Genomic DNA, 230,686 nt, shown 5'->3' with positions numbered 1-230,686 from the left:
CATCCATGGTTTCAATGACCCATTTCATTCCAATTCGGTCATTTTGATCTCGATCCGCAACGACAAACTGGGTGCTCACAATTATCAATTCCTTTTCTACCATGTGTGTTTACTTATACTTTTATTGCTACTAATTTACCATTATTATCTAACTAGTTCAATAGATTTGATGCAGGTCATAGCTCTATATTATAGATTTTATCATTAAAACATCCTGAAAAATGACCGTTAATCAAATAAATAGAGTTCATAACTAGATTAAAGACCTATTTCCAGAAATTCAAAATTATCTTTCACTACGTATGAATATTCCTTACACTATGTATAGACATCTAATCCATCAATTTCGACCACTTATGTCCTCTAGATGATCTTTCAGTCATGTACATAACGTTCGACATAAGATAGATGCGAAAATACTAAGAGGTGATCGACCATATGCGCATCGAGCTAGACTTAGATTCAAAGCACAATGAAACGAGTGTGACGATTCATGCGAAAGAATGGTCCAATCAAGTCGAATCATTTATAAAGCATGTGCATGCCTATCAAGAACCGACGACACAACGAAGAATTATTGCTGAGACCGATGATTCCTCAATTGTTCTTGAACCAAAAACAATTGACTATATTGTTGCAGAAGAACGGAAAGTGTTTGCAGTATTTGCAGGGGAACGTGCGGAAATTAAACAGAAACTTTATGAACTTGAAGAGCAGCTCGCTTCGCACCAGTTCATACGGTTTTCAAAGTCCGTTCTTGGAAACTTAAATCAAATTGAACGCTTCGAAGTTTCTTTTAACGGAAATCTCTGTGTTTTTTTTAAGTCCGGGGAAAAAGAATATGTATCACGCAAATATGTAAAGCCACTACGTCAGAAATTGTTGGAAGGATGACGCTATGATTCGTGAATTATTCTTTCGTATACTAGCTGGAATCGCAGCTGGTGGATTTATTATGTTTATTGCCTTAACGATTCTCATGATAAATGATATTAATCCAAGTTCTCATTACCTTTGGACACAAATGCTTGGCAGCATATTAATGGGCATTTACTTCGCAATCTCAGCACTTATTTTTGAAAATGACTCGATGAGCTTACTATCTGCTACGGCAATTCACTACGCTCTGTCCATCGTCGTTTGGTTTACGATTGCTTATGCTGTAGGTTGGTTTCCATTTAGCATGACAGCCGTCGCGATTGCAATTAGTACATTTACGATCCTCTATTGTATTCATTGGTTTTGTTTCTACCTATACTACAAACGAATGGAAAACAAACTCAATCAATCATTAAAGAAGCAAGGGTAAGTTGATCACGCTTACCCTTGCTCTTTTACTTTCCTGCTTTCACTTCATTAAAACGGGCTTGCAGCGCCCGTCCTGCTTCTGTTAATGCCTCTGCACCTTGTGGGACAAGATTTGCCATGCTGATAAATCCATGGACCATCCCTTTATAATCAATGTACGTAACCTCATTGCCAGCTTCTTTCAATCGCGTAGCATACGCCTCACCTTGATCTCGAAGCGGGTCATACTCTGCTGTGATAATATGCGCTGGCGGTAATCCCGTCACGTCTTCACGTACCATTGGAGAAGCAAGTGGATTAAACTTATCCTCTTTCTGACTCAAATAATGCTTACGGAAATAACTCATTGCCTCTCCCGTTAAGAACAAGCCTTCCTTGTTCTTCTCATCAGATGGATACTTTTTTTTGTAAAATCAACCGATGGATAGATTAGCAATTGATACACCGGTAACGGCTCGCTTCTTTCTTTTAACAAATGTGTGACCACTGCTGCTAGATTGCCACCAGCACTGTCTCCACCAACGGCAACTCTCTCTTTGTCGATACCAAGGACCTCTGCTTGCTCTCTGACCCAATGAACGGCATTGTAACAATCATAAACTGCAGCAGGAAACGGATATTCTGGAGCAAGCCGGTACTCCACTGAAATAACGGTCGACTGACTTGCATTTGCAATCCGACGACATACTGGGTCGTGGGAATCTAAATCACCAAGCACCCAGCCCCCACCATGAAAGTAAAGGAGTACAGGTTGAGGGGTTGTACCTTCTGGTTGATAAACTCGCACTGGAATCGTGTAACCTTCACTTTCGAAAGACAAGTTCTCTACCCGATTCACTTCTTCAACGACTTGACCGTCATCAGTACCAATTCTACGGTTCACTCTAGCCTCTTCAGGACTTAACGTTTCTAGTCCTGGTAAACCTTGTTTCTCCATCTCCTCCAAAATCGCTTTTACCGTAGGATCTAATGCCATCACAATCACTCCTCACTTATTTTATACTTAATATTCTAAATTTTCTTAGCTAAAAAAATCTATCATTATTTGTAGCACAATCAAAAAAAGGAATGCTGTGACTAAGACCACAGCATTCCTTTTACCCTACTCTATTGAAAAGACTTGTTTTAACGTGGTAGCAATAAACGTTACATCTTCATCTGTAATGGAGAGTGGTGGTGAAAGTGCAATAACATTTTGATAGCCACTCACTGTGTCAGAGTTCTTCCCGACAATTAATCCTTTTTGTTTGCAACGCTTCATCAAATCAGCGATTACTTCAGGGGCCGCTGGCACTTTCGTTTTCTTATCTTCGACAAGCTCAATACCGAGCAACAAGCCTTTTTGTCGAATGTCACCAACGAGTGGGTGACGCAAAAGGGGCTCTAATTGAGTTCTCAACTTCGTTCCTTGTACGTTTGATTGTTCAACGAGTGACTCTTTTTCCATTATTTCAAGGTTCTTAATCGCAACCTCACAAGCAGCTGGATGTCCACCAAACGTATTCACATGTCTAAAATGATCATTTTCTCCAGTTTCTTTAAATACTTCAAATAAATAAGGTTTCATTGCGGTTGCTGATAACGGTAAATACGCACTCGTAATTCCTTTAGCCATCGTCACGATATCTGGAGAAATGTCGTAATGTTGAAAAGTGAATGGCTTACCCGTACGTCCAAAGCCACAAATCACTTCATCAATAATGAGCAGTACGCCATACTTCTTACAAATGACTTCAACTTCCTTTAAATAAGACGGATGTGGCATAAGTACGCCACCACCTGTAATAATCGGTTCCATAATAACTGCTGCAACCGTTTCTGGTCTTTCCCAACGAATGGTTTGTTCAATTTCATTGGCGCAATGTTTGCTCCAACTTTCTTCAGTATGCTCCTCAGGCACACGGTATGAATCAGGTGCTGTTACATGAGTAAACCCCGGAACGAGGGGCTCATAACGATACTTGCGTTGCGGTTGGCCCGTAGCTGACAATGCCCCAAGCGTTGTTCCGTGATAAGCACGGTATCTTGAGATGACTTTATAACGTCCTTGATCACCATTTTGGTAATGATATTGACGAGCGATCTTAAACGCGGTTTCATTTGCTTCTGATCCACTGTTCGAAAACGAAAAGCGGTACTCTTCTCCAAGCCATTTATTTAATTGATCTGCAAGACGAATTGCCGGCAGATGACTTTGTGTCAGTGGATAAAAAGGCATTTTCTTTAATTGCTCATAGGCAGCCTCAGCGAGTTCCGTTCTTCCATAGCCCGCATTTACACACCACAATCCAGCCATCGCATCTAAAAAGCGGTTGCCATCAAGGTCTTCAATCCAGGCTCCTTTTGCTTTATCAACAATCATGCTCCGCTATTCTCTTGATAAGGAGTCATATGATGCCAAAGCAAACGACGATCTTTCTCAACCATTTCCTCATTTAACACGATTGTTTTGTCACTCATGCTCAAGCCTCCATCCGTTATTTTACACAAACTATACCAAATATTCTGATTGATTTCCTTTTACATGTTGTCTAATCTTATAGTTAAAGACTTGACACTTTAGGAGGCTACTTATGATCTCTGTGCAAGAGATTCTAACTCGACCCCTTTTCAAAACAGCACGAGTCGTTAGTGGTGAAGAAGGTCTTAACCGCTCGATTCGTTGGGTTCATATTCTTGATGTACCAAACTTCGAATCACTAATTCACGGTAACGAATTAATTTTAAGTACGGGTGCGGGTATTCAAAATGATAATGCTCTCCATTATGTCAAAGGGCTCATTGATCAAGGCGCAACCGCGCTTTGTTTTGAATTAGGTACACATATTCACGTTGTACCGACATCTGTTGTTCGTTATGCAGATGAACATCAATTTCCAATTATCGTCTTCGATAAGGTCGTTCGATTTGTTGATCTTACACAAGATATTCATGCGTTTCTTATCGATCGCCATCACCACCAATTGCTCGAACTCGATGAGCTGTCAAAATCATTCCAAAAGCTTACATTGCACAAACAAGGAACACTCAAGCTTATAAAGAAAATTAAAGAAGCCATACCGTATCCACTCGTCTATCTACCCTTGCAAAGCGAAATGCCTTATTGTATACCTGTAAAACCTAAAGAAGACATTCAATTTCTCCAACAACATGTAGAACGGCACCGTGATGAAGAATTCGAATCAACGTATTGGACATTTAATCATGAGACGTATTATGTACAAAAAATTGAAGCGATGGGTCAAACTTGGGGGTATTTGCTAATTGAGCACTCCGATGTAACGTCTTTTGAGAAACTCGTACTCGACCGTGCCTCGATTGCTCTTGCACAAATGATTTTGCGTCGTACGTACAATGAAGAGAAATCCCTTCTCCAAAGCAATCGGTGGATTCTGGATTTAATGAACGATCGATCGTGTAATGAACGAGAAATACTCACGACAATTGAACGTCGTTTCCCGACTGTTCAAACACCTTTTTATTACCGGATCTGTAAAGTACAACACCGTCATTCAGTTGTTGAAAACAGTGATCAGTATTACATGATCCAACGCATCCGTGCTCTGTTTGAACAAAAGGCAATACCAGTCTTTATTACAATCCATCATGATTCCATCATTCTTTTTATCATTGAATCAAAGGCATGCAACAGAGACTTTTATGATTTTTTTCTGAGCAAAATGTCTTCTACGGAAGCGCTAGACACGTTACATTTTTCATTTAGTAGCCGAAAGACGAAATTACATCACGTCAAAGAAGCATCTAGCGAATCGGAACTTGTAATTCAACTTCATCATACGTCGTTTCATACGCCTTGCTTTTATGATGAGCTCGGAATTTATCAACTCTTACTAACGATTAGCAACGACGAATTGGATCGCTTCATCCAGCAACAACTTAAGGGCCTTTATGTTGATCACGTACGAAACCGCGAAGAACTGTTGGCTACATTAAATGTATATTTGCAAAACAATTGCTCAAAACAAAAGACTGCTGAACGATTAAACATTGCACGCCAGACGCTTTACCATAGGCTATCCAAAATTGAGCACCTACTCGGATGTAAGCTGAACGAAGACTGCTTTCAACGATTATCCATTGAAGTAGCACTATGTGCTTATGAATTGAAGTCTTAAAGAACACAAATGGTTAACCGATGAATAGAGTAGGGAGGCTTGGCTTACTATGACTAATCTTGTGAAAGAAGCGCCACAATTAAAAGAAGAATTCGAAGATCTTATACAAAGTGACCACCGAGACATGATTGTTTTTACAGGGCTTACATGGGAAGACATCGAACACTTAACTCATGTTCGTTTAATCATTGAACCTCACATCACTTCTCTCGTTGACACATTTTACGAACCTATTTTGGCACAAGAACAATTGCGCGACATTATAGATCAATATTCATCTACAGAACGGTTAAAGCAAACGTTCTCGGAATACATTCTCGATATGTTTCAAGGTAAAGTTGGACAAGACTATGTAAACCGACGTATTCGAATCGGTCAAATTCACCATCAGATTGGTCTGAACGAACGGTGGTATTTAGCCGCCTACAACCACTTACAAACTGAAATGTTAACGATTCTTTTACGTGAGATGGAAACAGCGGAAGCCGTTAAAACGTATCACGCATTTAAACGTCTCTGTTCGATTGACATGCAGCTAGCCATTACAACATATATCGAATCGTATTCAACATCTTTACTACACTTCAATGAAGCACGAAAAGCTCAAAATCTAAAGCTTTCTGATACCGCTGAAAGTTTAAAAACTCAATCTGACTTGATGAAAGAAAAAGTATCAACACAAAAGCAAGAAACGGAGCGCATGACAACCTCTCTTCAACAGCTACTTAAAGATTCTCTGGCGATGAGTTCAGAAATGAAGCTCACTCAAGATGAAACAACGATGTCTATAAAGCGGTTGAATGAAATGGTTGCTGAAGTAGAGGAATCGAAAAATCAGTTAGGACACCTTCAAGAAAGCTCAATCAACATCGGTAAAATCACACAAACAATCTGGGAAATCTCGAAAAAAACCAAAGTTTTATCGCTAAATGCATCCATTGAATCATCAAGAGCTGGGGAATATGGAAGAGGATTTGCAGTAGTCGCTAGAGAAGTTGGGAATCTAGCAGCTGATACGCAATCAGCACTAGAGAGCATTCGTGCTCAAATTGCAGATACACAGACGCACGTGTCAAATGTAAATGAAGATATTACAGCATTAAGTGAGCGAGCCCTTGCGATGAACACGTTAACCGCTGCAATGAATGAACGACTAAATGAAACATCGAAACGTGTAGCATTAAACTATGAAGCCATTGAGCAATTCTCTATGTTCGTTTCAGATTATCAACACCACTTTGAAGAGTTGTTGCAAGAATTTAATTCCTTAACAACATTATCGAATGAATTAACAGACTTACAACTCACCGAACAACTTTAACAAAAAAGAACAGAGCAATCGATTGCTAGATCGATTGCTCTGTTAATTAGATTAAAAACCCGAGGAACGCGACACCAAAAATGATGAGTAAGATATTTAAGAACACAGAAAGTCCACTAATTATAATTCCTGTAATCGCTAATCCACCACCGTTTGGTTCCCGCACGGCCATAATTCCTAATACGAGTCCAACAACACCGGTTAAAAATCCAATCCATGAAACAAAAAAACGAAACGAGACCTAAGATCACTGAAGCAATTGCTTTCCCGTTCATGGTATTCCTCCTATCGAATGTACGTACTTCTGAATAGTAAAGCCTTCAAAGAGTGATTCCACATCCGTACTCCATTCAATAGACGTGCTCATTTACGTTCATCTAGACCGTGCTCTACGTGAAACATGGAATGACGTTTCTTTAGATCATCAATTTGAAGGTTCTTCGACTGGCTTTAGTCCTTCTTTTCCCTCTAAGCTCAAAATGAAACGTACGAGAAGCTCAATTTCTAGTTCAATATCCTCAAGAGAAACGACCTCTCTAGGTGCATGCATATATCGCAACGGTAGCGATACGACCGCTACAGGCACCCCGCGACCCGTAACACGTAGGCGATCGGCATCAGTACCTGTCGTTCGTGGTGTTAATTCATACTGTAAATCAATGCCATGTTCACTTGCTACACGTTCAAATAAGCCGTTAATCTTACGATTAATGGGTGCACCTATCGCAAGGACTGGTCCCTTGCCTAGTTGTACATCACCGTTTTTCTTAGGATCTGAACTCGGGTAATCGGTCGCAAATGTTACGTCAAGAGCAATCGCCATCGTCGGCTCACTTGTGCACCTGCAAAATAAGCGCCACCCATATTCGTCTCTTCATTGACGGTACTCACGCCATATACACCAACTTGAACTTTCTCACCTTGCAAGCGACGAATGACTTCCGCTACGATGTAAGCACCACTACGATTATCAAGGCCACGCGCACTAATCCTTTGGTTAAGTAACGTTTTAGGTGTTACATTGTATGTCGCCGGGTCTCCTACACGAATATATTGCATCACCTCGTCTTTTGACGTAGCCCCAATATCAATGTAAAGATCATCAACTGTAATCTTATCTTTTGCACCTCCATGGTGCTCTGCATTCGTCCCAAACGTTCCAGTAACTTCTCCACGCTCACCATGAATAGTCACTTCCATCCCTAAGGCATTCGCAGGAGAGATTCCTCCAAGTTTCTCGACATAAATAAACCCTCGTTCATCAATTGATTTCACTAAAAATCCGATTTCATCTGCGTGTCCGGCAATCAGTACTTTAAACGGCGCATTCGGATTTAAGATCGCATAAGCATTTCCAGCATGATCCGTTCTTAATTCATCCGCAAACGGCTGAACATAGTTTAACCATTTTGATTGCACTAGCTCTTCATAACCCGATGGTGACGGTGTATTGACTAATTCATATAAAAACTGATGACTCTTACTCATAGTAAACATCCTTTCTAACCTCAACAATTGTCTTTATTGTAACCGAATTCATTTATTTTTCCTAAACGATGCACAACTAAACAACGCCAATCACATGATTGACGTTGAAACGAACATTTTTATCAAGTTAGGTTACAACTTTCTTGCTCGAATTAATACAGACTCCCCTGAGAAAGACTTCACAGCTCCGCTTTCATCAATATCAATGTTGAATTTCTTCTTCTGTTCAACAGGTGTATCTTTTAATCGTTCAGTAAGTTCTTGACGGAGTTCCTTAGAAAGGTTCAAACGCTCACACCAATCGTCAAATTGAAAAACTTTCGGGAATCGTTCCAAATGCTCAACGACAAGTCCAGACTGCTCAATCATAGCGATCCATTCACTTTTCTTCCAAGCTCGATAATGACTCGGATCACGCATTTTTTTCTATTTCGTTGTAAAAGTGGTCATACTCATCAATCTCTGGTGCCGTATTGTCTAATAAATAAAAACTGCCACCAGACTTCGTCACTCGATGTACGCTTTCCAAAAACTGAATTGGAAGTTCAAAGTGATGCGCAGCAATTCTACATACCGACACATCAAACCAATCGCTTTCATAGGACAACGACTCCGCATCCCCTCGCTCAAACTGAACATTTTGATGCCCGTTCCCTGTAATAAAAGCTTCTGCAGTCGTAAGCATTTCATCGGTTAAATCCATTGCAGTCACTTCTTCTACGTAAGGCGCAACCGCATTGCTAACATGACCAGCACCTACTGCAATGTCTAGTAATGACTTCGGTTTAAGCGTTGAAATTTCTGTAACGAGTGCTGCCAAATCTTTTCCTTTCGCGTGTAGCTCACTTTTCACATAGTTCTGAGAAGAGGATGAGAACGTTTGTTGCACCGCATTTTTCTGGTTGTTCAAGATAACCACCTCTTTACCTTTATACTCATAGTTTATGGTACTAGAACGAGAAGGAATACTACGAATACTGAATGGCTACCTATAAGAAAAATGAATCATCATTAGAAAACAGACTTAAGACTTATGTCATTCTTCTTTTAACTGAATGATTATCGTTCAAATTATGAAAAACTATGATAAAAGTATTGCAATTTATCTGAATAGTGTTAGCATTGAGTGAAAGAAGGGTGCCTTCTACTTCCCCCGTAACGAGTTCACCGTATGTAAACACTTCGCAAAGAACGCTTCTAGAACATATAAGTAGCCATCCATCAGTATGACATCCATGCTAACTAACGAAACCAATGCTTACAAATATTCTACTTTTTTTGATGAATGGCCAAGAGAACAGTGCACGACTCTATTCTTTGCGCACCCTTCTTTTTTTAACCACAAAAAAAACAGTTGCCTTAAGATTAGCACCTTAGACAACCGTTCCCATTTACTTAATGATCTGAATCCCACCGATGACTGGAAGAGGCTTTCTTTTCTTCTGCACTGCGTTCACGACACCTAGAATGAACAATGCGAGGACAAATAGTGAACCGATTGGACCGATAATAAATGTCCCTATAATCGGAATCGATCCGAGAATCGCCACAATAATTCCTAAGATTAACAGCAACAATCCTTGATTCGCATGATACCTCGCAAATGGAGAATCTTTACCAGCAAGTAACGGAATAAAGAACAAAATGTATGCAACAATTCCTAAACCCATATTTTCTTCCGCATCTCGGTCCGGCGTTCGTTGTATTTCTGACATACCAACATCTCCTTTCCCTTATTAATCTTAAATACGTTTGATAATGAATCATGGTTTCATTTTTTTATGTTTTAAACATACAACATTGCTGATGGAAAGGAAAGAAGATGCTCTCGTACGTTAATTAAACGTTTGATTAACAACAAGTATGCGCAATTACACCTTCTCAGAACTACATTTGTACGCCGTTATCATGAATTGATGTTTTTGTATGAATATGCTTTTTGTAATCCTCGGATACTGGCATCATCAGTGAACCACTAACACAGACGACAAAGTTGGCAATCAAGCCAATGATCCCGCCGTGAATTCCGTAGAGTGTATTGTTTCCTGTAAGTGTCATGATCCCTGCAATTGTGGCTCCAATGACCATACCCCAGAACACTGGCGTTGCACGTAAACGCTTCCAATATAAGCCTAACAAAAAGCAGGGTGCAACTTGAATTAACAATTCAAATTTCAAAACAAAGATTTGATAAAGTGTTCCTGGTGGGTTCCATGCAATCCACAACAACAAGAAGACGACGACAATACCGACGAACTTTCCTACCTTTACTTTACGCTCATCTGTTGCGTTAGGATTGATGTACTTCCCATAAATATCATGGGACACCATAGATGAGAAACTCAGTAATACTGAATCCGCAGTAGAAACAATCGCACCAACGATTCCACCGAAGAAGATAATCATCATCCAATAGTAGAACGAATTCATAGCAGCAATATCATTCGCAAGTATACCAATCACTTGCTCAGATTGTCCGGTATCCATTCCAGGATATAAAACGATACAAATAATCCCAACAACAAAGACTAGACCAGTCGTAATTGGAGGCATCCAAGCCATGCGCGCAAATGATCGTTTCAATGTACGCTCACTCTTTGCTGAGTAAATTCGTTGCACAGCATGTGGATATACGGCAGCACCAATACCTGCTAGAAGAATCATACTAATCCAGTTTATGTTCGTCTGTAAATCAGGTACTCCAATCTTCTGCGGTTCTGTCGCTGCAATCGATTCTGAAATTCCGCTAAGACTGCCCCCCGCTAACGCTAAAGCACCGATTAGTACAACAAAAATACCTACAAGCAAGATAATTCCTTGAAGTACATCAGTGACTGCAACCGCTCTCATTCCACCGAGCCACTCATAGATAAGCATAACGACGATAAATCCTATAACTGCATACCCATATGGGATTGCTCCAGCCGTTAAACCAGAAACAGCATGACCAATGGCTACAAGTTGTTCTAATAAGTAATTCCCTAATCCCCAAAGCATGAGCAAGATTGCAACGATCGTTACGCGCTTCGACTCAAAACGGTAACTAATCCAATCCGTTGGTGTTACGAACTTCGCTCGCTTCGCAATGACGTACAACCTCGGTGCAAAGATGAGGTATACACCAATAATCGCTGTCATAAACGGTATTGATTGTAACCACGAGAAGCCTTCCCTGTAGGCTGTTGGGGCGTAACCGACAATCGTATTTCCGCTATATTGTGTCGCATAAAGTGTGAAAAACAACGTAATAAACCCTAAGTTTCGTCCCGCAAGATAATACTCTCCAACGCTTTTCCCTAACTTCTTTCCTCTTCCCGCGATCCAGCCGATGACAATCATGAGTACGGCATATGCACCTAGTATGATCAGGCATCAGTACCGCCAAATTGCAACTCCATTATGATTGTCTCCTCTCTTTTTCAAACTCTTCTTCCTCTTCATCTTCTATTAAGTTCCACTGCGTCATACAGAGCCAACTCAAATACGCACAAAGAATTAGTGACAATCCAACACTAATGAGCGCCCAAAACGGAATACCTAGAATATACGGTTCGATCATCCCTTCAGGTAAATACCACGGAGCATTAAACAGAATCAATAACACAAAACCTACCCAAATCCACTTCTTCTGAATGGGTTCTTTCATCCAAATCCCTCCTTTTCGACTGATTTGTTTAAATGACACCACGCGCTTGCAGTTGCTCTATTTTCTCACTCGTCATCCCTAGCATCGACTGATAGATCGCTTCATTTGCTTCGCCTGGCTTTACACTACCCGCATGATCGATTTGCCCTGGTGTACGACTTAACTTCGGTACAACTCCAGGCATCGGAAACTCTCCAAGCTGTGGATGTTCTGTTTTCACGATCATGTCTCGAGCTGCATAATGCGGGTCTTTAACAATATCTGCTGCACTATAGATTAGCCCCGAAGGAACGCCTTGCTCCTCTAACGCTTCAAGCACATCCTTTGCAACGAGAGTTTTTGTCCAGCGCTCAATAAGAGCATCTAACTCTTTTTGATTCTTTCCACGAGCAAGATGTGTTTTATAATCATCATGCTCAGCAAGTTCTGGTTGTCCCATCGCTCTCGTAAGCCTTGAAAACACTGCATCTGCATTTGCGCCAATTACCACATACGTATCGTCTTTTGTACGATAAATGCTTGAAGGTGCGACACCCGGAAGAATATTGCCCGTTCGCTCTCGTACATAATCGGCTAGTAAGTAATCTGGAATCATACTTTCCATGACGGAGAACACCGACTCATAAATGGCCGTATCAATCATCTGCCTTCCCCTGACTTGTGTCGTTCTTCAATCGCTGTTAAACAACCAATTGTCGAGTACAATGCCGCTAATGTGTCTCCGATTGATATACCTACTCGAGCTGGCGGACGATCTTGGAATCCAGTTACGTAACGAAGACCACCCATCGCCTCACCAATACTTCCAAACCCTGCACGATCTTTGTAAGGACCTGTCTGACCGTAACCCGTTGTTCTCATCATAATGAGACGAGGATTAATTTTCCTAAGATCTTCGTAACTGAGCCCCCATTTTTCCATCGTGCCTGTTCTGAAATTTTCAATGACAACATCTGAATTCTCTGCCAATTCTTTGAACACAGTTTGACCTTCTTCTGTCCGTAAGTTCAACGTAATCGATTTCTTATTGCGTGATTGCACCGGCCACCACAATCCAACTCCATCTCTTTCTTTTCCCCACTGTCTCATCGGATCAGGCTTATCTGGTGGTTCAATCTTAATTACTTCTGCACCAAAATCCGCAAGCAAACGTCCAGCAAATGGGCCGGCTAACAACGTCCCAAGCTCTAGTACACGAATGCCTTTAAGGGGCATAGACGTCTCATTCATTCCCATCACTCCTGATTGAATATTAAGAAAACAATAGCACCATTGTATACAAAAGGTCAATAATAATTTAAAATAACATCGTGTAAACGCTTTATTGTATACAGAAGAAGATTTACATTTTGTTGTTTTCTCAACATTCAGCTACAATAAACGAAGAGGTGTTGGCTTTGAATGTTTATGAACGTATGAAACAAGCGTTAATTACGGGAAAGTACAAACCAGGAGATCGCTTAACCGAAGAAGCGTTAACCGAAGAATGGAAGGTGAGTCGTACACCGATTCGTAGCGCATTGAAGCAATTAGAGTTTGACGGGCTCATCACCCCGCTAAAGCGAGGGTACATCGTGCGTTCCTTTTCACAAAATGATATCCGTCAAATCTATGATGTGCGGTCTTTACTCGAAGGCTACGCTGCTAGTTTGAGTGCCATTCATCGAACAGAGCAAGACCTGTCCGACATGCACAAGGCAAACGAAGATTTTAAAACGATTATCATGAGTCGAGGGACAAATAAAACAGAACATATTCAAGATGTATTAAAGAAAAACCACAAGTTCCACGACACTGTGATTCGAGCTAGCAAAGACCCACATACTGAAGATCTCATCCGTAAGGTCGTTGTTTTACCTCTAGTGTTCCATTCATTTTATTGGTTTGAACAACGGGGACTAGAACAGTCGTTTGAACTACATGAAGTCATTATACGTGCGATTGAAGACCAAGATAGCGCTCGCGCAAGGAGTGCAATGCATGAACATATTTATCAAGGAAGAGATCGTGTCCTTGAACAACTAAAAAGGAGTGATTTGTGATGATTACACTTTGTGAGGTTGGACCAAGAGACGGATTACAGAATGAACCGAAGCATGTGCCTACAGAGGACAAGGTTCAATTTATTGAGCAAGTCGTAGATGCTGGCGTAAAAAAAAGTTGAAGCTGTATCGTTTGTGAACCCTAAAGTCGTTCCACAAATGGCTGATGCGGAAGATGTAATGAAAGCGATCAACAAGCGTAACGGTGTCACGTATGCCGGACTCGTGTTGAGCCGTTCAGGGCTTGAGCGTGCGATTGAGACAGATGTCGATTTACTACACGTCGTCGTCGCAACGAGTGACACGTTTAATCAGAAAAATGCGAGGAGAACCGTTGAAAAAGGCGTTGAGGAGAACAGTGCCGTCATCCGGGATGCGAAAAATGCCGGACGACCGTCTGCAGCTGTGTTAGCTACAAGCTTTGGATGCCCTTATGAAGGTCATGTTGATGAAACAAAAGTGTTACACGTCGTAGAGCGTTTCTTAAACGCTGGCGCGACTGAAATTGTTCTTGCCGATACGACCGGAATGGCGAACCCAACTAAAGTAAAGCAGATGGTGCGATTATTTAAAGAAAACTTTGGCGCTGATACACCCCTTGGATTGCATTTTCATAATACACGTGGACTTGGATTAGCCAATGTCGTTGCTGGTTACGAAGAAGGCGTTACGACATTCGATGCTGCTTTAGGGGGGCTCGGTGGCTGTCCATTTGCACCAAATGCCGTTGGCAATGTCGCTAGTGAAGATCTCATCCATATGTTGCATGAAATGGGCATTGCAACAGACGTTGATTTAGAAAAACTACTCAAAACCGCGAACTGGCTAGAACGCGTGATGGGCAAAACACTTCCTGGCATGGTCATGAAAGCAGGCCCTGCATATGAAACGACAAAAAGCTAATGTTATGAAGAATGAGAGGTCCAGTTTTCTTCGTTCATGAAGATGAGTGCTTGACAAACAAGAAAATTCCGATAGAATAAATCTCACTATACAATCGACGATGAAGAGAGTAGCGATGATGTTCACTCACAGCGAGCCGGGTTTGGTGCAAGCCGGCAGGAACAGAATCGTGAAGCGGACTTCTAAGATGCTGTTCTGAACATTTGAGTACGAACAGCCGGCAATCACACCGTTATGTGAAAGTGAACGTTTCATACGTTAACGAGAGTGGTACCGCGGGACCCCCGCCTCTTTTTTTGAGGTGGGGGTCTTTTCGTCGTAAAAAGGAGCGTTTTATGAATTTGCTAAAAGAAGAACTAGCAAACGTCTTATCGTTAGGACTGTCCGTTCCCATCTCATCACAACTGTTTGAATACCCAAAACAACCGATCCATGGTGATCTCTCTATTCCTTGCTTCACACTCGCACAAGAACTAAAAATGTCGCCACATACTATTGCATTACGTATTCAAACGATACTTTCTGCCGTTACGAGTATCGACAAAGTCGACGTCATCGGAGGTTATGCTAACGTGCATTTCAACCGTACAACATTTGCTGATTTGTTATTTTCTAAGAAAAAAAGAGAAGATCACACATCAAGGAACCGTTACGATTGATATGTCGTCACCAAACATTGCCAACCATTCTCGATGGGACACCTACGATCGACCGTCATCGGTGAATCCATCGCTCGTTTGTACGAAAACCAAGGGTACACGGTCGTTCGCATTAATCATATCGGTGACTGGGGTACTCAATTTGGAAAGTTAATCGCCGCGTACAAAGAATGGGGCGTACAAGAAGAGGTCGAAAAAGCTCCAATTCAAGAATTGTTAAAACTGTATGTACGTTTCCACAAAGAAGGTGACGAAGCTGATGGCAGACGATGGTTCTACGAACTTGAACGAGGAAACGAAGAAGCGCTTAGCCTTTGGAAATGGTTTAAAACTGTGTCTCTATCGTCTTTTCAAGGCATCTATACAAAACTCGGTGTAGCCTTTGATTCCTACAACGGTGAATCGTTTTATAATGATAAAATGCAAGATGTCATTGAACAGCTTGAAAGTCACCACTTACTCGAACAATCCGAAGGCGCTCAAGTCGTCTCACTTAATCAAGAGCATTTGCCCCCATGTCTTATCAAGAAATCAGACGGAGCAACGCTTTATGCTACACGTGATCTTGCAGCAGCGATCTATCGTAAACAAACGTATCAGTTACACGTTCACTCTATGTCGTCGGTAATGAACAAACTCTTCATTTTAAACAGCTAAAAGCTGTCTTACGTAAGCTCGGTTATGAATGGTCTGAGCAAATGGAGCATATCAACTTTGGGATGATGCGTCTTGAAGGGAAAAAGATGAGCACTCGAAAAGGCAGTGTTGTCTATCTTGAGGACGTCTTATCCGAAGCGACTACTCTCGCTGAGCAGTACATGCAAGAAAAGAATCCTATCTCCCAAACCGCCAAGAAGTCGCCCGTCAAGTCGGTGTAGGCGCGATTATTTTTAACGACTTGAAAAATGACCGTAAAAACGATATTGATTTTTCGTTAGAAGACACACTTCGTTTTGAAGGTGAAACAGGTCCTTACGTACAATACACTCACGTTCGTACGTATTCATTACTACGTGAAAAGTCCTATACGTGGCAAGACGGTCAAACTGTTGAAGATGAAGCTTGGGAATGCCTAATTGTCCTCTCTAAACTAGAGGAAACAATCGCACGAGCGCTTGATACCCACGACCCTTCGCTTGTCGCTAGATACGTTTTGTCACTTTCACAAGCCTTTAACCGTTACTACAGTCAAACGCACATTCTAAAAGACGATGACCATTTACAAAACCGCTTAAGCCTTGTCGACGCAATTAACGTAGCGATCAAAGAATGCTTACACTTTCTCGTCATTGAAGCACCCAAAAAGATGTAGTCTCTAACATTAAAAGCAAACGGCCATTCTACTAACGAATGGCCGTTTCACATGATTACTTGAACGCTTGTACTGTAATTCCCGCTGCTTCAACTTGCTCACGCACTTGCTTTGCAAAGGCTAAGGCATGTGCACCATCTCCATGAATACAAACGGTGTCAGCTTGAATGGCAATGTCTTTTGATTGTACCGTTTTTACTGTATGCTCAGTAACCATACGAATGACTTGTTCACTCGCGACATTCACATCTTCAATTAAAGCATTCGTTTCGCGACGTGACGTCAGCATACCGTTGTTCTGATACGTCCGGTCGGCAAATACTTCACTTGCCGTTTGAAGTCCTACAGCTTCTCCTGCTTCGATCAGCTTACTTCCAGCAAGTCCGAACAAGATGAGCTGGTCATCGATGTCATACACTGCTTTGGCAATGCCGTTTGCAATTTCTTCGTTTCCTGCTGCCATATTGTAAAGTGCACCATGAGCTTTTACGTGTTGAAGGTGACCACCTTCAGCTTTGGCAATGCCCATTAATGCACCGACTTGATATTGTACCAAGTCATACGCTTCATCAAACGAAAGATCCATTGAGCGACGCCCAAAGCCAATCAAGTCTTGCAAGCCAGGATGTGCGCCTAAACGAACGTTGTGCTCTAAAGCGAGCTTTACCGTTTTTCGCATCGTACTTGCATCTCCTGCATGAAAACCACAAGCAATGTTTGCAGAGGTAACGTAAGGCAAGATTTCCTCATCAGTTCCTTTGACATACGTCCCAAAGCTTTCTCCCATATCACAGTTCAAATCAACGTTAACCATTGTTTCTCCTCCTGTTCAAATTAGAATAAGTCCAATATTCCTCTAAATGCAATGATACTTGCACCTACAGTTACAACCGCCGTAATCGCCCCAAAAATAATAAGCCACGTCGGATGTTTGTAATCTCCAACAATTTTCTTTTTACGTGAGGCAACGAGGATTGTCACTAAGATAATTGGCAAGATCATACCGTTTAAAGCCCCTGCAATAATGAGTAGCTGGACTGGTTGACCAATGAGTATGAAGATTGTAGCTGAAATCGTTATAAAACCCGCAATAAACCAGCTGTTATACTTTTCGAAAACAGGATGGAACGAACGCAAGAAGGACATGCTCGTATACCCTACACCGATTACTGAACTAATGGCTGCAACGAACAATACAACACCAAACATGTAATAGCCAATATCACCAAGGCCTACAAGAAAAGCAGTAGACGCCGGGTTGTTCTCATCTAACGTGAAACCTGCACTAACGACGCCAAGGAAAGCGAGGAATAAAAAGATTCGCATAACCCCTGTCGTTAAGATTCCATATGACGCTGCACGGCTTACAAAACCAACATTCTCTTTCCCCGTTACACCCGCATCGACAAGTCGATGACCACCCGCAAATGAGATGTATCCACCTACGGTTCCCCCAACGATGGTAACAATAGGTAAAAGCAGAATCATCCAGTCTTCAGGAACAAACGTACGAATTAATGCCTCTTGATATGGGGGATCTGTTGAAAACATTACATACCCTGTCATGACAATCATGATAAGACCAAAGATCTGCATCAGCTTGTCCATGACTTTACCGTAATTCTTTATTGAGAAAATAATAATAGTAATGACTGCTGTAATCCCTGCACCTAATGCAGGCGGAAAATCAAAAAGCACGTTGAGTGCAAGGCCTGCACCACCAAGGTTTGCGATATTAAAAGCAAAGCCTCCAAAAATAATCAATCCGGCAATGACAAATCCTAAACCAGGTAACACGTTGTTCGCAATTTCTTGCCCCCGCATCCCCGAAACCGAAATGACACGCCAGATGTTTAGCTGCACACCGATATCAATAATTAATGAAACGACAATCGCAAATGCAAAGCTCGCCATAAACTGCTCTGTAAATGTCGCCGTTTGCGTAAGAAATGCTGGACCAATTGCAGAAGTAGCCATTAAAAAGATGGCACCTCGCAAAAAGCGATTTCGTTCCTTATCTGTCAATTGTCGTTGTAAATTTGCCCCCATGAGCTTGTTTCCTCCTAGCGCTACAGCACACCTAGCGTTTCATTTTTTACATTCGTAATATACATATGCCCTGGAGCATGAGTGATCATACTTAAACCATTTGCCTTTGCTGCAGCCTGAGGAGTAACGCCACAAGCCCAAAACACCGGAACTTCGCCTTCTTTAATCGTTACAGCGTCCCCATAATCAGGCGTTTGGATGTCATCAATACCAATAGCTTTAGGATCGCCAATATGAATCGGCGCACCGTGAACATCTGGAAAACGTGAAGTCACTTGGACAGCACGTACCGCGTCTTGCTGTGACATCGGACGCATACTAACGACCATTGGACCACTGAAAGGCCCTGCAGGAATGGTGTCAATATTCGTTTCAAACATCGGAACATTGCACTTCTCTTCATTGTGGCGAATTGGAATGCCATTTTGTCTTAGCGCTTCTTCAAACGTAAAACTACACCCGAGCAAGAAAGCGACCGAATCTTCGGTCCAATACTCCGTCACGTCGTTGACAGACTTCACGAGTTTCCCCGCTTCATACACTTGATACTTCGGAAGATCCGTACGTAGATCGTTTTGATGCCCGGTCAATACTGGTTTCGGTGAGCCGACATCCGTAACGTCAAGAATTGGACATGCTTTTTTGTTACGTTCACAATAGACGAGAAAATCAAACGCATACGCTTTATCGAGAACGACAAGGTTTGCTTGTGCGTAACCGTCAGCAATGCCCGATGTTGGTGTTGTGAATGAAGCACTTCTGATCTCTTCCATAACAGCTTCTCGCTTTTTCATTACACACCCGCTCCTTTTAAACATTCGTTCCAACGCAAACGAATTCCGGCTTTTCGCTCAGTCATTGATCGTTCTTGTTGTACATACAAATCTTCTGCTTCTTTAAATGAGACAAGTTCAAAACGCATCGTTTCTGTTGGCCTCAATTGTGCCAAACGCGAAAGGTCCGCAGCAATTACTTGTGCCATGCGTGGGTAACCGCCGGTCGTTTGACGATCCGCCATTAAAATCATCGGCTTCCCTTCACTTGGAACTTGCACAGTACCGAAATCAACCGCTTCTGAAAGTACGTTAAAGGCATCCTTTAATTCGAGCGTTTCCTCCGCTTCAAAACGATAGCCCATTCGATCTGATTGTGTCGTTAAGAAATACTCTGTATGAATGAGCTTCTTCTGACTATCTTCTGTAAAACGGTCCCAGTGAGTTCCTTTAAATATACGAATGCTTTGGTTCGATTCTTCATCCAATCGTAATGAATTGGCTCCCCATTTAAGTGCCTTCACGAACCCACCAGCTTGTTCTTTCATCCAATTAAAGTACTTATGATTTGTTTCTTGAATTGCCAATACGTCGCCCTTTTGCAACGCTCGTCCTTCAAAGCCACCAAAGCCTGCGCGCAAATATGTACTATGACTATCCATTACTTGAGGAACATTAAAGCCACCAGCTACAGCAACGTACGCACGAATTCCGTGTTTAATGGGCTTAAATGAAAGCATTTGACCTTTAGGAATGAAAAGAGGGACACCTAAGCTGTATTCTTTTCCATCAATGACTGGTTGCATGCCCGCACCTGTAACTGCAAGTAGAGCATCGGTTTCAAACTTTAACGAGGGACCCGCAATCGTTAGTTCAAGAGCAGCGGCAAATTCATCGTTCCCGACGAGTTGATTGGCAGTGCGCAACGAAATCGTGTCCATCGCACCACTTTGCAACACACCTTGACGCAAATAACCAAATCGACCGATGTCTTGTACTGTCGTCTGCACCCCAGGCTTTACGACTTCAACTGTCATGGCTCTTTTCACTCCTTTCCTTAAGTTCGACAAACGCGTCTTTAGAAATAGGTTTAAACGTAACTTGATCACCCGATTGCAATAAGCTTGGCACATCCCTATTTACATCAAACAACTTCAACGGTGTTTGACCTATCAATTGCCATCCCCCAGGTGTTGCCATGGGATACACACCCGTCTGGTGCCCTGCAATTCCAACGGATCCAGCAGGAACCTTTTCTCGAGGCTTCGATTTTCTCGGTGTGGCAATGCGTTCATTCATCCCACCGATAAAGGGGAATCCAGGCGCAAAACCAATCATATAGACGAGATACGTGCGCTCTGAGTGAAGTTGAATCACTTCATCTGTTAATAAACCGTTGGCGTGTGCAACTTCTTGCAAGTCAGGGCCATATTCTCCACCGTATAAAACAGGAATTTCGATTTTATTTGCTTCTAAGCTATTTTTCTTTGCGTACTCTAGCTGATCAATTCGCTCCTTTAACTCTACAATGACCTGTTGTTGAATTGTAGTTTCATTATTCGTTTTTATAACTTTCAAAGGATTATAGAAAAACGTAATGCCAGTATAACTTGGTACCGCTTCAACATACCCCTGAAACGGTTGCTCATCGATTACTTGCATAAACTGACTAACACGTGCATGCAGTTTTGGATCAATACCATCACCAAATTTAACCGTTACTGCTCGTTCACTTAATTCGTAAAACTCAGCCTCTTTATATACTGCCATCAAGGACCTCCTTCACGTCTCCAGAAAGAAATTATCACTATATTAGCATAATAAACGGACGTCTCCAACGTAGTACCTTCTAATACCAGGTCATAAAAAACAGGCTAGACCAAACGGTCTAACCTGTCACATTTACATTTGGCCCTCTTTTGTAGGGCCCATAACGCCTGGCACTTGTAAGCCAGCTTGACGTAGCAATACAGTCATTTGGCCACGGTGGTGCGTCTGATGATTTACGAGCGTACGTAACAATGCTCCACGTGGAACATCTTGTCCCATCGCTTCAACCGTTTCCAACATCAAATCATCAGTAAGCTCACGCTTCACTGCCTCAACCGTATTGTCGACAGTCTGTTGGTAGCCGTCACGAATAGACGCAACTTGTGAAGGCACGTCATTGCCATCTCCAACAGAATTCACCTTCACACCAAAGAGACTTAAAAAGAACGCCGGTGATGTTGCCAAATGCCAAGCTAACCAACCTAGTGAACTATGCCCTTCAACGATTGACACGTCAAGCTTCTCATCCGTAATCGCTGCAATGACTGCTGCTGTCCCACGAGATTCTTGTGTCCAATCTTGGATAAAATCTTCTACAGTTCGGTACATGAATGTATCACTCCTTGTACAGAATCATAGCGTACTGACTCTCTCCAATCAAATCCTTAGTCTTCAATCATTGACTGGTGAACAGCTGTGCCATCGACAATTACAATTAAATCAATTGGACGCTCGTCGATTGCTTCTGTTACATCTGACTCAAGTCGTTCGAATAGATCATCGTTCGCCTCATCTTCTGATACAGATAATGTAAGGTCAACATTTACAAACTCTTCGCCTTCATATACGACTAATGCTTCTTCAACTTCATCTAATTGTTCTAGCGTTTCGGCTGTATCAGCATCCGTTTCGTTGCCACCTACGCTAACGTCATCCGATTCTTCTGTCGTACTGTCATCAGCGTCTGTTTCTTCGGTCTCTTCCGTTTCAGTGTCCACATCTTCTGTCTCATCCACTTCGTCATTTCCACAAGCAACGAGTGCGATAGATAACAACCCTACGGTCATTGTCCATTTTAACGGTTTTAACATGTTGTCCACTCTCCTTATCAAACTATCCAAATTATATCGGACAAAAGTAGTGAAAACAAAGTAGGAGAACTAGATTTTCACAATCTTACAAAGAAGCTGTGTTTAGATGCGTACAAACGGGTAGAAAAGAGAAGAGGAGGCGTTCCGCATGCGCTTATACACATTGCACAAAAAAACAAGTGTTACCACTATCTAAGCAAGAGGCTTGGGAATTTTTCTCTGATCCTAGCAAACTATCATCCATAACACCTGGTGATATGAAGTTTGATATGAGATCTCCCATGTCACGAGCAATGCACCCAGGAATGATTATTCACTATGACCTTAAACCGCTCCCTGCATTTCCTGTTCAATGGGTAACCGAAATTACTCACGTCATAGAGGAGCAGTTATTTGTTGATGAACAACGATTCGGTCCCTTTCGTTTTTGGCATCACCAACACCACTTTAATGATCACCCCTTAGGTGTTGAAATTGAAGACATCATTCACTACGTACTCCCCTTCGGACCCCTCGGCACACTTGCTCACCGTATGTTAGTTGAGAAACGACTCGAAGAAATATTTGAATTTCGAAAGCAACAATTATCGCAAGCATTCAGGTCATAAACCTATGAATTCAAAAAAAGAAGCAGTTTGGTTAACATATCATTTTCGTTAACCAAGCTGCTTCTTTTCAATTTCGGACTGCTAACTTCCACGTAATAAATTGTCTACGATACTGTTCATAAGCCCGTTGATCGAACTCTACCCCGCATTTATGATAAACCAAGGTGAATCTTGATGAGGCACAATCACGTCTAATCCAGCTTTTTGAAACAAAGAAGATTGACTAACATCATAAAAATGCCAACCATCAAATTGCTCATCCCACGGTAAATCATACTGTGTTGCCATCACGAGACCGTCGATTGCTTCTACTCGTTCATAACGTTGACGGGGATTTTGGAATGAAAGAACACCAATCGTATTCCTTTCTTCAATGACAACACCATATAAATCTCTCTGATTTGCATCCCACCAGACGCCATGAGGAGGGAGATTATTCGTTCCGCATACACCAATCATCCCTACCTCAGATGCTTCAAAGAGCGATTTCATATGATAGAGGAGCTGCTTTTCAATCATCCATGCATCTTGGTGATGATAGATTTTGTACTTTCCCTTGGCCTTACGCATCGCCTCGTTATATCCCGACACCATACTCTTCGCTTCTTTCATCACGATCTTTTCAACTGTAAATCCTTCAGGAACATAAAGTGCATCAATGTGCTTTTCACACACATGATACATGTCTTCATCATTCACGCAACAAATAAAAGAAAATACCGATGCATCGTTGCTCATACGACTCACCTCAATGATACTGTATGAATCATTGCCGTTGTCCTATCACAATACATTCGTCACGACATACAAAATCGGGAGAGTGAACGCTAATGAACACATGCTTACTACCCATGCAGCATTCGCAAGATCAACATCCAATTTGAACAATTGAGGCGGAACGAGAGACGAAACCGCTGGTGGCATGGATGAAAGAATGAGCACGACGTAGAGAATGATTCCATTTCCATAGTTTCCAAGACCAATGAAGTAAGCAATGCTCGTCACCGTAATTGGAACGATGATGTGCTTAATAAGCGCAATCGATCCACTCGGTTTCATATACGTTCGAACGGCACCGAGCTTCATTGAAAATCCAACAGGCACTAATAAAAGAATTGCTGAAAGCGGGACGAGAATGCTGTTAATCGTATCGTAAAATGTTCCATACTCAAGCGGCGAAAAGTTAAGTAGCGCCCCAATACAAAGCGCAGAAAAGGTCACCATAATGAAGGGGTCCTTTATAATTTTCTTAATACCTGAAGAGGATGAAACGTGTCGCAATGGACCAAATGATTTCGCAATCGGATAACAAATGGCATAATATACAATTTCTTCGAACAAACGAAACAAAATCACAAACGGCAATGCTTCAATCCCGATAAAAAAATACGGAAAACAACGCACCAAAGCTCCCAAGATTAATAAAGGCGCCGGCAAGAAACATGGACCCTGTTTGCTCCCTCGTAAGACCGTGAATCTTCGAAGCGACCAGTGCCAAACCGCCACCTAGAAAAATCGTAAAGACACCGATCACAGGAAGTATTAAAAATTCTGTTTGACTAAAGTCAACGTTCCAAAATGCACCGATTAACACAATAGGCATAAGACCAAGTAGAACGGTGAAAGTTAACACACGTAACACTTTCGCAACTGGAACCCACGCTGGCATATACCCTTTTATCGTGTAAATGCGTATGCCTCTGCCAATTCCAAGCCCAAATAGGATGAGCGCAAACACAGACAACAGTGACCCCATCGTTATCCTTCTTTCTGTAAGATCTCTCGTGAAGTTTAGTATAAATACAGAGCCATCATATGATAAATCGAAAAGACTCAGCGCTTATTCTCGCACTGAGTCCCCCAAAATCATCAATCAAATTCAATTGGTCTAGCGATTTTGTTTATTGCACCGCCATCGACCATAATCGTTTGTCCACTTACGTAAGTGGCTTCGTCTGACGCGAGGAAAAGACATGTATTCGCAATGTCTTCAACCGTTCCAATTCTCCCCATTGGTTGGAACTTTAACGTATCTTTGAATGCTTGTTCTGGATCATCTAAAGACTCAAATGTTTTTTTTGTAATAATGGCGTGTCTACCGTACTTGGACCTACCGCATTAACACGAATTTGGTCTTTACCATAGTCGAGCGCCATTTGTCGCGTTAGCGCTGTCATTGCGCCTTTCGCCGATGCATAAGCCGCTAGACGTGTAATGGTTTTTTTCAGCGTGCCAAGAAGCGATGTTAATAATTGAACCTCCGCCTACCTTTTGCATTTCTGGAATGCTGTACTTCGAACATAGGAATGGACCGTTTAGATTAATGCCTAATAACGTTTGCCACTCTTCAAAGCTCGTATCTGTCACGCTTTTGCGAAAGTTAATTGCAGCGTTATTGACGAGAATATCGACTTTACCAAATGCTGAAGTCGCTTCCTTCACGAGGTTCTGTACACTTTCTTCGTTACTGACGTCCGTGTGTACAAAAATCGCTTCTACTTCTTGTTGTTTCAATTCAGCAATTACATTCTCTCCAGCTTCTTCATTCACATCTGCAACAACGACCTTGGCTCCTTCTTGGCCAAAACGCTTTGCAATGCCAGCGCCAATCCCTTGGCTACCACCTGTAACAATCGCTACTTTGTTTTCTAACCTCATTATGATCTCTCCCATCTGTCTCCATCTATGATCGTATCACATAACCGTTTTCTACATCGCTCGCTCTTGCCTCTGCATTTCGCTTCGCAGGATCTCCGAAACCTCCACCACCTGGCAATTGAAGGGTTACGGTATCATCCGGATTAAGCGTATACAATTTTTTCGTTTCTTCAACTTCTTGATCATTTATAAATACCTAGCCTTTTCACCTTCTAAACCACCTTCATAACCAAGGGGCGCATAGCGAGTTCGTTCAAACATTAATGGCACATGGAACGGTTGATCTGTCCGCACGCCAAATGTGATCGTTTGACCTAATCCTCCACGGAACTCACCATCTCCTCCAGAGTTTTCTCGAAGTTCTTTCTCATAGACGAGAATTGGTGATGTGTTTTCGATAATCTCAATTGGTGTTCCTTTAACTCCTGACGGGAACGTTGTCGCATTTAGACCATCTTTCCCTGGGCGAGCACCGGCACCTCCGGCATTAAATACGACGTTCGAGAAAGACTCCCCAGCCCGATCAACACCGTGAACTTGCATTGCGAAAATCGCGGCAGCACCTTCAGCAGGGATTTTGTTTGGTAATACGGGTTGGAGCGCTCCTAATACACATACAGGTGCTAAATGACCGATAATATGTCTTGAGGCCGTTGGCATTGGGTGAACAGCGTTCAATACGCTTCCTTCTGGAGCCGATACACTCACTGGACGAAAGCTACCTTCATTACTTGGAACGTCCGGTGCAATGGTCGCTTTTAACACGTAGTTCACATAAGCAAGTGTGTAGTTAAGACAAACATTGATTGCTTTTTTTACTTCCTTCAGAAGTTCCGTCGAAATCTACGTGAACCGTATCTCCTTTAACGATGAGTTTGCACTTCAAAAGAATTGGCTTTTCAGCCCCATCGCTATATAACTCATTTTCATATATTCCGTCTGGAAGTTCCTCAATCGCTTTACGCATCGCTTTTTCAGAAATTGCAATAATCTCTTCTCCAATTGCCTCTACATCACGTAAGCCAAACTCTTCTAACGTTTCCCGCAAACGACTAATTGCCACTTCTTGAGCAACTACTTGGGCACGCAAATCACCGATCACTTGATAAGGGGCACGGACATTGGCACGAATCAGCGTAAGTAACGTTTCATTTACGACACCCCGCTCGTACATTTTCATGTACGGCAAATGTAAGCCCTCTTCGTAAATGCTCTCGCCCTCTGGGCTGAATCCACGTCCACCTACATCAGAAACATGACACGTTGATGCGAAATATCCAATCAGTGATTCCTTGTAAAACACCGGTGTAACGATCGTTACATCGAGCAAATGACCGGATATTTCATACGGATTGTTACCGATTAATACGTCGCCGTCTTTAAGCTTTGTTGTATCAACATTCTTCAAGAAATGACGGACACCTGTTGCCATTGAGTTAATATGACCCGGTGTTCCAGTATTCGCTTGTGCGATCATATCACCTGCTTGATTAAACAACCCTGCAGACAAGTCATTTGCATCTGATAGAATGCTTGTAAAAGACGTCCGAATGAGCGTTTTTGCTTGTTCTTCTAACAAAGTGACAAGCCGATTCCAAATCACTTCCAATTGAATCGGATCAAACACTTCTTGCTTTTTCGTGTTCGCCAACAAAAACGCCTCCTTTGGCAGTTTTTCGATGTAGCTTCACATTGTAGAATTGATCAACCGATACTCGGAAACTCGGCGGAACGACGAGCGTCGATTCACGTTCCTCAATGATGGCCGGTCCATCAATATCCACGCCTGGATTTAAATCATTACGTTCGTACACATTCGTTTCAAACCAACCATCAAAATAAACATGTCTTGTGGACTTCGGTTCAACGAAAACGTCGCCTCCTGCGGCTTGTTCGAGTGTGAGTTCAGGATCTGGCCCTTCCACAACTACACGCCAATTCAACGTCTCAATGACCATATCTTCATTTGCTTCAGCGTAAAGCTCGCGATAAGCTTGCTTAAAATTGTTTACAATGTCTTCTTTGGAAGCTTCAGTTAACGTACCGTTCGGAATGGATACAGTAATTTCATGGGTTTGTCCTTTGTATTTCATTTCCGCTTTTCGGACAATGGAGATCTGCTCTGTCACGCCTGCACGCTTAAGAAGCTCGTACCCCTCTGCTTCCATTTCATTTAAAAGACGCATTACATGTGTCCAATCCAAATCATCTAAACGACTGTAAAAACTTCGCACAAAGTCAAACGCAAGTGGGGACGTCAAAAAGCCAAATGCAGAGTTAACGCCTGCACCAACAGGATGAACGATCGTATCGACACCGAGAATTTCAGCGACATTACCGACATGAACAGGACCTGCTCCTCCTGAAGCAAACAACCCGTACTTACGAACGTCTTTGCCTTTCTCTACTGCATGGATTCGAGCCGCACTTGCCATATTCTCATTGACGAGTTGATGAATTCCCCAAGCAGCTTCAATCGTGGACATTCCGAGTGGCTCTGCGACTTTTTTTCCGGATCGCTTCCTTTGCTTTGTCCACGCTAAGATTCATTTCTCCACCAAGAAAATAATCGGGGTTCAAATAACCAAGAACGAGATCCGCATCAGTAACTGTAGGTTCTAAGCCACCAAGATTGTAACTAGCTGGACCTGGCTTACTGCTAGCACTTTCTGGGCCTACCTTTAGTAATCCGAGTCGGTTCACGTGGGCAATGCTTCCGCCACCCGCACCAATTTCAATCATTTCAACAACAGGTACTTTTACAGGCATACCACTGCCTTTCATAAAGCGATCGGCTCGTCCTACTTCAAATTCAGTCGTCGTAAGCGGTACCCCTTCATCAACGAGACTTGCTTTCGCAGTCGTACCCCCCATATCAAACACAATGAGAGAGTTCTCTTTTGCCTGCTTACTATAATGCGCACCTGAAATGGTTCCACCTACTGGGCCTGATTCCAAAATGCGAATAGGAAACTTCGCTGCTGTTTCAAGCGTACACGTGCCTCCACCGGAGAGCATCATGAGGAATGTACCTTTAAAACCTTTCTCCACTAAAGCACGCTCTAAGCTCCCTAAGTAACGCTCAACTAGTGGTTTCACAAATACGTTGGCAACGGTCGTCGAAGACGTTGGTACTCACGAATTTCTGGGGACACTTCTGACGAAATGGAAACGTGTAGTTGTGGCGCAATTCGTTCTGCGATTTCTTTCACTTTCTTTTCGTGAAGATCGTTGCGATAACTATGTAAGAAACAGACAGCAACCGCTTCAACACCTTCGTTAACGAACTGTTGCAACATCTCTTCTACTTCTTGCTCATCCAGCTTCGTCAAGACGCTCCCATCACTCGTTAACCGCTCAGTAACCGTCTTCCTTAACGCACGTGGTACGAGTGGTTTCGGGTTATCGACCATTAAATCATACAAATCATAGCGACTCTCAGTTGCAATTTCCAATTGATCTCGAAACCCTTTCGTCGTAATTAACCCTGTTTTTGCACCTTTACGTTCAATCAGTGCATTGACGACGAGCGTTGTTCCATGAATAATACTTTCAAGTTGGTCGTAACGCCAACCGTGCTTTTCCATATTCTCTTGTAACCCGTTAATAAATCCTTCGGAAGGGTCAGGGTAGGTGGTTAGCGTCTTCCCAAAGAACCTCTTCCCATCGCTCGTTAAGAACACAAAGTCTGTAAACGTTCCACCAATGTCAACACCAGCTCGAATTGTAACCATTAGACACATCCTTTGTTAAATAACCGTGATTACCTACTATTTCGCTAAAGTTGTCGAATATCCTTTTAAACTTTGTTTCTCGTGAAACATTTATTGACTTTTCCATAACCGTCCATTACGATTACAGTATCAAAGGGGAGTAGCTCCTCACTAAAGTCGTCATGACGGGTACATAATCGCCCCGGCTTTAGTGCAGTCATTATTTGACTGTCGCAAGACCTTTGCCACTATGGGCGAGGTCTATGAAATGACCAATTACTGACCTTCGCCGATTACGGCGAAGGTCTTTTTTCATGGACTCATAGACTTCGTATACAAAAAAAGGAGCAAAACTCACATGGACGTAGCATTACTAGTTGAATACGGTTGGGTATTAATCGTCTTAATTGCGCTAGAAGGCATCTTGGCGGCAGATAACGCAGTTGTTCTTGCAATGATGGTCAAACACTTACCAGAAAAACAACGAAAAAGAGCACTGTTCTATGGACTTGCAGGCGCTTTTGTCTTCCGACTTGCAGCCCTTGCCTTCGTGGCCGTGTTAATTAATGTGTGGCAAGTTCAAGCAATCGGGGCACTATATCTCATTTTCTTAACAGTGAACCACTTCTTCAAACGATTTGTACGTAAGAAAACGTCAGAAGAAAAACCGAAAAAAAGAACCGAAAAAGTCAGGCTTTTGGATGACTGTTCTCAAAGTAGAACTCGCAGATATTGCTTTTGCGGTTGATAGCATCCTCGCAGCAGTTGCCCTTGCTATGACATTAACACCGACAGGTTGGTTCTCTGTTGGACCATTAGACGGTGCACAATTTATCGTCGTCTTTATTGGTGGATTAACCGGTGTCATTATTATGCGTTTTGCTGCTGGATTCTTTATCAAAGTCCTCCATTCAAGACCAGGACTTGAAAACGGCGCATATTTAATCGTTGGATGGGTCGGTGTAAAGCTCGCTGTGTTTACGTTAGCGCACCCAAGTCTCGCCGTTTTGCCTGAACATTTCCCTGAAAGCACCGTTTGGAAGCTGATCTTCTGGGGAGTGATGGGACTAATCATCGTCTTAAGTTGGATTCTTTCAGGTCCACGTTTTCAAAAGACTCATCACCTAGAACAATAATGTACAAATCAACAAATAGAGCTCAGGCAACCTTATGCCTGAGCTCTTTCTATTGAATGCCAACCATCAAATGAGGGAAGATTCCGATTAACAGAACAACTTCCTAATGTTTGACAGTTCTTGCGAATATACTTAAGATTAATAATTAATTATAGATTTTTTCATTTTATTTCATAATGTATGAGGGGGTCTCCATGAATACGACTTTCAATCACGTTAAACCTTTATATGAACAAGCTTATGATCTCGTGAAAAGACTGATCCTCTACGGAAAAATCGCCCCGGGCGAAAAGGTCATCGTTGCCAAATTAGCAGACGACTTAAACATAAGTCGAACACCACTTCGAGAAGCGTTTCGGCAACTACTAAAGGAACAGCTCGTTACCGTAGACCGCAATGGTGTGTTGCGCGTCATTGATCTTGAGTTTGACGACTTAGACGCTTTATATGATTGTCGGAAAATTACTGAAAAAGAGTTCATCGCAAATATTACGACCTCAATTAGCGACGCGAATCTTTTACGCATTGAGCAGCAAATTGATTACGCAAAACGGTTATCCAATGAGCAACCGGATGAATGCATCGAGTTTTTTTTGTGAACGTTTACTCGATCCTCATCGACGCCTGTACGAACAGACGCCTTGCTCAGCTCGTACAATCGGTTCACTCGTTACTACTTATTTATGTTGCGCCTACAATCAGAGAATCATTTACTGAGCGTATCGCTGAGCAAGAACAGCTTCTTTTTGCGATGCAATCACGCGATGAGTCTAAGGCAATTCAAGCGATTACTTCGATCATTGAATCCGAACGAAATCGAGGAATTGTTTACTTGAATGAGCGCTCACTAGAAACATAACTCGACTGTAGAAACTCCTTGTCCAGGTGGCGAACGTTCGTGCCACCTGCAAGTGCTAACGTTAAATCAACATCCGCAACTAATTGTTTGAACAACGTTTCAACACCCTCTTCCCCTCCTACAGCCAATGCATACATAGACGGCCTCCCGACAAGGACGGCAGTGGCTCCAAGAGCAAGAGCTTTCAATACGTCTGAACCTCTTCGAATTCCACTGTCCATCAAAATCGGAACTCTCCCTCGGACAACGTCTGCAATTTCTGGCAATGCATCGATTGCCGTAATTGAACCATCAACTTGTCTACCACCATGGTTTGAGACGATGATTCCGTCGACATTTGCCTCAACTGCAAGCTTCGCATCTTCAGGATGTACAATTCCTTTTAGAATGATCGGAAGTGTTGTATGTCGCCTTATAAACGACAAGTCTTCCCACGTAAGCGTTGCATTCCCAAACACTTTAGCCATTGTTCAATGGCAGCTTGAGGGTCCTCTTCAGGTGGCTTTTCTAATTTTGCACGAAAAGCAGGATCAGACAGGTAATTCGCAACACCTTCACCTTTTAGAAACGGCAAATAGGCATTCGTCAAGTCTTTCTCACGCCAAGCCATCATTGGAGTGTCTAACGTAATCACAATTGCCGAGTAACCAGCACGCTCAGCACGTTGCAAAAAGCTTGCTGCAATCTCTGCATCGCGGCTCCAATAAAGTTGAAACCAGCGCGGCTGATCCCCCATTGCTTCAGCAATGTCCTCTAACGTAGTCGAAGCTGCTGAACTCGCAATGTAAGGGACACCAAGCTTAGCACAAGCTCGGGCAGAACCAAGCTCTTTGTCTTCATGGATAATAGATTGGACACCAATCGGTGCATGCAAAACTGGAAACGGGTACGTATGTCCAAATAATTCTACTGAAAGATTACGCTCTTCAACGTTACGAAACATTCTTGGAACGATGTTGTACGCTTTAAAGCGATCAACGTTTGCTTGAACAGTGTAGTCACTACCTGCCCCGCCTGCAATATAATCAAATGCTTCACTCGTTAGCTTGTCACTAGCGCCTTTTACCCAATCCTCAAATTGAATTGGAAAGGGATCGGTTTGTTGTGATTGATAGATTGCAAACTGAACTTCGTTTCCAACATTCCTCACGAAAATGTGCCTCCAATAACCAACTTTCCATAAGTCGTACGATTCCCTAATGCCGTTAATGCGCTAGGAACTTCATCAAAAGGGAACACGTTGTAAAGGAGTGGCTTAATGTCACCCTTTTCATAAAGCCTGCACAATTCTTCATGAATATCATGAACACCCTCTGGATACAGTCGTGCATAATAACCCCAATGTACGCCTACGAGGGAATAATTTTTGACGAGAGCATGATTCATCGGTGCTTCTGGAATCGTCCCACCCGCAAACCCAACGATAAGAATTCGACCATCAAAGGCAATGCATTTCCTTGAACGATCAAACACATGACCACCGACAGGGTCATAAATGACGTCTGCACCTTTTCCATTCGTTAAATCTTTCACTCGTTGAACGAAGTCTTCATCTTTGTAATCGATGGCGTAATCAGCGCCTTGCTCTAAACATTGGTTTACTTTCTCTTCACCACCTGCGGTTGCAATTACAGTGGCGCCTTGGCTTTTACCTAGTTGAATCGCTGCTGAACCTACGCCACCAGCTCCCGCATGGACAAGAAGCACTTCTCCTGGTTGTAGCTTCGCACGGTGGTGTAGTGCATAATACGACGTTTGATACGTAATAAACAATGCCGATGCTTCTTCAAAGGACATCGATTCCGGGACTGCAAATACTTCATCTTCCCCGACTACGACAAACTCTGCTAAACCACCGTTAGGCAATTTCGGGCGCGCCAACACCTTTTGCCCTACGTTCACTTACTGCCTTCGTCTGCTTCGACAATTGTTCCTGAGATCTCTGCCCCTGGTGTAAAAGGAAGGGGCGGCTTTTCCTGATATTTCCCTTGGCAGAGTAGAATATCAAAAAAAGTTCAAAGCGGCTGCCTTCGTATCAATAAGAAGCTGTCCTTTTGCGCGAAGCGGTTTCTCATCTTCTTTTAAGACGAGCGCTTCAATAGGGTCTGCTAACGTTTCTACGATCCATTTTTTTCATTTTAAAAATCCTCCCTTATCGTTTAAATGCGGCTGCGCCGTCATCTACGTAGTGAACATGTGCATTTAGGAACGATGCGTCATCACTCGCTAAAAAAGTAACAAGTTTGGCAACATCATCAGGTTGACCGGCTTTTCGACGCATTTGCGCCCTTTCAATTTGCTCCCAGACCTCTGGTTGATTTCTCCAATCCGTAACGATCCCTGTTTCAATCAACCCAGGAGCAATTGCGCTCACTCGAATGTTGTATTTCGCCAAGTCAAACGCTGCTGACTTTGTCATTGAAACAACCGCTCCTTTACTCGCATGATACGAGATGCGATTGCGATCAGCGATAAATGCATAGATTGAAGCCGTATTAATAATGACTCCTCCATCTTCTTTCATTGCATTTCCAGCTGCCTTAATTCCGAAGAAAACACCGTATTGATTAACTGCAATCGTTTTATCATAGTCTTCAATGGACATATCCAACACACTCGTTGGTTTTGTCCCAGTGCCAGCGTTGTTGAACATAATGTCCAATTTCCCATACTGCTCTACTGCAACATCAACCGCATTTTGAACGGCATCATAACTCGTGACATCTGTTTGAACGAACGTTGCCTTTCCACCTGATTCAGTAATTAATTCTTCCGTCTCTTTACCGCTACGTTCATTAAGCTCTGCAACAATGACAGATGCCCCTTCTGCTGCAAAACGAATCGCCGTTGCACGTCCAATGCCTGATCCTGCACCCGTAACGACGGCAACCTTATGCTCTAATTTCATATCGTAACCTCCATCCCATTTATGAATGCGCTTTCTATTTTAATAATTCGATCAATTTAGACGGGATTCCTTCTACTTTTCAAACTCTGTCCGATCGTTTTAACAAAATAAAAAAACGCAATTCGCCTCGATCCCGAATTACGCTTTCTTTCTTACAGTTGATGAATCTTCTGAGGTTTATACGCCATTAGAAGCGATTGCAATTGTTCAATTGTTTTTGTGTAGTGATCAATATACACGACTTCATTTGGTTGATGAGCCGTAACTCCTTCAATTCCACTCCACACGATAATCGGGAAATCACTCGTTCCCATTTGATACCTTGAACCGTCCGTATAGCCTGACATCCCGAACGTTCGACTATTAAGATGTTCACAAGCGAATTCTACGAACTGGTGATGATCGTCTGTTTCTAATGGGGGCAGGTCATTAATGACTTCTACACTCGCTTGCAATTCAGGGTGCTGGGCTCTTACATGTTGAATATGATCCTTAATGTCTTGAACGATTGATGCGTGACTTTGACCTGGCAATGTACGAATGTCGATCTCGACGCTACTTTGGTCAGGAACCATGTTCGTAGTCTTACCACCGTTCATCACATTAAAGCTAAATGATGGTTGCCCTAACTTTTCATCATTCTCATCAAAACGAAGGGCACGTTGTAGCTCATTCACAATGGAAATTAAATGCATCAACGCATTGACTCCACGCTCAGGCTTTGATCCGTGTGCAGTCTTTCCATGTGTCGTAATTCTTAGCCATAATGCACCTTTGTGAGACGTAATGACCCTGCCGTTTGTAGGTTCTGTAATTATCATTGCACTCAAGCAATCCGTGTAACCTTCTTCGGTTAATTGCTTAGCACCTACCGCACCCCGTTCTTCACCAATTGAAGCAAAGAGCTTAAGATCAAATGGAAGCTTTAGTCCTTCATGCTTAATTCGACAAAGAACGGCTACAGCTGCCATTAAGCCACTTTTCATATCACATGCACCTCGAGCATAAATCCTCCCATCAACTTCTACTGGGTCAAAAGGAAGAGAATCCCACGGTACATCTCCAGGTGGTACCACATCCATATGTCCTGATAATCCAATCACTTCATCGGTTGATCCATCTCCAGGCAGCGTTGCAATGAGGTTCGTACGCCCTGCACTATGAGCAATTGCTGTCGTTTCAATGCCATACTCTGTAAAAATGAACTGAAGCTTGTTTGCTACAAGTTCTTCATTACCAGGTGGATTTGAAGTATCCATTTCTAAAACTTCTTTCAATGCTTGTATGGCAATCGAGTCATTGATCACGCTTCCAGCTCCTTTATAAATTGCTCTTTGAAATGTTCTTTCTGTTCATTTGTAAATGGCTTAGGTCCACGAACTCTTTGCTTGCTCCTTCTTCGTTTCGCTGATTGATGGCGTTCAAATAACATCGCATCAATTCGATCTTTAGAATATAAAAACCCGTATGGTGTAACACTTTACAATTCTTCTCAAGCGCTAAAGCTGCAAGACCATAATCTTGCGTAATAATAATGTCACCAGGCACTGCTAACTGTACAATCTTATAATCAGCCGAATCATTACCTGGATCAACATAAATGACTTCTGCCTCTTGCTCAACATTTGAGTAGTGGGCGTAGCTTTTCACGAGGATTACGTCTTTCCCTCGCTTCGCTGATTCTTCAATAACCACATCTTGCACGGGACAAGCATCAGCATCAATGATGATCTTCATTGCTCTTTTCCTTTCTCTTTCGTTAACGTCTTCTTTATCCATCTACCCTCTGTACAATTCATTGATTATCTTTTTATTTATTCCCGATTCTATAAAAAGAGAAACAAACCGCCTCCAATTAAATTGGCAAGACGGTTTGCTCCGATTGTTATGTGCTCGCAATAAACGCTTCATATAGACGGTTGGCATACTCATCGTCAACTAAATTCTCCGGATGCCACTGCACTCCAATAACAAAAGAGTGGCGTTCACTTTCAAAAGCTTCAATGATGTTATCAGATGAAACTGCCGATCGCCGAAATCCTGAAGCGAGTCGGCGTACCGCTTGATGATGAAAACTATTTACTTTATAGCGACTAGACTTAGAGATTCGCTGTAGCAACGTACCTTCATCAACGTCAATAAAATGGGACACATGTTGCCTTGATGCTCGTTGTTGATGTTGTAACAAGTCTACATCGTATTGACTGTAAATGTCTTGATACATATCCCCGCCGGCAGCAATATTTAAGATTTGACACCCTCGACAAATCGCAAGAATTGGAAGATTAGCTTCTAAAGCGGCTTGAATGAGCATCATTTCAAAAGCATCACGATCAGGGTGAATGCTTCCTAATTTAAGATGAGGTTCTTCCCCAAACAAAGTTGGGTCGATGTCTCCCCCGCCTGTAACAACAAGGCCATCAATCGATGAAATAATCCGTGGGATCGACGCTTCATCAGGAACATTCGGAAGAATGATTGGAATTCCATTTTCATTTGCAATTCTTCGTAAATTATCCTGACTCATATGATGCGTTCCGTTTTCATCCATATGTGAAGTGATGCCTATTATCGGTTTCCTCGTCATAATGATCCCTTCTATCCGATTGTTTGTTGAGCGTAACGCGCACTCGTACCATCTTCAGTTGTTAACATTTCCATACGCTTCAAGACGTCGGTAGGTTTACGGTATGCGTACATTTTTCCATAATCGATATACCGGTTTGGCCATTGTAACTTGCGATCATCTAATGCCACTTGGGGTAACAATAGTGGGCGTCTATATTTACAAGCATAATCTGCTTGCTCAAGCACTTCACTCTTATCGGTCGACTCAATCATAACCGTTGCTTCAGAAATTCCACTCATCAGTGCATAGCGCATTGGAAAATGCCAACGCTGTACCTTTACAGAAGGTGGAAACTGAGAAATGACAAGGCCATGATCTTCCAATTGCCCTTGGAGCACTTGATGCTCACGAGGGTGGAAATGAGTGATCGGTGTTCCTAAAACAGCAACCGTTGGCAATTGATGATTAACGGTCGCTTGCTGAACGACTGAGTCAATGCCTTTCGATAATCCAGAAACGATCACATAGCCTTCTTGTCCGAGCTCTTTCGACAATTCGTAAGCCATAGCTTCCCCGTTTTCTGTCGTTTTTCTTCCTCCTACAACCGTTACCAGTCGTTTCGTTAACAATTCAGGGTTGCCACGCATAAATAGGAATAAAGGAGCATCGGAAATTTCAGATAGTTTGTTCGGATAATGATTCTGACCTTTTTTTACGATGTAATCATCTGCTCCGAGTTGTTGGAATCCACCAACGACTGCAGTGTACGCTTTCTCCATCACTTCCAGCTCGACACCTAAATCATCAGCGATTAAGCGTAAGTTATTTGTCAATTCTTCAGTTAACTGAAACTTCTCAGCTAATCGTTCAAACTCAGCCGTTGCCTTCTTATCTGAACCATTAAAAATCGATTGAATTGTAAAGTAATTCATCGCCTCATAGACTGTTGTTGCTTCATTCTTTTCGAAAAGTGCTGATATATAAGCAATTTGGTTTCCGTGCATACGTTTTCTACGTTCTTCCATATCACTTCTCAAATATAAATTTCCACTTGGGCTTGTCCGAACTGGCTTCACCTTGCCAGTATGTACAAGCTGATTTAAGCGTTGCGGTGTAATCCCTAAATAAGCGGCCGCTTCACTTGCAAACAAGATCTCCTGCTCAATGATCGGTCGTAAAAACCTAGAATCCATCTCCTTCATTTGCACTGTATTCACCCTTCTTTTTACATGTTATTTTTCTCTTTATATAGGTCGATGCTCTAGTTAAGATGAGTCATAAGGTTGTTTTTTTGTATATACCTCTACTTCTTAACTATTGCCTTCATCATAGCATTCAACGCTACTTATTTTCAAACTTTTTTTTGTTAAATACAAAAAAAATAACATCTAAGGAAAGGGATTTTGATTCGACAATTGGCAAGGATTTTGAACGTTTTTGTCGAATTTGTGACAAACAAAACGCGTGCAATTTTCGCACGCGTTTACGCTCACCATTAATAATAAGGCGGGTACGGGTAAGGAGGTGGGGGTGGTGGAGGCGGTGGATATGGATAATATCCTGGACCAAATCCGCCACCTGCTAAGCCTCCAATTACTAAACCTGGAATAAAGCCTCCACCAAATCCAGGCCACGGCGGCTTGGTGGTCCATGTCCGTGTCCATGTCCATGCCCGTGTCCATGTCCATGTCCATGCCCGTGTCCATGCCCGTGTCCGTGTCCATGCCCGTGTCCGTGTCCATGCCCGTGTCCGTGTCCCCCGTGATTACGTAATTGCTGGTTAGGATCAACGGTTACGTCCGCATAAGGATATAACGTTTCGTGTTGCACGGATCTCTCACTCCCTTTCTTTAAATCCGTACTACAGCCTATGCGCACGTCACAGAGATGTGAGTGATCTCCATACAATCAATTAACTTTCTTTAAAGTGATATGGAAGAAACGAATTTGGCTTTTTCGCCGTACTCAATTGCTCTTCTTTCGTGTCACGAGAACGATTGGTCGCTACAAATGTTGATTCTTCACTCCAAATTCCATCAACGTTTACACGATAAGCATAGGTCGTCCCAGGCTCAAGTTCTGTTGCCAAAGACGTGTACAACCGCTTCTCACCATGTTCATCATAGACTAATTTTGTTGACGCATCGTAGCGCTTCGTCGCAGCGCTATAGAATTTCTCTGGATCACGCTTTTCAACAACTTCTATAAAGCCTGTCTCTGTTCTAGGGTGCGCTTCAAAATGAATCGTCTGACTGTTTGGGTGTTCATTGTACCAATCAAATGTTATATTTTCAGGTTGATCATCACCTATTGCTTTGACAATCTCACCCTCCCACATCTCGCTTTTACGCCCATCAGGGGCAACAGCATGGATTCTCACGTCACCTTCAAGTGCTGTTAACATGCTAGTAACTAGATACCCTTCATCATCTGTGACTGGAATCTCACTCCAATCAACAGGTTCTGCATCAGATTTTTTAAGATAGGTCTTCGCTTGTTCGTTCCCTGATATCTCAATAAATTCATCATCACCCGTCACCGTTTCTTCATAGGCATAATACTGTGTGTTTGGTCCAACAGGGAACCAATGGCTCTCTTGTTGTTCATGAAGGTCATGGTAAAGCGACGTTGCTCCTTCGTCTGTACGCGTGGGATTTCAGTCTCTACGTGTAACGAAGCACCTTTTACGCCTTTCCCGTTCTCATCTGTAACAATAATCTCCGTTTCATGCCCTACAGAACGTCCTTCAACCTCAAGATGTAATCCTGGAACGACGTTTACTTCGAGCACGTCACTTTCATGGGCCTTGTGATCAATCACAAGTTCTTCCATCGAAATGTCCATCGTACCAATCACATCTTCTTTTACATGAAAAGTAGCAACCCCGCTATGAATTCCTTCATCCGATACCTCTATAGAAACCAATCCTTTTTTTTGCTCAACATCTCCATGACGACTTAAATCCACATCTTGCAATTCCAATTGATCAGCGTTATACGTTAATGTACCACTTGCTTGATCATTTGACTCAAAAACAAAATGGACGGTTAACAATTGTCCAGCAATGACTTCGTGATCTGTACGCCAATCAAACGACTGATCGGCTTCAAGATTCTTCTCTAATTCCAGCTGTCCCGGGTGCTGAATTGTTCGAGTAGAATGCTGTTGATGTTCAATCTGCTTCACGTCCAAAGTTGATACTTCATCATCGGATCTTATAAATGTATCTGTTGCAAACAAGGAAGAATAATGAACACCAAATAATAAAACACTTACCATGCTAATACCGATCAGTCTCTTCAAAATTCTGCACTCCCCTACATTTTGAATAAACTGATTTGCGCAAAACAGTCTCGACGTATACGAGAAATTCGCCCACAAAAAAAATAACCCTTTTCATAAATTGAAAAAGGGTCTTTAGTCACGACTTCGTGTTCGCATAAAAGCGATGATATCGTCGCTTTGTGCTGTATTCTCGGCAATTTTGTTGTATTGTTCATGACCACATGCAAGACATCGATGTAGCAATTGAAAGCCTTTTTTTTGAATGAGATTTTAGGTCTATAGGCTCCATTAGACTGTGACAGGTTGATGCGCGATCCCCCGGAATGACGTCCACATGCTTGGAGTATAAACAACTCGGACAATGATTACGGTAACTTCCGTTTTCCAAAGGTTCGACTACCATTCCACAATGCTCACATGTGAATTGTGTATTCTCTGTTGCTCGACTCACTTTTCTCTTCCTCCATCATTCATTGTTCTGCATGCTAGTTTAGCACAAAACGTCCACTCTCGCTCATCTTCCATAAAATAGACAATTGCCCCAGCAAGTTCGGCTCTTGTCACTTGGTTAGAAGGAATCGAAATTTCAAATGAACGCTCGCTCAACGTTCTTATATTATCAAGGTGGGTTGCATTTCGGACATTTTCTAATGCATTCTCTTCCTCGTCTAAACGAAAAGAGCGAACGAGCACTGAAGCGAGCTGAGCACTTGTCAACTGATCTTGAGGTCGAAATGTTGTTCGAGAATGATGACCAACCATAATTCCGTTCGTGTATAACGCTGTTGCATGAGGCGCAAATGGATGATCATCAGGGAGGTCTACAAAAGGGTTAATCTCTGAATGATAAAGATTAAGCTCTAAAGCGTTAGCAAGAAACGCAGCCGCTTGTCCACGAGTGACAGATTCATCTGGACGAAACGTTCCATCATGATAGCCACCTACTACACCGCGTTCGGATAAAAGATTGATCGCCTCCGCATAATCGTGTTCTAGAGGAACGTCAGGATAGTAAGAAGCCTTTGCCTCAATGTGTATACTTATACAAAGCGTAACAGCAAGTGCAAATCCAAGTAACTTCTTCATCAAAAGACCTCCCTAGTTAAAAATAGCGAAAGAGACCATTGCCTCTTCCGCTAAACTCCTAGTAAATCCTTACGACTGTTGGGCTTCAATTGCGTCATTAAATGCTTCAACAATATCGTTTACTGTTTCATAACCATCGATTGGACGTTCCCAAATCACTTGTTCAAATACATCTTGTCGTTGTTCATCACTGAGTGTATCATAGCCCTCGGCGTCAACCCCGAGTTCCTCTGCATCTTGAATGAGCCAATTGAAATGTTCAATCGCTGCATCTTCACTATTTTCTAGTTCATTAATCGCTCGAGGTTCAACGTAGAATTGGAATGGGATCGTAAGAAATTCTTCTTCATACCATAAGTCACTAAATTCAATGTAATAGTCTCCAGACTCTTCAACATCTGACATATCAATTGTGCTTACAAATGAACCATCATCTGAGTAATCACTACCAATTGCAACGCCGCCAGGTACAGGGTCGCCATCTTCATCGACAACATTTGGTGTCACTGACATCTCCCATTCGATTTCATACGGTGAAATCATGCCAGATAATGTTAACTCTTCCTCAACATAATTGTAGTTCCCAATGTCATCAATCGTAACTTCAATCTCTGGGAACGTTTCACCATCATTTACATCGATTAACATCTCAACAATCTCATCCACTGTGTCTGTAGGATAATTTTCATCCCGAAGAGCCGCCGCGTACTCATCACCTTTGTAAGGAAGAATAATTTCAGCATCAAAGGCTTCTGTCGTTGTGCGTAACTGATGCAATTGACTAATAACCAAGCTTCCAACCACTTGGTCCTCATCTTCTTCAGCAGCTTCATGCAAGTCATTAATCAACTCATCGACCGATGCGAGTCACGACCTCCTCAATTTGGCCGAGAATATCCTCACTTTCAAAGTCTAATTCAGATATTGCCTCGTAAATACGCTCAGTAGACGTTGAGACGACGATTAAACGATATTCTTCAGGTGTAACAAGATCAAGCGTCGAGAGAGCGCCAATAATCGTCTCTTCCGTTGCAGCTTCAACTGCAATCAATGCCGTTTCTACGTTTACTTGGTAGACAAATGCTGCAAGATCCTCGACAGTCTCTTGCCCATCATAAGCATCGAGATAGGAAGTAATATAATCAGGGAACACTTGAGAATCCTCGAAGGCATCCTCATCGTATTCATTGATCTTTGTTAACGCTTCAAGAAATGCCACTTCATCCTCTTGTTCGTATGCTTCTTGGAGAGCATACACGACTTCTTCAATTGTGCCTGGTTCTGGTTCAGGCGTAGGAGCAGCTTCATCGTGACCCGTAATCACTTGGTTTGTGCGAGCTTCACTGACAAGCAATGTGTAGGTTTGGTCTAGCACTTGCTCAGAAGTCGTTAATACTACGGTGTAACCATCATCTTCAATCGCTGTATCTAGAACTTCTAATTCATTGTCAAAAGCAAACATTGCCGTTGGCGCTTCATCAATTGGCTCTTCAAAATAAACATGAACTGTCGTATTATTGATGGCCTCTATTCCTTCGATGCCCTGTAATTCTGTCCACGTATAGGCTAAGACTCGATCTAGAAAGACGGCAAACTGCGCGCGTGTCACATCTTCTCTAGGTCGAAACGCATTGTCTGAAGTTACGCTAATTCCTTGGCTGACAAGTGCTTCAACATTCTCAAGATGTGAGTTGTGGACAAGATCTGCATCCACCACGTCGACATCTTCTCCAGAAGATTCAATATCAAATGCTCGGACTAACACTGACGCCATTTGTTCACGAGAAATGGGCTCAGTTGGGCGGAACATCGTTCCCTCACTACTTCCAACCATGATGCCTTCAGCACTTAGTAATGTTGCCGCCTCCGCAAAAGAACTGTCTGGATCAACATCTGAAAAACCTGTTTCTGTTAATTCTCCATCATACGAAAGTCCAAGAGCACGAACGATTAAATTCGCCACTTGTCCACGACTAATTGATTGATGAGGGCGATAAGTATGATCCGGATACCCATTAATAATCCCACGCTCAAGCCCACGATAAATTTCTGCATATGCAAAATCACCTGGTTCCACATCCGTTAATGCTGGCTCCTCTGCATTTACAACTTGCTGAGGAGTCGTGACCGCAAAGGCTGTCGTCGCCATTACTGCTGTTAGTGTACCTGCTAGAAACTTCCGATAAGACTTTGGTTGGTATGCCATAGAACCTCTCCCTTTAAAATGTATATATCCCTAAAAAAAGGACTATAGTTGCAATACCCTAGCACGAATTAATTTACACTTATTATTTAAAATTTTTTTTAAATTTAGTTTTCAAATAGATTTTCTAGTAAGCAAAAAAAGCCGAGATCTACTCGGCTTTTTTTGAAGAGAAATTATTGGCCATTCTCAGCGTTAGCTCTTACAGCCTCTACTGTAAATACGCCACCGCCATAGATCTCTGACACATAAATAATTGCTACATCTTGTGAAGATACAAATACAACATCTTCAATCATCTCATCAGTAATTACTTCTACATCAGGGGATGTAAGAGGGCTGAATGTTTCTACATGTCCTTCAGCATTAATTCGTAACGGGCTCTCTTCATCTTCCAATGTAATCTCAGTAATTTGAGGAGTGCTGTTTTCAACCGTGATGTCCGTTGCAGCAATGGTTGTAACAAAGTCACCTTCTACTTGTACGAGACTTACTATTGCAGTACCTTCAGCTTCACCAGTGACAGTGAAATCAGAAGTTGTGTTTGAGATATCTGCAGATTCTTCACCTTCAAAAGATACGATATCTGCATTGCTTGTTGTCAACTTAAGAGAACCCTCAAGATCTCCTAAAGCAGATGCTAATTCTGTAGCGTCTAATTCAATACCTTCAAACTCTGCTCCAATTGTAACTGTCTGATGAACTTCCGTAGCCAATTTATTCTCTTCTGTATCATAGAGGTCCATTGTTTCCTCTTCATCAACAGTTAAGAAGAATTGGTCAACAGAATCAAGATCAAGTTCAATAACTTCTACCGTTACTTCACCAAGTACTAGGTCATCAATTGCATAAGAAACTGTGTAGGTACCAGCTTCAATTTCTTCTTCAATATATTCATTCAGATCTACAGATATTTCTCCATCCTTAGTTTCTTCTGTACGTTCAACTTTAAGATCTTCATCACCTGTAACCGTCACTGTAACAGTTTGATCTTTCGCCCAAACATTTCCATACTGATCAAGAATAGAGTTTGTTAGATTAGTAGCGACTTTGCCATCGTTTGTAATCATTCGAACTGTACTACCAGCATTGCTAATTTCCGTAATCTCTTCATCAGCAACAACAGTTACGACAACTTCTACTGCTTCTTCGATTCCTTCAAAGTGTACTTCAAATTCGACTTCACCTTCACCTTGAACGATAATACCTTCTTCAGTGTTATAGTGAGCAATTGTAACATCACTAGAAACTGCTTTTTCAACTACTGGCTTTTCTACGTCATCTTCTTCAAAATCGATCTCTTCGCCATATCCATTTACAGCTGAAATTACTTCGAACTTCGCATCCGTATTACTCGTGATGACATTACCTTCAATAACATCTTCACCTGAGACTAATGCTGCTTCAGTGATTTCTGCAATAACTGTTGCACTAACTACTTCTACTTCTTGACGGTTAGAAGTAACCGTACGCTCTTCATCTTCTGCATCTGTGATACGCACTGCATAAGAGAATTCCTCAACGTCTTCAGAAACTTTGATTGTTCCCTCTTCAGACATTTCGAGCCCTTCTTTATTGAAAAAGTATTCGATTTCATATCCTGCTTCTACTAAATCAGCAAGATCGTAAGAAATACCATCAACAGTAAATGCTAGCTCTTGATCTTCAGCTGGACGCACCTGAGTAGTTGTTGCCTCAGCAACCTCTAAAGGAAGAACTAAGTTAGAAATGTCGAAATCAGCTTCAGCAACAACATCTTCTTCCTCATTATCAATTGTTACAACTGCCTTATATTCACCCGCTAATAATCCAGCGAAATCAGCCTCAATTGCACCCTCTTCAACACTCACAACTTCTTCAGTAACAACTTCCCCATCAGCATCTACAATAGCAACGTGTGCTTCAGTCTCATCATCACTACCAAGAACCTCTGCTGAAACAGATGTTGTAAATCCATCATTGTCGACAACAAGACTTTCAATGGCAAGTTCTACTTCCTCAACCACTTCGTCACTACCAGCAAATGAAAGCGTCGTACGCTCACCATCGAATGAGAGTGTGTACGTTGTTTCTGAATCTTGTTCCGTTGTTGTAAGTGTTACAGCATTTTCATCTGTTACTTCAACATCAAGTACTTCAAGGTCGTTGTTGAAAGAGAATTGTTCAGCTGTAAGCTCTTCTACATTTACGTCATCTGCAAATGTCACTTCAACTGAGTTGTTGTTGATAGCTTGAATGTCTTCAAGGCCAGCTTCTTCTGTATGGATATGATCAAAAGTACGCTCTAAGAACGTTGCCATTTGGTCACGTCTTACCGGCTCTTTAGGACGGAAGTTGTTATCGGTAGTAGATGTAATTCCATATTGAGATAGAATTTCAATGTTTGCACTGTGAGAAGAAGAAGCTAGAGCAAGGTCATTCACGACAACGTCAATAGACTCGTCACGCTCTAAGTCAAACGCACGAACGATAATTGTTGCCATTTGCTCTCTTGAAAGATCTCTAGTTGGTGCAAACTGATCCGAGTTGATCCCGTTCATGATTCCCGCTTCAGATACCGCTTTAACGACTGGAGCGAAGTTATTATCTGCTTGAACATCATTGAACACAGCTTCTTCAATGTCTTCATCTACTTCAAGGTTAAGTGCGCGAACGAGCATTGTTGCGATTTGACCTCTACTAATATCTACACCCGGGCGGTACGTGTTGTCAGGGTGTCCTTGAACGTATCCACGTTCTACTGCGCGTTCGATGTTTTCTAAGTGAACGTTTGAAGCGTCTACGTCTGTAAATGTAAATTCTTGTGCATCAGCAACCTGCTGAGGTGTCGTTGCTGCGAACGCTGTTGCAGCCATTGCTGCTGTCATCGTTCCTGCAATAAATTTTCTGTAAGTTTTGGGTTGGTAAGCCATTTTGTTGCTCCTCCTTGTAATGAGCCCAGGGCTCTATGCATTAGTTATTAAGTAATAGCATATTGGTATGTGTTAAACACACGCAAAGCTATTGCTTATACGTAAATTTTTTTGAACAGAACGTAAAAATAAGTACTGTTTTCATAGATTCAAGGAATCTATCTCCACTTCATAAACCAAAAATACTATTTCAGGAAATTTTTAGAAGCGCTTTCCTGACATTACCTTACCACCCATATAACTAAAGTCGTAACCTACTTTGGTCTTTATTTTTTTTATCACAAAAAAACTCTAATTAGTAACTCTAATAAGGTACTTAGTCATTAATAAAAGTACTATACAACTATAATATTAAGTATGTATTACACTAACTGGGTTTATATTACATTTAAAACGTTAAATGTAGTAAATAAAGCACAAATACTAAATCTTAGTCTTTTAGACACATAGAAAAAGATCCGAGAATATTTTCCCGGATCTTTTATCATGTTCCTGTATTCGTTTTTTCCAATTGCTCTAACGCCTTGTTTACTTCACGTACATCGCCTGCAAGTGAAGATTCAAGCTCTTTAAGACGCTTTGATAGCGTACTTGGCGATACACCAAAGTGTATTGCAATGGCTTTCTTTGTTACAGTCGCTTTCGCGATCTTCGTTTCAATTAGGTAACTTAATGTAGCTGAGAACACTTCTGCCTTGCGAATGTTCGGCTCTTCACGTTCGCAATAACGACGCCACAACAGCTCTCCTACTTGGCGGTACTCTTCCTTATCTTGACCTGCCATGTACGCTGCGTACTGTTCAACAACTTCTTGTTGCTCATTCGTCTCAAGTGCAGCTGGTTCTACATCGTTGTCTTCTGATGAGCTTTTTTTCACCATATAAACAAATGAGTAGTACATTTAAGAACTCTTCATTCATGTATGCTCGTGAATCTTGATAGTCACTATCGTTATATTGAGCTAGGATCGTCTCTTTTCGATCTTGCGCGTGATCTTTTAACAATTGCAATGGCGCTGCAAAGACTTGCTTCATTTCACCTGCTGGCAATAGAACGGTTAATAACAACTCGCCCTTTTCAGGTTCGCGACCTTGCTCATAGTTTTCTTGATTAAGTAGAACGTGAGTGCGTTCATGTGTAAAAATATCATCAACAACAATCACATTGTCCCCTTTGATCTCTTGAACTTCATAGACCGATGGCGCAACGGATGGCCACTGCTTAAAGCTCTCAATGACTGAAGGGCGATGCAATTTCGGCAGACGTCCTTCTACAAAGCGCTCCATCATCGTCTTACCTTCAAAAGAGTGACAGACCATTACCCAAATGGCTCCGAAGAACTGCACAAAGTTCTTTCCTTCTGTGTGCAATCCAGAACTGTCTACCTTTGCATGAACGAGGTTGTTTACTTTTTTTCATTTCTTTGTTCATGACGTGTTTGAATAATTGATCTTGTAGATCACGTAAGTTTTGGTTTACAGTTTCAGAGATTTGTACTGTTTCGTTTTTCCCACAACATTTTTTATATTTTTTTCCCGCTACCGCATGGGCACGGTTCATTTCGTCCTATACGTTTAATTTCCAATCGCCCCTTGTTACAATTTCAACCCAACCCTATAGTACTAAGATAGCTGATTCTGGCGGAAAACTCAATCTCCCAACATAGGGAGCGACTGGAAATCTTTCTTAAAGTCTTCTTTTCGTATAGGAAAAAAAGGGATGCAAGCCTATGAATCCAGCCTGCATCCCTTTCTATTATTAACGCATGAGCCCAAACCCTGGTCTTGGTACTGGTAGAATAACAGATGCTTCTCCTGTTGCATGAATTCGTTTCGTCACGACATCAGTCTGACCGTGCTCATCTGTAATTCCTAGTGTTACGGTGTACGTACCTTCACGCAAATACGTATGATTCACTTGTTCACCTGAAGCACGTTCTCCATCTCCAAATGCCCATGAGTAATTTACAATCTCCCCATCAGCAATGGAATTCGAAGCGTCTAAGAAGAAGTTCTTGCCTGATTCAATCGAATTTGGCAAAGTAAACTCAGCTCTTGGCGCATCTGGCGCTGGGGCTGGCTCTTCTTCCGTCGGTACGTTAATGAATAATTTTCCGTCTGCTGTTTCACGAACTTCATTGCCGAATTGATCTGTCGCACGGAGTTCAATGACAGCACCGTTCGCTACAGCATTTGAGATTGCTGTCCAATACCCCACGTAATGTCCTTCTGACGTTTCACGCATCGGCAATTCAACGACATGGTCAGGCAAGTTCACGAGTGGCATTTGAATGACAAACGAAGCATCCAAACCACTTACACTATCAAACGATATTTGAACCGTTTCCCCTGCGCTTAAGTGAACATCTTCTGCTGGTTGAACATTTTCAATCGTTGGTGCTTCAAACCCAGCATATACCGTAACTTGTTCAGTAGAAACATTACCCGCGAGATCCGTTGCTTCTACAACAATTTCGTTCTCGCCAAGGTCTAGAAGAAGGCGTTGACTAAATGCACCGTCCTCAGAAACCTCTACTTCTCGTTCATTAATTGTAAGAGAATCAAGGTTATCTTCTTCAACAGTTCCAGTAACAGTAATGGCTTCACGGTTCGTGACTTCACCATCTTCTGGTGATTCAATCGTGATGACCGGGTCTACTGTGTCTTTAATAACGGTTACTGGAGCTGAAGGATCAGATAGACCGTCTTCAACTTCTGCACGAGCGACAAGTACGTTCTCGCCTTCAGTTAAATCAACTTCCGCACTCCAAGAACCTGCTTCCGCCTCTGTTCTCGTTACTTCTTCATCATTGTTGTAAATGACCATCTCTGCTTCTGCTTGTTCATGCAACGATCCTTCTACAACAATGCTCTCTTCATTCGTATACGTCATATCTTCTGGCGTCTCAATTACCGGTGCCTCTAACTCATAAGAGACGTCGGCACGGATCATAAAGTTACCATAGCTTAATTCTTGTTCAAAGCTTCCGCTCACATACAGGTAAGAGCGTTCAGCGTTGTTGGAAGACATATCTGTACCGACCGCAGGAGATAGTCCCCAATTTGCGTTTGAATGGTCGTTACGAAGAAATCACGATCTGTTACAACACCATATTCAGATAAGTCAACATAGTTCCAAGCTCCACGTTCAACTTCGATCTCAAAAGGCTCAACGAGCTGAGTCGTTGGGTTCCCTTCACCGTCTGTATCATAGACAGCGATTTGAGTTTCTGTACCTCCTGGTACAGGGAAATCGTCACCCCAAACGTAAAGATTCACGCCATTAACACTCGCAGCTTCACTCGGTGTAAATTGTACAGCCATCCCGTTGTTTGCTGCGTTTAAGACGACGGCATTTTCAGCATTGCCGTTGTCATATGCAATCTCATCATCAAAGCCGATAAATGGGCGCATTTCAACCGTTACTTCGGTTTCTTCACCGCCGACAACTTCAATTCCACTCATTTGTGTACTGTGGAAGCTCGGTGCTGAGACAGCGATCGTGTACTCGCCTTCAAGCACATCTTCCAATGTGAAGTTCCCATCTTCATCGGTGATTGCATCTGTAATTGCCGGGTCTTCAACGACGCGAACGGTCGCATCTTCTACCGGCTCATCATTTCTTTCATTTACAACAGTTCCCGTAATTTCACCTGTAGGAATCTCTGTAAGCATGAAATTGGCCGTTGAACTTTCTCCCTCTTGAACCGTCACTTCTTGTTGTTCAGGGTAGAAACCATATGCATCTGCTTCGACCGTATACGTACCTTCACTATGGTTAATGCGATACGTTCCAGTCGCTGGATTCGTTGTCGCTGAGCGATTCGTCTCAAGCACAGTGACTGCTGCAGATACTGGTAATCCACTTACGGAAGGAGCAATTGTTGATGTTTCTTCGCGTACATCAGACTCTTCATAAGGCGTTGAGCCATCCGGAGCAGGGATATTTGTCACCTGTTCAAGTTCACGCTCAATGCGCTCATCAGATGGACGTTCTGCTTTTACGTCATCATTTTCAGCAACATGTTCAACATCTTCACTCGTTCCAACAACCGTCACTTCATCAATGTACCAACCTGGGTAAGCGATGATGCTGTCAGAATCAAAAGCAAAGCGGATTTGAATGCTTTCGCCTAAATAATCATTAAGAGAGATCTCTGCTTGAGCCCAAGCTTGATCACGACCGGTGAATTCTGCAAGTTCATCCCACGTTTCACCGTCATCACTTGATACTTGCACAAATCCATAGTCCCAGTTGTTCTCAATGTCTTGCCAATGAGTTACATGAAGTTCAGCAAGATCTACGTCTTCAAGCTCAATGATTGGGCTACCGATATAACTATCTTCGGCATTGTTATAGTTGCCAGATAAGTTCGTCGCCCACAGACGCTCACCTGTTAGTGCTTCATTTGGTCCTGAGGTCGGCTCTCCCCATTCCCAAGAACTATTCGTTCCACCGCTTTCAAAACCTCCATCATCCTCTTGGAATGTATTGTGATAGAAAACGGTGATGTTCGGAGCAACAGCTGAAACTTCGTTTGAAGGATCGCTTTCGTTGCCATCATAATCACTCGCTGTTACGACGTACGTATACTCTGTACCACCTTCAACGTTTAAATCTTGGAACGTTGTAGAAGATGTCGTCGCAATGGAGTCAAATTCGTCATCTGTAGCACGGTAAACCGTGTACTCGTGTAAATCAAGCTCTTCATCGACTGGTGCATCCCAATCTAATTGAAGTCCTGCCGTACTTGACGTAACGTCCAAGTTCTCCGGTACTGAAGGCGCGGTCACGTCTTCACCGATGAGATGGACATTGTCAAGATACCAACCTGTAGCAGTCGTTGCACTGTTCGATTCTAGAACAAAAGCAACAAGAACAGGCGCTTCACTACCAACATAATCATCAAGGTCTACATAAAGGGACTGCCACCCGTCGCTGTTACCCGTAAATTCTGAGGCTTGCTCCCAATTGTCTCCGTAGTCATCCGAGACAAGAACATTTGCATAATCAACACCTGAAATGACCTCTCGCCATTCATTTAAGCGAAGTGATGCCGTTTCAGAGTCACGCAAATCAATGGGAACACTATAAAGTACATGTTCATCATCACTGTAGTTGCCACTCAAGTTTGTGCCAACGAGGTTTTCCCCGTTTACAGGTTCGGGTCCAACTTCAGGACTTCCCCACTCCCAGTCACCTTCAAGCACCCAACCGACTGGCTCAGATTCAAAATCTTCACTGTAGTTGTCAGGTGTAACACCAAAGTCAACTTCTACAGAATAACGTTCTGTTTGTGCAACGTTATTACCGTAGTCACTAGCTTGAATGAAATACTCAAATGATTCGTCGCCAAGAAGGTTAGCAGGAAGAACAGCACGGTACGTACCTTCTTCGTGGTCACCCGATACTTGTTCCATCGTGAACACGTAATGGTGATTAATCTCATCATTTGTCATCCAAACTTCAGCATCTGTGACAGATACATCATCTGTAATCGTTGCTGTGATCGGCACATCGTACCCTGCAAACACACTCTCTACAGGAGAATGTTCGATTTCAGGAGGCAAATCATCGCTTCCTTCTTGCAATACAGAACCTTCAATACTTCCTAAGTTACCAGCAATCGAAGCAACCGCTTCGTATGCGTTCACCATTCCCACGCCATATGCATCGTTAGGAACCGTCGTGTATTGACTGTCCGTTAACGGATCTGCAGTCTCATCGATGATGGCTTCAATTTCATTTGGTGTCAGTCCACTGTCTGTGGATAACAACAATGCCGCTGTTCCTGCAATGTGAGGAGCAGCCATTGAAGTTCCGTTCCACCCGGCTTCATATCCACCTGGTACTGATGAACGGATGTTCACTCCTGGAGCGGAGACATTCGGCTTTTGGTCACCTTCATATTGACTAGGTCCACGACTTGAAAAGCTTGCAATCGCATCATTGATATCCGTTGCTGCTACTGCATAGCTTTCAGGATAGTTTGCAGGAGGCGTAACTGTTTCATCTCCTGGACCGGAGTTTCCTGCAGAGAATGTCGCATAATGCCTGAGTCTTTCCACGCTTGAACCATTGGTCGGTACCAATCATTCACCCCAGGTTGACCACCCCAAGAGTTGTTTACAATGTCTGGTGCTAAAGAGGGGTCATCTTCTGGTGCAAGCATATATTGACCCGATGCAAGGAGATCTGACTGTGTACCTCCAAGAGCCGAGAATGCCCTTGCAGAGATCCAATTGGCATCAGGAGCTACACCGATTTTGTTCTCATCATCAGGACCTTGACCGAGAATGGTCCCCATCACGTGTGAACCATGCGGTTGAGAAACCAAATCATATGGCATATCCTGACCTTCAACAGCATCGAACCAGTTTCCATATGGATCGGAGTTTTCTGGGTCATCCGGATTATATCCACGCCAGTTTTCTTGAAGCGCTTCATGCGTCCAGTCCGTACCACTGTCAATAATTCCGACCGTAATGCCTTCACCGGTAACGCCTATGTCATCCCACACATCCGGTGCACCAATGCGGTCAATGTTCCATTCCACATTGTCGTCAGTCGCTTCGATTTCTTCACTCGAGACTTCTGGTAAATCCAACTCAATAAATTCATCGAGTTTAATGCGGCTAATTTCTGGGCGATAAGACAGAGTACGAAGGGTGTCTCGATCAAGTGTTGCTGCGACAACGTTCATAATGTAGTACCCTTCGTATTCGATAACGTTTCCTTCTTCTTCAGCGGCTTCAAGTAAGCTGACAGTAGCTGCTTGCGTATCCGTTGCTGTGCTTCTTAGTGCATTGTAGACACTGTTACTGATTGCACGCTGTTGTTGATGTGGCGTTGCATTAGACCCAACCGATTGCAACCCTTGCTGTGCTGCAACAGCGGTGTCGACTTGCTCTTCCATTTCAATAAGTACAGACACATGCTGGTCTTGTCGAAATGCTCGCACTACCTCTTCATCAATTTTTTTCACTTGCTCGATCTGCAAGCTCTCGTTGTACATCGTTCACATCTGATTGATTTGCGCTTGCAATGGAGGGAGTTGCGAGGACACTAGCATAAGGAGATAAAATAAGTGCACCAATCATCATGACAGACAGACTACGCCTTTCGAGTTTACCTTTTTTCATTCGTTTCCTCCTTTTTTTCTTATACTCCGGTGAACGCTCTACATGAAACAGAGAATGTCGAACCGAAAGTCACCTCCTTATGAGTATGAAGATTTATGTCGGAAGTCTTTGTTGTCACTCTAATACTACTAGATTAAATATTTAAAAAAATGAGAATAAACCACTTTTGTTTTTACCATTTTTTTAGTACAAATGGTTGATGAGGAACATCTAATCTTCAAGTGAACAACCCTTCAATAAGAGACCAATGAACCAACACCCTTACTTCGATTGTCATGATGAAACCTGTGAGAATTTGTATGGTTCTGTCGAGACGATGACAACCGGTAGGGATTGCTGTCGAGCATTGTGTACGTTCAGCAATGAAACAAAAAAAATGATTACAAAACGGCGTCGAACGAGTCCTACTTTTTCTAGAAAAATTCAGTTTAGACACGAAAAAAACCACTCTAAGCAACGTACATTACTTAGAGTGGTCGTTTCTTACTGCTGAAACCATGCCTTCACTTCTTGCATGACGTCTTCTACAACCCCGTCTTCAAACGGACTGTTAAGACCTGCCGACTCAACGAGGTTCACAAATGATTGAGAACCGCCTAATTTACAGAGAGCAAGGTAATCATTCCAGGCAGCTTCACGATCTTCATTTGCCTTCTTCCAAAACTGCAAAGCACAAATTTGAGCTAAACCGTAATCAATATAATAAAAAGGAATCACAAAAATGTGTAACTGTCGTTGCCAGAGACTACCGCCTTCTAAGTAGTCGTTATCTCCATAATTAATGTGCGGCATATAGGTACGCTCTAAATCACGCCAAATGGCTTTTCGTTCCGCTGGTGTTAATTCAGGTTGTTCATACACTCGATGTTGAAACTCATCTACAGCCACCATGTACGGAAGGGCAAAAACCTTGCTTGCAAGGTGGTCGTAGAAGTACTTGTCTACGTCTTCCTTGAAGAAGTTTTCCATCCAAGGATATGCAAAGAATTCCATGCTAAAGGAGTGAATCTCTGCAGCTTCCATCGTTGGGAATTGATATTCCTCTACACCTAATTCTCGGCTTTCATACGTTTGGAACGCATGACCAATTTCGTGAGTCAACACGTCAATGTCCCCACTCGTTCCATTGAAATTCGCAAACACGAAAGGAACCTTTTCATTTGCGATGAACGTACAGTACCCTCCGCTCTGTTTACCTTTTCGAGAGAGCACATCCATTAAGTCACGATCCAGCAACTGTCGATAAAAGAACTTCGTCTCTTCAGAAAGCTCATCATACATCGTTTTTCCTTGTTCCAGAATAAACTGCGCGTCACCTTTTGGCTTCGCGTTGCCATCAGGATGCTTAAATTGATCATCATAATACATGAGCGTGTCTACACCGATGCGTTGACGTTGCTTTTCTTTCAATTCTGATGCAAATGGAACGATATGCTCTTTCACTTGTGCTCGGAACTTCTCCACGTCTTTTGGATCAAAATCTGTACGCGACATCCGTGCATACGCCAATTCAATGAAATTCTCAAAGCCAAGTTTCTTAGCTGCGGCTGTTCGTACTTGAATAAGTTCATCGTAAATGCGGTCAAGTTCAGCTTCGTTATCTGCCATAAACGTCGTACGAGCAACTGCTGCAGCTTCTCGTACCGAGCGATCTGTATCTTGTTCAAATGGTGCCAGTTGGGCAAGCGTATATTCTTCCCCTTGGAATTCAATCTTAGCAGAAGCGATCAGCTGGGAATACTCGGATGATAACTTATTTTCTTTTTGAAGGTCTGGTACGATCTCTGGAGCGAATGTTTTTAACTGAAGATCTTTTAATGCAAACAATTGGGAACCCCATCGCTCCTCTAATTGCTCCCGGTACGTTGCCGAAACGAGTGCCTTTGAAAACGACTGAAATGCTTCTTGTAGTTCCGGTAAAACTTGATCCATCTTTTCTTGTTCTTGCTTATAAAATTCGTCCGTTGTATCGACTGAATGACGGATCGACACGAGTGTTTCTTGGGTCGTGACCTCTTTTTTTTATTTCGTTCATGTCGTGCAATAGACGGTTTTGCTCGTCAAAAGAGTCCGCTTTTTGGAACTGGTCCGTAATTGCATAGGTTTTATTCTGAATTTCTTCAACATTAATTCCATCGTATTCCATTTCATGGAATTTCTTCATTTTAAATCACCTCTAAACGATCATTCTACAGAAATCGAGGAATTCCTGCTTGAAGACGACGCTGAACTCTCCCGCACATTCATTCGATCATAGACTGAAAGCATTTTGTGATTTGGCTTTGTAAGACGACTAACAATCAATATGATGAGGAACGCGGTGATTACAGTTGGGATCATCGGATCAATGCTCGCAGGCCATATGCCAATGTTTTGTAGGATTGAGGCACCAATCGCTATAAAAGCTCCCGAAATGATGCCTGCCCATGCCGCTTCTTTTGTCATATTACGATAAAACATGCTAAGTAAAATAACGAGTCCACCCGCACTTCCTGCAATCAAATACGCAAGGTTCATCATTTCCATAATGTACGCCGGTCTTGCAATCCCAATTGGTACCGAGAGTGCTGCTAATACTAAGACGAGTAGCTTCGTAACGATGAGCATTCGCTCTTCGGAAACGTTGCGGTGGATGATCTTTTGGTAAATATCTCGTCCAAGACTTGATGCACCTGCGAGTAACCACGATGTCGCAGATGTCATGACTGCCATAAACATCCCCGACATCGCCATCCCAATGACAATTGGAGGTGCATATTCCATCGTATAAGCAATCCAGAGCAACTCTGGATCTTCAATACTTGGAAACAAAGAACGAGCATAAATTGCCGAAATAAAGAATAGCGTTAACGCCGGTAAGTAGATGACAGCAATTGCAATTCCAGCTTTAATAATTTCACGCTCGTTTACTGCTGAATAGAAACGAGTTAAGTATCCAGGATTTCCAAGATAACCGAACAACCAAATAAAAAACCAAGAAAACGCCATTAGTGCTGTCAATTCGCCTGTAGACGTAAAATAATTCGGAGATTCCAATTGAATGGACGTCGTAACAGCTTCCCAACCATCAGAAGCTTGAATTAAGTACGGCATCGTGATGATGAGAGAGCCGATAATAATAAACGTACCGATAAAATCCGTTTTCAAAATAATGACCATACCACCAAACACTGTAAAGATGACGACAAACGCTGCGGTAATAAACGTACTCTGGGCGTAACTCATTCCGAACATTTGCGAAAACAACAACCCACCTTGCACATATAGTGAGCCGAGTAAGATTACCATCCATACACTGACGATTATGGAGAATACCGGTCGTAGAAGCGGACTGTCAAAGCGCTCAGCAAGGTAATCTGAAATCGTCAATTGACCGAAACGCCTCAACTTAGGACCGATTAAGAAGCAAAGTACAAAATAACTCCAAGCAATACCAGCCGGAATCCACATCGTTCCTGCACCTAACTCATAAAACCAAGCCATTACCCCAAGAAAAGTTGCACCACTTACACCCGAGGCGAACAATGATCCGGCAATTAAATACCAGCGACCACTTCTTGCGGCCACATAGAACGATGCGAGTCCCTTGGATTGCATATAGGACAATACGCCCGTCACAATCATAATTAGAAATACAATCGCCATCCCAACGTACATCATCTTTGAAAATCAACCTCCTCTCTATTTCTCCCACGGAAACCGTTCATGCTTTAACCAATATCCACCAAGTACGAACGATGCAACGATTGGCAGTAAACAGACGACCATTAATAACGTTAAATCACCCAACAAGGAACACCCCCCTTTTGTACTATAATCCTTCTCTTACAAAGCCTTTTCAGCACTTTCGACAGCTTATCTAACGAAAAAAACCTGCCCTACTCATGACTCGCAACGGATCATTTTGATCACGAATGTTCATCACGTTTGGACAGGTTGTGAATTATTCTTTTTAAGCGCCGTGTAGTTCGTAGACGCTTCGCCTTTTAATGCTGTATCTCCGTTTTGTTTACTTGCTCCAATTTCAAAGGTAATCGTTTTCTCATCACGATCTTTCACCGTCGCATGAAGCGTCACGACATCATCAAGGAATACCATCCCTCGGAAACGAATTTGGTAATCTGTAACGAGACCGTCTTCAAGATATGGTGTGAATAGTTTCGTTAAGTTGCCCATCGTCCACATGCCATGCGCGATAATGCCTGGAAGGCCAGCAGCTGTCGCTTCTTCATCAATCGTATGAATCGGGTTGAAGTCACCAGAAGCACCGGCATACTTGATTAAATCAATACGAGAGACTGGAGGTAATGTGATTGCTTCCAACGATTCGCCTGCTTTGATTGTCTTTACATCCGTCATACGCTTAACTTCCTCCTTACCGTCTCGGAAATAATGACCGTCGATGTGGATTCAAAAACGATTTCACCGTTTTCATCAACACCATTGTTTGCTAGTGTTAAAAAGCCCATGCTACCGCTTTTTCCGTCTTTTTCAGCGTAACTCTTTACTTCTGCATAGCAATAGACGTCTTCCCCGACGAGCAATGGACGTTTGTAATGATACCGCTGCTCCCCGTGAATGAGTCCTACATTTGGCAAATGTAAATCCTTAATTGTCCCGTAATCAAACGTTCTTGGGAACGTTGGTGGCGCAATATTCTTCCCGAACCGGGACTCTTTACCGTATGATTCGTCTACGTAAAGTGGATGTACGTCACCAATTGATTCTGCAAATTTCTTTACAGCACCGCGCTCAACCGTATTCTTTATTTTCTCTGATTTTAAACCTACTGCATCTTGGAACATTACGATTCCTCCTTTTGTTAGGCTTTCGGACCACCTGCGACGTAAATGACTTGACCATTTACAAAACCAGAACGTTCGTCTGCGAAGAACGCCGCGGTGTTAGCAATGTCTTCTGGCTTCCCACTACGAGCAACCGGAATGTTAGAAACGCTCGCATGAATTAAGTCATCGAATGAAATACCAATGCGTTCAGCCGTTGCTCTTGTCATATTTGTCTCAATAAATCCTGGTGCAATTGCATTTGTTGTAATGTTGAACTTCCCGAGTTCAATAGCCAGTGTTTTCGTAAACCCTTGTAAGCCCGCTTTTGCTGTTGCGTAGTTTGCCTGTCCACGGTTACCAAGTGCTGAAGTGGATGAGATGTTAATGATTCGACCGTACTTTTGATTCACCATGTACTGCTGTACAGCACGGGCAGCATTAAATGAACCCTTTAGGTGGACATTCATAACGGTATCCCAGTCATCATCGGTCATTTTAAACAACATGTTGTCACGAATGACGCCAGCGTTGTTCACGAGAATATCTAGAGAACCGAAGTCATCCTGCACTTCTTGTGCCGCCGCTTGCATCGACTCGTAATTACTTACGTCCGCTTGAATTGTCTTGGCTTCTTGTCCTTGTTCTTCGAAATACGCTTTGGCTGACTGTAAGTTCTCTTCATTAATATCAACGATTGCCACTTTCGCTCCATCGTCTGCAAAGCGCTTAGCAATCCCTAAGCCAATCCCGTGACTACCACCCGTCACGATGGCTGATCTACCTGTGAAATTTCCCATTCTTATTCGCTCCTTTAGAAAGATGAGTGAGCGCTCGGTAAGGAAATACCTGCACTCACCCACGTTACATTTAGATAAATTGACCGAGTTTCACGTGACCTTTAATTAAGTTACGGCTAATGATTAGGCGTTGGATCTCATCTGTTCCATCATAAATTCTCCAAAGACGTGCTTCACGGTACCAACGTTCAATCGGTAATTCTTTCGTATACCCCATTCCACCATGGATTTGGAGAACGCGGTCGATAATGTCGTTTCCTTTCGTTGCACCGTATAATTTTGCCATTGATGCGAGGTGGCGGTTGTCTTCACCATTATCAAGGCTAAACGCTGCATTTAAGACGAGCCAACGAGCAGCTTCTAGCTCTACGGCAGAATCTGCAATTTGCCACTGAATCGCTTGACGATCTGCAATCGGGCGTCCGAATGTTTCACGCTCTTTCGAATAGTCAATCGCCATATTGAGCAAGCGCTCAGCAGAACCAACGGCGCGAGCACCAACGATCCAACGTGCAAATCCAATCCACTCAAGTCCTAGATCATATCCTTTGTTAATTTCACCAAGAATGTTCTCTTCAGGTACACGAACGTCTTCAAAGAACAATGACGCTGGTCCCCACTCACCCATCGTATGGATGTACTCTGACGTCCAGCCCATGCTGCGGTCAGCAATAAAGCACGTCACGCCTTCACGACCTGTTTTCTCGTGCAATTCTTTGTCGGTAATTGCAATAACCATAACAAAGTCTGCTTCGTTTCCACCGGTAATGAATGTCTTCTCACCGTTTAGTACCCAATCATTGCCGTCTTTGTAGGCGGTCATCTTAATGTTACGCGTATCTGACCCTGCGCCAGGTTCAGTAATGGCGAAACAAGATTTCTTGTCTCCCGCAATTGTTGGAAGTAAGTATTTCTCTTTTTGCTCTTCATTTGCCCGGTAAAGAATAATGTCTGCTGAACCACCGAAACTAAATGGAACAAAGGTCTTAGAAACTTCCATCAGAACGAGCGCAAGCATCATCTGACCGAGGTCTGCTCCACCGTATTCTTCTGGTGTGTTAATCCCCCAGAATCCCGCTGCTTTTGCTTTTTGTTGCAGCTCCTTTACCTTTTCGGCAGGAAGACTCGGTTTTCCTTCTAATTCGTTACGTAAAACGTCATTTTCCAACGGCATAAGTTCTTTTTCTACAAACTTTCTAATTGTAGACTGTACCATTCTTTGTTCTTCTGTTAGTCGTAAATGCATCGTAAAAACTCCTTTTGTCTTTTTTTATGGTCTTTCAACGATTAGTGCAATTCCTTGGCCGCCACCGATACAAGCAGTCACAAGGCCTTTTTTTCAACTCACGACGTTGCAATTCGTACACAAGCTTAGTTATGAGCATACCTCCCGTTGCAGCGATAGGGTGACCGTGGGAGATCGCTCCGCCATTTACATTTAATTTGCCGTGGTTAAATCCGAGCTCTCGGTCAACTGCTAACGTTTGTGCTGCAAACGCCTCGTTGCATTCAATAAGGTCCATGTTATCGAGTGTTTCACCGGAGCGCTTCATTACCTTTTGAACTGCAGGAACTGGGCCAATCCCCATAATGTTCGGGTCCACTCCTGCCACCGACCAGTCCTTTACGACTGCAAGTGGCGTTAACCCGCGACGCTTCGCCTCTTTTGCGCTCATGACGACAAGTGCCGAAGCCCCATCGTTTACGCCTGAACTGTTCCCTGCTGTAACGGTTCCAACTTCTTTAAAGACCGGACGTAAGCTCGAGAGCTTTTCGACCGTCGTTCCTGCTCTTGGGTGTTCATCGGTATCGAACTCACCGATCGGTACGATTTGCTCTTTGAAGTAACCTTGTTCAATCGCATTGACCATACGCTCTTGACTACGTGCTGAAAACTCATCTTGCTCACTACGGCTAATCTCATATTTCTCAGCTAAGTTTTCAGCAGTAATTCCCATCGGTGGATCACCAATTTCTTTTGGTGCAAGACTCGGTGAAACGAATTGTGGTGGGAACGTATCGTATGCTCTCGTTGCTGGTCGCAATAAGTGTGGTCTTCGAGACATGCTCTCCGTCCCGCCAGCAACGACAATGTCCGCTTGACCACTCAAGATCTTCTCTGCAGCAAGTGCGACCGCATTAATGCCCGATCCACACTGACGATCAATCGTCAGACCAGGCACTTCAATCGGTAACCCTGCTTCAAGGCAGATTTACGAGCAGCATTTCCACCACCACTAAGGCAGTTGCCGAGGATTACATCTTCAACTGACTCTCCTTCAACTTCTGCACGTCTTAATGCTTCTTTAATTACCTGACCGCCAAAGACGGTATGATCAACCTTTGCAAGGGCTCCCCCTTTCTTTGCAATGGCAGTACGAACTGCTGATACGATAACAACTTCAGTCATGATTTCGCCTCCCTAAGTAATTTGAACGTTCCGCTTCCCTTCGCGATTAATTGGTCATCTTCATCATAGATATAACCATCGAGTTGCGCGGATTTGTATCCTAATTGCATGAATGAACCCTTTGCCGTTAGTACACCTTCACGCGCTGGAGCTAAGTAATGAACATGAAGGGAAATCGTTAAGTTTCTGCATCCGGTTTTGTAATAAATCATTGCTCCGAATACGTTATCAAGCATCGTTGCATGGACACCGCCATGCAACGAGCCGTTGTTATTTAAATGATCTTCGCGTATTTCAAGCTGCAAGTAGACATTTTCATCTCCATCCAACCCGTCCTGAAACCCTAATAGCTGGTAAAAAGGACTCTGTTTCGCAACACCCATCCATAATCTCTCCTTTACTCTCTATGGCTCTACGAGAATGATCTCTCCATCTTCAACGACTGCCATACGGAACTCTGTATTCATACCGCCCTCAGCCGTCACTTCTGTAATTGGGTAGATTTCTTTATCAGCTGGTACGGTATTTACACCTTCGCCTAAGTTCGCTTGAATCGCTGCTGCATCATCGACAGAGCCGGCAGCTTTCATCGCTTCAGCAAGAATGTAGACGACGTAATAGTGATAACCCGCCTCGGATCCAGGAATTGAGTCATAGTGCTCGATATAATCTTCAATAAACTGCTGATTCCCTTCTGTTTGGTCCACAACGAGAGGTGGAACCCCAACTGACCCTTCAATAACATCTGCGGCGTTATCACCAAGTACTCGTTCGATTTCATCGAGCTTTGCTTGGTCCATAATGAAGAATCCACCTTCAAACCCTAATTCTCGTGCCTGCTGCATAACTTGAGCCGTCGGTTCGGACGATCCTCCAACAAAGAGAACGTCTGGGTCATCACTTAACGCATTGGTGATCGTTGTGAAGAAATCCGTTTCCTTTGCGAAATCAATTGAACCATCGTAAACGACTTCACCACCAAGTTCCTCCCATGCAGGAGCTAACTCATCTGCCCAGTCGTACCCGTACTGTGTACTAGGTGGGAGCATCGCAAGCTTCGGACCGAAGCGCTCCATTTGGTATTCGGAATACGGCTCAACATAAATGTCATACGTATTCGGAATTCGCCAAGTGAGGGCATTGTCTTGTGCCGTAATGTCAGGCTCACTTGAATACGCCCCTACGATGAAATCATCTTGCTCATTAAACACTTGTGTCGCAAAAATCCCTCCACTATGTGGGATAAACACAATTGGTACGTCATGTTCTTGAATCAATCGCCTCGCATTTGCTCCTGTTTCGTTCGGTAAATATTTATCGTCGAGTGCAACAAGGTTAAACGAATACTGTTGACCGTCTACTTCAAATCCACCTGCTTCGTTGATCTCGTTTACGGCCATCGTTAAACCACTAACCGTGTTATTCCCATAAAAAGCAGCTGCACCTGAGAGTGGACCGCTATAGCCAATTGTGACAACTTCCGTTCCTTCCGCTGTGACAACTTCTTCTGGTTCAACTTCATCATCACCTGCTTCAGCGTCCGCCTCAGTACCAGGTTCACTTTCTGGTGCCCCTTCTTCCGAAACAATTGTTTCTTCTGCATCACACGCACTAAGAGCAACGATTGCCGACAACCCAACGATTAACGAGAACTTTTTCAAAACAGAAACCCCCCTTTAGAAAATTTACGCACCAATGTAAGCTTTACGAACTTCATCATTTTGCATTAATTCATCTTGGGTGCCTGAGACGACGATTCTTCCGTTTTCAATAACGTAACCACGATCAGCAATACGAAGTGCTGCATTTGCATTTTGCTCAGCCAAAAGCACCGTCGTACCTTCTTTATTAATTTCTTGAATAACATCAAACACTTGCTCTGTAATGAGTGGCGCTAGGCCTATGGACGGTTCATCGAACAAGACCACTTTCGGTCTCGACATGAGCGCGCGCCCAATTGCAAGCATTTGCTGTTGACCCCCACTTAATGATCCTGCGTTTTCCTTTGCTTTTTCGCGTAAGATTGGAAACAAATCATACACATGCTCAAGCATTCGAGCGGTTTCCTTCTTATCTCCACGAACCGCATACGTTCCCATTCTTAAATTTTCATAGACACTCATTGCGGGAAACAACTTACGACCTTCTGGACAATGGCCAATTCCTTTTTTCACAAGCTTACTCGCCGAGCGTCCGCCAATCGATTCTCCATTGAACTCGACCGTACCTTTTACCGGTTTGTTAAGACCACTAATGGTACGGAAAATGGTGCTCTTTCCGGCACCATTTGCACCGAGCAGTACGACGAGCTCTCCCTTTTCAACCGTTAAAGAGATGTCTGACAGTGCTTCATACATCCCGTAGCGAACCGATACGTCACTCAGCTTCAGCATGTTTATCGCCCCCTCCCAAATAAGCTTCAATAACTTCTTCATTCGTTTGGATCTCTTCCGGTGTGCCTTCAGCAATCTTCTTGCCGTAATTAAGGACAACAATGTGATCCGCAAGCCCCATGATCATTTGCATCTTGTGTTCAATCAAGCAGACGGTTAACCCACGGTCGATCATTTTACGAATGAGGCTGCTAAGTTCTCAGTTTCATCAGGATTAATGCCCGCTGCCGGCTCATCTAAAAAGACAATTTCAGGGTCAGTAGCAAGTGCTAACGCGAAGGCCACACGTTTCTTAGCTTCTTGTGAAATGTCTTGAACGAGCCGATGCGCCTCATGCTCTAAGCCAACAAACTCTAGAACTTCCGCTGCTTTTGCTCGTGACGCTTGTTCCTCGCGGCGCAGGCGCGGTGTACGAAAAACCGCATCAAACACATTCGATTTCGTTCGTAAGCGATGCCCTACGATGACGTTGTCCATCACCGTTGCGGTTTCAAACAGGTTCGTCGTCTGAAACGTTCGCGCAATCCCTAATTTAGCGATATTAAACGAACGCTTCTTCGTAATATCTTCACCTTTGAAAGTAATCGAACCTTCACTCGATGGGTGATACCCGCTGATTAGGTTAAACAATGTTGATTTCCCGGCACCGTTAGGACCGATAATTGCAGTGATCTTACCCTTTTCGATGCCGATTTCTACATCGTTTACAGCAACTAATCCCCCGAACCGCTTCGTAAGTCCTTTCGTTTCGATGAGCATTTAATCTCCCCCCTCGTACGTTGACCCTTGATCAACCGATCGTTGCTTTTTCTTGTACGCTCGCTTCATTTTCCACATCTGATATCCACCAACAATGCCTCGTGGATAGAAAATAACGAGCAAGACGAGCAACGGTCCGAAAATGATCATCCTGAAGTCTTCCATAAATTGTAAAGATTGCGTCAATATAACGATGAGTAGTGTTCCAACTACTGGACCGAACAACGTTCCGAATCCACCAACAATGGCGTACATAAGGAAATCAAATGTCATCATCGTGTACGAAATATCAGGACCGATAAACCGAACGAACGATGCGTATAATGCACCTGCTAAACCTGCTAGAAACGTAGAAATCACAAACGAAATCAATTTCTGTTTCATCGTGTTAATCCCAATCGTTTGCGCGAGCTCCTCACTATTGCGAATTGCCACGTACGTTCTACCGACAATCGACTCCGTCAAGAACTTCATGAAGATGACGGTTAACACTAAGAACACGAGTATTAAATAATAGTTTGAGATTCCTGTATCAAACGTAATTGGACCAATCGCAGCTGGACTCTCAATACCAATCAAGCCTCGAACCCCACCGGTTAATGCGTCCCATTCATAGATAATGAGATAAATAATGTAACCGACACAGAGCGTATAAATGGCGAAGAAATGCTCCTTCGTTCGAAGCGCAATAAGCCCAACGAGTGTTCCGATTACGGTTGTAATAACAAGGGCTAAAACAAAGGCGAGCCAGTAAGGAACGTTCGCATCGACTGTGAGCAAACCGAGTGCGTACGCACCAATTGCAAAGAAACCTGCATGAGCGAGTGATAATTGCCCCGTATACCCACCAACTAAGTTCATCCCATAGACTGCAATGGCATAAATGAACGCGAGTGTGACAACGTAAATGTAATACTGGTTATCTGTGAATAGCGGAAACAAGAGTGCAACGAGTAAAAAGATGAGCGGCATTCGCATTTTCTTCAATCCTTGCATCTAATGCGCCCCCTTCTGTGCAAACAACCCTTGTGGCTTCATCGTTAAGATCACAACGAGCAGAACAAATGCAATTAAGTCGCTATATGCAGCTGAGATAAAGGTTGCTCCTAAGCTCTCTGTTAAGCCGAGAATATAGCCTCCAATGATGGCACCTGGTACACTTCCCATCCCCCCAATAATAATGATGACAAATGCTTTTAAGATGACGAGATGTCCCATACCTGGATAGACGAGGTTAATTGGTGATGCAATTGAAGCCGCAATGGCAGCTAACGCACCGGATACGAAGAACGTAAGCATCGCCACTTTGTTCGCGTTGATCCCGACAAGAAAAGCTCCTTCTCGGTTTTGCGACATCGCAACGATTGCAGCACCGACCATTGTTTTCTTTAAGAACAGTTGTAGCAAAATCATTACGACAACAGCTGCAACGATAATCATAATTCGTTGCCACGTAACCGTAATACCAAGAAATGAAACCGTGTCTGCAAATGGTGTTGGCATCGCTCGATAATCTGCACCCCAGACGAGTTGAACGAGCGTTTCAAGAAAGAGTAGAATTCCTATTGCAGCAATTTTGTCATGAATCGGCGGTGCATGACGGAGTGGATTAAATACGAGACGCTCCATCAACATCGCCAAAGATCCAACAACGACTATGGAGATCGCAATTCCGATAAAATACGGAACCCCCATAAGCGCCATTGACATAAGCGTAATGTAACCCCCAACCATATACAGGGCACCGTGAGCAAAGTTCGGAATATGAAGAATTCCATATACGAGCGTTAAACCGAGTGCCACCAAACTGTAAACGCTTCCAACCGTTAACCCATTAAACAGTTGCTGCAATAAAACATCCATTCCCCCACCCCTTTATTTAGACTCTTCGAACGTGATCAACTCACGCTTCAAAATCTTTCCTACCGCTGTTTTCGGTAGCTCGTCAATAAAAGATATGATCTTTGGTACTTTGTATGCCGCTAACTTTTCTTTACATTCACGTTCTATTTGTTCAGTCGTTAGTTCTTTTTCCTGAGATTTCACGATAAATGCCTTTACCGTTTCACCGCGATAAGGGTCGGGAACACCAACAACCGCAGCTTCTTCAACACCATCAATTCGGTATAAAACATCTTCAACTTCAATTGGATAAACGTTAAATCCACTTGCAATTATGAGTTCTTTTTTTGCGTCCGACAATATAGAAATAGCCATCTTCATCTTGTTTTGCTAAGTCTCCGGTAAATAACCATCCGTCACGAAGTGTCGCAGCTGTTTCATCTGGTAACTTGTAGTACCCTTTCATCACTTGAGGACCTTTAACAACAAGCTCGCCAACTTCGCCCGTCGGTACTTCGTTTTTACCTGTTGCAACATCGACAACTTTTGACTCCGTATTCGGGATCGGAATGCCGATACTTCCTGGCTTTTGCACACCATCGACAGGGTTGCGATGCGTAGTTGGTGAAGCTTCTGAAAGACCGTATCCTTCAAGAACCGGTACAGACGACAATCCGAGTAACTTGTTCATCATTTCAACAGGCAATGGCGCTGAACCACTCGTAAAGTTCATAACTGAAGATAAATCAAATGGACGTTTTTGATAATACTGATACAACGCCAAGTACATCGTCGGAACACCTGGGAAATACGTTGGCTTCATCGTTTCAATCACGTGAACGACCTGCTCAACATCAAAGCGTGGCAATAAAATTAAGTCTCCGCCCCGATGGAATGTAAGCACCATCGCACTCGTCATTCCATAGACGTGAAACAACGGAATGACCGTTAATACACGACTCGTTGATTCCTCTTCCTCCGTTTCCACTTGTGTTGAAGCAGCTTGGAATGTATTAGCTACGATGTTAAAGTGCGTGAGCATAACCCCTTTGGAGCGTCCCGTCGTCCCACCTGTATATTGAATAATTGCGACATCTTCTTTCGGTAAAATATACTCCGGGCCGCTTTCTATCGGATCTTGTTGTACTAGTTCATCGTAGCGACTAGGTGATGTCAAAGAGACGGGAATGATTTCTCTTAGTGACACATCGTTTTTAATGGCATCGTATACAGGCATTAAGTCTTCCAAGATGAAAAACACACTCACCTCTGCATCACGAAGAATGTGCAACAACTCTGGAGGCTTATACATCGGATTGACTTGCACGACTGTTGCTCCTAAGTATAAGACTGCGTAATAACTAATCGGGTATTGCGGACAATTCGGCAGCATGAGCGCAACATGATCTCCGCGCTTTACTCCTAAGTTTTTTAGGCTTTGAGCAAGGCTTTGAATGCGGTCAAGCATGTCACCATATGAAGTTCTCGTTTCACCGAACGTCATCGCGACCTTCTGACTATGCTTCGCTACACTTTCATGCAACAATTCAGGCAATGACATCTCAGGTATACTAATTCCTTCATAACTAGATGGTTGTTTAACCAAATCTAATCCCCCTTTAATCATTCGATTGTAAGCGCTTACGAAATACTAGTTTGATACATTATATCTGCAACTTCTATGCCAACTTTCAAGGCTGTTCTGTTAGGCTTTATTCTTTACGCTTAATTCAAAAATGAATTATACAATTCAAGATTGAACCAACAAAAAAACCCTAACGAATGGTTAGGGTTAATGCACGGTTATTCCGTAGTTCTTCACTTTTCTTGCGACCGTCGCTTGGCTAGAGTTAAGGGCCTTTGCGACGTTATATGTCGTTTTGTACTTCGCCATCGCCTTTTCTAAAAGATTGCGTTCTGCATCCTCAGCGGCTTTCTTTAGAAGGTTCTCATTCGTTAATTCCTCATCATCAAACTTATTCTGATAATCGTTAGGTAGATGCTCAACATCAATGATTGGTTCAGCGACCGTAATCACCAAACGTTGAATTAAGTTTGCTAACTCACGAATGTTCCTGGCCATTGATGCGTATGCATCCACTGTACAAATTCATCTGAGAATTTCTTTTGCACACGGTACTTTTCACCGTATTGTTTCAAATAGTGGGTTGCAATATAATCAATATCATTCGGGCGCTCACGTAGAGGTGGAATCTTAATCGGCAACACATTTAATCGGTAATAAAGGTCTTCTCGGAATTTCGCTTCGCGAACCATCTGCCGTAAGTTCTGGTTCGTTGCACTAATAATTCGCACGTCCACTTTCTTCGTAACCGTACCACCAATTCGCCTAATTTCACCGTCTTGAAGCACGCGAAGTAATTTCACTTGCAACGCACTCGGAAGTTCCCCAACTTCATCAAGAAAGATGACTCCCCGATCTGCGAGTTCGAACATTCCTGGTTTCCCGTGACGCTTCGCACCTGAAAATGCACCGTCTTCATACCCGAACAATTCAGATTCTAGCAAATCAAACGGGATTGCACCGCAGTTTACTTTAATGAATTCACCATGGTTTTTGCGATCACTCTTCTCATACAGTTGATTCGCAATGACGTCTTTTCCTACACCCGTTTCGCCCATTAACAAAACTGAAGCATCAACATTTGCAATCCGACTTACCATTGAACTAATTTGAACCATTTCAACGTCTTGATGCTCAACGTGACCCGTGCTATCATCACCGGTATCTTTCGTTCGTAGATAGCTTTGGTATTGATAGACAAGCTCTGTAATGTCACGCAAATTAATGACGACTTGTCTCACTTCATCTCCACTAAAAATAGGGGTTCCAGTCATCATAATTTGTTGGTCGTTCGTTCCACCTTGGAAGACCGTTACAGGTTTACGTGCTTTAATGACTTGAGCCGTCACAGACTCTTGCAAAAACCCTCTCGTAATGAGACGTTCGGCACTTTTCCCTAGAAAGTATTCCCTCGGTACCCCTGTGTAACGTTCAACAGCTCCGTTAATCATGACCGTCACGCCAGTCGCATCCGTGACCGATAAGCCGTCATACGAGTGCTCAATAATCTGATTGATTTGATGAAATTGTTCGTCACGAAACAAGATGAGTGCATGCATGTCCTGTTCATCCTCATAAGGTCTAGCGATCATTCGATAAGACGTACCGGGAATAACAACCGGACTATGTTCTTGTTGCTTGGAACGTAAAAACCGTCGCATGTCTCTTTGAATATATGTTTCAGCGTGATCCATGACAGAATAAAACGCTTTATTCGCCTCTACGATGTCACCTTCTTCGTTCGTAACGGCAGCCGGAAATGGAAAATGCCCTAGTGATTTCGTCAACATCACATGCACCCCCTCAAAACGTTAGAATTAATAGCAATTTTCTATCTATTATATCATTTCATAATTTGGAAAGGAAGAGAAAACGCTTTCTTTGCGCCTTTTCGTCGATTCAGTCATACGTAATTGATTCAAATGTACACTTTTCGTATATATTAACTGCACGGTTATCGGACAACATCGACTGCATACTCTAAATCAAAAAAGCTCCCTCCAAAGTTCCTACACGTAACGTGTAGACTTTGAAGGGAGCTTGTTGCATCCACTTTAGCTAGAGAGCACACCACCATCAAGGACGAGTGTTTGTCCTGTCATAAATGCCGCTGCATCCGATGCTAAGTACAACGCAGCGCCTTGCATGTCTTGCATTTCTCCTAATCGTTTGAGTGGTACTTTCGCAATCATTTGATCTTTGATTGGAGCAATCACATCTTGGGACATCTTCGTCGGGATAAACCCTGGCGCAATACCGTTTACAGTAATCCCATAACGACCCCAATTCACAGCGAAGTCTTTCGTCATTGTAATCATGCCGCCTTTAGAACTGTTGTAACCAATGGCTTGCATGACATCTGGATTTGATCCACGGAAACCAGCAATCGAAGCGATGTTAATAATTCGCCCTTTTGTTCCATCTGCGATCATCCGCTTTCCGACCGCTTGTGTCATGATAAACGTTCCGTTCAAGTTAACGTCTACAACTTTCTTAAACTTATCAATCGGCATGTCTTCTGGCGCATACCCACCCATGACGTGCCACTATTGTTAATAAGAATATCTATTGAACCGAACCGCTGGTGAACTTCTTCGACAACGCTTTCGACTTGCTCTTCATTTGTGACATCAAGAGCAAGCGCCATTGCCGTACCACCTTTCGATTCAATTTTCTCTTTAACAGCAACACAAGCCTCTACTTTACGTGAGCAGACAACTACGTTTGCACCAACTTCTGAGAGTGCTTCTGCCATTGCTTCGCCAAGGCCACGTCCGCCACCGGTTATAATTGCCGTTTTACCAGTTAGATCGAATAGTGAAAGGACACTCATGCTTTTGTCACCTCAACTTCTTTTGGACGATATGGGCGAAGTTCTTGTCTTGCGATGGCACGGCGATGAACTTCATCTGGTCCGTCAGCAAGACGAAGTGTACGAGCATTTGCCCAAGCCTTAGCTAATGGGAAGTCATCACTCACACCTGCACCACCGTACGTCTGAATCGCACGATCAATGACTTTTAGTGCCATGTTCGGCGCAACGACCTTAATCATCGCAATTTCTTTCTTCCCTTCTTTGTTACCGACTGTATCCATCATGTGAGCTGCTTTAAGCGTTAGAAGACGCGCTTGCTCAATTTCAATACGGGAGTCTGCGATCCATTCACCAACAACTCCTTGTTCTGCCAAGGTCTTCCCGAATGGGGCACGCTCATACGTACGTTCACACATGTATTCAAGCGACCGCTCTGCAAGTCCGATTAAACGCATGCAATGGTGAATCCGGCCAGGACCAAGACGACCTTGAGCAATCGCAAACCCTTTGCCTTCTTCCCATAGAACGTTGCTTACTGGTACACGAACGTTATTAAATTCAACTTCCCCATGGCCGTGTGGTGCATCGTCGTAACCAAACACCGGTAGGTGACGGTGTACAGTAATACCAGGAGTATCACGTGGAACGAGTACCATTGATTGAGAGGTATGCGTCGGTCCATTCGGGTCGGTTTTACCCATCACGATGAGAATTTCACAACGTGGATCCATCACACCAGATGTCCACCATTTGCGACCATTTATCACGTACTCATCGCCTTCACGAGCGATGTGTGTTTCAATGTTTGTCGCATCTGACGACGCAACTGCAGGTTCAGTCATCGCAAACGCAGAACGAATCTCACCATTTAACAATGGCTTAAGCCAACGCTCTTTATGTTCATCCGTTCCATACCGAACGATCGTCTCCATATTGCCTGTGTCAGGCGCTGCACAGTTAAACACTTCTGGAGCAAGTGGTGTGCGACCCATGATTTCACAAAGCGGTGCGTATTCAACGTTTGTAAGGCCCGCACCGAGTTCAGATTCAGGAAGGAATAAGTTCCACAAGCCTTCTGACTTTGCTTTCTCTTTCATTTCTTCCATAATTGGCGGCGCTGACCAACGCGTTGGAGCTGCGTTTAATTGCTCATAGAAGACTTTTTGATTCGGTACAACGTGTTGATCTATGAATGCGCTTACATCTCGTTGTAGACGTTTGACTTTATCACTGTATTCGAAGTTCATGAATAACTCCCCCTAATTGAGTTTGCATGCTTAATGAGTTCCGTTGCCATATCACCATAAACTTTGAAACGAGCATCTTGAGTCTGACCTTTTTTTCCAACGATAGTAAATTTGTTGAACAATCACGGCGAGCTTGAAATGGGCAAATACCTGGTAAAAATGAATATAATCAAGGTTACGACCTGTTTTCTTCGCGTAGCGTTCAATAAGGTCGCGCCGGTTGTAAAAACCGTCATGAGTCGTTACCGATTGGAATCCAGCTCGAATGCCAGGTGGGTCATTCGGTTCAGCCCAGTAACCGAGGGCAACACCTAAATCAAAGAGCGGGTCGCCAATGGTCGCCATCTCCCAGTCTACAACTGCATTGACTTGCTCATATCCTTGTGAGAACAGCATGTTATTCAACTTGAAATCGTTATGAATGACCGTCGCTTCACCGTCAGGCGGTATTTCACGGATCATCCACGCCCGTAACTCTTCAAAGCCTGGTACGTCTTCGGTTTTCGCTTTCTCATAACGCTCAAGCCAACCTTCGACTTGTCTTTTCGTAAATCCTTCTGGATGCCCAAACTTCTCAAGGCCACCTGTTGTAGGATCTACTTGGTGTAACTCCGCAAGCAAATCGATAAAGCGTTCTGAGACACGTTTCGCCTCTTCTCTGGAGGGAACAATCTCACTATCTTTACTGTCTAAAACGATTCCATGCTTTCTCTCCATGACATAAAAGGTTACGTCCATCACATCCGTGCCTTCGCCAAGAACGAGTGGCCTCGGTGCGTAAGGAAACTTCGGTGATAATGCTTTTAGCAAGTTGTGCTCTCGCAACATGTCATGTCCTTTTGCTGGAAGTGGACCAAACGGAGGACGCCTCAACACCGCTTCAAATGAATCACTTTCAAGCAAATACGTTAAGTTCGACGCTCCAGCCGGAAACTGGCGAATGGTTAGTGTTTCATTTTGAGGGAACTCCGGTAAAGACTTCCTCAAAAATGATACGATTGCATCTTCATTCAACTCTTCCCCAGAGCGAACGGCGATCGTTTCACGTTGTTCACTCATGAACGACCTCTCCTTTCTCCAATACCGCAAGAATTCCCTCATCCGTTGCTTCAACGAGAACATCTTGCGTTCTGAATCCGAGTACGAAATCGAGAAGATCTTGCATATTCCCATTGACCATCGATCTTCCTACACGGCTTTTCGTAACGAGCGAAACGATCTGCTCATCCGAATACTTCCCTTCACTTGCTAGAATTGCGCCGTCATCGAGCTTTACACCATCAAGGTTCAGCTCATCAAGTAAACGACTCGCACACAAGTAGTCTTCCATTGAGAAATGACTGCCTGCTCCAGAGCAAACGATGACAAGCTCTTCAGGATCACTGCGCTGAATGTAATCCGCGACGTAGTGAACATTGCGAAAGCTACATAATAAGCGCTTGGAAGCAGCAGCTGTCCATTGAATGGCCTTCGTGCCATTTGTTGACAAAAAGACGATGCGTTGATTTGAAACAACATCTTCTGTGTAATCCGTCGGCAAATGACCGAGGTCAAATTCATCGACAGGACGCCCACCTTGTTCTCCACCACGAATGACTGAGCCTTCGAGCAACAGTTCTTCACGTAAGGTAGTAGAAGCTTCAATTGAATCAACCGGATAGACATACTTTGCTCCACGTTCCATCATCGTAATGAGTGTCGTCGTTGCAAGTAATGCATCAATGATGACCGCGGTTTTCCCTTGCAATAGTTCTGGATCAATTTCTTCTTTGGATAACCATAAACGACATCGCTCCACGTTGACACCTCCGCACCCTTTATAATTGCAAAATTAATGCCAACAACAAGACTGACAAATCAGTATATTTCATCCGGCAATAGATTCATTTATGAATTCTCTAACTCAATTTCGAATTCTAGGTTTCACCAAAATCTAAAACGGGTATTACAAATTGACTAAAAGGAGGTTTTGCTATGGGAAACATCTACGATGAGGTGGATTTCGACAATACAGACTTCCGAAAGCAGCCTGACAAATACCGAGTGGGTCGTGGTGAACAAGGTGTGCTGATGGTCGAACCATACAAAAGTGAAATTCTTCCGAACTGGCGATTCAAGACCCCTGAGATCGCCCAAGCATCCGCAGATGAGATTTACAACCAATACTTATCGTATAAAGAACAAGAGGACTTCGTCGGCATGGACATGGCACGAAAATACTTACAAATGGGCTATACAAGAGCAAGGCGGTATGCTAACTATCCTGGTGGCAAGAAATACAACGCGGATGGCGAACGTAATGAACGTTCCATTGATGAACAAAAGGCAAAAGCAGCATCAATTTTCGAAGAGAAATGGAAATTGGTTCGTGAAGATGAAGACTATTTAAAGAAAAAGCACGAACACCAAACGCAATACGGATAATGACTTACCTCTAATGACCGAAAAGGAGTGTGCCGTTTATTAAAAAGGAAAACAGATCCATCCACTATCTCAACCTAACTTTACTCTTCTTCGCACTACTCGCGTTTTCCTTCTTTGCTTACACAACTCTTCCAACCGGACAGAACTGGATGGTCATCATCTTATTCGCCATGGTCGTGACGACCTTCGCAGCCTTTACCCCTTTCGGTACAAAAACGAAAAAGAGTGAGCAGTAAACACTGCTCACTCACTTACTTCCTGCCAAACAATGCACCTTTGTCAACAAACCCTGCCCAATCATCGTCTTCATCGTCCGCAAATGGAGATGGAATATGACGTTGTTCAGGTCGATTCGTTGCCTTTGGTGTTGGCGCTTCAACTTCTTCAGGTTTCGTTGCTTGCGCTTCTTGGAACAAACGCATTAACTCATTCGCATTGTCAAAACTACGGATGTCAACATTCCCTAAATGCTGTTGCATTAACTGAACCGCAAAAGACAATGAATCACGAATGTTCTTTTGGGAGTCAAGCCACTCATTAATCTTCTCGGCATTTTCTTCTTTATTTAATTTCCACGTGTAGCTGTTTCTCATCGTTCATCACCTATGCGTAAAGAACTTTTTCGTTTAAGATTCGAAGACCATCAACGTTCATATTAATTGCATACTCTTCTGGAACCCAAATCACTTCAAGCTTCGCATCTGCTGCGAATTCAATGAGATCTTCATAGAGTTCCGTCTTAAATTGAATACTTCCTCCACCGTAAACCATGATGAAGTTCACTCGACCAGCCGTTTGTACGACTTTCTCTTGTACCGCTTCTAGAAGTAAACGAGACTGTGTATACTTCGCTTCCATGAGCTTGTTCACAGCGTCTTTATGAAGTGGGTTGTTACGATCACGGTGAATGTCCATGAATTGCTGACGGTTCAGATCAAGGTAGCCGCCTACTTCAGACTTGAGCAAGTTGATCGCTTCTTGTGTCGCATGACCAACACCGAAACGTTGACCGTCACTCAAATCAAGTACCGGGTTCAGCTTCTCTGTGTAGTTAAATTCTGTCGTGCCGTCACCGATATCCACGTGAACGATATTCTTCTCAGCGATTTTCTTTGGCAACTTGTCCAATTTCTCTTCTGAAATGTTGTAATCATAAAGAGAAACATAGTCTTTTAGAATTCCATGGTTTGCAGCACGTAATGTGTAGAGTGCTGGAATACCTTCTTGTGTAACGTTCACATCATCAAATGAGACTTGAACGTTCACTTGTTGCTCGCCAACATGAAGGGTTACATGGTGTGAGTGATCGAGAATACGGCGACGTAATGCTTCTGCCTTCTCATTCGTATGCTCACTAGCTGGAATAGCAGTTGATAGTTTCGCTTTCACTTCCAAGAAGTTAGGAAGGGCGCCTTGCTCCATGTACTGGTTACGCACTTCATGGCTTGCGACCATACCGAGTAGCATAATGACAGGTAGGTCGTGCTTGTATTTGTTTCCTAGTTTAATATTCATGTTCTCAACGTCTGCTGAACGGCTCGCTCTTTCACCGATCATAAACAATCCATCGCGACGAATCGCTTGGCTTGATACGTTTACGAGGAGCTCATGATCCAAGTTCAAAATTGACTTCTCAACGTCTAGTTCTAAATTCTCAGGCTTAGAAAACAAGCGTTTAATGACCGAAGGTTGCTTAAGAAATTGATCATTAATGTACATTTTCGTTTCTGAGTTTCCAAGATCCGCTGCTATTAGCACAGTAATCGCTCCTTGTCTATTCATCTAAAAGAAACCTTATAGATTTCTTTTCCATTCTTACTAAGGTTTCCCTATACCATATCATACAGAAGTTACCAGTGAAATGCTATGAGCAATTACGAGTAGTTTCTAGTGAATGCTAATAGATTGCTAAAAGAATCCAAATAGAACTTTACACCTACGAATTGTAGCCATTTTTGTCGAACGATGTTTTTTTTACTGTAGGGCATGACGAATCCCTCCGATAGTAAAGATAACTACATGTAGACAGGGGTTGCTTACGATGCGTTGGAGGTCTAAGAGCATTACGAGTACTTATATGAAGGTATTCACAGCAATCATGCTTTTCTTTGTTATTGCCGTCACCGTCGCAACTGGCTGGCAAACCGTAAATCATTTACAATCCAGCGTACACGACAAATTGTCATCTGAACTTGAACTTGGCTTTGAAGTCATCGATTATCAATTCCGAGGACCTTGGTCACTTGATGGTGAGCAACTAGTTAAAGGAAACCGCGCTGTTGGAGACGAGTTCGTTGAACACGTAACGTCTCTTACCGAAGGTGAAGCGTTTCTATTTACGCAAGATCAAACGATTGCTTCCTCCACCCCAGCGTCTTTTACAGCTGACCATCGCGCGTTCGACACGCTTGTGCAAACAGAAGAAACTTACCTAACTGACCACGACATGAATGGTGAGGCGTACCAATTGCTCTACTCCCCTCTTTATGATGCCAATTCTGAAATGATCGGAATGTGGGCAGTTGGCCAATCCACAGAACATATTCAACTTGCCACGATCCAAAACGTATTGCTATTCGTTGTCTCGTTCGTCTTTTTCACCATAATTGTTTTCATAATATTCTTATTTATTAATCGAGTAATTCAGCGCCGATTCCTAACCGTCACATATGCATTAGAAGCTGCTGGTGAAGGGGACTTCACCAATGTTCTTGATGACTCTGCAGCAGACGAGCTTGGACAGCTTTCCAGACATTACAATACTATGAAGAAAAAGTTAGCGGAGTTATTTTCTCATATTCAAGAATCATCTGAGTCCGTGGCAGCATCCGCCGAAGAGTTGCATGCTAGTTCAGAAGAACTTAGTACAAGTGCGTCTCATACCGCCGAATCGATTTCTTCGATGGCAGAATACAGTGATGAACAGAAGCAGCACGCAAATCACACGCTCATCAACGCTTCTCAGATGAATCAAACGATTAAAGAAACGTTACGTCGCCTGCAATCGATCGAGTCACTAACACAAAACGTTCATACAGCCGCGGAAGAGGGTTCAACAACGATGATCAAAGCAACAAAACAAATGCACATCCTTCATGACCGTAACGAAACGACGGCTACGATGATCGATAATCTCAACAGTTATTCTGAAACGATCGAACAGATTGTATCGGTCATTTCAGAAATTGCCGATCAAACCCACCTTCTTGCGTTAAATGCAACGATTGAAGCAGCTCGCGCTGGCCATCAAGGAAGAAGCTTTGCCGTTGTTGCTGAAGAAGTCAACAAGTTGGCCACAAATTCTGGGAAAGCAACAACTGAGATTCGAGAGACCATCTACAAAATCCAATCGGAAATGAACTTATCAAAACAAGCAGTACAGGCCGGAACTGTTGCGATTTCAGATAGTCAACAGCAAGTCGAACTAGCAAAAGAACAATTTCATACGTTGCTCGTTCATATCCAATCTCTTGCCACTGATGTAACAAAGATCGAAAACGAACAACAAGAGAATGTCGCTCATGTGACTGCACTTGAACAAGTTGCACAGAAGTCTCTAACTGCCGCACAATCCATCGCTGACTATGCCACACAAGTTGCCGCTGTTGCAGAAGAACAACACGCAGCAACGGATGAAGTGTCATCATCAAGTGATGTATTAACACAATCGGCACAAGCAATGCAAACGAGCTTAGCTCGCTTTCAGATGTAGAGCTAACTGAAACTGCTGTTGTAGTTTTTTTAGAAGTTAGTAAGAATATTTTTGAGTACTAAATAAGAAAGGAGGTTAATATCGAAGCATTTGTTGGGCTACATTCTCGTACGAGTCATTCTAGAGTAACGACTGAAAAAAACGATACAAGATATTTCAAACGCTACGAACAGAATGGAAGGGATTGATTCACAGCCTGAAGAGATCGTGAACAGAATCGAACAACTCCAGACGATCAGCCAACAAATTGCCAAAGACGTGGAAGATGTGGAAAAGACCGCGCGTCAATCACATATTCTAGCGATTAATACGGGAATCGAGGCGGCTCACACTCGTGCAGGGAAGCATTTCGCTGTGATTGCAGAAGAAATTCGAAAGCTCGCTGTCGCATCACAACATACAGGATCTGTGATTGCTAAATCTGCTCAGTCCATTGAACATGTAGCCACTCGTACGTCGACATTGTTAAAAGAACAAGAACAAACGTTACAAGTAAAAACAAACGCTCTCGTCAACACAGAAACACACCTCGCAACCATGTTCGAAGAAACGAAACGGTTAGAAGAACGGATTACCGATGGAGAACAGTCGATGAAAGGGATGCAAGTCAAATACGTTGATGTGACGAAGATGCTTTCAAATCACGTCCATACATACGAAGAACTTCTAAAACGAATCGAAGCTATGATTACCGCTGCTACCGCTCAGCACCAACAAAACTTAGAGAGCACCCAATCGATTCAGCAACTCGTTAATACCGTAAAATCACTGAGAACGAACATTCAAACGTTGAACAATGGGATTGATTAAAGGTGGACGAGCCACCTTTAATCGTTAATTACTAATAACCTGTTGGCCAATTCGCTAGCTTTCGCTCACTGATTGAACCGTTATTAAGACAAGCATATTCAAGAGTCTGACAGAGAAACGCTCGTGTATCGCGAGGGTCGATAATATCATCAATCAAATGCTTTGATGCAGCTTTATAGGGCGAACTCTCAAATGCCCACGTATCAAGTAACTCTTGCCGTGCTACTTTTGGATCTTCGGCGTCTTCAAGCTCTCGACCATACACAACATTTATACCGACTTCTGGACCTGTAAAGTTAATATCTGCAGTTGGCCAGGCGACAACAAAGTCCCCACCCATATCCGGTCCACACATGTTGCTATATGCAGCTCCGATGCTTTTGCGGATCACAACACTCAGTTTGGTACTGTTGAATGTACGAGTGCTTGATTCCAGAGAATAATCTTTGAAGGAATTCTCGAGCGTTCTGCCCCGCTTGATACGCGAAAGCCAGGGATATCATGTAGGAAAATTAACGGAATATGAAATGAATCGCATTGCACGATAAAGTCTGTCGCTTTTTCACATTCTTGCGCTCCCGCTGCCCCCGCAAAAAACATCGGTTGGTTCGCGATTATCCCTACTGTTCGACCGTTCATTCTCGCAAAACCAGTAATAAGCGCTTTACCAAACCCTTCTTTGAGCTCAAAGAAATGATGATCATCAACAATTAATGCAATAAGTTTCTTCATATCATATGCCCGTTTCATACGCGTAGGAACAAGTTCTGTTGCTTCATGCAGCAATCGGTCTGCATCGTCATTTGATGGTACTACCGTTGATTGTTCACCTGCATGACTTGGAACGTAGGACAAATACTCCTTGATTGCTCGGATGCAGTCATCTTCGTCTTCTGCAGCATGATCAATTTGTCCTGTTTCAGTTGCATGCATCTCCCAACCACCGAGTTGTTCTGGTGTAATTTGTTCACCCGTAGCAATTTCAAGCATTCTTGGACCTGCCACAGCCATGCACGTTCCTTTTACTTGGCTCACGAAATCCGAGCTCACAGCAAACCACGTCGGACCACCGTAACTGTCACCAAAAATCCCTGTTATTAACGGTACTTTGCGGTCATGATGCAACAATTGATATGGCATCATAAAGCGACTAATGTTGTCAGAGCCATCCATCTGGCATTCGCAGTCCGCCACCTTCAGCGAGAGTAATCAAAGGAAATCCACGTTTGACGGCGTATTCATGGAGATTCTTCGACTTGCGCATAAAGACGGCTCCTTCTGTCGCCGCAAAGACCGTCTTATCAAACGCTTTAATAACGACGGGTCTCCCATCAATCTTGGCAACGCACCGATCAGTCCGTCCGTTGGGCTTTTCGTAGCTGCACCTTGTTGATCCGATGTATTAAGTAGACCAAGTTCAAGGAATGAACCCGCATCGACGAGTTTGGCAATCCGTTCTCTTGCCGTATAAAATCCCTTTTCTTTATGAGCTGAGACCTTTTTCTCTCCACCCATTCGACGTGCACGCTCTTTTCGCTCTTGCAACTCATGCAAGTAAGTTCCATGCTCGATCTCCTCTTTCAGCTCAGGTTTTTTTTACTTTGCCCGTGGCTGTCATTGGGACGCTTTTCATAATGACAATTCTCGGTCGTTTGTAAGATGCCATGTTCTCTTTGCAATATGCTTCCAGTTCTTGAACGGTCGTTTCCTTTTCTAACACCACTGCGGCTACTGGTAGCTCTCCCTTTTGCTCATCTTCAACCCCAATGACACCACAGACTGCAACGGCTGGATGATTGGTGACGATCACTTCAATTTCAGCCGGGAACACGCTCATCCCGTTTACTTTTAACATCTCTTTTTTCCGACCTAGAAAATAAAACTGACCTTTCTCATTAATTAAGCCGATGTCACCCGTCTTTAACCAGCCATCGACAAGATCTTGCTCAGTTTTCTCTTCGTTGTTCCAGTATCCTTTCATAAGCGATGGTGTTCGAATCGCGATTTCTCCTTCTGTACCAATCGGAAGCAATGCTCCAGTATCGAAGTCGAGAATTTTAATTTCAGTACCAGGCATTGGAAATCCGACGAATCCTGGGCGATCCAAATCAGCATCTTGCTCTTGTTGACCATCTGTAAACGAATCCATCGTATGTGTTTCTGTCATGCCGTACGAAGCTTCTTTTAAAATTGTACCTGTCAGTTCATACCAACGTTTGCGGTAATCAACATTGATTTTCTTTACGAAAGAAACACCAAGTGTGGTCTTGAATGAGGATAAGTCTCGACCTTTTGCTTCATTCATGACTGCAACGAGATTGTCCGTGATTGCTGATGTCGAAGTGACCTTGTATTTTTCCACAGCTTGGATAAACGTCTCCGTATCCCAGCGAGTCATCAACACCTGTGTATGACCTGTGAATATCGGATTGATCACACCCGCATCTTCCCCAGCAATCCAGAAGATTGGCAAGTAGTTCAGCGTCACTTGATCTCCTTTATGACTTAAGCCAAAGGTCGTTGACGTGGCGGCTGTATACACCATATCTCCTTGTGTATGCATGCATCCTTTCGGCAAACCTGTCGTTCCCCCTGTATAATTCAGTGCAGCGATGTCATCTAACGATCGATCCACATGTGGATAAGTGGAAGAACTTGAAGTGATGGCTTGTTCGAAATCAATTTCAGTATGTTGCAATTTTTGAGTTATTCCGTCGGGTATTGGTAACGTCGGGTTTTCAGGGAGGTAGTCGGACAACGATGTCGCAATGATGGTGTGTAAGGTCGTACGATCTTTCACTTGATTAATGAGTGGAAGGAATTGATCTAACGTCACGATGACTTGAGCGTCACAGTCGGTCAGTTCGTAGTGCAGTTCTTTTTCTTTAAACATTGGATTTACCGGAACGTGAATCGCACCGATTTTTAAAATCGCATAAAAGGCGATGATGAATTGTGGACAATTCGGCATATATACTGCAATCCGATCTCCTTTCTTCGTCCCAATTCCTGATAAATATGTGGCGAATCGACTACTCTTTTCGTTTAGCTCTGCAAATGTCAGTTCTCGACCGTAAAAAAATCGTCGATACTTTATTCGGTGTTCTGTGTGCGTGTTCTTCAAGATAGTCGGTTAAGAGTTTTTTTACCAAACGGATAGTACGCTTCCTTTGGCAAATGTTCTGGCCAATTTACTTCCCTACGTTTACGCAAATCATCTAGATAATGCTGTTCATCCATTCATACCACTCCTTTATGTCGCCAATCAGATTAAAGAGTGTTACTGCAAAATACATACCAATTGTAAGCGCTTACTTTATTAGGTGCAGTGACTTTTTAATTCATTTTTAAATTTTCGCTGTTCATTTTTGATTCAATCGATATGTAAGATGTTCAACCATACTTTTGGTAAAATATTGTCAAATTCATTCAATTTCCTTCAACAAAGATTAGCATATCTTGTCAAGATATTGCCTTTTATCTTTCTATCTTTTTTTTCGCATAGCAATAAAGAATTGCAACTGTTATGCTTGCCATAATCGGGGTGAGATCGCTAGAAGGAGGGGGCTCATGGGCAAATCATCTGCGTCTCCAGATTTACTCATCGGTGCTATTGGGAATTGGTATAATGCCATCGTTTCTTATGATGCGAAGAAAGCCCAAATGCAGAAGGCGCTAACAGAACAGCTCTTACGATCAGCTGTAACAGACAAAAAGATTCAGACGTATCATCAGCTCGTCGAATTTCGTCATAAAATTTTTACAAATGAGATTCTTAGAGATCCGCTTCCTGAGAATCAAGCACACGTTGATGAATCCATTGTGGAGACTGATCAAGTGCTTAATTACTTATATCACTTGATGGAAGGTCGAATGGCGTTTCAGCGTGAGAACTATTTACAATCATTGGGTCATTATCAAAAAGCAGAGCGATCAATTCATTCAGTGAGTGAACTAGAAAGAGCTGAATTTTTCTTTTTACTCGGTGAAGGTTTCTACAGAATTAATCAATATATGCACGCTTCACTATATCTCGACTTAGCAAAAGAGATCTTCGAGCTTAGTTCACGACATGATGAACGGGTCATTGCTTGTACGAGCTTACAAGCTTCAATCTACTCGGAGCTTCGCTTATATCATCAAGCAGAAGAGTTTTTTCTTGATTGTTTAGAACAACCGAACCTTAAGCCGTTCAATCGTTCGATACACTTACGGGCGTACGGTTTGCATAAAGAGCGAAACGGGATGCTTCAGGATGCGAGAGATTATTACGATGAGGCGCTTCATACAGGGGATCAGTACGACACACTTATTGGTTCTAAAACGAAAACAAACTTGGCGAACGTTTTATTACGCCTAGGTGATTGCTCAGGCGTTGCACTACTAGAAGAGGCCGAAGAAGATATGAAAACCTTTAACCTTGTTGAGTTTACTGCAAGAAACCGGATCACACGAGGGCTTTACGTTTCTTCGATTGATCTTTTACTCGTTGATCAGGGGCTTGACGAATTAGTGAATCAGGAATTGTATTTCGAAGCAACAGAAGCTTATGAAGAGGTTGCAGCAGTACTAGAGATGGATCAGCAATTTGAACTTGCGCTATCGTATATGCGAATGGCAAACGAACTACGACTCAAGCAGTTTTCCATCGGTATCAACAATTAAATCTACATTTCATTAACCGTCCTTTCGGTCGGTTATTTTTTTTCGCATACTTTCTTTCGGTTGTGACAGGCTATACGTATCTTAACCGAAATAGGAGGTTTATGTACTTGAAGAAATTTTTATTATCTGGTCTTATTGCTACGCTCGTACTGACAGGTTGCGGAAACGGGAATGATGAACCGAATGAGAACATGGACATGGAAGATAATCATGCTAACGACGTCGAGGAAGATGCTCATGATGACTTAGATCTTGGTGATGACATGGAGGATGATACTGACACGCCTGAAGACAGCGATGATGGCAATGCCATGGACGAGGACGGATCGGCGTATGATCGTGGGGTTGTTGACTTTGAGCTTGATATTGAGTTCATAGAAGGCGATGACTGGGAATACGATTACGAAGATGAAGACGGTGAAGTTACAGCTTCAATTGAACGTGACAACGAAACCATTCAAAATGATGAAGCGATCACAGAGATTGAACAACTGCTTCAAGACATCGAACTTCACGGTGATGCCGATGAAGAAGAGATGGTAACCGAGGTGCTACAAGCGCTTGACCTAAGTGAAGACGACGTATACAAAGTCGAACTCTCTATTGAATTCGAGAACGGCAACATGTACAACGTGGATCACACGATGTAAAAGCTTAAGGGGCCAGTCCCCCGGCGCGTTAACGCGCCGGGGGACTGCCCCTTATATTATTGCGTGATGACAAATTCATGAGTGCCATTGAGTTGCACGTCTTCAGACGTTGCGCGATTTGTATATGGATTCACATCCGTCTCCAAAACGTCCGTTTCTCCGTTAACACGCTCAGCAATTGACAATCCCCATTGGTCACCGATTGGTTCTTTGTCTTTGTACCAGTTGGTCACGTCGTTCGTATTGATATAATACAAAGTCAAATCCCCTTCAACATCAGCATCTTCGGCTTCAAAGTTGTAGGTTCGTTGAACACCGTCAATGTGATCCCCTTCTTCAAGTTCATTAATCATAAGGGTTACATCACCAGGTTGCTGCACTGAGGTTGGCTCAAAGACGGCGAATACATCCCGCGGGAGTCTGTAAAGTATACTTGTTCACCTACTTGAGTTTCATCAATTGAATGTGTAATGTGGTAACGTTCTTGTCGCTCATAATTTCCAATTCGTGTGTTAATCGTTTCGTAACGCAGAGGTACATATTCGCGCACCACATCTACTTGCTCGTCAAAATCGGCTAACTCTGAAAAGTGATTTTGTGGATGAGTTTCAAACGCACCTTCTGTGCTAGGGTCAATTGGTACAAAATCTTTAATTCGATCATAATAGGCATCAACTCGAGCGTTTACTTCCTCTTCATCAAACTTATCCATCAGCTTTACGAGGTTACGATCGATATGCTCTTTAATTTCAGGTGTTTCGATCATTTTTTCAAAAAGCAGATTGTCCCACCCTGAACCAATAGGATCATCATAGCGCATGTAATCATTCATTGTTCCATAATCCGTACGACTGTGAGAGCCGAATGTTAAGTCTTTATCCCACGGGATGAATTCCCATTTTGCTTCGGGATCTTCATGATCGAGGTACCACCAATAATCGTCACCAAATGCATCAATATCATTGACGATGAAATGCATCGCTAAGAAATTAACAACACGCTCTGCGTCCATCTCTTCATAAAATTTCTGAGCGAACTCCTCTCCAGGCGGTGTCTCGTAGACCCAAGTTACTAACTCAGCAATCGCTTCCCACTCTGGGTCGCCACGATAATCAAACACTTCTTCAAAGAACTGCTCATGATCATCAACTTCACTTAGATCGTAGGAAAAAGTAGAGTTTATATCCATCTCTTGGTTACGAATTCGGTCACGGACAAGAGTTCCATCGCCATTACGACCATTAGCTTGTAACAAATCAGAATCAATTCGCTCAACATGAGCGTATAAACCTTCATATGAATCATTCATAAAAAGATTAAAGTATTCCGTTCTAGGTGCCATTACGTCGGCATCACGAAACATCCCAAACGCTAGTTGATCTCGCATCATCGAAGAATCACTAAAGTTCGCATTCAAATTCATCCGATTGCTACCAAATGTGATAGCTTGCGGGTCTTCAAAGCGAACATTGAACGATTTTTTGTCCATCTGCCTTGTTGAATTCCCTCGAAAACGGAGACCTCCATCTAAATGTTTTATTTCAGCTTCAGGCGAATTTAAACGAATATGCAGTGAGACGATCGTCAGAATCAACATCCCGTTCATAGAGCTCCTCAAGATCCTCATCTCTCATATATAAATAGAGCGTATCTATATCAGATTCGTATGCGAGCTGCTCTATTTCAGTCCTAGGCGTAAATGATGTTTCATCTTCCTCTTCATCTACAACCTCTCTGTCCCCTTCGTTAACCTCTTCTGCTTCTAAATCCTCTCCATTACATGCCATCAAGAACAGTGGCAATGTGAGAGCTACGGAAACACCGTGAATTTTCTTCATGAGCTATTTCCCCCTTCGTTATACTCTTTTGTGGGGACAGTCCCCCAGCGCTTTAAAGCGGCGGGGGACTGTCCCCACAAATAAAGGAATTGCACGAATCGTATCGAATTATGTATTGTCTGAAACAAAATCTTAAGAAAGCAGGTGACAGTTTATTGGCAAGACAACCCCGAATATGGTTTCCTGGTGCAACATACCATATTAATGCCCGCGGCAACCAAAAAAAGGATCATTTTTCATGATGACTATGATTATCTACGCTACTACCGTTTATTACAAGCTGCGAAAGAGTCCTACCCTTTTGAACTCCATGCATATTGCTTAATGCCAAACCACATCCATCTTTTACTTGAGACGATCGACCATTCCACAACCCCCATTATGAAATCCGTCCATGCAAACTACGCCATTTACTTTAATAAGCGATACGATCTCTGTGGTCACGTATTCCAAGGTCGCTATAAAGCTCACCTCATTGGTACGCTACCCTACTTTAAATCTGCCAGTCGCTACATCCATCAGAACCCTATTGAAGCTAAGCTTGTCCAACAACCGCAAGATTACCGTTGGAGTAGCTATAAATTGTACTTTAAGCCATACAAGCAGACACTAGTATCAACAGAGAAAACACTATCTTATTTTCAGGGTATTGAGCACTATCACGACTTCGTGTGGGGACAGTCCCCCAGTGCTTTAAAGCGACGGGGGACTGTCCCCGAAAGTTAGTAGAGCTCGCCGCTATGTATTCCCTTGTATTCTTTGTTCACCTGATCGTTTGTGAAATTCGCTTCATCTATAACTTCACCTGTATCTGCATCAATGAGTTCTAGTTGTTCTCCACTCTCGATGCTATGAACCTCTATAGTCGTTGTAGTATCGATCAACTCAAAGTTGTCTTCTCTTTCGACATACTCATGAGTCATTAAGTGGATAAATACTTTACCTTCGCGCACAATATCCATTTGATAACTGTGATAGATGTGCTCGACTCCGTCTTCATCCATGACTTCGATTTGCCCTACCTCATCGGCAAGAAAACGCTCATACTCATCAAATTCAGCAAATTGTTCTAATTGATCATTTCTGAACCGCTCATGATACCCTTCCTGAGAAACGAGGTCTTCAGTCACTACATCAACCTTCTCGTCCATTTCAGAGGCGATGACAACATCATCATTAACTTCAATCACCTCTTCTTCATTTAAATCTGAATTTTTTTCTTTTTCAACGCTTGCTTCTATGTCTTCTAATGTAAGAGTCTCCTCATTTTCATCCGATGTACAGGCAGCCAAAGAAACCGCTACGGTTGATAAGACAACAAACATAAACCATTTTAGCATTCGCTCTGCTCCCTTCATGTATTACAGACGTCATGACGATGTAACATGTTACAACTTCTTTGATCCTATCATAAGTTTATATGAAAGAAAAAGTCGCTCATTGTGAGCGACTTCTTTGTGAAAATGTGAATCTTACATATCATAATATCCGGATGAGACCGCTTCGACCCTTTCTATTTCTGCTGAGTCAAAAATTACAAAATCCAAATTATATTCAAAGCTATTCGTTTGTCCAGGTTCTAAGGTATTGTCTATACCCGTCATTTCAACCCCTAGAAGCTCGTCGTCTGAATTATAAAAAGCTAAGATTAACGTAGGGTAATTTATAGAGTGCTCACTATTGTTCTCTACTTTTCCGATGGCACTTGAAGAAGTAAGTGAAACTTCTACGACCTCCAAGTCGACTTCATTGGATGTAAGAGTTCGACCAATTGATAACGTAACATCGTAGTCTGCATAGTCTTCATCAATTTCTTGAAATCCTGTAAGGTAAGCGTTCTCCCCAGGGCCAATCACTTGAGGTGTAACTTGAATGTGGCTAAAAGAACCAACCATCGACTCTGATTCATCATAAAGGGTGACGTTCGCGCCAATGGAAACCTCTTCTTCATTATCGTTACGGACTACTGCATAATATTCTGCATAGATCTCATCAAAATAATCCTCGTCTTGTACATTCACGCCTTCACCTAAGGTTACTAATTGATCCGAACTCGCTTCTGTTTCAGGTTCTTCTTCGACCTCTTCCTCCGGTGCTTCTTCCTCAGTGACTTCAACGTCTACGTCATCGTCGTCTTCTTCCGTAGCCTCTGGTTCTGTAGCATCAACCTCTTCAGTCACCTCTTCAGAATCGCATGCAGCTAACAAGACCAAAAGAGACAAGCCACTTGTTAACGCCAACTTCTTCAAAAAAAACCTCCCCTTTCATCTATGAAGTTCCTACCAATAAGCCCTCCTCTCACAAACTTAAGTAGAAAAAGCAAGACCATCATTCCATAGCCCCAAACCTCTAAGCTGTTTATTCGTATGTTCAAAAGAATTGTATCATGAATATAATCTCAAAGTAATTATTATTATTAATATTCTGTATAATTAATGTAGTGGCCTTTCCCACTTCACCGCGATGGGGGACTGTCCCCCAAGAGGGGGAGAATGATGTATACTGTTGGGAGAATATTGAAAAGGAGTACGTTACGTATACTTATGAGCTCATTTCTGCATTCCTTATCTAAAAATCGTTGGGGAATTATCCTCATGCTCTTCGCATCACTCTGTACCGCGATTGGGCAATTGCTTTGGAAGCTTTCCAACGCTGACTTAAATGGTTATTTAGTCATTGGATTTCTTTTCTATGGAGCTGGGGCGGTACTTATGATCGTGGCCTTTCGTTTCGGTTCTCTCTCTGTGTTACATCCATTGCTTAGCATTGGATACGTCATTGCAGTGTTGCTCGGGGTCTTCATCTTACAAGAAGAAATTACGTCAATAAATATTGTTGGGACACTCCTCATCATGGTCGGGGCAACGTTAATCGGGGGTGGCGATCATTAGTCAGCTTATTCTACTCATTTTGTTGTTTACATTACTTGGGTCCGTTGGTGCATACTATTTCAAACGAGCGACCAGTGAAGGCATTGGTCTTCATCGAACATTTATTCAAAACTTGATGATTGGTGGAGCCGCCTACGGTACTGGAGCACTACTAAACATTTATGTGTTGCAGTTTCTTCCTTATACCGTTGTGTTTCCACTCACCTCAATTACTTACTTATGGACCTTTGCCCTAGCTGCTATTCTCTTACGAGAATCAATTACACTACGTAAACTTATCGGTGCTACATTAATTATTATTGGTGCTGCGCTCTTAATTATGTAAATTTAAATTTACATATGTATATTAAGTCCAGATTTGATATACTATTTATGGAAATTATAGACTAGTACGTTTGGAGGAAATTTTGTGCAAATCGCATTACTAATTCCTTGTTATAATGAAGAACAAACCATTGGTGCTGTGATCGACGAGTTCAGATCCGAACTCCCGGACGCAGCTATTTATGTTTACGATAACAACTCGAGTGATAAAACATCAGAGATTGCGCGCGCTCATGGTGCGATCGTTCGTCAAGAAAACCAGCAAGGAAAAGGCAACGTCGTAAGGTCCATGTTCCGTGACATCGATGCCGATTGCTACATTATGGTTGATGGCGACTTAACCTACCCTGCGTCATTCGTCCATGAACTCATTCAACCGATTAAAGACCAGACTGCGAACATGGTCATAGGTGATCGTCTAACGAACGGTTCCTATTCTGATGAGAATAAACGAGCGTTTCATGACTTAGGTAACAATATGGTTAAAAATTTAATTAATTTTCTGTTCAAAAGTGACATTAAAGATATCTTCACAGGATACCGTGCGTTTGATCGTCTGTTCGTCAAAACAATGCCTGTCATGAGTCCAGGCTTTGAAATTGAAACAGAAATGTCGATTCACGCTTTAGACAAAAGACTTCCTATTAAAGAGGTGGCCATCGATTACAAAGATCGACCAGACGGCAGTGAATCCAAACTGAATACGTATAGCGATGGACTAAAAGTCCTCCGTAAAATCTTCGTTCTGTTTAAAGAGTACAAGCCTTTGTCCTTCTTTACTGCCTGGAGCGTGTTATTCATGTTGTTCGGTCTGATTGCGGGTATACCGGTCATTGTAGAGTACTTCCAAATGGCTTTATAACGAAGATTCCATCGGCCATTCTCGCGGTAGGACTTGTTGTATTGAGTACATTGTCTTTCGTTTGTGGTTTGATTTTAGACACAGTCGCATCATCGCAAAAGAAACAATTTGAGGTTGAGTTGAATCGACTCGCTCTAGAAAAGAGACGAGAAGAACAATGAATGTATTACGGATTATAACTGTGATTGTTAGTTCAATCATGGCGGGGCTCGTCTCAGCACGAGCCGTACTTACTCTATTTGAGCCCGTTTATGAAACATGGGAGATCGCTCCGTGGCGAGTGGTTATCTTCTCACTTGTCTTTATTGCAAGTTTCGCTTTGTTTTTTTATCAGATGGTTTATGAAAGACGGTCCTTTCTTAGCTTTTTAAAAAGGCCGATTCACCTAGTCGTTATAGCAATCCTTACTTATTTATTTTACTTTAGTACGGTTGGCGAAATGGTTCATTTAGAAGAAGAAGGTAGTATTGGTCCGGTGCCAATCATTATCATCGCCGTGCTCACATACGTGCTACTCATTTGGGCCGTCATGTATCGTATGATCGCAACGGATTGGCACTTTTATTGGAAAAAACATCAGCCTTCCCCGTGGACGATTGTTTACTTTGGCTTACCGATCGTTCTGATTGGTTTTATTTACTGGATCGGATTCTTCCCAGGGCCGATGACGCCTGATTCTTTCCATCATTGGCGACAATCACTTGATTATGATTTCAGCAACTGGCATCCGATGATTTATACAGTTTTGACGATCGTACTCACATCGATTTGGGATAATCCTGCCATCGTCACGTTGTTCCAAGTGCTGTTTATTGGAGCGGTTTGGGGTTATACGATGTTTTCATTGCGACGCATCGGACTGCCTTACATTGCCTTAATCGTTGCGACCGTTATCATCACGATCATTCCAATTACAGGCATTTATGCGGTGACGTTCTGGAAAGACGTTCTGTATAGTGTGCTCTTATTGTTATTCACTGTGTACTTTATGAACATCGTTATTTCAAAGGGAACGTGGCTCGCCATCTGGCGAAATGTGATTCTACTTACGGTAACGATGCTCGCGCTTGCTTTTTTTCCGGAATAATGGCTTGCCGATTGTGCTCGTTTCGCTCATTGCACTCGGTTTGATGCATCTGAAATACTGGCGTGCCATTGTTGCACCGATTGTGGTAACTTTAGTTACTTATATCGTCATAACCGGACCGGTTTTCTCGGCACTTGATGTAAATCCTGCGCAATCCATCGAGTCTTTAAGCATTCCGCACCAGCAAATTGGATACATCCTAAATGATGAGAACGGGACCTTAACAGATCAACAAGCTGCAGAACTTGATTACTACATGCCAGTCGACGCGTGGAAAGAAGCGTATCACCCATTTTTGTCTGACCATATTAAGTTCCATCCTGAGCTTGACCGTGATCGACTCGCCGATGATATTCCTGGATACATTGGTACATGGGCGGGTATTGTAGGCAATAACTTCGGCCTCGCTGTTGAAGGCTACTTGTACCAAACGTCAATCGTTTGGCAAATTCATGAGCCGAATCGCGCGTATACTGCCGCTTTTGCAAGTCAAGTAATGGATAACCCACACGGACTCGAGATGTCACCGCTAAGCGAACGTGTGCACCACGGGTTAATGGACTATTTAACATTTACTGATGAACAACTGCTAGAACTCATCTGGCGTCCTGCTTTATTTATCTTGTTAATTCTATTAGCAACGAGCGCTGGAGTAATTAAGAATGGCGTACGTTTCTTGCTCATCTCTACTCCTGTAATCCTAAATTGGGGAACGATGCTCGCGGCTATTCCAGCACAAGATTTCAGGTACATGCTACCGAATGTCTTTATTCTATTCGTAATTGCGCTACTCGCATTCGGGAAGTTCAAGCTAGAGAATAAGCATGAAGACCTTCATTAACAGAGGGGACAGTCCCCCAGTGCGTTAAAGCGCTGGGGGACTGTCCCCTTTTTCTTAATAAATTCTATAATTAGATTTAATCTAATTGTCATCTATTTGTGATACGCTGTTGCGTGGTAGCTTTTGCAAAAGAGGTGTAGTCATTGAATGATTTACGTGTTCCTGATAAGCGATTTAGACCCGAGCTAGAAGGTGTGCGCGCGGTTGCTGCCCTGCTCGTTGCGGTCTATCATATTTGGTTTGGCACGGTGTCTGGTGGCGTCGATGTCTTTTTTTTATCGTTTCTGGATTTCTAATTACAACGTCCCTTTTATCCCGCCTTGAGCGGACTGGAACGATTCAGTTTGGTACTTACTTACTCGGCTTAATGCGACGGTTATTTCCATTGGCCTTTTTCGTGATGTTCGTTACAATCATCTTCTCGTATTTCTATTTGCCACAATCACAATGGTCACAAACGATCTCAGAAGTGTTTGCTTCTGCGCTTTATTTTCAGAACTGGGAGCTCGCAACAAACTCTGTTGACTATCTTGCTCAGAATAACGAAGCAAGTCCACTCCAACATTTTTGGGCGTTGTCCATTCAAGGCCAATTCTACATAACGTGGCCACTGATTATTTTACTGGCTTATTTTCTAGCAAAAAAACTATTCAAACAACCGGTGCGAAAAACGCTACTATCGGTTCTTATTACGATTTTTCTTGGATCATTTGCTTATTCTGTATACATTACAACGGTCAACCAGCCGTGGGCGTACTTCGATACGTTCGCCCGAGTGTGGGAATTTAGTATTGGCGGGATTTTAGCACTTACGCTCTCTTATTTCTCGCTACATCGTATCGTTAGTTTCATTTTAGGTTGGCTAGGCCTATTGATCATTGCCTTTACCGGAATGGTACTCCCGGTCTCTGACCTATTCCCTGGTTATGCCGCACTTCTTCCGATTTCTGGGGTTATTTTTATCTTAATTGCCGCTGAAAATGGTACAACCTTCGGTGTGCAAAAGGTTCTCGGATCGAAACCCTTCGTTTACTTTGGAAGTATTTCGTATGCCTTTTATCTCTGGCATTGGCCGATTCTCATTATGTATTTCGCAATCACGAATAATGCGACCGTTTCGTTCGTAGACGGGCTGTTATTACTCGGACTATCATTTATTCTATCCGTAATCTCAGGAAAAATAATCGAATCGCCCACTCGAAGCCAAAGTGTAAAAACACGCAAGGACAAGGGAAAAGTCATTGCTATGCTTGCAGTTTTCATGATCCCGGTGTTCATCGCAAACGGAGGATGGCAGTGGCAGCATACCCAAGTCCAGCAAAGCCTTGTATCTTCAGAAGGAGCGTCTATTAACGATTTCCCTGGAGCCCAAGCCGTTTCGCACGGGGTGACACCGAACCCGGATATTGATCCGATGGACCGGATTCTACAAGCGAGTGAAGAGTTACCGTCAATGTATGACGACTCGGAATGCTACACAGGACTTGATAGTGATCGCATTCATCGCTGCTCATTTGGGGAAACAGAAGATCCTGATTATCGCGTGGCATTAGTCGGCGGTTCCCATTCTGGTCACTGGTTCCCAGCACTTGAAGAGATTGCAGGGGACTTGAATATGCAAATCGACACGTACATTAAAGACGGTTGTCGCTTTACGACAGACAATCATGGTGGAGCACTTACCGATCTTTGTGTGAACTGGAATGAGCATATTATTCAGCCACTCATTGATCACGAACCCGACTTAATCGTGACGACTGCTAATGCGAATATCGAACTAACATCAGAAGGATTCGTCGAGATGTGGGAAAACTTCGAAGGTAAGATTGATATTCTAGCGTTACGTGACAATCAACGGATGGATTTCGACGTTCCGCAATGCTTAGAGCAAGCGTCAGACCCGTCTGAGTGCGCGACGCCTCGTGATGAATTATTAACCGAGGAGCAACCGTGGGATTGGATTGGTGAAGAGAATATCCCATCGAACGTACACCTCGTAGACCTGACAGACCACTTCTGTGTAGGCGGAGAGTGCCTACCGATTATCGGTAACGTCATTACGCTAAGAGATAATAATCATATCTCCACGCTCTATGCGAGGACACTCGGACCTGCATTACGAGAAGAGCTTGAGTTCATTTTAAAAGAAGAAGATTAGAGGTTTAAATAAGGGGGACAGTCCCCCGGCGCGTTAAAGCGCTGGGGGACTGTCCCCTTAGGTTATGGCTTTTGCGATTTCTCTTGCTCCTTGGTCTTTGCTCTTTGCTAAGGCATTTTTTTTACAAGTTGGCGTCTTTCTATCGGATGATCTTGATGTAGCTTCCACTGACCTTCCATCCGTTCAATTGCAATTTCGAACCCGACGACTCCTTTAATTAATCGGTTATAGATTTCGTCTGGAACATTACCATGCCAAGGGCTCGTTTGGGTTGATTCATAGAAATGTATTGTATTGTTCATAATCCGCTTTAGATCTTCAGGCTCTGATTTATCATAATAAGTTCCATAAACATGAACAGCTTGATAGTCCCACGTTGGAACAAACCCTTCCTTTTCATAAAAAGCAGGGGACACATACGTATGAGGACCGTTGAAGATAACCAATACGTCGCCAGTTATTGACTTCCATTGTGGGTTTGCCTTTGCCATATGCCCGATAAGGTAGTCACCTTCTACCCGGCGCTCGTAAAGCAACGGCAAATGAGTACCATGCAGTTGCTCTGAGCCCCTAGAGATGATGTTCGCAAAGCTGTATTGCTCAATAAAGGCAAACATTGTTTCATGATCTTTCATTTCATAGTGTTTGGGTATAAAGATGGTACTCACCTCGCTTGATTTGCTTAATTGTTTCATCTAAGGCAATTCGTGCAGCTTCTACTTCTCCGTTCATTTGAAAAAAACTATGCACCATGCCTGAGTAGCTTTTGTAATACACCTCTACTCCAGCATCTTTTAATTGTTTTGCGTAAAGTAGACCATCATCATGAAGAGGATCATATTCCGCTGTAATGATTACTGCCGGAGGCAAACGACTATGTGATACCGCTAATAACGGGGAAGCAAACGGTTCTTTTCGCATCGTTACTTCAGGAGTATAAGAGTCAATAAACCATCTCATCTCCTCGCTCGTTAAATTATACCCTTCTCCGTGTCGTTTATATGAAGGTGTGTCCATCTGTAATGAAAGGCACGGATAAAATAATAACTGTTGAACAATCTGTATGGACTCCGACTCTCTAGCTTTTAGACATACAGCTGCAGCCAAGTTTCCACCAGCACTGTCTCCCGCTACGATAATGGGAGAGTTGTATTTCTCTTGAATCCAACTTGCTGCAAGATAAGCATCTTCAAAGGCTGCTGGATAAGGGTGTTCAGGTGCTAATCGATAATCTACGGAGACCGTCCTAAGACTGATTCATAAGCAAGGTAACGACATAGGTAATCCACGGTCTCTATGTTTCCTAGCACCCAGCCACCGCCATGATAAAAAACGAGTGTAGATGACTTTTCATTCACATTCTCAGGTATATAAGCACGCATAGGAATTTTATGCGTGTCTGTTTCTAGATGAAGTTCTTCTATGTTCGACAACGGTCGATCAATTTCCGAAAACTGCTTTCGCAAATTTTCATACTGTATTCTAGCAAGCGCAGGTTTGGAACGATCAATTACAAAATCTTTGTTCTGCTTGAGTAAACGCTCAATCGAAACATCTAGCATGTTGCTTTCTCCCGAAGATGATTAACGATTCGTAAACCACCCTCTACTTGAATCTTAACTAACTTTTGAATTGGGATGACTTTATAATTCAAAGATTCTTCAAGCTCTCCGCATAGTTCATCCAAACGTTTTAGCCCTAGTTCAATTGACTGTTTCAACTCCTCAACATCAGTTCCAGTCTCTGCTAGTAGTCGAGAGTGCTCATACTCAAATGCACGAACCGTCATTCCTAAAAACAAGCCTTGATAAAATTTTGCTGTTAACAGGTTATCAACAACCTGAGAAGTCGTTGCTTTCAGCGAAAACTCAGGGTTCTCGTTCGCCCAATTTATTTTAGCTTCAGTAGACGAATCTAGGTGGGTAATGATTTGATCGACTAACGTCAAAAACGGATTGTCACTTGATATATGGTGCCAGACAGGTTTAATAAGCTCTGAAACATAAGAATAATGAGCTCTCGTATTTTCTACATTTTCATAGATCACTTCGCGACGAGTACGACTCGTCTCTGATTCATCATCAATTCGCTCATCGTAGAAATACGGAAGTTCAGTGAGGAACGTTACGCAGTCTTCATTAAACTGTTTCGCATAATCTGCACTCGATGTTCCAGCATCCCGTTTAGGGCTTTGCCTGTATATTTTAGTGTGTGTTCATACTCATCAATGGCCGACATCATCTTAAAAACAGCAGGTGAAAACTCTTTAATAAACGGCGCCTCAGGCTCTCCAAGATTAAGTGGAACCTCTTGTTTTAATGCACTATTACGAAGGTCTTCGTAGAGTTCAGGCAAGTCGTGGGTGATATACCAATACGCCCCTCCGAAACCAGCGTTGTGTAACGAATACATAAAGTCTGGCTGAATCTCTTCAATTAAATTCATGAGTGCTTTTGTCTCTGGAATTGGTGAGTTGAAGTCCAACGTTTTGTATGAAATCGGGAATGTCCATTCAACTTGTTCATGCCCACCTGGCCGATAAAAGTTGCGACTATACGTAAAAATATCAAAAGGTCCTTTGAACCAACCTTCATTTAAACGCGTACCGTCTGGGTCTATACATTTAATAATGTGCCATGTGAAGTTCAATGAATCTCTTAGTGACTCATTTTCTGCGAGCTCCTTCGTTAAGAACTCCATTGTCATTGCACCAATAGGTTCATTAGGATGTGGAAGTGCAAAACAAAGTGCCTGCAACTCTCCAGTACCTATCGTAATGCACTCTATTGGATGCCCCTTTCTAGAATGACCCACCAATTTTACAGATACGATGTCTGGATAGTTCTCTTGAAGACTTCTTGTCGATGCATCCATTTCCTCAACAGTTAAAAACGATTCGTAGTTTGGCACTTTATTAATGATCTCTTCGATATTCACTGTTCTCACCTCTAGTCCCAATTTAGTTGAACATGATTGTATTCACTAAATCCAGTTTCTTGAATGGCTGGTTCAGAAAAAGGATCTCCAGATACATAAGAATGAATTGGATTGCTTCCCATCCACTCAGAAATAGGTAAAATTGGTACCTCGTTTAACAATTCTTCTTGAATTTCATAATAATAAGGTGCGCGATCCACTTCTTCAACAAGTTGATTTGCTATGATTAGGTTCTCGTCAACTAAGTCATTGCTATAGCCTGTATGATTATTTGATCCATCAGAGCTAATTCTTGCCCCAAGCGCTGCAACATCAGGTCCTTGATAACCACCCATCATACTAAATTGATAGTCACGATTTGTATCAATTTTTCTTGCCATGCGGCATACTCCATTGAGTTGATAGAAAGCGATACACCAATCTGTGACAATTGATCTTGGATAACCGTTGCCATGTCCAAGAATGCTCCAGAATCAAATACATCAATAGTTACCTCTAAGCTTTCACCGCTTCCGTCTGTTGAATAACCGGCTTGTTCTAGCAATTCAATTGCTCGATCTTGATCTGCTTCCGGGATCATTGCATCGTCATTTTGTGCCCATTCAAATACTGGTGATATAAAATGAGTAGCCGCTTGACCTTGACCAGCCAATGCTTTACCAACAATATCCTCATTATCGATGGCATAAGCAAAAGCTTCCCTGACGAGTGGATCGTCAAATGGCTCTACGTCCGTATTAAAAAAAGATATACTCTCTTGAGGGCCATACTCGTCGTTCTATCACGTAATCTTCATTCTCTTCAAGAGATGCAATTTCAGAACTTGGCGGAGCGGTTCCTAGAATATCAATTTCACCGTTATAAAATGCTTGCATTTTTGTATCTTGATCTGCAGTGATTGAGAACACTAGTGATGGAACTTCAGGTACGTGACCGAAATACTCTTCATTTGCGAGTAAATTAATACTCACCCCACTTGTATGTTCGTCAAATACAAATGGTCCTGTTCCAATCGGCTCAATCGTCGTACCTGAATCCCAATTACTGTCATCGTACACGTGCTCAGCAACAATAAACGTTCCATACCAAGCTAAATACCCGAGAAAGGCAGCGTTAGGATTTTCAAGTTCAATGACTACTGTCGTATCATCCTCAACTCTCACTTCCTTCATATCACTCAAGTTAAAGCCTGCTGGACCATCATGTTCTACAATCATATCAAAAGTGAATTTTACATCTTCTGCTGAAAAAGGTTCACCGTCATGCCAGGTGACATCATCATGTAGGTGAAAGGTATACAATAGTCCATCTTCAGATATTTCCCATTCCTGGCTAAGTCAGGGATAATTTCTTGATTATTGTTCAATTTCACTAGACGATTAAATACATTTTGAGCGACAGGATACATAAAATCATCAGACCTAGAATTTGGATTATACGTTTGTGGATCTCCGTCTGCTCCTACAATTACAGCCTCTACTCCCTCACTACTCGCTGGATTACACCCAGCCAGAACACCACCTGCAAGCAACATACCTAGTGCAGTACCCAACGCCACCTTTTTCAAGCTAACTCCTCCTTTTTTTTGTTCAACCGTATATGGACAATAAACCACGTGATGCTCAGACACTACTCTTTTCTCAGGGTACTCATGTTGACAAGAATCTCTTCTCATATAACAACGATTGTAAAAATAACACCCTGGTCCGGTATTAATTGGCGAGGGTGGATCTCCGCTTAGCGTAATAGCCTCATTCATATTACTAATCTCAATTGCAGGACTATTCGAGATGAGCGCTCGTGTGTATGGATGTTTGGGATTGTGTAAAATTTCATTTGCAGGGCCTTCTTCAATAAATCTCCCTAAATACATAACCGCAATACGGTCAGCGATATAATGTGTTGCTTGGATGTCATGACTAATAAAAACCATAGCTTTGTTACTTTGCTGGCAAATGTCGACAAGAATATTCATGATTTCTGCCCTGACTGACACATCCAGCATGGATACTGGCTCATCTGCTACTATGAAATCCGGATTAAGTAACATAGATCGTATAATTGACACCCGTTGCAATTGTCCACCTGATAATTCATGAGGATAACGATTAAGAAAAACTTCTGGAGGGTTTAATCCCGCTTGGTCTAATAATTGAACGCTCATTTTTCTCCGCTCGTCTTTTCCACTACCAATATTATGAATTTTCATGGCACGTTCTAACACTTTGGCAATTGTATATCTAGGATCAAAGGTATCGAATGGGTTTTGGAAAATCATTTGAGCTCGCCTACGGAATGCTTTTTGGTCTTCTTTATACAGTTGCTGGATCGGCTTGCCTTGAATTGTAATATCACCACTGGTTGGTGTTTCTAGGTTTACGAGCAACTTCGCTAATGTCGACTTACCACACCCACTTTCGCCAATGATGCCTAGAACCTCTCCTTCATTAACTGTAAAATTAACGCCATCAACTGATTTTACAAATGATTTTCTATCATACTTTTCACCTTGCTTTTTTCTTGGTTTAAAGTGCTTTTTGACGCCTTTCACTTTGATGACGTGACTCATATAGACGCTCCCCTCCTTCTACAAAGTGACAAGCAACGATGCGTTGGTCGGGCATCATTTTCTCACGAGGTTTTTCATCATGACAACGCTGACTCGCAAACTCACAACGATTTACAAATATACAACCTTGAATGGGTTCGCTCAGATCAGGGAATTTACCAGTTTGACCTTCTATTCGTGCTTCTTTGTGGTGTCCTTTTGGAATTGCTTTTGTGAGCATCAAGGTGTATGGATGTAATGGTGTTTTCAAAACATCTCGAACGAACCCTTGTTCAACAACTTCTCCTGCATACATAACCGCAACTCTGTCACAAGATTCCGACACTACTGATAAGTCATGTGTAATCATAATTCTGGATAGACCCAATTCAGCTTCAAGTTGCTTTAGTTCCTTTAAAATTTGACCTTGTGTAACCACGTCTAAAGCTGTCGTTGCTTCATCTAAAACGAGTAATTTTGGGCGATGAAGTAAAGCAAGTGCAATAGATGTCCGTTGCATCATTCCCCCTGACAACTCATGGGGGTATGAATGGTACACTGAAGATGGAAGGTTAACGAGATCTAGCCGCTTCATAACCTCCTCTTTAGCAATTTTCTTTGAACACTTCTTTTTCAAACGATAAATATCATTTAACTGGGTACCTATTTTGTGAACTGGACTAAGTGCATTCATTGATTTTTGAAAAACGACTGCAAATAACGACCAACGAAGTTTCCTTAGTTCCTTTTCTTTCAGCTGGGTTATTTCTTGATCTTGAAGTAAAACTTCCCCCCTAATTTCTGTCGTTTTAGAAGGCAACATTTGCAACATGCCCATGGCAAGTGTTGACTTCCCAGATCCAGATTCACCGACAATTCCTAGTGATTCTTGATCGTTTAATGACAGTGATACATCTCGAACGGCTTGAATTCGTTTTTGCGATGATTGATAGGTAACATTAAAATGATCTACGTGTAGCAATGACACCCCGAACCCCTCTTTTCTTTTAAGAGTTTCTAAGTTTTGGACTAAGAATCTTATTTAACCCATCACCAATCAGATAAAATGCAAGCACGGTTATGACGATCATTAGTCCTGAAAATGTTGAAATCCACCAACCAGATGTAAGATATGATCGTCCATCAAACACAATTTGGCCCCAACTTACAACATTTGGATCACCTAGCCCCAAAAAGCTTAGGCCAGACTCTGTCAGAATCGCAGCAGATATATTCATTGTTGTATTCGCGATAATTGGAAAGATCCCATTGGGAATTATGTGGCGAAACATAACAGACATCCTCGATTCTCCCATTGCAACTGCACTTCTTACAAATGTCCTCTCACGTAAGGACATGGCTTGTGCACGCATCAACCTTGCATTCCCTGCCCATGTAGTAAGTCCAATAATAATCATCACATTCGTCAAACTACTTCCAAAAAAAGCTACGATCATTAAAATCAAGAAAAACGTCGGCATCATGAGGAAGATGTTGTTAACCTCTGTTAGGGAACGGTCAACATTGCCACCATAATAACCTGCAATTCCACCGATTAGAGTACCTATAATACCTGAGATCAGCGCAGCAATGACTCCAATCATCAGCGATGTCCTAGCACCATACAAAATCATGCTATACACATCTCGACCAAGGCCGTCTGTTCCTAGAAAGTGCTCACCACTAGGTGGTGCGACTAATTGATTACTTAAAACATAAGGACTATGCGTTGCCAGTATTGGAGCAAAGACTGCGACAAAGATAAGTATAGTTAAAATGAGTATACCGACCTGCAAGGGACGATTCCCTCGTAGGGAAGCACCTAGATAACTTGGAATAAGCTTGGGTTTTGTGTGCACTGGTCGAATGGCTGGATCTGCTGTTTTCATCATGGTCCCTCCCTCATTTGTAACGAATGCGCGGATCAATAAAACCATAAATCACATCAATAACAAGCATTGTTACTGCAACAGATATCGATAATATTAAATAAATTCCCATTAATAATGGGTAATCACGTCGACTAATAGCCTCGAGCATAAAGCTTCCCATTCCTGGCCAAGAAAACACAATTTCAATAATGGCAACACCCGTAACGATGTATGCTAGTGTAATTCCAAAGACTGTAATCGTTGGTAAGATTGCATTTTTAAAGACATACTTATTAAAGATTTTTGCTTCTCCCATACCTGTTGCACGTAATGTTTGTACGAAGTCATCATTCATCACTTGAATCACGGAGGAACGTGAAATTCTAAAGAAATACGGTGCAGTGACGAGTACGATCGTCGATGCAGGCAAGATCCAATGTCGAAGCAAATCAATGTAGTAATCGATACCTGTATAATTCACCCTTAAACTCATCATTCCAGAAGTCGGAAACCACCCTAACCAAGATGAAAAGATAAGTATGAGCATCATTCCCAACCAGAAATTCGGCATGGAATCGAATACGTATGACCCTCCTGAAATAATCGTATCTACTTTGAGCCTCGCTTTCGAGCGCAGTAAATACCTAACGCAGTTCCCAAAATTAAAGCAAGTATTGAAGCAGTTAGAGCTAGAATGAGTGTAGGTCCTAACCTTTCCATAATTAGTGACAAAACAGGCTGATTACTAATAATAGAAGTTCCGATGTCACCTTGAAATAAATTAATTAAATAATTGAAAAATTGTATATGTACAGGGTCATCCAGTCCATATCGCTCAATTAACGCTCTCTCCATTTCAGGAGACGGATTGTCCTGTCCTGATAGAATGCTAATCGGATTCCCAGGTGCCAATTGAATGAGTGCAAAGTTCATCGTAATGGCTGCTAGTACGATTAGAACACCAGTAAAGGTACGTTTACCTATATATGAGAACACCGTAGACCCCTTTCTCGTTTCCACATTATGAAAGTGAATTTCATAATGGGAACAAAAAAATATTACTTACCTCCAACTCTTCTTGATACTTTACCTGCTCCCTTCATAATCGGAGAGATCAATGATTCCACATACTCATCTGATACTTGATGTTGAATTAGATTAAGACAAAGTGCTCCCTGAACGTTATCATCCATTCCGAGAATTGGTGCTGCAATGGCAATGGTACCCTCCGTAATCTCTCCGTAACTAATTGCATAACCAAGTTTCTTAATCTGTGCTAGCTCTCTAGTATAATGCTCCTCTTGATCCGTTTCTCCATAATAATTAAGTACATCTTGAACGAATTCAAACGTTGAAAAAGCTAACATCACTTTATTTGGTGCTCCAAGGTGCATTGCAAAACGGTCACCAAGGTTATCAACAACACGTACCCTTGCTGGACTATCTAACCGCTCAATGAGCGTGGAAGAGTATTTGCCTGGAATACTTAAATAGATACTCTCTTTCAATTCGAGAGACATCTCTTTCATAATTGGGTGTGCGACTGAACGTAATGAATGATTCCCTAGTTGACGCAGGCCTTCAACCATCCACTTATCACCTAAAGAATATTTCTTCGTCTCCTCGTTGAGTTTCAAGTAATCGTATTCCATAAGAATACCTACCATTCGATGTGTTGTACTCAGTGGCAATCTTCTCAATTCGGAAATTTCTGATAAATTAAGCCGAACTTGTTCTTCTTTATTCGTGAATAACTCAACTATTTCCATTACACGATACAAAGACTGCACCATATTCTCACACCCTTAGTTGATAAACAAAAACTAGCTAACCCCATCGCTCAGCTCTATAAAAAAAATAATACCTTCTATACAAAATGCATGTCAATATAAAATTCTAAATATTATGTCATATTTTATAACAAGGGGACAGTCGCCTGGCGATAGGTAGTTATAATAACCTATTTAATGATGTATTTATAATGATACATTATACAAATCTCCTATTTATTTCCATTCGATTCTTTAAATCTATGATTATGTATGATAGATTTACTAAGGAAGGTATTAGGATATTTTACTTAGATTTGTATTGCGCTATGGTTACCATAGATTATTATACTATTCGAATAATGGGTTGAGGGGGAGCGTTAATGACTAGACGTTCGTTATTACGTGTGCCTTTATTGGGGGTCTATGCTGTGCTTCTTGCAGCTTGCGGTACTCAGTCGCAAGGTGTATCGACTGCTGAAGTTGTGTTGGAAGATGGCATGAGCCAGAGGGGAAGCCGCGAAAATTCTAACGAGTCGTTATCAGATTGATACAGAGAGTCATGAAAAGCACTTCACGAACAATAAACAAGCTTCATTAGATACACTCATTGCTGAGGAGTTTCCTTTTGAGGAACAAGAGTATGCCGTTCATTTGTCATACGGGGAATTCACAGAAGTTATTGATCACTTATTTGATTTGAATGATGTTCTTACAGATGATGGTCCTATTACGACTGAATTCAGTGACGATTTCTCTACTCGGACGACTTCAATTATAAACTTGCTAGCTTCTCTTGAGATTATCGAGCCAGAAGATCACGTGATTAATTTGCACGAATCCATCGTTCATCACGAATTTTCCCTTGCTCTAGACCGACTATCTCAACATGACTTAATTGAAAAAAAATTCAATCCTTGCTCTGGAATTGCTGTATTGATGTATCACCGTTTCTATGATGAAGTAGGGAAAGAGCATCATGATATGCATAGCAATTTGGATATTGCTAATTTTACTGAGCAGTTAGAATTGTTGCATTATAATGGGTATGAAACGCTGACCTTAACAGAGCTCGCATTGTATTTGGAAGGATCGAAAGAGATCTCTGATAAGAGCGTTGTAATAACGTTTGACGATGGCTCTAAAACGATCGCGGAATATGCTTACCCTGTAATGGAAGAGTATGATGTGCAAGGGATCTCTTATATGATTTCTGGTCGCATTGAAGACGAGCGTAAACCTTACAGTGGGGATCCAATGGAAACGATGAGTTGGGACGAAATGTATGACATGGAACACCGCATTGAAATCGGTGGCCATACGCACAACCTTCATTATCGTGATGATGACCGCCAATCACACCTAGTGACAAAACCTAGAGAAGAAGTAGAGTATGACCTAAATAAGGACTTCGAACTGCTAGGTGAACCAAGATCCTTTGCGTATCCATATGGCCGATATACTGAAGAAACGATTGAAATCATTGAAGAAATCGGCTATGAGCTTGCTTTCACAACAAAAACAGGAAGAGTCCTTCCTGGCGATCCGTTATTCGAATTAACACGATACGACATCCATGACGGCATCACTGCCGAGGAGTTCTCTGAATTTATTGGGATAGTTCAGAACTACAAATAAAAAAGAGCAACTACAAGAATGAACTTTCCCCCTTGCAGTTGCTCTTTTGATCTTAGTATAGAACTTCTATGTACTTATTCGATTGGTAAAGGAAGACATCATTGTACATATCCGGACCGGTATTGTGTTATCAAGACTTAAGCGATGCTTCATCAACAATCGATTGCTTTCATGGTAATACATGAAGAAAATTTTTTTAGCCGGAAAGTGAATTACTTTATTCCCAATATCAAATTAATATTTGCTACGGTTTTTAGGTATTCACTTACTATTTTCTTTATTCTCATTCGGATATTCATTCACTTGTAATTCTATTTTATTCAATTTTTTTTGAGTATAAGTTCAATTTCATCCGTAGGCTTTTTTTTCTGTAATAATGTTAATTATTTTTTTTCTTTTCTAAGGGCTTTTGTTCATCTCCATAATAGTGAAATATTTCAATCGCAAACGCTTTTACCAGAATAACAAACAGCTCCTTTCTTTCCATCACGCTTGTTTTCAAGTATCTTATTTCTATTAAATTTACTAAAGTAATGAATGCCAAGGTGAAAATTGCAAAATCTATTATTGTTCCAATTAATGACTCACTGATAAATAGGAATAAAATACATATTAGGATTACAATAGGAGTACTACCATAACTAACTAGCAGCATTAAAGGTGCCCTAAAAAAAACTCTTTAATTAATGGCGTTTTAATTCTATTGATTTTATATAGTATAGTGACTGAAATAATTAAAAAAACTATAGACAAACTGAATTCTATTCTCCAATCGTGCACAATATAGTTAAAAATGTTTATAGAATAAAGACACATCTTTGCCATCCTTCCAATTTATAATCTTTATATTACCATCGACACTTATCTCAATATTTCAACAGTCTATTACAACACACTCACTTTCGATAAATCTTTGATGTAAAACAGGAACTTTCCAATCTGTCCTTCATTTAGAAGATCCACGACATAATCTAAGAAATATAGCAAGCGAAAAGAACAATTTCTAAATGAGGCTTCCATAAAACGCTTTCTTGTCAGTCAGTTTGAGCTTTACAATCATAATTTCTCAACCTGATGTCATCTTGGTTTTGATTCATTCATCGAGTTTGGGGTAACGAGGAGAGGGAGGTCGATTATACTTGTTGGATGATGTAATGGTAAACCTTAAGGAAATGTTAAATGAAATTGAAGAAGAAGGACATACAAAGAGAAGCCATGTTCAATCTTGTCTAGGCATCTATATTCAGATTCGAGACAAACACATAGTACATATTGACAATAAAAAGGCGGGAAAATTAAGGCCGATTTTGAATAAAATTATGCGTTTACTTTATGATCTTGATTATATGATTGTATTTAATGAAGGGACTCTGACCGCTGATTTCATAAGAGAAGTACTAATCCCTTATGTAGAGAGGCAAACTCCACAAATCAGAAGACTAATGGATAAAGAAGAGTAAGAGTCCGGAAACTGAAAAAAAAGAAACAGGAGAACCCTGTTTCTAGACTCTCTTAACCTATACCAACTATACAGATCATTCTTTATCTATATCAGCCTTGTTAGAGGAAGTATACCTGTAAGAATATATCATCAAGACCATTAACTAAAAACGAAAAACTGAAGCTTGATCTTTTAACCGCTGCGATAATTCAGCTAGGGATTCGGCAGCTGTGGCAACTTCGTCGCTTGATGCGTGTTGCTGTTGAGAAGATGCTGCGACCTGCTGTGTGATGTCTGCGATCGCTTCTGTGTCTTGTGTTACGCTCTGAATCGCATTGTCCGCAAATACCGTTTCCGTTGTTACTTTACCACCATCTTCACTCACTTGCTCGACTTTAGTAGAAAGCTTTTTCATCGATTCATCGATTCGTTGGAAAGCGTGCTCGACATTGGCAACTTCATCAAGTCCTTCTTCCACAGCATGGAGACTGTTCTTCATCTTGGATGAAGAGCCTTTAATTTGTCGTTGAATGTTTTCTACATATCGACCGATTTCTTCTGCTGCATGTGCGGAATCTTGCGCTAAACGTTTTACTTCGCTCGCTACCACCGCAAAACCTTTGCCGCTTTCTCCGGCTCTCGCTGCTTCAATGGAGGCGTTAAGTGCAAGGAGGTTGGTCTGATCTGCAAATTCTGTGATTGTTGTTACAATGTTTCCGACAGTTTCAGAGTCTTGACGTAGTTGGTCAAAACTGTTGGATGTGTCCATCGTGTGCGACTGAACAAATTCCATTTTCTTCATGGAATTCCTTACTAATTTACCGCCTTTCACGATTTCACTTGAAGTTTCTTCAGAGACTGTTCTAGCATCTGATAGATGGTAGGACATCTTTTGCATTAAGTCCATCACTTCTGAAGCACGTTTCGATGCTTCATTCGCTTTTTCTCGTTGAGCGGTTGTACTGTTCGCAACATCTTCATTAAGAGTGGTGTTATGTTCAGATACCGCACCTAATTCTTCAGCACTTGCATATAGCTCCTCTGATGATGCTGCGACCAATTCTGATGTGGTCTGGATCTCTTCTAATAAAGTTTGAAACTGGCTTCTCATTTGATTATAGCTCTTGGCCACTAAACCAAGTTCATCTTTTGTATTTACTTTTAGTACTTTAGAAAAATCTCCCTCACTCGCACTAGAAAGTACGCCTGTCGTGTGTTTAAAACGTAGGCTAATGTTTCGGTTTAACAGATAATATAATGGAGCCGCTATAACCCCTACAACAATAAAAGCGACAGCAAACCAAAAGTAATTGTTGTAGACGGTCGATATAATTCCCTCCTGAGAATGTCCGACGAACCACATGCCGACGATTTCACCGTTACTGTTTTCTATTGGTTGATAAGCCGTTTGATATTGCTCGCCCTGAATTGGAGCCGTACCGAAATAAGACTCACCGTTCCCTAGTACGGCATTAATGACCTGATCAGAAGCAGTCGTCCCTACAGCCCTAGCTCCGTCTATTTCAACAGTTGTCGCAACTCTCATGTCTCCCATAAAAAGTGTCGCGTCCCCACCGATCATATCAGCAATTGGATCGACCATACTATTGTCTACAAGATATTCCCCTTTAAGCAGTTGATCATTTTCAATCGTCCATTCTCCTGGATAATGGGCATCAATTAGTTCATACCCAAGTTGGAGATACGATTCAAGACTTTGTTCCATTGCCTCCTCCATGTTGGACGTGATCTGTGTATAGGCTGTTGAGGCTACCCCGATAATGAATAGTAGCATGGTCCCCATCGCTAAGATCGCATATTTATTGGGTATTGATAGCAGTCGTTTCATAAACATCCCCCTCTTTCTTATTCTTAATATCGATAAAAGAGGAAGTGGTGTTTATACAAACATTTCCAATCTATTATTTAGAATATTAAACTTTAATACGCTCTTTTTGAGTATTAATAGGGGGGAATTATGAGGGAGCATGGAGTGAGGACTACGGGCTAAAACTAAGAATGGTTAAAATGATTATCAACAACAACTTGTCAGCAATGAACGCACACCGCCAAATGGGTGTGAACCAAGGAAGTATGCAAAACTCAATGGAGAAACTATCTTCAGGTCCTCGCATCAACCGCGCCGGAGACGACGCAGCTGGTCTTTCAATCTCTGAGAAAATGAGAGCTCAAATCAACGGTCTTGACCAAGCAAGCCGTAACGCACAAGATGGTATTTCTTGATCCAAACGGCTGAGGGTGTGTTGGATGAGACGCATAGCATTTTGCAGAGAATGCGTGAACTTGCAGTTCAAGGTGCTAATGATACAAATGAGGATATTGATCGTGAGGCAATTCAAGAACAACTTAATGCTTTAATTGATGAAATTGATCGTATTGCAGAAACTACGAAGTTCAATAATCAGAAGTTACTTGGTGGAGCAGATGGTACCGAAGTATTCAATGGAGAGTTTCATATAGGTGCTAATGCTGGACAATCAATAGAAGTAACTATCGGAGACATGACAGCAAATGGGATTGGTCTAGAAGACTTAATTACAAACCTTAATGATTTAGAGGCTGATGAGTCACTTACTCAGACACAGTTTGATGCAGCAATAACCACAATTAATACAGCTATTAATAATGTCTCGACTCAAAGGTCAGAGCTTGGTGCAGTTCAAAACCGTCTAGAGCACACAATCTCTAACCTAGACAATGCTTCTGAAAACTTACAAGCTGCGGAATCACGTATCCGTGACGTAGACATGGCTCGTGAAATGATGGAGTTCACAAAGAACAACATTCTTTCTCAAGCGTCTCAGTCCATGCTTGCACAAGCAAACCAACAACCACAATCAGTGCTTCAATTGCTTCAATAAAACCCATTAACTAGAGTGGATACTATACTCTAGTCTTTTTTTATTCATTTGACCTATAAGGTAGCTAGTATTTAAATAAATTACACGCAATCTCTTTATATAGTTACATATCCAAAAAAAGTTATTATAATGTTCCCAATAAATGATAAAATATCATAAAATCCTCCAAGAACCTAACTTCCTATTTCAAAACAGTTAATAATCAAAGAGCGGTTTTATTACTGTTCTTTACTTCCACCAGTTCGAATCTGGTGCAAACAAGACATTGGATGTATGTGGCTTTTGGCGTTCAGGCATGCCGTCAGTTTTACCAATCAACTTCCGCATAACAGTTAGAAAGCCCCGCCTCTCGAGAGGCGGGGCTTTCTCTCTGGTTTACTCTAGTTTCAGAGCTTAGCAGAGAACGTTTCGATTATTCACCAACAGGTATAGTTATTGAAAATGAAGCTGAATTACTTTCTACTCCATCAAGACCAACAACAAATGTAAACTCTTCAGTATCTCCTGAAGCAAATTCCGCAGCAACATTATCGAGTGTTAATGTTGTAGAGAATTGATTTGTTGTATCATCAAAGCCTCTATCTTCAGCATCCTCAGTAAAATACTCTACACTATCGCCGTCGTATTCAACTTCAATAGTTACATCTGTTGCTTCTACTGAATCAAATTCTGCAAATAGAGCACTAAGATCTACATCTAAATCATCTGCACCTTCAGAAGCTGCGAGGTTAATTGTGCGATTATCTTCTGGCGGTGTAGTATCTTCAGCATCATTTACTGATGTAATGAATGCCGCAAATTCTTCTAGAGTACGCGGAACATCAGCCTCTGAGATATCTAATACACGATCTTCGTACTCTTCAAAATACGCTTCTTGATTTTCAGAAATATATTCAACTTCTGCGAAACCTGCAATAGCTCTGAGCGCTTCAGAGAAATTACTTCTGTCACGATCTTCAAATGCCACTGCTAGTGCTGCACGAGCGTCTGAGAAGTTATCGAATGGACTTCTTCGTCATCATCATCTTCAACATCAGCAGAGTCTCTGATAACTACGATATCTGCAAAGCGAGCTTCTTCATTACCTAATAGAACATCCACTACTAAGTCATTTTCAAGCTCATTCACAAGTGTGCTGAAGTTGACTACTGAAGGGCTATTATCTTCATCACGTGCATCGATAACATAACCGTTACCTTCTAATTGGAAGTCTCTAAGGTCTCCAGTGATATTAAACGTACGGTTGTTATTTGTAGCGTCTGTTACAGTGCCACTTACAACAGCTTGATCAACATCGCCAAATCCAAATTCTCCAATAACTACTCCGTTATTGTCAATTGCGAGATTAACAATTGTACCTTTATCAATCTCCGTAGAAATACGAGTCACATTATCTTCAGTAATTGCACCTGAACGTACACGATAAGTTTCAAGAGAACCATTTTCTAGTACACGAATTTGTCGTACTTCAGTTCCAGCTGCATTTAACCAGACACGATCTACAACTGCGAAGGTTCCTTCTTCTTCAGCAGTAATATTAGTTTGGTTTCTTTCAACAACAATATAATCAGCAACACCTTCTTGTTGTTGGCTATGGTAAATCGTTGCTCCTGCAGAAATTTCATCAAAGTCTTCAATCTCACCCCATGTGTAGATACCCTCTACTTTATCATTATTTGCATTGTAGAGATATACAGGTGTATTGCTATAAGTTCTTTGACCTTGAACATAATTACTTCCTACTTCAACATTGTCACCTGTAAGCGTTGTATGATCCAATGTGTCAAACCCTACAATATCGCCATCAGAGTCAACATTTAATTCTGTAATATCGTATTGATCAAGTACTTCTTTAATTGTAACAGCTTCTCCATCTTCATTAAGACCAAAAGCATTAACTGCTGGAACTGGGTTGCCGTTACTATCGTCTCTGAACTCTACTGTAATAGCACCATCGCCATCAGCGCCTACGTTATTAAATACGAAGCCATCAACTACTCTAGAGTCTTCACTGGAAACACGTTGACCAACTACAAAGTCATTAATATGTGTTAACGATTCTACACTTAAGCTCTCGATTGAAGTGTTACCTTGAAGGTTAGTAAATTCCAATTCTAAAGTGCACGAGTCCCTTGAGCAAATGCGTTAATTTCTGAATTTAAGAATACACCATTACCAGTAACAGAAATACCTTCAAAGTCTGCAATTACATAACTGATATGTCCTTCACGGTTAAGATAAAGTGTGATTGGCTCATCAGTATCGATGAATTCTTCGAGTAGAGTTGCATCTAGATTTTGGATTGTGCCATCTGCTGCTAGGTAGCGAGCACCATTGTACTCATACTCTACGCCATCTACGACAACACTTTCCTCAAACACACTTTCAACTTCACCTGATACTAAGTTGTTATAAACTTCAGCGTATTCAGCATCGACATTATAGTAAAGAATGTCGCCTCTATTTAGATCATCTACAGAAATTGTCTGTCCATCTTGTACAATTGTATAATCTGAAGCATCTTCTTCTTGTCCATAGCCGTAAACAATTCCATCTTCTACGCTTTCTACAAGAATTGAATCATCCCAGTCGTATGCGTCATAGAATACAACTTCTCCAGCGCTGTTAACCACAAATTTAGCATAATCAGCTGTTCTTTCTTCAGCAACAGTACGATCACCTTGAACTAGTGATTCACCAGTGTCACCGTTGAAGCGTGGTACATAGTTGTTATTCAGGTCATACCACTCACCATTTAATTCAATTTCCACTGGAGTACTACCATCAAATTTAACATCAGTTACAGCACCAAATACTACTTGTTCATTAGCAGTGAAGCTGTCCACGATATCATTGTTACTGTTTATAACAAATGTACCACTAGTACCTAGTAAGGCTTCGAAATCAGCACCTTCAGGAACATTGAAAGAATTAGATTGAACAACACTGTTTGTAATTGTTACTGTACCGTTACTAGAGCTGTAGTCAGTAATACGAGCGTTTTCCAAGTAAGCTGGCAATTCAAAGTTATAAGTTGCTGGAGCAAATCCTGGAATCGTTAATTGAACTTCATATTCTGTAAGAGGATCTAGGTAAGCACCTTGATTCTCGTCAGAAGAAGGAAGGAAAGTAACTTGTGCAGTTCTTCCATCGCTACCAAGAACAACACTTGCAATACCGTGACGTTGGTTTGTGCTTGCTTTGCGAACAACAATGTCACTAACTGATAGTTCTTCAACTTGAGCGTTGAATTGAATTTCAACTGTTTCATTTCCACGATCTAGTGGCTCAACACCTGAGATGTTGAAATCTACTACATAGTCAACACCGTTAACTGTCCAAGTACCAGCGTGTACGTATGGAAGTACAGTAGCGAATTCGAAAGTCGCTTCAGTTTGATCAGCATCGATGTCTTGAGCTACTACTTCGTGAGTTGTTCCATTTGGAGATGTTACAACTACAGTTGCATCGACAAGCTCTTCGCCTGGTGCGTCGAATTCTACAGCTACGCCTTCAGTTGTAAGTGCTTCTACAGAATTACTTCAACTGGAGATGTTGCGTCTGCAGCTGCGCCTGTGAATGTAACTGAAGTACGGTCACCATTGTAGTGGATACGGTATTCTTCATCTTCAGTTTGAGCTGAAGTTACTAGACGTACTACGTTGTTCTCGCCTTCTGGACCTGCAACAACGTTTGCATCAAGAACTTCAAGACCTGGGATCTCGAATTGTTCAGCGTCTGCTGCTGTTTGCTCAGAATCGAATGTTACGTCTACTGTAGTGTTGTTGATTGCAGTTGCTTCTACTAGACCTGCATCAAGTGAGTTTCTAACGTCAAGAGCACGGTCAAGGAATGCTGCAATTTGACCACGATTTACTTCTTCTTTAGGACGGAAAAGTCCATCACTTACATCAGTAATACCGTGTTGAGCTAGGATTTCGATGTTCTCTGCATGAACAGGGAACGCTTCATTGTAATCTGTGATGTTCGTGCTCTTACCTGGAATTGTCTCTAGGTCAAATGCGCGAACGAGTACTGAAGCCATCTCTTCACGAGTAAGTGAAGTGTAACCATCAAAGACTGTTCCGTTATGACGACCAGTATGATTCCTGCATTACTCACTGCAGTAGCTACATCTGCATAGAGTTCACCAGGTTGTAGGTCTAAGAAAGGCGTCTCTGTTGGTTCAGGAACCTCCAACTTCAATGCACGAGTGATCATTGTTGCGATTTGTCCACGGTTCACGTCGCGCGAAGGACGATATGTACCATCTGGGTAACCTTGGATTAGTTCACGCTCATAACCTCTTTGAACATATTCGTAGAAGAAGTTGTGTGAAGGGACATCAGAGAATCGTTGTTCTTGTGCGTCAGCCACCTGTTGAGGTGTTGTTACTGCAAAAGCAGATGCTGCCATTGCTGCAGTCATAGTGCCTGCAATAAACTTGCGATAAGACTTTGGTTGGTAAGCCATTCTTATTACTCCTCCTTTTGTATAGTACAAAGCTGCTGGAAGGATCTGATAAATGATACAGCTTTGGACTTTATAAACAAAAACATTCGGAAATCTATGAGAATTACAATAATGTTACAGCGATGACATGATCTCTGTTACACGATCTTATTCTCACCTAATTCTTTTGTCTTGCCGATTTTCAATATTTCCTAGATTGCAAGACTACCATCACTCATTATATAGAGTACTTTTTCAGCATGTCAAACAAAAACTGGTTATTTTTGCTTAATTTTTTTTGAAGAAGTTTTTCAGGAGTCCCGAACTTTTTGATATTTCGACAAGTTACCTCAATTTTACAGGATTAAGGCAAATATTGCTAGTTCTTTTCGTTTTTTTCTTAGATAAAGTGACCTTTTTCAGTTATTTAGTCTCTGTTTTTTTTGACAACTCTTTAGAATTAGATAGTTTATCATAGTTAAATATGATCATTTATAGTAATTATAATAGCAATAGTCTGTTAAATCATAGGTGGTACAGAAGTCATAAGAAACCCGTTACCTTATATATAGGAAGGTAACGGGTTTCTTTAGTCCTGAATGGACTCTTCGTCTTCATCTTCTTCATTTTCTTGTTGTTCTTCAGCAATGATCTCATGAACGAATGATTCAAGATCTTCCCCTACTTCATTCCAATGTTCAAAGACGATGCTTTGTTGGTCATCGATCTGTTGTAAATCGCCTTGCAATTCCACTGTGAAACGATAACGAGTGTCAAACTGATGCAATTCGTACGTTTCTTTATCAATAAACGCGACCATGTCAATACGTTCAATTTCAACGACATCTGAAAGATCTTCATTGATCTCTTCTTCAATCATTCCCCATTGCTCCATCTTATCAAGGACCAATGGAATATGTTGTTCTTGGTCTGTCCGAAAGGACACTTCATAGAAATCTTCAATCTCTTTCATTAACATCGACTCTTGGAACGGTTCATAGCGATTCATTTCATCAATTGGGTTGACCATATCGATAAAACTGCTTTGAATGTCATTAGCAAATTGGCGTGTGCCGTCTTCCTCTTCTACGTATGCTTCATCACCATCGATCTGAATTCTAACTCTAACGGTTCATTAAAGTCGACAAGATCCAATGTACTAATGAGATAAGCCTCGAGTGGTTGTAAGTGAAGCGCCCCTCGTGTATTCGCGTTCATGCTTTCTCCATTAATATTTAAATTCTGCCATTGTTTAAAGTGAACGTTCTCCGTCGATTCATCGAGAACCGTCTTTGAACGATTGAAAATATCTTCTGGGTTTTCTGTTGTTGTACATCCAGACACAACGACCATCATGAGCATTGTTCCGAGTGCAATCGTTCGTTTTTTCATAGGAACTCCTTTATTGAAGATTAACTAGTACGGTCTTATTTTAGCGGATGGTGGATTCTTTGTATAGGCTTGTTACAGTTCTGTTACATTCTCGTGATCTTATTCATGAATGATTGTAGCGCGTCTCCTTTCATGGAAAATCGACAACGGTCGGTCTTTTGTGACTTCGGTTCACAATTTGTGCATACGGATGCTGTTTTATTTGACGTCTTTTTACTAGAAAATGTTTCATTGTGTCTCCAACTTGTTACACAACTGTAAAGGCACACATCTAAATGCCTATGATAGACTATGAATTGTTGAAAAGTATTGTACATATCCAACGATTGACGAACTCTATTAGAACTACAACATACACGTTTTTACAACACTCGACTAAATTATGACTCGTAGCAGGGGAGCTACAGGGGAAGGGGAATTCCATTGCGTAAGTTTCTAATGACTGCGGCAAGTGCAGTTCTTGCACTGTCGGTGTTTTCTGCAGACTTCGAAACAGCAGACGCACAGAGCGCAGCCGACCAAGTAATTGAAGAGGGTAAGAAGCATTTAGGCACACCATACCGTTACGGAGGTACGAGCCCGAGCGGGTTTGATTGTTCAGGTTATCTCGTTTATATCTTTGACAGAGCGATTGACCAAAGCTTACCGAGAACCGCTGCAGCACAAGCAAGTGCTGGCGATAGCGTATCGAAGAGTAATTTACAGCCAGGGGATCTCGTATTCTTTAATACATCCGGTCGTGGCGTTTCGCACTCTGGATTGTACATCGGTGGCGGGGACATGATTCACTCCGCATCTTCAAGAGGTATATCAATTGTAAGTATTAACGATCCTCACTACTGGGGTAGCCGTTACGTTGGTGCACAGCGTGTGATCACAGAGCAAGAAGAGGTTGCTTCTGAGACATCACCTCCATCACTTGACCCAGGCTATTACCATGACGTTCGCGAAAGCCACTTCGCATTTGAAGAGATTCGCAACCTTGGACAAGCTGACATTATTAACGGCTATCCAGACGGCACGTACAAACCGACACGACACATCAATCGTGGCCAAGCGGCTGCACTTGTTGCCCGTTCGTTTGACTTAGATACGAGCGGAAATCCAGGTTACGATGACGTTGGTTCGAACCACCATCAAGCAGAAGCGGTTGCCGCTGTTGAAGCTGCTGGATTCTTCGATTCCATTGTTGATAACAATGAATTCAAGCCGAGCCAAGCGATTACTCGTGGTGAAATTGCTGCTGTTTTCTTTGATGCTTTTGAATTAGATGGGATGCAAGGCGGATCCGCCTTTGACGATATCGATGAATCACATGAATACTTTAATCAAATTATGGCCTTCGCAGGCACTGGCATCTCAACAGGTAACGATGGAAATTACCAGCCAGAGCGCGAAACAAACCGTGCACACTTTGCCGTATTCTTAGATCGTGCAATGGAAATCAATAACTAATCTTAAATTAAAACCCGCCTCCGCATTTGCGTGAGGCGGGTTTCTTCATATGTAGCCGAGGAAACGGCGACGCTACATCGGTGTAGTCATCTATGTTTCGACGGGGATCATTCGCTCAGGGGGTTGCGAACGATCATCTATTATACTAAGGGGGTATGGGGTTAGTTATTGTATTCACGTTTTGAACGGTTTCTAAACCTTTTTCTTTAATTTTTTTTGAGAAAATGTTTTTCCTCTGCTTTCTTCAACAAACCTTTCCAAATTTGTATGAAAATCGTTCTTTTCTCAGCGAAAAGTGGCGAGGAATTTCCCTTGCTTCTCCATTGCAATTCTCTTACGCTTAGATTATTCCATTTTCATAGATTTATTTTGAGAGGGGTTCGTACATGTCGAAGAAATCATTGTTGTTATCATTCGTACCATTATTCCTGTTATTTCTATTCTTCCCCGTCTCTGTACATGCCTATCAAACAGGCTATGTCGATACGAACGGCTCATTGCTCGTGCGTGATAGTGCAAACACTGAGTCACCGGTTGTCGGTTCGTTAGTCGATCGACAGTCGATTGAATACTTAGATGTAGGAAATGGTTGGGGACAAATTACGTATCATGGTCGCACGGGTTACGTAAGCCTCGACTACATTACAGAAACTGGTGTTGATGCAGCTGAGGAATCAGATGCACAGGACACTGTTGTCCATGATGAAGCAGAGATCCAGCCAATAAACGGTGCACCGCTCGGTTCAATCCAACGAATTGTCCTTGATGCTGGTCACGGTGGACAAGACCCCGGGGCGGTCGTACACAATTTCTATGAAAAAGAAATTACATTAGACATCGCCAATCGTGCAGCAGCGTACCTAGCGGACGCCGGGTACAACGTTAGCCTGACCCGTTCAAATGATTCATTTATCGCTTTAGACGAACGTGCGGAGTATGCAAATGGGACAAGCGCGGATATCTTTATTAGCATCCACGCAAATGCTTCCTTTGATTTAGACGCAAATGGCATCGAAACTTACTATGCTCCTGGTAGCGCAGCTGGTCAGACGCTCGCTCATGCTTTGCAATCAGAAGCTGTTCGCGAGATCGACATGCGTGATCGCGGTGTGTTGCCGAGCAATTACGTTGTCCTAAGGAAAACCGCGATGCCTGCAGCTCTTATTGAATTTGGCTTTATGACGAATGAATATGATCGAAGCTTGCAACAGACCGACTCATGCGAGATCAAAGCGCACGTGCAATTCTACGGGCAGTGCAATCATTATAATTGCATACACTCAAAAAAAGCTACCGAGTTCAACTCGGTAGCTTTATCCATGTGATTCACTTTCTCTCATTCGGCTCTGAATTCGTCGTTCGAACTTGCGAATAAGATGGTTGTTAATCACAAACACGACCGCGCCGATGGAGATGCTAATCATCGTGCCGACAGGTACGCCGTGTTCGTCTGGGTTCACCACTGCCAAAATACTTAATGGTATGACAATGATGGTCATGAGGACTAAAAACGCAATGAGAAAATTCCTTAACATCTGCAGTGCATCCACCAGAACCCTGCTCCCCTTTTCCCTCAATTTGTTTCCTGGTGAGTCAACGCGTTACTACGATTGTTTCTCTTCCACGTACACTTGCTTTGGCACTGGAATTTGAATGTCCGCTTCTTCTAGCGCTTCTTTACACACTTGGCGAAGCTTACGTTCAACAGCCCACTGATTCATGTTCGTTGTGTACGTTAGGATGCGAATTTTCATGTCGTATTCATCGAAGCTAGACACCCCAAGAACATAAGGTTCTTCGACGATATTCTCGTCTTGTTCATACAACTCTTTCGTTGCTTTTTGAAGCACTGTAATGGCTTCATTGATATTTTCGTTGAAAGAGATTCCGATGTCAATAAATGCTTCCATATTTCCTCTTGAGTGATTACTTACACTCGTAATGTCACGGTTCGGAATGAAATGAAGGGTACCGTCAAAGCCGCGAATTCGCGTCGTACGAAGACCAACTTCTTCCACAATCCCGTCTAGCCCTGCTACCGTTACATAATCTTCTGCATCAATTTGTTTCTCTATTAATAAGAAGAAACCCGTCACAATATCGCTCACAAGTCCTTGTGCACCGAACGCAACAGCTAGTCCGACAACACCGGCACCAGCTAAGATTGGCATAATCTCAACGCCAAAGGCACCTAAGAAGACGAGCACGAATACAAATAATAATACGTACGTAAAAATGCTATGAACCAAGTTCTTTAGCGTCTTAATTCGTCCTGGATGAATGTTACGCTTCTCTGATACCGTCTTAAAAATCCGTGTAATCACAGACGCCCCGACTGCACGAACGATCAAATACCCGACGATAATGAGTACAACTTCAATTAGCACTGGAATTGCAGCGCTCATAATCGCTTGGAAATCAAAATCAAACACATAAACACACCTTTCTGTACGAGTTCTCGACCTTCTTTTTTTCCCGTCCAAACGAGTGACTAAACGTCAAATCCATAAAGAAAAGCCCTGTTCGACGAACAGGGCTACGTTAATCTTAATGAAGACGCTTCGCTCCTAAATAGCGAGGGTTCCAATAACTGTTATTCAAATCTGCGACTGTTACGCCAGTTGAAGAGCCTGCGTGCACGAACTTATTGTTACCTATGTAAATCCCTGCGTGCGATGGTCCCCCTGTCGTATCGAAAAAGACGATGTCCCCTACACTCGGTGAACTCACATTCGTACCACTCGAATACATGTTAGCAACGGTACGTGGTGTGTTCACACCGTTTTCTTTAAATACATACTGAATGAATCCAGAGCAATCGAAACCTGAAGGAGACGTGCCTCCCCAAACGTACGGTACGCCGAGGTGGTTCGATGCGCTGTTTACAACGTTCGTCACAAAGTTCCCGCCACTTCCTCCTCCTGATGAAGGCGGTGTTGATGGCTTACTCGGAGCTGATGTGTTTCCTTGTAATGCGCCGAATGTTGCCGGTCCTGCAATACCGTCTACGGCTAAGCTATGATCTTGTTGAAACTTACGTACTGCTTGATATGTAAGATCCCCGAACACCCCTGTTGGTGCAATGTTCATATAGCCCTTATCACGAAGCAATTGCTGTAAGTTCGTTACTTGCTGACCTTGCATCCCTTGGCGAACGATCCCATTCCCACCTGATGGTGCCGACGGTGTCGTAGTCACGCTGTCACCCGCACGTTTCGGACTGCTCGCGAGTGTTCGATGCGTTTGCGGGCCAACTAAGCCATCCGCTCCGATTTGGTTCGTTCGTTGAAAGTCTCGGACTGCTCGTTCTGTAACCGGTCCAAACACGCCCGTGACAGCATGGCTATAATAGCCTAAGTCCTTTAATTGTTGTTGCAAGATTGATACTTGGTTGCCACGATCACCAGGACTAATTAAGCCGGTTGATGACGGTGCAGAGCTTCCTGAATCCCCTGAAGAAGAATTGCCTCCCCCTGAGCCGAGAACACTTTCTGAGCCTTGAACGACTTGTAATTGCCTCTGTGTCTGTGGACCAACAATGCCATCGACCCAAGACCATGTGATCGTTGGAAGTCTTGAACAGCCGCTTGTGTGACACGACCGAAATGGCCATCAACCGTTGAGTTAAAGAACCCTAGATCTCTAAGCTGACGTTGCAAATTCGAGACGCTTTCCCCTTTCATTCCTGTGCGAATGAGTGTACCAGAAGAACCGCCCGATGTGCTCTGACTGCTTCTAACTTGTTCACTCGGTCGATCCTTTAAGAGGGCACCGATCGTCTGTGGTCCGGCTATGCCATCCACACTTAGAGAATGATCACCTTGGAACTGCCTAACAGCTCGAACGGTGACGTCTCCGTAGTACCCTGTTGCGGTTTGATATGTAAAGTATCCTTTTTCCTTTAACAATGTCTGTAAGTGGCGAACGTCTTCTGATTGTTGCCCGTAGCGTAACACCTGGTTCTCAAGCGCCGCATCAGCGATCATTGGAACCGTAAGCGCTGCTCCTGTGACAGTTACCGAAGTAAGCGCAAACTTCTTCACGGTACTGATCGTCATCACAGTCCTCCTCTTCGACGTCGAATCTTGTCGAATATTATTTAATTGTTAGAACTACTCATAGTACAAGTATTTTACTACTTATTACTCAATATTACTATTTAATTCCCTCCATTTCATAAAAATAGTCTATATGTCCATATTGACACCTAAGCATTAAGCATTACTTAGGTGTCTAGACGGCAAGCGCCATTGGTAATAGACCGATAACATCCGCAACACAACAATACTCACAACGATTACTCCATACCCGATTGGATGAGTAATGAAACCTAATCCGATTGGAATTCCTGCAAGTAATGTCCAAGCGATGTAAATTTCTTTTTGTAAGAAGAGGGGACGACGTCCTGCAAGTAAGTCACGAACCATGCCTCCACCGGTTCCAGTTAGTGCCGCTGCCGCAATTGCTGCGCTCACAGGTAGACCCATATCCGCTGCAAAGATTGCACCTTGTGTAGCAAAAGCTGCAAGTCCGATCGCATCAAAAAACACGCCCCACATCGAGCCGCGCCGGTCTAAGAACTTCGGGAATACAAAAAGAATCGTAATTGCAACGAATGCAATCATAAATAACGGCCCTTGACCCCAAAGTGCGGTAACTGGAACACCGATTAATAAGTTCCGAATCGCACCTCCACCAAATGCCGTCACAAATCCGAGTATGTAAACGCCCATTAAGTCATATCGTTCTTCCATAGCAACGACCACTCCACTTAATGCAAAGGCGAGCGTACCGATAATATTCAAGAGATCCCAAGTCATTCCATTCGCACCTTTCTGTGAAACTATTATGCCACAAATCCCCAACTTCATCTATTGCTACACAGAATATCTCCATTGAAGAAAACAAAAAAACTTCTCCATTCCTTTACGGAACAAAGAAGCTTACATCGTTACTTGGCAATCATCGTACGCGCTTCAATAAAACGCTCATTCCAATAGCCTTGCTCTAAGCTTGATACGGTTACCCCTTGAGATTGACTAGCGTGCACGAACGTTTGATTCCCAACGTACATCCCAACATAGGTTGGTCCCCCTGATGTATCAAAGAAAACGAGGTCACCAACGTTCGGTCGTTCTACAGATCGACTCGCTTCATATTGGTCACGGATCGTTCTTGGAATTGAATGACCCTTCTGGCTGTACACGTAATAGATGAACCCGCTCGCATCAAACCCATCCGGAGTCGCTCCACCAAAGACGAACGGTGTGCCAACAAGTGTGGAGGCCAAGTAAATCAGCTCTTGTCGTTCCTCGACATCTGGCTGTTCTGGTGTAGGCTCTTCAACATCACCCGGCAATACGTGCACGTCTTCCAAGCGATCAATCGTTGCTTGATTTGCCACACCGGTTGCCTCAACGTTGTTCGCACGCTGAAAGGCTTGCAGTGCGTCTCGTGTGGCTTCATCAAACTCACCGGTTGCATTGTCTTCTAAATACCCTAAGTCTCGCAAATACAGTTGGATGTTCTGAACGACTGGACCTTTGTCCCCCATGCCGTACGAAAAGTCCGAATCTGGATTTGCCGTCTCGTTGTTCCCATGTAGCCAGTTCATCGTATCCGGTCCGGCAATTCCGTCGACGGTGAGCCATTCTCTGATTGCAATGCACGTACCGCACGCTCTGTCGCTTGCCCGAACACGCCTGTCATTGCACCATGATAATACCCGTGATCTTTTAACAGTTGTTGTAATTCAATCACACGGTCCCCTGTATGACCATATGAAAGGTTCTTCTCAGTTAATGTCTCTTCAGGTTCATACGGTGGTGCGACTTCTTCTGGAACTGCCTCAGTTCCAATCGCAATGGCAATTTGTTGTTTCGTCTTCGGTCCAACGATGCCATCCGCTGACAATCCGTGGCTCCGTTGAAAACGAACGACTGCATCACGTGTGATTCTGCCAAAAAATCCATCGATTCTTGAATTAAAGTAACCGAGTTGCTTTAATTGACTTGAAGCGCAATCACCTTTTCCCCTGAGCTACCGTTTTGCAATAGTTCCATCGGTTGATTGAGATTCGGAAACGACGGCTCTTCGTTCTGAGAGTCACCGTGGAGTTTGGCCAATGTCTTCGGACCTACGATTCCATCGACGGTTAACTGGTGATCGGCTTGAAACGACCGAACGGCAGCCAACGTAAGCTGACCGAAATACCCAGTGGCTCTATGGTCGTTGAAATAACCTTGTTCTTTTAATACGATTTGAAGTTCTTTTACATCGTCTGATTGTTGCCCGTAACGCATGAGTTCTGCTGCATCGATTGCACTTGGTGAAACGAATAACGCCCCTGCTGAAACTGCTGTAACCACTGCTATTTTACTCATGACTATAAGCTCCCCCTGCAAACACCTAGTACTTTCATTCTATACAGAGGGCATGACCTATTTCATGAGACAAATCACACGGTCAATACTGTCTGATTCTTGCGGGTCTCCATTTTAGAAATCGTGACTAAACACTTAACAACAAGAGAAAACACTTGATCAACCAACGGTTCTACCCCATAGGTCTTTCCTGTATCCAAAAAGCACACGATCACACACAGGTCATTCGACATATAACGACAAAAAAATAAGCTTGGGATATTTTTCAAATTTACTGTCTCCATCTACTCTTATAGTTGGCAGTGTATTCCTAACAGCGACTAATTTCACAACTTTATGCTTAGGCACTGTTTTCCTTAGACCTAGAAAAATCCGATTGGATTCACCGTTTGATTAGGTTTTTTTCCTCCCATTTAACCGATTTCTTCATTAATATAGTTCGATGTATATCAACAGCAGCTTTTTTTATATAAACATAAAAAAAGCTGCTTCAAGGATCAAGTGATCCAAGAAACAGCTTAGTTATCGATTACGAATTACTCTTCAGTGTCTTCGTCTTCGTCTTCAACGTCTAATTCAGCGTCTTCGTCTGCATCAGCGTCTACTTCTTCTTCTTCGTCAGCGTCAAGATCTGCTTCTTCGTCGTCAGCAGCTCATCGATTTCAAGCTCATCGTCGCCATCTACGTCCGCGTCAGCGTCAGTATCTACTTCTTCTTCAGTGTCGTCTACGTCTACGCCGTCTTCAGCTGGCTCTTCAGCGTCGCCACAAGCAGCTAGCATACCTACTGCGAAGATTGAAGAAAGTGCACCATATAGTAATTTCTTATTCATAGTTAATGTCCCCTTTAAGAGTTCATGATTTTGTGTTAGCTATTTGTCTTTCGGCTAACTTGTGTACATCATATCAACGATATCCGCGACCGTCTAGCGAATGCGTACATTTTTGAACGTCTTTGGACATTGTTTCATAATGTCATTGTTTTCTTACATTTCAACCTTATTGCTTACACAATTTGAACGTATTCATGGATGTTCTGTGAACCTTTTACTATATAAATATATAAAAGAGACGTTTTTACGCCTCTTTATCCGTCAGTGCAAACATAAGATCAAGCTCCGCAACGACTTTATCGTCTACTTTTGCGACAGCATGACCTTTGCCAATCGTTCCTCGCACACGTGTTAGTGTCGTTTCTAAGATGAGTTGATCGCCTGGTGTAACTTGTCCTTTGAACCGGCAATTATCAATGCCTGCAAAGACCGCTAGTTTCCCTGCGTATTTCTCGTGTTTTAAAAGGGCCACCGCACCCGTTTGTGCAAGTGCTTCTACAATTAGAACGCCTGGCATGAGTGGGTATCCTGGAAAGTGTCCATTAAAAAACTCTTCATTTGCAGTAACGTTCTTCAGAGCGACACAACGCTCGCCTTCTTCCAGTTCTAGTACACGGTCAATGAGTAAGAATGGATAGCGGTGTGCGATAATCTCTTTAATTTCTTCCGTATTTAGCATCGATTTTCCGTCCTTTAGCCGCTAATATAGTCGTAAAGATCTGTCCATGTTTCCCATTGCAGTATATCATACCCTTCGCCACCACCGATGACTCGATAGCCGAACAAAAGTCCGAGCACAATCATCGCAGCAAAAAGAACGACGATGAGGACAAGTCGTAACCAAATCGGCACTAAGCGAACTTTCCGTGATCGCTTTAAGGCACGCTTTTCTTGTCGTTTTTCTTTTCGTCGCTGCTTTCGCATCGCTTTCGTTTCGTTTTCGTTTACTTCATCCTTTGCATGTCCAGCCATGAGAGTCCCCTTCTCTTCCAAGACAATCGGTGAAATATGTACTTATCGGAGGCTATTAACAAGACCCATCATTTGATCGGTTTGACGGAGAGATCTCGCATGCATGCTATATAAACGCTGCATTTCCATCAATTTTACCATCTCTTGGGCCATGTCGACATTCGCTTGTTCTAACGCTCCTTGTACGACCGTCCCGTTGTTCGCCGCTTCATATTCTAATACATCTGCCAATGTAAGATCAAGCGCCTCAACGTCCGGTAACGCAAATAAGTTATTACCGATTGACTCGAGCATTTGAGGTTTGCTGACGTTTGCAAGATTAAGAGTACCTAGTTCCACGTCTTGACCGTCGGCCATTTGGGCAACGAGGGTACCGTCAGCTTGTAAGGTAAAGCTTTGGGCTTGTCCGGTAATTTCAAATGGCGTGCCATCCGCTTGCAATAACGCAGCACCGTCTCCTGAGACGATCCGCCACGTATTATCCCCTGATTCTGATAAGTAAAACGCACCATCTCTTGTTAGAAACGTTTCGCCTTCTCGCTCAACTGGAAAAAAATGATTCGGGCTAATCAATGCAAAATCCAGGTCCCGTTCGCTCTCTTTCACTGATCCTTGTTCAAACCTTAATGCCGATTGGACCATTGCTGCACCTGATCCAGAACGAATGCCAGGTGGTGTTAAGCGGTTGCCTTCTGGTTGCGGAACTTGCTGATTATTAATCTGTTGGAATAAAAGGTCTGAGAACATCGCTTCTCTACGTTGATATCCCGTCGTATTGACGTTCGCCAAGTTGTGCGCGGTCGTATCAATGCCTTGTTGAAGCTGTCCCATTGAAACGGCTGAAGTAAGCATCTTCTAACTCCTTCATTAGCCGAGCTTGCCGATGTCGTTGGCCGCTCGCTGCATGTTCTGATCGTACGCTTTTAAGATCGTTTGGTTTGCTTCATACAAACGATGAGCACTCATAAGTTCTGTCATCGTTTGCAGAGGATCAACATTTGATTGTTCGAGAAACCCTTGTTGCAATGCATAAGGCAACGCCTCGTTCTCTACAGCACTCGGCAATTCGCCTCCATCATACCGAAGAAGTCCATCTCCTGCTTTTACAAGGTCGTGATGATCCTCAGCAAAGGCAATGTTCATCTGACCAACTTCTTCTCCAACGTGATTAACAACCGTTCCCATGTCATTCACGCTAAACCATTCATTGGTTACGAGTAAAGGTTCTCCGTCCGTTCCAAGCACACGATTGCCGTTACTCGTCGTAAGGTAACCCGTGCTATCTACAGTGAAATTCCCATTTCTCGTATAAACCGGTCCGCCATCATTATCACTGACGACAAAGAGAAGACTGCCTTCACCGACGATTCCTTGCAATAGGGCAACATCCGTCCCAACATTCGTCTCTCGTAAATCCCCTTGACGAAAATCAGCCGTTCGCTCTTGCATGTAAACACCTGTGTTCAATTCACCAATTGGTTGCCTTGAATTCGTGTTCATCGCTTGAATGAGCATGTTCGGAAAAGCACGAACGCTTGCGTGATCTGCTTTGTATCCAGGTGTTGTGACGTTTGCTAAATTGTCGTTTAGAACGTCGGTACGACGTTGCTGGGTAATCATCTGATGCTGCATTGTAAAATCCTCGGATCATAGCTACCCTCCTCCAATCGTTAGGCTTTAAGACGCGTTGACATTTTGTCGAGATTCTCTAAGATAATCCCCGTTCCAACTGCCACACAGTGCATCGGTTCTTCAGCAATTAAGACCGGTACTTTTAACTCGTCGGTTAAGAGTGAATCCATTCCGTGAAGAAGCGCTCCTCCACCTGTTAAGATGACGCCTCGGTCAATAATGTCAGCAGACAGTTCTGGTGGCGTCTGCTCTAGCACGTACTTCGCTGCCGCCACAATGTTTGCGACCGACTCACTCAGTGCTCCTTTAATCTCATCAGAGTAAACTGTGATCGTTCTAGGCAATCCACTGACCATATCTCGTCCACGAATGTCCATTTCTTCGTTACGGTCTCCTGGCGAAACGCTTCCGACTTGCTTTTTGATTTCTTCGGATGTCCGCTCACCAATAAGGAGCTTATACTTCCGTTTAATGTAGGCTAAAATGTCGCTATCAAATTGGTCACCAGCCGTTTTAATTGACTTCGATGTAACGATCCCGCCCATAGAAAGGACAGCTACATCTGTCGTTCCACCGCCAATATCTACGACCATGTTCCCGCTCGGTTGGAAAATGTCCATACCAGCGCCAATCGCTGCGACCTTCGGCTCTTCTTCTAAGTAGACGTTCTTCCCACCGCTTTTCTCAACCGTTTCACGGATGGCTTTTTGCTCAACAGAAGTAATGTCTGTTGGACAACAAATTAAGATTCTCGGTTTAACAAAGGAAGACTTCACATTCACTTTTGCAAGGAAATGTCTAAGCATTGCTTCTGTAAGATGAAAGTCAGCAATGACTCCGTCTTTCATCGGACGTGTCGCAACGATATTACCGGGTGTTCTACCGACCATGCGAAACGCTTCTTCTCCAACCGCTAGCGCTTTGCCTGTCGTTTTATCAATTGCGACAACTGAAGCTCATTTAATACAATGCCTCGACCTTTAATGTGCATTAGCACATTTGCGGTCCCTAAATCTATTCCTATATCTCTGCCAAACATTTGGCACCTTCCTCTCAATATACATGATCAAGAACCGAACAAAATCCGTACTCACTAATGCTTTATTTTACCACAACGATGTCGAAATATGAATCTAAGGAACGAATCTTTTGTTATTTTCATTATGACCAAAGACAGAGAAAACATGCCGAATTCACTACTTTGCGGTTTGACTTGTCGAAAAAAAAGGAATTTTACTATCGATGGCGAATGTCCACCAAAAGGAGTGAACGTTGATGATTACGATCAAAGCATTAAACGAAGCACGGGTTCGTTTGCACAACACTGTACACGTTACCCCTGTACTTACATCACGCACATTAGATGAACAAACTGGTGCATCCGTATATATTAAATCCGAACATTTACAAAAAAACCGGTTCCTTTAAAATTCGCGGCGCTACAAATTGCGTTATGATCGCCAAGGACCAAGGAGCGCGCCATCTCGTTGCCGCCTCTTCAGGCAATCACGGTCAAGCGGTTGCCTTTGTCGCTCGAGAGCTTGGGATCCCAGCTACGATTGTCATTCCTGAGAACGCAAATGCAGCGAAAGAAGAAGCCATTCGTAATTACGGTGCAGAAGTCGTCCACGTCGGTACGACGTCTTCAGAGCGACTCCACTACGCAGAACAACTCGTAGAACAACTCAATGCCACTTTCATCCCTCCGTATGATGATGAAGCGGTCATGGCCGGTCAAGGAACGGTCGGTTTAGAAATTCTTTCGCAAGTCCACGATCCTGAAGTTGTCATCGTTCCGATTGGGGGCGGAGGACTCATATCTGGCATTAGCACTGCGATTAAACACATCAATCCAAAGATTAAAGTCATCGGTGTAGAACCTGAAAACGCAAGTGACACGTTAAAATCTCGCAAAGCGGGTCAACGGATCACGATTGATCGTGCAGATACAATCGCTGATGGGCTAAGGGCATCAACACCAGGCGAGATGACCTTCCCAATTATTGAGGAACATGTCGATGAGATTATTACAGTCAGCGAAGAGGAAATACGTGAGGCATTCGTATTTTACTTATCACGAATGAAACAAGTCGTTGAACCGTCTGGAAGTGTCACGCTCGCTGCTCTTCGTTCTGGAAAAGTGACGCATCACGGTGGGAACGTTGTCGTTGTTGCAAGTGGTGGGAACTTAGACTTACGTGCGATTAAACGCTTGGTTGAATAACAAAAGGAGCTACCTTGTCCAGGTAGCTCCTTTTGCTTAGATATCTAGATCATTCCATAACTCTTTTAGCAACGTGTAGCTGTAGCGTCGTTTCTCTTGGTCATGAATGTCTGTTGTGACGATTAATTCTTGGAAGCGCGTTTCGTCATGGAACGCTTTTAACTCTTCGGCAACTTTAGCTTGATCACCGACGAATGAGTATTTCAGCATGCTCATCACTTGTTCTCTTTCCATTGGCGACATGTAGTCATCAACGTTGTCAACAGGTGCTGTATCAATGGTACGGTTCCCACGGATAATGCTTAAGAACTTCAACTTACTTGTTGAAGCTAACCGCTCTGCTTCTTCAACCGTATCCGCTAATGTCACATTGACGGTTACCATAGCATAAGGTTCATCCAAGTACTCCGATGGCTGGAAACGCTCGTGATAGATCTTAAGCGCATTGTGAAGTTCCTTTGGTGCAAAGTGACTGGCAAACGCATACGGCAATCCCATCGCTGCTGCCAGTTGTGCACCGTACGTACTCGACCCTAAAAGATACACAGGGACGTTCGTATCGTGACCCGGATATGCTTTTACAGGCAGATCAGCATCACTTAAATATTGTAAAATTTCATTGACGTTTTCAGGAAATTGATTCACGGCATTTCTCGTATCACTGCGTAACGCTTGGACCGTCATCGGGTCCGTCCCTGGCGCTCTACCAATTCCAAGATCGATTCGTCCTGGATACATGCTTTCCAATGTTCCAAACTGTTCTGCGACGATCAGTGGCGCATGATTTGGGAGCATAATGCCACCAGAGCCAACACGAATGTTCTTACTATGGCCTGCCAAGTAACCAATCAAAACAGCCGTAGCTGAACTTGCAATACTTTCCATATTATGATGTTCAGCTACCCAATAGCGATAGTAGCCGAGTTCATCTGTATGTTGAATAAGTTCTTTACTATTATGAAACGCATCTGTAGCGGTTTGTTCCGGCAATACAGGCGCCAAATCCAATACCGACAAGGCGAGCTTAGTCATTCGATACATCCTTTCTTCTTGCATCTAATACCTATAAGACACCATACACAAAAGACTCACAAATGAACAGCAATCTGCTTATTACTTTTAGTATATGGTCATGTCCTTTTATTCATTCGATGCATGTTCTTAAATCGAGTGGGAAACCTGTTAGCAAGAAGGAGGTTCTAAAAATGGATAAACGTATGATGTACGGTGCTCTTTCATCCATTCTTGTCATTAGCGCCCTTGCCGCTTGCAACGATGAAGATTTAAACACCCCAAATGAACCAGAAGTTAATGCGCACATCAATGGTGACGACTTACACTTACAAGTTTCCGAAGGATCCATAGCAACACAGACGAAGCAGACTTAGATTAATGGCTATGCACTTATAGGGAGCAGGCTTTTTGCTTGCTCTTATCCATACTTAGTAAGCCCCTATATTGAACGACTCTTCAGTCACTCTGTATTGGATGGAACGAACTTTCATTCATTTGTAATGAAACTTTGAAGATTCCTTGTAGCAGACTGAAACATGACTGGTGTACAATCAATATAGAAAGAGGGGGCTTTGCATTGATGAAGGAACTCTGGTCATGGATTAAGACATTTATTATCGTTATCGTCATTTTGTTCGTCGTCCGAACATTTTTACTTGGTAATTATCTCGTAAACGGCTCATCAATGATGCCCACGGTCGAACACGGTGACCGTATGGTCATTAATAAAATGGCCTATACATTTTCAGAACCTGATCGCTTTGATGTTATCGTTTTCCATTACGATGAACATAACGACCACGTGAAACGCGTAATTGGACTCCCTGGCGATGAAGTGGAATATGCGGATGATACTCTCTATATAAACGAACAACCGATTGACGAACCGTTCACGGATGATACAACCGAAGACTTTACATTTGACATGATCGGTGAAGGACAAGTGATCCCAGAAGGCGAATACTTTGTCGTTGGTGATAATCGCAACAACAGCATCGACAGCCGAGCAAGTGGTTTCGTTTCAGAAGACGAGATCGTCGGAAAAGCAAGCCTTCGTTATTGGCCTTTGAATCGATTCGGGACACTAAATGAATAGACAGAGAAAAAAGTAGCCCTGATCCTCCTACTCGTCGAAGATCAGGCTTTTGCATGCGTATTTGTTCGTATAATTTATCGTTTGGCAGCGGTTACATCAATGGCCTGCTTGTATTCTCGCTTTAACTCATCAATCGTATCTTTCAAGCTCGAAATCTGATTGACTGATGTAACACCTTGACCCGCGCTCCAAATATCTTTCCAAGACTTTGCTTCTCGTCTTGAGCGGTTGGCATCGTATTCACCTGCAGGCTGCAAATTCGCCGGGTCAAGCCCTGCTGCTTGCATACTCGGTACGAGGAAATTCGCGTTTACACCGCTAATGGCATCTGTATAGAGAATATCATCAACTTTAGAGTTGATGAGCATTTCTTTATATCCGTCATTTGCCATCGATTCAGTCGTTGCAATCAGCCTTGTCCCCATGTACGCAAAGTCTGCGCCAAGAACCTCTGCTGCGAGCACTTCATTCCCATTTGAAATACAACCTGCAAGCACGACTGTCCCATCAAAAAAATTGCTTCACTTCCGAAATGAACGCCATCGGATTGAGCAGCCCTCCGTGTCCACCTGCTCCTGCGCAGACGAGAATGAGTCCATCAACACCGACACTTGCAGCCTTTTTCGCATGCTTCGTCGTAATGACATCGGAGTACACTTTGCCTCCGTAACTATGTACGACATCAACGACAGGCGTTGGATTTCCTAAAGACGTAATAACGAGTGGCGGCTGAAAGTGACGAATTCGCTCTAAGTCTTCTTCGTAACGCGCATTGGACTTATGAACAATTAAGTTCACACCCCACGGTGCGATGGTTTGATCTGGATTCTCTTCTTTCGCTTTCTCAAGCTCTGTCTTAATCTCCGTCATCCATTCTTCAAGCGCTTCACCAGTACGGGCATTAAGTAGCGGAAAGGTGCCGATCACTCCTTGCTTACAAGTCTCGATCACCCACTCTGTTCCGGAAACGAGAAACATTGGCGCTGCAATGACGGGTAAATCTACTGCGTCTTTTAGCATCGAACTCTCTCCCAACTCGTTAGAATATTCAATTTATAGCTTATCACACTCTGACTGAATCGTCACTCAGTTTTAACGGCAAGCTTGTCTTCACTCCGAGTTAAAAAAAGGTTGATCGCAACATGAAAAAGCGATCAAACCCTCTTGAATAATTATGTTAAAAATTCTGAAAAAAAGTTGTGTACGTAACTATCGTTGCGATACAGATTCTGTGTTCTTCTTATACTTTACTTTCGTCGCCTCTCCCCCTCGAAGGTGACGAATTGATTTGTGATATTCAAGAATCACTTTCACCTCATTCGCAAGTTCTGGGTTAATTTCGGGTAATCGCTCCGTTAAATCTTTATGAACAGTACTTTTAGAAACACCGAATTCCTTGGCGATTGTCCGGACGGTTTTACGGGTTTCCACAATGTACCTTCCAATCTTGATCGTTCGCTCTTTGATGTAGTCATGCACACCGCTCGCCTCCCAGTCTGGATGGTTTGTTACAGTTTATTAACCTAGACTGGCAGATATACCAAAAAGTCAGTAAGGACAAGGGTTTGCACAAAAAAAGCTTCCAAAAAAACACCGCTACCTGCCCGTTTTACCTAAAAAAAAGTTAAGAACCTTCCCCTTTATTACTTATGTTGCGTCGAGCATTCACTAAAACTGCGAACCAAATTCCCTTTCGTTCTCACGGAGATCCACTGTGACTTCACGCGTTTAACTAAAAGGCCTTCTACCATCACATAATCCTTTAGAAAGGATATGGAGCTTCTCGCAAGCTCATGCACCGATTGGGATGATTAGATTCTTACATTTGGAAATGACCGCTTCTAAGCTCCTAAACGCAAAAAAAGCACGGTCAACAGACCGCGCCTCAAAAATTCATTTAAACACTCGCACCTTTTTTTATCCGTTGCAATGGAATCAAGTCGGGTAATTAAATCTTCACCCACCGGCTGTGCTCTGTCTATTCCCAAGTCCTAAGGCAGTTGAGCTTGATCGTATGCATTTGAACCGTGTTCACTAAAGTCGAGACCAGCAAGTTCTTCTTCTTCACTAACACGAATACCTCCGCCTAATGCACCAATAATCTTAACAACTACGAAAGTAGAACCGAGTACCCAAGCCATGACTGCTGCAACGCCGAGTGCTTGTATGCCTAGAAGTGCAACACCACCGCCGTAGAACAGCCCACCTTCGAGGGCAAATAATCCGACAGCTACGGTTCCCCAAATCCCACAAATCCCATGAACAGCAATCGCACCAACTGGATCATCAAGCTTTAATTTGTTATCAAGGAGTGCAACGGCTTCAACAAGAATGACCCCTGCCACAAGACCCATAATGAGGGCACCGATCGGTGCAACGTCGGCAGCACCAGCAGTAATCCCAACGAGACCGGCAAGTGCACCGTTCATTGTAAGTGAGCCATCAACTCGCTTGTATTTAAGCATTGTGTAAAGGGCGGTTGCGACAACTCCACCTGAAGCACTTAGTGCTGTACAAACGACAATTGACGTTAACAACGGATCCGCCGGAGACAATGTACTTCCCCCATTAAAACCAAACCAACCGAACCAAAGAATAAATACACCGAGAGCACCGAGCGGCAAGTTGTGTCCTGGAATTGCATTCGCCGAACCGTCCTTATTGTACTTCCCGATTCGACCACCAAGGATGAACACCGCTACCGCAGCCGCTGCTGCACCGGTAAAGTGAACAACTGTCGAACCAGCAAAATCAACGAAACCGAGGTTTGCGAGCCAACCATTGTCTGACCAAATCCAGTGTCCGACCATTGGATAGATAATCACAACCATCGCTACCGCTAGCGCAATGTAGCTGCCAAGCTTCATCCGCTCAGCGACAGCCCCTGAAATGATTGTCGCACAAGTCGCTGCAAACATTGCTTGGAATGCAAAGAAGCCAATGTCTTCAACACCACTTAAAGCAAAGCCACTCATCCCTAGAATTCCACCAGCTGTATCGCCAAACATAAAGCAAAGCCAACGACGTAAAACGCAATAACAGCTACCGCCATCGTTAGTAAGTTCTTCATAAGAATGTTCACCGCGTTCTTCGATCTAGAAAACCCGGTTTCTAACATTGCGAACCCTGCATGCATAAAGAAAACTAAAAACGTTGCAATCATGACCCACATCGTATCTACTGCAACAGCATCCATATTCGTTCCTCCTTAGTCGTTTCTTTCTCGTTTTAAGAGATTGCTTCAACTCCACGTTCCTTCGTGCGAATTCGAATCGCTTCTTGAACATCAAAAACAAAAATCTTGCCATCGCCAACTTTACCGGTATAAGAACATTCAGTTATAAGTTCGATAATTTCATCCAGCTGTTCTTCGCCAATGACCATTTCGATCTTAACTTTAGGAAGCAACGTCACTTCAAACTTATTCCCTCGAAAGACCCCTTCTTGACCTTTCTGCTTCCCACAACCCGCTACTTCAGATACAGTTAAGCCTTTCACGCCAAAATCCTCTAATCGTTTGCGAAGCGTTTGGAAATGTTCAGGACGGATGATTGCTTCAACTTTCTTCATGCTCCTCCCCCTTATGTAAATATAGTTAACATCTAACGTTATGAAAATTATCATAATCCTTCAAAAAGGAAAAAGCAAGAACAATTTTTTTGAAAATTTAAATAAAGCGCTTTCATGGAAATTCCCGATGCTAATGGCATTGCGCACAAAAAAAAGCCCCCGAAATCGAGGACTTAAGCGTTTTGCCATTTATTATTCTTCTGTATCTTCGTCGTCTGAATCGTCTTCATCCGTTGACTCATCTTCTACGGGAGCGTCTTCATCTTCACGTTCATCTGCTTCATCTTCGCCTTCTTCGTCAGAGGCGTATCCGTTTCATCTGCTGGTGTTGTACCTTCTTGAATTCCTTCTGAATCATCAAATGACATGTCAGCCATACGTAGGTCTAATGCTTCCATCGGGTTGTAAGCAACACCACTTTGACGAACTTCAAAGTGTGCGTGTACGCCTGCATCTTGATTGTACTCATTTTCTCCAGCTGAACCAATGATTGTTCCTTTTGTTACGGTATCGCCTTCTTCAACTTGTAACCCTTCTAAACTATGATACGCAGTTACAAGATCTGAACCGTGAGAGATTTCAACAACATGTCCTAAAAGTGGATCTTGTTCAGCTTTAATGACTTCACCGCTAAGAGCTGCTGTTACGTCAAATGACTCTCCGTCTGGATTCGCAAGGTCAATTCCTTTATTTTGGTAATACGTCTGGTTGTAGTAAACGAGTGCAGCTTCTTGCTCTTCGGCCGTCGCATTATGATCATAGAAATGTCCAACAACTTCTACGACAGACTCATCAAAAACTGGGAGTTGCATGTGCTCTTCTTCAACACCAACTGGCATTGCTTCTTCATCATTTGCATCGTTTCCAAAGTCGAAGATGCTTTCTTCTTCTGCTGGCTCTCCCTCATCATCTGCAAGGTCAGTTCCGCCACCTTGGAAGATAAAAAATGAACTGAGTAACACGGCACAAACGCTAAGATAAACAGCTGGCCAAAACCACGGTTTTTTTGTTATTTGTTTCATTTGGCCTTGATTTTCTTGTTCCTGAGAAACTTTTTTTCTCTTGATCTTTCATTTGATCACCACCTCAGCAACCAGTCTGATCATTTTCACAGAAAGATATACACCTATTAAAAAAAATTTTTAGATAGTTCTTGAAAAACAATCAAAAAGAGTTGCCCCCAAAGGACAACTCTCCATATTACTCATCCTCTTCAACAGTGTTTAGTGCATACTGTGCAAGTTGTGAGTGATGATTTTCAATTTGGATTTCTTGGTAATAATGAGCGACGATCTCTTCATAACTGTTTCCGCTCTTCGCCATACCGTCCGCTCCGTATTGACTCATGCCTACACCGTGACCCCAGCCTTTTGTACTTACGACGAGTTCATCGGCTTCCCTATGCCACGAGAAATCACTTGAATCAAGTCCTAACGCTTCACGAATCTCTCTACCGTGAAATGTTTCCCCTGAAATCGTAACTTCTTGCACACGCCCGCCTTCTGTTCTTTCCGTAATTGGAGCGAATTCTTCCGTAGCAGGGATACTTACACCTAACTTCGCTTCTGCATCACTTACTGGAATCCTTACTGTGTTCGTAAAACGCGGGGAATTGTTTTGATCCCACGGACTTTCAACACTTTTTAAATAGGGCAGCTCATTTGCCCAGTAATCTTCGGCATTCTCCGTATAACCATTGCTTGTCGAAAAGAACGACGCAGTAATCGGCGTTCCTTCGTGGGTAATCACTTCGCCTTTGGTTGCGTAAACCGCTTTTTGAATTCGTTCCATCTTCTCGTCATAGTCGCTGCCCCATAACTCTTGAAGCTCTTCGTTACTATGATAGACTTGGTGCGACGTCGTATCGGTCACGAGTGCGCCTTCTGGTAATTGGATGTTTTCTTCATTCTCCATCTGCTTCACAACAAACGTTCTCGCAACAAGTGCTTGTGCTTTTAACGCTTCCATCTCAAATGATGCAGGCATCTCACTTGCGACGACCCCGGCAACGTATTGTTCAAGCTCCACTTCTTGAACCGTCTCACTTGCATCACGGTATACAGGGACAAACACTTCTTCAACTTCCTCTTTGCCCACTTCTTCTTCAGCTCTTTCTTCTTGGTCTTCTGTCACATGGTCTACGGCAAGGTCCGTTGCTGCCCTCGAATCAGAGAATAGCATCACGAGTACAGCGGGAAGGACGATACATACACTAGTTAGTACACTGATGACGACGAAGATTTGCTTCAAATCTGAAGTCCCTCCATTCCTACTTGTCCACTTGCATCTGTCTTGACTGAACCACTATCATCGTATGGCGTCAAAAACACAAATAGAACATCAGGAATAAATCGAATCAGGACGTTTCAATTGTATGAGACTGCTTTGAACTCGTAAGAAGACTCGCAAGCACATAACCAACAAGTGATAAGACGACCGGAAGAACGACAGAGTGCATGCCAAACGGTTCTGGTGCAAAGACAGAAATGGCAATGTAACTGCCAACCCCAAGAATAATTGATGCCAATGCTCCGTATTTGTTTCCACGAGCCCAGTAGAGCCCAAGCACTAATGGCCATACGAAAGCTGACTCTAATCCACCAAACGCAAACAAATTCAGCCATATAAGCAAGTCCGGGGGACTAAGTGCAAAGAAGACGACCGAGATCCCTAAGACACTCGTCACACCAATACTCACTTGTTTAATCTTCTTCTCCGTTGCCTTTGGATTCACATAGTTATAATACACATCTTTTACGACCGCAGAACTTACCATAAGAAGCAACGCATCAACCGTCGACATAATCGCAGCCATCGGAGCAGCAAGCACTACACCTGCGAGCCACGCCGGCAACACGGTCATCGCGAGCGTCGGCATCACCGTATCCGGTTCATCGATACCAGGTAAAATTGGACGCGCAAGCACACCTGCTAAATGCATGCCGAACATCATAAACGCCACAACAATCGTTCCGACAATCAATGCTCGGTGCATCGCGCGTGAGTCTTTGTAAGACATAGCTCGAACAGCGATTTGCGGAAGCCCAACAACCCCAACACCGACTAAGATCCAAAATGAAGACACATATAACGGGGTTAAACTTCCATCATGACCGAACGGTGTAAGTAGCATTTCATTCTCTTGAGCAAGTTCCGTCATAATGTTCTGCATGCCGCCGCCAGCAATCACGGTTGCGACTAAAAGAATTAACGTTCCCACAAACATAATTAAACCTTGAATCATATCAGTTACAGCAATAGCACGAAAACCACCGATAATCACGTAAACGAGTACCGCTGCCGCAAACACAAAAAGTGCCGTCGTATAGCTCAATCCCGTAATTGCTTCAATAAGACGCGCACCACCGACCATTGTGCAGTCATCGCTGCGAACAAGAAGATAATAATGCTAAGCGCACTTAAAATGACCACCGCTTTACTATTGTCATAGCGCACTTTCATGTAATCGACGAGCGTAACTGCGTTGTAACGCCGTGCCATAATCGCGAACTTCTTCCCGAGAATGAGCAAGACGAAATAGCCTGTTGCAACTTGAGCCATCGATAATAGCACCCAGCCAAGTCCTTCTGTATATGCAACACCTGGCCCACCTACGAAACTACTCGCACTTCCATATGTAGCAATCATCGTCATCGCAAGAATTAACCCACCAAGCTCTCGACTCCCAAGAAAGTATTCTTGCATAAAGTTCGACTTCGCATATACCGTCTTAGATGACCAAAAACCAACGACAAATACAATCGCTAAAAAAATAATAAGAGGAATCATCACACCCCAGTTCATGAGTGATCTTCCTCCTCATCTAAAGGAACTTCAGTTAGGAAAAACTTTACGACGATGATGACGAGTACAATCATAAGCAATGAGCCAACAACACAACTGTAAAAAAACCAAGCCGGCATTCCAAATATAAATTGATATTCCGAGACAGGTCCTGAACCTAGACCGTAGGCAAATCCATACCACCAGAGAAAATTGATCGCAGCAAGTGCCACACCGATCCAGGCTTCACGGTTTGCAACTTTAAATCGCCAATCCATCACTTTCCCTCCTTCATTTCAACATTCTTTAACAAAATCGTACGCAAACGCTGTGTGACAGTCAAGTTTTGACAAAAAAATAACCGCAGACACGAACGGTCTACGGCACTAATGATCATGCTATTTAGTTAATGGCTTCGTTATCGATCAAGCGCACAGAATCTTCGTCTGTTGCCTCTTCAACCGTCACACGCTCAATACGCGCGCCGATGCTCTCAAGCTTCTTGTGAATATCCACATACCCACGATCAACGTGGCGAAGCTCTGTAAGCTCTGTAACACCTTCAGCAACAAGGCCTCCAAGAATCAATGCAGCGGCCGCACGTAAGTCTGTTGCAGCAACTTCTGCACCTTGTAACTTCGTAGGTCCTGTTACAATCGCTGAACGATCTTCAATCTTAATGCTCGCATTCATACGACGGAACTCTTCAATGTGCATGAAACGGTTCTCAAATACCGTCTCTGTAACGACACTCGTTCCTTTCGCTTGCGTTAACAACGCCATGAATTGCGCTTGCATATCTGTCGGGAAGCCCGGATGTGGCATCGTCTTAATATCTACAGGACGAAGAATATCTGGACCGATAACACGCATTCCATTCTCTTCTTCCTCGATGACAACACCCATTTCACGCATCTTGGCAACGAGTGGTCGTAAGTGTTCTGTAAGTGCACCTTCTACGAACACATCTCCACCTGTAATCGCAGCTGCAACCATAAACGTTCCAGCTTCAATACGGTCTGGGATAATTGTGTGATCAGCAGCAACGAGACGATCAACACCTTCAATGCGAATTGTCGCTGTTCCTGCTCCGCGAACTTTTGCTCCCATTGCATTCAAGTAGTTTGCCAAGCAGACAATCTCAGGTTCTTCTGCAACGTTCTCCATCACAGTCGTTCCTTCAGCAAGTGCTGCTGCCATCATAATGTTCTCTGTAGCACCTACACTTGGGAAGTCCATGTAGATCTTCGCGCCTTGAAGACGACCTTCTACACGAGCTTCAATATATCCTTGACCAATCTCAACGGTTGCACCCATTGCTTCGAATCCTTTAAGGTGTTGATCAATCGGTCTAGAACCAATCGCACATCCACCAGGTAGAGCAATTTGAACGTTTCCAGTACGGGCTAAAAGTGGACCCATTACAAGAAACGATGCGCGCATCTTTCTCACGTATTCAAACGGGGCATTCGGTCGTAACGACCCTTCTGCGTTTGCATAGAATGTCCCGTCTTTATAATCAACATCCATTTGCAAATGATTCAATACACTCTTCATCGTGTATACATCTGCGAGTGCTGGTACATCATATATGGTGCTAGTTCCTTCTTCGGCTAATAATGAGGCTGCGAGCACAGGTAAAACGGCGTTCTTTGCACCTTCCGCTTTGACCGTTCCTTTGAGCCGTTTGCCTCCTCTGACTCTAATTTTTTTCCAACGTATTCCCCTCCGCGTCCATAAATAAATCATTTCACTGTAACACGCCTCCGCTGTACCGCGGATCGGCTATACTGGATCGCTTGGCAACCAGACAGGAATGCTCACTTCGTTCTCATACTATTCACTAGCGTGGATGGGCGTTCCCATCAAGACCTTGTTCGTTACGCCCAATTCATTCTTGGCTGGAACCAAATTCATGTCATGTCTTATGTCATCCGTTTACATACAAGTACATTGCATAAGTATCTTTTCAAAACGCACGTACTAAGACGACATGCATCATAAAAAGTTACAAATTAAATTTCATTTTTTTTAAAAGGCTACAAGTGCCTATTCCCAACGTGTACCATTGTAAAACGTGCTTTTTGTACTACTTTGTGTCGTTTTATTTCTTGTTACGTTGTAGTGTTTACGAATTTGTTGACCCCATACATAAAAAGTGATCAAAACAAATAACGCAAGTTTAACGCTTGATTTAGGTACTCAAGGAAGAAGCTTGTCACAAGGTGAGTAATCGCAACAGCAATCAAAATAAATAGCATCATTCCTCTGCCACTTTTTGGATGCCGAATTAACTTTTCAAGTTTTAGCGATTGTAAACTCCACCATACGATCACAAGTATGAACAAACTAAACGTTATGTGTAACAGAGCATGTTGTCCAATATGATCAAACATTAACAAGCGAAAAATTCCTTTCTGTTCGATCGACTACTATGTAATCTTTCGACTAATCAAACGGACCTCACTAAAAATCCACAACGGGTTAATTATATCAAATGCTTTTGAACATGTCGACAGAGCGAATAGACTCAGTTTAAAAGGGTTTTGACAGCTTTATGACGATCCCTCCTAATCGCCCTTTTAGTTAAGTAAAACCTAGCATTTTTATGGTAAAAATCCACAGATAATCCAAGATTATTACTATGCAAAGAACCCAAGAAATCACATTCGTAATTGTGACAGTTGTATGAATAATCAATTCGTGCGGGGTCAGTCCCCCATCGCTTTAAAGCAGCGGGGGACTGACCCCGCAAAAAAGCTGCCTGACCTAATGGTCAAGACAGCTTTTTATTATTTACCTGCTACTTGTAAACGAGTTTCAGCTCTTTTTAGAGATGCTTTTGCCCGTTTTTGATCGACATCATTGTCGTTACGTAGACGTTCTTCGGCACGAGATTTTGACTCGTTTGCGCGATCAACATCTATATCTTCTGGGCGCTCGGCTGATTGTGCGAGAATCGTTACTTTGTCAGGGCGAACTTCCATGAAGCCACCGCTCACAGAGATTTGATCTTCACCGCCATCTCGTTTCAACCGGACTGTTCCGATGATTAGTGGAGTGACGAGCGGAATGTGTCCAGGTAGGACACCGATTTCTCCGACTTCGGTTCTCGCAGAAATCATTTGCACATCATTTTCGTAAACGCTCCCGTCAGGGGTAACGACGCTAACATTGATGGTTTTCAAAGTAATCGTCCTCCTTTTCCAACGGGTTTACTATTTCTGTGCTTTTTCGAGAACTTTATCGATTCCACCTACAAGACGGAATGCGTCCTCTGGAACGTCGTCGTGTTTACCTTCAAGGATTTCTTTGAAGCCACGAACAGTCTCAGCAACTGGAACGTAAGAACCTTCCATGCCTGTGAACTGCTCAGCAACGTGGAAGTTCTGAGAAAGGAAGAACTGGATACGACGCGCACGAGCTACGACAAGCTTATCGTCTTCAGATAACTCGTCCATACCGAGGATGGCGATAATATCTTGAAGTTCACGATACTTTTGAAGTGTTTGCTGTACGTTCATCGCAACGTTGTAGTGCTCTTCACCGACGATTTCAGAAGAAAGTGCACGTGATGTTGATGCAAGTGGATCCACGGCAGGGTAGATACCCATATCAGAAAGACGACGCTCAAGGTTTGTTGTTGCATCCAAGTGAGCAAATGTCGTTGCTGGAGCCGGTCCGTATAGTCATCGGCAGGTACGTAAATCGCTTGGATCGACGTAACTGAACCTTTTTTCGTAGACGTGATACGCTCTTGAAGTTGACCCATCTCTGTTGCAAGCGTTGGCTGGTAACCTACCGCTGAAGGCATACGGCCGAGTAGGCAGATACCTCTTGACCTGCTTGCGTAAAACGGAAGATGTTATCAACGAAAAGAAGTACGTCCGCGCCTTCGCGGTCACGGAAGTGCTCCGCCATCGTAAGACCAGTAAGTGCTACACGCATACGGGCACCAGGCGGCTCGTTCATCTGACCGAAAACCATGGCAGTTTTACGAATAACGCCAGAGTCCGTCATCTCGTGGAAAAGGTCGTTTCCTTCACGAGTACGCTCACCTACACCTGCGAATACTGAAATCCCGCCGTGCTCTTGAGCGATGTTGTTGATTAACTCTTGAATGAGTACAGTTTTACCTACACCTGCACCACCGAATAGACCGATCTTACCACCCTTAACGTAAGGAGCGAGTAAGTCAACGACTTTAATTCCTGTTTCAAGAATCTCTGTTTTCGTTGTCATGTCATCAAATTCTGGTGGTTGACGGTGAATTGGGTCTCTTGGTACGTCAGCCGGGATTGGCTCGTCCAAGTCAATTGCATCACCGGTTACGTTAAATACACGACCAAGTGTTGCTTCACCTACTGGTACAGAAATCGGCGCTCCAGTGTCAACAGCTGCAGTTCCACGTTGCAAACCGTCTGTTGAACCCATGGCTACGGTACGGACTGTATCATCACCAAGGTGGAGAGCGACTTCAAGTGTAACGTTAATATCAGCATCATTTTCAGATGTTGCTTTTTGTTCAACAAGTAAGGCGTTGTTGAGTTCTGGAAGTTCGCCACTATTAAAGCGAACGTCAACAACTGGACCCATCACTTGAGTGATGCTTCCTTTGCTCATCCTTTTGACCTCCTTTGTAATCCTGCTGTCGTTCTATAATCGATTAGTTGGCAGCATTCGCACCGCTAACAATCTCGTTAATTTCTTGGGTAATCGCAGCTTGACGAGCACGGTTATACACGAGCGTTAACTCACCAACGAGGCTATCTGCGTTATCGGACGCAGCGCTCATCGCAGTCATTCTCGCACCAAACTCAGCAGCCTTTGCATCAAGCAAAGCTCCATAGATTAAGCTCTCACCGTATTGTGGGAGAAGACCTTCTAGGATTACAGCTTCATTTGGTTCGTACTCGTAACTTGGCGTAGCACTTGCATTTTCGCCAAGTTCCTCAGCCAAATCAGTAAGCGGTAATAACTTGTTCTCTGTCACATCTTGACGGATCGCGCTGACAAAGTGGTTGTACCACATGTACAGCTCATCAATTTCCTCGTTCTCAAACATACCGATCGCTTTACGAGTAATCGTTTTGATCTCATCAAATGATGGTGAATCAGAGAGTTCAGTTACGACCTCACTCACTGGGAGACCGAGTCGTCTTGCATTATCACGGCCGATTTTACCGACCATGATGATTGTATATTCATCCGTTGACTTGTGTCGTTCTTTGAGTTTCTTCGTCAAATCACGAATGAGACTTGCGTTATAACCACCAGCTAGACCTTGGTCAGATGTAATAACTACATAACCGGTCTTTTTCACCTCACGGCTCTCCATCATCGGATGGCTGATGTCGGTGTCGCCAGTTGCGATACTTCCTACAACCTCTTGGATCTTCTCCATATATGGTTGATAAGCTTGCGCTTTTGCTAGGGCACGGCGCTGCTTAGATGCAGCAACCATTTGCATCGCTTTGGTCGTTTGCTTCGTCTTTTTCGTAGAATTAATTCTTGACTTTATCTCACGTAAAGAAGCCACTGTCGTCTCACCACCTTTTCACTGAACTCAAAACGTTACTCTTCGTCAGAAGTACTAAATGTCTTCTTGAACTCAGAGATGACACCGTTGAATTCTTCTTTATCAGGAAGGTTACCTGTTTGGCGGATGCTTTAAGCAATTCTGCAGCGTTGTTATCCATGTACGTAAACAATTCTTTCTCGAAGCGAAGAACGTCTGCTACTGGGATATCATCGAGGAATCCGTTAACAAGAGAATAGATAATCGCAACTTGCTTCTCAACCGGAATCGGAGAGTTCAAGTCTTGTTTCAACATTTCTACGGTACGTTGTCCACGAGCAAGCTTTGCTTTCGTTGACTCATCTAGGTCAGAACCGAACTGTGAGAATGACTCAAGCTCACGGAATGATGCGAGGTCTAGACGTAGCGTACCTGCTACTTTCTTCATTGCTTTAATCTGTGCTGAACCACCTACACGAGATACTGAGCTACCTGCGTTAACGGCAGGACGCACACCTGAGTAGAAGAGGTCAGACTGCAAGAAGATTTGTCCGTCTGTAATTGAAATTACGTTTGTCGGAATGTATGCAGAGATGTCACCAGCTTGTGTTTCGATGAATGGAAGTGCCGTAATCGAACCGCCACCTTTTGCATCGCTCAACTTAGCCGCACGCTCGAGTAAACGAGAGTGTAGGTAGAATACATCCCCTGGATATGCTTCACGACCTGGAGGACGACGAAGAAGTAATGAAAGCTCACGATAAGCAGCTGCTTGTTTCGTAAGATCATCATAAATAATCAATACGTGCTTGCCGTTGTACATGAACTCTTCACCCATTGATACCCCTGCATAAGGTGCGAGGTAAAGAAGTGGTGCTGGGTCCGATGCGTTTGCGGCAACAACGATTGTATAGTCAAGAGCACCTTTTTGACGAAGTGTCTCAGTAAGACCTACAACTGTTGATTGCTTTTGACCGATTGCTACGTAAATACAAATAACGTCTTCTTCTTTTTGGTTAAGAATTGTATCGATCGCTACTTGCGTTTTACCTGTTTGACGGTCTCCGATAATTAACTCACGCTGTCCGCGACCGATTGGAACCATCGAGTCGATTGACTTAATTCCAGTTTGAAGTGGCTCGTCTACCGACTTACGATCATAACTCCTGGTGCGATCGCTTCAATTGGGCGAGTCTTCGTTGTACCAATTGGTCCTTGTCCATCAATTGGTTGACCAAGTGGGTTTACAACGCGGCCAAGAAGTTCTTCACCAACAGGTACTTCCATGATACGACCTGTACGTTTCACTTGGTCGCCTTCACGAATTTGATCATATGGTCCTAAAATAACAACACCGACGTTGTTTTCTTCTAGGTTCTGAGCAAGACCCATAACACCGTTTGAAAACTCAAGGAGTTCTCCGGCTTTTGCGTTTTCTAAGCCATGTACACGTGCCGTACCGTCACCAATTTGGGTGATTGTACCGACTTCGCTGGCTTCAACTGTCGATTGAAAGTTCTCAATCTGTTCTTTGATCAGCGCACTGATCTCATCAGGTTTGATGCTCATACTATTCACCCCTCACAATTAACAATTTACACTGACATAATTTGTCGTTCGAGCTTCTTAAGTTGGTTACGAACACTACCATCGTATACAGTGTCACCGATACGAACGATAAGTCCACCCAACATATCTTTATCCGTTTCGTTCTTCACACGAAGTTCACGATCGCCGATCTTCGCTTGGAATTTCGCACTAATCGCTTGAAGTTCTTCGTCTGTTAGCGCTCTTACGGAATACACGGTCGCTTCTTCAATGCCAAGAGCTTCGTTAGCAAGTGCTACAAACTCATCGATGACGTATGGCAACGCAGCCATGCGATCACGATCATTAAGAACGTACAACGTGTTTTTTACGTAATCATGCATTGCAGAAAACCCGTCTTGAAGCAAAGCACGTTTTTCAGACTTGGATAAACGCGGATGAGCAAGAATGGCTTGTAGTTCCGGAAGTGATTCGAAGACGCTTTTGACTGTCGTCAACTCCTCGCTTACGCGAGATAGGACTTCCTTTTCTTTCGCCAGTTGGAATAATGCACTTCCGTAACGTCCAGCTACTTGGAAGTCACTCATTTTGCTTCAACCTCTTTTAGGTAACTGTCAATAAGCTTCTCTTGTTCTTTTTCATCCAATTCTTTCTCAATCACTTTCGTTGCAATGGCAACAGAAAGGCTGGCGACTTGATTACGAACGGACTCAAGGGCTTGCTCTTTTTCACGCTCTATATCTTGAACGGCAGCTTCTTTAATACGCTCTGCCTCTTGCTTCGCTTGCTCAAGAACTTGACGAGATTGTTGCTCACTCATCTTGCTCGCTTGCTCAAGAGTTTCTTGTGCCTGAACACGTGCTGCTTTCAACTCTTCACGTTGTTGCTCCAAGTATTTTTCTGCTTCAACACGGCTCTTCTCGGCATTGTCAAGATCGTCGTTCACTTGATTTTGACGTTTCTCCATAATGCCCATTAAAGGCTTTAAGGCGAACTTACCAATGATAAGCATGAGTACAGTAAAGGCAGCTAATGAATAAAATATCGTGCCCCACTCAATACCTTCTGAGAGTATCTCCATCGTTTACGCTCCTTTCAGCTCATTCGTTAAACAGTGATACATAAGGAATGGCGAAGGTTCTACAACAAGAACGCTATCGCCATCCATCATCTTCTTACGATTGACAAAACTTACGCACCAACACCAAAGAGCATGAGGATCGATACAACGATCGCGATAATCGGAACTGCCTCTGCAAGTGGGATCCCGATAAACATTAGAGTTTGTAAAGAACCGCGAAGTTCTGGTTGACGTGCTACCCCTTCAAGTACTGCTTTAACGATAATTGCAACACCGATCGCTCCACCGACGGCTGCTAGTCCAGCTGCTAATCCAATTCCAAGATGCATAAATGACATCCTCCTTTGATATAGTTAAAATTTATAATTGATAACATGCTCTTATAGGCGAGCAGGCGTTATTCATAAAATTAATGCGACTCAACTTTGTGAGACATGTAAACCATTGCAAGCATCGCGAAGATATACGCTTGTAAGGAACCAATAAAGATACCAAACGCTTGCCATACCATTGTTGGTGCGAACATAATTCCTCCCCAGAGTAAGCTGGAGGCACCAAGACCTACGATAAGAAGCATTAATACCTCTTTCGCAAATACGTTACCGAAAAGACGCATTCCGAGTGTTAGCGTGTTCGCAAACTCCTCAATGATCTTAAACGGGAACAAGAACCACTTCGGGCGGAAATAATCCATTAGGTATTCTTTCGAACCTCTTAGCTTAATTCCGTAGATGTGTGTTAACACAACGACAAATGCCGCTAGTGTAAGTGCTAAGAACGGATCAGATGTCGGTGACTTCCAAATAACACTGTGTGTTTCATAGGTTGCCATCTCGAACGGAATCCCCATCATGTTCGACACAAAAATTACGAAAAGTAATGTATATGCGAGTGCGATGAAGCGGCCTCCGGTTTTCCAGTCCATGTTCGCTTTAATGATTCCTCGACAGAAGTCGACGACCCATTCAATGAAGTTTTGCAGACCTGTTGGTCGCATCGCCATTTTTCTTGCTCCTAAGAATGTAAAGAGAAAGACGATTAATCCGGCGATCGTAAACGTTATCATCGTTGTAACGTTGAACGTAATCGGAGTGCCAAAAAGTTCAAAGGGCGTCCAGTATATTGATTGTGCGCTCATAATTTCACCTCACTTTTCGTAATTGTAAGAGCATGTCCACCGAAACAAACAAATACAAGGCCCCATACCCAGCAAGTACTGCCCAAAGCGTAAATGACTCAGGATTAAGTAGTGCAATGATTACGGCTAGTACAATGACCCCATACCGTAAGACCATGCTAAAACCCGCGATTACATTTGAGAAGAAGTTGGACGATTCGCCAACTGCGGCTGAGCCTACGACGGCTGTTTTAATGTACGTGGACGTGAAGCTAATCATTGAGGAAAAAAATCCCTAAAAGAAATCCGAGGAACGAGCTTCAAAAGGTGTTAGGAATAGCCCAATCATACAAACAATTGCTACGATTGCCACCACTCGAAAATATAATCTCATACGTTCTTGTAGTGGCGTAGGCATCATTTGTCATCGTCTCCTAAAAATGGCTTAATTACCTGATACGCACCATAAAAACCTGCTGTCATACCGAGTAGCAAGCCTACAATAAGAAGAAATGGGGTTGTTCCTAAATGCCCATCAGCCCAATATCCTAATAATAAACCTCCGAACATCGAACCGATCATGGAAAAAAGAACCGACGACACAATTGCGACACCTTTATGAGGGTTTCGCTTGCCGTTGTCTCCTGCCATTTGGTTACTCCCTTCGGAATCTAAGATTAATCACCTGTACTACTACACGATAATCAATCATCATACCCTCAGTAATCGTACAATAGGGATACATTGATGTCAACGAGGGATATACAAGGAAAATCCCTCCGCAACAGTGATCGGCAAATTCTACTTTGTGTCAAAAGATTGACAAATTGTAAATTAGGTCTTGTATCATAGCAGCAATATCCATTTTTTGTGATAATTATGCTTTGAAGAACCAAAAAGATTGGAGAACTTAAGGTTAAGCTCCTCCATCCACATCACTTCCTCTTTCTCGACTCTAATAATAGAATCTTGGATTCGACCGTATCTTCTCGATCTTTTAACTTTGCATAAACGAGAACGTGATAAAGCCCTGGATCCAATTGCACTGCGTCCTTGTGAAGGCGTTTTTCAAATACGCCTTTTGGAATATCCGTTTCATGATCAAGCGTCATAATGTACGTAAAGGTATCAGGATCATAGAGCGAAATTTCCAGTTCTTCTGCTCCACCAGGTAAAAACACTTCGTACATCCAATCCCCACCGTTCGGTAGCTTCCCGAATTGAAATGCACTAACTCTCGGATAATCTGGCTCATCACTGAATAACAGAAACGGTAACGTGATATCCTCTTGTCCGCCCGTTACTTTAATTTGCCCGTCAACACGCTTGAAGTCGATAATATCCGTCTCAATCTCAACACGGATCGTCACGTCCTTCGATTGACCCGGTTCGACTGTAACAGGCATTGGCATTTGCATTTTAAGCCTGTACCGAGTGATGCCGGTACGTCAAAGCGATACGTTCTCTTTTCATTACCGTGATTTTCAATCGTGAGTTCTTTCTCAAGTCGCTGGCTTTCTTGCTGTTTCGGATCCCCATCCCATACACCAAATGAAAGCGCACCAGGATAAACGAGCGTGTCACTTCGAACGGCTGCTTCGATATCGACACGACCAGATCCTTGAACAAATGGAGGATAACGCTCACCATTCTCTGACACGAGGGGAACTGCCGTGTTCATTAATGCTGCTTTGACTTGTTCTGGTCCCCACTCTGGTTTTGCTTGTTTCAAAAGTGCTGCCGCTCCGGCAATGTGAGGCGCTGCCATACTCGTACCGTTCAACGCCATGTAACCGTTCGGCACGGTGCTGTCGATATCAACGCCCGGTGCAACCACATCCGGTTTAATGTCCCACGTTTGCGTAACAGGACCTCTTGAACTAAACAACGCCATATGATCGGTTTCTTCCACGTACTTCGTCTCAATCATGGCATCTTCACCATTCTGTTCAATCCACTCACGCAACCGCACACCGTCATGATGATCAATTGTCGCAGCGGTAAAGGCTACTGGTTCTTCGACACCCGCTGCGAACGTCCCAGGAATATTATTCATCAAAAGTACCGCTTTTGCCCCAGCTTCTTTTGCATTCTCTAATTTTGCTTTAATCGGTATTCCACCACGCTCAATGAGCACGACCTTGCCTTCAACACTCATCAGATCTTCTGGCATCCCGAGGTGACCATCAACGAGCAAATTACTTCGTTTTAAGTCCCAAGGCTTCGACCCTTGAATCGCGTGTAGACCGATGTTCTCTTCACCGTCTGAAACACGGATTTGTGGCGCTTTTAATGGTGGTGTAGACGCACCAACTGAAATCGCCTTTGAAGACGTCCCTGGCGACCCGACGCTCCATAGGTCCGGCCCACTATTTCCATTTGAAGTAACTGTAATAATGCCTGCTTCTGTCGCTTTATCTAGCGCCAAGCTCGTCGGCCAATCTGGACCGTTAATTGGGCTTCCGAGTGATAAATTCAATACGTCAACTTCGTCATCAATCGCCCGTTCAATCGCTTCTAGAATAAAGGCTGTTGATCCTTGGCCTTCTGGACCGAGGGCGCGATAAATGTACAGTTCCGCTTCAGGTGCTACACCTTTCACACGACCATTTGCTGCAATAATCCCTGCAACATGAGTACCATGAAACGTCTGTGCTTTTCCTCGAATCTTCGATTCCATCGGATCGTCATCTTTGTCAACAACATCGTAGCCTTTCACATAACTCCGGCTTAAATCAGGATGATTGTAATCGATGCCTGTATCAATCACACCGACTTTGACACCTTTTCCAGTCAGCCGCACACCTCGGTCCTCTAGTTCAGATCGAAGATTGTCAGCGCCGATGAATGGCACACTTTCTTTTAAAGACACTTCGTAATCTACGCTTGCGTCAACTGCACTGACGCCAGCAATCGCCTTTACTCGTTCTGCTTGTTCGCTCGTAAACCGGTAAGCTGCCCCATTGATACTATTCTCATATATAACTCAGGTTCAATTCCACCGACTACTTCTTCAATTCGGTTCATCGTTTCGCTATACGACTCATTCATTTGGACAATATACATTTCTTTTGACGGCTGAGCATGTACGCTCGTAAATGATGTTAGTAAAAGAACCATCGACATCATAAGGGCGGTTATGCATCGGAACGTATTCTTCATCACCGACCTCCTTTATAGCATTTAGAATGCGCTAGAGGATGCCGAATCATACAATCACTTTTTACAACAAAAAAAGAACCTTCTCACACCGAGCTGAGAAGGTTCTTTTTCATAAATGTCATTTACTTCGTTCCGAAAAGACGGTCACCAGCATCGCCAAGGCCTGGTACGATGTAGCCTTTTTCGTTTAGCTTTTCATCAAGTGCTGCCAAGTAGATGTCAACGTCCGGGTGATCTTGTTGTACTTGTGCAACGCCTTCTGGAGCAGCGATGAGGCACATTAACTTAATGTTTCTTGCTCCGCGTGTTTTTAACGAGTTAATCGCTTCAACTGCAGATCCTCCAGTTGCAAGCATTGGATCTACAACGATTAAGTCACGCTCTTCAATGTCTTTAGGGAGCTTTACGTAGTACTCAACAGGTTGAAACGTTTCAGGATCGCGGTAAAGACCGACATGTCCTACTTTTGCTGTTGGGATTAAGTCGAGGATGCCCTCTACCATTCCTAGACCTGCACGAAGAATCGGGACAATTCCAAGCTTCTTACCAGCGATCACTGACGATTGTGCTGGACCTACTGGTGTGTTGATCGTCACTTCTTCAAGTTGAAGATCACGAGTGATTTCGAATGCCATTAACGTCGCGACTTCATCAGTTAACTCACGGAACTCCTTCGTTCCTGTTGATACATCACGAATGTACGTAAGTTTATGTTGGATGAGTGGATGATCAAATACGTATACTTTACCCATACTGCAAACACGCTCCTTTTATTGGTTCTATTTCTAAACTCTAAAGAGTGAAATCGATAAATGCCTTTGAAAATTCTACAGAAAAACAGACCTTGATTCAAGTCATATTTTATCCAAATTGCATCAAAACTATGGCAAGATAAAAGCGTCATAAGAAAAAGCAGGAATACGTGCCTCCTGCTTTCCTCTCACTCTTTATTCGTACATCGGAAACTTACTCGTTAACGTTTTTACACGTTGACGTGCTTCAGCAAGCTTCTCTTCTTGTTCCATATTGTTAAGCGTGAGTCCGATAATCGCAGCGATCTCATCCATATCTTCTTCTTTAAAGCCACGAGAAGTTACGGCTGCCGTCCCGATTCGAATACCACTTGTCACGAATGGACTTTCTGGATCAAACGGAATGGTGTTTTTGTTCGTTGTAACACCAACATCATCCAACGCTTTTTCAGCCACTTTACCTGTTAGACCTAGTCCTGTTAAGTCTAGTAGAAGCAAGTGGTTGTCTGTCCCACCAGAAACGAGGTTAATGCCTTCTTTCTGTAAGCTTTCTCCGAGTCTTTTTGCATTGCGAATAATTTGAGCTGCATAGTCGTTAAATGACGGCTGCAATACTTCTAGGAAAGAAACTGCTTTTGCTGCGATGACATGCATCAGTGGACCACCTTGAAGACCAGGGAAGATCGACTTGTCCACTTTTTTTCGCAAATTGTTCCTCACAAATAATCAAACCACCGCGTGGTCCACGTAGCGTTTTGTGAGTCGTTGACGTTACAAAATGAGAATGAGGAACTGGGTTGTTGTGAAGACCAGCAGCAACTAGACCTGCAATATGAGCCATGTCGACCATAAGATACGCGCCAACTTCATCGGCAATCTCACGGAAACGTTTAAAGTCAATTTCGCGTGGATAAGCAGAAGCACCTGCGACGATGAGTTTCGGTTGATGAGCTTTAGCGAGCTCAAGAACCTTGTCGTAATCGATGCGATGATCATTCTCCGTTACACCGTATTCAACGAAGTTATACTGAACACCGCTAAAGTTTACTGGACTACCATGCGTCAAGTGTCCACCGTGAGAAAGGTTCATTCCGAGCACGGTGTCGCCATGCTCAAGAATCGTGAAGTAGACACCCATGTTCGCTTGTGCACCCGAGTGGGGTTGAACGTTTACATGATCGCCACCGAAGATTTCTTTCACACGATCTCGTGCAAGATCTTCAACGACATCTACGTGTTCACAACCTCCGTAGTAACGACGACCCGGATACCCTTCTGCATACTTGTTCGTTAAAACAGAACCTTGGGCTTCCATGACCGCTTCAGATACAAAGTTCTCCGATGCAATCAATTCGATCTTTTCTCTTTGGCGTTGTAATTCATCTTGAATAGCTTCAAAAATGGCAGGATCTTGACTTGCGACATGTTTCATCTTACAGTTGTTCCCCTTTCCCTATCCTTTTTTTCTAGTTTATCACGAATTGCTATAGTGTGAGCGTGGACCTCCAATATATTTTGGACGAGTTCTTGCCATCGTGACGATCGCTTGTCCAACCTTTGAGTTCGACGGTCGAACGGGCACGGCCACGTGTTTCAAATGCATTCCGATCAACGTGAGGCCGATATCAACACCTGCGTCAGCCGCGATATGTTCAACGATGACACGCTCTTGCCCTTCTAAATAAGCATAAGCGGCCATCGCTCCACCAGCATGACGTACAGGTATTACGTTTACAATTGGAAGGTGATGAGCATTCGCGAATGACCGCGGTACGACGAGGGCTCGGTTAATATGCTCACACCCTTGGTACGCAGGAATTACCCCTGTCTCTGAACAAAATTGTTCAACCGCTTCTACAATAGCTTTGGCGATTTCTTCAGAGCCTTCTGTGCCAATGTGCTTTCCCGCAATTTCACTCGTACTTGCACCAATCACAAGTACGTCACCGCCTTGAAGTGACGCCTGATCATTTAACTCAGCGAGCAAGTCTCTGACCTCACTTATGATTGTCATGTTTGATCGAGCTCCATCATCTTGTCAACACGACGTTGGTGACGTCCTCCTTCATACGGAGTATCGAGCCACTTTTCAACGATTGATGTTGCAAGACCAGGTCCAACAACGCGCTCACCCATAGCTAACACGTTCGAGTCATTGTGAAGACGTGTCATTTCTGCACTAAATAAATCATGAACGAGGGCACAACGGATGCCTTTGACTTTGTTCGCAGCGATCGACATGCCAATTCCTGTTCCACAAATTAAAATGCCTCGCTCGTAATCTCCGCTTGCTACCGCTTCAGACACAGGTTTTGCAAAATCAGGGTAATCGACGCTGTCCATTTCGTGAGCACCAACATCTTCATACTCAATTCCCTTTTCATCTAACAGTGGTAAAATTTCTTTCTTTAAACGAAGACCGGCATGGTCTGATCCGATAATTACCTTCATGACTTTCCCTCCACTAATCTTGGTTTTGCAGCTTGTATTAGTCTTTCCATTTGTTCCTTTGCGATGCGGTACTGCTCTAAGCTTCCTCCGAATGGATCCTGGATGTTCGCATCGGGTTCACCTGCAAATTCACCGAGCGTGAAAACCTTTTGCTTTTCGTTTGGGAAGATTGAAGCAATTGCATCTTGATGATTCGCAGTCATCGTCAATACAATATCCGCCCATCCTAGTAACGATTCGTCGAGTTGTTGCGCCGAGTGATCGTCCAAGCTTTGACCGAATTCCTTCGCGAGTATCGCTGAATGTTCTGCCGCTTTTGAACCCGGAAATGCATGGATTCCCGCAGATTGAACGTCGACTGTTGCAGTATGGTGTTTGAGCAGTGCTTCAGCCATTGGGCTTCGACACGTGTTTCCGGTGCACACAAATAATACGCGCGTCACGCTATCCATCCCCTTATAAAAACTCTATACCACTATCATATGTTAAATAAATTGAAGAATAAAGGGATAGCTGAATACACACCAAATAATGAAAGAACAATTCCTGCTAATAGTTCACCGTAGTCTCCAATTCGGTTTCTAAACAAGCTTCCTAGCTTAAGCCAATTAGAGTCATGAGCATCGTTACGAAGCCGAATATGAGAATGACAGCAGTTGCCTCCGCACCAAGTGCGCCAAGTGATACTCCGACAGAAAAACTATCTAGGCTCACAATAAATGCAAAAAAATAGCACACCGATCCCTCTTAATTGGAATGATTGCTCCTTTTTCCCGCTTACACTTGTGAAAATCATTTGTATACCGATCAACGCCAGAATAACTCCAGCAACAAAACTCGCAACTCCTGCGCCATAAAAGTTAGAGATCCATGCACCGAGCGCCATTCCCGCAAGAGGCATAATCATATGAAACACACCGACACTCGTAGCAATTCGCCACATACCCGATCGATTAATCCCAGGGCCAACACCAAAAACGAGCGCAATCGAAAATGCGTCCATACCTAGAGCAACTGCCATCACAATTAAACTAAACCACTCAAACATAAAAAACCCCCTTGTCTGTTGTACAAGGGTATGCAGACAAGCAGGGTTTTAGACGTTCGATGCAGCTTTATTCAATCGATTCATAATGGCTCTTCCAAGACCTTTGTCTACAAACGTTTGAAACACAAGGACATCAACATTCGGCACTACATCGTCTACCTCACGCAAGACACGATAGACATTGCTAGAAATCGCATGCAAATCCGCTCCCGCTCCAAGCGTAAACACAACATCCGCTGTAACTCGTTCGCGCCACTCATCAATGACGGCAACTGCCGTACGTTTTCCTGATCGTTTCAATTCGTGGAGGACGTCGTTCGTATGCTCAAGCCCTGTCGTTAACACGAGCGCTGTGTTTGGGGCATAATGGCGATATTTCATGCCTGGCGACCGAGGGGCTTCCTCTGTCAAATTGATCGAACGATTCTGCTCAAATTGGAACCCTAAAGCATCCTCCATCATTTCTTGAGTAACTCCGCCCGGTCGCAAGATGACAGGTTCTTCACCACTTACATCAACAACAGTTGATTCAAGTCCATATCCTGTAGCACCACCATCAATAATGGCATCAATCCTGCCGTCGAGATCTGCTTTTACGTGACTAGCACGCGTTGGACTTGGGCGACCAGACCGATTGGCACTCGGGGCAGCAATCGGTAAGTTTACAGATTGCAATAACGTTAACGCTAATGGATGATCTGGCATACGAACAGCGACCGTATCAAGTCCTGCTGTCACAATATCTGGTACCCCGGGTTTTCGTTTCATGACTAACGTCAGCGGACCCGGCCAAAATGTTTCAACCAAAATAGTAGCCATTTCATTTACTTCAAGAACCAATGTGTCTAACTGTTCAATGTGTCCAATATGTAGAATGAGTGGATTATCACTCGGTCGCCCTTTCGCTTCGAAGATTTTAGCCACCGCTTCTGTGGATAACCCATTCGCCCCTAACCCATAAACCGTTTCTGTCGGAAAGGCGATAAGACCGCCTTTTTTTCCATATATCTACTGCCTTTGAAACGCTTTCAGTGTCCTGAAAGTTATTCACAGGCAACCAGTTTGTATGTTGGTAACTCACACGTATTTCTCCTTAAAATGTAAATTTCCCCTTTATAACAAGGCTTTTGATACTGTGTACACCTCTGCTTAGTTATCCACAATTCGAAGGTATTTATCCACATAGGTGTTTGTTGTTGAGGATAACTCTTATGATTTTCCGCCAAACCAATTGTCCCATAATTCTGCCACAAAAAAATGTGAATTCCGGCTCTGAATTATCCCCAGTTTTGTCTACATCCTCTGTTGATAACTCGACTTCCTCTTCTTCTATTTCTTCATCGGATCCGATCCCTAAGTCAGTCAAACAGAGTGGCGGAAATAAGACGCACCACCAATTTTCTCCGTTTCCATCACCAATTTCAATAACGAGTGCTTCATATAATCCTGCCGGGTATACGAGTGGTCCATACACTTTTGTTGGGAACTCCACGTCTTCTGATAGTGAAACATCTACAGGTAGATCAAAACCATGTCGCTCGACGATGTCTTCTGCAATGTCTTCAATGTTTGTTAATTGCTCTGTAAATGTTGCTCTTGCCTCCGATTGCGTCGTCGCCCCTGTTAGCATTTCACGAGTATAAAGGGCAACTTCATCACGAACATCTCGTTTAATCTGTTGATGCACAAGTGCATCAGAATGCGAAAAGATTCGCAAACGGATTGCATCTTCAGGAATGCTATCTTCCGCCATCCAATATTGTTGTTGGCTTTCCCACGTACCGACGACCATAAATAAACAGATAAATGTATAAATAAGTGCTTGTTTCATGATCATTCACTCTCCCTCTCTACTGTTAAGCTTGGTCAGAGGGAGGGAGAGATAAACTCGTTTTCGTACGACAAATTTCTTATGTGATACTTATGATTCGATCTTTACCATTGAGGTCTTGATGTATGCGGACGTGAGCATGCGGAAATGCCTTTTCCATTAACGAAGAAACCGTCGGTCCTTGATCGTAACCAATCTCTAATAAGACGATTCCGTCCTCAGCTAATACACCTGGAAGCTCCTCTGCTAAGCGTACGTAGAACAGGAGTCCATCATCTCCACCCGCGAGCTAAATGAGGTTCTTGATTTTTGACATGCTCATGAAGTTTCTCCACTTCGGCAATCGGGATGTACGGTGGGTTACTGACGATTACGTTATACGTCTCACCTACGAGCGGGCCGGTTAAATCTCCTTCTCGAAAGGCTACACGGGTAGCTCCAAGTTTCTTTGCATTCCCACTGGCCACTTCAAGTGCGCGCTTTGAGATGTCTGTTGCCACAACTTTCGCTGCTTTGCATTCCAAAGAGAGCGTCACTGAAATCGCTCCACTCCCCGTAGCAATGTCTGCAATCTTCGGTGCACGAAAGCCTTGTTCTTGCATCAATTTGAGTGCAAGTTCAATAAGCTCTTCGGTTTCGGGTCTTGGAATGAGCACATGTTCGTTTACGTTAAACTTCCGGCCATAAAAACTTGCTTGGCCACTAATGTATTGCACTGGCTCGCCCGCGATAAACCGTTCAATAGCCGCTTGATACGACACTTTTTGGTCTTCTCTTAACTCCTCACGACGTTTCAGTTGAAATTCAATCCCCTCTACGCCAAGAAGGTCTTCCATAAGCCAGACCGCAGCATGTGCTTCTTTTTCTTTAGACTCTAAAAAAGACGAAGCCCAATTTAGGGCTTCGTATACATATGTTACGTCTTTCATTCGCTCGTATGCTCCATCATTTTTGCTTGCTCTTCAACAATGAGTTGATCAATAATTTCATTCAAGTTCCCTTGAAGAATTTGTTCGAGCTTTTGCAACGTTAATCCGATGCGATGGTCAGTAACACGACTTTGCGGGAAGTTATACGTACGAATACGTTCAGAACGGTCGCCCGTTCCAACCGCAGCTTTGCGGTTTTCTGCGTACTCATCTTGTGCTTCCTTTTGAAACTTATCATATACACGGGCACGTAATACTTTCATCGCTTTATCGCGGTTTTTGATTTGTGATTTCTCATCTTGGCAACTCACGACGATCCCAGTCGGCTCATGTGTGATTCGCACAGCAGACATCGTCGTGTTAACACTCTGGCCGCCTGGACCACTTGAAGCAAATGTGTCCACTCGTAAGTCTTTATCGTGAATCTCTACCTCAACTTCTTCAGCTTCTGGAAGTACAGCTACCGTCGCTGTTGATGTATGAATTCGTCCACCCGACTCCGTGGATGGAATACGCTGCACACGGTGTGCGCCGTTTTCGTACTTCATCTTTGAGTATGCACCGTCACCATTAATGGAGAAAATAATCTCTTTGAACCCACCAATGTCGGTCGCATGCGTCTCAATGATTTCCGTCTTCCAGCGATTCTGCTCCGCAAAACGGCTATACATTTTGAATAAATCGCCTGCAAAAAGTGCCGCTTCGTCACCGCCTGCCGCACCACGAATTTCAATAATTACGTTCTTATCGTCGTTCGGGTCTTTTGGAATAAGGAGGATTTTCAGTCGTTCTTCAATTTCAACTTTACGTTCTTGAAGCTCTTCAATCTCCATTTTAACCATTTCAAGCATATCCGCATCAAGATCTTCTTCGTTCAACATCACTTTTGCATCGCTCAATTCAGATGATGTTGTTTTATATTCGCGGTACGCCTGTACAGTCTCTTCTATGTTCGATTGCTCTTTAGAATACTCACGTAGCTTGTTTGTATCACTTATGACTTCAGGATCACTTAACCATGCATTTAGCTGCTCGTAGCGATCTTCAACCGTTTGAAGTTTTTCAAGCACACTCTTCACCTCATTTTTCTTCTAAATTTAGTATAGTATAAGGAAGTAAGTTGGTCAAAACGGGTTCTGCTCTTGTTCCATGTGAAACATTACTAGGAGGGGTACGATGAAACGTTACGTCATTATCGGTGGAGATGCCGCAGGCATGAGCGCGGCAATGGAACTAGTACGAAATCGAGACAAAGAAAATACGATGATTACAACCATAGAGAAAGGTGCAATTTATTCTTATGCTCAATGTGGTCTTCCTTATGTGATTGAAGGAGCAATTGAACACGAAGATCATTTAATCGCGCGAGACGTTGAGACATTTCGAAGTCGATATGGCATCGATGCTCGGACGAATAGTGAAGTCACATCCATTGATTGTGAGAAAAAATTTGTTTACGTACAAAGTGAGAACAAACATGAAACGATTGATTACGATACACTTTTGATCGCCACTGGAGCAAGTCCGATTGTGCCTGACATTCCAGGCAAAGATCTTAAAGGTACACATACATTAAAAACAATTCCAGATTTACAAAACTTACAAAAAGACCTTCCAGACGTGTCTCACATCACCATTGTTGGAGGCGGGTACATCGGCCTTGAGCTGACCGAAGCCCTCGTTACGCAAGGTTATGATATTTGTCTCATTCAAAGAAACGACCAGTTGGCTCCTGGTATTGACGACCAACTCGTTGAACATTTACATGAAGAAGCACGGTTCCATAACGTTGATTTACGATTATCAGAACAAATTGAAGCCGTCCAAGGCACAACGCGTGTGCATTCTGTGAAAACAGATCAACGCGAGATATCAACTGATCTCGTCATTTTCGCAACAGGAATCGAGCCGAATACAGCCTTTCTATCTGACTGCTCTGTTACACGCTCTAAAGAAGGAGCGATTTATGTAAATGAGTACTTGCAAACGAATATGGCAGACGTATATGCTGCTGGCGACTGTGCCCTTCAATATCATCGACTAAAAGAAGAAGCTGATTACGCTCCATTAGGAACACATGCGAATAAACAAGGGCGTATTGCAGGAATGAACATGAGTGAGCGACTCCCTCTTCGTCGCTATGAAGGGATGACAGGTACGAGTATATTCCGCTTTTTTTTAACCTTGATGTAGCGATGACTGGCTTATCTGAAGAAGAAGCTACGGCTCTTGGACACGATGTTGGTACCGTTCACTACACAGGCGCTCATATTGCTGGTTATTTCGAAGAGAAGAAGCCGATTCACCTGAACCTTGTCTACGATCGTACGAGCGATCAATTCCTCGGTGCACAAATTATCGGTAAAGGCGTTGATAAACGTATTGATGTCGCAGCTACTGCACTTTATTCGAAGTTAACGTGTGAAGACATCGAGAATTTAGACCTCGCCTACGCTCCACCTTATAATGGTGTTTGGGACCCGTTACAACAAGCGCTTAGAAGGCGTAAACGCTAACAAGCAAGCCTTATGATAAGGCTTGCTTGTTCATCATGATCCCATGTTTCCCCTAATGAAATCTGCAGGCGTGGCATACGTCTACAAATGGAGGTCGTCATCCAACAACAATCTTTTTGATTGTGCATTATCATTTTATCCGTAAGTGTTAGTTATCATGTTCGGAGATCTAAGGAAATTGAACAAAAAAAAGACAAGTGGGAGTCCCCCTGGCTTGTCTTGAACATTACATGTTGTATTTCTTTTTGAAGCGATCGATACGACCACCAGCATCAGCAAGCTTCTGCTTACCTGTGTAGAACGGGTGAGAATCAGAGCTGATTTCAACTTTAATTACAGGATACGTGTTGCCGTCTTCCCATTCTGTTGTTTCAGCTGATGATTTCGTAGAACCACCTAGGAATTTGAAGCCCGTGCTTGTATCTAAGAAAACAACTTTTTGATATTGCGGATGAATTTCCGTTTTCATGAAGTATTCCCTCCTCCCTCTTACGCAGAGGTCTTTTCACACATAAAAAGATTATAACAATGGGACAGCTATTTTTCAAGTTCTACAATAAGACTTTTCAAAAATTGGCATTAAACGCCGGACTTTGTTTTTGTACGTTGTCTTGCCTTGTCTTGTTCCATACGTTCGAAAAACTCTTCATTCGTCTTCGTATCCTTAATTCTGCGGATGAAATGATCCACAAACTCTGGGGAATCACTCATCGTCTTACGCATCGCCCAAAGGCTTTCTAAGTGGCCTTTTGGTACGAGCAATTCTTCTTTACGAGTCGATGAGCGGCGAATATCAATGGATGGGAAGATGCGTCGTTCAGCAAGCTTACGGTCAAGATGTAGCTCCATGTTCCCTGTGCCTTTAAATTCCTCGTAAATCACATCGTCCATACGTGAACCTGTATCCACGAGAGCCGTTGCTAAAATTGTCATACTTCCACCTTCTTCAATGTTACGCGCAGCTCCGAAGAAACGTTTCGGGCGGTGGAATGCTGCAGGGTCAATACCCCCAGACAACGTACGACCACTAGGAGGAATAACAAGGTTATAGGCTCGCGCAAGACGAGTTAAACTATCCATTAAGATGATTACGTCTTTACGTTGTTCTACAAGACGCATCGCTCTCTCTAAAACGAGCTCAGTCACTTTAATATGGTTCTCTGGCACTTCATCAAACGTCGAGTGAACAACTTCACCTTGAACAGAGCGCTCAATATCCGTTACTTCCTCTGGACGCTCATCAATCAGTAATACAATTAACTCTGCATCCGGATGATTTTCAGAGATGCTATTTGCGACTTGCTTGAGTAAAGACGTTTTCCCTGCTTTTGGTGGGGCTACAATGAGTCCACGTTGTCCAAAGCCAACTGGCGTTACGATATCGATAATACGTGCAGATAATCGCCCTGGATTTGTTTCAAGTTGAATTTTCTTATTCGGAAACAAAGGCGTTAATGCTGGGAAATGCGGGCGTTCTTTCGCATGGTCTGGCTCGTCCCCATTTACAGCCGACACTTGCAATAAACCGTGATAGCGCTCATTGTCTTTAGGCTTTCTTACTTTGCCTGAGACACGATCTCCATTTCTTAAGTCAAAACGACGAATTTGTGAGGCAGAAATGTAAATATCTTCTGAGCTCGGTAAATAGTTGATCGGACGCAAAAATCCATACCCTTCTGTCTGAATGATCTCTAGAACACCTTCCATAAACATGAGACCATCTTGTTCTGCTTGTCCTTTTAATATCGCAAAAACAAGCTCTTGCTTCGTTAATTTACTGTAGTAGGAGATCTTCAGCTCTTTTGCGAGCTTATATAAATCTCGAAGTGTCTTTTGCTCGAGTTCAGCTAATGAATAACTCAAACGTCTTCACCACTTTCTTAAGTTACTTATCATTTCAATTGAATTCATTGTTAGTTGTCTTGGGATCATTACGAAAGGCAGGACATTAGAAGGAAAACTTCGAATGTTATGGGAGGTTTGGAAAAACAGATAAAGCGAGAATTCGTTGTACCTAACGTACCATACTTTTGGACGAGTTGGGAACAACGAATTCCGAAGTATTAGTAATACGAATTAGTTCTTCATGAAAAAATCGGGTTTCTTCGCAACGTTATGCTTACCATCAATAAAACGTACGGTTCCTGATTTCGCCCTCATAACAAGTGATTGAGTGGTTGCTTTTGTACTCTTATAATGAACGCCTTTTAGTAATTCTCCATCGGTAACACCAGTCGCTGCAAAAATACAGTCATCTCCACCGACGAGGTCGTCCATAAATAACACTTTCGATGTGTCCTCAATCCCCATTTGATGACACCTTGCTTCTTCCGCATCGTCTTTTGGTAATAGACGACCTTGGAATTCTCCCCCGAGACATTTCAATGCTACTGCAGAGATTACTCCTTCAGGAGCTCCCCCTGTTCCCATTAATAAATCCATACCTGTTTCATCAAACGCCGTATTGATTGCCGCTGCGACATCACCGTCTTGAATGAGCTTGATTCTCGCTCCAGCTTGGCGAACCTCTTCTATTAACTGCTTATGACGATCACGTTGTAAAATGCTGACGACGAGGTCCTCAACATCTTTGGATTTAGCTTTTGCGACCGCTTTCAAATTCTCTTCCACTGTTGCATCAAGGCTAATGACTCCAACGGCCTCAGGGCCTACAGCAATTTTCTCCATATACATGTCTGGAGCATGCAACAACATCCCGTCGTCGGCAACTGCCAAAACTGCAAGTGCGTTCCACGTACCAGCAGCTACAATATTCGTACCTTCAACAGGATCAACGGCAACATCCACACGAGGCCCAAAACCATTTCCGAGCTTCTCCCCGATATAAAGCATTGGCGCTTCGTCTTTCTCGCCCTCACCGATGACGACGGTCCCTTTCATCGGGATCGTATCGAACACATCACGCATGGCGCTTGTGGCTGCGTCATCTGCTTCTTCTTTCATTCCCCGCCCCATCCAGCGTGCTGCAGAAAGCGCTGCTGCTTCAGTAACACGCACGAGTTCCATGGATAAGCTACGTTCCATTGTATCATGCCCCTTTGTTATGAACTTTTTAGTTGCTCTTGCTCTTCCTCAGTCATCTTCTCCCGCCAAAGCTTTGCACCGAGTCCTTTTAATTTCTCTTCAAGAGATTCATAACCTCGATCGATATGATGAACGCCTGTAATTTCCGTAACACCATCCGCCATAAGACCAGCAATAACTAGAGCAGCTCCTGCTCTAAGGTCACTCGCTTTCACACGCGCACCTTCGAGGCGCTTCCCACCGTTAACCATTGCTGAACGGCCTTCGACTTTAATGTCTGCACCCATTCGGCGTAACTCATCAATATGTTTAAAACGCGCATTGTAGATGGTGTCTGTAATAATACTCGTCCCCTGAGCCTTTGCTAACAATGAGGTAACCGGTTGTTGCAAATCTGTCGGAAAACCTGGATGTACGAGTGTTTTAATGTCGACACCCTTCAAACGATTGTTACTTCCTTTTACATAAACGGCATCGTCATCACTATCAACATCAACACCCATTTCATCGAGCTTAGCGATTAATGATTCTAAATGATCAGGAATTACGTTTTGAACAGCTACATCTGAACCCATACAAGCTGCAGCAATAATATACGTCCCCGCTTCAATCCGGTCTGGGATAATGCTATGTGCACAACCTTTAAGCTTCTCCTTACCTTCAATACGGATTACATCAGTACCTGCACCTTTAATATCGGCACCCATGCTCGATAGAAGTGTCGCTACATCGATGATTTCAGGTTCTTTCGCGGCATTTTCAATGATCGTCTTCCCTTTTGCTTTCACAGCTGCAAGCATAATGTTAATCGTTGCACCGACGCTTACGACGTCAAGATAAATCTTCGCACCGACTAGCTCATTTGCTCGTAAGTAAATCGATCCTTGTTCGTTTGTTACGACAGCACCAAGTGCTTCAAATCCCTTAATATGTTGATCAATCGGTCGTGGACCTAAGTTACAGCCTCCAGGAAGACCAATCGAAGCTTTTTTAAAGCGTCCGAGCATTGCCCCCATCATATAGTACGATGCGCGCATCTGTTTGACTCGCCCGTTCGGAAGTGGCATTGGCATCACTTGTCTTGGATCAATCGTCATTGCATCACCATTGTGGTTCACACGACCACCAATATGCTCAACGAGTTCAGCTAACACTTCCACATCTGAAATATTCGGCAAATTGTCAATCGTCACTGGTGAGTCCGCTAAAAGCGCAGCCGGGATTAATGCGACCGCACTGTTCTTCGCTCCACCGATTTGAACTTCTCCGTGTAGTGGATGCCCACCCTCAACCATTAACTTATCCATGTGCTGCGTCACTTCCTCATCCTTCGGTTTAAATCTTAATTTTTAAGCAACTGTCTATGAACGTAACCTTCCCCTCTTTCTAACTAGAATTGTCAAAAAGAGAGGAAGGTAGACATTATCCTTTTTGGTTTGTTACTTTTTCCCAGTCTGCTAAAAACTTCTCAATGCCTTGGTCTGTCAACGGATGTGCTGCAAGTTGCTCAATAACTTTATACGGGATCGTTGCAATGTCTGCACCGCGTTTAGCTGACTCTGTTACGTGAACAGGATGACGTACAGATGCTGCAATGATTTGTGTATCAATGTCGTGTGTCGCAAAGATATCGGCAATCTCTTCAACAAGGTCTAAACCATTGCCACCAATATCATCAACACGGCCTAAAAACGGCGATACGTATGTCGCCCCAGCACGTGCTGCTAAAAGTGCTTGCACACTTGAGAAGATCAGCGTTACGTTCGTCTCAATGCCGAGTTCTTTAAACACTTTAACTGCTTTAAGTCCTTCGACTGTCATCGGGACTTTCACCGTAACATTCGGTGCTACAGCAGCTAATTCTTTCCCTTCTTCAATCATTGCATCTGCTTCAAGTGCGATCACTTCTGCACTGACAGATCCGCTTACAAGGGACGTAATTTCTTTAAGACGTTCTTTAAAGTCAATGCCCTCTTTGGCTACAAGACTTGGGTTTGTCGTTACCCCATCTAGGATGCCAAGATCGTGGGCTTTTTTTAATGTCTTCTAGGTTTGCTGTATCAATGAAAAATTTCATGCTCTCACACCTAACCTTTAGTTTGCTTTTCCTGCTGATCCAAAGTCGCGCATTTTGCCTTTAACAGTTTCTTTAATTGCATCTCGTGCAGGTCCCATGTATTTTCTTGGGTCGTATTGGTTCGGGCTGTTCTCGAACACTTCTTTAACGGCGTTCGTTGCAGCAATTTGGCTTTCTGTGTTTACGTTAACTTTGGCGTGACCGTACTCAATTGCACGCTTTACATCGTCAACTGGAAGACCTGTCCCTCCGTGAAGCACGAGTGGTGTTAAACCAACAAGCTTGTTGATCTCTTCCATTTGCTTAAATCCAAGATTTGGTTCGCCTTTATAAGGACCATGAACCGATCCGAGTGCAGGAGCAAAGCAATCAACACCTGTTTCTTTAACAAGGCGCTCGCACTCTTCTGGAATCGCATAATTCGCTTCTGCTTCATCAACGACGATATCGTCTTCTTGACCACCAATGCGTCCAAGTTCCGCTTCAACAGAAACTCCGACTGCATGTGCCATTTCAACGACTTTCTTCGTTAGGGCAATGTTCTCTTCTAATGGGTAGTGAGAACCGTCAATCATTACGGATGTAAAACCTGCTTTGATTGCTTGTGCACACGTCTCAAAGCTTGATCCATGATCCAAGTGAATCGCTACAGGGACGGTTACGTTGTACGCTGTCATGTAGGATTTCACCATATTAACAACGGCTTCAAACCCTCCCATATATTTCGCGGCACCTTCTGAAACACCGCAAATAAGAGGAGACTTTTCCTCCTCGGCTGCTTGTAAAATGGCTTGTGTAACTCCATGTTGTTTAAGTTGTATTGGCCAACGGCATATTGGTTTTCTTTAGCCGTTTTCAGCATCTCTGTCATGGAAACTAATGGCATAAGAATGGTTCCTCCTTAGTGACTGTAAATGATTCTCCGCTATTATATCATATTCCAATTTCATTTCGATATCTTATGTAAGCATTGCCTTTTCGACCAATTGTCGAATAACGGTAATGTCAAACGGTTTAGCAATTGATGCTATTACGCCTTGTTCGTGTAATTCCTTATCAAAATTCAACTCTTCATATGCGGTCATCATAATCACACGTACGTCTGAGCCTGTTTGCGAATTTTCTTAAGGACGTCGATGCCGCTTAACCCTGGAAGCTTCACATCCAACATCACGAGCTCAAATGTCATCTTCTCCATCGCTTCTAATGCTTGGTAGCCGTTACTTGCGAGATGAACATAATACCCTTCTTCCATTAGGACAGCTTCAATTAGTTTTCGAATTCCTGCTTCATCGTCTACGATTAATACTCTTTGCAACTTGCTCACCTCTGAACAAAAAATGATCTTTCTAACAATCACCTCTTAGCGTCTTCTCTTTGACATGGTTTCTAGACTTCAAAGTAATATCCTCTTTTTGGTAATTGATAATCGGTTAGACTTGTGGAAAGGATATGCTAGAAAGGTGATCGTTCAATGTTAAAAATGTACACAACTCAGCTACAACGTGTGTTTACAAAAATTCAAGAACAAGAAGAACAAATCGATGAATGTGGAAGACTACTCGCCCAAGCGCTCGTTGGTGAAGGATCGATTTATGTAGTGGGGGGTACACGCTACGATGCACTTGCTAAAGCGCTCGTACATAACCAAGATACAGTTACGCGTGTTGCTTCGTTAAATCTCCAAAAAGAATCATCACAGCTTACTTCTGTTGATCGATTAATTGTCATTACAGATGGAGAAGAGACGACGGAAGAAATTGAACAACTTCAAACAGCATTAAATCGTGAAACGCCACTTGTATTCATTGGACCTACTGCACCGTCATTACACGATGTAAATGGGATGGAACCTCCGTTCCATATTACGATAGAATCCAGGGGCCTTATTCCGAACCTTGATGGTTCAAGAAGCGGGTACCCAGAAGAACTCGCAATCGTTTACACGTACCAGGCATTAATGTTTCAAATCCAAGAGTTGCTCGCTTAATGTTTAGACTCAGTGTACCACGAATCCATTAAAAAAAGCTGTTGAATTGCGATCCAATTCAACAGCTTTTTATTATTCTCCTAAGGAGCTCTTAATGAATTCTCTAAACAACGGTTGTGGACGTGTCGGTCTTGAGACGAATTCCGGATGGAACTGAGCAGCAACAAAGTACGGGTGGTCGCTTAGCTCAACGATCTCAACGAGACGATTGTCAGGGCTCGTTCCAGAGAATACGAAACCAGCTTCTTCAAACGCTTCACGATACGCGTTGTTAAACTCATAACGATGGCGGTGACGCTCATATACAACTTCTTCACCGTATGCACGGCGAGCAATCGTGCCTTCTTTAAGCTTACAAGGGTAAAGTCCAAGGCGTAGCGTCCCACCAAGGTCTTCTACATCTTTTTGTTCTGGCAACAAATCAATAATTGGATTCGTCGTCTCAGGGTTCATCTCTGCCGATGCAGCATCGTCGAGTCCTAGTGCATGTCTTGCGAACTCTACTGAAGCGAGTTGCATCCCTAAACAAATACCAAAGAACGGTACTTTGTTCTCACGAGCATAACGAATGGCTGTAATCTTGCCTTCAACTCCACGATGTCCGAAGCCGTAAGGTACTAGAACGCCATCTACGTCTTTTAGCTGGTCATTTACATTTTCAGCAGTAACACCTTCTGAATCGATCCAACGAATCTCAATGTCAGCATCAAACGCGTAACCGGCATGTTTCAACGACTCAGCAATTGAAAGATAAGCATCTGGTAACGATACGTACTTTCCAACAAGACCGATGGTCGTCTTTTTAGAAAGATGCTTCACTTTGTTAACGAGCTCTTTCCATTCTTTCATATCTGCTTCTGGCTTTGGTGAGTCAATTTCAAGGTGCTTACAAACGATATCATCAAGCTTTTGGTCTTGAAGGTCTAAAGCCACTTGATACAGTGGGTTTGCGTTGCGGGCTTCAATGACTGAGTTCTTGTTAATGTCGCAGAAAAGGGCAATCTTTTCTTTCATTTCTTCTGGAACCGGTTGTTCTGTACGTACGACAATCACATTCGGCTGAATGCCAAGGCTACGAAGTTCTTTAACGCTATGTTGTGTCGGTTTAGACTTCATCTCACCTGCTGCCGAAAGGTACGGAATCAACGTACAGTGAATGTACATGACGTTTTCACGTCCAACATCACTTTTGATTTGGCGAATTGCTTCTAAGAAAGGAAGGCTCTCGATATCGCCAACCGTTCCGCCGATTTCAGTAATCACGACGTCAACGTTTGCTTCATTACCTGCACGGTACACACGGTCTTTAAGCTCGTTTGTAACGTGTGGGATTACTTGAACCGTTCCACCTAAATAATCACCGCGACGCTCTTTACGAATAACAGAAGAATACACTTTACCTGTCGTTACGTTGCTGTTCTGATTTAAGTTAATGTCAATAAAACGTTCATAATGCCCAAGGTCCAAGTCTGTTTCTGCACCATCATCAGTGACAAAAACTTCGCCGTGCTGATAAGCTCATAGTACCCGGGTCCACGTTGATGTATGGGTCAAATTTTTGAATGGTTACATTCAGTCCTCGATTTTTCAACAAACGTCCTAACGATGCAGCAGTAATCCCTTTTCCTAGTGAGGAAACAACACCGCCAGTAACAAAAATATACTTTACCGCCATTTAATGAGCCCCTTCCCAATCATTCATCTAATCAATACTTAAAATCCTCATTCAATAAAAAAAAGTGACACCTCCGCCAAAACTTGGGGGGCACACTTCTCGCTTGTTACTCATTAATATCTATCATTCAAAGAAAATTTATACGCAGTTTGGACAAGCCCAAAATTGATTCTACCTTCGCCTTATAGAAAAGTCAAGCAGTCGAAATAAGTTAATGAAATTGCCTTTTTTTAACAACTTCTAGTTAAAAAGAACATGCTTTTATCGAACTTGGACATATAGTAAAAAGGTACGTCACGAAAAAGGAGTGAAAAAGATGAGACAACCATATCATTTGTGGAACCCAAAAAGAGATTGGATTCGAGATGGTGGTTATTACCATTCCAATCATTGTTCTCAACTTCCTTTTGAAATTGTCATTAACAACAACCTGATTAACGGTCCTGGTGTTGTAACGACTCCTCAAACAAACCCGATCGTTTTCTAAACAAATAAGGCGGCCCTTTGGCCGCCTTATTGAATTCATCAATCTAAAAGAGTTTAAAGAGACGTTAAGCAAGAAACTCTATTACGACTTATTATCTTCTTCGTCGTAATCTTCGTCGTCTTCCTCATCGCTTTCTTGATCATCGTCATCATCATATTCATCAAACTCTTCATCACTATCTTCATCGTGATCGTCTTCGTTTGCAATTTCATCTAACTCATCTTCAATGTCTTCGAATTCACGATCTTCTTCGACTTCTTCTTCTGGAGCTTGGAATGTGTTGCTTAAATCTTCATCGATTTATCAACCGGATACCATTCTTTTAGACCCCAGTGGTTGTTGCCGAGGTGTACGAAACGACCGTCGATATTTAACGTGGTGAACAATTTCGTACGGCGATCGTCGAGTTGAGATTTTGGGATTTTTTTCAAATCTGCAACATCATTAAAGAAAGTATGAAATTCCGCAGGATTGTTTTTGTCTTTCAACATCATATAGCTAATCTCTACGGCAGACATTTCAAGGATTTCATCATTGCTAAGTTCTTTAATGGTCAATGCAACCTACACCCTTTCGTAAGCGCTCGCTTCCTCATACCGTTAGCGGCGTGCATACCTACCATTATAAACATAAAAACAACCTTTATGCTATAAAAATTGACTTTCTTTCATAAACTCTTATTTCGGCGTTTTTAACGACCTCATAATCTCTTCTACTTGAAGGTCTGTATACTGTTCAAGCGTAAAATGTTTTCGAAGTGCCCAGCGGCGAAACGTCCACATATACCTTTGGTCATGATGTTCTCAGCAAGTAATTGTGCCTCTAGGTCTGATAACTCAATTTCACCATGTTCACGACATTCAATGAGCACCGATCGGATTCCTTCTGTCATACTACGGTCGCGGTTCAAACATACGTTAATGATTCTTTCGATAACGCTTTGATTCTTGATACATAATCAATACTTCATCTTGTAATTCATCCATAACATGAATGAGACTACGCACGAGCTGTTCAATCCGCTTTCGACCAGGTAAGTTCCGATCGAGCATTTCAGTAAATCGCGTTTTTACACCGTCATGAATTGAGTCGCATACGAGGTACAAGACATCTTCTTTCGATTCAATGTACTCATATAACGTGCCAATGCTAAAACCAGCGGCTTTTGCAATTTCCCTCGTTGTCGTACGATGAAAACCTTTCTCTTGAAAAAGTTTCACAGCCGCTTTTACCATTTGCTCTCGTCGTTTCTTAATGAGTATTTCATCTTTGACCATTGCCGGAACGTAACGCTTTACCATCAGCACTCCTCCTTATTTGCCTGAGAGTAACCCTTTGCTGATCACAATTTTTTTGGATTTCATTTGTACCTTCGTAAATTTGAGTAATCTTCGCATCGCGCATGTAGCGCTCCACAGGATATTCTCGTGTATAACCATAGCCTCCAAACACTTGAACGGCTTCTGTCGTCACATCCATCGCAGCATCACCTGCATACAATTTCGATAGTGCAGAAGCATGACCGTAAGGCTCACCATGTTCTTCTAACCATGCCGCTTGATACGTCAATAACCTCGCTGCTTCGATTTTGGCAGCCATATCCGCTAACTTAAAAGAGATGCCTTGATGATGGGCAATTGGCTTGCCAAACTGCTTGCGTTCCTTTGCATAATCCACCGCCGCATCGAGGGCTCCCTGTGCAATCCCAACCGCTTGTGCCGCAATACCATTTCTACCGCCATCAAGTGTTTTCATCGCAATTTTAAACCCTTCCCCACTATTGCCGAGTCGGTTTTCCTTAGGAACTCGACAATTCTCAAACCTCACTTCCGTCGTTGGCGAAGAACGGATCCCTAGTTTTTCTTCTTTTTTGCCGACGTGAAATCCTTCATATCCACTTTCTACGATAAATGCGCTAATGCTTTTGTGATTTTCATCGGATTCCGTTTTGGCAAATGCAATATAAACGTCCGCTTCTCCGCCATTCGTAATAAAAATCTTTGATCCATTTAAGATGTAATCATCGCCATCTTCTTTAGCAGTCGTTTTCATTGACGCAACGTCTGAACCTGCTCCAGCTTCAGTTAGTGCAAATGCGCCTAAATATTTCCCTTCTGCGAGTGGCTTTAAGTATTTTTGCTTTTGTTCTTCATTACCAAAATGATGAATCGGCCAACTAGCCAGTGATAAATGTGCCGAAAGTGTAACGCCAGTACTTGCACACACTCTAGAAAGTTCTTCAATCGCAAGAACATAACTTACATAACCACTATCCGCACCACCATACTTTTCTGACCACGGAAGCCCCGTCAGACCGAGTTCAGCCATCTTTTCAAAAATCTCCCGATCAAAACGCTCTTCATGATCTCGTTCAGCAGCCGTTGGTGCTACGACTTGTTTCGCAAAGTCACGGACGGTTTTTTTGAATCATTTGTTGTTCTTCTGTTAGTTGAAAATTCATTGTTGATTCCCCCTCTAGTTGAGCAATTGTTTTGCAATAACCATACGTTGAATTTCGCTCGTTCCTTCATAAATCTCAGTAACTTTTGCATCTCGGAAATACCGTTCAATGCCATACTCTTTCATATTGCCATATCCCCCAAACAGTTGTAGCGCTTCGGTGGATACCGTTACTGCAGCTTTGGATGCAAGCAGTTTAGCAATCGAAACTTCCTTCTTACAATCAATCCCACTCTCATATCGATTCGCCGCATGATAGACGAGGCACCTCGCCGCTTCTACTTGCGCTGCCAGTTCTGCTAATTTAAACGACACCCCTTGAAAATGATGGATTGGCTTTTGAAATTGCTCTCGACCTTTCGTATATTCAATCGCTAATTGTAACGCACCTTCTGCGATCCCAAGTGCCTGTGCGGCAATCCCAATTCGACCTGCATTTAAGTTCGCTAAAGCAATATTCAATCCTTTGTTTTCATCACCTAGACGGTTTTCTTTTGAGACCCGAACACTGTCAAAGATTAGTTCGCTCGTGTTCGTACCGTGCATTCCCATTTTCTCTTCTTTTTTTTCCGACAGTGAGCCCTGGTGTATTACCGTCTACGATAAATGCTGTAACGCCTCTACTCCCTCGATCTGGTGCAGTTGACGCAAACACAACATATACCTCAGCCGCTCCTGCATTCGTAATGAACATTTTCGAGCCCGTTAGCACGTAATCGTCACCATCACGAACGGCTTTCATTTTTAATGCACCTGCGTCAGAACCTGAACTTTCTTCGGTTAACGCAAATGCACCAATTTTGTTTCCTTGAGCAAGATCAGAAACGTACCGCTCCTTTTGATCATCCGTTCCAAATTTAACGATCGGCAGTGTGCCGACTGACGTGTGTACAGAAAGAATGACACCGAGTGATGGCGACGCTTTAGAGATTTCGTGAATAGCCGTTATATAGGAGGTCATTCCCATACCAGCGCCACCATGCTTCTCTGGTACAGGGATCCCCATTAACCCGAGCGATCCCATTTTCTTAATCAATTCAAATGGAAATTGATCCTCTTCCATCGATGGAATCGCTCGTCTCACTTCTTGATCTACAAATCGTTGGATCGTTTGTTTCAATAAAGCATCTTGTTCTTTCACTCTTAAATCCACTCGGCGCCACTCCTTATACGTAAAATTCTGAGCGATCGCTCATTCTCGCTCCAAACAAAGGTAACGTTTATACCAGTTAGTATGACGACTATGGAACTTTGATCATGATGGCGTCACCTTGACCGCCTCCACTACAAATTGCAGCAATTCCAATGCCACCACCACGTCTTCGCAGTTCATAAGCTAGGGTTAATACGATTCGATTCCCACTCGCTCCAATTGGATGACCAAGCGCAACCGCCCCACCGTTTACATTGAGTTTATCTTCTGGAATTTCACCAAGTTGCTTACCAACAAGAGCGACCATCGAAAAGGCTTCATTTAATTCAAACAAATCAACTTGCTCTACGTTGATGCCGGTTTTCTCGCATAACTTCTCAATGATTAACCCTGGGGTTTCTGGGAAACGTTCTGTTTCAATTGCAATCGCTGTATGTCCAATAATCTCAGCTAAAGGCTTCTTCCCACTTGCTTTAACGGACGCCTCATCCATTACCACAACAGCACTCGCTCCATCATTAACACCAGGAGCATTGCCTGCTGTAATCGTTCCGTCTTTTCCAAAGACAGGAGAAAGCTTCTCTAATGCTTTAAGCTGAATGTCATGACGAATAGCTTCATCTTCTTTCACAACAACATCGCCACGTCTTGATTTCACAGTGATCTCTACAATTTCCTCCGCAAACTTGCCCGCTTCTTGCGCGTTCTTCGCACGCTTGTGAGATCCATACGCAAATCGATCTTGTTCTTCTCTACCAATTCCAAATTTCGTAGCACTTTCGTTTCCATATACACCCATGTGAACGCTTTCAAAAGAACACGTGAGTCCATCATGAACCATACTATCAATGAGCGATATGTCGCCCATCTTCTGGCCAAAACGTACACTCTTTGTAAAATGAGGTGCTTGACTCATCGATTCCATTCCAGCCGCCACAATTTTAGAGCCATCACCGCTACGAATAATCTGGTCAGCAAGTGTAATGCTTCTCATGCCAGAGGCACATACTTTGTTAATCGTCTCTGTTTTCACTTCCCACGGAATGTGAGCCGCTCTAGCTGCTTGCCTTGACGTGAGTTGACCTTGTCCGCCTTGTAATACATGGCCGACAATCACTTCGTCAACTTCATCTGGTCGAAGCTCACTTCGACGCAATGCTTCTGCCATCGCACTGCCGCCAAGTTCCATTGCACTCACCGTATGCAACGCTCCGCCCATACGGCCAAACGGTGTTCTTGCACCTTCCATAATGAACGACTTTTTCAACTTACTCACCCTCTTATCCTAAGGATTCCCGAACAGCCAAAGCCGTTCGGGATGAACAAGTTATGCAGATACAGTTTCGTTTTGTTTCACGCCAATAACTGAACGTTCTAGAATTTCTACGATATCTAATGTTTCAACGGATTCTTCGACTTCTTTGTCTTTCGTACCGTCACTTAGCATCGTTAAGCAATACGGACAAGCACTACCAATCATCGTCGGATCCACAGCAAGTGCTTGCTCCGTACGTGAGACGTTTACTCGTTGCCCAGCTTCTTCTTCCATCCACATCATACCGCCACCGGCTCCACAACACATACCGTCTTCACGGTTGCGATCCATTTCCACAACTTTAAGTCCTGGAATCGCACGTAGAATTTCGCGTGGTGGATCATAAACTCCGTTATAACGTCCTAAATAGCAGGAGTCATGGTACGTAATCGTTTCATTTAATTCATGACTTGGCTTAAGTCTTCCATCTTTCACTAAGTCCATGAGTAACTCTGTGTGATGATACACTTCGACATCTTCAAGCCCGAATTCCCCATACTCGTTTTTGAAAATATTATAAGCATGCGGGTCAATCGTGACGATTTTCTTCACGTCATTCTTTTGGAACTCAGCGATATTCGCTGTTGCAAGCTCTTGGAATAAAAATTCATTCCCGATCCGACGTGGTGTATCTCCAGAGTTCTTTTCCTTGTTCCCTAAAATTGCGAACTTCACGTCGGCTTCATTCATTAACTTCGCAAACGATGCAGCGATCTTCTGACTTCTCTTATCGTATGAACCCATACTTCCGACAAAGAACAAGTATTCGAACTCTTCATCGCGCTTCTTCATTTCTTTCACTGTCGGTGCATCGATATCTTCACGACTATCACGCCAGTTTTCGCGCTCTTTCCGGTTAATGCCCCACGGGTTACCTTGACGCTCAATATTCGTCATCGCACGTTGAGCATCTGGGTTCATTTTCCCTTCAGTTAAAACGAGGTAACGACGCATGTCGATGATTTTGTCAACGTGTTCGTTCATAACTGGACATTGATCCTCACAATTACGGCACGTCGTACAAGCCCAAAGCTCTTCTTCTGTAATGACGTCACCGATCAAGTTCACATCATAACTCGCTGCAGCTTCCTCACTACCTTTAGCTGCAAGTTGGTTGGCAGTTGCACCGCTAAATGCATAAGCCGGTAGCCAAGGGCTTTGTGAAGTAACAGCTGCACCTTTTTCTGTAAGGTGATCGCGCATCTTTAATAAAAGGTCCATTGGTGAAAGCATCTTCCCGCTTCCTGTTGCCGGACACATATTCGTACAACGACCGCACTCTACACAGGCGTATAAATCAAGAAGTTGCTTTTGATCGAAATCTTCAATCTTTCCTTTACCGAATACTTCTTTGCTTTCGTCTTCAAAATCGATCGACTCGAGCTTACCTGTAGGCTTCGTTGGTCCAAGCCATACATTTGCAGGTCCTGCAATCAAGTGAGCATGCTTCGATTGTGGAACGTACACTAAGAACGAAAGTAAGAAGAGTAAGTGCAACCACCAGAATACGTAGAACAGTGCAGTTGCGACATCTGGACCTACAAATGCCATCCCTTGAGCAATAGCGGAGGATGCAGGTTCAAATACAGACCAGCTTGCGTACCCTTGTACAATTTGATCCATCCTTTAGTCATCAGCTTAAAGACCATAACGCCTGACAAGAAGATGAGTACAAGGCCTGCTTTCCAATTGCGCTTCAATCTCACAATCTTCTCAATATAACGACGGTAAAACGCCCAAACAACCCCGAATAAAATCATGACTACAACGAGTTCTTGCGAAAGTGTAAACCACGGGTAAAGCGGACCTAACGGCAGATGACTTCCCGGATTTAACCCTTTCCAAATGACATCAATTGCACTAAATTGAACAATTAGAAATCCGTAAAAGAAAATTACATGAATGATACCACTCTTCTTATCTTTCAGTAATTTCTTTTGCCCAAAAACATTCGTAAGTACTGCATCGCGTCTTTCTTTTGACGTAAGAATAAACTTTGCTTCTTGCCCAAGCTTAATAAAACCGATTCGCGTTGTTACTAATTTTGCGAATAAAAATACGGCATACGCTGTCACTAACAAGAAAGCGATTACATGAATCCAGTGAAAGACCTCCACGAATGACTCTCCTTTCCAAACCCTATGAATTTTCTTTCTACTATTAACAATTAGTATAACAAAAAAAGCGACTGAATGACTATTCATTTGTAAATTTCATTCATGATTCCACTCACTTCGGGCAAAGTAACAGTAAAAGGAGTGACTGATATGGCTTTAACGATTTTCTTTTCTATTCTTTTCCTCCTCATCTTATTCGTCATCTTGGTCGTCCTCGATTTTCGTGGCGGTCGCTCCAAACATCAAGCACAAGCTACAAATGCCGTAATCACGCCGAAACGTAACGGAAAAGCCGAATTGATTGATGATGGACAAGTTTTTTTTAATACATTATTCCGAGATATTGAAACCGCTCACGACCATGTTCATTTATCGTTTTTTTATTTGGAAGGAAGGTCGGATCGGTGAACAACTGCTCGCACTTTGTGAACGCAAAGCAAGAGACGGTGTGCAAGTCCTCATTCTCGTTGATCGATTAGGGAGTTCAATTACAAAGCAAGTGAAGACAAGAGTCGAACAGTCTGGTGTTGTTTTCGCCTACACACATTCACCTAAATTTCCACATTGGTTCTATAATGCGAATCGACGATACCACCGCAAAATTGCGGTGATTGACCAACGAGCAGCTTATATAGGCGGTTTTAATGTAGGGGATGAATACATCGGTAAAGACCCGAAATATGGGTTTTGGCGCGATTTACACATTCGCATCGAAGGAACCATTTTAGATGACATTCAACAACGATTTTTAGACGACTGGGAAGGGGCGAGAGCTCCTAAACCAAACCTCACAACGACTCCAAGTGACAAAGTAGGAAGGAGGTCTTCCAGCTATTTTATTCGGAAGGCAAAGGGGTTATCGACAAATTAAATGAATGGCTTAATCGTGCTGACCATTCCATTACCATTGTTACCCCTTATTTTATCCCAAGCAAAGTCTTGCACCATACGCTTATGAGCAAAGCACGTAAGGGTATTTCCATTAAAATACTCATTCCAGATATTGAGGACCACCCATTCGTGAAATCAGCAGCCTATGCTTACTTGCCTTCTCTAATGGAAGCAGGTTGCAAATTCTATCGTTACACAGACGGGTTTTATCACGGAAAAGCGATTGTCATTGATGGAAAAGAAGCCCAAATTGGTTCTGCAAATTTTGATAAACGTAGCTTTCATTTAAACGATGAGCTTGATCTTGTTGTTCCTGGTGGACCCTTTGTACAAACGATCGCAACGACACTTCGAAAAGATATTGCAGGGGCTACCCCTCTAACCCTTGAAGACGTCAAAACCGTAGTGTATTAAACAAGATTAAAACTAAGATTGCCGTTATGATTTCTGAATTTCTCTAAATAAAAAGATGCTGCCACATGACAGCATCTTTTATTTTAATTATTACAGGCGGAGTTCTTGGGGGGTGTCAAACTCCTCGTCATTCTTATAACGGATCACACTCGGTTTTAAAGCAAGAACCACAAATTCCTCATCTTCAGGACCTGAGTACTTTTCTGCTACTTTTTCTGACCATGCTTTTTGTTTTTCTGTGGCGTCCGTTACAATCGTTGCGGTCGCTTCAATTTCAACAAAGCTGTCGTTTTTTTTCATCATAACCGAGTAAAATATGAACATGGGCATTTTCTTCGATGTCCTCGACTTTATGCGTATGTCTGCCTGTCGGTGTATAGAGCATTAACCCATCATGATAAAAGGTCATATAACGAGCGTATGGACGGTCATCCTTCATCGTAGAAAGTACGCCAATTCGATTTTCTTTTAGCACTTCGATCACGTGATCTTTTAATTGTTCGTGATTTGACATCCGCAGTAACCTCCTATGGTTTCATTTCATAGTTACCATTCCCTGCATGTCCGATTTTTACTCTATGGATCTTTTCAACTCTTACAATAAAGGTGTGTTTTTATGAAGAAAAAAACGCAAACCATTCTCCGTTTTATCTGGAAGCACGATCGGATTGATTAGTCCGTCAGGTCCAACGAAGCAAGAAAGTTTCGACAAAGCAACTGCGCTTTTGCAAAACTTAGGGTTTAACGTGACGACAGCTCGTCCTTTCCGTGAATACCCTGGCTATTTAGCTGGGTCAATTGAAGAGCGAGTTGAAGAGTTGCACACACTATTCGTCGATCCTGATGTTGATGCAATCCTTTCATTACGTGGTGGATACGGAAGTGCATCGCTCCTTCCCTATTTAGACTTTGATTTAATTGCTAGGCATCACAAACCGTTCTTAGGATATAGCGATGTAACTGCTTTGCATATCGCCCTTTGGCAAAAAGCGAAAATGATCACCTTCCATTCACCAATGGCAACATCTGATCTACTTAAGGCACCACAATCATCCATTGATCATCTCCTAGCTTCACTTCAAGCCGAAACGTATCCTGGTAGGATTATGAATCCAGAGAATATACCATTAACAACGATGATGCCTGGGACTGCAGAAGGTGAATTAGTAGGTGGAAACTTATCGGTTTTAACGAGCCTAATAGGGACGCCATATGAATTGGATTTACGAGGAAAGATCTTATTTCTTGAAGACGTTGGTGAAGAACCGTATGCGATTGACCGAATGTTAACGCAATTGCATTTATCAGGGAAGCTGCACGATGTGAGCGGCTTTCTAATCGGGACGTGGGAAGATTGTGAGTCTGAAGACTACAAAGATGGAGATACCGTCGATGACGTCCTTACACGTATTCTTACACCGTATAAGAAACCGATGCTTTCTAATTTACAAGCTGGCCATAGCCGACTTCAATTGACGCTCCCACTCGGAGCTCGAGTAAGGATCGATGCAACAGCTCAACACATTTATGTTTTAGAACAGGTGGTGCTTCCTTCATGACGTTAAAACGAGCAAACGAATTACTTCCTTGGCTCACTGCGATTCGACGGGATTTTCATGAACATCCTGAATTAAGTACACAAGAGTTTCGAACGATGGACCGCATTTGCCATTACTTAGATGAACTTTCTATTCCATATGAAAAAGGAATTTTTAATACAGGAGTTGTTGCAACCATTCAAGGAGCAAAGGAACATCCTGTCGTTGCTCTTCGCGCAGACATGGATGCCTTACCGATACACGAACAAAATGATGTTCCTTATCGATCAAAAAACGATGGGGTCATGCATGCGTGCGGACATGATGCACATATGACCGTCCAGCTTGGGGCAGCAAAGTTATTACAAGATGAGCGCAACCATTTAAATGGTACGATTAAACTGTTATTCCAACCAGCAGAAGAAACCGTAGGTGGGGCATTACCGATGATTAAAGAAGGAGCACTCGAAAACGTAGAAGGCATCTTTGGTTTGCACGTAGCACCAGAGATTCCAGTCGGTAACGTCGGTGTGCGCTACGGACAAATGAACGCCGCCTCCGATGCTTTTTATATCACCATTCACGGTAATAGTTCACATGCAGCTTACCCTTCTTCAAGTGTTGATGCGATCGTCATTGCAAGTTATGTCATTACTGCTCTTCAAACGATCGTAAGCCGCAATGTTGATGCTCGTGATAGCGCTGTACTATCATTTGGAATGATTCAAGGAGGAAACGCCCGAAATGTGATCGCGGACTCGGTTACGTTTGAAGGGACGTTACGAACGCTACTTCCAGAAACACGTGACTATGTCGTCTCTCGGATTAAAGAGACCGTTGAGCACGTTGCAAAAGGATTTGGAGCAAGTGCAACGATTAATCATGAACCGGTTATCGTGCGCTTATTAACGATGACACGATGATTGATCACATCAAAAAAATCGGTCACTACACTACTCGGAAACGATCATCTACAACCGATCGAGAAACCGAGTTTAGGCGTTGAAGACTTTGCCTTTTTCGCAGCAGAAGTACCGGGTGCCTTCTATCGTCTAGGTGTTCGTAATGATGCTCGTGGAATTGTTCATGGCGGGCATACGAATCGTTTTGATGTTGATGAAGCTGCGCTAGCTATTGGTGCTGCCATTCAGGTCGAAGCGGTACGACAATTTTTAAACGACTAAACTTCCTAACGCTTAGCTCTTATGCTAAGCGTTAGATTTCGATTTTGGATAAAACACACCCGTCAAATGCTCAGAAACCTCAAACAAACGTAATGCACTTGCCTCGTCATATAACTCGTCTCCAATCGAATCAATAAACGGATCCCCAATTCGTCGTCGTTTTGAGTGAGGACCGACATATTCTCCACCATGAATCGACGGATGTAATGCTGCAAACAAAATTGATTTTGCTCCCCTTTGCGTTGATTGTGCAAAACGCTCTTGCATCAAATAGATAAGCCCTTTGGCTGAACGCTCCTCTCCCCGTGACAATAAATTTGACTTCGTAATCCCGGGGTGGCAAGCAACACTCTTAACGGCCCAATTGTTATCTTCAAATAACTTCTGTAAGCGGAGTGCAAATAGTAAATTAGCATACTTACTCTGGCGATAATATTGAAAGGGGCGATAATGCTTCACTCCTTGAAGATCCTCAAAGAACATCGTTTTTTTGTGTGCTGCAAGACTACTAACCGTTACGACCCTTGCATGTGGGCTCGTTTTTAGCATTGGCAACAAATGCCCAGTCAGCGCAAAATGCCCTAGATGATTCACACCAAATTGCAGTTCAAACCGATCTTCGGTTAACTTATGAGGTGGCATCATCACACCGGCGTTATTGATTAGAAGACTTAGTGACTCGTACTTTTTTTGAAATGCATCAGCAAACTCTTTTACGCTTTTGAGGCTTGCAAGGTTTAGATGCATAACTTCGATCGAGTTGATACGTTTATTCTCTTGGAGCTGTTTAACTACTTTTTTTCCCTTTGTCGACATTTCGAACGGCAATGATTACGTTTGCTTGTTGCTCTTTTGCAAGTGTACGCGCAGTTTCTAAGCCAAGACCACTGCTCCCACCTGTTACAATGACCGTTTTTCCCTTAAGCTCATTGCTCATAAATTGCTCCTCACCCTCATTTGGAACCATAAAGGATTCTTTTATATTTGTTAAATATTTAATTCAGAATTCTTTTTGGTTTCATTTGGTGTATTCTTCAATTTTTAATTGATATTGCTCGTTCTCTTTTTGAATAGTTACCGGATGACGACAAAACTCAGAGAGCTGTTCAGATGTTAGCAGTTGTTCTGTTTTCCCTGCTCTAAACACCCTCCCCTCTCGCAATAAAAGGGTCGATTTGAATGCGGGGAGGATCTCGTCAACTTGATGTGTAATGTAGAGAATTGTTGTTTTTTTGCTCTTCTGCTAATTTCTTTACGTTCTCAAGCAGCTGCGCTTTTGAAAAGAAATCCAGTCCATTGCAAGGTTCATCGAGCATGAGTATTTCTGGTTCTGCCATGAGCGCTCGTCCGATTAAAACGCGCTGTTTCTCTCCTTGTGACATTTGCTCATACGGCTGCCGTTCAAGGTAACCGATCCCTAAATCACTTAAGATTTTTTTAGCTTTGTGCATTTGACGTTCGCTTGGATATGTATGTAAGCCAATGCTTGCATGTAGCCCGCTTAATACGACTTCAATGCCGTAATTTTGGAGTTGATCATGCATCTTTTCTGAAAACGAAAAGCTGACGAGCCCGATTCTTTTTCGGAGCTCTTGCCAAGGGTACTGACCGAACTGCTTTCCGAATAAATAAACATCACCACTCGAAGGAAATTGATATCCACATATAATGTTCAATAACGCTGTTTTTCCAGCCCCATTCATTCCGAGAATTGCCCAATGTTCTCCCCGTTCTACATGCCAGTTAATCGAATCTAAAATGACTTTATCTCGTTTGAAACTAACGTTTTCTAACGTGATCATTCGTTCACACTCCTTTTCTTCTATATTATAGTAATTAGAATAGTAAAAAAAGTGAGGGCGAAACGAAAAAGCTAACGTTGTCAGATTGTCGTTAGCTTTTTTTCTCGAATCTATTTAGATTTGCTCAATGACAATGTATACAAAGATTGTAGCCTAACGCGATTAATCCTTCATACTCTGCCGCACTTACGAGGAATTGCTGATCTTCTATGACAATTTGTTTATGTTCACATTGATCCGTCACGAATCGCGTACGATGAATCACATACTTTCCATGGTCAATCATGTATTTAGACAAATAGACCGTGTCCCCTACTTATGACGTTGACTCGCTGTTGCATCGCCCTACATAAATTAACCCTTCACTAACCCAATCTATGGTTCATCAACCACATGTATGATTTATTAAACATAAATCATACATACGTCCTTATGCTTCTACTCACAAACGCTCTGTAAATCGTTGAATGACATGGTTCAGTTCATTTGAACGTCTTGTCGGTACTTGGTGGCCTACACCATCAATGTAAGCGGTGTGAACTTCCCCCTTTGTAACCTGCTCATAAAAGTTAATTTGGTACCCTTGGACGTAGCGATCATGAACGCCATAAATGAGTAACAGTGGGACTTCCAATTGGTGCAAGCGCCTAGTAAAGTCCGTTTGTTTACCAGCTGAATACCACGTTCGTAACACATCAGATCGTACACTTCTAACGGTCGCTTGGATTTTTTTACGCGTTGTATGATGTTTCGTATGAGAATGGGACAGCACGTATGCCATTAAAGACTGCCAATGGTGACTAGCCGCAAAAACACCAAGCTGGAATTCTCTCTCTAATAACAACGTATCAACGACTGGGAAACCACCGATTAAAATAATTGCTTTTGTTCGGTTTGGGTAGGATAGTGCAAACTCTAGTGCTGGCAATCCACCGTAAGAATACCCACACAAGACAACTGAGTGGTCTTTTTCAACGGTAGTAACGTCATACGCATCCGCTGCCCATCTTTTAATCGTAAGTGGGACTTTACCGACCTCACTTAATCCATGTCCCCGTGCATTAAGCGCTACAAGCTTGTGTCCATTGGCTAATGGTTTTTGCTCTCTGAACACCGCTGCTCCGAGTGCAGGTGGATGAAAAAAATAAATAGGTACGCCTTCTCCAAGAGTAAAATAGTGCAACCATGTGCCATCTTCCGTTTTTATTCGTTTCATTTCTTCCACCTCTTACACTTACGATGCCCGCAATTTGATTAGCTTAGTAATGCCAATCTATACAAAAAAAGCCTTGGCGCTAAGCAAATTAATCAGCTTAACGCCAAGGCTTCTTTTTATTTACATTTTCTCTGGTGCGTGTACACCAATTAATGTAAGTCCGTTTCGTAAAACAGTCTGGGCTGCTTTAACGAGTGCCAATCGCACGTTCGTTAATTCTTTGTTCGACTCATCTACAATTCGTTCTGCATTGTAGTAACTATGGAACGTGGAGGCGAGTTCGTGTAAATAGTTCGGAATTCGGTGCTGTGCGTATTGATCTGCCGCACCTGCAATTACGCTTGGGAACTCCCCGATCTTTTTAAGAAGCTCATAAGCTTTGTCTGAATCAATCAGCTCTAAATTAAGAGATTGTTCATCGTAGGTAATGCCTTTTTCTTCCGCTTGTTTAAACAAGCTACTCACACGGGCATGTGCATATTGGACGTAGTACACGGGGTTTTCATTAGACTGTTGCTCTGCAAGATCCATATCAAAGTCTAAATGTGTATCAACGCTACGCATCGCGAAGAAATAGCGAGTCGCATCAAGTCCAACTTCTTCCCATAGCTCTCGCATTGTTACTGCGTTACCCGTACGCTTACTCATCTTTACACGCTCACCGCTACGCATTAAGTTCACGTTTTGACCAATTTGGAAAGAGAGCTTGTCTTTCGGGTAGCCAAGAGCTTGTACGGCTGCTTGCATACGAGGAATGTATCCGTGATGATCTGCACCAAACAAGTCAACGAGATGATCAAATCCACGATCTAGCTTATCTTTATGGTAAGCGATGTCTGGAAGTAGATACGTATACGTTCCATCTTGTTTGACGAGTACACGGTCTTTATCATCACCATAAGCCGATGACTTAAACCAAGTTGCGCCGTCTTGGTCGAAAGCTTCTCCGTTCTCACGAAGTGTTTCAAGTGTCTCAACGACTTTGCCCGACGTATAGAGTGACGTCTCAGAGAACCACGTATCAAAGCGAACTCTAAAATCGGCTAAATCTTGTTTTAGCTTTTCTAAAAGTTCTTGTAGGCCGAGCTCTCTAAATTTCCGTAGACGTTCAGTTTCATCCATCTCGACAAATTCTGATCCGTATTGTTCAGAAATACGGTTTCCGATTTCGACAATGTCCGCACCTTGGTAACCGTCTTCAGGAATTTCAGCTTCTTGACCTTGTGCTTGTAGGTACCGAACCTCTACAGACTTCGCTAGGTTATCAATTTGGTTGCCTGCATCGTTAATGTAGTATTCTCGCTCAACCTGATATCCTGCCATATCTAAAATGTTACTAAGCGCATCTCCAACCGCTGCTCCACGAGCATGGCCAAGGTGAAGCGTACCTGTCGGATTTGCTGAAACAAATTCGAGCAACACAGACGTTCCTTTTCCTGCATTCGACCTTCCGTACTCCTGATTCTCTGTAAGAACAGCAGGTAACACATCGCGGAGAAAGCGTAAATCAAGGAACAAGTTGATAAAACCAGGTCCTGCAATATCCGCTTGCTTTACATAGGCTTTATCATGATCTAAATGATCCAAAATCGCTTGTGCAATCTCGCGGGGGTTTCGCTTCGCAATTTTCGTTAATTGCATGGCTACATTCGTCGCAAAATCCCCATGGTTTTTGTCTTTTGGCGTTTCTAATATGATGTCAGGTACTTGTTCACTGCTTGCAAGCCCTGAAGAAACCACGGCTGCTTGAATGGCTTCTTTCATTTGTTCCTTCGCTTGGTCCAAGATGTTCATTGTTTACTGTTGCTCCTCCTTGATTTTTATCTTTACATCATAATGCCCCGCCAATTGTCCTTGCAACTCTAAATCATACGTAAAGGCCAATTGACCGAGCAATGCATCCTTTTTAAACCATTTAATTTGGAGGTCTTCCGTTTTTGCTAACGTTTGAAAAGTTGCATACGCGGTTTTATAAGACCCCTCGGTTTCTTTACCTGGTGTATATTCTTGGCGCATTGATACGGCTCCTTGCCGAAGCACTGTTAGACTGTCCGGCTGAATCTTAAGCACTGTCTTAACTTCACCAATGTCCTCAAGTTGTTCGTTCCACGTCACAAACGTGCTTTGACTCTTTTTGACGAGTTGTCCAGAGCCACTAACTGAGATCTCTTTCTTTTCGCCCGCTTGTTCTACGTTCGTCTCCATTGTAACAAATACTGGAATGCCTTGTTCACTCATTTCGGCCTCCCCTTTCCTATTAATGAGTGTATCCAATCTGACTTTGCTCTGCAATTGCTCTACAGTAACATTCGCCCTTTCTTCGGAAATCCCCGTCTCTAACTTTGTCTAAAGACATCGAAAAACGCGGAGGAATTGAATCCCCCGCGTTTGTTTAGTATTCGACTTTATCAATTTTACTTTTCCATTGTTCAAACGGCCGCTCATCATCTAAATCGAGTCGAACGAACGGGATCAGCCGTTCATTTTCAACTTTAGCAATTTCATCATAAATGAACGCATCGTCAAAACCGATCTTAGCAGCATCGTCTTTGTTCATTGCATAGTACACATGTGTGGGGCGTGCCCAATAGATCGCCCCTAAACACATTGGACACGGTTCACAGCTTGAATAGATGATACAACCGTCTAGCTGGAAAGTCCCTAAGTTTTTACACGCATCGCGAATGGCGGTTACTTCAGCATGAGCCGTCGGATCATTGTCTTTCGTTACGACATTTCCGCCTCGACCGACAATGCTCCCGTCTTTTACGACAATGGCACCGAACGGTCCGCCACCGCTTTCTAAGTTTTCACAAGCAACGTTTATCGCTTCTTTAAGAAATCTCGAATGGTTTGTCATTGATTACACTCTCCAGTCTCTCTATATGTTGTGATCTTTGTAGGGACACTCCCTTCGTCAAAAATCACGATCGTTCCTGCATATAAATTGAAAAACGGATTGAAGAACTATGTTCCTTACCACTTTATTCCTGATTATTCGTGATTTCTAACCTAGAAATCGAGTACAGCTTACTTGTAAACCTCTCCTTTTCTTTGTATTATTAAATTTCAGTGAAGGAGAGAGAGGCGGCGGCTGTATGAACGTATCGAAGGCTTCACTTATACCGGGAATACTTACAATTGGACTCCTGACCGCATGTGGTCAAGATTCCGCCCAAGAAGAACTTCTAGATTACTTAAATGGTCCTTATGATGAGTTTCTAGATATGTATGATGAACTTAGCTATATTTATGATGATTATGAAGACGCTGGTTCACAAGGTGACGATGAACGAGTTCTTGAGATTATTCAAGCAGATTTAATCCCTCAATACGATGAGATGTACGATCATTTAACGTCGCTTTCTTTTGAAGAGGCTGACATCGAAGAATTAAATGAACTGCTTATTGAAGAAACAAACTACAACCAAGAAGCTGTGCTTGCCGAAGAAGAAGCGTATCGAATCGTTCTTGAAAACGGAGAAAGTGCGGATGAGCTTTTTGATGAACGAGACGAGTACTATGATCTTGCTGACGAAAAATTAATGGAATTTGATCAATTGTTAAATGAATTAATGGAAACGTATGATGTAGAATAATTTTTTTGCGATGAAACATGTGGTTTCATCGCTTTTCTAATTTGTGTCGGTTTTTTTCATAATTTCTCCTCTTACAATGAACCGAAACATCCATTATAATTACGAACGGAGTCGATTTTTAAATCTCGTTATTCGACAATAATGACCATCTATAACTAAATGGTTACATTGTGAAACGGAATCAATGGTTGATAGGAAGAACTAGATACTTCCAATGTCAACACGGTTATTGTTTCAAATTCGAACATTATACACAAATATGACAAACCACAACTTATAGTGGTTTGCTTTTATTTTCGGCACAACAAGTTGTGGTTTAGGCGTAGATTTTCAGGGTAAATAATGCTAAGATAGAGTTAACAAAGAGGATTGGAAGTGGCAATACATGACGATCATAATGAAGCATGATGGCGCTCGTAAGATGCCTTTTGACAAAGAGCGCTTGTTTGCGTTTATTGATGAAGTAACAACCGACATTCGTATTACTAAATACGTTGATCAATATAAAGAGAAAATCGTAAAAACCATCGAAGCAAAAGAAGAATATGCAGCAGCGGACATTACCCAACTCTTGCTTTTAACTGCCGCTGAGAACAATGACATCGCTGTGCCTGAATGGACATATGTTGCATCGAAGATCTTCCTTCGTGACCTCTACAAAAAAAGCAGCATATAACCGTAGTTATGATGCAAAACAACGATACGGAAGTTTCTACGGCCTCCAAAAGCGTCTTGGTCAACTCGGCATTTATGATGTAACGATTTTACGCGATTACACACAAGATGAAATTGAAGAAGCTGCCAAGTTTATCGAGCCTGATCGCGACTACTTACTTACTTATGCTGGACTAAGAACATTAAGTGATCGTTACTTAGCGAAAGGCTATGACGGTAAGGAAGTCTATGAGTTACCACAAGAACGCTGGTTGACAATTGCAATGACTCTTATGTCTCAAGAAGACCGCTCCAAGCGTTTATCGCTCGTAAAAGAAGCTTATTGGGCGCTCTCCAACCTCTACATGACCGTTGCAACACCAACACTCGCGAACGCTGGAAAGAAAGCAGGCCAACTATCAAGCTGCTTTATTGATACGATTGATGATAGCCTTCAAGGCATTTATGATTCGAATACAGACATTGCAAACGTAAGTAAGTACGGTGGCGGTGTTGGGGTTTACATCGGAAAAGTACGTGCTGCAAACTCTGATATTCGTGGCTACAAAAATACTTCTTCTGGTGTCGTGCCATGGATCCGTCAAATTAACAACACAGCAGTTAGTGTCGACCAACTTGGAACACGTGCAGGAGCTGTTGCCGTCTATTTAGATGTGTGGCATGCAGATATCTTTGAATTCCTCGACCTTAGACTAAATAACGGTGATGAGCGTAAACGTGCACATGACATTTTCACAGGGGTTAACTTACCTGATATTTTCATGGAAGCTGTTGAGTCACGTGGTGACTGGTATTTATTCGATCCACACGAAGTACGCCGAGTATTTGGTTGGTCACTTGAAGATAGTTACGATGAAGAGCCTGGTAAAGGGACGTTCCGCGATCGTTATGAGATGTGTGTACAATCAACAGAGCTTACGAGTCGCAAAAAAAGTCAAAGCCATTGATGTCATGAAGCGCATCATGCAATCCCAGCTTGAGACTGGAACGCCATATATGTTCTATCGTGATGAAGTAAACCGTATGAATGCGAACAAACATGAAGGTATTGTTTATAGCTCAAACCTTTGTACAGAGATTATGCAGAACATGTCAGAAACGGTTGTTATTGAACAAATTGAAGCCGACGGAGAGATCGTCGTTCGCAAAAAGCCAGGTGACTTTGTCGTCTGTAACCTTTCTTCAATTAACTTAGGACGTGCCGTACGTTCTGATGTGTTATCACGCTTGATCCCGATTCAAGTGCGTATGCTTGATAATGTAATCGATATTAACAACCTGCCTGTACTCCAAGCACAGATTACGAACAAGAAATACCGTGCAATTGGGTTAGGAACGTTCGGTTGGCATCACCTACTCGTTCAAAAGGAACTTTCATGGGATGATCCTAAAGCCGTGCAATTGGCCGATGAATTGTATGAGGAAATTGCTTATCGTACGATTCAAGCAAGTGCACAACTCGCAGAAGAAAAAGGAAGTTACCCTGCCTATGAAGGATCTGAGTGGAGCGACGGGAAATACTTTGAACGTCATGGCTACACTGAAGTTGACGAAGACAAAGCCTACTCCCACTATGAGCGTTGGCAAAAACTTGCAAAGCAAGTACAAGAAACAGGAATTCGTAACGGCTATTTAATGGCTGTAGCACCGAACAGTTCCACGGCTACGATTGCGGGTAGTACTGCAGGTATTGACCCAACATTTGGTCCAAGCTACGTGGAAGAGAAGAAAAATTATCGAATTACAGTAACTGCACCTGATATTACAGGTGAAAACTATAAATACTATGAGAAAACAGCCTTCCAACAAGATCAATTTGCAAGCATTGCTCATAACGCTGCTCGTCAAAAGCACGTAGATCAATCTCAATCGTTTAACCTTTACGTACCAGCTTCAATTAAGGCAAAGACGTTACTTGACCTACACATTTCTGCTTGGAAAGCAGGACTTAAAACGACGTACTACGTACGAAGCAGTAAGATTAACATTCAAGAATGTGAATGGTGCGCGAGTTAATGAAGCATGTTTTAGTGCTACATGAATCGTTAAGTGGCAATACGAAACGTCTTGCGGACCTTGTAGCTGAACTTCTTAAACAACGAGAAGCGATTGTCAACGTACAATCGCTTCGCACCTTTTTAAATGAACCTAAAGCGCGTACACAAATGCAGCTTGAGCAGTATGATAAAGTACTCATTGGCACGTACACTGATGATTCCCATCAACCTCCTGAACTGATTGAAGAGCTACTCGAAACGTACGACTTAACCGAGTACAATGTAGCAGCTTTTGGCACCGGAGACACTCAGTGGGGAGACAGCTACTGCTATGCAGCCGATGTCGTTGCTAAAGAATCTCAATCAAAAGACCCTGTACTAAAAATAGAACAAATGCCTGCAAAAACTGACCTTGAAACAATTATTGAATGGCTGGAGGCGATTGGTAGTGAATAATATGATGCAAAAAGTAGCAATAATGGAACCGACCAACCCTGTTCGTTCAACAGGAATTATAAATGGCCGTTCAAGTGGTATTCTCAATTGGAACGACATTGCGTATCCTTCTTTTTACCGAACGTATCGAGAATTAATGTCTAATTTCTGGATTCCACAAGAAGTCAACATGAGCCCGGATTCAAAGTCGATCGTTGACTTAACAGAAGAAGAATTACGTGCATACAAATTAACAATCGGTCTACTTGCAACGCTTGATACTCCTCAAGCTCGCCTCATTCATGGTGTAAGTGAGTACGTAAGTGACGATAGTGTACATGCCATTGCAGCAGTCATTGCGCAACAAGAAGTTGTACACAATGAAAGCTATTCTTATGCTCTTTCTTCCCTATTTAGTTACGAGGAGCAAAAACAAATCTTTGATGATGCACGCCAAAACAAAACAATCATTCAACGTAATGAACGTGTTATGGCCGCATACGATGAATTTCTTAAAAACCCAACAGAACAAAACCTCGTGAAAGTTATTATCTATTCAATTATTCTTGAAGGTATTTTCTTCTACAGCGGGTTTGCATATTTCTACAACCTTGCACGCCAACAGAAAATGAACGCAACAGCTCAAATTATTAGCTTTATTAACCGTGATGAGCTCGTACACGGCAAGTTTATGTCTGAACTTTTACGTGCTGTACTCGGTGAAAACCCTCACTTAAACACAGAAGAATTAACAACATTTATCGAGCAAGAATTCCAATATGCTGTTGAATCTGAGATTGAGTGGTCAGAAGAAGTTTTACAAGGACTTGTTGGGATCGACCTTGATGAGATGAGCACCTACATTAAGTACCGTGCCAACAAAATGCTAAAAACACTTGGAATTGATCCGATCTATGAAGATGCTCATGACAATGGCATGCCATGGATTAAAGCTTTTGTCGATAACTTTGATGAAACAAAAACCGATTTCTTTGAAGCGAGAAATCGTAGTTATGAGAAAGTTGATGCTGATAACGGCTTTGACGAACTCTAAAACAAATCGTGTCGTTATAAAACCCCCTGCGATTCCACATCAGGGGGTTATTTTACGTTCATATTTTGAAGGAAAATCGAGGATGATTTGAGTTTACAGAAGAAGAGCATACTGGTTTGGACTACTAAAAACGTCTTCCGCTTGTATTGTTCGCAGGGTTCGTAACAACCCCAGGACCGTTAATTAAGTTATTATTGATTACGATTTCGCCACATCCACATCCACACTCTTCAACAGGTGGCTTTGGTTGAGGACGACGACGAGGACCTCTTGAACATCCACAATAGTTGCTTACCATGATGCATCTCACCTCCAGTACTACTCTATTGTATTGCGAACAAGTATTGCCTGTCACGACGCTTACCTATGCCCTGTCCTCCGCTTTTGCTGAAATTAAAAAACCACCCTCAATTTTTTTGAGAGATGGCTTTGAAAATCATCACCTTAACCAATAACTAAAAAGCGTTGCAATGATGACAATAAAAAGAAAATAACAACTTGCAAACACTAAATTCCTGCGAATGATGCTGTAGGGGTTCGCTTGAAGCTGCATCGCTAATATCGTTGGAGTAACGTTAAACGGACCAATCATGACCGTACCCATTCCGACACCAATCAATAAAATGCTCATCCCGTAAGGGTGATGTGCAATAGCCTCCGTTAAAAACGGTGAAATGAGGGCAATTGAGATCAAAGGATGGAAGCCAACGAGTGCAAGACTAAAAATACAAATCGCTACGAGTAAATAAAAAAACAATTAATGCGCCTTCTGTATACGTAAATACGAACAACGAGTTCATGTAATCAAACCAGATGGTGTATGGAAACACTTCCACAAAAAAAACCCGCCGATAAAAACAAGAAAAACAACCCGTGGAGTTGCGTTGTGTTACCACGTAAATACGTAAAGCTTAGCTTTTTAAACCGTTTTAATCGTCCAATTGACAGTGACCATAAAAAGGTGAAAGGCACAATTAAAATCGTTACTGTAAACAAAAACGATTGAGGAATAAACCCATTAAACGTAAGCAAAACAACAATGAAACACGTAATAGCAATACCTAATTGTAGTAGTTTTTTTCCGAAGCGTCTCTCCATAATCTTCTGTTTCTTGAATGATGTTCAAATCTCGATCTTTTAATTGACGACTATGTAAAAACCAATCAACACTAATAAAGATAAAGCTAATCGTTAAAAGTGTCGGTAACAATAACAAGTAATTTGTGCCGGTCATATCAATGGTTGATGCAACAAGAATCTCAGTGGGGCTCCATAATAAGACGAGTGCATACGCTCTTAAAATGCTATGCGCAAAAAAACGCTCAATAACTCCTTTGCCGAACTTCGTTAACTTGTTTTTGACCGTGGCTACAACAACGGGTACCGTCGCCACATTTAAAAATAACGTCAATAAGTACGACATAATCGACGTTCGTCTATACAATCGTACTAAGTTTGGTTTTGGTGGCATGCTGATCATTTTACTCAATGCCAAATCGTATTTCCCTACTTTGATGATCGTACTCATAAACGGCAACACGAACAATAACGCCAATAGCCCCGTCATCGAACCAAACAAATGAAAGAAATTTACTTCTTGTGGAACAGAAACAAAGTAGAATACTAATCCGAGCACGAAGAAAGAAAGACCAGCCCATTTATAAAGTCGGCTGGCTTTCGTAACATTTAGAATAATAACAAGAAGGGCAATAACTCCAATAAACGTCTTCACAAGTGACATAGCAAAAATCTCATTAACCATATAGAGCAAGACAATCATGAAATATAAAATAAAAATCGCTTTCACCTACTTTTTATGTGCGATCTCCTATATCGTAATCGATGATAATCGTTTTATTATATCACCTTTTTTTCAGTTAATTGTGTAATTTTGTTTGAATACTTTTTTCCACCTCTTACAAATAAAAAAAACTGCAGCTGTACATTCTCGCAGCCGCAGTTTCACTCCTCCATCACGCGCTCTACCACATCAAGAACAGTTTGTAGCTCTTCCATTGGAATTTGACCAGGAGCTGAACTCTCACTACCAACAGCAAACGTCATCGCTGAACCACATGCCCCGCCCATCATACGAGACAATGCACCTAATCGTCCCATAGACATCGTTACGATTGGAATGGGTAAACCTGCCGCTGCTTCTTGTGTTGCTTGCATGAGTGTTAGCACATCTTCTACAGATGTAGGCATCACGGCTACTTTACCAATATGAGCACCTTGTTCTTTCGCTTCGGTTAGCTTTTGCACAATTTCTTGTTTTGATGGTGTTCGTTCAAAGTTATGGTAAGACATCAGTACCTGAACACCATACACCTTCCCGAACTCCACCATACGATCGATATCCGCTTGTTCTGAGCTTAATTCTACATCAATCGCCCATATGAAGCCCGTCTGAACGACAGCTTCATAAAGATCAAATACTTCTCGTTCCGTTAGTGTGATGTTTTCTCCACCTTCGCGACTCGATCGACGTGTAAACAGAAGCGGGATGTTCGCTGAGCGTTCATGAATTTCTTCGGTTAAGCGCAACACACCTTCTGTATCGTGCAAATCGCTTACATAATCAATACGCCATTCGATCACATCTGGTTCTTTCTTAACAATCTCATCAAGTTGTGCCATTAATTCATGACGATCTTTTCCTACGAGTGGTGTTACGATCAAAGGTCGACGTTGCTCATCTTTTTCGATCGCTGTTAGTTGCCCTAAGTTATTCATCAAATGTCTCCTTATGTAGCTATGCTCGTCATTCGATTATACGTGAGTAGTTCAACGTATTGTAATACGTTCAACAATATTTAACTACTAGTATACATGTCGTGCTCCTTTTACAACACTGCACATAAATTGTATTCTTTTGTTACAATACAGAAGTAAAGAACGACCGACATTAACGAACAGAGGGGCAGTAATTACTTATGAGTTCTTATCGAGAAAAAAGCATTGTGTTCATTGGGTTCATGGGTTCTGGTAAGACCACAATCGGGGAACAAGTCGCTAAGAAACTTTATCGTGACTTTGTCGACATTGACGAAGAAATCGAAAAAGAATATGGCATGCCCGTTACCGATATTTTTAAAGTTCACGGTGAAGAAGCCTTTCGTTCAAAAGAAAAAGAGCTTATTAAAGGATACTGTGAGCGTCCATTAAAGATTATCTCTGTCGGTGGCGGTGCGTTTATGAACGAAGAAATACGTGAAGTCTGTTTACAAAATTGCATCGTCTTTTTCCTTGATCTTTCGTTTGACGCCTGGAAAGAGCGATTGACATTATTATTGCCAAGCCGTCCAGTGCTACAAGGGAAATCAATTGAAGAAATTGAAGAGCTTTTCTACAAACGACAAGGCATCTATGCCGATCATAACTCAAAGTTTACGACGGACCACTTAGACATTGATGAAGTGAGTGACTATCTGATTGAGTCGTTGAAGACGTCTTGGGATTTATATAGTTAAAGAGAGATGGAGTAAAGGCTGATGGCCTTACTCCATCTCTTCCACTCGTTGTAGGAACAGATCATGATTAAGCGCTCCATAAGCGACACGATCGACTCGACCTTCTCGATCAATGAAGTACGTCGTTGGCATCACTTGCACAAGGTATTCATTTGCGACCTCTGCACTTGTATCAAGTGGGATCGGAAACGTTAATTGCAATTCATCGACGAACTCTTCTACGTTCTCTATGCTCGTCTCACTATTTGTCGTATTCACTGCAATAATTTCTACATCCGCGTCTGCATCTTCATGAATCTCCTGCATATCAGGCATTTCTGCACGGCACGGTGGACACCATGTAGCCCAGAAATTCAAGATCACTCTCTCCCCACGGTAATCCGATAATCGAATGGTTTCACCACTCATCGTCTCTAGCTCAAAGTTAGGGGCTTGATCTCCTGGACTTAAGCCAGTCTCAAAGTCTTCATCCGCTTCTTCTCCTTGGTCTATAATCACATACGAATCTTCTTGTTCACGAAACGTATCGTACATAACCCAAGCAACCATCCCGATTAAAACCGTAAGTAATACCCAACGTTTCATCATCAGCCCCCTTTCGTTTCTTTTCGCGATGACTTCACAGCGTCAACCAATATCATCACGATCACAAACCCAATCATTGCTACAGGAAAACTCCAATGGATCACAACGTTAAACAAGAAGGGATTTTGAAAACCTACAATGACACCAAGATGGACGAATGCCCATAAACCGAGCCCAATCCATCCGGTCCATCGTTTCTGCATATGTTGAAAAAGCATACATAATATCAGTGCAAATCCGCTTAAATAAACAAGCGTTTCAACGCCCGCGGATTGCACCGTAACATAGACCATCTCTGCAGGAATTAAGACGAATAATAACCCTATGAATATGCGCTGTATCGCATGTTGATGACGCCATGATGCATATAGAAAATAAACCATAACAATAATGGTTGCTAACCACAACTCTTGCCTACCACTAGGATAGGCAATTGCAGATAATGGATCTGTCACGAGCAATTCTGGTCTCATGACAAGCGTTCCAAACTGCATCGTCACAAACAGTGTTAACAAACCATTGTATACGACCTCCCGAATCGCTTTGTCGTCACGGTGTTGCATTGGGGAGAAATAGCGTAAGAAACTAACGCCTAGTGCTACAGAAATAAACACGAGGAGCATTTCATATTGGATGACAAATGGTCCGAGTTGAAACATTTTAACCTCCAAAAACCTCTAATTGTTGCCGCATGTTTCATGCTTTTCACGCCTTGCGGCCTTAACTTCGTCTTACAATCTATCGGTTAAACGTTTCTAATTCCAGCTATTCATCCCACCACGAACATTCACGACATTCGTAAACTCATTTTTCTTTAATTGTTTTGAAGCTTTTAAGCTACGCATGCCACTCTGACAGATCACAGCAATCTCTTTATCGCGTTCTAGTTCGTCCATACGGTTACTCAACGTGTGAAGTGGAATATTTATTGCCCCTCGAATGCTATGATTTGAAAACTCGCCTTCTGTTCTTACATCAACGAGTCGTAGATCTTTGTCACGAAGCTTTGCTTTTAATTCTTCTGTTGTGATTTGGCGGATGTTTCCTGGACTCATTTGCTTAATTAGATACATGATCACAATTGCAAAGATTAATATTACGGCAATAGACATAGTTACCTCCAACGATTACTTTAAAATCTCGTAAACCGTTTTTCAGTTCTCGCGTTTTCTATTCCATTATACAAATACCCATAAGGGTATGTAAACGAGCGACATCCCATTGTAAATTTTTCCTAACAGCGAGGTTTAAATTGTGTCATTTCTACCGACACTGTTTATAACTATAATTTACCAAATGAGGTGCTCGACGTGGAAGTCGCAACGAGACGTAGCCAAAGAAAAAAACGACGTAGGTTTTGGTTCCGATTTACCTTCCGTTCCACAATGGTTATCGCCATCCTATCGGTTCTTGCACTTCTTTGTATTTTTTTCTTATTCCTATTTACTAGGTCCTCCACCGATGCAAGTAGCACAATCGACGTACATTTATGATGACGATGGCAATGTTGTAAATGAAACTCAGCAAGGACATCAACGAAACTGGACGAACATTGATGATGTTTCGCCTTTTGTTTTGGATGCCTTTGTTGCTATTGAAGATCGCAAATTCTATGATCATCATGGCTTTGATTACATGCGAATTGGGGCTGCGGTATTAAAAAACGTACAAACGATGTCTCGTAGCCAAGGGGCGAGTACGATTACCCAACAATATGCCCGCAATTTGTTTTTAAATCATGAGAAGACATGGGATCGTAAAGCGAGGGAAGCACTCTATGCACTGCGACTAGAGTGGCACGTACCGAAAGATGATATCTTAGAAGGTTATGTAAATACGATTAATTTTGGACATGGTGCTTACGGAATAGAACGAGCGGCACAGCTGTATTTTGGAGTATCAGCAAACGACCTTTCCCTCGAACAGGCTGCCTTACTGGCTGGCTTGCCCCGAGGACCGTCTTATTATTCACCATATAATCATCCAGAACGAGCAAAAGATCGTCAAGAACTCATCCTTCTGAGATGAAAGAACAAGGTAAAATCACCGCTGAACAGTACGAAGAGGCACTCGCGACTGATATTGAATTCTCCGAAACTCAGCAAAGTCAAGAACGTGTCGCACCGTATTTCCAAGACGTAGTTGAACGTGAATTGTTAGAGCGTTACGACCTCGACCCTGCAATTGTTGAAGCTGGTGGGTTGAAAGTGTTCACAACGCTCGATGCGGACATGCAAAAAGCGGCTGAAACGTACGTAGAGCAAGAAATGCCTGCAGATGAACCGCTACAAACTGCGGTTGTTAGTGTTGATCCAACGACAGGTGATGTAAAGGCCATGGTCGGAGGCGTGCATTATGATGAAAGTCCTTTTAACCGTGCATACGATGCGAGACGTTCGCCAGGATCTACGTTCAAACCGTTTTTATATTATGCAGCCTTAAAAAATGGCTTCACACCTGCAACACTTTTACGTAGTGAACCGACATCATTTCCACTTAACGAAGAAGGCGATTATTATGAGCTGGGAATTACGGTGAAATTTACGCCAATGACTTTATTACGATGACCCAAGCACTCGCCTATTCAGACAATATTTACGCTGTAAAAACGCACGTTTTACAAGAGCCTGAAAGTCTTATTGAAACCGCTCAAGCGGCAGGTATTGAAAGTACGCTATCACCGAACTTATCACTTGCACTCGGCGCTTCAGACGTTGGTGTATTAGAGCTAACTGCAGCTTATAGTCCCTTTGCCAATGGTGGGGCTCGTGTTGAGCCGAGATTAATTGAGCGTGTCGAAGATGCTGGAGGCAACGTTTTAATTGACACAGAACCAGAAGTTGAACAAGCCTTTGATGAGCGACAGACGTACATGATGACTGAGATGATGCGTCATATGTTTAATAGTGAATTAAATGATTACACATCCGTAACAGGAAATTCCATTTCACATCTTATTACAAGACCGATGGCAGGTAAGAGTGGAAGTACACCGAACGACAATTGGATGATCGGCTATACACCAAACCTCGTCACTGGTGTATGGGTCGGCTATGATGATAATACACCACTCGACCACCGAAAACACGGTCAAATCGCCAAGAAAATCTGGGTCAAAACGTTAGAAAAAAAGTCTCGAAGGTGAGCTGAAACATGAATTTCAGATGCCTCGTGGTGTTGAGAATGTTGACATCGATCTTGCGACTGGTTTACTCGCTGATGAAGCTTGCGGGAATGCCTACACTGCAGCTTTTGTTCGTAACACAGCACCAACTGAATCGTGTACCGAGTACTTGGAAAATGATGAACTAAATGCAGAAGAAGCAAAAGAAGAGATTAGCAAAGAAAAAGAAAAACTGTTCGATCGTTTAAAACGATGGTTCTCGAGTAACGAGATTGACGGATAATTCATGTCACTCTTTAAAAGGATTCCAATAAAACGTTGGGGTCCTTTTCTTTATGGTGCTAAAAGCAGGACTACCTATGAAATGGGGCGAATGTCTAACACATAAACGTCATCGTTACGGGGGGATTTATGTGAGTTCTGCAGTTGATATTTCAAAAAAAGAGAAAGAAACGTTTGTGGCGTTATATCGGTATAGGATTTGTCATCGTTGTTGTGTTGCTTATTGCGATTGTCGCTTGGGGTTGGTCGCAAATCGGCGCTGGCGTCCCAACAACACAAGGCCAATACGAGTTCAATGAAATCCATAGTGAAGTAAATATTTATCGAGATGATTACGGAGTGCCTCATATCGAAGCCGAATCAGAATACGACCTTTATTTTGCCCAAGGGTTTGTAACTGCACAAGATCGTATGTTTCAAATGGACTTGAGTCGTAGGCAAGCATCAGGAATGCTAAGTGAAGTCATTGGTGAGAGCGCACTCGATACTGACCGCTACTTTCGAACATTTGGCTTACGGAGAGCCGCAGATGCGTCCTATGATGAATACGGTGAAGATGCACAAGAAATACTGCAGGCGTATGCCGATGGGGTAAATGCGTATTTAGCGCAAATGGATGAGAGCGGTGACATTCCAGTTGAATTCCGGTTACTCGGTTATTCGCCTGAACCGTGGGAACCGCTTGATTCATTAACGATCGGAAAATACATGGCTTATGATTTAGGAGGGACGTGGCAAGGACAAGCGTTTCGTTACTGGCTAGTAAACAACGTTTCTGAAGAAGAAGCGATCGACTTAATGCCCACATACAAAGAAGACGGACCCATCATCATGGACGTCGCCAAAAACACTGATGTAGATGTCTTGAGCGCGTTCGAGGACGTTGCCGCGTACTTACCAGAACCATTTAACGGGAGCAACAATTGGGTCATATCTGGCGACCACACACAAAGCGGTGCACCGCTTTTAGCAGATGATCCACACCTCGGTCTCGCCACACCTTCAATTTGGTATGAAACGCATTTACGTGGACCTAGTGTCGATGTAAATGGAGTGATATTTGCAGGGGTACCTGGAATCATTCTCGGACACAACGACGAGATTGCTTGGGGGGTCACAAATGTCGGGCCTGATGTACAAGAACTTTATTTAGAAAAACGAAACCCTGACGATCCTTATCAATTTCTTTATGAAGATGAATGGTACGATGCAGATGTAATCATGGAAGAAATTGTTGTTGATGGGTATGATGAGCCCGTTCAACATGAAGTCGTTGTCACACGACACGGACCACTCCTTTCAGAATATAGTGATCCATTACAGCAAGAAGATGTCGCGATGGCCTTGCGTTGGACCGCCCATGACCCTACAAAAGAGCTTGAAGCGATACTAGAGATTAATAAAGCATCCAATTGGGAATCTTTTTTTACATGCTTTAGAATCCTTTTCAGCGCCTGCTCAAAACTTCGTCTACGCAGACCGTGATGGTAACATCGGTTACCGTGCTAATGGAAAGATTCCAATTCGGGCAAACAGCGATGCCCTGCTCCCTGTTGAAGGCTGGACGGGAGAACATGATTGGGAACGTTATATTCCTTTTGATGAACTGCCAACACTCTATAATCCTGATTCAGGAATGATTTCTACTGCAAACAATAAAATTGTGACGGACGACTATCCTTATCATCTTTCACATACTTGGGCACAGCCTTATCGTCATGAGCGAATTTTACAATTGCTCGACCAAGATGAGCCATTAACGAAAGAAGACATGATGCTCATGCAAATGGATGCGTATAACTTACATGCAGAAGAGTTCTTGCCCGAAATTGTTCCTCTACTTTTACAAGATGGACTACGAGAGATCGATCGTTCTGCCATTGCGGTCATTGAACAATGGAACTATGAGGACGCTGTTGATGAAGGTGGGCCGCTTATTTTTCATTTATGGTTCCATGCTATTTCAAGTGTACTTTTTGAAGATACGATTCCAGAAGAAATGATGACAATGTTTGAAGGGCGTACATCCATTATTGATCAGTTGCTTCGAGATGCGCTCGAAGGTGAACCTGGTCCTTGGATTGAACACGCTGGTAGTCTAGAAGCTCTCTTAACGGAAAGTTTCAAACGAGCCGTTGATCAAGCAAGTGAATTACAAGGAAATGAACCGAAGGATTGGTCTTGGGGAGAGTATCATCAAGTGACATTCGCTCACCCGTTAGGCGTGATGTCACCACTCGATTTGCTATTTAATCCAACACCGACACCTGTTGACGGAAGTCGGATCACGGTAATGGCAGCCGGCTATAATGATGAAACAGGAGCTACAAACCACGGGGCTGGTTGGAGAGGAGTCATGGATTTAGCTGACCTAACGGAGAGTTATCATATTGTCGGTCCAGGACAATCTGGTCACGTTCGAAGTGAACATTATAGCGATCAACTACTCGATTGGGTAAACGGGGATTTTCATACAACGTCATTACAACCTGAAGTCTATCAATCTGGAGACCATTTGCAACTTTTGCCGGCTTCTCCTTAACAGAAAAAGACACTAAAACGCGCAGAGGTTCTGCATTCCTCTGCGCACTTTAGTGTCTTAGCCTTATAATAAGGTTTACATTCAGCCTACACATTATCGAATAAAAGTACAACCATTGACAATTCTTGTTCACAAATCGTTCATTTATTCCCCAAGTGCTGAACGAAGTTCTGAACTTGAATGATTCCAATAATCTTCACTAAAGCCTTTTAGATACTCTCTTAGCATATATAAGCTTTTGTCGTCCATACCTTTTACGACAACGCGGCCTTTTAATGCCTTATCCATGTTATTCACATGTTCTGGCATGCTCTTAAATCCTCGTTTAAATCGGCTGCCTTCTGGCGCCTCTTCCTCACGGTAAAAGCGGCATGCGCCAACCCCAAAGTACTTTGGTGATCCTTGATCTGTATGAGCAGTTGTCACCCAAACCATCCAATAAAGCTTCGGGTCATTTAGCTCTTCGAGCTGATCGAGCAATTTTACTTTTTTTCTCAATCTCTGAACGGGCATGAATGGCACCCATATCAATAAAGACACGCTCTTCTACTGGATCGATAATAACAGGTGTAAGATTGTCTAGACTCAGAGACCCAACACCAAAACCGCCATGACCGTCAGTGGAATCTCCACTTAGAATATTAAAACCTGAGCCTTGCTTCTTCCCAGTGTTTTTATTAAATAAGTCCATGTGATCACTCCTTTTCCACCAATACACTTCTTACAGTGTATCACAAGCTTTAGGGATCTAAACAGTTTCGAGTCCTAAACGAAAAAACCGGATGAAAATCATCCGGTTAATGAGTAAACGTTGATTCGGCAATTGATTGCTTCCAACGAGCAATTAAAGCGTATGCCTCATTAATGTCTTCAAGTGAGTAGTTTTGTGTCTTCTTAAGTGTCCAAACCCGCTCTATCACTTCTTCTTTACTTGCGGGCTGCAAGTAGAGGATCGTTGCCGTTAACTCCAAAAACTTGGACGTGCAGGCATTAAGCTCATCAACGACGACTTTCTCATCATAGCACGTCCAAGAACGCGCAGTTTTCGTTAAATATTCTCTGCCTGATTCCGCCAATTGATAGCGATATTGGCTATATCCCGAACATTCCTCATGAGTTTCACGTATGAATCCGAATTGCTTCAACTCGTCGAGTCGTATGGTTAATTCCTCAGAATACGGACCATACATATGAAATCCATACTTTTCATGGAACGGCATGCCAAGCTGTTTTCCTATGTATACGACTTTCTGGAATTTCTTGCGACCGACAATTTCCTCAGCAGTTCCTAAAAGCGACATAATATGGACATGTTCCGTCAACATGCAAGCATCCTCCTCAACCGTGTAAAATCTTAATGATCGCCCGCTTTTCTTCAGAAAAACCAGGCGCGTCTAATACATCTTTTGGATAATACAATTTATGATCCGTTCTTTTCTTTCCTGAAATGGCTTCAACAACATCTGATTCTCTAGAAAGTTCTCGTAATCTGCCATTGCGATTTAAAAGATGAATCGGTAGCCTCTCTTCTTCTTCGCCAGGCCGATAAAAATCATAAGGCAAGTCAGACGAAAAATCAATGACAAGATAGTAATCAGGGTCAAGTCCAATTCGACGGAAACGTTCTTGTAAGTCGGACCATTCGTTTAAAATAAAATTCTGGTCAAATTCAACATACTGGAAAAGATCTCTATGTAAAAAAACGACGACATAAATCGGCAAGAATCACATCTTGCTCATCTTCCCACACTTGAAAATAGTAGTAAATAATGGACTCGTCTAATTTCAAGTAGTCCTGGGTGTTCATATTATTATTAAAGAATGGGATAAAGTGATGAGGCGGGTGCGTAAACTGATATCCTTCAAGATAAAGCACTTTCGCCCTTCGTAAAATCTTATTCAGAATCACTTCAGCTGAACGAGTAACCGGGTGAAAGTACACTTGCCAGTACATTTGGTATCGACTCATAATATAATCTTCCACCGCATGCATGCCTGTCTGTTTAATGACGACTTGATCTTCAGTTGGTCGCATTACCCGTAGAATACGTTCCATATCAAAGTGTCCATAACTTACTCCCGTGTAAAAAGCATCTCGTTGTAAATAATCCATGCGATCCGCATCAATTTGACTCGAGATCATGCTAACGACTAGTTTGTTCGGATGCGTTTTCTCAATGACTTCTGATACTTCTTTTGGAAAATGATCGCCCATTCTCTTTAATACAGCATGGACTTCTGTATCTCCCATAATAATAGCTCGTGTCCATTCCTCATGATCCGTATCAAACACTTTCTCAAAAGAATGTGAGAATGGTCCATGACCAATATCATGCAAAAGTGCCGCTGTTAAACATAATAGTCGGTTCTCATCGTTCCAATGTTGGCGACCATCAAATACATTGACCATTCGACGCATGATTTCATAGACCCCAAGGGAATGGTTAAATCGGGTATGCTCTGCTCCATGAAACGTTAAAAACGTCGTGCCTAATTGCCGAATTCTTCTTAGACGTTGAAACTCTTTCGTCCCAATTAAGTCCCAAATTAATTGATCACGCACATGGATATAGCGGTGGACAGGATCTTTGAATACTTTCTCTTCTTGCATGATTTCATTGCCTTGCATCTCAAATCCTGCCCTTCTTTAGGTTTTCATTCATTATACCGTTTCATCGGTTTATTAAAAAGAGGACAAGAGCAACTTAAATTACCTCTATCATAATCGAACATACGTTCTCAGTCAATTCCTTTTACTTTCATGCCAAATGCTCGTACGAAAGCAGTGGCTTGATCTTCAGAGATTGTACAGCCGATTAACTCTTCTGCTGAGACGGTTAGTTGGTCAAACCTTGACGTGCTCAGATCGATCTCCTTTAGACTCGTGTGTGTAAACTGTACATCGTTTAAGCTCACATCATCAAAAACAACATTCGCGAAGTTTACCTCAACAAAGTCTGCATGGTTGAGTAAAGAAGACTGAAAGAGCACATGCTTTAATGAACTGTGGCTAAAGTTACTATAAGGAAGTTGTGTATCCTCAAAACTCACATCTTGATAGAAACTATCAAAGCAGACAGCACCGCTTAATTTGCACTCAAAAAACTTGACGCGGTGCATCGTCACTTGCGTCAAGTCAACATTGGATAAATCACATTTGTAAAATTCACAGTCGACCCATTCTGTTTGCTGTAACGAAGCTCCTAAGAAAAAGCATTGTTCAAAAACGGCCGCTTCAAACCGGCAATCGCGTAAGTCTTGATTCTCAAATGTTTGTTTCTTCGCGACAATGCGTTCGTATCGCTCTTCACGTTCCAAGTGAGTAATCTCATCAAGCGGTTCCTTAATCTTTGGGGATTGCAGTGCTCTTTTCTTCATTTTCTTGAATCATCTCCAAACGTCGGTTTGCAATTGCGGTTGTCCCTACTAGTAGTAACATAATTAGCGTGGAAATGATAATGTACGTCCAGTTCACTTGACCTGCGACGAGCGCTTGATAGCCAGCGACAATGATAAATTGGGCAATGACAATTGTGAGTGCTACTGCCAGAATTCGCTTTGTCATTCGATTCATAAGTAACGCCTCCATAAGAATGTCTTTTGTGTTCTATACCTCTGAATCAATCATCATAAACACGTAGATATGCTATAATTACATGAGTTTATTGCCTGATGAATAGGAGTAAAACGATGACTGGACTAACTGAAATTAAACATGAGGCATGGCGTTATATGAACCGCATTCAAAGTGGTCAAAATGAAAATGCCTTATCCTCATTTGCATATGATGATACTTTTTGTGAAGCAGTTGGTGTATTAGAATCTGACCCTATTGTCCATACATGGTTCATCAACCAACGATTGTTCTTGGTACTCAAGACACGCGACTCCAAGATGTTTTTTTTGCGAAAGAACACCTAGAAAAAGCAGGGTATACAATCATTGTTCGTAACTCCGGAGGCTAGCAGTTATGCTCGATTCAGGTGTTTTGAACATCTCGCTTATCTTTAAAGACCAAAAATCTCTCAGCATTGATCCGACATACGAGCTGATGTTCAATCTTATTCAACAGATGTATTCTGACGCGCCTTATCCTATAGAAGCAAAAGAGATTGTCGGATCTTATTGCCCGGGAAATTATGATTTGAGCATGCAAGGAAAGAAATTTGCAGGAATTAGCCAGCGCAGATTACGCAATGGAACTGCTGTGCAAATTTACTTAGCCATTACAGGCAGTGGTTCTGAACGTGCCACTACAATTCAACAGTTTTATTCATTAGCTGAACAAACTTCTAGCGAAACAACGATGACGATTGATCCGTCCACAATGGCATCTCTATCGGAACTTTATGGGCAGCCGTTAACTGTTCAAGACGGAGAGAACCGTTTAATTAACACGTTTGATATGCTAGGAAAGACATTGCAACCCAAAGAGATGTCCGGTGATGAACAGCAACGTTTGACTAAACGATTGAAAATGGTCTATGAGCGAAACGATAAGATTCTCTATAAAAGCTGACCCGTGCGCAAGTGCTGCGTATGGGTTTTTTTGTTAAAATGAATATTCATTCATTTTGTGATACACTACGTATAATTCATAAAAGATGGAGGGTTCTCTATGGAACTGAAACAAGAAACGGTTCTTTATGACGTCAACAATCAGATTGCAACCATCACGTTAAATCGCCCAAACGTCAAAAATGCTTTAAACGATGAAATGCACCACGAACTTTTCGAATCTTTTAAAGAAGCGGAGCGTGACTCTAACGTCTCTGTCATTGTTCTTCAAGGAGCAGGAGATGCATTTTGTTCTGGTGCAGATTTAAAAAGTGCCTCTTTGAACGATCGAACTGCATTCGATTATGGAGATTCATTGCGAGATACTTACAACCGATTAATTCTTACAATTACGCAAATTCAAAAACCAATTATTGCTCACATCAATGGCATTGCCGTTGGTGCTGGGTTAAGCATTGCGCTTGCTTGTGACTTCCGTGTTGCAGCTTACGACGCAAAGATGGCTCTTAGCTTCCTCAACATCGGACTTGTTCCAGACGCTGGTGCCTCTTACTTTTTACCGAGAATTGTCGGCTATGCAAAAGCCCTAGAACTCGGGCTCGGACAAATGATTTCTGCTGAAGAAGCGTATCGCATCAACTTAATCAACCAGATCGGTACACCGGAAGAACTTGCAAAACAACTCACAGAAACTCCACTCGAAGCTTTTGGGTTGATGAAGACAACAATGCGAGAAAGTTATGAGCATTCTCTCTCTGAAATCCTTGAAAAAGAAGTCCACGCCCAACGTTTAGCGGGTCAAACAGAAGATCATGCAAAAGCTGTTCAAAAGTTCTTAACGAAACGTTCTTGACGGCTTTGTGACGCCTTTTCTCTGCATTTCAAATCTAGGTATTGCTTATGCTATGATAAGGAAGAATGATTGTAGTGTGTAAGAGAGAAAGGAGCATGTCTCATGGCTGAACCAGCAGAAACAATTGATGGTTGGTATAGTCTGCACGACTTTCGTACCTTCGATTGGGCAGCGTGGAAGCGTGTACCTGCCGAGGAACGCGGGCAAATCGTAGCAGAATTTAAGGAAATGATCGAGGATTGGATGCATAATGAGGAACGAGGAGAAGGTAGCTATGCTCTTTACTCCATAGTTGGTCAAAAGGCTGACATTATGTTTATGCTTCTTCGTCCTACAATGCAAGAACTAAATGAAATTGAAAATGCGTTTAACCAAACGCGTTTTGCAGAATTTACGATTCCGTCTTATTCTTACGTCTCGGTTGTTGAACTTGGAAAGTACATGTACCGTGGCGATGGAGATCCATTAGATGATCCAGGAATTCGTGAGCGTGTTTTCCCTGTTCTTCCGAAATGGGAGCACATTTGCTTTTATCCAATGGATAAAAAGCGCGAAGGCGATGATAACTGGTACATGACTCCAGCGAAAGAACGCGGGCAAATGATGTATTCACACGGTATGGTTGGCCGTAAGTACGCTGGCAAAGTGAAACAAGTGATTACCGGTTCTGTAGGTTTCGATGATTGGGAGTGGGGCGTAACGCTATTTGCCCACGACGTACTTCAATTTAAGAAACTCGTTTATGAAATGCGCTTTGATGAAGTATCCGCGCGTTTTGCTGATTTTGGATCATTCTACGTTGGAAATGTGTTAACACTCGAAGATGTTGACTTCTATTTCAAAGCTAGATAAACCATTAGGATATTTTGTTGATGAAAATCAACAAAATATCCTTTATTTCTTTTCAAGAGTGCAGTACGCTTAATGGAAGAAACATTTACATTTCACATAAAGATAGGAGGCCGATCTTGTGACAACTTCGTCATTAGGTTATCCAAGAATTGGAGAGCAAAGAGAGTGGAAAAAAAGCATTAGAAGCGTATTGGTCAAACTCAATTTCTGAAGACGAATTACATGCACAGCTCAAAGAAATTCGTCTGAATCATCTGCGTAAACAGAAAAAAAAGCAGGCATTGACGTGATCCCTGTTGGTGATTTCACCTACTACGATCACATCCTAGATGCTAGTGTAATGTTCGGGCTAATTCCTAAGCGATATGACTATTCAGGTGGCCCTGTTTCAATTGATACGTATTTTGCCATGGCACGTGGAAATGCCGAGCTCCTGCCTGTGAAATGACAAAATGGTATAACACGAATTATCACTATATCGTACCTGAACTCCAAGATACGACACCGACTGTCACTGAGAATCGACTGGTTACTCTTTATAAAGAAGCAAAAGACGAGCTTGGCATTGAAGGCAAACCTGTACTAATCGGTCCTTACTCGTTCCTTAAATTAGCGAAACATTACGACTTATCCCAAACAGAAGACTGGTTAAAACAATTAACTGTAGTGTACAGTCAAGTTTTGCGTGAGCTAGAAGAAGCAGGTGTACTATGGGTACAACTTGATGAGCCTTCACTCGTCACAAATGTGACTGACGAGGAAATGGCGTACGTCAAAGACATTTACGAAACGCTGCATGCAGATGTACCAAACTTACAAATTATCGTACAAACGTACTTTGATGCAGTCGAAAACTATGACCAAGTCGTTGAGCTTCCTGTTGCAGGAATCGGGCTAGACTTCGTTCATGACGGTGGGAAGAACTTGCACGCCATTCAAACGAAAGGATTCCCTGGAGATAAGGTTCTTGCGGCTGGCGTCATCGACGGTCGAAACATTTGGAAAGCAAAAGTCGTCGATAAACTCGCATTGCTTGAGCAAGTTAAACAAGTCGTAAAGACTCCCGAAAAATTATGGATTCAACCTTCCTCAAGCTTGCTTCATACGCCTGTTACCGTACAAAATGAACCAGAACTAGACTCGGTATTAAAACGCGCATTATCGTTTGCCGATGAAAAACTAATTGAGGTTGTTACGCTAAAAGAACTTCTTTATTCCGACCAATCAGCTGATCATACAGCCATTCGCGAAAATCAACAATTATTCAAAGACATTGAAGCGACTGGATGGCGCAAGCAAGAACCAAACACTGAACCTTTCTCAGAAGTATCTCGTACGGCTTCTTATGAACAAAGACGACCGAAACAACTTGAGAAATGGAATTTGCCAATCCTACCAACTACAACGATCGGCTCTTTCCCACAAACGAAAGAAGTACGCCGATTACGCGCACAAGTTAAAAAGGGCTCAATCACTGAAGAAGATTATAAAACTCAGATTAACGACTACATTTCGACATGGATTAAGCACCAAGAAGAGATTGGGCTTGATGTTCTTGTTCATGGCGAATTTGAACGTAATGACATGGTGGAATTCTTCGGGGAGCGCCTAGAAGGTTTTGCTTTCACAAAAAAATGCCTGGGTACAATCGTACGGATCTCGCGGCGTAAAACCACCAATTATCTATGGGGATGTTCGCTTTAAACAACCGATGACCGTAGAAGAAACTGTGTACGCACAATCATTAACTTCAAAACCAGTAAAGGGCATGTTAACTGGACCTGTCACCATTTTAAACTGGTCATTTGAACGTGATGATTTACCAAAGTTCCAAGTCGCTTTCCAAATTGCCGAAGCAATTAAAGAAGAAGTAAGTGCGCTTGAGAACGCAGGTATTGAGATGATTCAAATTGATGAACCTGCACTACGTGAAGGCCTTCCTCTAAAAGAACAAGATTGGAAGACCTACTTGGATTGGGCTGTGCACGCGTTTCGACTTAGCTCTTCCCACGTCCAAGATACGACGCAAATTCACACGCATATGTGCTATAGCGAGTTCCAAGATATCATTGACGCTATTCGCGCCCTTGATGCGGATGTGATCTCAATTGAAACGTCCCGTAGTCAAGGGGACATTCTTTCAACGTTTGAGGAGAATACGTATGAACTAGGTATTGGACTCGGAGTATATGACATTCACAGTCCACGTGTTCCTTCTGAAGAAGAGATGTCGACCATTTTAAACCGCGCGCTAAAAGTATTGCCTGTTGAACGTTTTTGGGTAAACCCTGATTGCGGGTTAAAAACGAGAAAAGAAGAAGAAACCATTGCTGCACTAAAATTAATGGTGAACGCTGCCAAACACGCACGAAAGCAAGTAGCAACAACTTCATCTTAAGCGAAAACCTCTGCATTGATTGCAGAGGTTTTTTTAATTCTGTCATAACCCTAAATGGCTGATCATAAGATGATGAAGGAGTATGTATAGGAGGTGCGCAGATGGCAGTTATAGCTGCAACGGATGAAGATGTTCAAATCTTGGCCCGGTTAATTCGCGCAGAAGCTGAAGGTGAAGGAAAGCAAGGCATGTTAAATGCCGGAAATGTCATGGTAAATCGAGTTCGATATGATTGCTCTGACTTTACAGACGTCCGAACGATTCCACAAATGGCGTTTCAATCCCCAGGTGGCTTTGAAGCCGTTCAGAAAGGTTATTTTTACCAAAGAGCGAGGGACCAAGAGATCGAACTTGCAAGACGACTCATCCGTGGTGAGCTAATTCATCCTGGTGAACGGGCACTTTGGTTCTTCCGCCCAGACGCACCGTGTCCAGGAGAATGGTTTGGTCAGCCACTTGCTGGTCAATTTAAAGCTCACTGCTTCTACAATCCTACTTACAACGAATGCCCAAGTGTCTGGTGATTATTAATAAAGGAGTGATTGTCGTTGTTTAGAAACCCTTATTACGGTCATCCTCAGTTCATGCAACCGATGTACCCTCAACAATACTACTATCCTCAACAATACGAACAAGAAGAACGTGGTGATGACCAAGAGGAACACGCTGAACCTCAATCTTATACATTTGCGCCGCCACCAATGTATCGGACGCAACCGCAATTTAACGGAAATCAAGATGGGCAAATGCTTCCAATTGAGCAATCTTATATTGAAAATATTCTACGCCTCAATTCAGGCAAGGAAGCAACGGTTTACATGACATTTGGAAGTGGAACAAATCAGCAAGTGCAAGTGTTTGAAGGAGTCATCCAAGAAGCCGGGCGTGATCATATTATCTTGCATGATACGTCAACGGGACAGCATTATTTATTACTCATGGTTTATTTAGATTACATTGTCTTTAATGAGCCGATTGAATATGAGTATCCTTTTGGCGGGGCTAATATGGGAACCTATTCCCCTAGATAATCCGTTCATACCCAAGGTCAATCGACCTTGGGTATTTTTAACGCAATCGGTTTGTTTTGACAGGTTCAAATTCCTTTCAGTATGCTTTATAGAAGGTGAACTCGCACACAATAGCTTAAAAAGGGGCCAACGCGATGCATCAATCACAACTACATGAACAACCACCAAAACAAAGCATCCGTACGATGTTTCGCGACCTCTTGCAGCGCGTAAAACGAAGTCGATTATTTATTGTACTTGCTATTTTTGCTGTTTTTATCGTTGCAATGATTGAGTTTTTTATTCCTCAAGCGATTCAATATACAATTGACGTGATTATTCCGCAGCAGCTGGTAGATCAGTTAATTTGGGTATTCGTGCTCGTAATTCTTGCAGCCCTCATGCTCATCGGCTTTCAATTTCTCGGAAGCTTTTTAATGGCCATTGTCGGTCAACGCGCACTGTACGATTTAAGAAATGAACTATACGATCACTTACAAAACCTTGATGTTGCTTTTTTTTGACCGTAATCGCACTGGCGACTTAATGTCTCGCCTTACGAACGACGTTAACATGTTACAACAGTTACTTTCTTCAGGACTTTTAACATTACTTTCTGATCTATTCATCTTTTTGGCTATTAGTATTTATATGTTTTATGTTAATTGGCAACTTGCTTTGCTCATCTTGCTCACATTTCCTATTTTGTTTTTCGTAACGCGTTTTTTTTGCCCGTCGTATTCGAAGTGCCTTTCGTAACGTACAAGCTAGTCTTGCTGAAATCAACAACCATTTACAAGACTCTTTTTCTGGAATTCGTCTCGTCAAATCATTTGCAATGGAAAACTTTGAGAGCGAACGTTTTCAAAAACGGAATAAGATTAATCAAGAAGCGAACCTTAATGCAGCTAGGAACTTCTCTTTATTCGGTCCAATTGTAAGCTTTATTAATTACTTTGGCTTAGCTATTGTCGTTGCATTCGGTGCATGGCAAACGATTGGTGGTGAGATGACGATCGGTATGATCGCTACATTCCTCATCTACCTACGATTACTCCAAAACCCAATTCGACGTGTAAGTCGATTAATGAACACCATTCAACAAGCAGCTGCAGCATATGACCGTATTCAATCTGTTCTTTCAGAGCGACCAAAGATTGTCTCAAAACCAGATGCAGCAGCCTTAAACGTGACAAAAGGTGACATTTCATTCGATCACGTTACGTTCTCATATAACGATGACAAAGAAGCTCTAAAACAGGTGACCTTTAAGCTTGCAGGAGGGAAAACGACTGCGCTCGTCGGTAAGTCCGGCTCAGGCAAGACGACCATCACGAATTTGTTAACACGATTCTACTCACCCGATTACGGGACGATTTCGATTGATGGTACTCCGATTGATCACGTTACTTTAGAATCTTTACGTTCGCAGATCTCTGTCGTTTCCCAAGATATTTATCTAGTTAACGGGACGATTCGAGAGAACATTGCTTATGGTACACCCGAGATCGATGACCTTGCTGTAAAAAAAAGCTGCAGCGATTGCAAAAGCAGATGAATTCATTGAAGAACTAACTGAAGGCTATGATACATCCGTCGGAGAACGAGGGATTAAATTGTCTGGTGGACAAAAGCAACGGATTAGTATTGCCCGGGCAATATTAAAAAAAATCCACGAATTATTTTATTAGATGAAGCAACTTCAGCTTTAGATACGGCATCTGAGAAGGCGATTCAAGAAGGGCTCGACGACTTGTTAAGAAATCGTACGGCCTTAATTATTGCCCATCGCCTTTCAACGATTCAAAACGCGAACCACATCGTTGTCTTAGATAACGGTCAGGTCGTTGAAGAAGGAACTCATAAACAATTACTTGCTCGAAAGGGGCATTACGAAAAGCTCCATTCACTACAACATGAAGCACTAGCAACCATATAAAAAAGACCGCAAGCGATAAGCTTGGGTCTTCCTCATGAAACAGTTGTTTTATGTTTCTAACGTCTTCATTTTGGATCATCATCGTCAAGTATTGAATTCGTTTTGCCTTGTTCATTCCTACAGGGACCGGTATGCCATGGCGGTCTCGCTCATGATGAATGGCTGCTCTTGCACGACGAAGTAATGCCTTAACTGTCGTAACATTACATGCTAAAAGCTCTGCAATTTCTTGATCACGGTAACAAAGCCCTTCTTTTAGCAAATACACGACTTGTTGTTTCTTCGTAAGGGTATCAACGAGTGTTTCAGCAATCATTAACGCTTGAAATTGGGTAAACGATACAGGCTCTTCGATCGTTTGCTTAGGAGCTTTTTGATCTTTACGATACGCATCGATCCATATCGTCTTTGCAGTACGCTTTGCATATGCTTTCGTAAGTTTTTTTCGGGTTTGTAGCGATAATTTTTACGACCGCCTCTTGTGCAAGGTCTTTTCCTTCATCGCCTTTTTGAAGCGTTTGGCAATATTTTAGCAATGATTCATACGTTTCCTGCCATTCCATTGCATCTACCCTCCATAAATGTGGTCAATTAATCCATATTCCTTTGCTTCAAATGCATTCATGAAATGATCACGGTTACCACTTGTTCTTCTGTTTGACCGTTCGCTCAGCCAATTGCTTTTGAATTAACGCTCGGTGCCTTTCAATGCGTTTCGCATAGATTAACATGTCAGAAGCTTGCCCTTTCGTACCACCTGAAGGTTGATGTATCATTATTTCTGCATTCGGGAGCGCATACCTCTTTCCTTTTGCTCCCATGGCCAAGATTTGTGCTCCCATTGAAGCTGCCATACCTGTACACAGTGTCGCAACGTCTGGCTTTATGACATTCATCGTGTCAATAATCGAGAAACCTGCAGAAATTGAGCCACCTGGAGATTGGATGTATAACGAAATGTCTTTATTCTCATCTTCAGATGCTAAAAAAAAGAAGCTGGGCAACGACAGCATTCGCCATTTGATCGTGTATATCCGTACCAATAAAAATGATTCGATCTTTTAAAAGTCGGGAATAAATATCGTAGGAACGTTCGGAAGTAGCAGTTTGTTCAATCACATAAGGTATCGTTTGCATAACATTACCTCCTCGGCTAATGATTTTCTCAATTTCCTAAACGTATATCGAATGCATTACGATACGGGTGGAAAAATAAAAATATTGCAGAGCATACAAACGCCTATACGTGCGAGAATATGTTACAATACATGACAGTTACTACGCTTCCCAATATCTAGATTTTTTTAGTACATCCCCTTATACACAAAAAAAATATTTCGTTATAATGATTCTTATAGGGAGGTGAAAAAATGCCATTTGTCATTACGTCTGCCTGCAAAGAGGAGAAAAACGGTTCTTGTGTAGAAGTTTGTCCAGTCGATTGTATCGAAGAAGGAAAGGACATGTTCTACATTGACCCGGATATTTGCATAGATTGCGGAGCTTGTGAACCTGTATGTCCAGTAGAAGCGATTTACCCGGATGATGAGGTCCCAGAAGAGGAAGCTCAATATATTGAACTTAATGCTCAATATTTTAATCAGTAGCATTACTTACAAAAACGTAGCGTTGTTCAGACCGAATGGCGTCTACGTTTTTAGGGTTAATTGATATAATATTTAAATAGTTATAATCATAACTTGCTGTATTAGATTTTTTTGTACTGCCATGTTATAAAGAGAAGATAACATTTTGACTATTTTTGAGCACTTTCGATCGCACTCTTGAACTTTGTCTATCTATACCGATAATCTTAATGTGTACTATACACGTTCAATTAACTCATCAGTAGGTGATCCGAGCACGTGGAAACAATCATTTATTTTCTTATTTTGTTAATCATGGCTGCAATACCTTTCCTTGAATACATGGTGGCGATTCCTGTCGGAATTCTTTTTATGCCAATTCCAACAACGTCAGTTATTGTCGCTTCAATCATTGGAAATGTTATTACCGTCATTCTACTCATTATACTTGTAGAAAAAGTACGAGGTTGGATTAAAAGCAAAACCGAAGAACCTGAACCAACTAAAGAAGAATTAGACACAACTGTGAACACTACACAGCCTGAACATAATGACGCTTTGTACGATCCAGCTGTTGAAGCAGATCAGGCAGAAGCAGACAAAGTGGAAGAATCCTCAAGTCCATCGCGTTTTGAAAAGCAACGTGTTCGTGCAAAACGCTACTGGGATCGTTTCGGCTTAGCTGGACTATCAATCCTCGGTACGGGTTTACTCAGCAGTCACTTAACTGCTTTACTTGCGTGCTCATTCGGTGCCAATCGTGCCAAGTTATCGCTTTGGATGATTATAAGTATTGTTTTATGGTCTGTGCTTTTAGGTGGCTTAATTCATTTCGGAGTGATTACGTTCTTCGAATAACAAAAAACGCTCAAGTCTAGGACTCGAGCGTTTTTATTCTCATTCTACATTAACGCGATGATGCTTTCCCCATTGTTCCATCTCTTTTAAGAGCGGAAAAATAGAACGCCCGTACTCTGTAATCGAATACTCTACTTTTGGTGGAACAACAGCATGTTCATATCGGGATATTAACTGGTCTTCTTCTAATTCTTTTAATTGTTTAATTAACGTTTGATGATGAATCTCAGGAATACGTTTTTTAATCTCACTAAATCGCAATGAATCATCAAACAATTCAATCAAAATAATCCCTTTCCATTTCCCACATACAACTTTAAGTGTTGTTTTAATATTGTTCATTGTTTCTACTTTCAATGGTATGTTCTCCTCACCCAAAGTATATTTAAATATACTTCTTCACAATTTTACGAACAGCTTTAAAATAATAATAGGCAGGAAGTATTAATCACAACCATACTATCTCATAAACTACAAAATTTTTCCACTCACGACTGAAAAGGGGGTGGAGTGACCGCTTATGACCTTGTTACACGACCTTCTTCAACAAGAATTCAGGAAAACCAAAGCACATCGTCCACATTGTAACGTTATGGACTGCTTGGCTGCCTACATAAAGCAACTGCAATTGTATGTTGAAAAGGAACCATCCGTATTAGAGGCAGAGAAGGACATCACTTCACTTGCAAAGTACCACGTAGAGCGTCTAAAAACATTTCATCAACACACAACGTTCTATAAACGTCGCCAATCGTTGTATCGAATGATAATGGAAGCATTAGTAGGGGAGCTTGACGAGGGCTACTCGAATAAAAGTATTGATCAAACAACGATCTTTGAACAGATTGAACTGTACGAGCATACGTATGCAGAACGATATCAATTAGAATTAGATTCGTATCTCCATCATCAGAATTCAACACTACTATCGCTTAATAAAACGATTGCCGTTTGGCCAATTCAAGACCTTTATTATCAAACGGACCATAACTCTGCACTGTTCTCTGTTCTACAAGAGGCAAAGAGACGTAGAATTCACGACCTAATCATCGACTTAACGGCCGTTAATCAATTAAGTGCCGCAGCAACAAAACAATTCATTGATCGTTTAGTTACAGCACAGTTAATTGGTGTAGAGATTTGTCTTACTGGCATCTTGCCAAACGTATCAGATACGCTCGTTCTCTACGATCAAGATCACCTCGTTGATCGATTTAAAATTTTCCCAAGCCTACAAATTGCGTTGGTAGAGCTACAAAAAGGCGATGAGTAACGGTCATCGCCCTCTTAACGTTGCAATGGTCAGGCACAACCAACCGCTAATAAACGAAACACCACCAATTGGTGTAATCGCCCCAAGCCACGTCATACCCGTGAGCGCCATTACATAGAGACTGCCCGAGAATATCACGATACCAACGACTAAAAGTGAAGCTGAAACTTGAAGCAACTTCGAAGGTCCAGTCATACTGATTACGATTCCAACTACCAAAATACCTAGTGAATGAAACATATGATACTGAACACCAGTTTGATAGTTCTCTAGCATATTATCCGTAATAGAACCTTCTAAACCATGTGCGCCAAAAGCGCCTATGGCAACGGCTAGCATCGCTAAAATTGCTCCTGTAGCGATCCATTGATTTTTCATCTTTATACCCCTCATTAGAAATCTAAAAGATTTCCTTCGATTTGTTGATTGGTAGATGGTACAGACTGACTTACAGGCACTTGTGTAAATCTTGGTTGCTGCGTCTCGGTAACTTGCGGTTTTACTCCTGTAGCCTTAACATCATCATCTATTGAACTGCTTTCTTCAATAAGCTCACTGTAAACTCGTACAATGCTCGCTTGTTTTTGAATGGCCAACGAAGAAGCTCCACTTGCATGAAGGGATTGCAAGTCTTCGACAGCTTGATGTAATTTCTTAAGAATCGTTGATAATTGGACTGCCATGTCATCGCCCTTCCTTTTCTAACTTTCGTTTTCCACTTTTGTTAACTCATTATTCATCTTACCATAGATTACGACTACGTTAGAAAGTGAGGCGACACTTATGATTCTAAAAAGAGCAAACCTCGATGGTTCGCTCTTTAATTACTCGTACCTTCTTCTATTTTAGTGTATCCATAAGCTTCAATCTTCTCATAGTTTTCACTATCAATGATCCAGTAATTATTCTCCGTATCTTTAACAACTACTTCGTCTTTTTTTTAAGGCATTTTTCGCATCTTCTTCATTATCATAACGCTGAGCCATAATTTGTAAGTCATCAATGATAATCATTTAACAAACACCTCCAAGTAGTGTTTATTTTCCCCGACGTTCATGCTCATAAACCAATCTTTATGTTACGATTTCTTTAACATCCATTTAAGAAAGTGTGGCAAAACGAGTAACACAACGACCATACGAATAATGTGAAGACTGGCGACTAGTGATGGGTCCATCTTTAAAGATAATGCCGTTGAAGACATCTCTGGTGCGCCGGCTGGTACGGTACTAAGTAAACTCATCAAATAACTCATTGGTGTGAATAGATAGAAAATAAAAGCAATACAGATCGCCATGACCATATATAACCCGAGAATTTTAGCACTCGCTATGCCAATTTCACGCAATCGCTCTAACGTGGAACGTTCAAAACGAATTCCAACCATAGCACCAATCAACACTTGTCCAATGCCAGGAATATATGAAGGTAAAGCTCCGAATGTAAAGACAAACTCACTCGCTACAAACCCAATCATAATTGCATAAATCAGGGTGGCACCGGCAAAGTTAAGCCATTTCGTTAATAACATCGTAAGAATCAGAATCACACTAAAATAAAGCACATGCTGGACTTCTAAACCACTTGCTGAAGTTGTAAACGTTTCTGAAGACCCTTGCCCATAAACCATTCCAACTCCAAAGGGAATGAGTAACACGAACATCGTAATCCTCGCCGTATGAAAAGAAGCGACAATCCGCTCATCTGCTCCATAATGACTCGATAGTGCGATCACTTCTGAAGCACCACCAGGCACAGTACAGAAAAAGGCGGTCTTACGGTCTAGGCTAGTCCAACGATCTAACAGAATTCCAAATAACAATCCACCTAAGAGTGTAATGCCGAGCGTCACAATTAATGGGAGAATGTATTGATGCAGATGAAGAAATAGTTCTGGCTCCATCATCACTCCGATATTTGCACCGACAAGGATCAATGCGAATTGGAATGGCCAACCATTAAATGAGTAACTCGTAACAAACAATCCATAAACAATTCCAGTGAAGATTGCACCGAGTAACCATCCTGCTGGTATGCCAATGGCTTGGAATGTTGCACCAACAACAAACGCAATCATTAGAAATGCAATTTTATTTAACCACATACGATGCTCACACCTTTATCACTCATCCAAACACCACCGAACCGGTGATCTTCCTTGCTCTATTAAAAAAGCATTCGTTTTAGAAAAAGGACGACTCCCAAAGAAACCACGATAAGCCGCGAGAGGACTTGGATGTGTACTCATTATCTTACAGTGTCGATCGTCAATCATCGTGGCTTTTTTTTGCGCGTCTTTCCCCCACAAAAGGAACACGATCGGCTCTTCTTTCTGATTGAGTAACGAAATGATCGAATCTGTAAACTGTTCCCAACCTTTTTGACGATGGGAGTTCGCTTTCCCTTCTTCCACCGTTAATACCGTATTTAATAGCAGTACACCTTGACTTGCCCAAGCAGTTAAATCTCCATGGGCTGGAATGTTACATTGAAGATCTTCTTTAAGTTCTTTATACATATTCCGTAGCGATGGTGGAATCGCCACACTTTTTGAGACGGAAAAACTTAAACCTTGCGCTTGTCCGAACCCGTGGTATGGGTCTTGCCCGAGCAATACAACATTCGTTTGCTGATAAGAGGTCAATTCTAACGCGCGAAAAATATCTTCTCTCGGTGGAAAAATTGCTTTTTGACTATACGCTGTTTCTAAAAAGGCTTGCAACGAAGTAAAGTAAGACTTTTGAAATTCATCTTCTAGTAAATAATCCCAATCATTCCCAATTGTTACGTTTTTCATGATGTTCTCTCCCTTGTTTCACGTGAAACGACCTATGTTTTTAGTTGCAAAAACAAAAACATTAACACACCATAGAGGCGTTTCTGTTCTCTCTCTGACAGATCACGATGAAAATAAACGATATGATTTTCCATGTCACGAAACAACGTTGTATATTCATGCGGAAATCGGCCTTGATAATAGTCAGCCACAACATCACCGAATTGGTCCTCAAAACGGAAGCTCCCCGTTAAGTCTGCCTTAATTGGCAGTACTAATTGACCGTCTTCATCAAATAAATTACCGCGAATGTTAAACATCCGTAAATCGTCTTGCACGTATGTACCGATATGACTGTCTTTCTCATCTTTAATCGTTAGCGCCGACTTAATCCCCCAACCTGTCCGTTTAATCGTCATACATTTTTGATCTAGATGATCATAAATTGTATACGTCCAAGGGATAAATGTAAGTAAGTCGCTTTTAAACAAAACCGTAAACGGCCACATAAACCAAGAAATCTTACTTACTTTTGCCTTGCCTACATATTGACCTTTCTTCGTAAACAACAATAATTCCTTTATGTACGACACATTTGATTGAATGACAAGGTGATCTAAATGAATAAGGTGCTTATCCGTCTTCGCGACTTCTAGATCTTTTACTTTATTGTACTTTACATGAGATACAGGAATCATAATGGCGATTGCTAAAGTAAGAAAATAAAAGAGAAGATACTCAAACCATTCTTCTGTCGTTATTGGCCAATCCACGATGAGAAAAGTGGTAATGCTCGTTAAAAGAACGAAAGTAAAGATATAAGAGAGGTAAATTCTCCTCTTATACATCGTCTTTAACATCTGACTTTCACTCCTTACTTATGATACGGAGAACCTTTATTAATTTGCAAAGCTCGATAAATTTGTTCGGTTAACATGAGCCTCATGAGTTGATGGGGAAATGTTAACGCTGAAAACGACCATTTTAAATCTGCACGTTGTAATAGTTCCTGACTCATACCAAGTGAACCACCAATAATAAATGTAATTGCACTCGTTCCGTATGTCGGTAATGTTTCAAATCGTTCTGCAAGCTGTTCAGAACTTAACATCTTGCCTTGGCGCTCAAGTACGATGACATAGTCGCCTGCTTTAATTTTCTTTTCAATACGTTCTCCTTCTTTTTGTTTGATTTGTTCCATCTCTTTTTCACTCAACCGCTCCGGTGCTTTTTCATCTGGTACCTCAATCACTTCAAATTTCACGTCGGTACGAAGACGCTTCGAAAACTCATCAATGCCCGATTGAATGTACTTTTCTTTAATTTTCCCGACTGCTATAATGCTAACTTTCATGTTATCCACCCCTTTATCCACAGAAGTTATCCACATATTCACAGCTTCATTTTGAGTAAATGCCTAGTTTCACTCGTTATCCACTGTTCATAACTCTTTATACACAAACGAGAAAGAGGGAAATCGGTTATGATTTCCCTCTCAAATCAGACGTTACATCGTTTCCTGTTGTTCATCGAGCGTGACTGTCGTTTGCATCTGTTCACCATTACGATAGAACGTCACTTCCATTTCATCACCAATGTCCACGTCGGTATACAGGTGACGTCGTAGATCATGAGCCGCTTCAACATCTTCTCCATCCAGTGCTGTAATGACATCATATTGTTCCAACCCGGCATCTGCAGCAGGTGAGTTCGGTACGATTTCATGGATAAACACACCTGTTACAATCTCTGGTGGTAAGTTCAGTGTTTCTTGCCAGTGATAACTCGGGATTTCTTCAAGAGAACCGATGATTACTCCCATTTCAGGGCGTCTCACTTCTCCATGTTGCTCAATATCTTGAATAACAGGTAAAACAATTGTCGTTGGAATTGCAAATCCAATTCCTTCGCCTTGAGCAAGCTTCATGGAGTTAATTCCAATTACTTCACTTTGAATATTTAAGAGAGCCCCACCGCTATTACCAGGGTTAATGGCTGCATCTGTTTGCAACACTTCTGCGTTCCAATCAATTTGACCATCACCAGTGAGGTCAACAGGTACACTTCTTTCAGTCGCACTAATAATTCCTAATGTAACTGTGCGTGCAAAGCGAGGTCCCAATGGGTTCCCAATTGCAATCGCTGGCTCCCCAGCTCTTAGATTGTCTGAATTACCAAAATCAGCAACCGTATCAACGTTCTCAGCATCAATGGTCAACACTGCCAAGTCCGTCCAAATATCCGAGCCAACAAGTTCTGCAGGCACTCTTTGCCCCTCACTTAAACTTACTTCTAGTTCGTCTGAACCTTGGATGACGTGCTCGTTCGTGACAACAAATGCACGGTCTCCCTCAACCTTATAAATCACTCCTGAGCCAGTACCCGCTTCAACACCTTCTTCTTGTTGACCAGCTGCACCGCCCCAAAAACTAGTATTTTGCAAATTAAACACGCCAACAACAGCATCACTAACTGCATCAACGACATGTGTTACGTCTGTCGTAACATCTAAATCGACGGTCTCTGATTCCGATGCAAAAAAAATTGCTCATCTTCTTGTTGATTCGTTTCGGCTTCCTCTTCCGCAGCCGATCCATCAAGATTCATCATCTGACCGACACTTATTATACCAAGTACGAGTACAGCTCCAATAATGACTCCAAGAAATATCGGTTTTCTTGATTTGCTTTTACGGCCTCTTGAAGGGTAATGATCGTCGTAGAAACCCATTGTTGCTCCACCTTTCTTTCTGTGTTGACGATGAACAGAATGTTGTGAGTACCTGCCCCCCAGGATTGTCCACAACATAGTTAGGAGAAAGCGACATGTCGTTGCATAGATTTACCATTAGTTTACGAATAAAATCTCTTTTCGTCCAGTTTTTTTAGTCCAACGTCGTTGCTACAATGTTAAACTACCCACATTTCCCATCTTTCAACCATTATTGAGCCATTTATACAGTCTGCAGTGATGTAGGGTGATAAGGATCGGTATCATGAAGAAGCACACCGCCGGTTCCACACGTAACTCCTTCTTCAAGAAGCACTTGTTCTGCTGTCATTTTAGCAAGCTCTTTCATGTTATTATCTAAGCTCAAATGAGCAAGATATATATGCCTTGTTTTATCTGTAATGATGTCCGCTAATGCAAGTGCAGCATCCTCGTTTGATACGTGTCCCATATCCCCTAAAATCCGCCGCTTAACGTTCCAAGGATACCGACCCATACGTAACATGTTAATGTCGTGATTCGATTCAAATACGAGCGCATTCGCTTCTTTTAGTGTTCCTTTAATTCGATCACTTACATAACCCATATCGGTTGCCAACGCAAGCTTGCGATTATTCTCGTGAAAAACGAAGAACATCGGATCAGCTGCATCATGAGAAACTCCAAAAGTTTCAACTGTTAGATCTTGAAACGACAAATTCGAACCCGTTTCGAGGTGAAAACGTTGATCGGTTTGAACCGGTCCAATTGACGTCTCCATCGCTTTCCACGTCTTCTCATTTGCATAGATTGGTATATTGTATTTACGAGCAACAATGCCAACCCCTTTAATATGATCACTATGTTCGTGACTGACGAGAATGGCATCGACCTCTGATAATGATCGTCCGATCGTTTGGAACAACTCTTCCATCTTTTTGCCGCTTAATCCTGCATCGATTAGCAACTTGGTTCGTTCTGATTCAACGTACATTGCATTCCCAGTGCTACCACTGGCCAGAACACTAAATCTCATGTTCAATCATCCTTTTTAAGATTCATTGCTAAGTGCGTAAACGTTCCCACGATCCGCATTAACAATATAAGCCGGCGTTTCCCAATATGGAGCATTTCTTCTTCATCGCTAAACGATTGGTTACTTGCATGAATGCGATAGGCCGGAATGTATCTCGCGTACTCACCGTCAGTAATATGACTGTGATACGCGAGTTCAATACGATGAATGGTTGCGTTCCTTGTAATGACTTGTGCTTCTCGCAAAGCAAGAATCGCGTCTTCTGGTGACATAACTTCAATGTCTTCCTCATGTGGCTTGATTTCAATAAATTGTTGCTCAATAATCGTAATTTCCCCGTCATTTACCGTTACAACGAGGTGAGCATCGCCACCACTTCCATACAACGTAAGTCCTTCGTAATTCTTGAAGTAGTGAAACTCCATTTGATCACTATCACTACTCACAACTTCTCCACCAAAAACATATTCAGTTCCTTCATAGATGTTCTGGTCAATAAATTCACGGATGCTAGACAACGGACTTCCTGCGTCTAAACTGTAAGGAGAACTTAGCAATAAAATTAACTCTTGTTGATCTTCAGCGACTTGATCCACAGCTTGAAAATAATCGTTACTATTGTAGAAACTACTTACTTCTTCAAAAGGAATCACTTCGGTTTCTATGTTCAGACGAGGAAGATCACGATATTCTGGTAGTTGCGTATCAACGATAATGTTCTCAGCTTCAACAATATCCTCAAAGCTTTGTTCAAGGCTACCTTGTTCGCTTGCATAGCTTTCAAAGGATTGTTTAGCAATTAGCTGGTACGTTAAAAACGCGTTTAACAGAAAGAAGGTAACGATAAAGATCGTCTTCGTTCTACTCCAATCCATTGTAATCCCCCTCTGACTGAAAGAGCTCTACACGATGCCATGCACCAGTCGTTGTCTGCACGTACCATGCGGGTGTAAATGTAATGAGCTCTGTAACTTCTTGCTCATGGCTCATGTCGTATCCTATACGAACATCAACAATCTCATCGACATCGTAGTCCTCTGTAACTGCATCCCATACGACTTCACCTTCCGGAAGTGTTTCAGAAGCACTAAATTCCACATCAGTTCCAAGCGTATAAAGCGGTCTCGTATAGTTCGAGATCACTTGCTGATGACTTCTCGTCACTTCAATCACTCCGTGGTTGCCCGAACCGAGTACAGGAACACCGTTCTCAACAAGATGGAAACGAACCGCCTCATCTAAACTAGGGTTATTCGTCGTGAAACGATACAGTTGGTACTTATCTGTAAAACCACCGTGGGAATTGACGTAATTAAAGGCTTGTAACGTCACGTGTTCAGGGTTCTCCCTCACGGAAGCTGGAGAAGTGGCATTAATATACTCCATAAATAAATTATTCGTTACACTCATCTGTTCAGAGCTGGCAATGTAATTCTCACGATCGACCTGAATCGTCTCATCTTCAAAAAGCAATTCTTCAAACGCACTTGCAGAAATATAATTACTACCATCAATTTCATAGCTGCGACGCATAAAGTCTACTTGCTCTACTGGCAAATAAATTGGCTTTTCTAATCGACTGCCGTGTGGAGCGACCATTTCGCTATATACCGAAAATGTATCCTCATGATGATTGCTTAGTAAGTAATCATTAATAAACACATTCATATTAAGATCAACATAAGCTTCCAAGTACAATTGAGGTTGGAACGATACGAACCTGGCAACAACTTCATCTCCACTAGCAAAAAGAAGAATCCGATCAAATTCTGTTGAAAGATCGACAAGGTCTAGCTCTTCTTCTCGGCCAACAAACGACTGCAACAACTCTGCTGGAATACCAGCGGGGTAAATCAATTCAATGTAATCTTGGCCAGGATAGACATCTTCTTGATCATACACTTCATCAACAAGCACGAAATTCCATAAATCTAAGTTGTACAGATCATCAACGACTTCTTCCGTTAAATCATCTGCATTTCCGTACGTCATACGCTTCTCATCACCAACGCTATATATGAGGTTGGAAGGGCGTACAACGTCTTCAATTTGAATGGTGTCACCGATACTTTCCGTCGTGCTACTTGCTTCATCCAACTCTTCTAAATTCGGTTGGTATGTCCACAATTGCCACGTAAGTATGAGGCTCGTAGCAATCAACACAACTAGAACCAACGATTTAATTCGCTCTGTCACTCTTCCCACCTACTTTCCTCATAGATACTCGTATAAGGAAGTTGGATGGTAATCATTGTACCTTGGCGCAATTCGCTCGATACGCCGATTGTACCTCCGTGAGCTTCTACCATTTCCTTTGCGATTGCTAAGCCCAGTCCTGTTCCACCAAGGTTTCTTGCACGAGCTTTATCGACTCGATAAAAACGTTGGAAAATCTTATGTTGATTTTCTCGAGGAATTCCCATTCCTTCATCTTTTACGAAGATCGTCGCACCGTCTTCATGTAAATCGGTCCCGACAGTAATGGTTCCACCGTCTGGTGAGTATTTAATGGCATTAGAAATAATGTTGTCGATCACTTGAGTCATTTTGTCGCGATCGATTTCGATTCGCACTGGGTATGTTGGCAACTTGCGTACGAACTCAATATTCTTGTCTTTTACCATCATTTCAAAGCGATCAAGAACTTCATGCAACCAAGCAATTAAGTTGTAATGGTGTTTATTTAATCTCACATCATCACGATCCATCTTAGAAAGCTGAAGAAGGTCATTAACGAGGCGAATCATTCGCTCGGTTTCCGTTTGAGCGACACCTAAAAACCGAGGAGCCAACTCTTGATCATGTAGCGCACCGTCTTCGAGTGCCTCCATGTAGCTCTTTAATGTGGTTAGTGGTGTACGCAGTTCATGAGATACGTTCGCAACGAATTCACGTCGCTCTTGTGCAATTTTCTCTTGTTCAGTTACATCGTGAAGAACGGTAATCAACCCAGTAATCGGTCCATCCTCATGACGAATGACCGAAAAGTTCGCTTCAAGCAAATAACTTCCATCTCCATCACTGAAATCTAAGATCATTGACTCCGAGTAGTCATAGAGTTTACTTGGTGTTAAATGCTCAGATAACTTCAAGATCTCTGGAAGTGATTGACCCATTGCTTCATCGCTCGACATGCTTAATAAAATCTCTGCTTGGCGATTAAGCAAGATAATCCTTCCGAGTTCATCCGTCGCAATAACGCCATCTGTCATATGAGACAACACCGAACTAAGCTTTCTTCGTTCGCCTTCGGTCGTTGCGTTGGCCTCTTTTAAACTGAGTGTCAGTGTATTAAATGAAGTGGCTAATTTACCGATTTCGTCACTTCCATACACACGTACTTGTCGGCTAAAGTCACCTTCACTCATACGACTTGCTTGTTTTTGCATATCAAGTACTGGTCTTGTAATCGTTCGTGAAAGCAAGATACCAATAATTGCAGTAATGATAAGTGCAATGACTGCACTCCACGTAAAAATACTACTAATTTCAGTTACTTCTTCATACGTACCTTCAAGTGATGCACGAATATGAGCAATGCCGATAATCTCATCATTGTTGCCTTCTATTTTCTCAATGATGACCCTCGTTCGGTCGCCGGTATCAGGGTTTTGGAACGTTTCTGGCGCTTGCTCATAACCTGCCATCGCGCGGTAAATCTGAATGTTGTTGTTCAAACGACCTACAAGGTCAGAATCATGTGAGGTAATAATCGTGTAGTTATTGTCCACAACTTCAACAAACTCATTAATATCGCTAAACAATAAATTAACTTGATCATTCATTTCTTGACGGATTTGCAGCTGCACATCCCCATCTTCATCAGAACGTGGTTCTGTTAGAATCTCAGCTGCATTGTTCGCAAGCAAACTTGCACGATCTTCAAGATAATCATTGTAATTCTGTATCGTTTGACTCTCTAAAGTCGTCATGAAAGTCGCGCCAATAATTTGCGTTGCAATGAGAAGAAGCAACACATAAATCGCAATCAGCTTGAATTGAAACGACTTAAAAAAAGTTCCGAAACTTCTCCATCCACTACACTACTCCTGTTCAGGGTGACGCAAATAGTAACCGACTCCCCTTCTCGTAATTATCCAAAGTGGATAGCTAGGGTTGTCTTCAACTTTCTCTCTTAATCTTCGAACGGTAACGTCGACCGTACGAACATCTCCAAAATAGTCATATCCCCATACTGACTGGAGCAGATGCTCACGAGTCATTACTTGTCCAAGATGACGAGCGAGGTAATGAATTAATTCAAACTCTCGGTGCGTAAGTTCAATTGGCTCTCCTCGTTTTCGGACGAGGTACGCTTCAGGATCAATCGTTAGACCACCGATTTCCATTTCGCCACTCTTTTGTTTATCGTTTTGAGGAACTGCTTGGAGGCGACGAATGTTCGCCTTCACGCGCGCGAGTAGCTCACGTGTACTAAATGGCTTCGTTACATAATCATCGGCACCTAGTTCAAGCCCGAGTACTTTGTCGATCTCTGAATCTTTAGCAGTAAGCATAATGATTGGCATGTCGTAATCTTTACGAACTTCGCGACAAACTTCCATCCCATCACGGTTTGGAAGCATAATATCTAATAAAATCAATTCTGGTTGAAAATCATGTACTTTTTGTAGGGCTTCGTCACCGTCGTAAGCCACTTCAACTTCAAATCCTTCTTTTTTCAAAGAGAACTCTAATATATCCGCAATTGGCTTTTCATCATCAACAACGAGTATTTTTTTCGTTCATTATGATCGCCTCTATTCTTTCAATTGTAGTCATACTATACAAGTACGATTGGTATAAATGTTTCGCGCTTCTATTGTACCATAGCGCTTCAATTCAAATAAGAAAAAAACCCCGAATTATACATTCGGGGTCTAGCTTAATACTGCTTCATAAGTTGTCGTAAGTGATTTGATTGAATATACGAATGACAGACAATCAAATGGTGGCTCGAGACGGAATCGAACCGCCGACACGTAGATTTTCAGTCTACTGCTCTACCAACTGAGCTATCGAGCCAATTAAAATGGCGGGCCTGACGGGAATCGAACCCGCGATCTCCTGCGTGACAGGCAGGCATGTTAACCGCTACACCACAGGCCCATATTTCAAAAAATAAGCGGCGAATCTCTTCGGCTGCTTCGTTCGAGTTGTGTACTTGGTAATACACTCACTCTTTCCTTCTCGTAGTTGATCTGTTTACAATATGTAAATGGTGAGCCATGGAGGACTCGAACCTCCGACCCTCTGATTAAAAGTCAGATGCTCTACCAACTGAGCTAATGGCTCAACTACTTCCTATCGAAGGACAAGACTTATCTTAGCACGCCAAATAAATTTATGCAATGCTTTTTTTGAAGTTCTTTGTAGAACTTTGTTATAAGAGACATTGCCCTTCGCACCACTATCATTATAACCAAATGCTAAGGGACTTATCCAGCTTGGAACAGATCTGTCGATAATTCTTGGGTCGCCGGTAGACGTCGCATTTTTTTGCTTAAAATCCAATATAGAGCGACGCTGAGTAGAAGCAACCCAGAAGTTACAATGACCACTCCATAGCTAAACCAAGATCCAATAGCACCGCCAATTAAAGAACCGAGTGGAGCAATACCCGCAGCAATTCCCATGACCGCAGCCATAACTCTTCCGAGTAAATGTTCTTCTACAGCCGATTGAATCATCACAAAAGCAATGACGTTTATGCTACCAGCAGGAATGAATGCGAGCGCAAACAGCAGAAGTACCACAGCTGGATGGCCACCGATCGCCATCGCAATAAAACATAGGCCGGTCACACTAAGGAGTGATGCATATAAAATGGCAATCGGTACTCGTTGCAACTTGAAGAGTGACACACATGCTGCTCCAATGATTGTGCCTAGCCCACTAGCTGCGAGCAGCATGCCATAAAAATCAACGTTACCATACGTAGAACTAAATCCAGGAAGAATCGCAAACACACCTGCAATCGCAAAGTTTACGACGAGAATTCCGATAAGCAGGCGGCTAAAGAACGATTGTCTTAGTACACGTAAACCTTCCCCTAATTGTTCACCATAGCTTTTTACTAACTGTTTAACTGTCCGCTGTTTATCGTTTTCATCTCGTTGCCTTTGCTTTGGTAAGCGTAATTGCATTAACAATAACGCTGAGAATAAGAACGTTGCACTGTTACATAGAAAATTGCAACACCACCAACAACGGCAATAATGATTCCTGCAAGCGCGGTAAACAGCACGTCTGTCCCTTGATAGGCGACTGAGAACAACGAGTTGCCCGTCGTAAGTTGGTCTTTCTTTAAAATCTTCGGAAGTAAGGTTAGTTGCGCAGGATAGAGGAACTGATTACATAGAGAGACGACTGGCATCACAGTCAAAACAAGTGCAACCGTTAAGAAACCAAAAGCATACGCGAGTGGTAAAACGAGTAACATGACCACTTGAATACATTGAGTGATTACGAGTAATTTCTTGATTTGAAAACGATCAATGACTGGTCCAAGCACAATTTGTAGTAGCGCTGGCATTTGCGTTAAAAATAACGCAAGACCCGAGTACATTGACGACCCACTCAATTCATATACGAGCCACATCGCAGCGATCGAATACAGACTGCTCCCAGCATTCGAAGCACATCGGCTCAATAATAAAACCACAAAATTAAAATTAGTGAGAATATTTTTCATGTAAATAACCTCTCTCGTTTTTATTTATTTACACCGTTCATTTTTTTTGACCGTTGGGGTAAAACAAATGCCTATGCACGAACATAGGCTTTCAGGAGTTATTGTCTTTTTTATACCAATCAACATGCAACACGTATTCGGATGAATGAGGATCATCAGTAGAATATTCACCTAACGCCTTTTGGAAATCATCATTCACGCGTTTCATAAATTTCTCAAATGTTTCTTGGTCACCTCTAAACGTATTCGTCATACTTCCTTTAGAAAGCAAATCACTCCCCCCGAAAAAGTCTAAAAGCTTATCGTCAACGATGTACGATTTTGCAACTGGTTGATAAAACTTCTGCATAATGCCATTTTTCTCTTCTCGACGCACAATTTCAATAATCCCATTCTTTTCGAGTTCATTTAAGTGGTAATGGATTTTGGAACGTGAGATGTCTAATTTCTCCGCTAATTGTTGCCCCGTCAATGGTTGTGTGCCGAAGTTCACTAACATTCGACTACGGAACGAATCACTAACGGCACGTACTTGCTCATACGTCGTCATTACAAATATTTCTTTCATTTACCCATCACGCCTTTCTTACTCGGTCAACTTTATCTGACTGTATTGTATGCGAGTGACAAAGCATTTGTCAACACTTTCTAAAAATTCAATTTTGCGTCCCGATATTTTTCTCTCGTCAATCGCTTTTTTCCGCGCTATACTTGTACGTAGTTTTTAAATGGGGAG

At 42.6% G+C, this 230,686-nt stretch carries 247 protein-coding genes, 3 tRNA genes, 34 pseudogenes and 1 other annotated feature (1 of these 285 running past the window's edge); of the genes and pseudogenes, 66 read left to right on the top strand and 218 right to left on the bottom strand.

Annotated elements, in window-relative coordinates:
- Positions 1 to 79 carry the 5' portion of a response regulator transcription factor gene (locus JCM19055_RS01515; protein WP_042358219.1) on the bottom strand. Its footprint begins 743 nt before the window's first position, so 79 of the gene's 822 nt are visible here — the first part of the coding sequence; the start codon lies at positions 77 to 79; its stop codon lies off the left edge, out of view.
- A 359-nt stretch (positions 80 to 438) separates the two neighbouring features.
- Here JCM19055_RS01515 and JCM19055_RS01510 point away from each other — a divergent pair, with 359 nt between their 5' ends.
- Entirely contained in the window at positions 439 to 894 is a 456-nt protein-coding gene (locus JCM19055_RS01510) for a LytTR family DNA-binding domain-containing protein (RefSeq protein ID WP_042358218.1), read from the top strand.
- 4 nt (positions 895 to 898) lie between these two features.
- Positions 899 to 1,309 carry a DUF3021 domain-containing protein gene (locus tag JCM19055_RS01505; protein ID WP_042358217.1) on the top strand — a complete coding sequence of 137 codons (411 nt, stop codon included), beginning with the start codon at positions 899 to 901 and terminating at the stop codon, positions 1,307 to 1,309.
- Positions 1,310 to 1,334: 25 nt separating this feature from the next.
- On the opposite strand, the gene JCM19055_RS22275 is transcribed toward JCM19055_RS01505, so the two are convergent.
- The 3 genes and pseudogenes from JCM19055_RS22275 to JCM19055_RS01495 form a co-directional block, all read right to left on the bottom strand.
- On the bottom strand, positions 1,335 to 1,655 hold the full coding sequence (locus JCM19055_RS22275; RefSeq protein ID WP_265181651.1) for an alpha/beta hydrolase: 321 nt from the start codon (positions 1,653 to 1,655) through the stop codon (positions 1,335 to 1,337).
- 11 nt (positions 1,656 to 1,666) lie between these two features.
- Positions 1,667 to 2,284: an alpha/beta hydrolase gene (locus JCM19055_RS01500; protein ID WP_052365763.1), complete on the bottom strand. Its 618-nt coding sequence runs from the start codon at positions 2,282 to 2,284 to the stop codon at positions 1,667 to 1,669.
- Between the two features lie 126 nt (positions 2,285 to 2,410).
- A pseudogene (locus JCM19055_RS01495) lies at positions 2,411 to 3,768 on the bottom strand (aspartate aminotransferase family protein).
- A 113-nt stretch (positions 3,769 to 3,881) separates the two neighbouring features.
- Between JCM19055_RS01495 and JCM19055_RS01490 the strand changes: the two are divergent.
- Together JCM19055_RS01490 and JCM19055_RS01485 are read left to right on the top strand one after the other, a co-directional pair.
- Positions 3,882 to 5,444, top strand: coding sequence for a PucR family transcriptional regulator (locus JCM19055_RS01490; protein ID WP_042358216.1), 1,563 nt, complete (start codon positions 3,882 to 3,884; stop codon positions 5,442 to 5,444).
- Positions 5,445 to 5,493: 49 nt separating this feature from the next.
- A complete protein-coding gene (locus tag JCM19055_RS01485) occupies positions 5,494 to 6,765 on the top strand; it encodes a globin-coupled sensor protein (RefSeq protein WP_042358215.1) in 1,272 nt (423 codons plus the stop codon).
- A 424-nt stretch (positions 6,766 to 7,189) separates the two neighbouring features.
- Here JCM19055_RS01485 and JCM19055_RS01480 read toward each other — a convergent pair.
- The 7 genes and pseudogenes from JCM19055_RS01480 to JCM19055_RS01455 all read right to left on the bottom strand — a co-directional run bounded on the left by JCM19055_RS01480 (position 7,190) and on the right by JCM19055_RS01455 (position 13,129).
- Positions 7,190 to 8,253: pseudogene (locus JCM19055_RS01480) on the bottom strand (M42 family peptidase).
- A 132-nt stretch (positions 8,254 to 8,385) separates the two neighbouring features.
- Positions 8,386 to 8,673, bottom strand: a complete 288-nt coding sequence (locus JCM19055_RS27990) for a hypothetical protein (RefSeq protein ID WP_052365762.1) — start codon at positions 8,671 to 8,673, stop codon at positions 8,386 to 8,388.
- Positions 8,666 to 9,163 (bottom strand): class I SAM-dependent methyltransferase, encoded by a 498-nt coding sequence (locus JCM19055_RS27985; protein ID WP_052365761.1) that lies wholly within the window; start codon positions 9,161 to 9,163, stop codon positions 8,666 to 8,668. The genes JCM19055_RS27990 and JCM19055_RS27985 overlap by 8 nt, the downstream gene beginning before the upstream one ends.
- 481 nt (positions 9,164 to 9,644) lie before the next feature.
- Complete coding sequence (locus JCM19055_RS01470; RefSeq protein ID WP_042358214.1) at positions 9,645 to 9,968, bottom strand: membrane protein; 324 nt, start codon at positions 9,966 to 9,968, stop codon at positions 9,645 to 9,647.
- Positions 9,969 to 10,140: 172 nt separating this feature from the next.
- Positions 10,141 to 11,592: a sodium:solute symporter gene (locus tag JCM19055_RS01465; protein WP_081833352.1), complete on the bottom strand. Its 1,452-nt coding sequence runs from the start codon at positions 11,590 to 11,592 to the stop codon at positions 10,141 to 10,143.
- A 58-nt stretch (positions 11,593 to 11,650) separates the two neighbouring features.
- The gene (locus JCM19055_RS01460; protein ID WP_042358212.1) at positions 11,651 to 11,899 is read right to left on the bottom strand and encodes a hypothetical protein; all 249 of its coding nucleotides are present in this window, start codon (positions 11,897 to 11,899) and stop codon (positions 11,651 to 11,653) included.
- A 28-nt stretch (positions 11,900 to 11,927) separates the two neighbouring features.
- Positions 11,928 to 13,129, bottom strand: a pseudogene (locus JCM19055_RS01455) (CaiB/BaiF CoA transferase family protein).
- 167 nt (positions 13,130 to 13,296) lie between these two features.
- Here JCM19055_RS01455 and JCM19055_RS01450 point away from each other — a divergent pair.
- From JCM19055_RS01450 to argS (JCM19055_RS31030), 4 genes and pseudogenes are all read left to right on the top strand, one after another.
- Positions 13,297 to 13,941 (top strand): GntR family transcriptional regulator, encoded by a 645-nt coding sequence (locus JCM19055_RS01450; protein ID WP_042358340.1) that lies wholly within the window; start codon positions 13,297 to 13,299, stop codon positions 13,939 to 13,941.
- On the top strand, positions 13,941 to 14,063 hold the full coding sequence (locus JCM19055_RS27980; protein WP_265181650.1) for a hypothetical protein: 123 nt from the start codon (positions 13,941 to 13,943) through the stop codon (positions 14,061 to 14,063). The genes JCM19055_RS01450 and JCM19055_RS27980 overlap by 1 nt, the downstream gene beginning before the upstream one ends.
- 13 nt (positions 14,064 to 14,076) lie before the next feature.
- Positions 14,077 to 14,844: a hydroxymethylglutaryl-CoA lyase gene (locus JCM19055_RS01445; RefSeq protein WP_265181649.1), complete on the top strand. Its 768-nt coding sequence runs from the start codon at positions 14,077 to 14,079 to the stop codon at positions 14,842 to 14,844.
- Positions 14,845 to 14,932: 88 nt separating this feature from the next.
- Positions 14,933 to 15,139 (top strand) — a binding site (T-box leader).
- A gap of 40 nt (positions 15,140 to 15,179) precedes the next feature.
- Positions 15,180 to 16,815, top strand: a pseudogene (argS, locus tag JCM19055_RS31030) (arginine--tRNA ligase).
- Positions 16,816 to 16,870: 55 nt separating this feature from the next.
- Here argS (JCM19055_RS31030) and JCM19055_RS01435 read toward each other — a convergent pair.
- The 7 genes from JCM19055_RS01435 to JCM19055_RS01405 all read right to left on the bottom strand — a co-directional run bounded on the left by JCM19055_RS01435 (position 16,871) and on the right by JCM19055_RS01405 (position 22,498).
- Positions 16,871 to 17,629: a LamB/YcsF family protein gene (locus tag JCM19055_RS01435; protein WP_042358211.1), complete on the bottom strand. Its 759-nt coding sequence runs from the start codon at positions 17,627 to 17,629 to the stop codon at positions 16,871 to 16,873.
- 20 nt (positions 17,630 to 17,649) lie between these two features.
- Complete coding sequence (locus JCM19055_RS01430; protein ID WP_042358210.1) at positions 17,650 to 18,864, bottom strand: NRAMP family divalent metal transporter; 1,215 nt, start codon at positions 18,862 to 18,864, stop codon at positions 17,650 to 17,652.
- A gap of 20 nt (positions 18,865 to 18,884) precedes the next feature.
- Positions 18,885 to 19,658: a putative hydro-lyase gene (locus JCM19055_RS01425; RefSeq protein ID WP_042358209.1), complete on the bottom strand. Its 774-nt coding sequence runs from the start codon at positions 19,656 to 19,658 to the stop codon at positions 18,885 to 18,887.
- On the bottom strand, positions 19,658 to 20,686 hold the full coding sequence (locus tag JCM19055_RS01420) for a biotin-dependent carboxyltransferase family protein (protein WP_265181646.1): 1,029 nt from the start codon (positions 20,684 to 20,686) through the stop codon (positions 19,658 to 19,660). Before JCM19055_RS01420 ends, JCM19055_RS01425 begins: the two co-directional genes overlap by 1 nt.
- A complete protein-coding gene (gene pxpB / locus JCM19055_RS01415) occupies positions 20,664 to 21,407 on the bottom strand; it encodes a 5-oxoprolinase subunit PxpB (protein ID WP_042358207.1) in 744 nt (247 codons plus the stop codon). Before pxpB ends, JCM19055_RS01420 begins: the two co-directional genes overlap by 23 nt.
- A 132-nt stretch (positions 21,408 to 21,539) precedes the next feature.
- Positions 21,540 to 22,016: a DinB family protein gene (locus tag JCM19055_RS01410; protein WP_042358206.1), complete on the bottom strand. Its 477-nt coding sequence runs from the start codon at positions 22,014 to 22,016 to the stop codon at positions 21,540 to 21,542.
- Between the two features lie 56 nt (positions 22,017 to 22,072).
- Entirely contained in the window at positions 22,073 to 22,498 is a 426-nt protein-coding gene (locus JCM19055_RS01405) for a hypothetical protein (protein WP_042358205.1), read from the bottom strand.
- 281 nt (positions 22,499 to 22,779) lie between these two features.
- On the opposite strand from JCM19055_RS01405, the gene JCM19055_RS01400 reads away from it, so the two are divergent.
- Positions 22,780 to 23,106, top strand: a complete 327-nt coding sequence (locus JCM19055_RS01400) for an SRPBCC family protein (protein WP_265181645.1) — start codon at positions 22,780 to 22,782, stop codon at positions 23,104 to 23,106.
- A 138-nt stretch (positions 23,107 to 23,244) separates the two neighbouring features.
- Here JCM19055_RS01400 and JCM19055_RS01395 read toward each other — a convergent pair whose 3' ends face one another.
- The 12 genes from JCM19055_RS01395 to JCM19055_RS27935 form a co-directional block, all read right to left on the bottom strand.
- Positions 23,245 to 23,844: a glycosyltransferase family protein gene (locus JCM19055_RS01395; protein ID WP_042358338.1), complete on the bottom strand. Its 600-nt coding sequence runs from the start codon at positions 23,842 to 23,844 to the stop codon at positions 23,245 to 23,247.
- A gap of 45 nt (positions 23,845 to 23,889) precedes the next feature.
- Positions 23,890 to 24,471 (bottom strand): hypothetical protein, encoded by a 582-nt coding sequence (locus JCM19055_RS01390; protein ID WP_265181644.1) that lies wholly within the window; start codon positions 24,469 to 24,471, stop codon positions 23,890 to 23,892.
- 4 nt (positions 24,472 to 24,475) lie between these two features.
- Positions 24,476 to 24,862 (bottom strand): hypothetical protein, encoded by a 387-nt coding sequence (locus tag JCM19055_RS01385; RefSeq protein WP_042358203.1) that lies wholly within the window; start codon positions 24,860 to 24,862, stop codon positions 24,476 to 24,478.
- A 113-nt stretch (positions 24,863 to 24,975) separates the two neighbouring features.
- Positions 24,976 to 25,191, bottom strand: coding sequence for an SDR family oxidoreductase (locus tag JCM19055_RS27960; RefSeq protein WP_265181672.1), 216 nt, complete (start codon positions 25,189 to 25,191; stop codon positions 24,976 to 24,978).
- Complete coding sequence (locus JCM19055_RS31025; RefSeq protein WP_265181643.1) at positions 25,164 to 25,283, bottom strand: SDR family oxidoreductase; 120 nt, start codon at positions 25,281 to 25,283, stop codon at positions 25,164 to 25,166. The genes JCM19055_RS27960 and JCM19055_RS31025 overlap by 28 nt, the downstream gene beginning before the upstream one ends.
- Positions 25,243 to 25,779, bottom strand: a complete 537-nt coding sequence (locus JCM19055_RS01380; RefSeq protein ID WP_265181642.1) for an SDR family NAD(P)-dependent oxidoreductase — start codon at positions 25,777 to 25,779, stop codon at positions 25,243 to 25,245. Before JCM19055_RS01380 ends, JCM19055_RS31025 begins: the two co-directional genes overlap by 41 nt.
- Before the next feature lie 10 nt (positions 25,780 to 25,789).
- Positions 25,790 to 25,921 carry a hypothetical protein gene (locus JCM19055_RS27950; protein ID WP_265181641.1) on the bottom strand — a complete coding sequence of 44 codons (132 nt, stop codon included), beginning with the start codon at positions 25,919 to 25,921 and terminating at the stop codon, positions 25,790 to 25,792.
- A gap of 29 nt (positions 25,922 to 25,950) precedes the next feature.
- Positions 25,951 to 26,538, bottom strand: a complete 588-nt coding sequence (locus JCM19055_RS25010) for a hydantoinase B/oxoprolinase family protein (protein WP_265181640.1) — start codon at positions 26,536 to 26,538, stop codon at positions 25,951 to 25,953.
- Between the two features lie 16 nt (positions 26,539 to 26,554).
- Positions 26,555 to 27,415 (bottom strand): hydantoinase B/oxoprolinase family protein, encoded by an 861-nt coding sequence (locus tag JCM19055_RS25005; RefSeq protein ID WP_193745257.1) that lies wholly within the window; start codon positions 27,413 to 27,415, stop codon positions 26,555 to 26,557.
- On the bottom strand, positions 27,384 to 28,250 hold the full coding sequence (locus JCM19055_RS27945) for a hydantoinase/oxoprolinase family protein (RefSeq protein ID WP_265181639.1): 867 nt from the start codon (positions 28,248 to 28,250) through the stop codon (positions 27,384 to 27,386). Before JCM19055_RS27945 ends, JCM19055_RS25005 begins: the two co-directional genes overlap by 32 nt.
- Positions 28,237 to 28,863, bottom strand: a complete 627-nt coding sequence (locus JCM19055_RS27940) for a hydantoinase/oxoprolinase family protein (RefSeq protein ID WP_265181638.1) — start codon at positions 28,861 to 28,863, stop codon at positions 28,237 to 28,239. Before JCM19055_RS27940 ends, JCM19055_RS27945 begins: the two co-directional genes overlap by 14 nt.
- Positions 28,860 to 29,498, bottom strand: a complete 639-nt coding sequence (locus JCM19055_RS27935) for a hydantoinase/oxoprolinase N-terminal domain-containing protein (protein WP_265181637.1) — start codon at positions 29,496 to 29,498, stop codon at positions 28,860 to 28,862. The genes JCM19055_RS27940 and JCM19055_RS27935 overlap by 4 nt, the downstream gene beginning before the upstream one ends.
- A 337-nt stretch (positions 29,499 to 29,835) precedes the next feature.
- On the opposite strand from JCM19055_RS27935, the pseudogene JCM19055_RS01365 reads away from it, so the two are divergent.
- The 3 genes and pseudogenes from JCM19055_RS01365 to JCM19055_RS01355 all read left to right on the top strand — a co-directional run bounded on the left by JCM19055_RS01365 (position 29,836) and on the right by JCM19055_RS01355 (position 31,472).
- A pseudogene (locus tag JCM19055_RS01365) lies at positions 29,836 to 30,613 on the top strand (TerC family protein).
- A gap of 194 nt (positions 30,614 to 30,807) precedes the next feature.
- Entirely contained in the window at positions 30,808 to 31,212 is a 405-nt protein-coding gene (locus JCM19055_RS01360; RefSeq protein WP_052365759.1) for a GntR family transcriptional regulator, read from the top strand.
- Positions 31,209 to 31,472 (top strand): FCD domain-containing protein, encoded by a 264-nt coding sequence (locus tag JCM19055_RS01355; RefSeq protein WP_042358202.1) that lies wholly within the window; start codon positions 31,209 to 31,211, stop codon positions 31,470 to 31,472. The genes JCM19055_RS01360 and JCM19055_RS01355 overlap by 4 nt, the downstream gene beginning before the upstream one ends.
- Here JCM19055_RS01355 and JCM19055_RS27930 read toward each other — a convergent pair.
- From JCM19055_RS27930 to JCM19055_RS01165, 44 genes and pseudogenes are all read right to left on the bottom strand, one after another.
- Positions 31,442 to 31,939, bottom strand: a complete 498-nt coding sequence (locus tag JCM19055_RS27930) for an alpha-hydroxy acid oxidase (protein WP_265181636.1) — start codon at positions 31,937 to 31,939, stop codon at positions 31,442 to 31,444. The genes JCM19055_RS01355 and JCM19055_RS27930 overlap by 31 nt on opposite strands.
- Complete coding sequence (locus JCM19055_RS27925; RefSeq protein ID WP_265181635.1) at positions 31,885 to 32,622, bottom strand: alpha-hydroxy-acid oxidizing protein; 738 nt, start codon at positions 32,620 to 32,622, stop codon at positions 31,885 to 31,887. The genes JCM19055_RS27930 and JCM19055_RS27925 overlap by 55 nt, the downstream gene beginning before the upstream one ends.
- Positions 32,619 to 33,374 (bottom strand): NADPH:quinone oxidoreductase family protein, encoded by a 756-nt coding sequence (locus tag JCM19055_RS01345; RefSeq protein ID WP_265181634.1) that lies wholly within the window; start codon positions 33,372 to 33,374, stop codon positions 32,619 to 32,621. Before JCM19055_RS01345 ends, JCM19055_RS27925 begins: the two co-directional genes overlap by 4 nt.
- Before the next feature lie 250 nt (positions 33,375 to 33,624).
- On the bottom strand, positions 33,625 to 34,380 hold the full coding sequence (locus JCM19055_RS01340) for an SDR family NAD(P)-dependent oxidoreductase (protein ID WP_042358201.1): 756 nt from the start codon (positions 34,378 to 34,380) through the stop codon (positions 33,625 to 33,627).
- 152 nt (positions 34,381 to 34,532) lie between these two features.
- Entirely contained in the window at positions 34,533 to 35,687 is a 1,155-nt protein-coding gene (locus tag JCM19055_RS01335; RefSeq protein WP_052365758.1) for a M20 family metallopeptidase, read from the bottom strand.
- Positions 35,684 to 36,117: pseudogene (locus tag JCM19055_RS01330) on the bottom strand (YaiI/YqxD family protein). The gene JCM19055_RS01335 and the pseudogene JCM19055_RS01330 overlap by 4 nt, the downstream one beginning before the upstream one ends.
- Before the next feature lie 148 nt (positions 36,118 to 36,265).
- Positions 36,266 to 36,967, bottom strand: a complete 702-nt coding sequence (locus JCM19055_RS01325) for a gamma-glutamyl-gamma-aminobutyrate hydrolase family protein (RefSeq protein ID WP_042358200.1) — start codon at positions 36,965 to 36,967, stop codon at positions 36,266 to 36,268.
- Positions 36,968 to 36,978: 11 nt separating this feature from the next.
- Positions 36,979 to 38,166, bottom strand: coding sequence for a DNA-protecting protein DprA (locus JCM19055_RS01320; protein WP_265181633.1), 1,188 nt, complete (start codon positions 38,164 to 38,166; stop codon positions 36,979 to 36,981).
- A 379-nt stretch (positions 38,167 to 38,545) separates the two neighbouring features.
- Entirely contained in the window at positions 38,546 to 38,779 is a 234-nt protein-coding gene (locus JCM19055_RS26055; protein WP_042358199.1) for a hypothetical protein, read from the bottom strand.
- An 82-nt stretch (positions 38,780 to 38,861) separates the two neighbouring features.
- Entirely contained in the window at positions 38,862 to 39,488 is a 627-nt protein-coding gene (locus tag JCM19055_RS01310) for a fibronectin type III domain-containing protein (protein ID WP_042358198.1), read from the bottom strand.
- Complete coding sequence (locus tag JCM19055_RS01305) at positions 39,485 to 40,252, bottom strand: hypothetical protein (protein WP_042358197.1); 768 nt, start codon at positions 40,250 to 40,252, stop codon at positions 39,485 to 39,487. Before JCM19055_RS01305 ends, JCM19055_RS01310 begins: the two co-directional genes overlap by 4 nt.
- A gap of 193 nt (positions 40,253 to 40,445) precedes the next feature.
- Complete coding sequence (locus JCM19055_RS25000) at positions 40,446 to 40,637, bottom strand: RNHCP domain-containing protein (protein WP_265181671.1); 192 nt, start codon at positions 40,635 to 40,637, stop codon at positions 40,446 to 40,448.
- A gap of 44 nt (positions 40,638 to 40,681) precedes the next feature.
- On the bottom strand, positions 40,682 to 41,320 hold the full coding sequence (locus JCM19055_RS01300; protein ID WP_042358196.1) for an S-layer homology domain-containing protein: 639 nt from the start codon (positions 41,318 to 41,320) through the stop codon (positions 40,682 to 40,684).
- A 69-nt stretch (positions 41,321 to 41,389) separates the two neighbouring features.
- Positions 41,390 to 42,169, bottom strand: a complete 780-nt coding sequence (locus JCM19055_RS01295; protein WP_042358195.1) for a hypothetical protein — start codon at positions 42,167 to 42,169, stop codon at positions 41,390 to 41,392.
- A gap of 1 nt (position 42,170) precedes the next feature.
- Positions 42,171 to 43,526: an S-layer homology domain-containing protein gene (locus JCM19055_RS01290; RefSeq protein ID WP_042358194.1), complete on the bottom strand. Its 1,356-nt coding sequence runs from the start codon at positions 43,524 to 43,526 to the stop codon at positions 42,171 to 42,173.
- Positions 43,527 to 43,699: 173 nt separating this feature from the next.
- Positions 43,700 to 46,435 carry an S-layer homology domain-containing protein gene (locus JCM19055_RS01285; protein ID WP_042358193.1) on the bottom strand — a complete coding sequence of 912 codons (2,736 nt, stop codon included), beginning with the start codon at positions 46,433 to 46,435 and terminating at the stop codon, positions 43,700 to 43,702.
- A 484-nt stretch (positions 46,436 to 46,919) separates the two neighbouring features.
- On the bottom strand, positions 46,920 to 47,312 hold the full coding sequence (locus tag JCM19055_RS01280) for a hypothetical protein (protein WP_265181632.1): 393 nt from the start codon (positions 47,310 to 47,312) through the stop codon (positions 46,920 to 46,922).
- The gene (locus JCM19055_RS01275; RefSeq protein ID WP_265181631.1) at positions 47,263 to 47,805 is read right to left on the bottom strand and encodes a hypothetical protein; all 543 of its coding nucleotides are present in this window, start codon (positions 47,803 to 47,805) and stop codon (positions 47,263 to 47,265) included. The genes JCM19055_RS01280 and JCM19055_RS01275 overlap by 50 nt, the downstream gene beginning before the upstream one ends.
- A gap of 152 nt (positions 47,806 to 47,957) precedes the next feature.
- The gene (locus tag JCM19055_RS24995) at positions 47,958 to 48,020 is read right to left on the bottom strand and encodes an SEC-C metal-binding domain-containing protein (protein ID WP_081833381.1); all 63 of its coding nucleotides are present in this window, start codon (positions 48,018 to 48,020) and stop codon (positions 47,958 to 47,960) included.
- A 173-nt stretch (positions 48,021 to 48,193) separates the two neighbouring features.
- Entirely contained in the window at positions 48,194 to 49,465 is a 1,272-nt protein-coding gene (locus tag JCM19055_RS22260; RefSeq protein WP_052365755.1) for a PKD domain-containing protein, read from the bottom strand.
- The gene (locus tag JCM19055_RS22255; protein ID WP_265181670.1) at positions 49,426 to 52,503 is read right to left on the bottom strand and encodes a S8 family serine peptidase; all 3,078 of its coding nucleotides are present in this window, start codon (positions 52,501 to 52,503) and stop codon (positions 49,426 to 49,428) included. The genes JCM19055_RS22260 and JCM19055_RS22255 overlap by 40 nt, the downstream gene beginning before the upstream one ends.
- Positions 52,401 to 53,420 carry a S8 family serine peptidase gene (locus tag JCM19055_RS27920; protein WP_052365752.1) on the bottom strand — a complete coding sequence of 340 codons (1,020 nt, stop codon included), beginning with the start codon at positions 53,418 to 53,420 and terminating at the stop codon, positions 52,401 to 52,403. Before JCM19055_RS27920 ends, JCM19055_RS22255 begins: the two co-directional genes overlap by 103 nt.
- The gene (locus JCM19055_RS26895) at positions 53,407 to 53,577 is read right to left on the bottom strand and encodes a hypothetical protein (RefSeq protein ID WP_193745256.1); all 171 of its coding nucleotides are present in this window, start codon (positions 53,575 to 53,577) and stop codon (positions 53,407 to 53,409) included. Before JCM19055_RS26895 ends, JCM19055_RS27920 begins: the two co-directional genes overlap by 14 nt.
- A gap of 483 nt (positions 53,578 to 54,060) precedes the next feature.
- Positions 54,061 to 55,741 (bottom strand): annotated as a pseudogene (locus tag JCM19055_RS01255) (M3 family oligoendopeptidase).
- A gap of 20 nt (positions 55,742 to 55,761) precedes the next feature.
- Entirely contained in the window at positions 55,762 to 57,237 is a 1,476-nt protein-coding gene (locus JCM19055_RS01250) for a sodium:solute symporter (protein ID WP_042358189.1), read from the bottom strand.
- 261 nt (positions 57,238 to 57,498) lie between these two features.
- Entirely contained in the window at positions 57,499 to 57,936 is a 438-nt protein-coding gene (locus tag JCM19055_RS01245; RefSeq protein WP_042358188.1) for a MaoC/PaaZ C-terminal domain-containing protein, read from the bottom strand.
- Positions 57,933 to 58,382: a MaoC family dehydratase N-terminal domain-containing protein gene (locus tag JCM19055_RS01240; RefSeq protein WP_042358187.1), complete on the bottom strand. Its 450-nt coding sequence runs from the start codon at positions 58,380 to 58,382 to the stop codon at positions 57,933 to 57,935. The genes JCM19055_RS01245 and JCM19055_RS01240 overlap by 4 nt, the downstream gene beginning before the upstream one ends.
- Positions 58,383 to 58,399: 17 nt before the next feature.
- The gene (gene fabG / locus JCM19055_RS01235) at positions 58,400 to 59,161 is read right to left on the bottom strand and encodes a 3-oxoacyl-ACP reductase FabG (protein ID WP_042358186.1); all 762 of its coding nucleotides are present in this window, start codon (positions 59,159 to 59,161) and stop codon (positions 58,400 to 58,402) included.
- A gap of 70 nt (positions 59,162 to 59,231) precedes the next feature.
- Positions 59,232 to 60,407: an acyl-CoA dehydrogenase family protein gene (locus tag JCM19055_RS01230; protein ID WP_042358185.1), complete on the bottom strand. Its 1,176-nt coding sequence runs from the start codon at positions 60,405 to 60,407 to the stop codon at positions 59,232 to 59,234.
- Between the two features lie 24 nt (positions 60,408 to 60,431).
- Positions 60,432 to 61,574, bottom strand: a pseudogene (locus JCM19055_RS01225) (acetyl-CoA C-acyltransferase).
- Positions 61,568 to 61,954, bottom strand: a complete 387-nt coding sequence (locus JCM19055_RS01220; RefSeq protein ID WP_042358184.1) for a PaaI family thioesterase — start codon at positions 61,952 to 61,954, stop codon at positions 61,568 to 61,570. The pseudogene JCM19055_RS01225 and the gene JCM19055_RS01220 overlap by 7 nt, the downstream one beginning before the upstream one ends.
- Before the next feature lie 21 nt (positions 61,955 to 61,975).
- Positions 61,976 to 63,232 carry an ABC transporter substrate-binding protein gene (locus JCM19055_RS01215; RefSeq protein WP_052365751.1) on the bottom strand — a complete coding sequence of 419 codons (1,257 nt, stop codon included), beginning with the start codon at positions 63,230 to 63,232 and terminating at the stop codon, positions 61,976 to 61,978.
- Positions 63,233 to 63,256: 24 nt separating this feature from the next.
- Entirely contained in the window at positions 63,257 to 63,964 is a 708-nt protein-coding gene (locus tag JCM19055_RS01210) for an ABC transporter ATP-binding protein (protein WP_042358183.1), read from the bottom strand.
- A pseudogene (locus tag JCM19055_RS01205) lies at positions 63,948 to 64,723 on the bottom strand (ABC transporter ATP-binding protein). The gene JCM19055_RS01210 and the pseudogene JCM19055_RS01205 overlap by 17 nt, the downstream one beginning before the upstream one ends.
- Positions 64,724 to 65,719, bottom strand: a complete 996-nt coding sequence (locus JCM19055_RS01200; RefSeq protein ID WP_042358182.1) for a branched-chain amino acid ABC transporter permease — start codon at positions 65,717 to 65,719, stop codon at positions 64,724 to 64,726.
- Positions 65,720 to 66,586, bottom strand: a complete 867-nt coding sequence (locus tag JCM19055_RS01195; RefSeq protein ID WP_042358181.1) for a branched-chain amino acid ABC transporter permease — start codon at positions 66,584 to 66,586, stop codon at positions 65,720 to 65,722.
- 12 nt (positions 66,587 to 66,598) lie between these two features.
- The gene (locus JCM19055_RS27910; RefSeq protein WP_265181628.1) at positions 66,599 to 66,925 is read right to left on the bottom strand and encodes a hypothetical protein; all 327 of its coding nucleotides are present in this window, start codon (positions 66,923 to 66,925) and stop codon (positions 66,599 to 66,601) included.
- Positions 66,882 to 68,171 carry an AMP-binding protein gene (locus JCM19055_RS01190; protein WP_265181627.1) on the bottom strand — a complete coding sequence of 430 codons (1,290 nt, stop codon included), beginning with the start codon at positions 68,169 to 68,171 and terminating at the stop codon, positions 66,882 to 66,884. Before JCM19055_RS01190 ends, JCM19055_RS27910 begins: the two co-directional genes overlap by 44 nt.
- A 186-nt stretch (positions 68,172 to 68,357) precedes the next feature.
- Positions 68,358 to 68,648, bottom strand: coding sequence for a hypothetical protein (locus tag JCM19055_RS22245; RefSeq protein ID WP_152549676.1), 291 nt, complete (start codon positions 68,646 to 68,648; stop codon positions 68,358 to 68,360).
- Entirely contained in the window at positions 68,624 to 69,940 is a 1,317-nt protein-coding gene (locus JCM19055_RS01185) for a sigma-54-dependent Fis family transcriptional regulator (protein ID WP_052365748.1), read from the bottom strand. The genes JCM19055_RS22245 and JCM19055_RS01185 overlap by 25 nt, the downstream gene beginning before the upstream one ends.
- A 264-nt stretch (positions 69,941 to 70,204) precedes the next feature.
- Positions 70,205 to 70,983, bottom strand: a pseudogene (locus JCM19055_RS01180) (SDR family oxidoreductase).
- Complete coding sequence (locus JCM19055_RS01175) at positions 70,980 to 72,212, bottom strand: acyl-CoA dehydrogenase family protein (RefSeq protein ID WP_042358180.1); 1,233 nt, start codon at positions 72,210 to 72,212, stop codon at positions 70,980 to 70,982. Before JCM19055_RS01175 ends, JCM19055_RS01180 begins: the two are co-directional and overlap by 4 nt.
- A 51-nt stretch (positions 72,213 to 72,263) precedes the next feature.
- Positions 72,264 to 73,271: a phosphotransferase family protein gene (locus tag JCM19055_RS01170; protein ID WP_265181626.1), complete on the bottom strand. Its 1,008-nt coding sequence runs from the start codon at positions 73,269 to 73,271 to the stop codon at positions 72,264 to 72,266.
- Positions 73,264 to 74,010: a 2-phosphosulfolactate phosphatase gene (locus JCM19055_RS01165; RefSeq protein WP_042358179.1), complete on the bottom strand. Its 747-nt coding sequence runs from the start codon at positions 74,008 to 74,010 to the stop codon at positions 73,264 to 73,266. The genes JCM19055_RS01170 and JCM19055_RS01165 overlap by 8 nt, the downstream gene beginning before the upstream one ends.
- Positions 74,011 to 74,186: 176 nt before the next feature.
- On the opposite strand from JCM19055_RS01165, the gene JCM19055_RS01160 reads away from it, so the two are divergent.
- A complete protein-coding gene (locus JCM19055_RS01160) occupies positions 74,187 to 74,636 on the top strand; it encodes a DUF4385 domain-containing protein (RefSeq protein WP_042358178.1) in 450 nt (149 codons plus the stop codon).
- Between the two features lie 251 nt (positions 74,637 to 74,887).
- Here JCM19055_RS01160 and JCM19055_RS01150 read toward each other — a convergent pair whose 3' ends face one another.
- Positions 74,888 to 75,229, bottom strand: a complete 342-nt coding sequence (locus tag JCM19055_RS01150) for a hypothetical protein (RefSeq protein ID WP_042358176.1) — start codon at positions 75,227 to 75,229, stop codon at positions 74,888 to 74,890.
- A gap of 10 nt (positions 75,230 to 75,239) precedes the next feature.
- Positions 75,240 to 76,418: a ParM/StbA family protein gene (locus JCM19055_RS01145; protein ID WP_265181625.1), complete on the bottom strand. Its 1,179-nt coding sequence runs from the start codon at positions 76,416 to 76,418 to the stop codon at positions 75,240 to 75,242.
- A 259-nt stretch (positions 76,419 to 76,677) separates the two neighbouring features.
- Between JCM19055_RS01145 and JCM19055_RS01140 the strand changes: the two genes are divergently transcribed.
- Together JCM19055_RS01140 and JCM19055_RS01135 are read left to right on the top strand one after the other, a co-directional pair.
- The gene (locus JCM19055_RS01140; protein ID WP_042358175.1) at positions 76,678 to 78,348 is read left to right on the top strand and encodes a methyl-accepting chemotaxis protein; all 1,671 of its coding nucleotides are present in this window, start codon (positions 76,678 to 76,680) and stop codon (positions 78,346 to 78,348) included.
- Between the two features lie 174 nt (positions 78,349 to 78,522).
- Complete coding sequence (locus JCM19055_RS01135; protein WP_042358174.1) at positions 78,523 to 79,158, top strand: methyl-accepting chemotaxis protein; 636 nt, start codon at positions 78,523 to 78,525, stop codon at positions 79,156 to 79,158.
- A gap of 31 nt (positions 79,159 to 79,189) precedes the next feature.
- Here JCM19055_RS01135 and JCM19055_RS01130 read toward each other — a convergent pair.
- The 3 genes and pseudogenes from JCM19055_RS01130 to JCM19055_RS01125 all read right to left on the bottom strand — a co-directional run bounded on the left by JCM19055_RS01130 (position 79,190) and on the right by JCM19055_RS01125 (position 82,282).
- Positions 79,190 to 80,298, bottom strand: a pseudogene (locus tag JCM19055_RS01130) (acyl-CoA carboxylase subunit beta).
- Positions 80,299 to 80,317: 19 nt separating this feature from the next.
- The gene (locus JCM19055_RS31020; protein WP_370542951.1) at positions 80,318 to 80,473 is read right to left on the bottom strand and encodes a hypothetical protein; all 156 of its coding nucleotides are present in this window, start codon (positions 80,471 to 80,473) and stop codon (positions 80,318 to 80,320) included.
- 270 nt (positions 80,474 to 80,743) lie between these two features.
- Positions 80,744 to 82,282 (bottom strand): AMP-binding protein, encoded by a 1,539-nt coding sequence (locus JCM19055_RS01125; RefSeq protein ID WP_152549675.1) that lies wholly within the window; start codon positions 82,280 to 82,282, stop codon positions 80,744 to 80,746.
- Positions 82,283 to 82,728: 446 nt separating this feature from the next.
- Here JCM19055_RS01125 and JCM19055_RS01120 point away from each other — a divergent pair, with 446 nt between their 5' ends.
- Positions 82,729 to 83,823, top strand: coding sequence for a hypothetical protein (locus tag JCM19055_RS01120; protein ID WP_042358173.1), 1,095 nt, complete (start codon positions 82,729 to 82,731; stop codon positions 83,821 to 83,823).
- A 107-nt stretch (positions 83,824 to 83,930) separates the two neighbouring features.
- Entirely contained in the window at positions 83,931 to 84,473 is a 543-nt protein-coding gene (locus JCM19055_RS01115; protein WP_193745255.1) for a YusW family protein, read from the top strand.
- 56 nt (positions 84,474 to 84,529) lie between these two features.
- Here JCM19055_RS01115 and JCM19055_RS01110 read toward each other — a convergent pair whose 3' ends face one another.
- From JCM19055_RS01110 to JCM19055_RS01100, 3 genes are read right to left on the bottom strand one after another with little or no spacing between them, the layout of a single operon-like run.
- Positions 84,530 to 84,853 (bottom strand): hypothetical protein, encoded by a 324-nt coding sequence (locus JCM19055_RS01110; RefSeq protein WP_193745254.1) that lies wholly within the window; start codon positions 84,851 to 84,853, stop codon positions 84,530 to 84,532.
- Complete coding sequence (locus tag JCM19055_RS01105) at positions 84,832 to 86,079, bottom strand: CotH kinase family protein (protein WP_265181624.1); 1,248 nt, start codon at positions 86,077 to 86,079, stop codon at positions 84,832 to 84,834. Before JCM19055_RS01105 ends, JCM19055_RS01110 begins: the two co-directional genes overlap by 22 nt.
- Entirely contained in the window at positions 86,021 to 86,311 is a 291-nt protein-coding gene (locus JCM19055_RS01100; RefSeq protein WP_042358169.1) for a hypothetical protein, read from the bottom strand. The genes JCM19055_RS01105 and JCM19055_RS01100 overlap by 59 nt, the downstream gene beginning before the upstream one ends.
- Positions 86,312 to 86,515: 204 nt before the next feature.
- Between JCM19055_RS01100 and JCM19055_RS01095 the strand changes: the two genes are divergently transcribed.
- Positions 86,516 to 87,037, top strand: a complete 522-nt coding sequence (locus JCM19055_RS01095; protein ID WP_265181669.1) for a transposase — start codon at positions 86,516 to 86,518, stop codon at positions 87,035 to 87,037.
- Here the strand turns inward: JCM19055_RS01095 and JCM19055_RS01090 are convergent.
- Both JCM19055_RS01090 and JCM19055_RS01085 read right to left on the bottom strand, forming a co-directional pair.
- Positions 87,034 to 87,651 carry a hypothetical protein gene (locus tag JCM19055_RS01090; RefSeq protein ID WP_042358168.1) on the bottom strand — a complete coding sequence of 206 codons (618 nt, stop codon included), beginning with the start codon at positions 87,649 to 87,651 and terminating at the stop codon, positions 87,034 to 87,036. The genes JCM19055_RS01095 and JCM19055_RS01090 overlap by 4 nt on opposite strands.
- A gap of 132 nt (positions 87,652 to 87,783) precedes the next feature.
- Positions 87,784 to 88,560 (bottom strand): FxLYD domain-containing protein, encoded by a 777-nt coding sequence (locus tag JCM19055_RS01085; protein ID WP_042358167.1) that lies wholly within the window; start codon positions 88,558 to 88,560, stop codon positions 87,784 to 87,786.
- Positions 88,561 to 88,905: 345 nt separating this feature from the next.
- Here JCM19055_RS01085 and JCM19055_RS01080 point away from each other — a divergent pair, with 345 nt between their 5' ends.
- The 6 genes and pseudogenes from JCM19055_RS01080 (at position 88,906) to JCM19055_RS01055 (ending at position 94,474) form a co-directional block, all read left to right on the top strand.
- The gene (locus tag JCM19055_RS01080; RefSeq protein ID WP_265181623.1) at positions 88,906 to 89,202 is read left to right on the top strand and encodes an EamA family transporter; all 297 of its coding nucleotides are present in this window, start codon (positions 88,906 to 88,908) and stop codon (positions 89,200 to 89,202) included.
- On the top strand, positions 89,189 to 89,527 hold the full coding sequence (locus tag JCM19055_RS01075) for an EamA family transporter (protein ID WP_265181622.1): 339 nt from the start codon (positions 89,189 to 89,191) through the stop codon (positions 89,525 to 89,527). Before JCM19055_RS01080 ends, JCM19055_RS01075 begins: the two co-directional genes overlap by 14 nt.
- 84 nt (positions 89,528 to 89,611) lie before the next feature.
- Positions 89,612 to 90,549, top strand: a pseudogene (locus JCM19055_RS01070) (glycosyltransferase family 2 protein).
- Complete coding sequence (locus JCM19055_RS01065; protein ID WP_042358165.1) at positions 90,546 to 91,475, top strand: hypothetical protein; 930 nt, start codon at positions 90,546 to 90,548, stop codon at positions 91,473 to 91,475. The pseudogene JCM19055_RS01070 and the gene JCM19055_RS01065 overlap by 4 nt, the downstream one beginning before the upstream one ends.
- A 13-nt stretch (positions 91,476 to 91,488) precedes the next feature.
- Entirely contained in the window at positions 91,489 to 92,316 is an 828-nt protein-coding gene (locus JCM19055_RS01060; RefSeq protein ID WP_265181668.1) for a DUF6020 family protein, read from the top strand.
- Positions 92,317 to 92,551: 235 nt separating this feature from the next.
- Complete coding sequence (locus JCM19055_RS01055) at positions 92,552 to 94,474, top strand: acyltransferase family protein (RefSeq protein WP_265181621.1); 1,923 nt, start codon at positions 92,552 to 92,554, stop codon at positions 94,472 to 94,474.
- Between the two features lie 107 nt (positions 94,475 to 94,581).
- On the opposite strand, the gene JCM19055_RS01050 is transcribed toward JCM19055_RS01055, so the two are convergent.
- The 14 genes from JCM19055_RS01050 to JCM19055_RS01000 form a co-directional block, all read right to left on the bottom strand.
- Positions 94,582 to 95,109, bottom strand: coding sequence for an FMN-binding negative transcriptional regulator (locus JCM19055_RS01050; protein WP_052365747.1), 528 nt, complete (start codon positions 95,107 to 95,109; stop codon positions 94,582 to 94,584).
- A gap of 1 nt (position 95,110) precedes the next feature.
- Positions 95,111 to 95,731 (bottom strand): alpha/beta hydrolase, encoded by a 621-nt coding sequence (locus JCM19055_RS24990; protein WP_081833342.1) that lies wholly within the window; start codon positions 95,729 to 95,731, stop codon positions 95,111 to 95,113.
- Complete coding sequence (locus JCM19055_RS22235) at positions 95,707 to 96,036, bottom strand: alpha/beta hydrolase (protein WP_052365745.1); 330 nt, start codon at positions 96,034 to 96,036, stop codon at positions 95,707 to 95,709. The genes JCM19055_RS24990 and JCM19055_RS22235 overlap by 25 nt, the downstream gene beginning before the upstream one ends.
- Positions 96,030 to 96,521: a hypothetical protein gene (locus tag JCM19055_RS27905; protein WP_265181620.1), complete on the bottom strand. Its 492-nt coding sequence runs from the start codon at positions 96,519 to 96,521 to the stop codon at positions 96,030 to 96,032. The genes JCM19055_RS22235 and JCM19055_RS27905 overlap by 7 nt, the downstream gene beginning before the upstream one ends.
- Positions 96,522 to 96,598: 77 nt before the next feature.
- Entirely contained in the window at positions 96,599 to 97,411 is an 813-nt protein-coding gene (locus tag JCM19055_RS27900) for a M14 family zinc carboxypeptidase (RefSeq protein WP_265181619.1), read from the bottom strand.
- Positions 97,412 to 97,422: 11 nt separating this feature from the next.
- Complete coding sequence (locus JCM19055_RS01035; protein WP_152549674.1) at positions 97,423 to 97,791, bottom strand: hypothetical protein; 369 nt, start codon at positions 97,789 to 97,791, stop codon at positions 97,423 to 97,425.
- Entirely contained in the window at positions 97,746 to 98,162 is a 417-nt protein-coding gene (locus JCM19055_RS01030; RefSeq protein ID WP_081833341.1) for an ABC transporter substrate-binding protein, read from the bottom strand. The genes JCM19055_RS01035 and JCM19055_RS01030 overlap by 46 nt, the downstream gene beginning before the upstream one ends.
- Positions 98,149 to 98,712 (bottom strand): ABC transporter substrate-binding protein, encoded by a 564-nt coding sequence (locus tag JCM19055_RS01025; protein ID WP_193745251.1) that lies wholly within the window; start codon positions 98,710 to 98,712, stop codon positions 98,149 to 98,151. The genes JCM19055_RS01030 and JCM19055_RS01025 overlap by 14 nt, the downstream gene beginning before the upstream one ends.
- Positions 98,643 to 99,980: an oligopeptide/dipeptide ABC transporter ATP-binding protein gene (locus JCM19055_RS01020; protein WP_081833339.1), complete on the bottom strand. Its 1,338-nt coding sequence runs from the start codon at positions 99,978 to 99,980 to the stop codon at positions 98,643 to 98,645. The genes JCM19055_RS01025 and JCM19055_RS01020 overlap by 70 nt, the downstream gene beginning before the upstream one ends.
- A complete protein-coding gene (locus JCM19055_RS01015) occupies positions 99,937 to 100,947 on the bottom strand; it encodes an ABC transporter ATP-binding protein (RefSeq protein ID WP_042358160.1) in 1,011 nt (336 codons plus the stop codon). The genes JCM19055_RS01020 and JCM19055_RS01015 overlap by 44 nt, the downstream gene beginning before the upstream one ends.
- 19 nt (positions 100,948 to 100,966) lie before the next feature.
- Entirely contained in the window at positions 100,967 to 101,848 is an 882-nt protein-coding gene (locus tag JCM19055_RS01010; RefSeq protein WP_081833338.1) for an ABC transporter permease, read from the bottom strand.
- Positions 101,849 to 101,861: 13 nt separating this feature from the next.
- Entirely contained in the window at positions 101,862 to 102,401 is a 540-nt protein-coding gene (locus JCM19055_RS27895; protein ID WP_265181618.1) for an ABC transporter permease, read from the bottom strand.
- 38 nt (positions 102,402 to 102,439) lie between these two features.
- A complete protein-coding gene (locus JCM19055_RS27890) occupies positions 102,440 to 102,826 on the bottom strand; it encodes an ABC transporter permease (RefSeq protein WP_265181617.1) in 387 nt (128 codons plus the stop codon).
- 62 nt (positions 102,827 to 102,888) lie between these two features.
- Entirely contained in the window at positions 102,889 to 103,623 is a 735-nt protein-coding gene (locus tag JCM19055_RS01000) for an IclR family transcriptional regulator (RefSeq protein WP_042358159.1), read from the bottom strand.
- A 359-nt stretch (positions 103,624 to 103,982) separates the two neighbouring features.
- Here JCM19055_RS01000 and JCM19055_RS26890 point away from each other — a divergent pair, with 359 nt between their 5' ends.
- The 3 genes from JCM19055_RS26890 (at position 103,983) to JCM19055_RS00985 (ending at position 106,697) form a co-directional block, all read left to right on the top strand.
- Entirely contained in the window at positions 103,983 to 104,150 is a 168-nt protein-coding gene (locus JCM19055_RS26890) for a hypothetical protein (protein ID WP_193745250.1), read from the top strand.
- A gap of 103 nt (positions 104,151 to 104,253) precedes the next feature.
- Positions 104,254 to 105,237 (top strand): polysaccharide deacetylase family protein, encoded by a 984-nt coding sequence (locus tag JCM19055_RS00995; protein WP_042358158.1) that lies wholly within the window; start codon positions 104,254 to 104,256, stop codon positions 105,235 to 105,237.
- Between the two features lie 1,139 nt (positions 105,238 to 106,376).
- The gene (locus JCM19055_RS00985) at positions 106,377 to 106,697 is read left to right on the top strand and encodes a hypothetical protein (RefSeq protein WP_042358156.1); all 321 of its coding nucleotides are present in this window, start codon (positions 106,377 to 106,379) and stop codon (positions 106,695 to 106,697) included.
- Between the two features lie 144 nt (positions 106,698 to 106,841).
- On the opposite strand, the gene JCM19055_RS00980 is transcribed toward JCM19055_RS00985, so the two are convergent.
- Positions 106,842 to 108,527, bottom strand: a complete 1,686-nt coding sequence (locus JCM19055_RS00980; protein ID WP_193745249.1) for a methyl-accepting chemotaxis protein — start codon at positions 108,525 to 108,527, stop codon at positions 106,842 to 106,844.
- A gap of 179 nt (positions 108,528 to 108,706) precedes the next feature.
- On the opposite strand from JCM19055_RS00980, the pseudogene JCM19055_RS00975 reads away from it, so the two are divergent.
- Positions 108,707 to 109,560: pseudogene (locus JCM19055_RS00975) on the top strand (flagellin).
- Between the two features lie 412 nt (positions 109,561 to 109,972).
- Here JCM19055_RS00975 and JCM19055_RS00970 read toward each other — a convergent pair.
- The 8 genes from JCM19055_RS00970 to JCM19055_RS00935 form a co-directional block, all read right to left on the bottom strand.
- Complete coding sequence (locus JCM19055_RS00970; protein WP_042358154.1) at positions 109,973 to 110,527, bottom strand: hypothetical protein; 555 nt, start codon at positions 110,525 to 110,527, stop codon at positions 109,973 to 109,975.
- A gap of 2 nt (positions 110,528 to 110,529) precedes the next feature.
- Positions 110,530 to 111,672, bottom strand: coding sequence for a hypothetical protein (locus JCM19055_RS00965; RefSeq protein ID WP_042358153.1), 1,143 nt, complete (start codon positions 111,670 to 111,672; stop codon positions 110,530 to 110,532).
- 2 nt (positions 111,673 to 111,674) lie between these two features.
- A complete protein-coding gene (locus tag JCM19055_RS00960) occupies positions 111,675 to 112,568 on the bottom strand; it encodes a hypothetical protein (protein WP_152549673.1) in 894 nt (297 codons plus the stop codon).
- An 80-nt stretch (positions 112,569 to 112,648) separates the two neighbouring features.
- Positions 112,649 to 112,798 carry a hypothetical protein gene (locus JCM19055_RS27885; RefSeq protein ID WP_265181616.1) on the bottom strand — a complete coding sequence of 50 codons (150 nt, stop codon included), beginning with the start codon at positions 112,796 to 112,798 and terminating at the stop codon, positions 112,649 to 112,651.
- A gap of 291 nt (positions 112,799 to 113,089) precedes the next feature.
- Positions 113,090 to 113,605: an S-layer homology domain-containing protein gene (locus JCM19055_RS00950; protein WP_042358150.1), complete on the bottom strand. Its 516-nt coding sequence runs from the start codon at positions 113,603 to 113,605 to the stop codon at positions 113,090 to 113,092.
- Entirely contained in the window at positions 113,572 to 114,033 is a 462-nt protein-coding gene (locus JCM19055_RS00945; protein ID WP_042358149.1) for an S-layer homology domain-containing protein, read from the bottom strand. The genes JCM19055_RS00950 and JCM19055_RS00945 overlap by 34 nt, the downstream gene beginning before the upstream one ends.
- 568 nt (positions 114,034 to 114,601) lie before the next feature.
- Positions 114,602 to 115,048 carry a DUF6612 family protein gene (locus tag JCM19055_RS00940; protein ID WP_370542950.1) on the bottom strand — a complete coding sequence of 149 codons (447 nt, stop codon included), beginning with the start codon at positions 115,046 to 115,048 and terminating at the stop codon, positions 114,602 to 114,604.
- A 50-nt stretch (positions 115,049 to 115,098) separates the two neighbouring features.
- Positions 115,099 to 115,404, bottom strand: coding sequence for a hypothetical protein (locus tag JCM19055_RS00935; protein WP_042358147.1), 306 nt, complete (start codon positions 115,402 to 115,404; stop codon positions 115,099 to 115,101).
- A gap of 423 nt (positions 115,405 to 115,827) precedes the next feature.
- Between JCM19055_RS00935 and JCM19055_RS00930 the strand changes: the two genes are divergently transcribed.
- Together JCM19055_RS00930 and JCM19055_RS22230 are read left to right on the top strand one after the other, a co-directional pair.
- Positions 115,828 to 116,859, top strand: coding sequence for a C40 family peptidase (locus JCM19055_RS00930; protein WP_052365744.1), 1,032 nt, complete (start codon positions 115,828 to 115,830; stop codon positions 116,857 to 116,859).
- Positions 116,860 to 117,245: 386 nt separating this feature from the next.
- On the top strand, positions 117,246 to 118,184 hold the full coding sequence (locus JCM19055_RS22230; protein WP_052365743.1) for an N-acetylmuramoyl-L-alanine amidase: 939 nt from the start codon (positions 117,246 to 117,248) through the stop codon (positions 118,182 to 118,184).
- Here the strand turns inward: JCM19055_RS22230 and JCM19055_RS00920 are convergent.
- From JCM19055_RS00920 to JCM19055_RS00855, 14 genes and pseudogenes are all read right to left on the bottom strand, one after another.
- Positions 118,173 to 118,358, bottom strand: a complete 186-nt coding sequence (locus JCM19055_RS00920) for a hypothetical protein (RefSeq protein WP_265181615.1) — start codon at positions 118,356 to 118,358, stop codon at positions 118,173 to 118,175. The two genes, JCM19055_RS22230 and JCM19055_RS00920, sit on opposite strands and share 12 nt — an antisense overlap.
- A gap of 105 nt (positions 118,359 to 118,463) precedes the next feature.
- Complete coding sequence (locus tag JCM19055_RS00915) at positions 118,464 to 119,291, bottom strand: mechanosensitive ion channel family protein (protein WP_265181614.1); 828 nt, start codon at positions 119,289 to 119,291, stop codon at positions 118,464 to 118,466.
- Between the two features lie 115 nt (positions 119,292 to 119,406).
- Positions 119,407 to 120,273, bottom strand: a complete 867-nt coding sequence (locus tag JCM19055_RS00910) for a peptidoglycan-binding protein (protein ID WP_265181667.1) — start codon at positions 120,271 to 120,273, stop codon at positions 119,407 to 119,409.
- Positions 120,273 to 120,917, bottom strand: coding sequence for a peptidoglycan-binding protein (locus JCM19055_RS00905; protein WP_042358145.1), 645 nt, complete (start codon positions 120,915 to 120,917; stop codon positions 120,273 to 120,275). Before JCM19055_RS00905 ends, JCM19055_RS00910 begins: the two co-directional genes overlap by 1 nt.
- 156 nt (positions 120,918 to 121,073) lie before the next feature.
- The gene (locus JCM19055_RS00900) at positions 121,074 to 121,679 is read right to left on the bottom strand and encodes a trimeric intracellular cation channel family protein (protein WP_042358144.1); all 606 of its coding nucleotides are present in this window, start codon (positions 121,677 to 121,679) and stop codon (positions 121,074 to 121,076) included.
- Positions 121,680 to 121,810: 131 nt separating this feature from the next.
- Positions 121,811 to 122,473 (bottom strand): NlpC/P60 family protein, encoded by a 663-nt coding sequence (locus JCM19055_RS00895; protein ID WP_052365741.1) that lies wholly within the window; start codon positions 122,471 to 122,473, stop codon positions 121,811 to 121,813.
- Positions 122,470 to 122,772 (bottom strand): peptidoglycan-binding protein, encoded by a 303-nt coding sequence (locus JCM19055_RS00890; RefSeq protein WP_042358143.1) that lies wholly within the window; start codon positions 122,770 to 122,772, stop codon positions 122,470 to 122,472. Before JCM19055_RS00890 ends, JCM19055_RS00895 begins: the two co-directional genes overlap by 4 nt.
- Before the next feature lie 89 nt (positions 122,773 to 122,861).
- The gene (locus JCM19055_RS00885; RefSeq protein WP_052365740.1) at positions 122,862 to 123,242 is read right to left on the bottom strand and encodes a peptidoglycan-binding protein; all 381 of its coding nucleotides are present in this window, start codon (positions 123,240 to 123,242) and stop codon (positions 122,862 to 122,864) included.
- Positions 123,243 to 123,843: 601 nt separating this feature from the next.
- A complete protein-coding gene (locus JCM19055_RS26885) occupies positions 123,844 to 124,074 on the bottom strand; it encodes a hypothetical protein (protein ID WP_042358142.1) in 231 nt (76 codons plus the stop codon).
- Positions 124,075 to 124,318: 244 nt separating this feature from the next.
- Positions 124,319 to 124,753: a 3-hydroxyacyl-ACP dehydratase FabZ gene (gene fabZ / locus JCM19055_RS00875; RefSeq protein WP_042358141.1), complete on the bottom strand. Its 435-nt coding sequence runs from the start codon at positions 124,751 to 124,753 to the stop codon at positions 124,319 to 124,321.
- A 14-nt stretch (positions 124,754 to 124,767) separates the two neighbouring features.
- Positions 124,768 to 125,046, bottom strand: coding sequence for a DNA-directed RNA polymerase subunit beta (locus JCM19055_RS00870; protein ID WP_042358140.1), 279 nt, complete (start codon positions 125,044 to 125,046; stop codon positions 124,768 to 124,770).
- A 42-nt stretch (positions 125,047 to 125,088) separates the two neighbouring features.
- On the bottom strand, positions 125,089 to 125,898 hold the full coding sequence (locus JCM19055_RS00865; protein WP_042358139.1) for a flagellar hook-basal body protein: 810 nt from the start codon (positions 125,896 to 125,898) through the stop codon (positions 125,089 to 125,091).
- Between the two features lie 15 nt (positions 125,899 to 125,913).
- Entirely contained in the window at positions 125,914 to 126,678 is a 765-nt protein-coding gene (locus JCM19055_RS00860) for a flagellar hook-basal body protein (protein ID WP_370542942.1), read from the bottom strand.
- A 38-nt stretch (positions 126,679 to 126,716) separates the two neighbouring features.
- Positions 126,717 to 127,717 (bottom strand): annotated as a pseudogene (locus JCM19055_RS00855) (rod shape-determining protein).
- A gap of 236 nt (positions 127,718 to 127,953) precedes the next feature.
- Here JCM19055_RS00855 and JCM19055_RS31015 point away from each other — a divergent pair.
- Positions 127,954 to 128,106, top strand: a complete 153-nt coding sequence (locus JCM19055_RS31015) for a hypothetical protein (protein ID WP_370542941.1) — start codon at positions 127,954 to 127,956, stop codon at positions 128,104 to 128,106.
- A 25-nt stretch (positions 128,107 to 128,131) separates the two neighbouring features.
- Complete coding sequence (locus tag JCM19055_RS00850; RefSeq protein ID WP_370542940.1) at positions 128,132 to 128,902, top strand: threonine/serine dehydratase; 771 nt, start codon at positions 128,132 to 128,134, stop codon at positions 128,900 to 128,902.
- A 36-nt stretch (positions 128,903 to 128,938) separates the two neighbouring features.
- On the opposite strand, the gene JCM19055_RS00845 is transcribed toward JCM19055_RS00850, so the two are convergent.
- Positions 128,939 to 129,934, bottom strand: a complete 996-nt coding sequence (locus JCM19055_RS00845) for an LLM class flavin-dependent oxidoreductase (protein WP_265181613.1) — start codon at positions 129,932 to 129,934, stop codon at positions 128,939 to 128,941.
- A 173-nt stretch (positions 129,935 to 130,107) separates the two neighbouring features.
- Here JCM19055_RS00845 and JCM19055_RS00840 point away from each other — a divergent pair, with 173 nt between their 5' ends.
- Complete coding sequence (locus JCM19055_RS00840; RefSeq protein WP_042358137.1) at positions 130,108 to 130,290, top strand: hypothetical protein; 183 nt, start codon at positions 130,108 to 130,110, stop codon at positions 130,288 to 130,290.
- Positions 130,291 to 130,496: 206 nt separating this feature from the next.
- The gene (gene lepB / locus JCM19055_RS00835; RefSeq protein WP_042358322.1) at positions 130,497 to 131,012 is read left to right on the top strand and encodes a signal peptidase I; all 516 of its coding nucleotides are present in this window, start codon (positions 130,497 to 130,499) and stop codon (positions 131,010 to 131,012) included.
- 74 nt (positions 131,013 to 131,086) lie between these two features.
- Here lepB and JCM19055_RS31010 read toward each other — a convergent pair whose 3' ends face one another.
- From JCM19055_RS31010 to prfA, 35 genes and pseudogenes are all read right to left on the bottom strand, one after another.
- Entirely contained in the window at positions 131,087 to 131,509 is a 423-nt protein-coding gene (locus JCM19055_RS31010; protein WP_370542939.1) for an NAD(P)H-dependent flavin oxidoreductase, read from the bottom strand.
- 10 nt (positions 131,510 to 131,519) lie between these two features.
- On the bottom strand, positions 131,520 to 132,032 hold the full coding sequence (locus JCM19055_RS31005; RefSeq protein ID WP_370542938.1) for an NAD(P)H-dependent flavin oxidoreductase: 513 nt from the start codon (positions 132,030 to 132,032) through the stop codon (positions 131,520 to 131,522).
- 189 nt (positions 132,033 to 132,221) lie between these two features.
- Complete coding sequence (gene spoIIID, locus JCM19055_RS00825; protein ID WP_042358136.1) at positions 132,222 to 132,491, bottom strand: sporulation transcriptional regulator SpoIIID; 270 nt, start codon at positions 132,489 to 132,491, stop codon at positions 132,222 to 132,224.
- Between the two features lie 530 nt (positions 132,492 to 133,021).
- A pseudogene (locus JCM19055_RS00820) lies at positions 133,022 to 134,208 on the bottom strand (ammonium transporter); the annotation flags it as partial.
- A 32-nt stretch (positions 134,209 to 134,240) separates the two neighbouring features.
- Positions 134,241 to 134,582 carry a P-II family nitrogen regulator gene (locus JCM19055_RS00815; protein WP_042358135.1) on the bottom strand — a complete coding sequence of 114 codons (342 nt, stop codon included), beginning with the start codon at positions 134,580 to 134,582 and terminating at the stop codon, positions 134,241 to 134,243.
- A 245-nt stretch (positions 134,583 to 134,827) separates the two neighbouring features.
- Positions 134,828 to 135,604, bottom strand: a complete 777-nt coding sequence (locus JCM19055_RS00810) for a M23 family metallopeptidase (RefSeq protein WP_052365737.1) — start codon at positions 135,602 to 135,604, stop codon at positions 134,828 to 134,830.
- A 178-nt stretch (positions 135,605 to 135,782) separates the two neighbouring features.
- Positions 135,783 to 136,832, bottom strand: a complete 1,050-nt coding sequence (spoIID, locus tag JCM19055_RS00805; RefSeq protein ID WP_042358134.1) for a stage II sporulation protein D — start codon at positions 136,830 to 136,832, stop codon at positions 135,783 to 135,785.
- 106 nt (positions 136,833 to 136,938) lie between these two features.
- Positions 136,939 to 138,386: pseudogene (gene panF / locus JCM19055_RS00800) on the bottom strand (sodium/pantothenate symporter).
- On the bottom strand, positions 138,383 to 138,643 hold the full coding sequence (locus tag JCM19055_RS00795; RefSeq protein WP_042358133.1) for a YhdT family protein: 261 nt from the start codon (positions 138,641 to 138,643) through the stop codon (positions 138,383 to 138,385). The pseudogene panF and the gene JCM19055_RS00795 overlap by 4 nt, the downstream one beginning before the upstream one ends.
- A 124-nt stretch (positions 138,644 to 138,767) precedes the next feature.
- Positions 138,768 to 140,114: a UDP-N-acetylglucosamine 1-carboxyvinyltransferase gene (gene murA / locus JCM19055_RS00790; protein WP_042358132.1), complete on the bottom strand. Its 1,347-nt coding sequence runs from the start codon at positions 140,112 to 140,114 to the stop codon at positions 138,768 to 138,770.
- A 413-nt stretch (positions 140,115 to 140,527) separates the two neighbouring features.
- Positions 140,528 to 140,761, bottom strand: a complete 234-nt coding sequence (locus JCM19055_RS00785; protein WP_042358320.1) for a DUF1146 family protein — start codon at positions 140,759 to 140,761, stop codon at positions 140,528 to 140,530.
- Between the two features lie 396 nt (positions 140,762 to 141,157).
- Positions 141,158 to 141,553 carry a F0F1 ATP synthase subunit epsilon gene (locus JCM19055_RS00780; protein ID WP_042358131.1) on the bottom strand — a complete coding sequence of 132 codons (396 nt, stop codon included), beginning with the start codon at positions 141,551 to 141,553 and terminating at the stop codon, positions 141,158 to 141,160.
- Positions 141,554 to 141,583: 30 nt separating this feature from the next.
- Positions 141,584 to 142,988 (bottom strand): annotated as a pseudogene (gene atpD / locus JCM19055_RS00775) (F0F1 ATP synthase subunit beta).
- Between the two features lie 43 nt (positions 142,989 to 143,031).
- The gene (gene atpG, locus JCM19055_RS00770) at positions 143,032 to 143,904 is read right to left on the bottom strand and encodes an ATP synthase F1 subunit gamma (protein ID WP_042358130.1); all 873 of its coding nucleotides are present in this window, start codon (positions 143,902 to 143,904) and stop codon (positions 143,032 to 143,034) included.
- Between the two features lie 35 nt (positions 143,905 to 143,939).
- Positions 143,940 to 145,452: pseudogene (atpA, locus tag JCM19055_RS00765) on the bottom strand (F0F1 ATP synthase subunit alpha).
- A 26-nt stretch (positions 145,453 to 145,478) separates the two neighbouring features.
- The gene (locus JCM19055_RS00760; RefSeq protein WP_042358129.1) at positions 145,479 to 146,018 is read right to left on the bottom strand and encodes a F0F1 ATP synthase subunit delta; all 540 of its coding nucleotides are present in this window, start codon (positions 146,016 to 146,018) and stop codon (positions 145,479 to 145,481) included.
- A complete protein-coding gene (gene atpF, locus JCM19055_RS00755; RefSeq protein ID WP_042358128.1) occupies positions 146,015 to 146,512 on the bottom strand; it encodes a F0F1 ATP synthase subunit B in 498 nt (165 codons plus the stop codon). The genes JCM19055_RS00760 and atpF overlap by 4 nt, the downstream gene beginning before the upstream one ends.
- Positions 146,513 to 146,622: 110 nt before the next feature.
- Positions 146,623 to 146,841 (bottom strand): F0F1 ATP synthase subunit C, encoded by a 219-nt coding sequence (gene atpE, locus JCM19055_RS00750; protein WP_042430586.1) that lies wholly within the window; start codon positions 146,839 to 146,841, stop codon positions 146,623 to 146,625.
- An 80-nt stretch (positions 146,842 to 146,921) separates the two neighbouring features.
- Positions 146,922 to 147,650, bottom strand: coding sequence for a F0F1 ATP synthase subunit A (gene atpB / locus JCM19055_RS00745; RefSeq protein ID WP_042358126.1), 729 nt, complete (start codon positions 147,648 to 147,650; stop codon positions 146,922 to 146,924).
- 4 nt (positions 147,651 to 147,654) lie between these two features.
- Complete coding sequence (locus JCM19055_RS26045) at positions 147,655 to 147,909, bottom strand: hypothetical protein (RefSeq protein WP_152549672.1); 255 nt, start codon at positions 147,907 to 147,909, stop codon at positions 147,655 to 147,657.
- 137 nt (positions 147,910 to 148,046) lie between these two features.
- Complete coding sequence (locus JCM19055_RS00735; RefSeq protein WP_042358124.1) at positions 148,047 to 148,280, bottom strand: AtpZ/AtpI family protein; 234 nt, start codon at positions 148,278 to 148,280, stop codon at positions 148,047 to 148,049.
- Positions 148,281 to 148,564: 284 nt separating this feature from the next.
- Positions 148,565 to 149,035, bottom strand: a complete 471-nt coding sequence (locus tag JCM19055_RS22220) for a hypothetical protein (RefSeq protein WP_265181612.1) — start codon at positions 149,033 to 149,035, stop codon at positions 148,565 to 148,567.
- The gene (locus tag JCM19055_RS00730; protein WP_052365735.1) at positions 148,996 to 150,501 is read right to left on the bottom strand and encodes a S8 family serine peptidase; all 1,506 of its coding nucleotides are present in this window, start codon (positions 150,499 to 150,501) and stop codon (positions 148,996 to 148,998) included. The genes JCM19055_RS22220 and JCM19055_RS00730 overlap by 40 nt, the downstream gene beginning before the upstream one ends.
- 47 nt (positions 150,502 to 150,548) lie before the next feature.
- Positions 150,549 to 150,791, bottom strand: a complete 243-nt coding sequence (locus JCM19055_RS00725) for a hypothetical protein (protein WP_042358123.1) — start codon at positions 150,789 to 150,791, stop codon at positions 150,549 to 150,551.
- A 122-nt stretch (positions 150,792 to 150,913) separates the two neighbouring features.
- Positions 150,914 to 151,543, bottom strand: coding sequence for a uracil phosphoribosyltransferase (gene upp, locus JCM19055_RS00720; protein WP_042358122.1), 630 nt, complete (start codon positions 151,541 to 151,543; stop codon positions 150,914 to 150,916).
- Between the two features lie 195 nt (positions 151,544 to 151,738).
- Positions 151,739 to 152,975 (bottom strand): annotated as a pseudogene (gene glyA, locus JCM19055_RS00715) (serine hydroxymethyltransferase).
- A 42-nt stretch (positions 152,976 to 153,017) separates the two neighbouring features.
- Complete coding sequence (locus tag JCM19055_RS00710; protein WP_042358121.1) at positions 153,018 to 153,557, bottom strand: TIGR01440 family protein; 540 nt, start codon at positions 153,555 to 153,557, stop codon at positions 153,018 to 153,020.
- Positions 153,554 to 153,994, bottom strand: a complete 441-nt coding sequence (gene rpiB / locus JCM19055_RS00705; protein ID WP_042358120.1) for a ribose 5-phosphate isomerase B — start codon at positions 153,992 to 153,994, stop codon at positions 153,554 to 153,556. The genes JCM19055_RS00710 and rpiB overlap by 4 nt, the downstream gene beginning before the upstream one ends.
- A complete protein-coding gene (locus JCM19055_RS00700) occupies positions 153,991 to 154,437 on the bottom strand; it encodes a low molecular weight protein arginine phosphatase (protein WP_042358119.1) in 447 nt (148 codons plus the stop codon). Before JCM19055_RS00700 ends, rpiB begins: the two co-directional genes overlap by 4 nt.
- 151 nt (positions 154,438 to 154,588) lie before the next feature.
- Positions 154,589 to 154,708 (bottom strand): manganese efflux pump, encoded by a 120-nt coding sequence (locus tag JCM19055_RS24985; protein ID WP_193745248.1) that lies wholly within the window; start codon positions 154,706 to 154,708, stop codon positions 154,589 to 154,591.
- A complete protein-coding gene (locus JCM19055_RS22215; protein ID WP_052365734.1) occupies positions 154,695 to 155,042 on the bottom strand; it encodes a manganese efflux pump in 348 nt (115 codons plus the stop codon). Before JCM19055_RS22215 ends, JCM19055_RS24985 begins: the two co-directional genes overlap by 14 nt.
- A gap of 48 nt (positions 155,043 to 155,090) precedes the next feature.
- Positions 155,091 to 156,026: an L-threonylcarbamoyladenylate synthase gene (locus JCM19055_RS00690; protein WP_265181665.1), complete on the bottom strand. Its 936-nt coding sequence runs from the start codon at positions 156,024 to 156,026 to the stop codon at positions 155,091 to 155,093.
- A 190-nt stretch (positions 156,027 to 156,216) separates the two neighbouring features.
- Positions 156,217 to 156,879 (bottom strand): stage II sporulation protein R, encoded by a 663-nt coding sequence (spoIIR, locus tag JCM19055_RS00685; protein ID WP_052365733.1) that lies wholly within the window; start codon positions 156,877 to 156,879, stop codon positions 156,217 to 156,219.
- Between the two features lie 266 nt (positions 156,880 to 157,145).
- A complete protein-coding gene (gene prmC / locus JCM19055_RS00680) occupies positions 157,146 to 157,802 on the bottom strand; it encodes a peptide chain release factor N(5)-glutamine methyltransferase (RefSeq protein ID WP_052365732.1) in 657 nt (218 codons plus the stop codon).
- Positions 157,799 to 158,872 (bottom strand): peptide chain release factor 1, encoded by a 1,074-nt coding sequence (gene prfA / locus JCM19055_RS00675; protein ID WP_042358118.1) that lies wholly within the window; start codon positions 158,870 to 158,872, stop codon positions 157,799 to 157,801. The genes prmC and prfA overlap by 4 nt, the downstream gene beginning before the upstream one ends.
- Positions 158,873 to 158,978: 106 nt before the next feature.
- On the opposite strand from prfA, the pseudogene JCM19055_RS00670 reads away from it, so the two are divergent.
- Positions 158,979 to 160,318: pseudogene (locus tag JCM19055_RS00670) on the top strand (FAD-dependent oxidoreductase).
- Positions 160,319 to 160,544: 226 nt separating this feature from the next.
- On the opposite strand, the gene JCM19055_RS00665 reads toward JCM19055_RS00670, so the two are convergent.
- The 7 genes and pseudogenes from JCM19055_RS00665 to JCM19055_RS27880 form a co-directional block, all read right to left on the bottom strand.
- Positions 160,545 to 160,787: a type B 50S ribosomal protein L31 gene (locus JCM19055_RS00665; RefSeq protein ID WP_042358117.1), complete on the bottom strand. Its 243-nt coding sequence runs from the start codon at positions 160,785 to 160,787 to the stop codon at positions 160,545 to 160,547.
- A gap of 110 nt (positions 160,788 to 160,897) precedes the next feature.
- The gene (gene rho / locus JCM19055_RS00660; RefSeq protein WP_042358116.1) at positions 160,898 to 162,181 is read right to left on the bottom strand and encodes a transcription termination factor Rho; all 1,284 of its coding nucleotides are present in this window, start codon (positions 162,179 to 162,181) and stop codon (positions 160,898 to 160,900) included.
- Between the two features lie 213 nt (positions 162,182 to 162,394).
- Positions 162,395 to 163,363 carry a class II fructose-bisphosphatase gene (gene glpX / locus JCM19055_RS00655; RefSeq protein WP_042358115.1) on the bottom strand — a complete coding sequence of 323 codons (969 nt, stop codon included), beginning with the start codon at positions 163,361 to 163,363 and terminating at the stop codon, positions 162,395 to 162,397.
- Positions 163,364 to 163,380: 17 nt separating this feature from the next.
- Positions 163,381 to 164,670: a UDP-N-acetylglucosamine 1-carboxyvinyltransferase gene (locus JCM19055_RS00650; RefSeq protein WP_042358114.1), complete on the bottom strand. Its 1,290-nt coding sequence runs from the start codon at positions 164,668 to 164,670 to the stop codon at positions 163,381 to 163,383.
- Between the two features lie 115 nt (positions 164,671 to 164,785).
- Positions 164,786 to 165,440 (bottom strand): annotated as a pseudogene (fsa, locus tag JCM19055_RS00645) (fructose-6-phosphate aldolase).
- A 17-nt stretch (positions 165,441 to 165,457) separates the two neighbouring features.
- Positions 165,458 to 166,326, bottom strand: a pseudogene (gene fba / locus JCM19055_RS00640) (class II fructose-1,6-bisphosphate aldolase).
- A gap of 204 nt (positions 166,327 to 166,530) precedes the next feature.
- Positions 166,531 to 166,758: a response regulator gene (locus JCM19055_RS27880; protein WP_052365731.1), complete on the bottom strand. Its 228-nt coding sequence runs from the start codon at positions 166,756 to 166,758 to the stop codon at positions 166,531 to 166,533.
- A 156-nt stretch (positions 166,759 to 166,914) separates the two neighbouring features.
- Between JCM19055_RS27880 and JCM19055_RS00630 the strand changes: the two genes are divergently transcribed.
- On the top strand, positions 166,915 to 167,430 hold the full coding sequence (locus JCM19055_RS00630) for a DUF2529 family protein (protein ID WP_042358113.1): 516 nt from the start codon (positions 166,915 to 166,917) through the stop codon (positions 167,428 to 167,430).
- 72 nt (positions 167,431 to 167,502) lie between these two features.
- On the opposite strand, the pseudogene JCM19055_RS00625 reads toward JCM19055_RS00630, so the two are convergent.
- Positions 167,503 to 169,105: pseudogene (locus JCM19055_RS00625) on the bottom strand (CTP synthase).
- Between the two features lie 316 nt (positions 169,106 to 169,421).
- On the opposite strand from JCM19055_RS00625, the gene JCM19055_RS26880 reads away from it, so the two are divergent.
- Positions 169,422 to 169,592: a hypothetical protein gene (locus JCM19055_RS26880; RefSeq protein WP_193745026.1), complete on the top strand. Its 171-nt coding sequence runs from the start codon at positions 169,422 to 169,424 to the stop codon at positions 169,590 to 169,592.
- 284 nt (positions 169,593 to 169,876) lie between these two features.
- Here JCM19055_RS26880 and rpoE read toward each other — a convergent pair whose 3' ends face one another.
- The 6 genes and pseudogenes from rpoE to JCM19055_RS00595 form a co-directional block, all read right to left on the bottom strand.
- Complete coding sequence (gene rpoE / locus JCM19055_RS00620; RefSeq protein WP_042358112.1) at positions 169,877 to 170,149, bottom strand: DNA-directed RNA polymerase subunit delta; 273 nt, start codon at positions 170,147 to 170,149, stop codon at positions 169,877 to 169,879.
- Positions 170,150 to 170,269: 120 nt separating this feature from the next.
- Positions 170,270 to 170,893: pseudogene (locus JCM19055_RS26875) on the bottom strand (TetR/AcrR family transcriptional regulator).
- A pseudogene (locus JCM19055_RS00610) lies at positions 170,856 to 172,053 on the bottom strand (acyl-CoA dehydrogenase). The pseudogenes JCM19055_RS26875 and JCM19055_RS00610 overlap by 38 nt, the downstream one beginning before the upstream one ends.
- A 14-nt stretch (positions 172,054 to 172,067) precedes the next feature.
- A pseudogene (locus JCM19055_RS00605) lies at positions 172,068 to 173,205 on the bottom strand (acyl-CoA dehydrogenase family protein).
- Between the two features lie 88 nt (positions 173,206 to 173,293).
- Positions 173,294 to 174,472: an acetyl-CoA C-acetyltransferase gene (locus tag JCM19055_RS00600; protein ID WP_042358111.1), complete on the bottom strand. Its 1,179-nt coding sequence runs from the start codon at positions 174,470 to 174,472 to the stop codon at positions 173,294 to 173,296.
- 60 nt (positions 174,473 to 174,532) lie between these two features.
- A pseudogene (locus JCM19055_RS00595) lies at positions 174,533 to 176,637 on the bottom strand ((Fe-S)-binding protein).
- A gap of 150 nt (positions 176,638 to 176,787) precedes the next feature.
- On the opposite strand from JCM19055_RS00595, the gene JCM19055_RS26870 reads away from it, so the two are divergent.
- From JCM19055_RS26870 to JCM19055_RS22195, 3 genes are read left to right on the top strand one after another with little or no spacing between them, the layout of a single operon-like run.
- Positions 176,788 to 177,045 carry a hypothetical protein gene (locus tag JCM19055_RS26870; RefSeq protein WP_052365730.1) on the top strand — a complete coding sequence of 86 codons (258 nt, stop codon included), beginning with the start codon at positions 176,788 to 176,790 and terminating at the stop codon, positions 177,043 to 177,045.
- Positions 176,999 to 177,508 carry a phospholipase D-like domain-containing protein gene (locus JCM19055_RS22200; protein WP_052365729.1) on the top strand — a complete coding sequence of 170 codons (510 nt, stop codon included), beginning with the start codon at positions 176,999 to 177,001 and terminating at the stop codon, positions 177,506 to 177,508. Before JCM19055_RS26870 ends, JCM19055_RS22200 begins: the two co-directional genes overlap by 47 nt.
- The gene (locus JCM19055_RS22195) at positions 177,496 to 177,942 is read left to right on the top strand and encodes a phosphatidylserine/phosphatidylglycerophosphate/cardiolipin synthase family protein (RefSeq protein ID WP_081833333.1); all 447 of its coding nucleotides are present in this window, start codon (positions 177,496 to 177,498) and stop codon (positions 177,940 to 177,942) included. Before JCM19055_RS22200 ends, JCM19055_RS22195 begins: the two co-directional genes overlap by 13 nt.
- Positions 177,943 to 178,032: 90 nt before the next feature.
- On the opposite strand, the gene JCM19055_RS22190 is transcribed toward JCM19055_RS22195, so the two are convergent.
- Both JCM19055_RS22190 and JCM19055_RS22185 read right to left on the bottom strand, forming a co-directional pair.
- Positions 178,033 to 178,242: a hypothetical protein gene (locus tag JCM19055_RS22190; protein WP_052365727.1), complete on the bottom strand. Its 210-nt coding sequence runs from the start codon at positions 178,240 to 178,242 to the stop codon at positions 178,033 to 178,035.
- The gene (locus JCM19055_RS22185) at positions 178,217 to 178,456 is read right to left on the bottom strand and encodes a pyridoxamine 5'-phosphate oxidase family protein (protein ID WP_052365726.1); all 240 of its coding nucleotides are present in this window, start codon (positions 178,454 to 178,456) and stop codon (positions 178,217 to 178,219) included. Before JCM19055_RS22185 ends, JCM19055_RS22190 begins: the two co-directional genes overlap by 26 nt.
- A gap of 154 nt (positions 178,457 to 178,610) precedes the next feature.
- Here JCM19055_RS22185 and JCM19055_RS00580 point away from each other — a divergent pair, with 154 nt between their 5' ends.
- Positions 178,611 to 179,501: an LD-carboxypeptidase gene (locus JCM19055_RS00580; protein WP_052365725.1), complete on the top strand. Its 891-nt coding sequence runs from the start codon at positions 178,611 to 178,613 to the stop codon at positions 179,499 to 179,501.
- Positions 179,498 to 180,664 (top strand): annotated as a pseudogene (locus JCM19055_RS00575) (M20 family metallopeptidase). The gene JCM19055_RS00580 and the pseudogene JCM19055_RS00575 overlap by 4 nt, the downstream one beginning before the upstream one ends.
- Before the next feature lie 24 nt (positions 180,665 to 180,688).
- Here JCM19055_RS00575 and JCM19055_RS00570 read toward each other — a convergent pair.
- The 9 genes from JCM19055_RS00570 to JCM19055_RS00545 form a co-directional block, all read right to left on the bottom strand.
- Positions 180,689 to 181,480: an SDR family NAD(P)-dependent oxidoreductase gene (locus tag JCM19055_RS00570; RefSeq protein ID WP_052365724.1), complete on the bottom strand. Its 792-nt coding sequence runs from the start codon at positions 181,478 to 181,480 to the stop codon at positions 180,689 to 180,691.
- Positions 181,452 to 181,601: an SDR family NAD(P)-dependent oxidoreductase gene (locus JCM19055_RS24975; RefSeq protein ID WP_193745247.1), complete on the bottom strand. Its 150-nt coding sequence runs from the start codon at positions 181,599 to 181,601 to the stop codon at positions 181,452 to 181,454. The genes JCM19055_RS00570 and JCM19055_RS24975 overlap by 29 nt, the downstream gene beginning before the upstream one ends.
- An 81-nt stretch (positions 181,602 to 181,682) precedes the next feature.
- A complete protein-coding gene (locus JCM19055_RS27870; RefSeq protein WP_265181609.1) occupies positions 181,683 to 181,811 on the bottom strand; it encodes a hypothetical protein in 129 nt (42 codons plus the stop codon).
- Positions 181,812 to 181,860: 49 nt separating this feature from the next.
- On the bottom strand, positions 181,861 to 182,466 hold the full coding sequence (locus JCM19055_RS00565) for an ABC transporter ATP-binding protein (protein WP_052365723.1): 606 nt from the start codon (positions 182,464 to 182,466) through the stop codon (positions 181,861 to 181,863).
- A gap of 124 nt (positions 182,467 to 182,590) precedes the next feature.
- Positions 182,591 to 182,764 carry a hypothetical protein gene (locus JCM19055_RS26865; RefSeq protein ID WP_193745246.1) on the bottom strand — a complete coding sequence of 58 codons (174 nt, stop codon included), beginning with the start codon at positions 182,762 to 182,764 and terminating at the stop codon, positions 182,591 to 182,593.
- A gap of 144 nt (positions 182,765 to 182,908) precedes the next feature.
- Positions 182,909 to 183,682 carry an alpha/beta fold hydrolase gene (locus JCM19055_RS00560; RefSeq protein ID WP_042358109.1) on the bottom strand — a complete coding sequence of 258 codons (774 nt, stop codon included), beginning with the start codon at positions 183,680 to 183,682 and terminating at the stop codon, positions 182,909 to 182,911.
- A 120-nt stretch (positions 183,683 to 183,802) separates the two neighbouring features.
- A complete protein-coding gene (gene argS / locus JCM19055_RS00555; RefSeq protein WP_042358108.1) occupies positions 183,803 to 185,476 on the bottom strand; it encodes an arginine--tRNA ligase in 1,674 nt (557 codons plus the stop codon).
- A gap of 3 nt (positions 185,477 to 185,479) precedes the next feature.
- Positions 185,480 to 185,920 carry a DUF1934 domain-containing protein gene (locus JCM19055_RS00550; protein ID WP_042358107.1) on the bottom strand — a complete coding sequence of 147 codons (441 nt, stop codon included), beginning with the start codon at positions 185,918 to 185,920 and terminating at the stop codon, positions 185,480 to 185,482.
- A gap of 154 nt (positions 185,921 to 186,074) precedes the next feature.
- Positions 186,075 to 186,542 (bottom strand): nucleoside deaminase, encoded by a 468-nt coding sequence (locus tag JCM19055_RS00545; protein WP_042358106.1) that lies wholly within the window; start codon positions 186,540 to 186,542, stop codon positions 186,075 to 186,077.
- Between the two features lie 238 nt (positions 186,543 to 186,780).
- On the opposite strand from JCM19055_RS00545, the gene JCM19055_RS00540 reads away from it, so the two are divergent.
- The 4 genes and pseudogenes from JCM19055_RS00540 (at position 186,781) to JCM19055_RS00525 (ending at position 191,442) form a co-directional block, all read left to right on the top strand.
- Positions 186,781 to 187,281: a hypothetical protein gene (locus JCM19055_RS00540; RefSeq protein ID WP_042358105.1), complete on the top strand. Its 501-nt coding sequence runs from the start codon at positions 186,781 to 186,783 to the stop codon at positions 187,279 to 187,281.
- A 385-nt stretch (positions 187,282 to 187,666) separates the two neighbouring features.
- Positions 187,667 to 189,972 (top strand): annotated as a pseudogene (locus JCM19055_RS00535) (ribonucleoside-diphosphate reductase subunit alpha).
- On the top strand, positions 189,972 to 190,409 hold the full coding sequence (locus tag JCM19055_RS00530) for a flavodoxin domain-containing protein (protein ID WP_042358104.1): 438 nt from the start codon (positions 189,972 to 189,974) through the stop codon (positions 190,407 to 190,409). The pseudogene JCM19055_RS00535 and the gene JCM19055_RS00530 overlap by 1 nt, the downstream one beginning before the upstream one ends.
- A 1-nt stretch (position 190,410) precedes the next feature.
- Positions 190,411 to 191,442 (top strand): ribonucleotide-diphosphate reductase subunit beta, encoded by a 1,032-nt coding sequence (locus JCM19055_RS00525; RefSeq protein WP_042358318.1) that lies wholly within the window; start codon positions 190,411 to 190,413, stop codon positions 191,440 to 191,442.
- Between the two features lie 124 nt (positions 191,443 to 191,566).
- Here the strand turns inward: JCM19055_RS00525 and JCM19055_RS26860 are convergent, their stop codons facing one another.
- From JCM19055_RS26860 to aroD, 4 genes are all read right to left on the bottom strand, one after another.
- Entirely contained in the window at positions 191,567 to 191,740 is a 174-nt protein-coding gene (locus tag JCM19055_RS26860; RefSeq protein ID WP_193745245.1) for a hypothetical protein, read from the bottom strand.
- A 141-nt stretch (positions 191,741 to 191,881) separates the two neighbouring features.
- Entirely contained in the window at positions 191,882 to 192,199 is a 318-nt protein-coding gene (locus JCM19055_RS00520; RefSeq protein WP_042358103.1) for a hypothetical protein, read from the bottom strand.
- A 261-nt stretch (positions 192,200 to 192,460) separates the two neighbouring features.
- Positions 192,461 to 193,249: a hypothetical protein gene (locus tag JCM19055_RS00510; protein WP_042358101.1), complete on the bottom strand. Its 789-nt coding sequence runs from the start codon at positions 193,247 to 193,249 to the stop codon at positions 192,461 to 192,463.
- 155 nt (positions 193,250 to 193,404) lie between these two features.
- The gene (gene aroD / locus JCM19055_RS00505) at positions 193,405 to 194,178 is read right to left on the bottom strand and encodes a type I 3-dehydroquinate dehydratase (RefSeq protein WP_042358100.1); all 774 of its coding nucleotides are present in this window, start codon (positions 194,176 to 194,178) and stop codon (positions 193,405 to 193,407) included.
- A gap of 200 nt (positions 194,179 to 194,378) precedes the next feature.
- On the opposite strand from aroD, the gene JCM19055_RS00500 reads away from it, so the two are divergent.
- Positions 194,379 to 194,915: a shikimate kinase gene (locus tag JCM19055_RS00500; RefSeq protein ID WP_042358099.1), complete on the top strand. Its 537-nt coding sequence runs from the start codon at positions 194,379 to 194,381 to the stop codon at positions 194,913 to 194,915.
- Between the two features lie 27 nt (positions 194,916 to 194,942).
- Here JCM19055_RS00500 and JCM19055_RS00495 read toward each other — a convergent pair whose 3' ends face one another.
- The 3 genes from JCM19055_RS00495 to JCM19055_RS00485 all read right to left on the bottom strand — a co-directional run bounded on the left by JCM19055_RS00495 (position 194,943) and on the right by JCM19055_RS00485 (position 196,612).
- Complete coding sequence (locus JCM19055_RS00495; protein ID WP_042358098.1) at positions 194,943 to 195,500, bottom strand: peroxiredoxin; 558 nt, start codon at positions 195,498 to 195,500, stop codon at positions 194,943 to 194,945.
- 2 nt (positions 195,501 to 195,502) lie between these two features.
- On the bottom strand, positions 195,503 to 196,159 hold the full coding sequence (locus tag JCM19055_RS00490; protein WP_042358097.1) for a hypothetical protein: 657 nt from the start codon (positions 196,157 to 196,159) through the stop codon (positions 195,503 to 195,505).
- 96 nt (positions 196,160 to 196,255) lie between these two features.
- Entirely contained in the window at positions 196,256 to 196,612 is a 357-nt protein-coding gene (locus JCM19055_RS00485; protein ID WP_042358096.1) for a rhodanese-like domain-containing protein, read from the bottom strand.
- A 349-nt stretch (positions 196,613 to 196,961) separates the two neighbouring features.
- On the opposite strand from JCM19055_RS00485, the gene JCM19055_RS27865 reads away from it, so the two are divergent.
- The 6 genes from JCM19055_RS27865 to JCM19055_RS27840 all read left to right on the top strand — a co-directional run bounded on the left by JCM19055_RS27865 (position 196,962) and on the right by JCM19055_RS27840 (position 201,448).
- On the top strand, positions 196,962 to 197,528 hold the full coding sequence (locus JCM19055_RS27865; RefSeq protein WP_052365721.1) for a transglycosylase domain-containing protein: 567 nt from the start codon (positions 196,962 to 196,964) through the stop codon (positions 197,526 to 197,528).
- Positions 197,525 to 198,067, top strand: coding sequence for a penicillin-binding transpeptidase domain-containing protein (locus JCM19055_RS27860; RefSeq protein ID WP_052365720.1), 543 nt, complete (start codon positions 197,525 to 197,527; stop codon positions 198,065 to 198,067). Before JCM19055_RS27865 ends, JCM19055_RS27860 begins: the two co-directional genes overlap by 4 nt.
- Positions 198,064 to 198,645, top strand: a complete 582-nt coding sequence (locus JCM19055_RS27855; protein WP_052365719.1) for a penicillin-binding transpeptidase domain-containing protein — start codon at positions 198,064 to 198,066, stop codon at positions 198,643 to 198,645. Before JCM19055_RS27860 ends, JCM19055_RS27855 begins: the two co-directional genes overlap by 4 nt.
- Positions 198,646 to 198,664: 19 nt before the next feature.
- Positions 198,665 to 198,907, top strand: a complete 243-nt coding sequence (locus JCM19055_RS27850; protein ID WP_052365718.1) for a hypothetical protein — start codon at positions 198,665 to 198,667, stop codon at positions 198,905 to 198,907.
- 173 nt (positions 198,908 to 199,080) lie between these two features.
- Positions 199,081 to 200,391 carry a penicillin acylase family protein gene (locus tag JCM19055_RS27845; RefSeq protein ID WP_265181608.1) on the top strand — a complete coding sequence of 437 codons (1,311 nt, stop codon included), beginning with the start codon at positions 199,081 to 199,083 and terminating at the stop codon, positions 200,389 to 200,391.
- Entirely contained in the window at positions 200,306 to 201,448 is a 1,143-nt protein-coding gene (locus tag JCM19055_RS27840) for a penicillin acylase family protein (RefSeq protein ID WP_370542949.1), read from the top strand. The genes JCM19055_RS27845 and JCM19055_RS27840 overlap by 86 nt, the downstream gene beginning before the upstream one ends.
- 144 nt (positions 201,449 to 201,592) lie before the next feature.
- On the opposite strand, the gene JCM19055_RS31000 is transcribed toward JCM19055_RS27840, so the two are convergent.
- From JCM19055_RS31000 to JCM19055_RS00450, 6 genes and pseudogenes are all read right to left on the bottom strand, one after another.
- Positions 201,593 to 201,928 (bottom strand): YwhD family protein, encoded by a 336-nt coding sequence (locus tag JCM19055_RS31000; protein ID WP_370542937.1) that lies wholly within the window; start codon positions 201,926 to 201,928, stop codon positions 201,593 to 201,595.
- Complete coding sequence (locus JCM19055_RS30995) at positions 201,900 to 202,139, bottom strand: YwhD family protein (RefSeq protein ID WP_370542936.1); 240 nt, start codon at positions 202,137 to 202,139, stop codon at positions 201,900 to 201,902. Before JCM19055_RS30995 ends, JCM19055_RS31000 begins: the two co-directional genes overlap by 29 nt.
- 106 nt (positions 202,140 to 202,245) lie before the next feature.
- Positions 202,246 to 202,773 carry a YwgA family protein gene (locus JCM19055_RS00465; protein ID WP_042358095.1) on the bottom strand — a complete coding sequence of 176 codons (528 nt, stop codon included), beginning with the start codon at positions 202,771 to 202,773 and terminating at the stop codon, positions 202,246 to 202,248.
- A 13-nt stretch (positions 202,774 to 202,786) separates the two neighbouring features.
- Positions 202,787 to 204,077 (bottom strand): annotated as a pseudogene (locus tag JCM19055_RS00460) (HD domain-containing protein).
- Between the two features lie 110 nt (positions 204,078 to 204,187).
- Complete coding sequence (locus tag JCM19055_RS00455; protein WP_052365717.1) at positions 204,188 to 204,826, bottom strand: pentapeptide repeat-containing protein; 639 nt, start codon at positions 204,824 to 204,826, stop codon at positions 204,188 to 204,190.
- On the bottom strand, positions 204,792 to 205,022 hold the full coding sequence (locus JCM19055_RS00450) for a hypothetical protein (protein ID WP_042358094.1): 231 nt from the start codon (positions 205,020 to 205,022) through the stop codon (positions 204,792 to 204,794). The genes JCM19055_RS00455 and JCM19055_RS00450 overlap by 35 nt, the downstream gene beginning before the upstream one ends.
- Positions 205,023 to 205,120: 98 nt before the next feature.
- Between JCM19055_RS00450 and JCM19055_RS30990 the strand changes: the two are divergent.
- From JCM19055_RS30990 to JCM19055_RS26020, 10 genes and pseudogenes are all read left to right on the top strand, one after another.
- Positions 205,121 to 205,967, top strand: a pseudogene (locus tag JCM19055_RS30990) (biotin/lipoate A/B protein ligase family protein).
- 99 nt (positions 205,968 to 206,066) lie between these two features.
- Complete coding sequence (locus tag JCM19055_RS00440) at positions 206,067 to 206,819, top strand: enoyl-CoA hydratase/isomerase family protein (RefSeq protein WP_042358093.1); 753 nt, start codon at positions 206,067 to 206,069, stop codon at positions 206,817 to 206,819.
- Between the two features lie 102 nt (positions 206,820 to 206,921).
- Positions 206,922 to 207,671, top strand: a complete 750-nt coding sequence (hemQ, locus tag JCM19055_RS00435; protein ID WP_042358092.1) for a hydrogen peroxide-dependent heme synthase — start codon at positions 206,922 to 206,924, stop codon at positions 207,669 to 207,671.
- Positions 207,672 to 207,789: 118 nt separating this feature from the next.
- Positions 207,790 to 210,069: pseudogene (gene metE, locus JCM19055_RS30985) on the top strand (5-methyltetrahydropteroyltriglutamate--homocysteine S-methyltransferase).
- A gap of 101 nt (positions 210,070 to 210,170) precedes the next feature.
- Positions 210,171 to 210,593 (top strand): cell wall hydrolase, encoded by a 423-nt coding sequence (locus tag JCM19055_RS00425; RefSeq protein ID WP_042358091.1) that lies wholly within the window; start codon positions 210,171 to 210,173, stop codon positions 210,591 to 210,593.
- A gap of 24 nt (positions 210,594 to 210,617) precedes the next feature.
- Complete coding sequence (gene gerQ, locus JCM19055_RS00420; RefSeq protein ID WP_265181607.1) at positions 210,618 to 211,100, top strand: spore coat protein GerQ; 483 nt, start codon at positions 210,618 to 210,620, stop codon at positions 211,098 to 211,100.
- Between the two features lie 134 nt (positions 211,101 to 211,234).
- On the top strand, positions 211,235 to 211,603 hold the full coding sequence (locus JCM19055_RS26035) for an ABC transporter transmembrane domain-containing protein (protein ID WP_152549668.1): 369 nt from the start codon (positions 211,235 to 211,237) through the stop codon (positions 211,601 to 211,603).
- Complete coding sequence (locus tag JCM19055_RS26030; protein WP_152549667.1) at positions 211,557 to 211,838, top strand: ABC transporter transmembrane domain-containing protein; 282 nt, start codon at positions 211,557 to 211,559, stop codon at positions 211,836 to 211,838. The genes JCM19055_RS26035 and JCM19055_RS26030 overlap by 47 nt, the downstream gene beginning before the upstream one ends.
- Positions 211,819 to 212,637 carry an ABC transporter ATP-binding protein gene (locus JCM19055_RS26025; protein ID WP_370542948.1) on the top strand — a complete coding sequence of 273 codons (819 nt, stop codon included), beginning with the start codon at positions 211,819 to 211,821 and terminating at the stop codon, positions 212,635 to 212,637. Before JCM19055_RS26030 ends, JCM19055_RS26025 begins: the two co-directional genes overlap by 20 nt.
- Positions 212,621 to 212,770, top strand: a complete 150-nt coding sequence (locus JCM19055_RS26020; protein WP_152549700.1) for an ATP-binding cassette domain-containing protein — start codon at positions 212,621 to 212,623, stop codon at positions 212,768 to 212,770. The genes JCM19055_RS26025 and JCM19055_RS26020 overlap by 17 nt, the downstream gene beginning before the upstream one ends.
- Positions 212,771 to 212,857: 87 nt before the next feature.
- On the opposite strand, the gene JCM19055_RS24965 is transcribed toward JCM19055_RS26020, so the two are convergent.
- The 3 genes and pseudogenes from JCM19055_RS24965 to JCM19055_RS00405 form a co-directional block, all read right to left on the bottom strand.
- Complete coding sequence (locus JCM19055_RS24965) at positions 212,858 to 213,334, bottom strand: sigma factor-like helix-turn-helix DNA-binding protein (RefSeq protein ID WP_081833330.1); 477 nt, start codon at positions 213,332 to 213,334, stop codon at positions 212,858 to 212,860.
- Between the two features lie 64 nt (positions 213,335 to 213,398).
- Positions 213,399 to 213,581, bottom strand: a complete 183-nt coding sequence (locus JCM19055_RS00410; protein WP_042358089.1) for a hypothetical protein — start codon at positions 213,579 to 213,581, stop codon at positions 213,399 to 213,401.
- A 5-nt stretch (positions 213,582 to 213,586) separates the two neighbouring features.
- A pseudogene (locus JCM19055_RS00405) lies at positions 213,587 to 214,155 on the bottom strand (ATP-dependent Clp protease proteolytic subunit).
- 233 nt (positions 214,156 to 214,388) lie between these two features.
- On the opposite strand from JCM19055_RS00405, the gene JCM19055_RS00400 reads away from it, so the two are divergent.
- Both JCM19055_RS00400 and JCM19055_RS22160 read left to right on the top strand, forming a co-directional pair.
- The gene (locus JCM19055_RS00400; RefSeq protein ID WP_042358088.1) at positions 214,389 to 214,625 is read left to right on the top strand and encodes a ferredoxin family protein; all 237 of its coding nucleotides are present in this window, start codon (positions 214,389 to 214,391) and stop codon (positions 214,623 to 214,625) included.
- A gap of 258 nt (positions 214,626 to 214,883) precedes the next feature.
- Positions 214,884 to 215,462 carry a small multi-drug export protein gene (locus tag JCM19055_RS22160; RefSeq protein WP_052365716.1) on the top strand — a complete coding sequence of 193 codons (579 nt, stop codon included), beginning with the start codon at positions 214,884 to 214,886 and terminating at the stop codon, positions 215,460 to 215,462.
- A 39-nt stretch (positions 215,463 to 215,501) separates the two neighbouring features.
- On the opposite strand, the gene JCM19055_RS00390 is transcribed toward JCM19055_RS22160, so the two are convergent.
- Complete coding sequence (locus JCM19055_RS00390; RefSeq protein ID WP_238554261.1) at positions 215,502 to 215,819, bottom strand: helix-turn-helix domain-containing protein; 318 nt, start codon at positions 215,817 to 215,819, stop codon at positions 215,502 to 215,504.
- A gap of 163 nt (positions 215,820 to 215,982) precedes the next feature.
- Between JCM19055_RS00390 and JCM19055_RS00385 the strand changes: the two genes are divergently transcribed.
- Complete coding sequence (locus JCM19055_RS00385) at positions 215,983 to 216,735, top strand: STAS domain-containing protein (RefSeq protein ID WP_042358086.1); 753 nt, start codon at positions 215,983 to 215,985, stop codon at positions 216,733 to 216,735.
- Positions 216,736 to 216,738: 3 nt separating this feature from the next.
- On the opposite strand, the gene JCM19055_RS00380 is transcribed toward JCM19055_RS00385, so the two are convergent.
- From JCM19055_RS00380 to JCM19055_RS00300, 19 genes and pseudogenes are all read right to left on the bottom strand, one after another.
- Complete coding sequence (locus JCM19055_RS00380; RefSeq protein ID WP_042358083.1) at positions 216,739 to 217,113, bottom strand: DUF423 domain-containing protein; 375 nt, start codon at positions 217,111 to 217,113, stop codon at positions 216,739 to 216,741.
- A gap of 14 nt (positions 217,114 to 217,127) precedes the next feature.
- A complete protein-coding gene (locus tag JCM19055_RS00375; protein WP_042358081.1) occupies positions 217,128 to 217,418 on the bottom strand; it encodes a DUF5327 family protein in 291 nt (96 codons plus the stop codon).
- 395 nt (positions 217,419 to 217,813) lie between these two features.
- Positions 217,814 to 218,839 (bottom strand): AbrB family transcriptional regulator, encoded by a 1,026-nt coding sequence (locus JCM19055_RS00370; protein ID WP_042358079.1) that lies wholly within the window; start codon positions 218,837 to 218,839, stop codon positions 217,814 to 217,816.
- 18 nt (positions 218,840 to 218,857) lie between these two features.
- Positions 218,858 to 219,532: a uracil-DNA glycosylase gene (locus JCM19055_RS00365; protein ID WP_042358078.1), complete on the bottom strand. Its 675-nt coding sequence runs from the start codon at positions 219,530 to 219,532 to the stop codon at positions 218,858 to 218,860.
- A gap of 32 nt (positions 219,533 to 219,564) precedes the next feature.
- Positions 219,565 to 220,371 (bottom strand): hypothetical protein, encoded by an 807-nt coding sequence (locus JCM19055_RS00360; protein WP_042358076.1) that lies wholly within the window; start codon positions 220,369 to 220,371, stop codon positions 219,565 to 219,567.
- A gap of 14 nt (positions 220,372 to 220,385) precedes the next feature.
- Positions 220,386 to 220,865 carry a 23S rRNA (pseudouridine(1915)-N(3))-methyltransferase RlmH gene (gene rlmH, locus JCM19055_RS00355; RefSeq protein ID WP_042358074.1) on the bottom strand — a complete coding sequence of 160 codons (480 nt, stop codon included), beginning with the start codon at positions 220,863 to 220,865 and terminating at the stop codon, positions 220,386 to 220,388.
- Between the two features lie 153 nt (positions 220,866 to 221,018).
- On the bottom strand, positions 221,019 to 221,954 hold the full coding sequence (locus JCM19055_RS00350; RefSeq protein ID WP_370542935.1) for a S1C family serine protease: 936 nt from the start codon (positions 221,952 to 221,954) through the stop codon (positions 221,019 to 221,021).
- A 65-nt stretch (positions 221,955 to 222,019) separates the two neighbouring features.
- Positions 222,020 to 222,241 carry a hypothetical protein gene (locus JCM19055_RS26015; protein WP_152549664.1) on the bottom strand — a complete coding sequence of 74 codons (222 nt, stop codon included), beginning with the start codon at positions 222,239 to 222,241 and terminating at the stop codon, positions 222,020 to 222,022.
- Between the two features lie 223 nt (positions 222,242 to 222,464).
- Positions 222,465 to 223,262: an MBL fold metallo-hydrolase gene (locus tag JCM19055_RS00345; RefSeq protein ID WP_042358072.1), complete on the bottom strand. Its 798-nt coding sequence runs from the start codon at positions 223,260 to 223,262 to the stop codon at positions 222,465 to 222,467.
- On the bottom strand, positions 223,259 to 224,131 hold the full coding sequence (gene yycI / locus JCM19055_RS00340) for a two-component system regulatory protein YycI (RefSeq protein ID WP_042358070.1): 873 nt from the start codon (positions 224,129 to 224,131) through the stop codon (positions 223,259 to 223,261). The genes JCM19055_RS00345 and yycI overlap by 4 nt, the downstream gene beginning before the upstream one ends.
- Positions 224,118 to 225,461 carry a YycH family regulatory protein gene (locus JCM19055_RS00335; protein ID WP_081833329.1) on the bottom strand — a complete coding sequence of 448 codons (1,344 nt, stop codon included), beginning with the start codon at positions 225,459 to 225,461 and terminating at the stop codon, positions 224,118 to 224,120. The genes yycI and JCM19055_RS00335 overlap by 14 nt, the downstream gene beginning before the upstream one ends.
- Positions 225,449 to 227,260, bottom strand: a pseudogene (walK, locus tag JCM19055_RS00330) (cell wall metabolism sensor histidine kinase WalK); the annotation flags it as partial. The gene JCM19055_RS00335 and the pseudogene walK, both read right to left, overlap by 13 nt.
- Before the next feature lie 39 nt (positions 227,261 to 227,299).
- Positions 227,300 to 227,992 (bottom strand): response regulator YycF, encoded by a 693-nt coding sequence (gene yycF, locus JCM19055_RS00325; protein ID WP_042358066.1) that lies wholly within the window; start codon positions 227,990 to 227,992, stop codon positions 227,300 to 227,302.
- Between the two features lie 213 nt (positions 227,993 to 228,205).
- A tRNA-Phe gene (locus tag JCM19055_RS00320) sits at positions 228,206 to 228,281 on the bottom strand.
- Positions 228,282 to 228,289: 8 nt separating this feature from the next.
- Positions 228,290 to 228,365 (bottom strand) — tRNA-Asp (locus JCM19055_RS00315).
- A 110-nt stretch (positions 228,366 to 228,475) separates the two neighbouring features.
- Positions 228,476 to 228,551 (bottom strand) — tRNA-Lys (locus JCM19055_RS00310).
- 143 nt (positions 228,552 to 228,694) lie between these two features.
- Positions 228,695 to 229,402 carry an MFS transporter gene (locus JCM19055_RS22155; RefSeq protein ID WP_052365715.1) on the bottom strand — a complete coding sequence of 236 codons (708 nt, stop codon included), beginning with the start codon at positions 229,400 to 229,402 and terminating at the stop codon, positions 228,695 to 228,697.
- Entirely contained in the window at positions 229,402 to 229,950 is a 549-nt protein-coding gene (locus tag JCM19055_RS22150; protein ID WP_052365714.1) for an MFS transporter, read from the bottom strand. Before JCM19055_RS22150 ends, JCM19055_RS22155 begins: the two co-directional genes overlap by 1 nt.
- Before the next feature lie 91 nt (positions 229,951 to 230,041).
- On the bottom strand, positions 230,042 to 230,518 hold the full coding sequence (locus JCM19055_RS00300; RefSeq protein ID WP_042358065.1) for a transcriptional regulator: 477 nt from the start codon (positions 230,516 to 230,518) through the stop codon (positions 230,042 to 230,044).
- Positions 230,519 to 230,686: the final 168 nt, after the last annotated feature.

The sequence above is a fragment of the Geomicrobium sp. JCM 19055 genome (assembly GCF_000698185.1).
In the GTDB taxonomy this organism is placed as follows: Bacteria; Bacillota; Bacilli; order Bacillales; family Marinococcaceae; genus Geomicrobium_A; species Geomicrobium_A sediminis.
Note: the sequence above shows the minus strand (reverse complement) of the source record. Positions and strands in the feature narration are given on the sequence as shown.

What these genes read in the sequence shown, in the direction of transcription:
- JCM19055_RS01510 (WP_042358218.1), top strand. Translation starts at nt 439, where the DNA reads ATGCGCATCGAGCTAGACTTAGATTCAAAGCACAATGAAACGAGTGTG.
- JCM19055_RS01505 (WP_042358217.1), top strand. Translation starts at nt 899, where the DNA reads ATGATTCGTGAATTATTCTTTCGTATACTAGCTGGAATCGCAGCTGGT.
- JCM19055_RS22275 (WP_265181651.1), bottom strand. Translation starts at nt 1,655, where the DNA reads ATGAGTTATTTCCGTAAGCATTATTTGAGTCAGAAAGAGGATAAGTTT.
- JCM19055_RS01500 (WP_052365763.1), bottom strand. Translation starts at nt 2,284, where the DNA reads ATGGCATTAGATCCTACGGTAAAAGCGATTTTGGAGGAGATGGAGAAA.
- JCM19055_RS01490 (WP_042358216.1), top strand. Translation starts at nt 3,882, where the DNA reads ATGATCTCTGTGCAAGAGATTCTAACTCGACCCCTTTTCAAAACAGCA.
- JCM19055_RS01485 (WP_042358215.1), top strand. Translation starts at nt 5,494, where the DNA reads ATGACTAATCTTGTGAAAGAAGCGCCACAATTAAAAGAAGAATTCGAA.
- JCM19055_RS27990 (WP_052365762.1), bottom strand. Translation starts at nt 8,673, where the DNA reads ATGCGTGATCCGAGTCATTATCGAGCTTGGAAGAAAAGTGAATGGATC.
- JCM19055_RS01470 (WP_042358214.1), bottom strand. Translation starts at nt 9,968, where the DNA reads ATGTCAGAAATACAACGAACGCCGGACCGAGATGCGGAAGAAAATATG.
- JCM19055_RS01465 (WP_081833352.1), bottom strand. Translation starts at nt 11,592, where the DNA reads ATGATTGTCATCGGCTGGATCGCGGGAAGAGGAAAGAAGTTAGGGAAA.
- JCM19055_RS01460 (WP_042358212.1), bottom strand. Translation starts at nt 11,899, where the DNA reads ATGAAAGAACCCATTCAGAAGAAGTGGATTTGGGTAGGTTTTGTGTTA.
- JCM19055_RS27980 (WP_265181650.1), top strand. Translation starts at nt 13,941, where the DNA reads ATGATTACACTTTGTGAGGTTGGACCAAGAGACGGATTACAGAATGAA.
- JCM19055_RS01435 (WP_042358211.1), bottom strand. Translation starts at nt 17,629, where the DNA reads ATGGTTAACGTTGATTTGAACTGTGATATGGGAGAAAGCTTTGGGACG.
- JCM19055_RS01430 (WP_042358210.1), bottom strand. Translation starts at nt 18,864, where the DNA reads ATGGGGGCAAATTTACAACGACAATTGACAGATAAGGAACGAAATCGC.
- JCM19055_RS01425 (WP_042358209.1), bottom strand. Translation starts at nt 19,658, where the DNA reads ATGAAAAAGCGAGAAGCTGTTATGGAAGAGATCAGAAGTGCTTCATTC.
- pxpB (WP_042358207.1), bottom strand. Translation starts at nt 21,407, where the DNA reads ATGGCAGTATATAAAGAGGCTGAGTTTTACGAATTAAGTGAACGAGCA.
- JCM19055_RS01410 (WP_042358206.1), bottom strand. Translation starts at nt 22,016, where the DNA reads ATGTACCGAACTGTAGAAGATTTTATCCAAGATTGGACACAAGAATCT.
- JCM19055_RS01405 (WP_042358205.1), bottom strand. Translation starts at nt 22,498, where the DNA reads ATGTTAAAACCGTTAAAATGGACAATGACCGTAGGGTTGTTATCTATC.
- JCM19055_RS01400 (WP_265181645.1), top strand. Translation starts at nt 22,780, where the DNA reads ATGTCACGAGCAATGCACCCAGGAATGATTATTCACTATGACCTTAAA.
- JCM19055_RS01395 (WP_042358338.1), bottom strand. Translation starts at nt 23,844, where the DNA reads ATGAGCAACGATGCATCGGTATTTTCTTTTATTTGTTGCGTGAATGAT.
- JCM19055_RS01385 (WP_042358203.1), bottom strand. Translation starts at nt 24,862, where the DNA reads ATGGGGTCACTGTTGTCTGTGTTTGCGCTCATCCTATTTGGGCTTGGA.
- JCM19055_RS31025 (WP_265181643.1), bottom strand. Translation starts at nt 25,283, where the DNA reads ATGACAGCGCTAACGCGACAAATGGCGCTCGACTATGGTAAAGACCAA.
- JCM19055_RS01380 (WP_265181642.1), bottom strand. Translation starts at nt 25,779, where the DNA reads ATGGGAGAGATCATAATGAGGTTAGAAAACAAAGTAGCGATTGTTACA.
- JCM19055_RS27945 (WP_265181639.1), bottom strand. Translation starts at nt 28,250, where the DNA reads ATGTCCACGATTGAAGCTGCTTGGGGAATTCATCAACTCGTCAATGAG.
- JCM19055_RS27935 (WP_265181637.1), bottom strand. Translation starts at nt 29,498, where the DNA reads ATGGTTACAATTCGAGCTGGTGTTGACATTGGTGGAACGTTTACAGAC.
- JCM19055_RS01360 (WP_052365759.1), top strand. Translation starts at nt 30,808, where the DNA reads ATGAATACGACTTTCAATCACGTTAAACCTTTATATGAACAAGCTTAT.
- JCM19055_RS27930 (WP_265181636.1), bottom strand. Translation starts at nt 31,939, where the DNA reads ATGGCTAAAGTGTTTGGGAATGCAACGCTTACGTGGGAAGACTTGTCG.
- JCM19055_RS01340 (WP_042358201.1), bottom strand. Translation starts at nt 34,380, where the DNA reads ATGAAATTAGAGCATAAGGTTGCCGTCGTTACGGGTGCAGGATCAGGC.
- JCM19055_RS01325 (WP_042358200.1), bottom strand. Translation starts at nt 36,967, where the DNA reads ATGACGAGGAAACCGATAATAGGCATCACTTCACATATGGATGAAAAC.
- JCM19055_RS25000 (WP_265181671.1), bottom strand. Translation starts at nt 40,637, where the DNA reads ATGGTAGTCGAACCTTTGGAAAACGGAAGTTACCGTAATCATTGTCCG.
- JCM19055_RS01300 (WP_042358196.1), bottom strand. Translation starts at nt 41,320, where the DNA reads ATGAAGAAGTTACTTGGATTTGCACTTGCTGTTACGCTTTGTATAAGT.
- JCM19055_RS01290 (WP_042358194.1), bottom strand. Translation starts at nt 43,526, where the DNA reads ATGGCATACCAACCAAAGTCTTATCGGAAGTTTCTAGCAGGTACACTA.
- JCM19055_RS01285 (WP_042358193.1), bottom strand. Translation starts at nt 46,435, where the DNA reads ATGGCTTACCAACCCAAAACTTACAGAAAATTTATTGCAGGAACGATG.
- JCM19055_RS22260 (WP_052365755.1), bottom strand. Translation starts at nt 49,465, where the DNA reads ATGTCTTCCAACAACGCTGAACGCTCTTACCTGTATGTGAGCGGAAGC.
- JCM19055_RS26895 (WP_193745256.1), bottom strand. Translation starts at nt 53,577, where the DNA reads ATGAAAAAAGGTAAACTCGAAAGGCGTAGTCTGTCTGTCATGATGATT.
- JCM19055_RS01250 (WP_042358189.1), bottom strand. Translation starts at nt 57,237, where the DNA reads ATGATGTACGTTGGGATGGCGATTGTATTTCTAATTATGATTGTGACG.
- JCM19055_RS01245 (WP_042358188.1), bottom strand. Translation starts at nt 57,936, where the DNA reads ATGACGGATGTAAAGACAATCAAAGCAGGCGAATCGTTGGAAGCAATC.
- JCM19055_RS01240 (WP_042358187.1), bottom strand. Translation starts at nt 58,382, where the DNA reads ATGTTCCAAGATGCAGTAGGTTTAAAATCAGAGAAAATAAAGAATACG.
- fabG (WP_042358186.1), bottom strand. Translation starts at nt 59,161, where the DNA reads ATGGGAAATTTCACAGGTAGATCAGCCATCGTGACGGGTGGTAGTCAC.
- JCM19055_RS01230 (WP_042358185.1), bottom strand. Translation starts at nt 60,407, where the DNA reads ATGCATTTACGACTAACAGAAGAACAAAGAATGGTACAGTCTACAATT.
- JCM19055_RS01220 (WP_042358184.1), bottom strand. Translation starts at nt 61,954, where the DNA reads ATGGGTGTTGCGAAACAGAGTCCTTTTTACCAGCTATTAGGGTTTCAG.
- JCM19055_RS01210 (WP_042358183.1), bottom strand. Translation starts at nt 63,964, where the DNA reads ATGCTGAAGCTGAGTGACGTATCGGTTCGCTACGGGATGTATGAAGCA.
- JCM19055_RS01200 (WP_042358182.1), bottom strand. Translation starts at nt 65,719, where the DNA reads ATGCAAGGATTGAAGAAAATGCGAATGCCGCTCATCTTTTTACTCGTT.
- JCM19055_RS01195 (WP_042358181.1), bottom strand. Translation starts at nt 66,586, where the DNA reads ATGGATGTTTTATTGCAGCAACTGTTTAATGGGTTAACGGTTGGAAGC.
- JCM19055_RS22245 (WP_152549676.1), bottom strand. Translation starts at nt 68,648, where the DNA reads ATGGCCAGGAACATTCGTGAGTTAGCAAACTTAATTCAACGTTTGGTG.
- JCM19055_RS01185 (WP_052365748.1), bottom strand. Translation starts at nt 69,940, where the DNA reads ATGTTGACGAAATCACTAGGGCATTTTCCATTTCCGGCTGCCGTTACG.
- JCM19055_RS01175 (WP_042358180.1), bottom strand. Translation starts at nt 72,212, where the DNA reads ATGAACTTCGAATACAGTGATAAAGTCAAACGTCTACAACGAGATGTA.
- JCM19055_RS01170 (WP_265181626.1), bottom strand. Translation starts at nt 73,271, where the DNA reads ATGAGTGAACAACGTGAAACGATCGCCGTTCGCTCTGGGGAAGAGTTG.
- JCM19055_RS01160 (WP_042358178.1), top strand. Translation starts at nt 74,187, where the DNA reads ATGGGAAACATCTACGATGAGGTGGATTTCGACAATACAGACTTCCGA.
- JCM19055_RS01150 (WP_042358176.1), bottom strand. Translation starts at nt 75,229, where the DNA reads ATGAGAAACAGCTACACGTGGAAATTAAATAAAGAAGAAAATGCCGAG.
- JCM19055_RS01145 (WP_265181625.1), bottom strand. Translation starts at nt 76,418, where the DNA reads ATGAATAGACAAGGAGCGATTACTGTGCTAATAGCAGCGGATCTTGGA.
- JCM19055_RS01140 (WP_042358175.1), top strand. Translation starts at nt 76,678, where the DNA reads ATGCGTTGGAGGTCTAAGAGCATTACGAGTACTTATATGAAGGTATTC.
- JCM19055_RS01135 (WP_042358174.1), top strand. Translation starts at nt 78,523, where the DNA reads ATGGAAGGGATTGATTCACAGCCTGAAGAGATCGTGAACAGAATCGAA.
- JCM19055_RS01120 (WP_042358173.1), top strand. Translation starts at nt 82,729, where the DNA reads ATGGGCAAATCATCTGCGTCTCCAGATTTACTCATCGGTGCTATTGGG.
- JCM19055_RS01105 (WP_265181624.1), bottom strand. Translation starts at nt 86,079, where the DNA reads ATGAACGGGATGTTGATTCTGACGATCGTCTCACTGCATATTCGTTTA.
- JCM19055_RS01100 (WP_042358169.1), bottom strand. Translation starts at nt 86,311, where the DNA reads ATGAAGAAAATTCACGGTGTTTCCGTAGCTCTCACATTGCCACTGTTC.
- JCM19055_RS01095 (WP_265181669.1), top strand. Translation starts at nt 86,516, where the DNA reads ATGCCCGCGGCAACCAAAAAAAGGATCATTTTTCATGATGACTATGAT.
- JCM19055_RS01090 (WP_042358168.1), bottom strand. Translation starts at nt 87,651, where the DNA reads ATGCTAAAATGGTTTATGTTTGTTGTCTTATCAACCGTAGCGGTTTCT.
- JCM19055_RS01080 (WP_265181623.1), top strand. Translation starts at nt 88,906, where the DNA reads ATGCTCTTCGCATCACTCTGTACCGCGATTGGGCAATTGCTTTGGAAG.
- JCM19055_RS01065 (WP_042358165.1), top strand. Translation starts at nt 90,546, where the DNA reads ATGAATGTATTACGGATTATAACTGTGATTGTTAGTTCAATCATGGCG.
- JCM19055_RS01050 (WP_052365747.1), bottom strand. Translation starts at nt 95,109, where the DNA reads ATGAAAGATCATGAAACAATGTTTGCCTTTATTGAGCAATACAGCTTT.
- JCM19055_RS22235 (WP_052365745.1), bottom strand. Translation starts at nt 96,036, where the DNA reads ATGCTAGATGTTTCGATTGAGCGTTTACTCAAGCAGAACAAAGATTTT.
- JCM19055_RS01035 (WP_152549674.1), bottom strand. Translation starts at nt 97,791, where the DNA reads ATGGCAAGAAAAATTGATACAAATCGTGACTATCAATTTAGTATGATG.
- JCM19055_RS01020 (WP_081833339.1), bottom strand. Translation starts at nt 99,980, where the DNA reads ATGAGTCACGTCATCAAAGTGAAAGGCGTCAAAAAGCACTTTAAACCA.
- JCM19055_RS01010 (WP_081833338.1), bottom strand. Translation starts at nt 101,848, where the DNA reads ATGAAAACAGCAGATCCAGCCATTCGACCAGTGCACACAAAACCCAAG.
- JCM19055_RS27895 (WP_265181618.1), bottom strand. Translation starts at nt 102,401, where the DNA reads ATGCCGAATTTCTGGTTGGGAATGATGCTCATACTTATCTTTTCATCT.
- JCM19055_RS01000 (WP_042358159.1), bottom strand. Translation starts at nt 103,623, where the DNA reads ATGGTGCAGTCTTTGTATCGTGTAATGGAAATAGTTGAGTTATTCACG.
- JCM19055_RS26890 (WP_193745250.1), top strand. Translation starts at nt 103,983, where the DNA reads ATGACTAGACGTTCGTTATTACGTGTGCCTTTATTGGGGGTCTATGCT.
- JCM19055_RS00980 (WP_193745249.1), bottom strand. Translation starts at nt 108,527, where the DNA reads ATGAAACGACTGCTATCAATACCCAATAAATATGCGATCTTAGCGATG.
- JCM19055_RS00950 (WP_042358150.1), bottom strand. Translation starts at nt 113,605, where the DNA reads ATGGCTTCAGTACTCGTTCGCGCATTTGACCTAGAGACAATTCCAGGT.
- JCM19055_RS00945 (WP_042358149.1), bottom strand. Translation starts at nt 114,033, where the DNA reads ATGGCTTACCAACCAAAGTCTTATCGCAAGTTTATTGCAGGCACTATG.
- JCM19055_RS00935 (WP_042358147.1), bottom strand. Translation starts at nt 115,404, where the DNA reads ATGAAAAAACGAACGATTGCACTCGGAACAATGCTCATGATGGTCGTT.
- JCM19055_RS22230 (WP_052365743.1), top strand. Translation starts at nt 117,246, where the DNA reads ATGTCGAAGAAATCATTGTTGTTATCATTCGTACCATTATTCCTGTTA.
- JCM19055_RS00920 (WP_265181615.1), bottom strand. Translation starts at nt 118,358, where the DNA reads ATGACCATCATTGTCATACCATTAAGTATTTTGGCAGTGGTGAACCCA.
- JCM19055_RS00905 (WP_042358145.1), bottom strand. Translation starts at nt 120,917, where the DNA reads ATGACGATCAGTACCGTGAAGAAGTTTGCGCTTACTTCGGTAACTGTC.
- JCM19055_RS00900 (WP_042358144.1), bottom strand. Translation starts at nt 121,679, where the DNA reads ATGACTTGGGATCTCTTGAATATTATCGGTACGCTCGCCTTTGCATTA.
- JCM19055_RS00895 (WP_052365741.1), bottom strand. Translation starts at nt 122,473, where the DNA reads ATGAACTGGCTACATGGGAACAACGAGACGGCAAATCCAGATTCGGAC.
- JCM19055_RS00885 (WP_052365740.1), bottom strand. Translation starts at nt 123,242, where the DNA reads ATGAGTAAAATAGCAGTGGTTACAGCAGTTTCAGCAGGGGCGTTATTC.
- JCM19055_RS26885 (WP_042358142.1), bottom strand. Translation starts at nt 124,074, where the DNA reads ATGAATAAGAAATTACTATATGGTGCACTTTCTTCAATCTTCGCAGTA.
- fabZ (WP_042358141.1), bottom strand. Translation starts at nt 124,753, where the DNA reads ATGCTAAATACGGAAGAAATTAAAGAGATTATCGCACACCGCTATCCA.
- JCM19055_RS00870 (WP_042358140.1), bottom strand. Translation starts at nt 125,046, where the DNA reads ATGGCTGGACATGCAAAGGATGAAGTAAACGAAAACGAAACGAAAGCG.
- JCM19055_RS00865 (WP_042358139.1), bottom strand. Translation starts at nt 125,898, where the DNA reads ATGCTTACTTCAGCCGTTTCAATGGGACAGCTTCAACAAGGCATTGAT.
- JCM19055_RS00860 (WP_370542942.1), bottom strand. Translation starts at nt 126,678, where the DNA reads ATGCAGCATCAGATGATTACCCAGCAACGTCGTACCGACGTTCTAAAC.
- JCM19055_RS31015 (WP_370542941.1), top strand. Translation starts at nt 127,954, where the DNA reads ATGATTACGATCAAAGCATTAAACGAAGCACGGGTTCGTTTGCACAAC.
- JCM19055_RS00850 (WP_370542940.1), top strand. Translation starts at nt 128,132, where the DNA reads ATGATCGCCAAGGACCAAGGAGCGCGCCATCTCGTTGCCGCCTCTTCA.
- JCM19055_RS00845 (WP_265181613.1), bottom strand. Translation starts at nt 129,934, where the DNA reads ATGACTAAGCTCGCCTTGTCGGTATTGGATTTGGCGCCTGTATTGCCG.
- JCM19055_RS00840 (WP_042358137.1), top strand. Translation starts at nt 130,108, where the DNA reads ATGGATAAACGTATGATGTACGGTGCTCTTTCATCCATTCTTGTCATT.
- lepB (WP_042358322.1), top strand. Translation starts at nt 130,497, where the DNA reads ATGAAGGAACTCTGGTCATGGATTAAGACATTTATTATCGTTATCGTC.
- JCM19055_RS31005 (WP_370542938.1), bottom strand. Translation starts at nt 132,032, where the DNA reads ATGCTAAAAGACGCAGTAGATTTACCCGTCATTGCAGCGCCAATGTTT.
- JCM19055_RS00815 (WP_042358135.1), bottom strand. Translation starts at nt 134,582, where the DNA reads ATGAAGAAAGTTGAAGCAATCATCCGTCCTGAACATTTCCAAACGCTT.
- JCM19055_RS00810 (WP_052365737.1), bottom strand. Translation starts at nt 135,604, where the DNA reads ATGAAACAAATAACAAAAAAACCGTGGTTTTGGCCAGCTGTTTATCTT.
- JCM19055_RS00795 (WP_042358133.1), bottom strand. Translation starts at nt 138,643, where the DNA reads ATGGATTGGCGATTTAAAGTTGCAAACCGTGAAGCCTGGATCGGTGTG.
- murA (WP_042358132.1), bottom strand. Translation starts at nt 140,114, where the DNA reads ATGATTTATTTATGGACGCGGAGGGGAATACGTTGGAAAAAAATTAGA.
- JCM19055_RS00785 (WP_042358320.1), bottom strand. Translation starts at nt 140,761, where the DNA reads ATGTTTGATCATATTGGACAACATGCTCTGTTACACATAACGTTTAGT.
- JCM19055_RS00760 (WP_042358129.1), bottom strand. Translation starts at nt 146,018, where the DNA reads ATGAGTGACTTCCAAGTAGCTGGACGTTACGGAAGTGCATTATTCCAA.
- atpF (WP_042358128.1), bottom strand. Translation starts at nt 146,512, where the DNA reads ATGGAGATACTCTCAGAAGGTATTGAGTGGGGCACGATATTTTATTCA.
- atpE (WP_042430586.1), bottom strand. Translation starts at nt 146,841, where the DNA reads ATGCATCTTGGAATTGGATTAGCAGCTGGACTAGCAGCCGTCGGTGGA.
- atpB (WP_042358126.1), bottom strand. Translation starts at nt 147,650, where the DNA reads ATGAGCGCACAATCAATATACTGGACGCCCTTTGAACTTTTTGGCACT.
- JCM19055_RS26045 (WP_152549672.1), bottom strand. Translation starts at nt 147,909, where the DNA reads ATGATTAGCTTCACGTCCACGTACATTAAAACAGCCGTCGTAGGCTCA.
- JCM19055_RS00735 (WP_042358124.1), bottom strand. Translation starts at nt 148,280, where the DNA reads ATGGCAGGAGACAACGGCAAGCGAAACCCTCATAAAGGTGTCGCAATT.
- JCM19055_RS22220 (WP_265181612.1), bottom strand. Translation starts at nt 149,035, where the DNA reads ATGCCTGTTACAGTCGAACCGGGTCAATCGAAGGACGTGACGATCCGT.
- JCM19055_RS00725 (WP_042358123.1), bottom strand. Translation starts at nt 150,791, where the DNA reads ATGAAGAATACGTTCCGATGCATAACCGCCCTTATGATGTCGATGGTT.
- upp (WP_042358122.1), bottom strand. Translation starts at nt 151,543, where the DNA reads ATGGGTAAAGTATACGTATTTGATCATCCACTCATCCAACATAAACTT.
- JCM19055_RS00710 (WP_042358121.1), bottom strand. Translation starts at nt 153,557, where the DNA reads ATGACAATCATAAGTGAGGTCAGAGACTTGCTCGCTGAGTTAAATGAT.
- rpiB (WP_042358120.1), bottom strand. Translation starts at nt 153,994, where the DNA reads ATGAAGGTAATTATCGGATCAGACCATGCCGGTCTTCGTTTAAAGAAA.
- JCM19055_RS22215 (WP_052365734.1), bottom strand. Translation starts at nt 155,042, where the DNA reads ATGTTTGAGTGGTTTAGTTTAATTGTGATGGCAGTTGCTCTAGGTATG.
- spoIIR (WP_052365733.1), bottom strand. Translation starts at nt 156,879, where the DNA reads ATGATCATGAAACAAGCACTTATTTATACATTTATCTGTTTATTTATG.
- prmC (WP_052365732.1), bottom strand. Translation starts at nt 157,802, where the DNA reads ATGAAAGACGTAACATATGTATACGAAGCCCTAAATTGGGCTTCGTCT.
- JCM19055_RS00665 (WP_042358117.1), bottom strand. Translation starts at nt 160,787, where the DNA reads ATGAAAACGGAAATTCATCCGCAATATCAAAAAGTTGTTTTCTTAGAT.
- glpX (WP_042358115.1), bottom strand. Translation starts at nt 163,363, where the DNA reads ATGGAACGTAGCTTATCCATGGAACTCGTGCGTGTTACTGAAGCAGCA.
- JCM19055_RS00650 (WP_042358114.1), bottom strand. Translation starts at nt 164,670, where the DNA reads ATGGATAAGTTAATGGTTGAGGGTGGGCATCCACTACACGGAGAAGTT.
- JCM19055_RS00630 (WP_042358113.1), top strand. Translation starts at nt 166,915, where the DNA reads ATGTTAAAAATGTACACAACTCAGCTACAACGTGTGTTTACAAAAATT.
- JCM19055_RS26880 (WP_193745026.1), top strand. Translation starts at nt 169,422, where the DNA reads ATGAGACAACCATATCATTTGTGGAACCCAAAAAGAGATTGGATTCGA.
- JCM19055_RS26870 (WP_052365730.1), top strand. Translation starts at nt 176,788, where the DNA reads ATGGCTTTAACGATTTTCTTTTCTATTCTTTTCCTCCTCATCTTATTC.
- JCM19055_RS22200 (WP_052365729.1), top strand. Translation starts at nt 176,999, where the DNA reads ATGTTCATTTATCGTTTTTTTATTTGGAAGGAAGGTCGGATCGGTGAA.
- JCM19055_RS22190 (WP_052365727.1), bottom strand. Translation starts at nt 178,242, where the DNA reads ATGAAAAAAAACGACAGCTTTGTTGAAATTGAAGCGACCGCAACGATT.
- JCM19055_RS22185 (WP_052365726.1), bottom strand. Translation starts at nt 178,456, where the DNA reads ATGTCAAATCACGAACAATTAAAAGATCACGTGATCGAAGTGCTAAAA.
- JCM19055_RS00570 (WP_052365724.1), bottom strand. Translation starts at nt 181,480, where the DNA reads ATGTCGACAAAGGGAAAAAAAGTAGTTAAACAGCTCCAAGAGAATAAA.
- JCM19055_RS24975 (WP_193745247.1), bottom strand. Translation starts at nt 181,601, where the DNA reads ATGAGCAATGAGCTTAAGGGAAAAACGGTCATTGTAACAGGTGGGAGC.
- JCM19055_RS00565 (WP_052365723.1), bottom strand. Translation starts at nt 182,466, where the DNA reads ATGATCACGTTAGAAAACGTTAGTTTCAAACGAGATAAAGTCATTTTA.
- JCM19055_RS00560 (WP_042358109.1), bottom strand. Translation starts at nt 183,682, where the DNA reads ATGAAACGAATAAAAACGGAAGATGGCACATGGTTGCACTATTTTACT.
- argS (WP_042358108.1), bottom strand. Translation starts at nt 185,476, where the DNA reads ATGAACATCTTGGACCAAGCGAAGGAACAAATGAAAGAAGCCATTCAA.
- JCM19055_RS00550 (WP_042358107.1), bottom strand. Translation starts at nt 185,920, where the DNA reads ATGAGTGAACAAGGCATTCCAGTATTTGTTACAATGGAGACGAACGTA.
- JCM19055_RS00545 (WP_042358106.1), bottom strand. Translation starts at nt 186,542, where the DNA reads ATGACAAACCATTCGAGATTTCTTAAAGAAGCGATAAACGTTGCTTGT.
- JCM19055_RS00540 (WP_042358105.1), top strand. Translation starts at nt 186,781, where the DNA reads ATGAACGTATCGAAGGCTTCACTTATACCGGGAATACTTACAATTGGA.
- JCM19055_RS00530 (WP_042358104.1), top strand. Translation starts at nt 189,972, where the DNA reads ATGAAGCATGTTTTAGTGCTACATGAATCGTTAAGTGGCAATACGAAA.
- JCM19055_RS00525 (WP_042358318.1), top strand. Translation starts at nt 190,411, where the DNA reads ATGATGCAAAAAGTAGCAATAATGGAACCGACCAACCCTGTTCGTTCA.
- JCM19055_RS26860 (WP_193745245.1), bottom strand. Translation starts at nt 191,740, where the DNA reads ATGGTAAGCAACTATTGTGGATGTTCAAGAGGTCCTCGTCGTCGTCCT.
- aroD (WP_042358100.1), bottom strand. Translation starts at nt 194,178, where the DNA reads ATGAATAACTTAGGGCAACTAACAGCGATCGAAAAAGATGAGCAACGT.
- JCM19055_RS00500 (WP_042358099.1), top strand. Translation starts at nt 194,379, where the DNA reads ATGAGTTCTTATCGAGAAAAAAGCATTGTGTTCATTGGGTTCATGGGT.
- JCM19055_RS00495 (WP_042358098.1), bottom strand. Translation starts at nt 195,500, where the DNA reads ATGAAACGTTGGGTATTACTTACGGTTTTAATCGGGATGGTTGCTTGG.
- JCM19055_RS00490 (WP_042358097.1), bottom strand. Translation starts at nt 196,159, where the DNA reads ATGTTTCAACTCGGACCATTTGTCATCCAATATGAAATGCTCCTCGTG.
- JCM19055_RS00485 (WP_042358096.1), bottom strand. Translation starts at nt 196,612, where the DNA reads ATGTCTATTGCCGTAATATTAATCTTTGCAATTGTGATCATGTATCTA.
- JCM19055_RS27865 (WP_052365721.1), top strand. Translation starts at nt 196,962, where the DNA reads ATGCAAGTAGCACAATCGACGTACATTTATGATGACGATGGCAATGTT.
- JCM19055_RS27860 (WP_052365720.1), top strand. Translation starts at nt 197,525, where the DNA reads ATGAAAGAACAAGGTAAAATCACCGCTGAACAGTACGAAGAGGCACTC.
- JCM19055_RS27855 (WP_052365719.1), top strand. Translation starts at nt 198,064, where the DNA reads ATGACCCAAGCACTCGCCTATTCAGACAATATTTACGCTGTAAAAACG.
- JCM19055_RS27850 (WP_052365718.1), top strand. Translation starts at nt 198,665, where the DNA reads ATGCCTCGTGGTGTTGAGAATGTTGACATCGATCTTGCGACTGGTTTA.
- JCM19055_RS30995 (WP_370542936.1), bottom strand. Translation starts at nt 202,139, where the DNA reads ATGGACTTATTTAATAAAAACACTGGGAAGAAGCAAGGCTCAGGTTTT.
- JCM19055_RS00465 (WP_042358095.1), bottom strand. Translation starts at nt 202,773, where the DNA reads ATGTTGACGGAACATGTCCATATTATGTCGCTTTTAGGAACTGCTGAG.
- JCM19055_RS00455 (WP_052365717.1), bottom strand. Translation starts at nt 204,826, where the DNA reads ATGAAGAAAAGAGCACTGCAATCCCCAAAGATTAAGGAACCGCTTGAT.
- JCM19055_RS00450 (WP_042358094.1), bottom strand. Translation starts at nt 205,022, where the DNA reads ATGAATCGAATGACAAAGCGAATTCTGGCAGTAGCACTCACAATTGTC.
- JCM19055_RS00440 (WP_042358093.1), top strand. Translation starts at nt 206,067, where the DNA reads ATGGAACTGAAACAAGAAACGGTTCTTTATGACGTCAACAATCAGATT.
- hemQ (WP_042358092.1), top strand. Translation starts at nt 206,922, where the DNA reads ATGGCTGAACCAGCAGAAACAATTGATGGTTGGTATAGTCTGCACGAC.
- JCM19055_RS00425 (WP_042358091.1), top strand. Translation starts at nt 210,171, where the DNA reads ATGGCAGTTATAGCTGCAACGGATGAAGATGTTCAAATCTTGGCCCGG.
- JCM19055_RS26035 (WP_152549668.1), top strand. Translation starts at nt 211,235, where the DNA reads ATGCATCAATCACAACTACATGAACAACCACCAAAACAAAGCATCCGT.
- JCM19055_RS26030 (WP_152549667.1), top strand. Translation starts at nt 211,557, where the DNA reads ATGAACTATACGATCACTTACAAAACCTTGATGTTGCTTTTTTTTGAC.
- JCM19055_RS24965 (WP_081833330.1), bottom strand. Translation starts at nt 213,334, where the DNA reads ATGATTGCTGAAACACTCGTTGATACCCTTACGAAGAAACAACAAGTC.
- JCM19055_RS00410 (WP_042358089.1), bottom strand. Translation starts at nt 213,581, where the DNA reads ATGGAATGGCAGGAAACGTATGAATCATTGCTAAAATATTGCCAAACG.
- JCM19055_RS00400 (WP_042358088.1), top strand. Translation starts at nt 214,389, where the DNA reads ATGCCATTTGTCATTACGTCTGCCTGCAAAGAGGAGAAAAACGGTTCT.
- JCM19055_RS00385 (WP_042358086.1), top strand. Translation starts at nt 215,983, where the DNA reads ATGACCTTGTTACACGACCTTCTTCAACAAGAATTCAGGAAAACCAAA.
- JCM19055_RS00380 (WP_042358083.1), bottom strand. Translation starts at nt 217,113, where the DNA reads ATGAAAAATCAATGGATCGCTACAGGAGCAATTTTAGCGATGCTAGCC.
- JCM19055_RS00375 (WP_042358081.1), bottom strand. Translation starts at nt 217,418, where the DNA reads ATGGCAGTCCAATTATCAACGATTCTTAAGAAATTACATCAAGCTGTC.
- JCM19055_RS00370 (WP_042358079.1), bottom strand. Translation starts at nt 218,839, where the DNA reads ATGTGGTTAAATAAAATTGCATTTCTAATGATTGCGTTTGTTGTTGGT.
- JCM19055_RS00365 (WP_042358078.1), bottom strand. Translation starts at nt 219,532, where the DNA reads ATGAAAAACGTAACAATTGGGAATGATTGGGATTATTTACTAGAAGAT.
- JCM19055_RS00360 (WP_042358076.1), bottom strand. Translation starts at nt 220,371, where the DNA reads ATGTTAAAGACGATGTATAAGAGGAGAATTTACCTCTCTTATATCTTT.
- rlmH (WP_042358074.1), bottom strand. Translation starts at nt 220,865, where the DNA reads ATGAAAGTTAGCATTATAGCAGTCGGGAAAATTAAAGAAAAGTACATT.
- JCM19055_RS26015 (WP_152549664.1), bottom strand. Translation starts at nt 222,241, where the DNA reads ATGGGTTTCTACGACGATCATTACCCTTCAAGAGGCCGTAAAAGCAAA.
- yycI (WP_042358070.1), bottom strand. Translation starts at nt 224,131, where the DNA reads ATGGATTGGAGTAGAACGAAGACGATCTTTATCGTTACCTTCTTTCTG.
- JCM19055_RS22155 (WP_052365715.1), bottom strand. Translation starts at nt 229,402, where the DNA reads ATGCAATTACGCTTACCAAAGCAAAGGCAACGAGATGAAAACGATAAA.
- JCM19055_RS22150 (WP_052365714.1), bottom strand. Translation starts at nt 229,950, where the DNA reads ATGAAAAATATTCTCACTAATTTTAATTTTGTGGTTTTATTATTGAGC.
- JCM19055_RS00300 (WP_042358065.1), bottom strand. Translation starts at nt 230,518, where the DNA reads ATGAAAGAAATATTTGTAATGACGACGTATGAGCAAGTACGTGCCGTT.